The following is a 226,397-nucleotide window of genomic DNA, read 5'->3' on the forward strand; positions in this document are numbered from 1 at the left end:
AGCCGCGCCGGGTGGTCCCATAACTGGCAAAACCGCTAGTCAGGTGGTCCCATCAGTGGCAAACGGGTGGTCCCATGCTCAGGGCAAAACCAGCTCCGAAGTGGTCCCTTCCCCCTGGCAACCGACAGCGCGGCGGCCATAGTCATGGTGACGGCGAGTGCTTTCATCATCGAGTAAACCCCTGCTGTCGTTGAGAATACGTGTGTCAATCAGGGCGGACTGCGACTTTCCCCGACCTGAGTCATCACGCGACCACATCCTGACAGGGCGAGGGATTTTCCCGCAGCGGAATCCGCTCTATACGCCGTATCGCCCTGCTTCCTCGCCTGAGGGGCAGGGCGATTTCACCGTCTCCGGGTCCGGTCACCGCAGATAGCGAAGCCCCCGACCGGCGAAGGGGGGAACGCCGGTCGGAGGCCACAGGGTTGCCCGACGTCGCGACACCAAGCGCGTCGCGGCACAGGCGAAGCTACCAGTTGGCATGTGAGGCAGCAGTGAGGGGCACCCCACGCGTCTCACGAGAATGGACCCCGCAGCGCCCGTCGGTATCGCGGGGTCCACTCGACCCATCTCGGCGCGCAGAGCCCTCGGAAGCGGCAAGAGCCATGCGCCGCCGAGCCTACCCCGGTATGCGGGAGGTTTCGTTCGTTTCAGGCCGGCCGGATGACGGCCGTGCCGTCGAGGCTGCGCACCCGGTACTCGCCCGGCCCAGGTATCGGCGCAGCGATGATCTGCCCGAGGCGGCGGATCAGTTCGGCGGGGTCTACGCCCATCCGATCGCGCAGCTCGACTGTCGAGATGGCGTCAGGGTCGGAGAACGCGGCGATCAAGACATGCTCGACGCCCACCCATCCCTCACCGCGGTCCCGGGCGAGGTTTTCGGCGTCGGCAAGCAGCTGCTCGTACATGGGTGTTCGGATGATCGGCTTCGCCATCGCTCTACCTTTGTATGCCAGTGCTCAATGATGGGGGAATGACCAATACGACGGAATTCCTGGACATAGAAGCAATCCGGGCAACGGCTGGCCCGGAACGGAAACCTGCCGACCATCGACCTCGGCACCCGTCGTCGGCGCGTACCCACCGCGCCCCTGCTGAAGTTGCTGCAAGTCGATGGCTGAGCCACTCTCGTTCAGCCGGGGCGGTTGCGAACCAGGGGGACATCGTTGAGATCCGACATATCCAGCACCGCGAGATTCGCACCGCCCCACGGATCTTCTTCGAGTTCGTCGGTAGGCAGGCTCGCCAGAATCGCATCGATATCCACCACCCCGAGCGTCACCCTCCGGCAACGGCCTGGTCTGATCCGCCATGGCTGTCAACATACTGGTTCTCGCGGGCAAGCCCGTTGCGGATCTGCAGGCGCCGTCGCCGTGACCTGTGTTGGTCGGCCTGTCCGACGATTAACGCGCCCCGCCTCCGTTGAGTCGGAGGCGGGGCGCGATTCTCTGTATCCGGTGTGCTGGTCTACATCCCCAGCTTCGCCAGCATCCATGTGCCGAGGGAGTACATGTCGTCGGCGGGGATGGCGCGCGTGTAGTGCAGGGGCGGTGTTATCCATCGGAGCCGACGCCATCCGGTGGCCGGTCGGATGACCCAACCGCCATATTCGCGGTGAGGATGCCACTGGCCTTCACCGGTATAGCCGGGCTCGCGGGAGACACGCCGGAACCAGTAGTACACGTGGCAGCGCAACAAGAACCAGCGCCTCGACCATGTGGCAGGGCCGCTACTGATAACGAGCAGCTTCATCGGAGTGAACTTAGCACTGGATGATGGTGGGTGCGGTTTCCTTGCGGCCCTCGTCCGTCCCGGTGTCCCAGGTAGCCCGCATGACGATCTTGCCCTGCCACGCGCCGGGTACGCAGTCCAGCGCCATCGCGGCGACGTGGACGCTGGGGTTGGGGATCTGCGTGACAATGCCCGGCTCCCCCTTCGGCTTCGGGTTGCTGGTGCCCGACCGATGCCATAGCTGCAACGTGAGGTGGAACTTGAGCGGGGCGGGATCGCATTTCACTGTTCCGCCGACGACGACGGCCTTGTGCAGCACGTACGGGTTCTTGTTGAACTCGAAGGTGCAAACACCGCCAGGCTTGGCCGCCACGGGCTCGATGGCCTGTGCGGCTCCGGCCGGGGCGCCTGCGGCGAGCACTGCCGCTGCGGCGCACCCCACGCGCAGAGCGCGGCCGATTCCTAACTTCATGCTTTCCTCCTTGGGTGGGCGTGCCGACCACCTCGCCGGGTCGGCGCCGTTGATGTGGTGTCGAGGGGTGGGGCGACTCCTGCCGCGCGCAATGTCCGCTGGATCTCTCGCTTGCGGGCGCAACAGCCGAGGCGGCAGCCGATATGCCGGGCCCACTGCTGGCGCGCCTGCTCGACCGTCAGCGGCAGGGGCGGCGGCTCGTGGCTGAGGCGTTCGTCGATCTCGCGCACGCGCGGCCCGGTCGGCGGCGCATCAGTCAGCAGCCACGCGACGAGACACGCGATGGGAAAAGCGACGGCAAACAGGCCGACGATGACGGCGGCAAACGTCGCGGCGAGAATCAGCACCGGCCCGGCGGGCATGGCTGTCCGTCGATCACCTCAGCGACCAGGTCGGCCCACTGAGTAGCGAGGTATCCCACCGTCGACCAGGCTGCGTGCATGGCTTCCTCGGCTACTTCGGTGTGGATGAGCAGCAGCAGTTCAGCCTCGACGTAGGCCGAGGCGAGGGCATCCACTGTCGGGCCGACGAGTTCGGCGCGACCGTGGGCCGGCTCGATGTGGGTGCAGACCCACTGATTGATCAGGGTCACGAGATCTGATCGGCGGCGGTCGATCTCGGTGGCACGTGCTGGGTTGATGTGGCGGGTGCGGTGCAGGTGCGCGAGGCTTTGCGCCCATCGGGTGATCAGGTGGTCGCCCGGGGTGTAGCCGAGCGCGCCGCGGAAGGCCGCACAGACCTCATGCCAGTCAGGTATCCCCCGCGGGCCGGTCGCTTTGTGGTCGTGCGGATGTCTGCGTCGAGATCTGTTGGCCACGTCCATATCCCGGCTACCCCTGCGATCCGAATGAGTAGGCCATCGCCGCGAGGTATTGCAGGCACCCGCCGCCGTGGCCGGAGTGGTCGGCGAGGATGAACCGGGCGCGGTCAAGATCGAGGTCGGTGGGCTCGGTCGCGCAGTCGCGGTAGTGCGCGGCCCAAAGGTCCCGGGTGTCTCGCGAAATGTGCATGGCAGCCTCCGTGTACTCCGATTGCCCGTGTCTCTAGAAGGCGGCTGCGGCGAGGTGGGCCGGACACGGTCGTCCCCGGTCAACGATGTGATGCTGATGTCGGGTCAGCAGCGCAGCGGCAGCATCGAGGGTGGTTATCTGCGGTTCGGAGCAGTTCGGCAATGTGAGCACAGGCGGGCCCCCTGGCGGTTGCACCCAGAGCGCCGGTCCCGGCGACCGGAAACGGGGGTTCCGGGTGATTGTGGTTTCGGTGCGCGCCCGACCGCCCTCTCATGCGTCGACTTACGACAGCGGTGTGCCCAACGTGCGAGTGTCGGACAGACCGCACGGCCGGGCGCGCACATTCAACTTTAGGTATCAACCACATAAAATGTTGATACAAAAGTATCAACCTTGCCCTGTAGTCTCGTGGTATGAGCAACAACGAACTACCAGCACTCATCGAGGGCATAGGCGAGCGCATCGCCGTTTACCGCCAGGCTGCGCGGCTATCGCAAACCGAACTCGGCACCGTAATCGGACGCTCACTTCCATGGGTGAGTCAAGTCGAGCGAGGTGTACGAGGAGTCGAGCGTTTGACCGATTTGGTGGCCATAGCGACGGCTTGCCGTTGCACGGTGCCCGATTTGCTAGGCGGCCGAATCGAAGACCTGACCCCAGGGCCGTCGCCCCGCCGCGACACCGTCGCCGCCGTGCGGGAGGTCATGATGCGTACCGCACTGCCGATCGCGGCGCCGTCGCTCAAACCGACCGTGCCGCTCGACGAGATCGGCCACCGCGTCGCTCAGGCATGGCAGACCTGGCACACTTCTCCGACCGCACATACCGCGCTCGGCCGCGTGTTGCCCGACCTAATTGAAGCGGCAAACACCGCTTATCTCGTCGAGGGCGACGACCGCCGACGCGCCGCGCGCACTCTGTCGGGGACATACCAAATCACCCGACAGTGGCTGCATCACCTGCCGGAAGCCGAACTCGCGTGGGTCGCCGCCGAGCGTGCGCTAGCCACTGCCCGGGAAGCTGACGACCCGCATTTGCTCGCTCTCGGCGCGTGGGCGATGAGCGCCAGTTATCGCCGTGTCGGACAGCAGGAGGAGGCAACCCGCATCTGCCTGACCGCTGCCGAGGAGCTGAAACGACGCCTGGATCGTGAGCACGATGACGTGCTGCTCGCTGACCTCGGCATGCTCAATCTCGCCGCGGCGATATCGTCAGCGCAATCAGACGAGGCCGGCCAAGCATGGAGTCTGTACGCAGTCGCCGAAGATGCTGCGCGCGCACTCGGGACACGGTATGACCCTTGGACGATGTTCGGTGCTGGAAACGTGGACATCCATGGACTAGCCATTGCAGCCGAACTCGGCGATTCCAGCGTTGTCGTGGATCGGATCTCCCGGTTGGACATCGACCGAGTGCCCAGTGTCGAGAGGAAGTCCCGCGTGCTCATCGACGCCGCCCGCGCGTATACCCAACGCAAGGAAGACGAGCGAGCGGTACTAGCGCTGCTTGATGCCGAGAAGGTCAGCTCCGATGAGGTGCGCCATTCGATCCTCGTGCGCGAACTGGTTCGCGAGATTCTGTTGCGTGACCACGCCCGGGCCCGTCCGCACGTGCGCGCGCTCGCGCAGCGATGCGGCCTGCTGCTGGTCGACTGATCGCTCCCTCATTTGGTGGAATGACTCAGATGAAACAGAGCTCAACAGCCTTTCGCGCCGCTGATGTACTTGACACAGTGGCAACAGAATTGGCCCGCAAAGGCCCCGAGGACCGCCTGCTGCGCCGCGCCGCCGCGCAGTTGGCGAGCGCGTGCATCCAATTCCTTGCCGAGCGCACCGGTGGCGTTTATGGTCGCCGCGTGGCGCTGCTGGTCGGTACCGGCAAGAACGGCGCCGATGCACTACTCGCGTGCCCGAGGCTGCGCCGCCGCGGTGTCGTGGTCGAGGCGCTGCTCGTCGCCGACACCGCATACGAGCCCGGCGTTATCGCGCTGCTGAACTCCGGCGGCCGCATCATTACTCCGATGAATCCGGGGGACGCCGCCAAGGCGCTCGCGCGCGCCGACCTCGTCGTCGACGGCATCATCGGCGAGAGCAGCTTCGGTGCGCTCCGTGGCCGCGCGGCCGAACTGGTCGCCGCGATCCCTGCCGACATGCCCGTGATCGCTGTCGATCTGCCCTCTGGCGTCGACCCCGACACCGGTGAAATCAGCGGCCCGCACGTGCGCGCCGATGTCACCGTGACGTTCTCGGCGGCGAAGCCGTGCGTGCTGCTGCCGCCCGGGTGCCACGCCGCCGGCCTCGTACGCCTTGTCGATGTCGGACTGCCTCCGCTGCCCGCTGCTCCAGTGGTGCGCCGACTCGGCGACAGCGAGATAGCCGCCCTCTGGCCAATTCCCGAGACCGCCGCGCACAAGTACATTAGAGGCGTACTCGGTGTGGTGGCCGGCTCCGACGCTTATCCCGGTGCGGCAGTACTCGCTGTCGCCGGCGCCGTGCAATCCGGTGCGGCAGGAATCATCCGATTCGTTGGCCCAGGCGGCGTGACGGCACATGTTCTGTCCGCGATACCGGAAGCGGTGCCGGGAATCGGGCAGGTCCAGGCGTGGCTGCTCGGTTCCGGAGTCGAAAACGATGAGGATCAGGACAATGCGATCGGTGTCGCCCTCGACTCCGGGCTGCCGTGTGTCGTCGATGCTGGCGCGCTCGAAGCCTGCGTACGCCGCCGCAATGCGGGCAACCGCCCGACTCCAAGCGACCGTCTGCTGCTCACCCCTCACGCGGGCGAGATGGCTCGCATCATCGGATGGCTGGGCACCGGCGTGACGCGGGCCGAGATCGAAGCCCGCCCAATGCATTACGGTCACGAAATCGCGAAGGCCTTAGACGCAACGATACTGGTCAAGGGTGCCACGACACTGATCGTTCGCCCGGATGGCTTCGTAGCCAGCCAAGCCGAGGCACCAGCCTGGTTGGCGACCGCAGGCGCAGGTGATGTGCTCGCTGGTATCGCGGGCGCGCTGATGGCAGCTGGACTGAATGCGTTCGACGCAGGCGAGATAGCAGCAAGTGTGCATGGCCGTGCTGCCGCCCACGCCCATCAACGCCGCGGTGGTGGCCCGCTGACTGCAAGCTCCGTCGCAGAAGCCGTTCCCCAGGTGGTCGGACAGCTTCTGGCGTGTTGACGCAGGTGGAGGGGCCGACAGTGCGGAGAAAAGACGCCGACATCCTTCTCATGCCTCCGCTGCTCCGTCATCGCCGAGAATTTCGCGCAACCCCGCCTCGATATCCAGGTGGCCGGCCAGACGTTCTCTGAAGATGGCCGCCTGCGTCCTCAGCCATTCGTCGACGCGCTCGTCGCCCAGCTCCGACTCGAGAACGTCGGCACCCGAAAGTGGTGCGGGCGCTCCGAGCTGGCTGTGGAACATGTGGCAGCGCCCGCAGTAGCGCTGCTCGATGTCGGCCGGGTGGTAGGACACCGATCCGCAGGCGGGGCAGGTGATCGACGGCAGGTTCATGGAGCCTCGCGATGGCCGCGCCCGAGCAGTTCCTGACGCGCCTGAGCAACCGCCGCATTCCAGCGCTCACGGTCGGCAACCCACTTGATGGTGACTACGCCGATCGCCGTTTGCCCGGTGTACTCGGCGCTGCCGTCACCGCGGTCGACTGCATCCGGGGCCAGACCGAGCGCTGCCGCCCATTGTCCGGCGAACACCGCCTCGATGGCATGGCGATCGTCAAGATCGCTCACCACCACCCAGCCGTTGATCATCCAACTCTCACCGCGACGCCAGTTCGACCACGACACCGGCGGCAGCTCAGCCCCGGTCTGCAGAAGGAACTCGACTACCTCGGAATCGAGGTCTTCCCATCCCCGGCGGGAACGCTCGGCGTCCTCGTTGACAACGATCTGCCAGCCCTCGATCCGGCCCTCCCACCGCCGACCATCGCGCGCCGGTTCGGTTTCGGGCAGCCCCAGCCGCCGCGCGCACTGTTGTCCAGCGTCGAGCGCGAGCGTGTCCGGGTGCACAAGTCCGAGGAATCCGTCACCACCGCAAGTACTACGCACCCACAGCATCTGCGGGTACGTGCGACGCAGCAGCGCGAGCATCTCCTCACCCGATCGCGTGAAAGTCGCCAGCTCGTCGGCCAGGCGCTCAATGCCGTCGCGCAGCAAGCGTCGCTCGAGGTCGCCGGCCATGGCGCGCTTGGTCGGGTCGGCACCCGAGCGCCACTCGCTAGCCTCCCGCTCGGCGTCGTCCATGAGCCACCGCAGCCGCGCGCGCAAATAGTCGACGTCCCCGATGGTGGTCTCATCGACTGCGGGCAGATACTTATCGGTGGTGAGCGTATGCTCCCATCTGGCCACGGTATTCGTGTCGGACATATTGAAACCTTCTCTGCGCGTTGTTATTTAGATAATTGACTTCAATAAGAGTGTTCGCGAGCACGGCTCGGTACCCTGCCGGACGGGGCAGCAGGAGTTCGACATTCTGGAAGATGGACCCGTATTCTCAGCGCCGTCCGCGAACGTGCCGGGATGGGCGCACCGACTCTGCGATAGACACGGCAGAGCAGGTGCAGGGCAGGCCGGCGGCAATGGAGCCGACGGGGAGCGATGGAGGCGTCGTCGGGAACGACGCGGCGGAGGCTAGAGTGAACGCCTTCGGTGGTGCTGAAGACGCGATGGTGCCGCTGATCTCGCGGCGGACCGAGCCGTAGGCCATGAGGCCCTCCTTCGCGCCGGCGGCGGCGCGGCGCATCGCAGCATCCGGGACGAAAGTGTAGATCTCGGTGGTCGTGATGCGGGCGTGGCCGAGCAATTGCTGCACTGCGCGCAGGTCATGACTGACCGCGTAAGCGAGAGTGGCGAAACGATGTCGCAGCGTGTGCGCTGTCCACCGCCCAGGCAAGGCCCCGGAGACAAGTTTCCCCAGGTAGGCAGCAGAGAGGTGACCGTCGATCTGCCCAGGGAACAGGTAGCCCGTTCCTAGTTGAATAAGTTCAGCGGCAAGGCTGTCGTCGCAGGGCACATAGCGTTCTCTATCGCCTTTGCCGTCGATGCGCAGCAGCCAACCGGTCGGGCTGCGCAGCAGATCCTCCGAGTGCAGCTGCGCACACTCGGCGCGGCGGATGCCGGTGAGGGCCAGCACCGTGATCATCAGGCGTGTGCGGTTGTCGACGTGGTGCAACCCGGCCTCCACGACTGCATCAGGTGCCGGGCGCGGCAGCTTGCGCGGCGGGGTGATCTTGGGGAGCTGGTTGGTCGGGTCGACCTCCACGTGACCGTTGTCCACTGCCCATTGGTAGAAGCCGCGCAGGCTCGATCGGTAGGAGCGGCGTGTCTCGATACTCCAGGCGTGCCGCGCCATCCATCGGACGATTTCACCGCGGGTCAGCTCGCCCGGGCCCCGGTCACGGTAGCTGTCGGCGAGGTTGCGCAGGTGATAACAGCGCAGGTAGCGAGTGGTGCGCGGGCGTCCTGCGGCGATCAGTTCCTGATCAAACAGTTCGATCAGATGCTTCCATTCGGGCGTAACCACAAGTCGTCTCATCGTGCGCTCTCCTGTTGCGCAACGCTCTGCCCTCGCACATAGGGACGGCCCTCGGCCCCTGGCCGTCGCGCAACAGTCCATTTTGCGATGGATTCCAGATTGTTACCCGAACAATGCCGTAAGTTAGCCGAACGTGGCCCGCGCATCCTCAGCAGGTCGCAATGACATCCCGAACCGGCGGAGTCGACCTTAACCCCCCAGGAGGCAGAACCGGCAGCGGAAACCATGCCCGCCGAGGTCAGGCGAGGGCTTTGCGCGGTGCAGACTCTTAACCAGCGGGTTCGGGGTTCGAGTCCCTGATGGCGCACAGCACAACAAGACCGCGCCCTTGCCAGTCCCCGGACGGCAAGGGCGCGGTCTTGTCTTCTCCGTGGGGCCGGAAATCTCCGTGACCTTCGCGTGACCTGCGCCTCTTCACAGATGTACCACAGGTCTCAATTCAGACAGCATTACCCTCGCGAAGCCGCCGAATCCACTCAGCGGCCCGAAAAATTCTGTGAGCTAGCGCACATCAGGTTTATAAGCAAATTCCCAGCTCAGACCCTGCTTCGATGACCAACTCCTAGGCTTTCCAAGATCATCGCCACCGCTCATTCACGGTTCGTTCACCGTTTGTTCACCTAGCGTGACCATTCTGCAATCAGGTCACAAAGCGACCTGAAGTTTGGTCAGCCCGAGGAGTTGTAGACACCGATTCGGTAACGATCGCACGGATGGCAGCTGTCAGCCAACGCGATCGGCGGAGCGGATTCGGAAACGGACCCGCGATCTCCATACTTCCGCCCGACTCTTCGCATCCAGGATGCGGAGTCCCGCGCGACACCGCGCTCCAGGCCCCATCGAGGGCGAACCGGCGCCGCACGCACGAAGTGCGCCGCGTTCCGGGGACATGAGCTCCCCCACAACCAAAGCACACAACAGCAGATGGCCGTTTCGGCGAACGTCCACGAGCGTCCGCCGCAGGATCCGTGCTGCCCGAACGCGGCCGGATCGAGAAAGTCCCCGAACAAGGAACCGATTCGCAATGCCTGACAGACGCCTTTCCGCCCTTCGTCGCCCCTCACTTCGTGAAACCATCACCGTCGCCGCCGCCGCCGCGGGTGTCGTGGCCGTGGCAGCCTGCTCCGCGGCGTCCGTGGCCGACGACAGCGTCCCGTCTCGCATCGCCATGGTGGCCGAGGAACAGGCCGCCACCACCGCCGCTCCGGCGCCCGCCGCACCCGCCGCCGCACCGGTCGCGGAGGCGATTCCCGCGCCCCTGCCCGCTCCCGCCCCGGCCCCGGAGCCGGTCCCGGCGCCGATGCCCCCTCCGCCGCCGCCCGCGCCGGTGTACGCGAACAACCTGGACGGCTGGATCCGCCAGGCACTCGACATCATGGCGGCGAACAACATCCCGGGCAGCTACAACGGCATCCACCGCAACATCATTCGGGAGTCCTCCGGCAACCCGCAGGCCATCAACCTCTGGGACTCCAACGCCGCCGCGGGCATCCCGTCCAAGGGTCTGCTGCAGGTGATCGACCCGACCTTCCGCGCCTACCACGTCGAAGGCACGTCCTGGGACATCTGGGACCCGGTCGCCAACATCGTCGCCGCCTGCAACTACGCGGCGCACCGCTACGGCTCGATGGACAACGTCAACAGCGCGTACTGAGTCCGTCACCGCCACGCAGCCTCCCCGTCCGCCGATGGGGAGGCTGCGGCGCGTATAAGGTCCATGGACACCTGCGACCCATGGACACGCCATGACCGACTACGCACACAGCGAAGCAGCCGCCAAGAGCCGCGCCGAGAAAGCGCGACGGCTGGCGGGCTACCTCTGGCAGCGCGGCATCACCGGCGCCGAGGTGCTCGCGATGTCCGCACCCGTGCGACGAAAGCTGGCCAGGGCCGCCGAGACCAATCCGCCGAGCACCGACGAGACCTGGGTGACGGTCGCGAGGCTGCTGGACGAGAAGGACGACTGGGCCGCCCGTTATCCGGAGCATCCCGCGGCACGGCGTGAGCACGCCGACGAGAAGCTGCTCTGGGTCAAGCCACCGATCACGCCGTGGTCCTGAGCCGCACCGAAAATTGCTCCAGCCCAAGGCTTTCCGCGCCTACTACAAGTTTCCGTAGACTGGCGTCATGCGTCCGCCGACACCGTCGCGATGACCGAGCGCAAGCCGTCGAAGCTGACCTTCGAATCGTGGATCGAAAAGCAGGTCCACGAGGCGTCCGAGCGCGGCGAATTCGACAACCTGCCCGGCACCGGCAAGCCGATTCCCGGCGCGGGTGCGGTCCACGACGAGGACTGGTGGTTGCGCGGGTACCTCCGCCGCCAGGGAGTCAGCGGCGACGCACTGCTGCCACCCTCACTACTGCTGCGGCGCGATATCGAGCGCCTGCCCGAGACGGTGCGCGACTTCCCGGCCGAGCGGCAGGTGCGGGCGGCGGTGAGCGAGCTGAACAAACGCATCGTGGAGTGGCTGCGCCTCCCGGAGGGACCGTTCGTGCCGATCGCGCCGGTGAACGCGGATGAGATTGTCGCGCAGTGGCGCACCGAGCGCGATGCCGAGCGGACGCGCCGCGCGGCATCGTCGAGGGGCACCGCGCAGGCGCGCCGCGACCAGGTCATCGCCCACCCGCCTCGACGCGGCTGGTGGCGCCGCTGGCTGGGTCGCGCGAAACGCGCCGAGTAGCACGACGCATCCGACCGGTTCAGGCGTCCAGTTCGGTGGCTTGCTCCACCTCGGCGACCACCTTGTCCGCGAGCGCGCGCAGCGCCCGCGCCTCCGCCGCCGTCATCGGCTCGACGAACACGCGGCGGACCAGATCCACGTGGTTCGGCGCGGCCCGCTCCAATGCGGCGCGCCCTTCCGGCGTGAGCTGCACGATGATGCCGCGGGCATCCTCCTCGGCGGGCCGCCGCTCGACCAGCCCGCGGGCGTCCATCCTGGCCAGATGCTTGGACAACCGGCTCTTCTCCCAGCACACCTCGGTGGCCAGCTCCTTGGCGCGCAGACAGCCGCCCGGCGCGGCGGACAGCGCCACCATCAATTCGTAGTCCGCCAGGGACAGGCCGTCCTCGGCCAGCCCGGCCGAAATCGCCCCGTCCAAACGCTGGCGCAGCCGCACATAGGCCTGCCAGGTCGCCTGCTCGTCGTCACTCAACCACCGGACCATGGGAATGAAGTGTAGTCACGATTGGTTGACATGGACACCAACTCTCGAGGAGGTCACCATGCCCGCCGTCACCGTTCCCGACATCATGGTCCTGCCGCGCCTTCCACGCCCGGACGTCACGCTGCGCGAGCGGCCGGTCCGGAGCGTGGTCACCGCCCACCAACAGCGCGAGGGCGCTGGATTCGAAGTGCGCAGGCCGTTCCCGAGCATGGATCTGCGCGCGGCCGACCCGTTCATCCTGCTCGACCAGATGGGCCCGGTCGCCTACGAGCCGCACGAGGCCAAGGGCGCGCCCTGGCATCCGCACCGGGGCTTCGAGACGGTGACCTACATGCTCGACGGCACCATGGTGCACCACGATTCGCACGGCGGCGGGGGCGTCATCGGCGAGGGCGACACCCAGTGGATGACCGCGGGCTCCGGCATCCTGCACGACGAGGTCCCGCCGGAGGAGATGGTCGCCTCCGGCGGCTGGTTCCACGGGATCCAGCTCTGGGTGAACCTGCCGCGCACCCTCAAGTTCGCGACGCCGCGCTACCAGGATCTGCGTGCGGGCGAATTGACCCTGGTGAGCTCGCACGACGGCGGCGCGCTGGTCCGGCTCATCGCCGGCGCGGTGGGCGGATTCACCGGTCCCGGATCGACGTACACGCCGATCGCCTACGCGCACGCATCGATCTCACCCGGTGGCCAGCTGAAAACGCCATGGCCGCAAGAGTTCACGGCGATGGCGTACGTGCTCTCGGGCAGTGGCACGGTGGGCGCCGAGCACAGGCCGCTGAGCCAAGGACAACTGGCGGTCTTCGGTCGCGGGTCCGCGATTACCGTGACATCCGATGCGCGCCAAGACAATCGGACCGGCGCGCTGGAAGTACTGCTACTCGGCGGGCAGCCGATCAGGGAACCCGTGGTGCAGTACGGGCCGTTCGTGATGAACACCCGCGCGGAGATCGTCGAAGCGATCGAGGATTACCAGGCCGGGCGGATGGGCAATATCCCGGTCGAGCACCTCGGCGGCGCCGCTCTCACGCCCTGATCCACGCCGTATCCGCGACCCCCTAATGCCCTAATTCCGTCCCCCTACGGTTGACAAGAGAGCGAGCCGTCACAACAGTGGATGCGGCGTCCGGTCGGGCGCACCAACCACCGCAGCAGACAACAGAGGAATACATGAACGTTCGCCGGCTCACCGTCAGCGCGGCCGTCGCGGGAATGACCCTTCTCGCGGCGCCGGCCGCCCTAGCCGCCCCTCCGTCCGGTTCCGCCGGGACCGGCTCGTCGGCCGTCGACACCGGCTCCGCCGCGACCGGCTCGGCCAATATGTCGCAGAGCGGCTCGGCTGGTGGCGCCTTCGCCAACTGCGACGATGCCCGCGCCGCCGGACGGGCCCCGCTGTTCCGCGGCGAACCGGGCTTCGGCCCGCACCTGGATCCCGACGGCGACGGCTTCGCCTGCCCGACGGTCTGAACCGACCGCGACAACGACGACACCCGGTGGGCATTCGCCACACCGGGTGTCGTCGTTTTCCAGCTCAGCGGAAGTTCTCGCGCAGTGCTCAGCGGAAGATCTTCAGCAGCACCACCCCGACGACCAGGGCGGCGGCGCCGATCAGGCTGTACTTCACCTTCGGCTCGTTCAGCTTCGCGACCACGATCTGCTTGGTGTCGTCCGCGATCCGGTGCGGATCCGCGCGTACCGCGAGTTCGTCGAGCGTGCTCGCCAGCCGCGTGCGGGCGGCCTCGATATCCCGCTCGATCCGCTCGGTATCCCTTGCCACGTTCCACCCTCCTGTTGTCGATTGCCGCGCCGGGAGCACGGACCACGCCGCATGCTCGGCCGGTCGCGGAGCGCCCAGCGCACGCGGACGAGTCTATCCGCCCCCACACCCGCGATCGGGCCGCACGAGGATGTCCTGTCCGTGCGTTCGGTTACCGTGCTGGAGGTGACCACCAACCAACGACTCTCCCCCGGCGACACCGCCCCCGACTTCACGTTGCCCGACGCCGACGGCAAAGACGTCTCGCTCGCCGACTACCGCGGCCGCAGGGTGATCGTGTACTTCTACCCCGCGGCGAGCACGCCGGGCTGCACCAAGCAAGCCTGCGATTTCCGCGACAACCTGGCCGACCTGAACGGCGCCGGGATCGACGTCCTGGGCATCTCGCCGGACAAACCGGCGAAGCTGGCGAAGTTCCGCGACGCCGAAGGGCTGACCTTCCCGCTGCTGTCGGATCCCGAGCGCGCCGTGCTCACCGCATGGGGCGCATACGGCGAGAAGACCATGTACGGCAAGACGGTCGTCGGCGTCATCCGCTCCACTTTCCTGGTGGACGAGCAGGGCAAGATCGCCGCGGCGCAGTACAACGTCCGCGCCACCGGCCACGTCGCCAAGCTGCGCCGCGACCTGTCGGTCTAGCGCGCGACGGCGCAGCGCACAGCCCGGCGCCACAACGACGCCGGGCCTAGGCCGGGGTTACTCACATGCGCTGGGCCAACCATGAATTCGCGCGCCCCAACTCTCCGCTGTCCTACGAGCACCGCAGGCGCTGGCAAACAATCACAGTCCAGCTGATCCACACCTTCCCAGCCCCGTCGGGTGCGAGTCTTACGAGCACCGTTCGCGGCGCCGCAGGCGCTGCAAATCAGATACCGCCTGGCATCACCTGCTGCGCGGCCCATTGCGCCATCAAGCGGAGATGCTCGTCCCACCAGTCCGCCGCTTCGGGGGTGAACGCGGCGGGCGGCGGAGACTCACCGGGGAACAGCAGCGCCTCGTTGGGCGCACCCACCCTGCTATGGGACGGGACGCCGGTGCCGGGCATCAGCGGCTCCTGAGCATCCGGCTCCTCATGGCCTGCTGCTTCGGCGATCGACAGTGGCAGCGGGTCGTGCTCCGGAACAGTGCCCCAACGCTGGCCGGAGAGCTGCGAGCCGGTCGGGGTGGTCGAGCCGGCCGGACCGGCCGAAGATCCATCCGCCTCGCTACCCCGCGTCCGATCCAGCCCGGCCGCGACATCCACCGCACTCGCCGCGTCGCGCTGAGCGTCCGCGACCACGGTCGGCATCGGGCGCGAGAAACCATTGAGCACGTAACCGCCGCCGACGACCATTCCGCTCGCCAGCACACCGGCCGCCGCGAACAACGCCACCCCGCCACGCGCGCGGTGCGGCTCCTCGACCGGCTCGACACGACTGTCGGACTCCATTCGCGCGCTCAACGCGGCGCCCGCCGCGCATGCGAAAGCGGCCATGGTGCAGGGAATCACCGGCGCCCCGAAGTCCTCGACAGCGGCCGACACCGCCGGTTCCGCCGCGGCCGAGCCGATCAACGCCACCGCGTCCGGCTTGGTCGCCGCCGCCTCCAACTGATCCCAGGCCGCCGTCACGGCCCCGCCGAGCGACTGCGGCGTCGTCCGGCCCGCCCGCCCCACCGCGGCCAGCACCCGGCGGCGCCCGCGATCCACCAGGGTGAACGCCTGGTATCCGGGGACGACCTCGCAGATCAGCAGATTGTCGAAGGTATCCAGCCAGGTCATCACGCCCGCCACGCTCAGGTGAGCCGACTTCGCCGAGACCATGGAAGCGCTGTGCCAGGGACCCGCCGCCAGCCTGGTCACAATGGCACGGCGCTCCGCGGAGTCCCGGTAGGCGACCGCGACGCCGCCGATCTCCCGATCCGGGCCGAGCCCGGCGGCCATAGCGTTCAACACCGCCTCCACGGACGCCGCCACATCCGCATTGCTGTCGCTATCGGTCCGTCCCACCCGGCGCAGCAGCACGCGATCCGCTAGCTTCTCGCCGTCGGCGAGCGCCACCGCGTGCACGGCACCCCGTTCGGTGGAAACGCCGAGAGTCACCAGAGATTCAGCCACCACTGATCACGCCTCCCTCTAGGCATTGACCGAGCTCACGAGCTTGCCGAAAGTCATGAGCCGCATGGATTCCCCTGCTCGGAGCACACGTCGCGAGACACGCGCGCTCGGTGTGTGTTCGGCGCCACATCACCGGGTGGATGGGTGCGGAAAATCAACCGGGCTGAACTCGAACAGCGAACGTGCGTGCCGCCGACATGCCCGTACCGTTAGCCTGGACGGGTGGAAGTACGCGCGGAGGCCAGGTCGAAGCACCGTCTGGACCCTGCGTTGGAGCTGCAGGACGACCCACAGGAGCTCATGCCGCGACGCCGGCCGACGCAGGAACGCAGCAAACGCAAGTTCGACGCCTTACTCCAGGCATCCAGAGAATTGCTCGTCGAGGTCGGTTTCGAGTCGTTCACCTGTGAAGAGGTGGCGGCCAGGGCCGAGGTGCCGATCGGCACGCTGTATCAGTTCTTCGCGAACAAGTACGTCATCGTCTGCGAGTTGAATCGGCAAGACTTGGTGGCCGTTTCCCAAGAGCTGGCCGACTTCCACGGCGAGATCCCGTCACTGGACTGGCTGCGGCACATGAACCAGTTCGTCGACCATCTGGCCAACCTGTGGATGACCGACCCGTCCCGGCGCGAAGTGTGGCTTGCCATGCAGTCCACGCCGTCCACCCGGGCCACCGGCGCGATCCACGAGAAGCAGTTCGCCGAGGTCGTGTCGCAGATGCTGCGCCCACTCACCCCGCGCACGCCGCGGGCGCGGCGCACCATGATGGCCGAAGTGCTGGTGCACGTGGTCTATTCGATGCTGAACTTCTCGGTCCAGGACGAACAGAGCAGCGCGGAGGCGGTCGCCGAACTCAAGCGGCTGATGGTCGCCTACCTGCTCGTCGCGGAGAAGGAATCGCGCACCGGCGGCGATAAGAGGTAAGCGGTGGTCCCGGCGCGAACCGGGACCACCGTACGACTCAGCCGACGCTGTCGCGGCCTTCGATGAGATCGGCCAGCTCGCCCGGGTCTTCCAGCACGACCATCGCCGCCGCGGTGTCGCCGTCGTGGGTCAACGACAGGTGAACCCGGACCCGGGGCAGGAATTCGGCGGCGAGGCCGTGCAGCTTGATGCTCGGCCTGCCCCACGCGTCGTTGACCACCTCGATCAGCGGATACGGGTTGTCCCCGATCTGCGGGCGGCGGGCGAACCGCGAGGATGCCCAGGCTTTGAGCACCGCCTCCTTGGCTGCCCACCGCGCCGCGTAACTGCGCGCCGGGTCGGTTCCTTTGCTCTGGCAGTAGCGCCGCTCGCCCGCGGTGAAACTCTCCCGGAGCATGGTGGTTCCGGCGCGTTCGAGCTGTTCGGCGAACTCGGAGATGGTCACCAAGTCCAAGCCGATACCGAGGATCGTCATAGGCGCGCAGCCTACGACGTGATCCACGACGCCGCGCGGGCACCCGGCGCGGCGAGTTGCCCCGCCGCGCTTCCGGTTACGCGCATCCGAGCCCGTTCGCCCGGTACGCCCCGTCCTCGGCCAAACGCGCGTCCGGCGAGAGCAGCACGTCAGCCTCGAGTTGCCGAATCCGCTTGGTGGACGTGCCGTCCCCGCCGAGGCGGCGATCCGCGGGCCGCTCGTACAGCGGCGCGCCGCCACACATCGCCTCGACGAACCGCTGCCGGCCCGCCAGCTGCCGCTCCTGTGCCCTGCGCTGGTACTCCTCGCGCTTGCCCGGCTCGATGGCCTGGATGAACGCCTGCGGGTGGACCACCGCGAGCAGGCCGGAAACGTGCCCGAAGCCGAGCGAGGTCACCAGACCCGCCTTGAGCGGCAACCGGTCGCCGAAGCGCAACGGCTCGCGCACCCACACCAGGTGGGGGTACTCGCGCATCTTGTCGTCGACGCAGTCCAGGCTCCGATTCGGCGGTACCACACCGCTTTCCAGCACCTGGCACAGACCGATCAGCTGGAACGCGGCCGCACCGCCCTTGGCATGGCCGGTCAGGCTCTTCTGCGAGACGACGAACAGCGGAGCGCCGTCCGACCGCCCGATCGCGGCGGCAAGACGTTCGTGCAGCTCGGATTCGTTCGGGTCGTTGGCCGCGGTGGAAGTGTCGTGCTTGGAGACCACCGCGATGTCGTCGGGCCGCACGCCGAGTTTGCGCAGTTCCGCGACGAACCGCGACTCGCGGCCCCCGCGACCCGCACCAAGGGCGCCCAGGCCCGGCGCCGGAATCGAGGTGTGCACACCGTCGGCGAACGACTGGGCGAAGGCCACCACGCCGAGCACCGGCAAACCGAGCTCCAGCGCGATATCCCCGCGGGCCAGCAGCACCGTGCCGCCGCCCTGCGATTCCACGAACCCGCCACGGCGCCGGTCGTTGGCGCGGGAGAAGTACCGGTCGCTGATGCCCTTGGCGCTCATGGCCGCCGAATCCGCGGTGGCCGACATGTCACCGAAGCCGACGATGCCCTCGATGCCGAGGTCGTCGTAACCGCCGGCGACCACCAGCTCCGCCTTGCCGAGCCGGATCTTGTCCACGCCCTCCTCGACCGACACCGCGGCGGTGGCGCAGGCCGCCACCGGGTGCACCATCGCGCCGTAGCTGCCGACGTAGGACTGCACAACGTGCGCCAGCGCGACGTTCGGCAGGGCCTCCTGCAGGATGTCGTTGGGCCGCGGCTCACCGAGCAGGTTGTCGATGTAGAGCGAGCGCATCGAGGTCATGCCGCCCATGCCGGTGCCCTGCGTGTTCGCCACCAGCGAGGGATGCACCCAGCTCATCAGCTCGGCGGGGCTGAACCCGGAGCTGATGAACGCGTCCACCGTGCAGACGATGTTCCACAGCGCCACCCGGTCCACCGAGGCGGCCATGTCGGGCGAGATGCCCCAGATGGTCGGGTCCCAGCCGGTCGGGATCTGGCCGCCGACGAAGCGCGACAGCTTGGCCCGGCGCGGCACGCGAATCTCCGTGCCCGCCTTGCGCGTCACCGTCCAGTCGCCGGAATCGGGGACCGGTGTGATCACCGTGTGCTCGGGGTCGGCGGCGTGGAAGGCGCGGGCCTCGGCCTCGCCGCCCACCGTGAACGACAGGTCCTGGTCGAGGAAGATCGAGGTCATCAGCGGAGCGGAGCCGTCGGTCATCGCGCCGTCGTCTTTGTAGCGGCGCACCCCGCAGCGGGCGACCACCGCGTCGTGGTAGCGCTCGGCCAGCTCGTGCTCCGGCACGTAGTCGCCGGAGGCGGTGTCGTACCAGCCCGGCTTGGGGTCGTTCTCCCAGGTGACCATGCCGGTGGTCCAGGCCAGCTCCAGCACGCCCGCCGCCGACAGCTCGTCGGAGACCTCCATCTCGAAGCGGGTGCGCGCCGAGCCGTACGGGCCGAGCTCGCCCGCGCCGACGATGACCACCATGTCCGCCGGATCCGCGGTCACCTCGCCCCACTCGGGCACCGGCAGCGCCGAGGACATGGTCGGCGGCGCGGGCAGCGCCGCGATGGTCTTCTCCGCATCAGCGGCGGTCTCGGGCTCGGCAAGCTCGGCGGCCTGCTTGGCCAGCGCGGGCAGGTCCAGCTTGGCCCTGGCCAGTCCGCCGGTCAGGTCGATCTGCTGCGGACCGGCGACGGTCACCTGCCTGGCCCGCGAGGTGCACCACTTGAGCAGCTCGTCGGCCATCTCGGTGGTGGACCAGGTCTGCACGCCCGCTTTCTCGACCGCGGCGACCATCGGGTCGTTGTGGCCCATCAGGCCGGTGCCGCGCACCCAGCCGATCAGCGCGTGCACCAGCGTGACCCGGGCCGACCACGACTTCTCGGCCCGCCACTTGGCGACCACCGCGTCCAACGCCGCCTTCGACTCACCGTAGGCGCCGTCACCGCCGAACATGCCGCGGTTGGGCGAACCGGGCAGCACCACATGCAGTTTCGCGTCCACGTCGTGATCGGCGCCCAGCTTGGACAGCCCGCCGATCAGCCGCTCGACCGACCACAGCAGCACCCGCATCTCCAGTTCGGCGCGTGCACCCGCGTCGGCGAGGTCACCGGCCACCCGCGGCGCCGCGAACGGCAGCAGCAGGGTCGGCGTCATCGCGTCCTTGACCTTGACCTTCGCGCCACCGGCGTTGTCCACCTGCTCGGTGCCGACCCAGTCGATCAGCGCGTCGATGTCCTGGTAGGACGCCATGTTCGCGGGCACGACCCACAGGGCCGCGCCGTGCCTGGCGTTGTCCCGGTACAGCTTCCGGTAGAAGCCGAGACGCTCGTCGTTCAGCGTGGACGTGGTGACCACCACCGTGGCGCCACCGCTGAGCAGCCTGCCGGTCACCGCCGCCGCGATCGATCCCTTGCTCGCGCCGGTGATCACGGCGATGTCCGAGGACCACAGCCCGGGTTCGGCGACGCTGCGCGCCGCTTCGGCGATCCGCTGGTACAGCCCCGCGAGCACCGAACGAGCCTCGTGCATCGCGCGCTGACGCCACCAGTCCGCCTGCGCGGCAACCGCTTCGCCCGCGCCGAGGAACCCGGTGACCGGACCGTTCGCGCTTCCGGCGTCGTCGGCGAGCCAGAGCCGGGCCAGATCCTCCCGCGCGGCGGCCCACCGGTCGTCCAGCAACACCGCCTTGCGCGCGTCGAACACCGGCGCGACCAAACGCGGCCAGTCCGAACCCAACTCGGCCGAAACCAGGTCGACCAGCGAGTCGTCCGTCGCCTCTGGCGCGGATACCCGCTCGGAGAGCCCGAGCTGCTCGAGCACCACGCGGGCTGCCGTGGCCAGCACACCGTCGCGGCCGGTGATCTGCTCGGTGAACTCGCCGAGCGCGGCCGCGTCGACGGTCCCGCCGCCACCGCCGCCCGCCGCGGGCAGCGTCACCGCGACACCGCGGCGGGCCGCGACGGCCTGCACGGCGGCGTCGATGGCCGCGTCGACCGAGGCCGCATCGCCGAGCGAGCCGGAGACCAGCCCGCCGAGATCGCCGCCACGCACGCTGGTGCCCTCCCTGGTGCCGAGCGACACTTCGGCGGTCACGTGGCTGGCCCACCCGTCGCCGAGTTCCCAGACCTTCTTCACCCGCTCGGCGATGGCGGCCGGACGCTTGCCGGACGGCCCGAACACCTTGCGCAGATGGTCACCGATCGCATCGGTCAGGACGGATCCGAAGGGACGATAGGTGCGGGCCAGCCGCTCGACGGTGGCGGAGAGCGCGCCCATGTCGGCGTCGGCCGCGCCGTCGATCGCGCCGAGCGAGAGCTCGGCACCCAGGTCGACGAGCAGCTGGTTACGCCGGGAGGACACGCCGTCGCACAGGCCCTCGATGGTGTCCACCGGACCGATCTGGTCCAGCCGCAGCTTCGTCCACAGCGCGATCAGCACGCGGGTGGCGTCGGCGGCGGTGAACGCGATGTCGTCCGGACGGGGGCCCGCCGAACTCGGGGCGGGCGCTGCGACCGGAGCCGCGGCGGCGGGTGCCGGGGCCGTGGCTGCTGCCGGCTCCTCGACCGGCTCGTCGACAGGCGCGGGGTCGGTGTCGGTCGCGTACACGATCGCGGCTTCACGCTCGATGTTGAGCACCTCGACCTTGGCACCGCCGAACGCGGGCAGCTTCAGCGTCTGGCCGGCCAGGTTGGCGACCGTCGGTGTCGCGCCGAGCCCGATCTCCACGAACCGCTCCACGCCGAGGCCGCCCTGCTCGGCCTCGGTGAACAGCAGGTCCTGGGTCTCGATCCAGCGCACCGGGCTGGCGAACTGCCAGGCCAGCAGTTCGATCAGGACGACGCGGCACAGGTCGGCCGGCCGGGCCGCCCAGCTGTCGAACTCGTCCAGCACCGCGGCCAGCGGCTCCGACGGCACCAGATCCGCGATCTCCTGGATGAACGCGCGCTCCAGCGAGAACGGCCTCGGGACCAGGTTCGGGATGTAGCGGCCGAGCAGGATCTCCGGCTGCAGGTCCGAGGGCAGCAGCTGCTCGAGCTTGTGCCGGAACTCCGGAACGCCCTTGCGCAGCACGGTGGAGTGGAACGGCACATCGATGCCCGGTACCAGGATGAACGCCCGCTTGCCGCCGAATTCCGCACGGCGCCGATCGATCTCCTTCTCCAGCGCGTCCAGCCCGGCGACCGTGCCCGCGATGGCGTACTGCGAGCCACGCAGGTTCAGGTTGACCACCTCGAGGAACTCGCCGACCCGCTCGCCGACACCGTTGACGAAGTCGACCACGTCCTCGTCGGGCAGCCCGATCTGGGAGGGCCGGATCGCGGCCATCCGATAGTCGCTGCGGCCCTGCGCGTCTCGCGGCACCAGCTCGTGCATCGCCGAGCCGCGCTGGAACACGACCTCGAGCACCGCCTCCAGCGGCAGCACACCCGCGACGGCCGCGAGCGCGTTGTACTCGCCGACCGAGTGGCCCGCGAAGATCGCGTGGTCCACGAAGGCACCGGCCTCGCGCAGCTCCGCCACCTGGGCGACGCCGAGGGTCGCCATGGCGACCTGAGTGAACTGGGTCAGGTGCAGCACGCCGTCCGGGTGCCGGTGCTCGACGCCGCGGGCTTTCAAGTAGGTCGGGTTGTCCCGCACCACGGCCAGGATCGAGAAGCCCAGCGCGGCACGGGTGTGCTTGTCGGCGCGCTCCCAGATGTCCTTGGCGGCCTTCGACCGGGCACGGGCGTCCAGCCCCATCCCCTTGCGCTGGATGCCCTGGCCGGGGAAGGCGTAGGCGGTCTTCGGGGCCGCGGTGCGACCGGTCGCGGTCATCACCAGCTCGCCGTCGGTCCGGCAGGAGACCTCGACGATCTCGCTGCCCGCGTCGACCGCGACGCGCTCCACGCGCACGTCGATCTCCGCGCCGGGGCGGACCATGCCGAGGAAGCGGGTGGTCCAGGCGGTCAGCGTCCGCGGGGGGACCGATGCGGCCGGATCGATCGCCGACACCGCGTGCTGCGCGGCGGCCGACAGCCACATGCCGTGCACGATCGGGCTGCCCAGCCCGGCCAGCTTCGCGGCGGCGTCGCTGGTGTGGATCGGGTTGTGGTCGCCGGAAACGGCGGCGAAGGCGTGCATGGTGCGCGGCGCCACGATGGTGACGTCGCGACGACGCCTGCGCGGGGTGTCGGTGGCCGCGTCGGACAGCGTGCCCGCCGCGCGCGGCGGATCGGCGAGTTCGCCGGTGCCGTTGCGTCCGCGGATGGCGAACCGTTCGGTGAGCGTGGCCAGCACCGGCATGGACATCCCCGTCTCGGGCTTGTCCAGCATGGCGGTGATCCGCACGGTGACTTCGACGACGCGGCCGAGGTCGGTGTCGAGGGTCTCCCCTGCCTCCGCGCGCACCGCCAGCACGCTGGTCTCCGCGGGCAGCTCGCCGGCGAGGTGGACCTGATGATCCAGGTGGACCAGGTCGAGCATGCCCTCGATGACGCTCTCACCCTTGGCGGTGCGCGTGGCGCCCAGCACCGCGAACACGGCGGGCCAGCAGGCGCCGACCAGCACGTCGGGCACGGTGCGCCCGAGGGTGCTCAAGGTGGCGGGCAGGCCGGAGCCGGTCACTCCGGCGTGATCGGCGATGAGATCCGGTGTCCAGGCCAGGTTCACGTGCGCGACCTTGCCCTTGACCTCCGGCAGCGACTGCCCGGCCGCGACGGCCAGCAGCGCGGACATGGCCTCGTCCGCGTCGGCCTCGGTGACGACCGGGGAGCCGCCGTTGTACACGGTGGTCGGCACGGTGATCCGGATGCGCACCGCGTTGTCGGCCAGCAGCGGAACGGTCAGTTCCAGGTAGGAGTGCTCCGGTTCGGGTCCGGTGGTCTCGGCGAGCGTCGCACCGCTGGGCGGATGCACCGCGCCGTCGTCGTCGACGACCCATTCGGACAGATCGCCGAGCCGGTGCACCGGACTGATGGTGGTGCGGCCGGCCCACTCGATGTCCGGCGCGGCCAGGACAGCGTCGATCGGGCCGGTAGCGATGCCCGCGGTGCGGCGCGCGTCCACCGGGGCGGGCACCACACCCGCACGGACCAGCGAGTACGCGGTGTCCTGCTCGAAGCGGTCGAGCAGCTCGCCGACCGGCTCGTCGACCCGGGTGATGCCCGCGACCGAGACGGTGCCCGGGATGACGCACACCTGATCGGCCGAGTAGCGCGGGTCATGCGCCTGCCACAGCGAATCCGAACGCCACCAGCGGCGCACGTCGGCGTCCACGACCGGCACGAAGTTGACCGGCTTGCCCGGCGTCTTGCACAAGGACACGAAGAACGGGACGTCTGCCGGGTGCAGCAGGGTCTGCTCTGCGGCGGGGTACCGCTCTTTCAAGGTGCAGAGCGCGGCGACCGGGTCTTCGAAGTTCTCGTCGCTCCCGAACAGCGTGGGGATCTCGCCGCGGTCGGCCGGGTGCAGGCGGGATTCGGTGCGGCGCACCATCTCCGCGAATCGATCGCGCCAAGTGATGTCCAGCCAGACCGAGCGGGTGGCCTCGGCGATGGCGTCGCCGAGATCGCTGCCGCAGTCGAAGTCCTTGCGGCGGTCCAGGCCGACCGCGAGCTCGACGTAGCGCTCCAGCCACTCCTGGTACGTCATGGTGACCAGGTCGCCGAAATACGGCTTGGCTGTGGCGTTCAGCGCCGCGATGATCTCGTCCCGGCGCGCGGCGACCGCGTCGGCGTCACCGGCGACCTCGTCGAGCAGGCGGCCGGTGCGCGAGGCGGCGTTGTCGATCTCGTGGATGTCGGCGCCCAATTGGCTGCGGCCCGAGGCCATTCCACCGGACGCGGTGCCCGCGCCGACCCAATCCGGCGTGCCGGGGGTGTCCACCAGCAGTTGCTTGACTTCCGGTGCGGTGGTGGCCTCCAGCGTCGCCATGGCGGCGGTGCCGACCAGCACGCCGTCCAGCGGCATGTCGGGGTAGCCGTGCTGCACCGCCCATTCACCGGTGAGGTACTCGGTCGCGCGTTCGGGCGTCCCGATGCCGCCACCGACGCACACCACCACGTTGGCGCGGTTGCGCAGTTCGGCATAGGTGGCCAGCAGCAGGTCGTCCAAGTCCTCCCAGGAGTGATGGCCGCCGGCTTTGCCGCCCTCGATGTGCATGATCACCGGGTAGTCCGGCACCTCGTCGGCGATGCGCAGCACCGCGCGGATCTGCGCGACAGTGCCCGGCTTGAACGCGACGTGCGCGATGCCGACCTCGGAGAGCTCCTGGACGAGCGCGACCGCTTCCTCCAGTTCCGGAATGCCCGCGGTCACGATGACGCCGTCGAACGGGGCGCCCGCCGCACGGGCACGCTGCACCAGTCGCTTGCCGCCCAGCTGCAGCTTCCACAGGTAGGGATCCAGGAACAGCGAGTTGAACTGCACCGCGCGACCCGGTTGCAGCAGCTTCTTCAGCTCGGCCACCCGGTCGGCGAAGATCTGCTCGGTGACCTGACCGCCGCCGGCCAGCTCCGCCCAGTGGCCCGCGTTGGCCGCGGCGGCGACGATCTTCGCGTCGACGGTGGTGGGAGTCATGCCCGCGAGCAGGATCGGCGAGCGGCCGGTCAGCTTGGTGAACGCGGTCTCGACGACGATGCGCCCGTTGGGCAGCCGCACCGGGCGCGGCGCGAACGCCGACCACGGCGTCGCCGGCTCCGGGGCCGCGCCAGGGGTGAGCAGGCTGCGCTGCCCGGCACGGGTGGCGGCGGCGACCATGCCGACGCCGGTGCCCTTCAGCGTGCCCGAGGTGACACGGGACAGCAGGTCGCCCGGACCCAGGTCCAGAATCCATTGCGCGCCGGCGGAAACGACGCCCTCGACGACGTCGACCCAATCGATCGGGTCCACCAGGATCCGTCGCGCCAGCTCGCCGGCCAGCTCGGCGTCCAGGCCGCACTGGGTGGCCCAGCTGCTCACCAGGTCGACGGTGTCGGCCAGGGCGGGATGGTGGAATGCGACGTCGACGGACACGTCCTCGAAAACTGGGGCAAACACCGAGCCACCGCGCACCTTGGCGTCGCGCTCCCTGGCCTGCTCGTCGTGGATCTGCGCGCACCGCCGGCGCACCCGCTCCAGTTGCGCGGGCGGCCCCGACAGCACCGCGCGACGGCGTCCGTTGCGGATCGAGACGACCACGCCCGCGGCCGGGTCGAGTCCCTCGCAAACCTGCGCCACCACACCACGCAGCAGCTCGGGATCGACGTTCGACACCGCGACCATCGGCGACTGATCGCCCACCGGCATCAGCCCGCGCCGCCGTGCGACCAAACCCGCTGCGGCGCCGATCATCTGGGCGATCGCGAGCAGCTCCGCGTCACGCGCGCCGCCCGCTTCAACCGCGGCCGCCGCCAGCAGTCCCTGCGAGTGCCCGACGATAGCGGCCGGCGCGTGCTCGGCCGCGTCCAGGCCCTGCAGCCGCAGTGCCCGCACGGCCGCCACCTGGGTCAGCAGCACACCCGGCATGGAGACCGCGGCGGAGCGCAGCACGTGCTCGGACGGCGCAGCGGAGGTTTCACCCTCGTCGGTGTCGGCGAGCTCGTTCTCCAGCATCCAGCCGATCGGGTCGAAGCCCACCGGCCGCACTACCAGCAACTGTGCGGCAACCGGCTCGAGCAGTGTGGCCGCCTCATTGACCAGTGCGGTCAGCTCCGGCTCCAGCGCGCTGTCGCGCCCGATCTCCTCCAGTTCGTTCAGCCACTGGGCACCCTGCCCACCGAAGGCGAGCGCGTACGGCACGCCGCCGAGCAGACGATCCAACAGCGGCGACCGCGCCCCGCCCGCCGCGGCCTTCCCGGCGGCCTCGACCGCCTTCGTGCTCCGTCCGGCCCCGGTCTTGGTGCTCTCGTTGATCGTCAAGGCGCTTCGACTTCCTTTTCCATGCGACATGCCCCGGCGACACGCCGGTCCCTCTCGGTACGCGGACGCTCGCGGGCGATCGGCCTGATACGGGCGAGGATGGCACAAAATCATGAGGAAATCCTCACGTTTGTCCGCTGGCGCGCCCGCTACCGAGGCATATCTGAGTACGTCCGTACCAGAATAATCAGAAACATGACTCCGCCTCATGTTTGAACGCGCAGGTCCATGGGTTACCAACACGTATGAAACATGAGCTCCCCTCATGTTGGCAGATGCCAAATCGTTATAATCCCAGGTGAGGTTACTGGCGAGTACGCCACGCCCACCCAATGCTTCGCTATGGCCGAAATGCCCGGTAGAGTTTGGACGGTCGTACCATCAAGCGCGAGTGGCGAAATTGGCAGACGCGCCAGATTTAGGTTCTGGTGTCCACGGACGTAGGGGTTCAAGTCCCCTCTCGCGCACCAGATCATCAGCTTTCAAACCTGTACCGAAAGGTGCAGGTTTGTCGGTTTCTGCGCTGCTTGGCGGGGAGTGGCGTATGAGATCCATCAGCTCCACTCCGTCCGCCGCCTGCCGCTGGTCGCCCGCATCAATGCCGTCGACCTGATCGACAGCTACCGCTTCGGCATCGCTCGTCGCGGTGGCGATCAGCTCGCCGCCGAGGAGTGTCTTGAACGGCTCGGCCAGTTCAACGCGGACGTGGTCTTGTTCGAGGTAGACCTTCTCGAAGAAGGCTTGGTTGAACAAGCGCCGGACGCTGCTGTTGGCCTCCAGGTAGCCCGCATAGCAGTTGCTGGCGTAGTTCAGCGCAGTACGCAGGTTGTTCTCAACGACCTCGATGTTGAGCAAGCTGGCCTCCAGGTGTGTCTCGATCCGGGCCAGTTGCCCGGCGATGCGGTCTTGTTCGTCTTTCATCAGATCGAGCGGGATCGCTCCGGCGTAGTGGGCTTGGAGCAGCTTGGACCGCTCATCGAGCAGGCGCTTCTTCTGCCTGTCCAGCTCCCTCGCTTCACGGTCGGCAGCTTTTCGGCTGGTGGCCAGTTCGCCCCTGAGGCTGGCTTCGATCTGTTCGCGCAGTTCAGGCATCAGCTGGATGGTCTTGTACTCATCTTCGACCAGTTCTTCGACGCGCTCGATCAGCACCGCTTGGCGCTTGCAGTCGCCCCACTTCTGGTGGCGACCCAGGCAGACGAAGTACGGGTAAACGGTGCCGTGCCTATTCTTGGCGTGGGTGACAATGAGCCTGCTGCCGCATCCGCCACAGAAGACCGTCGATTTGAGGTAGTGCGAATGCTCGCGCTGCTTCTCTCCGTTGACCCGTGAACTCAGCAGGGCTTGCACGAGCTGCCAGGTGACCGGATCGACCAAGGGCGTGTGTCGGCCGGGGTGCGTCGCACCGCGGTAGACGACCTCTCCCTTGTAGTACGGGGAGCGCAGGATTGCTTGCAGCTTGGTGTACTCCACCGTCTTCGATGGACGCTTCGGCGTCGGCCGGGTGGTCAGGCCCCTGATCTCCAGTTCCTTCTCAAGGCGTTTCAATGTCCACTCCCCCGTGGCATATGCCTGGAACGCCCACGCGATCAGAGGGCCACGCTCAGGGTCCACGACCACGGTGCGGACCTCGGCTCCGTGTTCGTTGATGATGCCGACGTTGCGATAGCCGAGGGGTGCCCGATTCGGAGTGCCGCCGGTGCGCGCCTTCTCCGTCATGCCCTTCAGTACCTCGGTAGCGAGGTTGCGGGAGTAGAACTCCGAAATGGAGCTGAGGATGCCGTGCAGCAGCATGCCGCTGGGCGTCTCGTCGATGTTCTCCGTCGCCGAGACCAGTTCGGCACCAGCGGCTCTGATGGCCATGTGGATTTCGACGTCGTCGGCCCGGTTGCGGGCAAGGCGGTCGATCTTGTGGACGATGACGTAGTCCACTGGGTGCTCCTGGATGTAGGCGAGCATCTCCTGAAGCTTGGGCCGGTCGGCAGTCTTGGCGCTCTCGCCGCGCTCCACGAACTCCTTGACCACGACCGCGTTCAGCGACGCGGCCTTCCTCCGGTTGGCCTCTCGCTGCGCGGGTAGGGAGTACCCCTCCGGGTCACCGTCCTTCTCGGCTTGCTCCTTGGTGGATACGCGGGGATAGGACACCGCTGTTTTGAGCGGCTGGTCCGAAGCATCCATATCCGCATCGACTGGGTCGAACGTCTTTCGTGTCATATTTGTCCTCCGATCTCGTTGCCTTGCTAGGTGGTGGATGCTTTTCTGCGGCGGTGCGCCCGCGCGGCGGGGCTGCGCTCTCTTGTCCATTCCGTTATGCGCCAGAGTGCTTCGCGAGCCGCAGGCGACATCTCAGGATTTCCGTAGGGGAACATGACAATCACCCCACGGTTGTCGAATTGGCTCATCAACTCGTGGAAGTCCTCAAGCACGCGCGAGACGCGGCCTATCTTCGGGAATATGACGTAGCGGACGTCTGGCTGCCGGTCCAGGTAAGCGAGCAACTTGGCAATGGCAGGCCGATTATGGTAATCGGCTGCGGAGACTCCGATCTCGACAAACTCGTGCACGACACGGGCGTTCAAGTCCGCCGCCTTCCGAGTGCCTCGTTCGCGCTGTGTGGCAATCATGTGTAGGCCATCGGCTGCTCCATTCGAGGATGCGATGGAGAGGAAGAGCACGGCGAGCGCTTGACTCTGTTTGGTTTCTATTGCGTTGTCAGATGTCTTCATTGCAGACTCCTTACCAAATCTAAAGGTGATGGGTCGGGCCAGCGTGAGCCGCTGGTACGGCGACCTTGGCATGGCGCTAGCCATCCGATTGCATGGCGTACGACACCGGTTTCTTCACGGTGGGCGCAGTCGAGGAGCCCGGTTTGCCGGAGCCGTACCTCGATCGCGACTTCGCTGACGCTGAACAAGCGGGCGAGATCAGCGACTTTTTGAATGCCCTGCCCCCAGGCACGCTTCAGGAATTTCTTCGGCACGAGTACGCAGCCTGCGAAGTAGTCAGCGGCGCGTTCAGCTTCGACGTCGGGGTCGTGGTGGCCGGGTCCGGCGTACAGGACGTGTCTGCGCCCGTGGTCGACAATGTGCTTGAACTCGTGGAACAGGGTGAATCGCTGACGTCTCCACGATTCGAACCGGTTGAGGTAGATCACCCACTCACCCCGCCCGCGGTCCCACAGGCTCGCGCCGGAGGTGCTTCGAAGCGCCCTCTCGACCCGCAGCTTCGGCAGTTCGGTCACGATCTTGCCCGGTACCGGACCGTTGTCGATCTCGCAAAGCTCCAGGAGCTTGGCGGCTTGCAGCTCGGCGACCATGAGCGCTTCGCTGTAGGTGACACTCGGGCGGCGAGGCACGAGCGCCCGCAACTCCCGCAGAATTCTCGGTTGCCGGAACGTACGTTCCCCTGGCTGATCCTGCAATATTCCTGGATTGTTTGAAATTTGTCGTGCGTCGCGCATCGATGTCACCTCCTTTCACGAGTTAGTAGTTAGCTGCTTTATCGGCTCCTTTCTTTCGACTTATTATGACGTTAAAGAATTATTAGACGCTGAATTCAAGCACTCGGACGTAGCACCTATCCTTCATCCTCTCCATCGAGCGGTCCGTCGTACCTAGTGAAGCTGATGCCTTTTTCGCTGGCGATTCGCGCGAAGTCTTCTTCGATCCCCTTCGCTTCCTCAGCGGTGAGGTTGTACTTCGTGCGCAGATACGGCCGTAGCGAAGGAAGTTCATCTTTGGGCATCCACCCTGCGACAGCGAATAAGTCACTAACCGGCACGCGCAGCACCTGCGCGATGGCTTTGATGTTTTCGCTGCGAGGATGCGTGATCTGCCCCAACTCCAGGCGCGTGACGGTAGCTTTGTCTATGTCGGCCTGCTGTGCTAACACCCTGGCGGATAATCCCAGCGCTTCGCGTCTGGATTTCAGAAACCTGCCCAATCTGGCGATATCGTTGGTGTCGTTAATGTGCGCGTCTTTGTTCATATCATTGCCCCCATTCGTACTTTGAATAATACCTCCAGGTGGTGAAAATATTCAACGCTTTCGGGCAATTTTCACAATATTACAACAATGGCTAACCGGATTATTCACAGAGAATGCGCTCCATATATCGGCATCTATGCTCGTTCGTCGAATATCCAAACGCCACCGCCGGTGGCCGGGAACACGACGAGATCGGTGTCGCGCACCAACTGCTGGCCCATGGCGTCGTAGTCGATGGACGCGAAAACTTCCAGCCCGGACGGCAGTGCTCCGACGAGCCTGTCTTCCAGATTGAGCGGTGCCATCACGTGCCGCGTGTAGGCGGCCAGGTCTTCGTAGTGGCCCTTGTAGGCGGCGGCGAACCGGTCGACTTGGGCCGGGTCGTCTTCGTGGGCGCTGGCCCAGGCAGCGAACGCGGGACCGTGGTCCACGATGCCGTTTGCCACCTTCGACAGCAGTTCGATGCTGTGGACGTCGTCCAAGCCGATGGCACCGGTGCTCACGTCGAAGGCTCCGAACCCCTGGTGGTCCCAGATGTAGAACCGATCAGTGCCGTGCTCGTAGGGTTCGCCGAGGACGGCATACAGCTCGGCGTAGATATAGTCGGGATCTCGTGCCATCTCCAGCCAGGTGCCTCTCGTGAGTTCGGCCCGCAGCGGGAGGCCAGCGGTCACATAGATCCGGGGGTAGGGCAGGGCTTCCCGCTCGTGGCTTGTTTCGGCCTCATAGCGCCGCAAGTCGTCATCGGACGGTGCCTGTCCTTGCTCGCTGCGGTTTGTATTGTGTGCATCGGTATTTGGAAATCGCTCATTCATGCTCACCTCCTTCGGGTTATGTTTGGATGTCGGCCGGTCGGACAGCGGAGAGGGTGTGCATTCCCTCGATCCACTGCCCGCCGGCCTCTTACACCGGGCGCTGAGCGACGCTCAGCTGTCCGCCTGCTCGCCTTCGGCCTGCTGTCCACCACGGCGGCCCCGAGTGCGGCGTGCGCCTTGCGGCGGTTCGCCTTCCGATGCTTCCGCCGTGTCGGCAGAGGTATTAGTCCCCGATTCCTCCTCCTGTGCAGGTGGAGGCGTGGGGGTGGCGGTGAACAGATTGTCGATGGCTGCCTGCCGGGTGCGCGCCTCCTCTTCGATGGCAGCGCGTGCGGCGTTGGCCCTGGCCATAAGGTCAGGATCGTTCTTGGCAGCCTCGATCCAGGCGTCCACGGCGGCGAAGCATTCAGCCTTGAGACTGCGCTTTCGCAGGTCGGCAATCCAGGTCAACTGGGTATGCCGGGCGGTGTCGATTCGGATAGCCAGGGTGACTTCCTTGTTCGACGGTTCGGACATCGCTCCTCCTCGGTGCGAGCGGCCGGTAAACGCTGATTGCGCTTACGAGTACGGCCGCAGGACACCGACGAGGGCATCCCGCGCTATCCGGTGAGGCCTGGTGGTGTGGCGCGTGGGTCGTCAGTGCCCCTGCGTGAGTGCTTGCGGTCGGATGGCACCGGATAGCCGGGCAGCACGATGTCGGCTTCGATTTCGTTGCCCCAGACGTCCCAGCCGGGTTGCCGCCGCCGGGCGAACAGCTCCAAATATGGCCCGCTGCTGACCCTTTCGATGATGGCGTACTGTTCTTCGGGCTTGTGGCTGTGTTCCTGGACCGGCGCGATGAACCACGTCGGCTGCGCGCGGAAGTTCACGGGAGCACGCCCACGGGTACCGAACAGGACGTGTTCGGTCATGTTGCGTAGGTACTGCCCCAGCTGCAGGCGCGGTTTCACCCAGGTGAGCGGTGAGCGGTAGGTGAAGCCCCAGGCGGTCATAATGTCGTAGCCCGCTCGCCACGATCCGTTCGTGACCCACAACCACAGGTGGGCGTCGTCCTCGGCAAGGTCGGTGACCGGCATGTTGGCGATCTGGTCGACGGTCATGAGCGGGTAGTGTTGGATCGCTCCGCGTCCACCAGCCTGGGAAATGTCCCACGGTGGATCGGCCAGGATCGTGCGGTAGCGCTTGGTGGGTTGCGTTGGTCGAATGTGGTTGCTACTTGTCATACTTCGCCTCCTTTCTGTAGTACGGAAATCAGCTGGTCGGGTGCGATGACCCGGAATAGGTGGGCGGGCAATCTCCCGTCCCCGTTGATCGCCTGGCGCAGGGCGACGCGCCGCCGCTTAGCCTTGGCCTCGGTATCGGCGCTCATGCTCCAGACCACGAACGGGAACGCCCCGTCGCTACGGTCCTGCTCGAGGCCCTGCCGCCGATACGCCTCGTACTCGCGGCACTTCTTGAGCAGGGTCGGGATGCTCTCGGTACCCCTGTCGATTTCGATGAACGCCGCATCGACGTACTCGCTGCCGGGTGGCGAGGCGGTTTCGGCGTAGAGGTCGGGCTTGAGGGTCAGCCGTACGCCGCCGACGCCGACATAGTCGCGCCAGGCAGCGGGCTCGATCTCGCATTTCACCAGTTCCAGCTGGCCCTGCCGGTTGGCCTCCACCAAGGCCACATGGGCGTCGGCAATGCCGAGCTGATGGTCCAGGAATCGTTGAGTCGGCTGTTCGAAGCGTCGCCGGGGTCCCCGGTCCGCTGCCAGCCGCAGGAGGCGGTCGCCCACCACGTCCACGTAATGGACGAGGCCGTTACTGCCTGCCTGGATGCCGCCGATCCGTTGCGTCAAGCTCGCCAGTATCCGGTCGCGCCGGAGCCGGGCAAGTACCCGCTGTGTCGTGCGCAGGCCGCTGGCGGGCGGCATGTCGCCGAAGTGGAGCGCCTGAATCTGCGGCACTGTCAGATAGCGGTGTTCGGCTACTGAGCGCAGGATCGACCAGTCACGGTCACTGAGCTGGGTCGCCAGCGATGTGATGTCGCGGACGGGACCGGTGGTACGTGAGCGGCGGCGGGGTGTGGTGCCCGCATGGGCACCATCATTCGGCTCCCGCAAGGAGCCATTGACCGACGTAGATGGGGATGTTGTGGTCGATGCGGCACGAATACCGGGACGAATACCGTCAACAGATGTAGTTTCTACGTCGCTTCCGCTATCTCCGAGGCCAAGTCCGCGCGAATTTTCCGTCGTCATGCCTGCCTCCTTCTGCGCCGGGGCGCATCGTCCGCGCCGCCGTTCACCTGGTCGAGCAGCTCAGCGAATCCGGCTTCGATCTCGTCCAAGGACTGGCCGTAGCGTTCACGGCTCAGCCGCCGGATCTCTTCGGGATCGCTGGTTTGCGGCGGTGGCGGCAGCGTGATGCCGGAGGCCCACGGCTGGATGGTGTTGTCGCGCATCAGGCTGGCGTAGACATGGTGGGCGGGCAGGGCGCCGAAGTCTTCGGGTGCGAGCGTGGACTGGCCGCTAGCCATGTCCTTGGCGTCGCCCGCCTGGAGCTGAAAGGTGATGCGACTTCTCGCGTTGTTGCGGAAGGCGTCGAGCATCGCGGGCGGCAGTTGCTTCTGGTATTGGTGGGCCAGATGGAATCCGGCGCGTAGTGACCTCGCTGTTGCCAGCGCATCACCAAGATCAGTCGGCAGGCGCAAATAGTCCTGCACCTCGTCGATGTAGACCATGACCGGCGTGCGGGTGTCCTCGGGAGTGCCGACGCGTTCCCGGATGGCCTGCCACAGCTCGGCCAGCACGATCGCTCCCAGCAGCTGCGCCGCCTCCGGCCCGATGACGCCCTTTTGAAGCGGCACCAGCAGCACCTTGTTCTCCCGCAGCACCTGCCGGATGTTGAACTTCGGACTGCGCTGTGCCAGGACAGCACGCAGTTGCTTGGTTAGGAGCGGACGGAGCTTGTTCGATAGCGGCGCGATCTTCGTGTCCACCGCTTCGGGTGACAGCGAATCGAACCAGGCCCAGAACGGCCCGGCCGCGAACGGATCGTCGCGGATGACCTGTTGGGTCAAGGAACGTCGGAACCCCGGATTCGTCAGCAGCAGCGGCAACATAGTGAGCGAGGCGTCGTCGCGCTTTGCCAGGACCTCCAATGAGTTTCGGAGGATGTCGGCCGACCGCGGCCCGAGGTCGCCGTGAATGGCGTGGATGGTGCCGAACAGCGAATCCGCGATCACCTCTGGGGTTCGGCCCTGGCTGTGCGCCAAGGGATTGATACCAACCGGCGCCTCATCGAGTGGATCGAGCAGCACGATGTCGCCGGCCCGCTCCGCCGGGATGCGAGCCAGGATGTCGGAGACGAGATCCTTCGGCTCGATCACCACCACCGGGCGCCCGGCACGGAGGTCTTGCACGATCAGGTTGAGTAGCAGCGTCGACTTGCCGGTGCCGTTCGGCCCGATGACCCAGGTGTGGCGCATGGCGTCGAGCACGTCGTAGCCGACCGTGCCGGAGACGCCCGGCGCGTTGGCTCTAGCGATGACCCGCTCGCCGGACAGCAGTGCTGGGGTCGGCCGGACCGGTTTCGGATGCAGCGGCGGCTGGCCGGGGAAGCGTTCGTCGTGGTCGCTGACCGGCCAGGCCAAGAGGTGGCTCAGCTCCGGCACGCTCAGCGGCTGCGCCGGGGTCAGGATCGACCACGTCGCTTTCGGCTCGTTGACATTCCCGGCCTTCTCGTTCGCCAGCTTGAAATGCACACCAGCCGTCTCGACCGTCCCGATCGCCGCGGCCAACCCGAGCAGCAAGGATTTCCGCCGCTCCGCGGTGCCGGCCTCAACGCCGATCCGGATGACCGCGCTGAAGCCGTGCTGGCCGAGCTTGCGGGCGATAGCCTGCTTGGCGTTCGGGCGCCGGTCGGGTAGCAGGCCGTTCCACACCTTCGAGGCCATCGACTGGTGGCCGCCGTGCGGCTGTTCGACCGGGGGCAGCATCGGCTGGCGGCGCGGCCCGAGCACTACCTGAATCACCAGGCGTTCACCGTGTTTCACCGCCGTGAGCGCGCTCAGAATGGAGCGGCTCGACGCCACACGGTCGACCGGTTCCAGTGGCCAGTCCGTCGCGGTCAGCTTCAACCGCCGCGCCGTGACAATGTCGCCGCGCTCCTCGGTATCGAATGGGGTCACCACCGCGCCGGATACGAGCTGCTCGACCGACCGCCGAACACCTTGGGCGTGCCGGAGTTGGCTGCCGACGAGATATTCCACGCCGTCGCTGGTCGAACGGGCTTCGAGGATGAGCTGGGGCGCGTGCTTCTGGGCGGCCCAGTGGCGGAGCAGCGACGTGGCTGCTCCTTCACGAAACGGGCTGGGCCAGAAGAGGAGTTGCCATACGAGGGAGTCGGCCGTCAGCTCGGGCGCCTGATTATTTGTCGGCATGGTCGGCCTCCTTCTTTTCGGTGCGGGATTTCTCCGCCTCGGCAGCACGAGCAGCCTCGGCCAGAGCCAGCGCGAGGAACGCCTTTCCTAGCAGCCGAATATCCGGCTGTTCACGCCGTACTGCCCGCACATAGATCCGTCGTTCGAGTTTCGCCTGGTGACGCTGTTCCCGGTCACGTCGGCGGTAATTTGATCGTCCCGTTTTAGACATAGCTATCCTCCTCTTCGAATCAGGTTTTATAGTGGTCGCCACCAGCGAAGATGATCGCCGGGCTAGCCGGTGAATTTATTCACCAGATCCCGTCTCTACTATGCGGTGAATAAATTCACCAGGCAATAGAGTTTGAGCAAACTACAACACCGAAACGGCTACCAACAACAGGGGTGGAAATTGTGATTTGTTTGAAGAATTTTGGTCACCACCCGGCACGCATTTTCCGCCAAACGATGATGCCGCTGACGACCAAGGCGATCAGCCCGATCACCCCCAGGATCACCACCAGCGTCGGCCACATCGACTGAATCAGGCTGACCGCGAAGTAGATCGCGATCACGCCAAGCAGGATGGCGATGCAGGCCCGCTTGAACGCCTCGGCCATGCCGGAGGGAGAATCCCCGCCGCTCATTTCGGCCACCGCCGTACCCATGCGATGGCCTCGGCCGCGATGATGCCCGCGAACGCCAGCGCCAACCGGCTGCTCGCCGGTGCCAACTCCTGCCGCTGCCCGGCATAGCGCTGGATGTCGCGGGATAACCGCAACGCTCGCCGGAGCACGAAGTTCACGATGTCGCTGGCCGTTTCGAGATCGTCACCCTCGGGGACTTTCGGCTGTAGCTGGTTCAGGACGACGCGGTGGTTCATCGGACGGTCCATGGTCACCACTCCCCACCGAGATCGTCGGGCTCCCCCTCGCCCTCGGTGGGCGCGATCGGCACCGGCGCCATGCGCTTGGGCGCGGCCGTGGACGTCGTGCCCGTGGTGGCCTTGCCGTCCTCGGCCACCAACTCGTCCAACCGCTCCATCAGCTCTATGAGGATGGAGCGGTCGACGTCGACGCGCGGGGCGATCAGATTGCCGGACGGATTGCCTTGCTGCGAAGAGAAATTCGCTTCCGCACCGCACCCCTGGTGGTACGACCGGGCCAGCAGCCGCACCTGATCCGCCCCCTTGATCGGCGCGCCGATCGTGGCGAGCGTGGTGGCGACGATCCGTTCGGCCTTCAGCTTGAGCGGCGGCAATTGCGCAGCCAGGCCGTCGATCTGGCGATTGAGCGCCACCCGCTGCCGTTCCATCGGCTCCAGTTGCAGCGCCAGCTGCCCGACCTCGTCGGTCTGGAGCGAGCCGTCGCGGAACTTGGTGGCGAACACCACCACGTTGACCACGATGACGATGAGCGCGAAGAACACGCCCAAGATCGCTGCCCCGGTGACGCCGCCGCCCGCGGCCAGGCTGTCGCTGATGATCCGGTAGGCCATGACAATCCCGGCCCCGGCGGCGAGCGTCGTGGCCAAGCCCACGAAGACCAGCGGCACGATGCGCGCCGGGCCCGCGGGCAAGGTGATGCCTCCGCCAGTGTCCTTGTAGCCCTTCAGATCCCGGCCGAAGAACTTGAGCCCCACGGCCACGGCCGCCGTGCCCAAGCAGGCGAAGACGACGGCCGTGATGAGCGGGATCAGGCTCGTGCCCCAGGCCGCGCCGTCCCCGCTGGTGAGGCCAGCGACATCGACATTGAAGACCTGCATGAGGAAGTACAGGATGACCGGGCCGTCCAACAGCGCCGCCCATGTCGAGAAGCGGTGCAACCAGACCGGCACCCGCCGGTGCTTCAGACTCCCGGCGTCGCGTTCCTCGGTGATCGCCCTGCTGACGGTCGTCATGCGCTCACGCGCCTCGCGCGCCGAGATAACGTCGCCGTTCATGCCGGTGACGGACTGCTCGTCCAGCCGATCGAGTTCGGCCCGCGTCGTGGCCATCTCGCCCTTGATGGTGGCGGCCTCGTCCACCAGCTGGCCGAGCTGTTCGGCGCCGCGGTCGCGGGCTTCCTCGGCAGCCAGCATGCCCTTGCTCATGACGAGGGCCTCCATCTGGCTGAAGGTGTCGGGCTCGCGCTGCTCGCCGATGCGTTCCTGTTCGCTATGCAGCGCCAGCACCTGGCCTAACCAGTTGCGGGGGATCGGCTTGCCGGTGGCCAGCGAAATGGCGATGTCGCGCTTGGGTATGGACGGCGGTGAGGTTGCACCGGCGCCGGCCGCCGGCGGCGTCGGGATCGGCGGATCAGTCGGCTTGCGCAGAGTCACGGAGGGCTGTGGTTCGGGCTGACGGCCGTTCGGCCGGGCGGGCATGAGGGTCATGACGGTATCTCCAATCTGGATACTGGACAGGGGTGTTGGGAGAAATATGCGTGCCGGGCATCAGTGGCCGCTCCGGTGGAAGATCAGCTCGACGCGCCGGTTCTGCTGGGCTTTGAACTCGTCGAAGACGCCATTGGTGAAGTTCAGCACCACCGGCTCGTTGGCATCGTGGCCTGAGACGTTGCCCAGCAGTTCGGACGGCAGCCCCAGTGCCACGAGGCGATCCGCCACGGCACGGGCCCGCCGCTCGGACAGGCTGTTGCGGGTGTCCTCGGTACCGGTGTCCGCGATGTGCCCGGTGACGTCGATGGACTGGACAGCGCAGCGGGAAGCGGCCTCCACCATGGGCCGGAGGGCATCGTCGGCGTTCGTTGGCAGGACTGGACTGTCCGGCGCGAAGTGCAGCGTGGCGTCGTTCAAGCTTGCCCACACCGGGCAGCCGCCCTCGGTGATAGCGTCGGGCACGGACACCACAGGTACGGGCATGGTGGCCACCGGCGCCGCCGCAGCTGAAGGGTCGTGCGCGACAGTGCAGCTGGCTGCCTCGGCCCGCTGGCAGATCCCGGTCCACAGCTGTTCGACCACGGTGCGGGCGAACGGCGGCAACCCCGGTTGCGATCCGGCAGCGATACCCAGGCCATGGAACGTCACGTGACGGCCGGACAGGCTGGGCAGGCGGCCCTGCCGGGCGATGCTGTCGATGACGCTGTCCGGCTTGGCGTTCCAGCCAACGACGCGAAGGTCGACCGGCGCCACCGTGCTGATTCCGGAGGAGATGATGTGCAGATCGCCGGGCAGCTGGCTGGCGCGATCAAGGAGAGCGAGGAGATTGAGGCCGGGCTGCTCGGCCTGCGCGTTCGCCACCGAATCGTCCAGTTCGCGCAGCGAGGCGGTGATCCGGCGATCGGCGTCGGCTGCTGCGTGCTGCACCTGGCCGTTTGGCCGGAGCGGCGTCAGGTCGGTGGTGGTGACCGTGCCAGTGGCCGAGGACAGCACGCGCACGGTGGCGTGGTCGGGGCGCTTGGAACGCTTGGCTATGTTCACCAGCTCGGCGGTGAGCGAATCCGGCAAGGCGGCGCGGGGTTCGGCGCTGGTGGCCGTCGCCGCGATGGTGACGGCAGCGGTCGATGACCCTACCGGCGCCGAAGTGCAGCTGCACAGCAGCCCAGTCAGCAGGATCGCGACGGCCAACGCCAATACGAAGTAGCGGACAGCGTCGCGAACAGTCGGACGGCCCAAGTAGGGCCGGATGTTCTTCAGGGGCATAGCGTGGTGGTCCTTTCGAAGAGGAGTGGTGAGAGATGGAGCGGGGTCGGGAAAAGCCCGACCCCGCATCCCGGCGACGTCAGATCAGCGGCGGCCTCCCTTCTGGCGGCGACGCTTCCGGTCATCCGGGCTGAAGCGCTTGGCGAGCTTCATGTGGATCCGGAAGGCCACGTCCGGGAAGACGATCAGGTACGTGAGCATCAGGAATGCCCATACCGTCAGCGCCAGTTCCAAGGCGTTCTCCTTTTCCTATTCCAGCTTTTCCGTGTGGAGAAGCTGAGTAAGAGAATCCCTTAGTGGCGAGCCGATAAATAGGCTTCGAAGACCGGTTCAACACACGGTTCGAAGTCGAGTTCGCCGATAACGCGAACCACGAAGCAGACCGCGAACCGGGGTGAGAACGCTTGACGAACATCAGGTATTGCTCTGAGCGATTTTCGGCCGCGCCGAAGTCAAATGCAGACTAGCTCGCAGTGGATTGTAAGGACTACAAAAGTGTGCTATTAATGGTTGTAACAAAACTTAATACAAATATATGCCCGAGCAAACCGAATCCATTCTATTTGACCAAACTCACACCGAAACAAATTCAGCCCGGGATGTTAAATACTTCCACACGCTCGGCTCCGGTGTGCTGAAAGGTGTCGAGACACCTGCCGGTTTTCCAGAGGCGGTAGATACCCACCTTCAGACGCTCCGGCAAGGCATCATAGAACGATTCCCCTCAGACCTTGAGGGTCTGAACATGGACCGGATAGATTCCTTTTTCGACAAGCGCGATTTGCGAAGGTCCCCGCTCGTCGTATGGCCGTATGACCGCCAGGAAGAATTGACAAAGTACATCACTGATACCATCGGGCCATTCGAAAGCATGGAACGAGGCGGGGTGTACATAGCTCCGCTCGACCTTACTGTCGCGTTTCGCGACAAAGCGCTTGAGGAGGCAAATGGCGGGCCTGAAATCACCGAAAGTCTGATTGTCCATGAGCAGGCTCATGGCAGCAATGCGCATCACATTACTAGAGCTGTCGCGCCGGAGCATGGCACACTTCCGAACATTGAAGTTCCACGTCACGGACAAGCTACACACTCCCACGGCGAGAAGACGGTAGGGCTCTTTCTTGAAGAAGCGTTCGCGGACTACACGAGGGGGCAATACCTCGAAGAGATAGGCATGAAAAATGGCGTCCTGAACCTAGAGGGACGCATGACGACGACCCACGACGGCTACGACAAAGAGCTTCCGATGTCGCTGAAATACGCTTTTAGACTCACTGACGGCACCCTGACCTCTAGTCCGTCTTCCCACGCTGCGATGGCCCTGGAAATGCTGCTGGAAAAAGATCCCGACTTATGGCCCGCCATGCTAAAAGGCCGTCACGACGTAGACGGTCTGCGCGAAGTCGCGCAGCGACTCAATGCGATCCAGCCAGGGCTCTACAAGACACTTCGTGACAATTTCAATGGGGAGATGGTGTTCCACGAGGGGCTGGGATATGTCGTCGAGATACTGAAGGGCAGCGGTCAAGCAACTAGTTCGCAAGCAACGGTCACTCCTGCAGTATGAGCCAGGCCGTCACCGACGGGGCGTCGAGTTCGCTAGGGTCGTGGTCTCCTTTTTGTGAGAAGCGACCGCTTGGTGATGGGATGAATAATTTCTGGCGTAACGGCAAAGCTGTAGCCATGCGATACTCGCTGCATGTGTGCGCTTTCTCTGGTGACCCGCGATCACCAGCGGCTGTACCGCGAGCTGGAGAGCTTACGTAAGCGAAGCATCCCTCTGGCATTCGGCCATCACGAGGGGACGGGGCCGATCAAGATCGAGATTCTGACTCGCATCGTGCAAGCGCTGCATCCGGGCACGGACGGCAACGAAGTCCAGCTCATCCAAGCCACCACCGCGACCGTGGCTGCCGCTATCGCGCAGCTTCCCAACGAAAGGCTGCCCAAAACGGACAGGAGTTCTCCTGTCACTTACCGGCAAGCCGCGTCGCTAATGTTTCAGGTGCCTCCCCTCCCGCTGGAACTCCTCGCTCAAATCGAGCATCAGTACGAGACGCCGAAACACATGTACGCAAAGATTGCACGCTACGTGCAGGAACTGGCTGCTATCCCAGATACAGACAAAGCCATTCAGGAAGTCAATAGTCGGATACGCAGCGAGCTAGCTGCAACACTACTCAGGGAAGAGAAAAGTATGGCTGCTCAAGCGCACGATCTCGGCGCTGGTAAAGAAACAGACGAAACGGCGGCTGCGCGAGATGCGGTGCAGGAGGAAACCGCATCCGAGCCGGAGGCATCTCATGCCACATCACCACAACCTACTGCCGCGCCGACCGCAGGGTTGCCAGGAATGACCGTGACCGTCACCAGCTCGGAGAACGTCGTCGTCGGCCCATACGCCAGCCAGACCAACCATTTTCATAAATGAGGCGCAGATGAGGGGGGAATCACCGGGCGAAGAGCGCCCTACAAGCAGAGTCACCGGAACCAACATTGTCGTCGGCCCGCACAGCAGGCAGATCAACCACTTCTGGCGCGATAAGCGAACGCGCCTGCTGGTCCTGGCCGGGATCGTTGTGACGGTGCTGACCGGTGCCACGGTGATCTATGCGCTGCTGCCGGATCCGCCGCGTCCGTCGTTGGAGCTGGCGGCGCTTGCCGTGGCGCAGCCCGAGCAGATCGACGGGGAGGTCAGCGGTTCTGTCGGGATGGCGCCGAAGCCGTTCTCGATCGGCGCGACGAACGCTGATATCACGCTCAAGAACAACGGGTCCGCTCCGGCGCTGATCACCGCAGCGAACGTACAAGTCTTGTTCGCCGAACAGCTGGACGACTGCGCGAAAGCCGGTGGTGGACCGTCTGTAATCACCGGCCACTACACGGCCAAGCTGCCAACGCCGCTTCCATCGCGGCCGTTCGCGGTGAAGCGTGACATGCGGTTCGAAGTCAAGGGAGGGTCGGTCGACCGGTTGTCGTTCTCGGTCGGGCCGGAGCAGCAGAACATCTCGTCGCCGCGGCCGTACCTGATCGTTGCTCACGTGGCGCTCGTGCACGATGGGTCGGCGTCGCTGGACGTTGGGAATATCGCCATCGTCACGAATACCAACGCGATTCGCCGCCAAGCCGCCGAGCCGGTCGACATCCAGTGCGTGGAAAAGAATTCCGCTCTGTTGGACTCGCTGTATGAGATCCAGGCCATTCGATCGACAGAGATCGACCACCTCCGCGATCGGTACCGCGAGATTCTGACTCCGGAGACGGTGCCGGCGCAGCAGCGTTGCCGGAACTGGCCGGAGTCATCGCAGATTCCGCAGCTGTGCGCGACCTACCGGCAGCGTGAGTTGTCGGTCAGCGTGCACCTCACCGAGCCGCCGGTTGTCGATAAGACGATGATCGTCGTCCGCGTCGACACCGATGATCCGGCTCAGAAGTACCAGGTCGTTGTGGCGCTACAAACCATTCCTGGCAGTTCGCCGGGGCCGCGCTGGTCGTGCAGCGGACTGGGGCTTAGCCGCGGTACCGACGACGCGTCGGGCCCGTGCTCACAGTGGACCACGCTCGATATGGGAACCGACGGTGTACTCACCCTGAAGACTCAGGTTTATCCCTACTTCACCCACCGCATGCTCACACTGACCGCTGATCTGAAGCAGCAGACCGGCCGCAGAACCAACGTCCTCGTTGCCAGCACACCGAACGACAAGGGGCTCACCGTTGAGCGAGGATACTGAGCAGCCCCAGCCATCGATGGTCGGCATCCAGCACGTCGACAACGTCGTCGTCGGCCCAAACAGCAGGCAGATCAACCATTATTGGCGCGACCCTCGGATGCGTGCGCTCATCATTGCAAGCACCGTGCTCGTCATCGTCGCAGTGGGAGTATCGACAACTCTGTTGTGGCCAAAGCCAGCACGAGCCGCGCTGGAGCTGGCGGCCGTGGAAGTCGCACTCTCACATGAGATCAACGGCGATACTTTCAGCCTGGCCGATCCCGTCCCTACAGCATATCCAGGGTCGATCGCGGCGACGCCGGTCGATATCACGCTCAAGAACAACGGCATGGCTCCCGCACTCATCACCGCGATCAAGGCCGAGGTCGTCTACGCCGAGCAACTGGAAGACTGCTACGGCGGCACCGGCGGCGTCTCGTACATCACCGCGAACTACGGTGCCAAGTTTCCGGTCCCTGTCCCGTCCCGGCCGTTTGCGCTCGAATCGAACGTGCGATTCGAGGTCAAGGGTGGTGCCGTCGATCGGTTCACCTTCTCGCTCGGGCCAGAACGGCAATCCAAGTCACCACCAGAGCCGTACCTGATCGCGGCACGACTGTCGTTGGTACACGACAAGGCAGACCAGGCACTCGACCTGGGCACCGTCGCAATCGCGACCGATGTTAAGGGCCTCAACAGGCAAGCCGACCAGCCGACCGATCGGCAGTGCATCGAGAAGAACGCCGCGAAGATGGATCAGCTGTATGCGATTCAGGCGACAAGGGCCAAGGAACTCGACTACCTACGCGGTAGGTACGCCGAGATGACCCACGTCGATTCCACGCCTGCCGAGCGCAGCTGCCAGGAGTGGAAGCAGGAGTCAGCAGTCTCCAGTCTGTGTGCCAAGTACACCCGCCAAGAACTGTTCGTCGCAATGACTCTGAAACAGCAGCCGGTTCCTGATCGAAGCTTGTACATCGTCCGGCTCGACACTAGCGATCCGGCCCAGCGATACCGTCTTCTGCTCAGACCACGACGCGCAGAGGACAATTCGTCTACGGAATGGCACTGCAGCGGCATCGTGCCGGATAAGGGCCCCGCGAGTGTCGCTTTCAGGCCCTGTTCGCTGCACGGTTCAGCACAACTAGGGCAGGACAACACCCTCACGGTGACGACCACACTCGATCCCTGGTTCACGTTCCAGCAGTTCAAGGTGAAGGTCGAGACCAGAGATCACACGCCGACCGGGGACTACGTCACCACGAGCACCACGCCAGACGACAGTCCAGTAGCCGTCCGTCGCGGAACGTAAAGGGGCCGATTCACATGACCGATGAACGGCTCGAACCGCAGCCATCGAATATGGAGGTCCATCACGCGGACAACGTCATCGTCGGCCCATACGGTCGACAAACCATCTACAACTCCCAGTCCGGAGTCCCAATGAAGATCGCGCTCGGAGCCATTGGCGGCACGATCGCGCTGGCACTTACCGCCATCGTGGGCACAGCGACGCTCACCAGCCACTCTCAATCGGCTCTCAGCACAGCATCGCCTCAAGTAGCATCGTCGCCGGCCGTCGTGCCAATCGAAGCCGTGGCACAGTCAGCGAACTGGTCACCGCTGGCAGTCAGTGACGTTGCGCCCCTAAGCCCGCCAGCTGGTGATCTGCGCTTCGTGCTGCCGGAACGGATGGACGTCGATCCCGTCACCTTCGGGGAAGACGAAGTCGACGAGCTTTATGCGAGGTACCGCGGTGTGCCAGTCGGTTCTGCCACAACAACCTTCACACTCCGCAACACAGTCACAGAAACGGTAACCATTACCCGGATGTCAGCCGAGAAGAAGTGCGGTGATCCATACGAGGGCACCGTCTTCCAAGGACGTACGCAAGGCGGTCCGGTCCCGAATATCAAGATAGGGGTCGATCTCGACAAGTCGGCACCGATTGTCCAGCAGATGTATTTTCAACCCGACAGCTCGAACTTCCGGCTTGCTGGGCCAGACTACTTTAAGGAAAACACCGTAACGGTGGATCCCGGCGAGATGAAGACCTTCACGTTGGGTGTAACGACCGAACGTTACGGCTGCAGCTTTGAACTGCGCGTCTACGTCGCGACTAGCAGGGGGACGGTCTATACAGATGTGAATCAAAACGGGCAACCATTCCGTATCTCCGGCTCGGCCGCGCCCGCAGATCCGGATATCTGGTATTCCGGGTACAACGTCTACTACCGGCAAGAGAACGACCCTCTCAAGCCCGGCACATGGTCGAGGCAGGATCCGAAATGAGCCGGAAGCCACCGATGTGAGAGCCAGAACCTTACTGTCGATCCTGGGGGCGATCATCGCCCTGACCGCCGCGTACGTCGTGATTACTCTCAGCCACTATTCGCCGACCGCGAGCGATGTACCGGCAGCACCGGATGGCCCCGATGTCGCGTATGCCCTGACAACTGCTGACGAGTTCGTCCTCCTGCGAGGGCATTCGATCTTGGCGCGGGTCGAGCGGCCCTGGGATCCTGTCGCCGGGGCGATCGTGTGGACGAGTACCGGCAGGCGGGTTGCCTTTCTCTCCGTCGCTCGACCAGATGACGAGCCCGGCAACGTCGAACTCATTTCAATCGACACCACCACCGGCCAACAACATCGCGTTCCTTGTTCAGGCTGCATTGACCTTGCTGCTGCAGACGGGGACCGGATCGTCGCGCTCGTGGTCAATCAGAGCCTCAAACGGACGAAAACCGAGTACTACCGTTCTGATGTCATCGCCAAGGCGGCCCGTGAGCGCAAGGTGCAACTTGTCCAATACGAACTGGGCCAGGATGCACCTCATATCGTTGGGACACCAATGGCGTCAGGAGCCCACGGACTAGTAGCCGGAACCACCAACTATCTCCTGAGCTTCGCTCGGGTGGAAACCAGGGCCGGCAAAGTCGACCGGCATGCGATCACCGCCCATGCCGATGGGAGGGGCTGGCGATTGGAAAAGGAAGGTATCAGGCAGGGTGTCTCCAGTATCGGCGCGACCAAGGAAAGCATGCTCGTTCGCCCACATGACTACGCGTCGTGCAGCTCCAGCCCAAGCGTCACACTGCTCGAAATGGACGGCGAGGTCCACGACACGGACCTATCTGCACTCAAGCCTCCAGACGCCAAGCCAAACGAATGGTCCGGCAGCGTCAGCGACATCTGGTGGGGACTCGACGGCAAGTACCACGCGACGTTTGCCGCCTGGCGATGCGTTTCGCGTGACAACGACCCTAAAATCTGGAAACGATCGGAGCAGGACCTGGTAACGCCTCACTCACTATGGACGCTCGATGCCAGCACCTACACTTGGCACCGCGAACCTGAATTCCCTCCGGCCGGAGCGATTCGCTTCATCGGCGACGGCGAGTTCGTCGCCTTGGTGAAGCCTGATTGCATCGGCGCAATCACGCGCGAAGAATCAGCCGACAAGAAATACTGCAGCCGTGGAACGCTCTACCGGCACCAAAGGGATGGCACCACTGTCAAGGTCGCCGATGATGTGCTCTCTGTTGCCTCCGGCCCTGCACTTCACGGGTGACGGATTGGCCGACGCATCCCAGGCCGGATGGGACGTCACCTGACGTCACCCGGCCGACCTCATCGGTGCCGACTTGGTTAGCCCGCTCTGAATAGATCCCGCTCACCAGACGCAGCAACGTGAGATCCGAACTTGTCCCCGGAATGCGGAGTGGCCGATGAGAGAGAGTGACTGGACGCGCCCAGTGGCCGTCGCAGGACCTGGTTGGACGCCCGCGTTGATATCGCGCTCGCCGAACTGGAACAGTACGGCCTCAACATGCCGTGAGACCGTGTTGCCGAAGACATCAGGGAGCGCGTGACAGCAGTGGCTGCGCAGATGGGCATCACATAGGAGAGCGCTCGCAACTACATCACTTGCGACGTAGTACGCGGCGTCGCCCGCGACATGGCCGTCTCGCTCGCGCATGAGGCACCGGGCGGCGATCCGCTCGATCTGCCACCCACACTGTCCCCGTCGGCCTCGCCGGCCGAACGGACTGGTGAACGTTATTTCAACAGTCTAGGATCAACGCGATAATATAGTGAGACTGTAAATGGTAATGTTCGATTGAAGTGTCGCATCGGCAGTACGGCTGCGTAGCGAGTATGGGGTGGGAGAGATCATATGCCGATCCGGAGACGGCCGTGTAGGCCGTAAGGGACTAGGTCAACTTTTGTATCAAGGAGTCGATTACCACCCAATCGTCTGGGCTCTTCAGGTACTCAAGCACGTGCGCGGGAACTACTTCAGGGTTCCGTTCGGGTATCAGTTCAAGGTTGCGGGTTACTATTCTCATGAGTTCGTCGATACCACGGGCGACCTCGACGGCTCCGTTTCTGCCGCGGACTGGAATCGGAACGTCATTGGCTGCCGACAACGCGAATAACGTGCCGACTGCCATCAATTTCTGGAATATCTCGGTCGGTTCCAGCCCGGTTTCTTCTTCTAACTTCTGCATCATGACGGCCTTCGTGCCAAAGTAGGTGAAGTCCACCTCTCCGTTGGGAAGCGTCACAGACAGATATTCGTGATGCGCATCGTAGTCGATTTCGACGTCGAACAGCTCTTGAAATCGCTGGATGAGGTTGTCCGTCCCGCTCTTGTGGATCTCGAATCTGCTCGCCCTGTGGATCGTTCTCGCCTCTATCCTCTCTAAACCGTCCTGGTCAAGAATGTTATCGGAGGGGAATCGAACCGTGCACTGTCGCGTCTTCCGGTTTGTCGGTGGCCATTCGAGCGATTGCGCCATATCCCAATAGATCTGATCGGTTTCGACATCCCACAGTGTAAGGATGACAGGCTCGGAGAAGTCTTCCCAGATCTCCAAGTGCTGCCGTTCGAACGGGTAAGAAATATAGCGGCCATCCTTCGTTCTGTACCGCGCCGCGTTTGCAACATGTTTCGCTTGAACGAAGAACAAGTACGGTGTGGCCTCGCCCTCATGGAAGATGCGGACCTGGAGGTCCTCGCCGTAGTCCTTGTGCAGTTCCTCAACTGTCCAGCCTACGGACAGAAAGGCGCGCTGTAGCTTCGCGATCGACATATCCGAGTTGACATGGGACATGGGCCGCTTCGGAGGCAAGTCAAACCCCTCACCTTGCAGGACATCTCGGCTGGTGGCCGTGGACCAGGATACTGGCCGCCACCGACAACAGAAGCCGGTCCGCCAGACTGAGCGGATGGCCCATACAGTCAGTCTCGCCGACAACGTGATCAGGCTGCGTCCCATCACCGTGGCCGACGCCGCAGCGCATCTGGTCGGCGAGGACGACGAACTCGTGCGCTGGTACACCGGTGGTCCCAGCACGCTCGACACCGTGGCGAGCTACCTCGAACGCTGTGAGACGCAGGGGCAGACCGATGCCGCCGTCAAGACGTTCGCCATCGACGATGTCACCACCACCGCGCTCACCGGCACTATTGACATCCAGATCGACCAGCCTTTCCTATCCGCAGGGCAAGCGAATCTCGCCTATGGCGTCTATCCGGCGTGGCGCGGCCGAGGCGTCGCCAGTAGGGCGGTTGCCCTGGCCTGTAAGTACCTCACCGACAACCAGGTCGCCGATCACGCTGTCATCCGCGTCCATCCCGACAACCACGCCTCCGCGGCCGTCGCCCTCCGCTGTGGATATCGGTTCAGCCACCAGGCCGTCGACGAGCATGGACCGCTGGACTGGTACACCAAGGCTGTCAGCGATCAAACAGCCGATCCGGTGCCCGGTCTGCTTTGAACCTCGTGGTGGTCGATGAGACGAAGTTGCCTGCGTATGTCGATCCGAACCTGCTCCGAGACAGGAGCGTCCGCGTCCACGTCGCTAGTCCTCAATATGCGACGATACGTGGGTGACGACCCTTGGTGGGCTGACGATGTCTGACAAGCTCGGTGCTGCGACCATACTTAAAGATACCGACCACTCGGCTTTCAATGCGACGATTGGGGTGCTCGAAATGGACTGTCTAGTACGCACCGAGCATCGCGGACTATTCCTTCAGTGCAGCCAGGCTGTGAGACATCCGGGAGGAGTTGAAAAAGCTATTGGTTCATTTTATAATTCTCGCCAGGGATTATTGGAATCGCGGGGATTTATTCTAACCTTTCGCCTACCGCCAACAGGCGCTGCCGTGAATTGTACAGAAATCCGCAACACTCGATCTCAATCCCTTTTTACACTTAACCCGCGAGGATAATATGCCGGACCAAACTTTGAACCTGGGGATTCTCGCACACATCGACGCCGGTAAGACAAGCTTGAGCGAGCGGCTACTCTTCGATAATGGAGCCATCGCCGAACTCGGAAGCGTTGACGGCGGAAACACCCATACGGATAGTAACGAGCTGGAGCGCCAGCGCGGTATTACTATCCGATCTGCGGTGGCATCGTTCGTACTCGATGATCTTCAGGTCAATCTAGTAGACACACCTGGGCACCCTGACTTCATTGCCGAGGTTGAGCGCGCACTGTCCGTTCTGGACGGTGCAGTGCTCGTAGTGTCCGCGGTTGAAGGTGTTCAGGCACAAACTCGCGTCCTCATGCGTTCGCTCAAAAGAATGAATTTGCCTACGCTGATCTTCGTCAACAAGGTCGACCGAATGGGCGCTCGCTACGAGAGTCTGCTTGACGACATTCGCCGCAAACTGGCACCTTCCGTTGTCCCAATGGAGCGAGTGGATAACATTGGCACGTCAGACGCGCACGTGTCTGAACTCTTCGACGACGATTCTTTCCTGGCCTCCACGACTGAGACACTAGCCGAGAACGATGATGAACTGTTGGCACGCGTTGTCGACGGTGATACGCCCAAGAAGCCCGAGATTCAGCGAATCTTGATTGAGCAAACCGCCAAAGGACTTGTCCACCCGGTTTTCTTCGGGTCGGCACTGTCTGGTGCCGGTGCCGGTGAACTTACAAAAGGGATCCGAACCCTTCTCCGTCCGCAGCAAAACACTAGTCGGGATGGGGAGCGACGAGGTGTCGTCTTCGCCATCGAACGTACCGGAAAAGGCGAGAAGGTTGCTTATATCCGCCTATTTTCAGGCCGGCTGTCCGAACGCGAACGAGTAGCCTTTCAACGCAGAGAGTCAAGCGGCCTCATCGACGAGATTCCTGGCCGAATCTCAGGCATGGAAGTGGTCGGCTTTGGCCGCGGCCAACTGACAGCCGGAAATATTGCTAAGGTCCGAGGCTTGTCTCAAGTTCGGGTCGGTGATCGACTGGGCGACTTTGATCAGTCTGCGCTCCAAATGAATTTTTCGCCGCCGATTCTGGAATCTATCGTGCGACCGGAAGAACCGGAACGAAAATCCGAACTACACGCCGCGCTTAGTGCACTCGCTAACGAAGACCCACTGATTCGCATCCGCACAGTAAGCGGCGGTGCGGTCTCTGTCTTGCTGTATGGCGAAGTTCAAAAAGAGGTTATCGCCGAGCGGCTGAAGCGTGAGTTCAACATCAAGGCCATATTCGATGAGACGCAGCCGACGTACTTCGAGCGGCCAGCCGGACGAGGCGACGGAGTTCATGAATTCGATCCCCTTGGTGAAAACGACTTCTGGCAGACTATTGGACTAAGGGTCGAGCCAAATCCAATCGGGTCTGGTAATACGTATAAGAGCGACGTCAAACGCGGTTCGGCCCTCGCCGCGTACCATCGCGCGATCGAGGAGTCTGCGATGAGGACGCTGCAGCAGGGGCTTTACGGCTGGGAGGTTACCGACTGTGCCGTAACGTTTACGCAGATCAACTACGATACGCCAATGAGCGTTGCCGCAGACTTTCGCAACCTGACTCCAATTGTCTTGATGCGGGCGCTTAAAGCGGCTGGCACCGACGTATACGAGCCGACCTATAAGATCGAGGTTGATGTGCCCGAAGACGGCATCAGCGGTGTGATCAGCTTCTTGTCTTCGCTTGACGCCGACCTCTCCAACTCGGTCGAGAGTGACTCTGGTTGGAAGATCTCCGGAGAGATCCCTGCTCGCCGGCTTCAGGAGTTCGCGGTAGCGCTACCTGGACTCACCCATGGGGAGGGTTCTGTCTGGTATGAACCAGGCAGTGACCGGCGTGTCCGCGGCATTGTTCCGACGCGTGAGCGCTTTGACGGCAACCCACTCGACTATCGCGAATACCTGCGGTACATCTCGAATCGAGACGTAAACCGTTCATCAGGATCGACAGAGTGATTGAGATCGTGATCCGCCAAAGGGTAGAAGATCTGAGTTACTGAGAGCAGCGGACGGATACCGTGGATAAGCTGATTAACGCATCCGAGCGTCTAGCAGCTGCGCTGACGACGGAAGCCACCGAGTTCTCTCAATCACTATTTAGGGCGCTTACGCAACCAACAGAGGCAGACGGCCCGTATACTGCGGCAACGGCTATCCTGAGCAATATTGGGCATCTGCTTGCGTATGCGGAAGGAAACCAGCGTCACATTCAATTTGACATGCTCGATCGCTGGCGTGTCGAGCATATTGACAGTTTCGAATGGCGGCTCCGACTTCTCACGCTGTTATCAGATCTTCCTCGCGACGGCACCCAATACGAAGACCAGCACTACGCCTGGGTGTCCATGCTTCGCTCGACGGTCGGAAATCATGACCCTGCACTCATTGCGGAGGAGCAGCAGCTGTACTCAGCGGTGCGTGGTGTCCGCCAGGGCCTCTCCACCGACCGCTCCGCCCTCTTGTCCCGTCTCGGTGTGTCCGCGGATGGCAGGAACCCGGAAACGCGATTCTTCCGCCTGATGAGCCGCACGGGCACCAGCGGCCTGCGGACCAAGCTTGCAGCGGCGTGGGACCGGGTGTCGGACCGCCGGGCGACCGAGCTGGTGGGCATCCTGGACGAGATCGTCAGGCTGCGGTGGAGCGCTGCCAGCCGCCGGGGATTCGGCTCACCACTGGTCGAGACGTTTCGGCGCAGCACACTCACGCCAAACGAAGCTCGGACCTTCATCTCCGGGTATGTAGCCGAGGCGGTCGCCGGCCACCGCCGCCTCGAAGCTGCTGTCGTCAAAGCAGTAGGCCACGTCGACAGTCCGATGGATCACTATGCGTACTACGTCAACCAATTGACCGGCACAGAGACTCTACCGCTGGTGCCGCTCGATGCGTGCCTGTCCCTCATTACAGCAGTAATCGAGTCAGTGTTCAGGTTGAGCGTAGAGGTCTCTAACTCCCGAAGTGATGATCGAATCCGACTTATTTTGAAAGATGATGGCCGAACTCTTGGCCATATTTCAATCGACTTGTTGCCGTTCGTATCATCAGAAACAAATCCGGTGGACGTGCTCGAAACCGAGGGCACCGGCGCCCAGGCCCCAACACTACCGATTGGCCGCGCGTTGTGCCGGTATCAGGTAGGTGCAGATGGTTCCAGACTAGTCAACTTCGAAAGTTCTCATAATTTGTTTCATGAGATGGGGCACGCACTGACTCAGGTACTCGTGAGAAATCGGGAACCTCGGTTATCCGGATACGAATACCTACCGGTCGAGCGGTTGGAGGACCTGAGCACTTGGTTTGAGAAATGGGTGTACCACCCTGAATTCGACGCGCGGATGCCAGCCGGAAGCAGCCTTGCGATCTGCCGTAGGATCAAGTTACTTGAATCTCGGGCTGCCCATTTACAGCGGGCCGTGACTGCGGCCATCGATTTCGACGTCCACGATCGCAGAGTGGGACTCAGCGAATCATTTCGTGCGTTGGACAAAGAGTTTGACATTGCACAGTACGTTCAGATAGGCGATATCGCCGGCCATCTGACACACCCAATGTTCCGCGCATATCCAGGAGGGGCAGGCTTGACTTACCTCTGGGGCGCGGCGTTTGGCGCAGATCAGTTTCGCAAATTTGAGGACGCCAGCCTATCCGAGGTAGTATCTTTAGACTATTCCGATCATTTCCAAAGCTGTTTCGACAGCCGTCGTCCCAGCGAACTGCCAGATGTTCTGGCCGTTCGGCAATTCTACGAGCGGGCTCTGACGGTCTAGTCAGCTGATAGGCATGTGGTCATGATGACCTCGGGGCTCGCTGATGTCCACGGTGCACCGCTCCAATCGCCCTCTTGTCGAACGATTTCAAATCCCGTCGCGGTGAGTATTTCACACAGACGAGTTGGATTTATGAATCGTAACGTCGATGACACGGAATAGGATTCGCCGACGTCATGGAAGCGAAAAGCTGTTTCGTAGTCGACAAGATCTGGAGGACGCTGACGTTCAAAGATATACACCACTTCAACTACGCCGCCGTCTGGCGCGGACACCGTTCTTCGTGTGTTTCTGTCAGTCCACTGCTCCCAACCCCGTACCACTGGATTGCGCACTTCAAAGATGAACTGTCCACTCGGCCCAAGGACCTGCCGAATCGCATCCAGTGCGGCGCGGATATCGTCGTCAGTGAGCAGCAATTGAAAAGCATGTCCTGTCATGACGACGAGGTCGAAACGATCGTTCGTTGGCAATCGCTGCACGTCACTGCACAGCCACTCCACTTCGTCAGTCTTAGCGCGAGCGATCGTAAGCATCGCTGCCGCCGGATCGGCTCCTACCAGACGACCGCGGTGGCCCGACCTCCTTGCTTCTGCGAGCACCTTGCCGGTCCCACATCCGATGTCTAGAACCGAATCGGCAACCATCATCTTTTTCCGGTAGAACTCGTAACAGGGCTGCCAGGGATTCAGAACATCGTAGAGGCTGGCGAATCGGGCCTCTTCATACACGGCATCAACCACTCTCAGCCTCCTTGGCGTATGCCGACCTGCGGAATCCAGTCGATCGCCTCTGCAAACGCCCGAAAGCTCGGTGCCAGGCATGACCGGTGCTCCTGCCGCCATATCCATGTGCGCAGCAGGTGACGGGATTTGTCTTGTGTCGGGTTGTCCGTGAACGAGGTGCGGCTGTGCAGGACGCGGTAGTTGTCGATCCAGACGCTCTCTCCCCGCTGAAGGGTGTGGTCGAACGTCACAGCCGCCCTTTGCGCGACGTCTTCAAACAGATCGAGCGCCGACGATTGCCGGTCGTTCAGACCTCCTGCGGCAAGCCGCATACCTTCCCGCAGCATCAGCGACCCATACCGACAGCTCAGGTGCCCGCGGTACAGGCTGAAAATAGGTGTCTGGATCAGGTGCGGTGCACCCGGCCGCTGTGTCCCCCGAAGGTCCCAGTTCCAAAGTCGGAAGTATTCGGAGACAAGTTCAGGAGCTTCCTCGGTGATCACATCCAACACCGCAGCAGCGCTGGCAAAGGAGTTGGCGCCGCCCGCCGAGCCAGGCCGGAGACACAGGAGCCCTGCAATATCGGTCGGATCGGTGTGCATCAGCATCGGCCCGTTCGACTGGTAGCCGCGCGCCGTAGCAACGTCAACCGGCCGCTCGTCACGGACGGAGACGATGATCTCGCCGTCGCTGTTCTGGGCACTCAGCCGGCCAAGCTGCGTCGCGGCAGTGAGCAAGAACAGGCGCAGTTGAACATCGGTCAGATCACTCAGCCCGTCGCCCGTCACTACCGCCAGTCCAGACCCTCCTGGTCCCAACCGTTCCTCTAGCAGGTCGACGACCACCCCCACCGCGTCCGATGCCATTGCAGGGCCACCGGAGTCGTTGGTAGGCAAGTCCGCAGCGAGGCGACTGACCAGGGTAGCGGGCAACCTCACGACATGATGTGGCTCTCGTCCGAGCACGACCGGTCTCCAGGGATTCAAGCCGGAAGCGCCGTCTGTCATCCATACCTCCTCAAATCAGCGAACCTGACGAGCCGCCATCCAGCTTGCACACCATCCCGTTCGCGATCGGTCCCAGGTTTGCGAGGTATTCGATGCTGCGGTAACAGGACTCAAAGTCAATCAGGGAATCAATCACCAGAGACGTGTTCGACCGGTGCAGATATGTCCGCGCGACCGCTTGGGCTTCCATGCCGCGAGCCTCCGCGATGCGCTGAAATTCTTGTATCTTGCGTTCATCGGCGAGAGGTCCGAGTAGCAGTGTAGACACGCTTGCATTTGACCCGCGGCAGCTATCCGCAAGCGCCGTCGCCAGTACCTTCATTGCAGCCTTACTGGCCGCGTAGGGACCGGTCGACTGCTTGGCGTTGTATATGGAGTCCGAGCTTATGGTGATGCATGAGCACGGTGATCCCTGACGAGAAGCAGCCGACAGGTATTCACGCAGGAGAATATACGGGGTGATGGCGTTGACACGAAACAGCTCAACGAGTTCTCGCGCATCAGGTTGACTCCCGTCGCGCGAACCGTAGCTGACTGCATTGTGGACAATGAGCTCCGGACGTCGCTCGGAAAGAAGCTCATCAAGGGAACTCAGCGCGTCGTCATCATTTAAGTCGGCCTGGAAGTAATCAATAGCACCGGTGAGAAGGTTGTCAGCGCTGACGCTGCGGCCGGTTGCCGTCACCTTCCAACCGGACTGGGCAAGCCGGGTCGAGATGTGTGCGCCTAGACCGCGACTGCCTCCGAGGACGACTGCCTGCTGCATACTAGCCTTTCGTGTGTCTCTGAGCCCGGCTGCGTTCAATATGATTCGCCAGCATCATTGCGGAAGCGAAAATAGTAGAGTTCGCCAGTGTAGGAGGCTCCGTACATGCTGCCGTCGGCGCTGGCAATCGGCGTTATGTCCATTTCTCGGCGGTGGTTGCCGAGCCCTAATAGCTGGCTTGTTTCCCATAGAAATTGACCGTCATCACGCCGAAAACCCTGGATATTTCCACGTGAGGTCGTCGCGATGAAATCGCCCGTTGGCAATACGGTGAATGAGGAATGATCGCGCGGAGTTCCCTCCGGCCGCGTCCACGCAGTCTTGTGTGTCGACACGTCGATGCCGAAAACCCGTCCATCGTCGATGCCGATTACAAGCCTGGAATCCGATACGGCCGGACTTGCGGTGATCTTCCCGCCGAGACTGAGTGAAGCAACACGGACACCTGTAGCCGCCGACAAAAAGTGACATGCCCCGCTGACCGTGCAGACAGCAACTTCCCCTGTCGACTCAATCACTACCGGAGACGCGCGGACTGCCGCCCCAGCATCGAAGTGCCACCGCTCGGTTCCGTCAGGCGCCAAGCAGACGGCATGCTCAGCGCAACCGAACACCATGGCTCCTTCAAGCGTGATCGCGGGGCTTGCGTACGGATCCCGCTGGGCAGCCAGTCCCCCAACTGCGGCGTGCCATGGACGTGGCAGCTGGAAGTCGTACAGCAGCTGGCCCGAGGCGAGGTCGACCCCCAGACCCCTGGAACCGAAGGTGGCAACACCGAGGGTGTCCAGCTCATCAGCAACCGCCGGCGTGGCGTAGATGGGGCCTGGCACCGTCGTCCTCCACACGACGGCTCCATCGAGACTGAAGCAGGTCAACGTCCCGTTGGTGGTTGCGGCTAGGACCGCCTTGCGACGAGTGTCGAGGACCAACGACGCATACACCGGGCCATCGAGCCGGTGCTCCCATCGAACGATCTGCAAATCAGGCGTGTAGTAACGCACCCAACCGTCGTAGCTTGCGAAAACTACGCCTTCGCCCGCAACAACAGCCGGAGTCGCGACAACCGGCACTTCGATGGTGTTACCACTTCCTTTGACGCGGTGGCGCAGCCGCTGATGACCACAAACCGCTGGCTCGGTGCGCCATCGGACCGCCGAAGCATTGTCAGTGAGTAGTAGGACCGCCTTCCGGGGGTCGTGTCGAAATGCTGATCGCACTTATTCCCCCTGAGCCGTCAGTGTGCTGGCCCTGGCTAGTTCGGTTTCGAATCTATTGCGCGATTCCTTAGACGCCCTCTTGGCCACTGCGGCGCCAGCCTCCCGCACATGATGATTTAGCGGCGCTAAGCCGAGAAGAAGGCTGTAGCTGTCAGCAGCAAGGTCATATTCTCCGATAGCCGCACGGCACTTCCCAGCCCGGTACAGGTGATGCCTGACGTATGGCGGGCCGAGGGTTGTTGCTCGCTCGTACATTTCCGCCGCCCGCTCCGTGCGGCCGAATGCCTCATACACTTCGGCCAACTCCCCATAGCTGGGTGACCACACCGGATCAAGGTCGACTAAAGCCTGACCTGCAGCTTCAGCTCGGTCGAGGTCACGTGTCACATAGAGGTGTTCTTTCAGCGTGGATTCATGGTAGGTCTTGAGCGCATTAACCGATGACGCATACGACGAATGCTGAACCGATGTCTCAGCCGCATCATGCGCAATTTCCATGCACCGCCGCGTCATCGACGAATCCCGGCGCGCTGCAGGCAGCATTGCTATGCCCCGGTACCATGCTGACACGGTAGCGGGATCGAGTGCAGTACCGTTTCGCGCGACAGAATTTCCGCGCTTCACGGCCCATACGAAGAGATCGCGCGAAACTTCCTTTCGCTTTAAATACCACACAACTGCTTGTGTACACACATCCAGCACCCGAGCATCGGGAATGCTTCCAGCCTCTACCTCGATCTGCATTGCTTGGAAGAATTCTGTCGATCGTCGGCCGTCATCACAGCGGTTCGAAACAAGAAATTTTAGCCATGCTATCTCAAACCGCTCCCGAGAAGTACAGGAACGATCAGCCGCCAGCTGTATTACCCGCTGAGCGACATCGAAACGTGAGATACTGACGAGTACCGACCCGAGGTTAATGAGCTCGACAACGGGCAGGTCGCCTGCGTCCTCCATCCAACCAGCAAGCCTACGAATCTCAGCAGTTGGCTGGTAGCGAACAGTCGCGACCAACTCATACGACAGCCCTTGAAGCAGGCATACCTCGGCCAGGACGTCCGGCTCGAAGATTTGTGTAAAGGCGTAGCCAAGGCGTTGCCCATCGTATTCACGGTAAGCATCGACACACGCCCGCGAAAAGATGTCAGCGACGAGGTCATGCGAATACGACAGTCCCAGAAGAGTTTCCCCGAAACTGTTTCGCACCGAGATCGTTGTGTCCATACTAGCCTCGCCATGGAGTAGAAAGCTGCGCGAGGCGGACATTCCCGCCCCGCGCAACAACGTTCAATTAGGAGGTGGCGAGCAGGACATCGAGCTCGGCGTCGAGCGCCTCGTCGATGCCTGCGGGGTTCTCCAGGTTGAGCTCGGCGTCCTCAGCTTCGAAGAACACCTCGGCGCTCACGAACGGAAAGAAGGCCGGCTTCTTCTCGAATGGGTTTATGGGCATAAACATCACTCCTCTCGGTGCGGTGAGTGCGAGCGTGCTTGGGTCGCACAGTCGCGAGTCCCATTGTCCTCCAAGGCGTCCCGGTATGCCACACCAATAGACGATCGCACGCCGCTTGAAGCAAAGGATTAACATCCATTCTGGAGCGAACCATGCATTCTGGACCTACCATCCGACTAGCAAACGCTCGATACCGTGAAGCACAGCGCCTCGTCGGATTCCGACCCCGGCTGGATCCTCCATCAGTCTTATGCCGGGGGCTCGATGAAACAGACCGGAAAGAATAGTTTCCAGCTCCATCCTTGCGAGATGCTGGCCGAGACACTTGTGAATGCCATATCCAAAGGCAATATGGCAATTGCGCCTCCGGTGGATGTTCAACTGATTCGGTCGTTCGAAGACGCTCGGGTCGTGGTTTGCCGCACCGATGAGTGCAATCACACCCGAATCCTTGGGAATGACATACCCAGCTATTGACACGGAATCGGTCGTCACACGTGCGGCAACAAGGTCAGCGATCGAAAGGTACCGCAACAGCTCCTCTGTGGCAGGACCGATAAGTGTCGGGTCGGCGCTCACCGTATTCGACAATCCAGGATGAGTTAGAAGTGCCAGCAGACCAACCGAGATCATATTGGTCGTTGTTTCATGCCCGGCCGTGATCAGGGCACCCACGAGTTCAACGAGCTGGTCCCGGTCATACATTCCTGCTTGTTGATAGACACGAACCAAACGACTTAGAACTACTTCACCCGAGTTATCGACCTCGCGGCGCCTGAGTGATTCCGCTATTAACAGGCGGAGCTCGCGTGACGCAGATTCCGCCTCAGCCGGTTGACTTTCTCGGTTCACCAGTATTCGAGATAGCTCACTCAACCGGACAGAGTGCTCAAGGTCGAAGCCCAACAACTCGGTTATCACCCGAGACGGTACCGGTTCCGCCACAGTAGAAACGATATCTGTGGATGGCGGGGAAGCGAATAGGTCGTCCAGGTGCCGGTGGACGATTGTCTCGATCCGCGGTCGAAAGTGCTTTAACCCGTATTGGGAGAACATCGGGGCAACGATCCGTCGATGCACCGCATGGTCGGGTGGGTCCATCCCCGAGTAACCCAACTTTGGACGCACTCCCGCAGTGTTGCGGTGACGCCGGATCGGAAACATGGATGGAAAGGCTGGATGCGAGTGCTCTGAACTGACGTCCGGATGGCACAGGATCTGACAAACGGAATCGTACCGGCTGATAAGCCAGACTTCCTGCCCTGACCCGAGTTTAGTACGACTTATTGGAGCTGATTCACAAAGTGTCGCATACTCCGACGGCATCGCGAGAGGGGTAGGTCTCGCCCAAGGAAACGGCTGTGGTGAAACAACCCGAGAGGCATCCACGCCCTCACCTCTCATTCGCGAATAAGGTCAATCCCGCGCTGACACGATCGGCAAGTTCTGCCAGATCATCGTCTGAATAGATCAGAGCAGGTACCAACTGAATGCAACTCGGCCCAGGGTGCACCAACGCCCCGGCTGCCCTGATGGCTGCGACGAGTCGGTCCACGTCGGCCCGCTCAAGCGGCCCTTGGGCATTAGCCAATTGCAGTGCTCGAAGACAGCCTCTACCCGTAGCACCGACTACCAGCGGCTCACGCTCTACCAACTCGGCGAGCACCACATCAATACGCTTCGCCAAGTTGGAACTCAACAGGATCGAATCGTAGCGTTGATGCTCAGCGATAGTCGCGATAATTGCAGCACCGGCCACTGCTGTGCCGCTTTGAGTCTCGGCGTGACCGAGGACGGTATCAAAATCATGGAATTTCTGCGCAACTGCCCTCGAAACAACGATTGCCGAGGCGGCCATCGTGCCATTCGTAAGAGCTTTCGATGTAATGACAAGGTCCGGCGCTTCGGGCCAACCTTGGCTCTCGAACATCGCATTACCGATTCGCGCGAATCCCGTCGTTATCTCGTCCGCCACCAGGAGGAACCCATGCTCCTTTCGTAGCCGAAGAAGCTCGGCCACATACTCGTCTGACAATGGAATCGCGCCGGTACCGAGCACGGGCTCAACCACGATCGCGGAGACTCTTCCCCGTAGTTTGGCCAGCGCATCCGAAATTGCCGCCGGGTCATTTGCGGCAACATGACCGACAAAGCGCCGATCGACCCCATACATCCGCTGACCCAGCTGTGCATCAGTCAGCGCGAAAGCTCCGTAGGTGAGTCCATGAAAGCCATCGCGCAGGCCAAGGATGATCTTTCTTTCAGGCTCGTTCCGGAGGACGTGAAAGTGCCGCGCGATCTTCATACAGACCTCATTAGCTGCACCACCTGAAGTCGAGAATATGACACGGCTGAACTGTTGCGGCCCTACCAGTTCGACGAGCGCGGCAGCAGCCTGCCGTGTATAGGAATTCTCAAAGCTCCACGAACTGAGGTACGAGGCAGTAGTCAGTGCCTCGGATACAGCTTCCGCAATTGCCGAATTGCCATAACCAAGGTTGGCATTCCACAGTCCGCTCGATCCATCGAGTCGCTCGTGCCCATCTGCGAACCGAACACGGATACCTTTCGCGGAGATAGCGCACAGCGAGTCGTCTCCTTGACGGCGCGGGGGGAGCATCGCTGGCCATAGCGGTCCGGGTGTACCCGTGCCTGGCGTCTCCTCGGTCGACATGTATCAGCTCACCTTCGTATTCAAGTGATCGGCGCGGTCGAGTTGGACCCCCTGTGTGAACGCGGTGGAGAAGTCGACCTCCCACGTGTAGGCACCCCATAGGTCTGCCCCGCGGAGCGCGGTTCGTACGCACGTCGCCTCCCGCAAGTCGGCATGGCGCATGTCCGCGCGGCAGAGCTCGGCTTCGGTGAGATCCGCGCGGCGCAAGCTGGCACTGAATAACACGCTGCCGGACAGCTTCGCGCCCACCAACCGTGCGGCGGTCAGATCAGCTTTCTCGAGATCGGCCCCGGTGAGATCGGCTTCGCTCAAGTCACATCCCATCAATCGCGCCCCCCGCAGATCAGCGCCACGCAGGTTCACTCCGCGGAGATCAACACCGGCGCCGTCCGCGCGCAGCAATCTCCAGCCGTCGACGATCCACCGCGCCTGGGTCACTCCGTCAGAGCCAATCTCAGCAAGTACGAAAATATGCAGGCGACTACGCCCGTCAGGCGGACTGTCGATGCAGTGGTCGCCGACACAGGATGCCTCTTGAACTACGCCCGCCGGCCCGAGCAGCCCCAAGGAGGCCGCATCGGTCATCACAAGGCGGTACCGCTCTGGCGGCTCACTTGAACCACACGCCTGTAGTGCGGCGTCGACAAGTGTGCGTCGGCCCTGCGTCATCATTGGGCCTGTCCGATGCTCTCGACCTCGATCGGGAGGCGAAACGCAGCCACGCCGGGGTCTGGGATGACGTTGAAGAAAAAGATGTGCGTCAGGCGCGCAGTCTCCGCACTGTCGCCGCAGCCAGCGAGGGGCGCATGGTATGCCTCAGCACCTCGGAAGAGAACGAGACGGTTGTACACCGGTGCCACCCGCCCCACGACTTCCCATTTCGAGAGGTCTGCCTTGTCTTGACGGATAACGCGGTCATCGAACTCGGCCGCATCGCAGTAGCCAAGCGCGCGGGCCTGCCGATCCGATGGGGGTGACTCAAAGCCGGTTGCGCGATGGCGGTAGAAGCCGGTCCCAGCTTCCATGGGCGCATCCGGAGTGAGATAGACCATGCCAGCCCAGTCCACCGCGGTATCGGCGTGTACCTTCGGGTGCATCCCTGACGCCCGTGTGATGAACCGGAACCCACCCCAAGTGAACCTGGCTTTATCTACATTCAGCTCTGCGCCCACAAGTTCGCCGAAACGCTGTTTCAGAGTCTTCGAGTCTATCGTTACTTGGCTGGCAAAACCGGGATAATCAGTCGGGCTGATATCCGCGTACTGGGACTTCAAGGCTCGCTCACGAACCGCTCCGGGATTCGCGTAGAAGTTATCAACGAGAACAACGCGACTTCGCATAGGCCCTCAGCTCGTCACACAAGGGAAGGTGATTACTTGGGTGAGTCGTGCCGACTCTGGATCAGCACCGAATCCGGGACCATCGGCGTAGCTTCCTGATGACGCCTTAAACAGCACCAATCGGTTAAATCGCTCTGCAACGAACATGGTTTCCGTCCCGCTCGCTCGCTCGGGCAGCTCGGGCATCGTATAGTGGGAGAACCCACCCTGGCATTGCTCCGGTAAGTTCAACCAGATCAGAGCCACCCAATTGCCGAGGTATTCCTCCGGCAGACGGTCGAGTGCACCGTTCGACAGAACCCTAAAGTTAGCCAACGTATCGTGCGTCGTTTGCGAGATTGGGTCGTTGCCGCACAGCTGCACAATTCTGTCGACACCTTCGCGATCTACAAACCCGCAGGGGAACTGGTGAGCCAGAGCGTTGCGCTGCGATTGGCCGGCAACCAAGGCGAGAGCACGCTCACGGATGTCGATCGGGTTGGGATAGAAATCGTCCACCACCTCGAAGCTCTTTTCCAATGCGAACTCCTTTCCCACTCTCCCGTCGTGCCATCAACGTTTGTGGCTAACCATGAGGCCGTTCTTAGTAGGAATGAGGGCCGAGAATAGTTGCTCGGATCGTGCCACTGCTCGGTTGTACGTGTCGATCGCGTGCACGGCGCCTGCGGCATCGCCGTCGGGTTCTCCTGAAAAATCACCGATAGCGAGCGCATCATCGGCGACCAAGAGCCCGTCATTCGCGAGAAGTGGATAACAAAGCTTCAGGTACTGCGGATACGTCTTCTTTTCAGCGTCAATGAATACCATGTCGAATGACTTTGGTTCAATTCCCCGGAGATAGGTCTCTGCGTCCGCCTCGACGACCTCGACCCGATCAGCCACTCCAGCAGCGGCTATATTGGTCATCGCGACCGCGACGAGCGACGAGTCTCGCTCTAGGCTTATCAAACGCCCACCTTCCGGCAGCCCGCGGGCGATATGTATTGCCGAATAGCCCACAAAGGTCCCCACTTCAAGAACTCTCTGTGGTCGGCGTATCAGGGTGAGTAATTGAAGGAGCCGACCTGCCTGATCATCGACCTGCATCGGCCTCAGATCATGCTCTATCAGCGACTGTCGGAGGATGCTGTCGAGCATTGGCTCACGGCGACCATGAACAGCTCGGAAGTACTTGTCGGCAGAGCTGGCTGCCGTCGTGTTCGCTTCTGTCACGAGACACCTACCCTTGAGACATCATAGAACGAAAAGATGGCCGCCGGAGCAGGCCGTCGACTCGGTAGATCGAAATCGAAACTGTCCGCGAAGAGCTGGCGCGCGTCGTCTGGCGGACTAGTTCGCGAAATCGGATCCAACAGGAACGGTGCGAACTTTTCACAACTGTCCGCCGACCCCCATAGGTAGGCAAAGTTTGCCCCCGGATGGGCCTGAAACATCGGCCATGTGAAATACGCTGGGAAGTCACCGAGACTGCAGTATCGCTGAAGGTTAAACCGACGGTCCAAGCTCTCAAAAGCACCACGTATCCCGACCGCACGATCGCGATGCAGTTCGAAGTCGAGAGCGGCCGTAACACCCCGCTCCAGGTGCGTTCGACGGTACTCCAGGAGTTTCACCCTTTGCGCTGTGGATATGCGCCGCGCTGTCTCGGGCGTCTCAGCGACACGTTTTGTAAAGTCAGGGTGATAAACCCACTTCTCAAACCACATGCTCAGGTTCTCCAGCCGTTCGAGCGGAAGGAAATCGAGCCCCGATCGCGTTGGCAGACGCCGGCGGATCAGTAGATGATTGAGCGCGTGTCCGAACTCATGGAATAAGCTGTGAACATTTTGGAGGTTTATTCGGCTGGAACCATCCTGGCTACGAACGAATCTGCACGATACATAGGCTATCGGGTGCTGAACAAGGTTCGACCATTCTGTCCGGTTACGAATTCCACGTGTGGAGTTGTAAGCCTTCGGTGTACCTTGCGTGTTCCAAAGGTCGAAATTGATGACGCCAAGCATACGGTCGGCATCGTGAACCTGAAATCTGACAACATGCTCGCTTCCTGACGCGATTTCGCTGAATTTCAAGCCGAATGTCACTGTGGCAACGTGAAAGATGAACTCCAAGCAAGTGTCCAGATCGAAAAGCGGAATGACTTCATTGCCTGCGATAGTGTGCATGTAGCGGCCGAAGTGGTCCGCCACGCCACCCTCTGTCGTACCGAGTGCATGGCGGATGTCCGCCTCCAGCTTCTCGTGGCTGCCTATGGCATGTGACAAATAGTCGTCGATAAAGTCCGACGCGGCCGACTCGGACAATCGACATCTCGTCAGGGTCTCACATAGTACCGTGTCGAATCCACGCTTCGCGGCACGCTCACGCCGAGTCCGCGCCATATCATTAACGATGTCTATCAACGATGTGAGCTTCGCATCCCGAGTGCGCAACCAAACCTGATTGAGCTTGCATCGGGTTGCGGCGTTGTCCGTGCCGCTCATAAATCTGTAGAACCGCGGCCATGGCCGTCCCTCGCTAGATCCGATACCAAGTCGCCCAAGCAGGCGCCGCTGGTCGTCTTCGACCGAAGCGAGCACCTCCTTGGCGCATCGCTGAAGGGCGAGAAGTTGGTCGTCTAATTCCTCACTTTTCGATTCTTCGCGGTCTTGGAGATGTGAAAGATACGCGCGACGTGCCTGCTCAGCCTCTTCATCTGAACAGCGCAGATGGCCTAACGCTTCGCGAATTCGACGGTCCAAGCTCGAATCGTCGAAGAACCGTTCCCGCCACGGCAGAAGACGGTGGTAGTCGATGTGTGCCTCGTTGGATTCGAGATAGAGAAATATGTAGGCGACGTTGTCATATATCGCTGTCAGCTCGACAAATGTATCGTCATCGGGAGGGTTGTCGAGTATCGCCACCAGCCTCGTGAACATGAGACCAAGAGTTTCCTCTGTATCGACGAGGCTTTCGGGCTCGTTGCTACCCGCCCGGCGCGTCTCGGTTGCCGAATCTGATACCGTCCGGTCGGGTTCTTTTAGGCTGGAACGTGTGTCGATTCCACCGGATTCAACCTCTACAGAAGTGCTCGCTTGCGAGCGACGAACATCCCCCATCCGAACTCCTGGCGCTCGATACCTGCCTGAATCTCAAGGCAGGCTTGAGCATACCGCAGGAAGGCTCTTCGTTCCTGTCGAAGTGTGGATCCTGCCGCCCTGTCCCGTGCGGTTTTGGCGAGGTGGATGTAACTGCGTCGAAAATATTTGCTGATATCGTCCGCCAATAATATTTCAAACCCCGCTGCCTCCAGCGCCTGGACGTACCCTCGAAAGGAGTACCCCGTATTTCGTAGCATTCCCTCGTAGATCAGAGGGCGAAGCCGTGCCGAAATATCCTTGGCGGGTTCGAGAAAGTCGGTGATCGCGAGGACTCCTCCGGGTGCAAGAACGCGACTAATCTCGTTATGACTTCTTGGTTTATCAATGACATGGTAGAGGGCGTCTTGACTCATCACATGACTGAACGAGCCGTCCGCGTAAGGAAGATTCGTTGCGCTTGCTTGCCGAAATCCGACCCGCAGCGAGCCATTCAATGGAATCCGTTGGCTCGCGTGATCCAAGTGTCGTTTACTCAGGTCAATAGCTTCTACCACGCAACTGAAGCTTCGAGCAATGTGCAGCGCGAGATCGCCGGTGCCACAACCGATATCGAGTACACGAGAGCCAGAGCACAGTCCCGCTTTGGAGGCAAGTACATCGTTTGTTCGGTTTGTCGCTTGTCGATAGTCGTAGGAATTTTCATCGAAATATCCGGCATGCTGCACTGGCTGCCCATCCCAAAGCTCAAGCAGATATTCGAAATCGCGATCGTACATCGCCGCAATCTGCGCTTCAGAGAAGTTGCTTTCCAAATCTGCACCTGTAACTTCGATTCACATATTGGTCGGAGGGCTAGGTTTACATGCCTTGTTCAATCTCAGGGGCTTCCTATATAGTCCGAAGGCAAGTTCTCCCACTCCTGGTACTGGCCGCATCTGAAGGCCCAAGGGTCCAAAGTAGTCGTCACAGGCATCCTTGACTCCGGGTAGGCAATCCCAAGCCCGGGGCGTTTGAGTTCGGTCACAGTAGTCGTCAACGATCAGAACACCACCTGGAGACAACCGTGGCACAACCGCCTCAAGGCTTTCTCGTATAGAGTCGTAGAAGTCCCCATCCAGATACGCGAACGCGATTTCACTGGGCATGGTGTCGGTTATGGTGTCGCGAAACCATCCGGCGTGAATAACGGGCAACGGGGCCGCCCAGTATTCAAACACAGCACGCAGTTCATCTACGGTCGTTGCCATAGCGCCCTGTGCGAAGTACCGATCGTTTGGACCAGGTCGCGGTAGCCCTTCGAAGGAGTCGTAGACATGGAGTTCACGCGGGGCAACACTGCTGTTACGAGAGTGGTCGCAATTTATCAGTTGGAGAAAAGCGGCGGTGTGTCCAGCATTACAACCGAGCTCAACGATGGCACCGTCGATACCGTATTCAAGAACCGCTGATAACATGGTATACAGATGACTTAGGCGCTCCACGTCGGTCATGTCGCTCGCTTCAGCAATTCGGTATAGAACGCTGAGATCCATGAGCGCCTTCCTCACCCTGGGGAATATTGCACATGAGTCTATCGAAACCTGGACGTGCACACCGGAACTCTGGATGTTCATCCGTGCAGCAGCCAGCGTTCTTGCAGATGTACACGTCGAGGTATAGGCCACTCCGCCACGGGTACTGGTATCGCATGCAGCTTCTCAAACCCCCTCGTGCCAGTCGGGGTCCTTGACCCACGGCGGCTCATCCGTATCATCCTCCTCGCTCCACCACCGCACCGGCCTGGCCGGCGGTCGCGCGCTCGGCGATGGCTGATCCTTCTCCGGCCCGGAGTCGAGCGTCTCGTCGTCGGCCCGGGGATCATCCGCCATCGCCACATTCCCCACCGCATGCCGCCCCTGAAGTTCGGTCGTCTTCCACCAGTAGCCGAGCCTGAAGCACAGCGCCCCGGTGAAGATGACCGATCCCGCCCAGGGGATGGCGACAAGGAGAGGCGACATCACTCAGCAGTCACCCTCGGTCAGCAGCAGATAGGCCGCCTCCAGGTGCACGATGCACTCGTCTGGATGATGGAACCGGTGGACATACCGCAGCTCGCGGGCACGTTCGAGCGTCAGTTCCATCAGGTGCACCTGGCACATGAACTCCGCCAGCTTGCCGTCCGCCTGCACAAACGTTCGCTCCGGCATCGGTTCCGGCCTACTCATGCCGAACTCCCATCGTCCGGCTATACCCGCCGGGGCGGAAATTCCGTCCCGTCCCCCTCCGGCCCCTGCTCCTTGGGTAGCCGCAAGCGTCCGGCCCGCACCGCAGCCACCAGCTCGTCGAACGATTCGATGCACCAGCCGAGTTCAGCGGCGTCACGCTCGTGATGTGCAGGCTCGTTCTGCCGGAGCGTATAGCGGACGTACTTCCACACCAGCCACGCCACCCACTGGCTGTAGGTTGACGGGCTCAGCGGCGCATACCCCTGGTACACAACATCTTTGGTGTGTCCGCCTCTTTCACGGTCGATCAGCCAGATCAGCAGGTTGAGCTGCTCATCGACCGAGGCCGAGGCGCTACGACCATGCTCATGCACATGACGCCACTCGCCGACTAATCCACGTGCGCAGCGCAACAGCACCGTCGTCGGTTTCTCCACCCCCGAGAGGACCCGCAGGAACGGCCCGGCGTCCGGTAGTGGCTGATCCGGCCGCGCCTCTACAGGCGGGATCATGAACGCCAATGGCTTGTCTGGGCTGGAGCCATAGAAGATGTTGTGCTCTGGGCTCGTTTCGGGCATCGTGGTTTGCCTTTCGGATTTAGGTACGCGAGGAGGCTCAGTCCCACAGGTCGGCGCAGGGAAGCGGCGGCAGATCGGCCCGGACGTCGTCATCGACGGTCACGACCAGTTCCGGGAACCCCTGTGCCAGTTGGTCGGCGACGTTCTGCGCCTGCTCGGCACTGGCTTGATAGTCCAGCGTGAGGGCGCCGGACTCGATGTGGATGTGCCGGATGCGTCGGGGCGGGGTGATGGGCTGCATGGCAGATCACACTCCGGGCGGCAGGCGCCGGCCGGTTTCGATCTCAGCGACCAGGCCGTCGTAGCCCTCGCACAGTTCCATTAGGCGGTCCGCTTCCGGCAGATCATCGAGGTCGCCCACGTTGGCGCTCACCACTTCCCAGAGCGCGGCCATGCGGGCCGCGATCTCCCCGATCGACTCTGTATGGACGGGGGTCGGGCGGTGATCCGGCACGAGGAGTGGTGTGCCATCCCGGCGGCGGCCCAGCAGCCGCTTCCCCACCGCGTCGTCGATGGCCGTGATCAGCAGGTCGAGTTCTTCTTTGGACGAAACTAACGCTCTCGCAACCGACTGCATCCGTTCGCTGGCCACGGCGTCACTCGCCAGCACCTCGAACGCCAACCGGTACCGCTCCTGGCAGATCACCAAGTCGCGCGCCGGATCCAGGATATCCGGGTCCGTAATTGGCGTCAGGCCAGCGAAGACCGCCAGCAACATTTCGCTGGAGGGCAGTGGTTCGATCGGCGCCCATTCGGGAATCGCGTCGACCGGATCGTGGTCGCTGTCGGGAGGGCAGTCATCTGGGGCGGGGCTGGGCAGTGCGCTCATCGGGATCACCGCGGCTTCGTCGCAGACGGCACCACACGGCCGGCCCGGACGAGCGTGTCGAGTGCCGCCGCCTTGCGCGGGCAGCGCTTCGCCCGGCAGGCAACGTGATAGCGCATCACCGTGTGCGCCTGCTCGATGCTGAATGGTGCGAGAGGCACTTGGTGGGCGGCTACATCGCACATAGCGACGAGCTGATAGATGGCCAGAGAATGCATCGTTTTGGAACCTCGGATCGTGATCGGAGCATCGGGGATGCACCCGGCACCGAGGGCTTTCGCCACCGGCCTGCCACTCCTGGCGGCCAGTGCGCCGCGTGAGGGGGGTACGGCGTCGTCCCGGTACCGGGTGCAGGTCAAGCGTTGATCGGGGGCAGGGACGGGGCCAAGGCCCGGCAGGGGTAGCCCCAATGGGGCTTGACAGGCCCGTATTTGGTGGGTTTACCTGGCAAAACGCGGTACGGCACCTTGCCGCCGGAGGGGCCGAAATACCGGCCATTCCGGGGCATTTCGGGACGGTACCGACGACGGCAGGCTGTTACCAATCGACGAATCGAGAGCGGCCATGAACAGACGGATACCGGCGCGGTGCACATGCGGTGCCGGAGAGACGAATCCGATCAGCGACTGCTCGTCGTGCGCGTCCATTGCCGAGGTGGTGGGGCGCCTGCCCGAGGACTTCTACGAATCGCCCACGTTGCGTTCTGCCCTCGGCAGCTACGACTTCGGCACGATTTTCCTTGCCGTTCGCCAGCAGGCTGGTCTCAGCCAAACGGAACTGGGCGAACTGCTCGATATGAGCCAATCGCGGGTCTCCGCGGTGGAGCGCGGCGAGCGCGGCATTGGCCATGTGAAGTTGGTGGCACGCATTGCCACCAGGCTGGGCATCCCAGCTGAACTACTCGGCTTCGCCGCCGGAATCACCGGTAGCCTGGCCAATAAGGAGGTGAGTTGGGTGGACCGACGCGATTTCCTTGTACTCCTAACTGCAGCCACACTCGGCTCCAATCTGCATCCAGAACTCGCCCGGCTGGGCAACCAGCTGCCCGGGCAAGCGGTGCCGTCGACGCGCACGCACATCGGGGCGGCCGATATCGACGCCATTGAAGCCATTACCGACGGGTTCCGGCGATGGGACCTGGCGCATGGCGGCGGGCTGTGCCGCAGCGCCGCGCTCACCCAACTCCAGCAAGTACGAGCACTCCAAAGTGCGTCGTGCCCGGACGACCTCCGGCCGCGCCTGCTCATCGCCACCGCCGAACTGGCCAGCATGGCGGGCTGGCTTGCCTACGACGTCGAGGATCACGACGCCGCCCGCAAGCTGTGGACCTACGCCCTCGATGCCGCGCACCAAGGCGAGGACCATCCACGCAGCACCGATCTCACGGTCAGCGTTCTGCTGGACATGGCGCACCAGTCGTTGCACCTCGGTCGGCCGGACGAAGCGCTCAAGGTGGCGCAGCTGGCCCAGGCCACCGCGGGCAACCGCAAGAATCCGGCCGCCATCACCACCGAGGCGTATGTCTTCGCCGTACTCGGGTGGTCCCGCGCCGCCCGCGGTGAAGTCGAACCGATGCGCCGGGCGCTCGGTCAGTCCGAAGAGCGCTACGACGACGCCAATTCCGCACCAGTGCCGTCCTGGGCGCGCTGCTGGCGTGGCGTGGTGTCCGAGGCCGAGATCACGGCGCAGCAGGGGTACGCCCTGCATCTGCTGTCGCAATCACAGCCGGAGTACGCACCGCAGGCCGTGACCATGCTCGGCCAGGCCGTCGGCAGTTACGAGAACGCCCACGCTCGCAGCCGGGCGGTCAACCTGCCGCCGCTGGCGGCTGCCCAGTTCCGCGCTGGTGATACCGACAGCGCCATCAAGACTGGCTACCAGGCCATTTCCGCGATCGGCAACGTGTCTTCGACCCGCTGCTACGCCCGGCTCAAGGATCTTTCCAAAGCCGCGGGCCCGTTCGCTGGCCAGCCCGAGGTGGCCGACCTGCGTGCCGATATCCGGGCAGCCATTCCCGTGGTGGCATAGCAGTGTGTGCAGCCCCGGGCCGCTCAGACAGTGAGCTGCCCGGCCGCAACGCGCTGGCGACGGTGTGCCGGATCTTCGGCATGAACAGCCGGGGTGCTCGGCAACTCCACCATCGGTCGAACGCCGTCTACCTGCTGTCAGGCGAGGGCGGGCGTGGCGTCATCGTCCGTTTGGCGCCGGATACCGATCTGCGCAGGCAGCGGGCAACCACCGCGATGGCGGTCACGCGCTGGCTGAGCCAGAAGGCCACGGAACCAGTTGGCCTGCAGCCACTTCCCGGCGACCAACCGGTGTTCGCCGCTGGTGCCGTTGCGACTTTCTGGCCGTACTGCCCACCGAACATCCCGGCGACGTTGACCGATGTCGCCACCTTGCTGCGTCGTCTCCATCGCCAGCCGATGCCGCAGTTTTCCGTACCGGAGTATCGCCCGTTGCATCGGCTACGCGAAGCGCTCGACTTGGATGACACCCGGCCGGAACCTGCACTGCCAGCCGATGATCGCCAGTGGGTACGGAACCGGGCAGAGGAACTGGTCGAGGCCTACCACGCGACCGACTTTCCGCTCGGCATCGGAGTCGTCCATGCCGATGCCCACACCGAGAACGTTGTTTGGAACGGAAATGCCTATGTGCTGATCGACTGGGACCAATCCTGCATCGGCCCACGGGAGTTGGACCTCATCGGCGGGCTGCCGGACCATTTTCAGCGTCCGGAGGCCGAGCGGCGGGAGTTCCTCGATGCCTACGGCTACGACATCCTCAGTTGGCCGGGCTGGCGGCTGCTGCGGGATATTGCCGAGCTGCACTCGATCGCGTCGTACATCCGTCTGGCACCGCATAAGTCGGCCGCGGCCGAACAGCTGGAGGTACGAGTGCGGTCGCTACGTCAAGACGACCGGCATGTGCTTTGGCGGGCGGTGTCCTAACCATCTCAAACTCGGTACAGCCCGTCTCATTGCTCAGTATCCGAGAGGCGTGAAAAGCCGCCCAGGCCATAATCCTTCCTGTTTGTACAGCGTAGCTCCACCTGCCGACAGAAAAGTCACGCCGAAAAGGCCCGAGTAGCAAAACTTTTAGCTATCGCGTAACGAACGGCGGATCACGTTAGTGGCGCGCTGCCCGGCCAGGTACTCAACCGGCACGCTATAAACACCTGCGGCACCTACTCATGCCTGCGAACTCGGAGCAATACGTATCTACCGCTCGCCCGCTGCTTCAGCTTCGACGTGTCTGGTTGCTTTGGCCAGGATAGCTTGAGAATCTTTGCCAAGGGCGGTCGTGAGATGCTGCAGGTCGGCGAACAGGTCGACCAGAGCAGTTTCGATTTCTTGGTTATCGCCGACACGCTTGGCGTAGTGCAGCAGCGTATCCGCCGCCCACAGAGCGCGTGTGTTTATGTCTGACACGAAATCCTCGTTGGTGATGCGGCGTTGATCAAGATCTTTTCCGCCGAGGTATTGGCCCAACTCTGGGACGGTCTTCACCTCGATTGGTGTTGCGTTGTAGTTCGATGATGCTAGTGGCATACATTTGATCTCCGTTTACTGATTTGATTATATAATCACCGCTGTTAGGCATCAATAGCGAATGTCCATAATGCGTCACTATCGATGAACTGTCTTGTTTTATCCCGCAGAAGCTGAATTCGAGCGGCTTTGATATCCCGGCGGCCCGGACAACGGCATAGTCAAGGAAAGCAACGCTTTCCTGGGCGGGGAGTTGGAAGAGGAACACGAACGAGAGCGCATCACGCCAGAGAAGATCCGTCCGGTTGTTGACCGGCCGCTCAATCCCTCGGAAATGCCCGTCATCTATGTCATGAGGCGGCATCGCAGATGGTGGTAGCAGCCCGATGTCGTCGATGCTTCGCTGCAAGAAGAACACTGTCCCGCGGCGCAGGGGCCTATGCAGCTGCCCGATCCTGACCGGCTCCTGCTCGGTGAACCTCGTCGTTCTTAACCCAGACGAAGGCGACGCCACTTCGGGGCATGATCCAGCCATCGAACTGTAGACCGATCGTCCTGCCCGGCACCGTGTCCGGGCTTTTGGTGACGACGGTCTTGTGGCTGCTGGCAATGAAGTCGATCAGGTTGACGTAGGCAATGTCCGTGTCGCTGTAGTCGAGGTCGATGTTGATCCCGCGGCTGGGCTGATCAACCGTGAACTGCAGCCACCGGCTCTGCGGCGCGGGTTGTAGGCGGTAGGTGAAGGCGAGGGTCCGTGGTCGGGTCCGATCACTATCCGGTAGTCCGAGATCGACGGTGTAGGTTTGCGCTCCCTTCCGAGCGCTCCGCCGGATGGCACGTTCCTCGCCATCAACGGTGAACTGGACCAGTTCGAAAGCTTCCTTGGCACCAGCGTCGATGCCGCTGGTCGGGTTGTAGTACCAGGCGAAAGTTGAGGCGGGATCGTGGGTCAGGGCGCGGTACTCGTCGGCATCGGATACCGATACGAACCGGCGCAGAGTGCCTGACGGCACGGTGGTGTATTCCTGCCGCACTGTGATGACAAGCCCGGAGGGGTCAGTGGAGACTGCATGGGCGGTATTCGATGTCGGGGTCGTGATCCGAACCGAAAGCTTGACGTCATGCCATCGTTCGATGGACTGCACGGCCTGGTCGCGAATGTCCGTGTAGAGCTCGCGGGCCAACTCCCTGTCCTTAAGCCGCATTGCCAAGCTGTTGGCGATGATCTCGTCCAGGAGCTCAGGAGTGGCCACCCGCCGCAGGTCATCGTCAGCAAAGGCGAATCCCTTGATGACGGCTTCTTTCATGGCGGGTGCCTGCTCGACCAGCAGCCGCCGGAGGCGTGTTTCGTCTGCCTCCTGCTTCTCGCGCTCGAAGTAGCCGTCAAGCCAGACGCCGAGCAGGCCGGCGCCAACGAGGAGCGCGCCCAACTCGCCCCACGGTACCCAGGCCAGCCATCCCAGTTCTCGCACTGCCGGGAGGGACTTACCGACCGCCATGAGCCCGACGCCCGTCACGAACAACACCACGACAGCGAGGAGTTTTTTGGTTCGGAGGAGTCGGTTCAGCGCATCATTCATAGAGTTTGATGCATCTATTGTACCAAGCTGGCGGAATTTGGCCTAGACCAAAAGCAGGGTGGGGCGTCCACTACGAGTGCCCCACCCTGCAGTCAAGCTGTCGGTCGTCAGCCGTTGCCGCCACCGAAGAAGCCGTTTCCGCCTCCCATGGTGCCACCTCCCGTCTTGCCGAAACCCCACGTGGCAGGCATTTCACCTGCAAAGCAGGGGCGAATTGAAACCCGGTGCTAATCGCACGGGCGCGTCGATTCTAGGACTCATAGTATTGGGATACAAGGTCTTGGGATACAAAGTCTCTGGATTTCAAGTCATGGGACGTATGGGCTTGGGTCACCATGCCACCTGCCGCCAAGCCGCCGCTGTCCGCCGCCGCCCAGATTTTCGGCGAGCGAGTACTCGCGCGCCGGAGCGAGCTTGGCCTCAGTCAGGAGAAAGCAGCGGAGGCGTGTGGCTTGCACTGGACCTACCTCGGTCAGGTGGAGCGCGGACAGCGCAATCTCACGCTCCACAACATCTTGAAGATCGCCGCGGGGCTAGAGATCGACGCTGGGGAGTTAGTGAGTGGGTTGCCGGTACCGGAAGCCGTGGCCGACTGAATCGCTCCGCCCTTGGCTGGCCAGATGACCTGTCCCGCGACTCCGGACGGGGCACTGAGGCGGAAGTTTGCGGTCCTAACTCGCGGGCACCGAAACGGTGATATCCCCGCCCGACCTACCGACAATCTTTGCCCCACCAACCTTGGCCAGGAACTCTCGGAAGTTCGAATACCCGTAGCGGTTCTCGTCGAATGTCGGATCAAGCGCCAGCATCTTGCTCTTGATCGCGCTGGCTGTTGGGGTATCGGTCATGATCTGAGAGACAGCCTCGGCGAGCAGCTGTCTGGCGCTGCTCACATCTTTCGCCGAGCCAGCCGGTTTCACTACGCCGGCAGAGGACGCGCTCGGCTCGGCCTGACGCAGTACCGTCTCCCAGAACTTGTACTCGCTACACACCGACACCAGCCGGGCACTGGTGGTGGCCTCGTTGGTGCCGATGCCGATGACGTGCTTGCCGAACTCGCGCAGTTTCTGCACCAGCGGAGTGAAGTCGCTGTCCCCCGTCACCAGGACGAAGACGCCGATGTCAGCGTGGACGATCAGGGTCTCCATCGCATCGACCGCCAGCCGGATGTCGGCGGCGTTCTTGTGTGTACCCGGTGCGAAACGGCCGAGCTGCACCAGGTCAATGCCATTCTCGGCAAGCGCACGCTCGTACTGGCCGAACCGCTCATCACGCCAGTCGGCATACGCTCGGCGCACCGACGCGTTGCCGAACCCCCGACAGAGCCACCGCAGCGCAGATGACGGAATCGCTTTGGCCCCTGCGCCATTGCCGCCAGCACCGAGGACGAGGTTCTCAAAATCCATGAAGACAGCCACGGCCCCGTTGCTGTCTCCGATACGTCCGTCGCGCCGCATGCTCATCACCCCCTGGACCGCTACGTTGGTCGACGCGTGGAGTCTACGTTGCCGGTAGCGAGTCTGGGTGACGTTGAGCACAACGCCGCTATGCCAAGTCGACCCAGGAGTCGCTATCCGTGTGCCAATGGTGTCGTTGTCACCGGCTACTGTTGCCCGCGAAGACACGACGAGCGAAGGGGAGATCATGGCCGGTCGGCTGACGCTGTCTTGGGTCAACAAGGACCAAGCTCTCGTGCCGGACGAGAATGGCGGCTACACCTGGGTCGATCGTGACGATCCCCGAGTCACGGAGGTGCGTCTACTCCACAGTGCAGGTAGCTGCGGAGGACCTACCGGCGATGACAATCTGCTCATCCAGGGTGACAGCTACGACGCCCTCCATGCGCTTGTACGGACTCCGGAGTACGCAAGGCGCTACCGGGGCAAGGTCAAGCTCGTCTACATCGATCCTCCCTTCAACACCGGCCAAGCGTTCGAGCATTACGAGGATGCGCTGGAGCACTCGGTTTGGCTCGGCATGATGCGTGAGCGGTTATTGCTGATTAGAGAACTTCTGTCCGCCGACGGATCCGTATGGGTGCACCTCGATGACGCCGAAATGGCCTACTGCCGAGTCCTCATGGATGAGATCTTCGGGCGCGGAAATTTCATCGCTAACGTGATTTGGCAGAAGATCCATGCACGAAATAACTCGGCGCAACACTTCTCGACGGTACACGACTACATCCTCGTTTATGCGAAGGATCGGGATCTACTCCGGCTCGGCAGAGTGGAACGAACTGAGTTGAGCGATTCTGACTTCTGGAACCCGGACAATGATCCACGGGGCCGCTGGCGGCGGTCAGATCTCACCGCATCTCATTCCTACGAGGATGGTCGGTATGAGGTAATTGGGCCACATGGTGATGCTTTCAGCCCTCGGGGGAACCGATGGTGGTCCGTCTCCAAAGACACGTTCGAGCAGTTGCGCGCGGATAATCGACTCTGGTGGGGTAAGACCGGCCGAACGTTCCCGTTTCGCAAGCGATTCGAGTCTGAGCTGGGTGGGTTGGTTCCGAATACTTTCTGGACACACGACGAGGTGGGCGACAACCGTCAAGCCAAAGCGGAGATAACCAGACTCTTCGGCCGAAGCGCAATTTTTTCTACACCCAAGCCCGAGAAACTTTTGCATCGCATTCTCACTATCGGATCAGACCCAGGCGACATCGTGCTTGACTGTTTTGCAGGGTCAGGTACAACCCTAGCGGTTGCCCACAAGATGGGGAGAAAATGGGTTGGCGTCGAGATGTCACCGTCAACGATCGAGACTTTTACACAACCGCGGCTTGAAAAACTCGTATTGGGCGACGATGCCGGCGGGGTTACGGATGCCCTTAGCTGGTCGGGAGGCGGAGAGTTCCGCTGTCTGACTGTCGGTCCATCCCTCTACGAGCGTGTACGTGAGCGGATGCTTTTGGCCGACTGGGCGAAAGGGGACGAGTTTGCCCAAGCTGTTGCCGCTCAGCTCGGGTTCACATTCGAGATCGATAAGCCCTTCCACGGGCGGAAAGGTCGTGCCCGTCTCGCCGTCCTCGATGGGGTGGCAGACGATGTTGTCGTACGCGCGATTGTCTCCCACCTTGCTGAGGATGAGCGCGTGATAGTCGTCGCCAAGGCTACTGCGCCCGGCGCGGCAGAGACTTTGAAAGACCTAAGCCGCGGGTCTCGGCTACTGAAGGCGCCGCAGGACCTTGTTCGACAGGGGAGGGTTGTTCGATGACGTGGTTGCCTTTTGACGATGCCCTGGTCGAAGAGATTCAGGCGCGCATGGATCTCCGCAAACCCAACGCTAGGGGTCTGGCCGAGGTAGCGAAGGCAATCCAGGCTGGCGACGGCCGCGAAGTTGTCTGCGACCTCGCCACTGGCGTTGGCAAAACCTACCTGGCCGCCGCGCTCGTGGACTACCTCGCAGCGCAGGGCGTGCGCAATATCCTCATCGTGACGCCCGGCAGCACTATCCAGAGCAAGACGATTGATAACTTCACCCCTGGACACCCCAAGTTTGTCGCTGGTGCGGAATATGAACCCACACTTATTACGGCAGACAACTTTTCCCGCGGTCAGGTTGGCGACGCACTGCACGATGATGCGGTCGTCAAGGTCTTCATTTTCAACGTCCAGCAGCTGACGAAGCCGACCATCAAGACGTCGCGGAAGACGCGGGAAACGGACGAGTTCATCGGGCAGGGGCTCTACGACCACCTGCAGAGCGTTGGCGATCTGGTGGTCATCGCGGACGAGCATCATGTCTATCGCGAGAAGGCGAAGGCGTTTGGGGCTGCGGTCCGAGAGCTGAATCCGCGAGCCATCGTCGGCCTGACGGCAACACCTGATGAGTCCGACCTCGACAAGGTCGTTTTCCAGTACAGTCTGGCGGACGCGATCGCCGACGGCCTGGTGAAGACACCGGTCATCGTGTACCGCGAGGACGGCCAGAAAGACATCGAGACCCAGCTGTCCGATGCCTGCCACCTGCGTGCTCGTAAGGAAGAGGTGTGGCACGTTTGGGCAGACCAAAAGGGAAAACCGCAGATCAGTCCCGTGTTGTTCGTGGTTTGTCAGGACATTAAGGACGCTGAGCACGTTGCCAACATCTTGGCCCGGGACGGGTATCTGCCCGGCGAGGGGCAGGTGCTGCTGATCACCAGTCAATCCAGCGACAAGGCACTGGCCGAACTGGCGGCAGTGGAGTCACCGGATTCGCCGGTCCGCGCGGTCGTCAGCGTCAACATGCTGAAAGAAGGCTGGGACGTCAAGAACATTGGCGTCATCGTCGGCTACCGGGCACTGGCGTCGAGCACGCTGACGGAGCAGGTACTCGGCCGCGGCCTGCGCCTGCCGTTCGGTTCCCGTGTCGGCGTAGCGGCTATCGACCACGTTGATCTCGTGGCGCACGATTCCTATAGGAAGCTGCTCGCCAACAAGAATGCGCTGCTTCAGCAGTTGGTCCCCTCGGCGCCCGAGTTGCCGCCTACTCCTCCTTCACCTGATGGGCAGCCGATGCCGTTGCCGTTCGGTGAGTCGCAGCCTAGTCATTCCGAGATCGCCGAAAACGGCGAGTTGCACCTTGTCGGCCCGGCACGTATCCAAGATGGGGACTTGGTCGACGGTACCGAATTCTTGATCCTGTCATCCTTCGAAGCGGCGAAAGAACAGCTCGGAAAGGATCAGGCGGCAGCCAGCCAGGTGCTGTACAAGGTGAAAGACGCGCCGTCCATCGTGTTTCCCCGCCGGGAACGCGAGTACGCACCGGTGACGTTCTCGCTCAGCTACATCGAGAACTCCGCAGCGCAAGCCATCGGCGCCGCGTTCAAGCACGAGTTCCCGGTCCACCTCAAGCGACAAGCGCTGGTTGCTGAGCGGGATATGCACGGCCAGGCCACGGTACAGACTCAGCAGTTGGAAGACGAAGATGCGACCCAGCGGTACGTCTCGGTCGCCGATGTCCGCCAAGAGCTTGAGGACGGTGTCTGGAAGCTGAGGCTTGTGCCTGCCGAAATGCAAGAGCTGAATGCCGCAGCGCGGGTTGCGAAACAGTTCTTGCTTGGCGCAGGTGTCACCGACGACAACGACGAAGCGCTCTGGAGCACGCGACGCACCCAGCAGGCGGTCAAGGAAATCGCGCAGCTGATCAGGGATGCGTATAGCAACCGTCGCTTGCAGCCAAAGTGGAACTACAAGCGGGTTGAAGTACCGATCCGCCGGCCGATGCCGAGTGAGACCGCCAGCCGCTGGGAAGACAAGTTCAACAAGAACAAGTGGTATGGCGACTGGAGCCGATCAATCCAGCCCTTCGCCAACTTCGACGCCAAGAGCACGGAGTTCACTCTGGCGCAGATGTTCGACAGCTCGCCGCATGTCAAGTGGTGGCTTCGGATCTACGAACCTGGAGAGGTTTGGATCGAGCGCGACAACACCAAGAAGTACTACCCGGACTTCATCGTCCTCGACAAAGAGGATGTGTACTGGGTGATCGAGGGTAAATCCGATATCTCGGCCCGCGATATAGAGGTGCTGGATAAAAAGAAAGCTGCAGAGGAATGGGCGCGCCAGGTCCGCGACGACGGACGCTTTGGCATCTGGCGTTACGTCTTCGCTACCGAATCGATAATCAAACAAGCTAAGACATGGGAAGAGCTTATCGCAAAGGCCAAGCCGGAAATGTAGGTTTCTTAACGAAGGCTATTTGTGCGCGTCTCGACCCGTGGCGGCATACGGTCGAGACGCGATTCACAGATTGATGTCGTGAGCTGATGCCCGAGTGTGTGTAGCTTCGCGGTCAAAGTTCACCGATCGCTCAGCGCTCCCCACGAGCTGATCGTAAGTAATAACCTCGATGCGACTGAGTCCCGCCGTGTACTGGCGTAGCGTGCGTGCGACGACTTCCCGTTCGGCTTCCGATGGCCTGTAATGATCAGAATGACCGATAACCACGGTCGCAAACACTCGGCTCATGTCATAGTGCTGGCCAAGCTCGGTTCTGAACGTGCCCGACATTACAACCCCTTGCTCATCCATGCTGCGCAGATAGCTCATCGCTTGAGCGGTGGCTTCGTGGACGGGCGAACCGACAATCCAGTGATTGCGATAAGACTTGATGAGCCCCTTGATACTCGGCCCTTTGAGTTCCACGATATGCAACGTACCGTCGGCGCCGAGAAGGGGGATATCGGTCTCATCAAGCATCGTGAGCGCTCGCCGCGATGCTACGCCCACATAGCGACCGCCGAATATCCAGTAGGCGCTGCCGATGAGCCTTTGCACGTCTGTTTCTGTGCTGCGAGGATTATCGACGAGCTCCCGCAACCGCGCGACCAACTTTCGGCGATCCTCAAGGATGGCCGACTGAGCCGCTGTCATGCCTCGCTCGCTCGATGTGAGAAGATGGACGATCTTTTCGAGATCTGAGTGCTGCATGAGCGCGTCGACGAGGTGTTGCGGATCAACATCGGTTGTCTTCAGAAGCCCCAGTAGCGCCGCACCGGGGGAATCGACATCCACCACCTGGTACCGCCCTGTTCGGGCAACGTCGCTATGGAGGAACGCTAGGAGCTTTTCGATCTCGTCATTTTCGCAGAACCAAGTGTTCTTGTCACTTGTGTCATAATCGACGTCGATCGCTTGATTTGCGGAGGTATCGTTAGCGCGAAAGCGCAGCTCCCGCTTCCTAACCTCGCCGTCATCCGGACTGCCATAATGACTGAGTTCGACAGTTTTTATAACCTTCGGGCCATTTTTGATCACAGCGCCTTTGTGCTGGAGGCGTCGTCCCCTCGCGGCGTTTATCCAGATTCGAAACGCTGTCTCCGCGTCAGCCTGATCTGCCACCATGCCCTCCCGTCGTACCGCGATCCATCCTGCCCGGCTCGAATGTATAGGAAGCATGCGAGCACGGCGGTGTTTTCCCCAGCTGCCGAGCCGGCGGACACGAGCAAGAAGGAGCGCACCGCCGCGGAGCGCTCGCGCCTCCCTAGCTGATTCAGCAGCGTCGCGGACGTGACACCCCGCGACGCCAATGCGCCAGCGGCACCGCAGCCATTGCTATCGGCAGGGCCTTGTGCGGCGTGCTCAGGCTGTCTACCTGTCGGAGCATGGGCTACTGCGGCGTCGGAAGCTGCTGCGTTCGTCCGGTGCTGGTATTCGAAGGGTCAACGCGGTCAAGCGGCAGTGGCCGCACGAACGACTACTCGTTCGCCTTCTTGTACGCCTCGACGATGTCCGCCTGAATCCGTCCGCGGCTGGAGACCTCGTAGCCGTTCTGGCGGGCCCACTCACGGATCGCCTGCGTCTGCTCGCGGCTTGCCGCCGACCGGGCCACGCTCTTGCCCTTAGGGATTCGCCCCACCTTGCGGGCGCGTGGCGTCCACTGCTCGAAGAACCCGCGGAGCGCGCTGGCGTTCAGGACGGACAGGTCGATCTCGTAGGTCGTGCCGTCGAGTCCAAAAACGACGGTCTCCTCGGCCTTGGACTTGCCGTCGTAGTCGTCGACCAGCTCGACGGTGACCTTCCTTGCCACGTACTTTGCCCCTTCACGTTCGTCGGACTGCCGGAACAGGCAAGCGTAGACGGTGATCGAGGAGCTCCTTCGTGCGACATGCAGTAACACCGCACGACTCCTAGACGGTGACGCCTGCGGGCAGCAGCACCAGCGAGCGGACGGCGATCAGCTCAGCGTGCCGGTAGCTTTCCACCTTGGTCACATACCCACTCACCGGATCACGGGTCACAGCCGTGCGATTGGCTCGCGAGACCCGCCAGGCGTGCGGGATGTGCTGCTCGGTCAAGCGGCCCGACGTCTGGTGGATCAAGCTGTCGCCGCCGAACAGCACGGTTGGTACCGCTACTTCATGCCCGGATGTGGCCATTCTTGCAAAAGTATTTCTGCATCCACAAATGTGCCGGTGGTGTCAATGGCGCGAGTTAGCCACCCTGTGGGTGGCAGCTGCGAGGCAATACTGTCCGCCGCGTCGAGGCGCGCCTCTGAGCTGTTCACTTTCCATTTGCCGGCGTAGCGTCCAAGGAGACTGTTGACGCGGTTCCACAGTTCGACGACCGCTTCCTTCCGTATCACCTTTATAGTGCCGATGCTGGATGCTGCTGCCGGCTCAAGTTGCTGGAGGTGGGTAACGATCAGACCGCGGATCGTGTATCCCTGCGTACCCAGTTCTGTCGTAGCCCGCGAGGCCTGATTGTGAGCCTGCCCCACGGCGTGAGCGTCGATCATGCTGTCGGCCAGGTGCTCGATCTTCGCTTCCCACGTCACTACCTCATGGGTGTTCCCGAATATGCCTCGCCACCGGCAATCAGTCGCGGCACCGTATCTCGGTCGTGTCGCCACGAATCCCAGCAGAGTTCCAACAAACTCCAAGGCTTCGGCAAATTGGTCGTGATGAACCGAAGCTAATCCTTCGGTTACACGCCTCCGCCACTTCTCGAATCGCTTGGCAGTACCCATACGCTCAAGGTGATCGTCGAAGCTTTGTACCACCACCGCCCGGAAGTCATCTTCGCCGACGGGCTGTACAGCTCTCTCCTGATTACGGTGTCGAAGCAGGGAGGCGCGGAGGCGATTGAACCATGATGAAGCCCCGCCGCGGGCGATCGCAAGTTGCAGTGTCTCCAGTGATCTCGCGGCTGCTGCAACGTCTCCGCGTCGACCTTCCAGGAAGGCTGCTTTGGCTTCGCACCATTGAGCAAACGCTCCTACTTCACGGATTCCTGCGTGGGAATATGATTCCTGGCGGGTGCGAAAATCGACCTCTGCGCCAACATAGTCCTGCCGCGAATACAGTTTCAACCACCCCGAAACTTCCGTCTTGGAGTCGTCCTCTTGGTTGTTTTCGGCAGTCTGCGGTACTGCGCTTGTGACTTCTAAGAGATCGCTATCGAATTGATCGAAATCGCCGCGCAGAAACGATGTCACTCTTTCGATGAGCTCAGCGTCATCCAGCTCGGTGTAGTCTTCTGCAAGATCGATTTCCGCCTGAATATTTGCTGACAGGCCGCGACGACGTGACTCTTGACCAAAATGTGTACTGAATCGACGGTCGGCGAGGATGTAGACGCCGTAGTCGTCCTCCGAACGATTGCAACGCCCGAGCGCCTGCACGATCCTCTGGTTCAGGCGTTGAATCATGAACTCTGCGTCTCGGAGGTAGCTCACGAGGAACTCCTCCTGAAGATTGATGGCACGCGGCTGTGTCGCCAGGATGACCAGACGACACTGATCGGCCGAAAAGTCCATGCCGTCGAATCTTCCGCCCACAAAAAGATGCCCGGCCGGTGAGGACTTGAACTGATCGATCTCGTCGCCCAGGGGGGACAGCAGCCAGGTCGGACCGTCAGGGAGACCCTGACTCAGCAGCCATTGTTTGACTGCCGTCTGGTAGGTTTCGGCATCTTTTCTGGAGGCACACAGCCACACGCTCTTGGGCTGCACTTGAAGCGCGGCTGCAATAACTCTCTCCAGACGATGAGGCAGATCCGCAGAGTCGTCGGCGTTCAGCACGAGGAGGCGGCGCCCGTAGGTCTGCGCGCTCATGGCTGATTCAATCGGCAATTTTACAATTGGATTTGTGCCCAATCGCCGCGCCAAATCTGCGGGATTACCGATAGTCGCAGAGAGGTATATCCGCTGCTCGGCGTCAGCGTATCGCTCGAAATCTTGCAGCGGATACACGTACGGACGCAGCCATAGCGATCGAGTGGAGCAATAGATATTCACCTCATGGTAGCGATCACGTATGCGACTCCACCTATATCTGAGATCATCATCGGTCAACATTTCTGAAGCAGAGTCCATGATACTGCGGAATCGGTCAGCGAATGCACTCTGATCGAGAAAAGACAGAAGTTCGGTACCCGTCCGAGAAGGCGCGTCCGTCAAGGCATCCTGCAGCGATGCGTAGTCTGGAAACGCTTGAGCTAGGTCACGCACAAGTGCCTGAAATAGGATCGGATGTTCGTAGCGGTCGATTTCCACCGAATAGAGCGAATCGAGGGCGCTCTCAGCTAAGTGCGCATCGTCGATGATTAGAAGATCAGCGCTATCGATCTTCGAGCCCTGGTTGATCATGACCCAGTAGTTCATAACCGCGATCGCTTGAGCCCGACGATACTGACGCTTACTCGGCAGAGGGATCGAATTGCCAGCTCCTTCGAACCGCACAATAGGAACATTGAGCAACGCGCTCTCAGCCTCCATCTGGCGAGCCAGCGTCTTATTGCCCGTCAGTACCGCAACCGTCTTCCCCTCTCGGCGCCACGCTTCGCCAATAAGGAGCGCGATCAGACTCTTCCCGGCACCGGTGGGTAGTTCGATGGCGAGATCAGGGGTGACGGTATAGCTGGCCGAGTACTCTTCCAGAGCCGCCAGCTGACCTGGGCGTAGCTGCGAAAACTTGGAGGAACTCAATTCGCGGAGCAGCCCAGGGTAGTCGATGTCGCCAGACATACCATCGTTGTACACGATCGGAGCGCTGCGCCGCCAAGGATTGAGCACACCCGTAAGAGCAAGTCAAAATAGTCATCTGGGGAACCAGCACCATACGGCGGATGGCCAACAGGACAAGCCGCCATCCGTCTCCTAACCGATCGGGACAGTCCGTTCCGCTCCCTTGCAGCTCCTTCGTAAGACCTGAGACTGGGCTGCTAAACCTAACGACGAGGGCCAAACCCGAGTATTGATTGCCATCCAATCCCGCATAGGCCGCTGTCGCCTACTTGCTACGCTGCCGCCACCCGACAAGTCGATTGCGACCCTCTACTTCTTCTTGCGCTGTGATGATTTGCGCCGTGTGTACCAGCGTCCTTCCGTCGAACTACGAAGTGTTACGCCCGCACGGACCAAAGTCAGTCGTGCAGCGTTGGTTGAGATATCGAAGTTACTGGCAATCTCGATCGTGGACCAGCCGTCGGCGTAGAGATTCACGGCCAACTCGGCTTGCTCGCGGGATAGCTTGAAGGCTCCCCGCTTCTCAACGCCCTGCCTTTTAAGATGGGTGCCCACAGTCTGTGTATGCACTCCGAACGCGCGGGCGAGGTCAGCGATAGACGCACCGGCTTCATACTGCGCCACCAACTTCTGTACTTCGTCCGGCAATAGCCTTCGATTCGGCCTGTACGCCCGTCTTTCCGAATTGGCCGATGTCACCTTGTTGACAAGCTTCTTGCGGGGCGCTCCGACAGGGCGTTCGCCGAGCTTAGCGATTAGACGTTCCAGGGGGCGCGGCAGGTTTGAAAGCGTTCTCGTTAGGCGTACCAAAGCGGGTTCTTTCAAACCTTCACGGTTTGAAAGAGGTCCGCTTAGGTGCACAGATTCCCGTCAGTCGTGACACCTTCCCGAGCCGCGTGTTGGAGGGCACTCGCACACCGGAGGCCACCAGTGGAAACGCGTTCTGACCTGTACCGATTGCTGGCGCATCTGCCGGATCGCGACATCTCTGCCCCCTGCGAAAAGTTTGCTGGCGGAGGTGATCAGCGGTGATCGCGCCGGTCATCCCGCCGCAGTCGCCGTTGCAGGAACTCATCTACGTACCGCAGGTCACGAACCGCGTGGTTCGTACCGCCGAGCTGATGTCGTCTACGGAATCTGCACCGTCGGAGACGGAGGTCGCGTCCTCGACAAGCACACCGTCACCGCCCTGAACTGGCAGCCGGGCACCCGCCTGGAACTCACCTGCCTGGAAGCCGGTGTCCTCCTTGCTCGACCGGCAGTGGACGGGCAGACCTTCATCGCTGCGAGCCGGTCCATCCGGAGACGTCCGCCTCGATTTAGACCGAAATCCCCTACCGTCGCCCCGAACCGGCCACCACCATCCCACCTCCGCACTACTAACCCCATCGTCCATCTACTTCCCTTCCTCCAAGCGCGGTTGTCCGTTCCGCACGAACCTTGCGGGCGAAGGGCGGCTGGTCTGCGGCCCGCAAGGTCGTGCGGACCAAGGACGCGGCGGGGTGCTCGGCTCTAGTTTGCGGAATCGCCGCCTGGTTCGGAGGGGGCGTCGTAGACCAGGGTGTATCGCCAGAACAGGCGCCGCCGGATCCGGGCGCCGGGCAGCTCCAGCGCCGCAGCGGCCCGGATGTCGGCCAGGGTGTCCTTCGGCTCCGCGGTGGGGGCCGTCATGTGCGGGGGCAGCGTATCGACGCGGGCCGGGTGTTTGATCATTCCCATCACGGGGTTGGCGACCATCGCAGGTAGATCGGCGAGCATGTCGACAAGTCCCGCCCCGCGGTAGCAGCCCACGACCACGAGTCGGCCACCCGGGACCAGGCAGTCGCGCAGCTCGCGCAAGGTCGGCACCAAAGGCAGGTGATGCAGGACGGCGAGGAGGATGACGGCGTCCCAGCGCCGCTGGTGGTCGCGTCCGGCGAAGTCAGCTTCGACGATGGTCACCGCAGGGTCGCCGGCGAAGCGCTGCGCCGCCACGCGAACAGTTGCGGCGTCGGGTTCGAGCGCGGTGACAGTAGTGGCGATATCGCGGAGCCGGGCGACGAGGTTGCCTGTGCCGCATCCGATGTCAAGGACATCACGCGCTCCTGACGCTGCCACCTGGCCGACGACCCACGGGCTGTAGTGGTCGTTGTGGCTCCACGGATGGCGCTGGTTGAACCGGTCGAGTCGAGACAGCAGCACCCCTGCATTCTCGCGACCGTCGAAGATGTCCGGACAACCACCGCCGCCCGGACCCGCATCGACACGAGTGGTCACTATCAAAACGTTGACCTCAGGTCCTGGAAGACTCCTCGGACCAGGGCGGGGACCGAGGTGCTGGAGTTCAGTGCCCCAGCGAGCTCGACATCAGCGGCCAAACCGCCGCTGATAAGTTCACGACCCGAGATCGTCACCAGATAGCGCTGCCTACCGGACTTGCGGCTGAAGCGTAGTCGCGGCCAGTTCACGCCAGCTCGACTGCGCACCCTCCTTCGTCGCCTCGGTGAACCGTGCGGCACCGAGGCGACGTCTTGCTGTCTGCTCGATCCGGGTCGCATCCGGTTGGGAACGATCGGGCAGTCCGCGTACTCCGGCACTCGCCGCGAGCAGCCGCACGGCCTGCTCGTATTGCTCGTCACGCGCCGCCAGATCCGCTACACCGACAAGAATTTGGGAGATAAGGGGCGCGTGCCCCGCGACGGATGCCGCCTGGAAGGCCGCGGCATGATGTTCCCGGGCTTCCTCGATACCATTCGCGAGGTAGCCGCGCAGGTTATGTATCACCGCAGTGATCTGCGGCTGCTCGGCCTCGCTTCCCAGCATGGTGGTCGCGGCGCCGATCTGCTCGTATGCCTGCTCGGTGTCGCCGCTCCACCGGGCCAGGTCCGCCTTCGCGAGAGCCAGTTCGGCCAGCGCGTTCGGCCAGGCGACCCGATCCGCACACCGCTGCGCCTCGGCCATGGCAGCCGCCCCCGCCTCCGAATCGCCCGACAGCCAGTACAATTGAGCCTGCCGCGACCGCATCCCGACCACGTCCTCGATCGCGCCGATCTCGGTGACCACCGCGATCGCTTGCTCGAAAAGCTCACATGCCGAGGCGAATTCACCGCGTGTGGCGATTCGATTCGCCAGCTCCGTAAGCGCGAACGAAATCCCCCAGCGCTCGCCGAGTGCCCGGAACTCGGCGAGCGCCGTCTCGAGATACGCGTCCGCATCGCGTCCGCCTTGGCCGAGCATGATCCGCATCTTGCCCAGCTGTAGCCGGGCCAGCGCACGCACCCAGGGATCGTCGTCGGTGAGCAGCGCTTCGAACGCGGGCAGATACTCATCCGGCCCCTGCAACAGGCGTTCCAGCGCGGAGACGAACGCCAACGCCGGATGGCCGGCACGAATGCCCCGGCTGAATCGGTACGCCTTGTGGATCCATTCCTCCACTTGGTACTCGTCATTCCGTCCGGAGCTCACGAAATGCACGACCAGCCCGTACACCGTGGCCCGCGTCGCGTCGTCCACGTCGCCGGACGCGTCCGCGGCCGCGGTGACCAGCTCCATGCCCTCGGCCTTGTGCCCGCTGAGCCACCAGTACCAGCCCGCGGCCGCTGCGAGCCGCATCGCCCCGGCCGCATCGCCGGCCGCGAGCGCGCCACGCATCGCGACGGCGATGTTGTCGTGCTCGACCTCCAGCGTGGCGAGCCACTCCAACTGCTCGGCGCGGCGCAGGTGCGGCTCCGCGGTTTCGGTGAGTCCGGTGAAGTACGCGAGATGCGCCCGGCGCGCGGGATCCGATTCCCCCGCCTCCCCGAGCCGGTCCAGGGCGTACTGCTTGATCGTGTCGAGCATCCGATAGCGCGGCCCGCTGTCCTCAGCGGTGACCAGCAGCGATTTCTCGGTCAACGCGGTCAGCAGCTCGAGCACCTCCCATCGCTCGACCGCCACGTTCTTCCCGGACTCCTGCCCGGTGCTTTTCCCGCCCCCCTGCCCTTCAGGCCCGCCCCCCATGGGCCCGCCCTCCGTGCCCGCGCAGACCTGCTCGGCCGCGTCCAGGCTCGCGCCGCCGGAGAACACCGCGAGCCTGCGCAAGACCATCCGCTCGGCGTCGGTGAGCAGCTCCCAGCTCCAGTCGACCACCGCTCGCAACGTCCGGTGCCGCGGCAGCGCGGTACGGCTGCCGCCGGTGAGCAAGCGGAAGCGATCGTCGAGTCGGTTGGCGAGCTGGTCGAGGGACATGGTGCGCAGCCTGGCCGCAGCCAGTTCGATCGCCAGTGGTATCCCGTCCAGCGCCCGGCAGACGCGCGCCATGGTCGACAGTGTGCGGGCATCGGCCGCGAGATCCTTGCGCACGGCACCGGCTCGATCCCGCAACAGCTGAACAGCCGGGGAGGATTCGATCTCGCCGGAGTCCGCGTCCTCGGAGGGGAGGGCCAGCGGCTCCACCTGCCATAACGCCTCACCCGTGATGCCGAGCGGTTCCCTGCTCGTCGCAAGAATCCGCAACCGCGGACACTCCCCGAGCGCCCGGTGGGCGAACGCCGCAGCGGACTCGATCACATGCTCACAGTTGTCCAGGATCAACAGCGTTTCGCGCTCGCGGATCGCCGCGATGAGCCGGTCCATCGGTTCCGCATTCGGTGCGCCGCCGAGCAGCGCATCCCGGAGCCCGAGCGCGGCGAGCGCCGATTGGGCCACATCGCCACTGGCACCGACGGACGCCAGTTCCACCAGCCAGGGCCCGTCCGGTAGATCGTCGAGCAGGGTCCGCGCGGTTTCCGAAGCCAGCCGGGTTTTCCCTGAGCCACCCGACCCCGTCAGCGTGGTGAGCCGATGGTCTGCGAGAAGTTCGCGCACGGCGGCGACGTCGGCGTATTTGCCGACGAATCTGGTCAACTCCGCCCGCAGATTGGTCTTGCGGTCGTTCTTCTCCGCTCCCACTTCGCCGCGCAGCAGCGCAACGTGCAGTGCGGAGAGTTCCGGTGAGGGATCCACGCCCAGTGTGTCGGCGAGTGCCTCCCGGGCACGCTGGTACACGATCAGGGCCTCGGCACCACGACCTGCGGCGCCGAGCGCACGCATCAGCGCGGCGACGAGCCGTTCCCGCACCGGATGCCGGGCCACCAGCTCGGTCAGCTCGGTGACCAGCTCCGTACCCCGGCCGAGGCGGATCTCCGCTTCGTAGCGATCCTCCAGAGCCGCGATGCGCAGCCCATCGAACCGGGCGACCACCGCGTCGACAGCCGCGCTGTCCCGCACATCCACGTCCTGCATCAGCGCACCGCGCCACAACTGGAGAGCTTCGCGCAGCAGCCGGGCCTGTCGCGCGTCGTCACCGCCGCGGGCTTGGTCGAGAAGCTGTTCGAACCGCAAGGCGTCGACAGCGCGGGGTTCCACCGTCAACCGGTATCCGCCCGCTTGCCCGTCGAGCGACCCGTCCGGCAGCACCCTCCGCAGTCGGGACACCAGTGCTTGCAAGGCGTTCGCCGCGTCGGACGGCGGCTGCTCACCCCAAATCCAGTCGATCAGCGTCGCTTTCGGGACCGCGCGACCGGGTTCGAGCGCAAGGGCGATCAGCAGTGCCCGTAACCGGGTACCCGGTACCTCGATCAATCCGCCGTCATCTACTCGGATCTCGAGCGGTCCAAGCATCCCGATCTGCACCCGGACATTCTGCCGTGGACGATCGGCAGTCAAGGGCCGCCTACCCCCGCGGATGACAACCGCTCCGACAGCGGCGGCGACCGAGAACGACCATCACCGCCTCGGAAGAGTTGATGCCGCGGCGCACCGGACCGCTGCCTGTTCGTCCCCTCATGTCCGCTGTGACCAGGCCGAACACCGTGTCAGTGGACGTGTCAGGGCGGTATCAGCTCGGTATCAGCCGGGCTGGCGACTGTATTCACACATCAACCAATTCAGACGCTGGAGGAGTACAGCCCATGCCCGCATTCGAGACACCGGAACCGATCGCCATCACCGTCGACGTGCTGTCCGGTCACGTCACGGTGATCGCCTCGGATCGCACCGACACCGTCGTGGAGGTCCGGCCGGCCGATGAGTCCAAAAAGGGTGACGTGCGCGCCGCCGAGCAAACCCGGGTCGATTTCGTCGCCGGCACCCTGACCGTGAAAGCGCCGAGAGACTGGCGGACGTACACCCCGTTCGGCGGCAACCCGTCGATCGTGGTGACCATCGAGGCGCCCACCGGCTCCCGGCTCGAGGGCACCGCCGGTGTGGGGCGGTTGCTGGGAACCGGCGAACTCGGCCAGTGCGACTTGGAGATATCCGCAGGCGACATCACCGTCGAGCGGCCGCGCGGTTCGGTGACCGCGAAAACCGCCAAAGGCAACATCCGCATCGGCGAAGCATCGCGCGGCGTGCTGCGGCTGGAGACATCCATGGGCGAGCTGGAGGTCGGTATCCGCCCGGGCAGCGCGGCGCGGCTGGAAGTCGACGCCCAGCACGGCACCGTGCGGAACCTGATGCAGCCCGTCGACCGGCCGCAGGACAACGAGGAAACCGTAAGGGTGTACGCGCGCAACTCGTTCGGCAACGTGATCATCCGGCACGCCACCGCCGTCTGAGCACATCCAGCTCCCCATCGACCCCGAGTTGCCCGGCGAGCTGTTCGCCACGCCAGAGACAAGAGGAACCATGAAATCCAATCGATCCCGCCATCCGGTTCCCGCCACTCCGCCTGGTCGCACCGGACGGTCCCGCTCCGCACCGACGCGCTCGGGTACGGCTTGCGCTCCCTTCCGGTCACCTGCGAGGGGTAGCTGATGGAACTCAGAGTGGACCGGGAGCGCTGTATCGGCGCCGGCATGTGCGTACTGACCGCCCCCGGAGTGTTCGACCAGGACACCGAGGACGGCCGGGTGGTGCCGCTGGATCCCACGCCCGCGCCTGAGCAGGAGCCGGCCGTCCGAGAGGCCGTCCAGGTGTGCCCGTCCGGCGCGATCACCATCCTCGCCGGCGACTAGACCCACGTCTCCGGCGCGACAACCGCCACGAAAGGAAATCTCATGAGTCAAACGGTTCCCATCCCGCACGGCCTCCCCATGGAGCGCAATGCGGGTCCCTTCGACCCGCCCCGCGAAATCACCCGGCTGCGCGAGGCGCGCCCGGTCAGTCCCATGATCTTCCCCGATGGTCACCAAGGCTGGCTCGTCACCGGCTACGACGCGGTCCGCGGGCTCATGGCCGACACCCGGTTCAGCTCCCGCCAGGACCTCGGCGTTGTCCACGTGCCGTACGAGACTCCCGGCATGCCCGTCGCCACCGAACCATCTCCCCAGGTGCCGGGCCTGTTCGTCGCCATGGACCCGCCGGACCACACCCGGCTGCGGCGCAAGCTCACCGGCGCCTTCACCGTCAAGCGCATGAAAATGCTCGAAGAGCAGATCATCGACATCGCCGAGCGGCAACTGGACGAGATGGCGCGACTGACCCCGCCGGTCGACCTGGTCGAGGAGTTCGCGCTGCCGGTGCCCTCGCTGGTGATCTGCGAACTGCTCGGTGTCCCCTACGCGGACCGGGAGAACTTCCAGGTCAACTCCGCCAAGTTCTTGGTCAAGGACCAGCCGCTCGACGAGAAGATGGCCGCGTACGGCGCAATGACGACCTACCTCGCCGAACTGGTCACGCGCAAGCGGGCCGAACCCGGCGAAGACATACTGTCCGACCTGGCCCGCGACGACGACCTCAGCATCGAGGAGCTGACCGGCATTGCCTTCCTGCTGCTGCTCGCGGGCCACGAGACCACCGCCAACATGCTGGCCCTGGGCACGTTCGCGCTGTTGGAGCATCCCGAGCAGCTGGCGGAACTGCGCGCTGACCCGGATCTGCTGCCCGATGCCGTCGAGGAACTCCTGCGCTACCTGTCCGTTGCCGACATCTTCTATCGCTACGCCACGGACGACATCGAACTCGGCGGTGAAACAATCGGCAAGGGATCGACCGTGGTTGTCTCGTTGCTGGCCGCCAACCGCGACCCCAAGCGCTTCGACGACCCCGACACCCTGGACATCCACCGCAAGGCCCGCGGTCACCTGTCCCTGGGCCACGGCGTCCACCAATGTCTCGGCCAGCAGCTTGCCCGCGTCGAGATGCGCGCCGGTTTCGCCGGACTGCTGCGTCGCTTCCCGACGCTCGAGCTCGCCATCCCTGCCGGGGAGGTGAAACTCAGGACCGACATGAATATCTACGGCGTCCACGAACTGCCGGTCACCTGGACGGAAACCGCCCGGTAAGCCGTCGGCCGAGCGCGTCCCCCGCGTGGGAACGCGCCAAGCGCCGTGCTCCCCGTAGTTGCCGCCGCGATCGCGATCGTCCCGCCCCCTGGCCGGACATGTGGTTGCCTTGGGCTTTGCCGAAGCCGATGTCGCCAGGCAGCGTTTCCTCATCGACCAGCGGTATTCGTGATATTGAACAGAAGAGTTAGCTATGCCAAACTTTTCTGTGTGATGAGGGTCACGTTGCCACAGCGGCGCGGCATAGACGAGTAGGTGATTGCCGATGACGCTGTCGCCGTCACGTCGCCGGTTCCTGGCCGGTGGCGCGCTGGCCGGTGGCGCGGGCCTGGCGCTCGGGATCACCCGGTCGGGGTCGGATACGGTCGCCGTCGCGGACGCGGCCGGGCATCCCGCAGCGCACGGCGGCGGGGTGGAGGGGCCGACCTTCCGATTAGGAGCGGTGGTCGACCACGACGCGAACGGATTCGATCCGACCGAAGTACTGCGGGATTTCGACTACGGCACGGTGTCCCGGTTGCCGGATGGCCGCACTGCCCGGGAGTGGGAAATCGCCAGCGGCGATAGCGATCTCGAGGTGGCGCCGGGAGTGCGGTTTCCGGCGTGGACGTTCAACGGCCGCGTCCCCGGGCCCACATTGCGCTGCACCGAGGGGGATCTGCTGCGCGTGCAATTCACCAACGGCTCGAAACATCCGCACACCGTCCATTTCCACGGCATCCATCCCGCCGAGATGGACGGTATCCCCGGCATCGGACGCGGATTGATCGAGCCCGGGGAGTCGTTCACCTACGAGTTCGACGCCGCGCCCTTCGGGCTGCACCTGTATCACTGCCATGTCGGTCCGCTCGCCGAGCACATCGCCCGCGGCCTCTACGGGACGTTCATCGTCGACCCGGAACAACCTCGCCCGCCCGCGGACGAGCTGGTGATGGTGATGCACGGCTACAACACCACCTTCGACGCCGAGGGCAACCAGCTGTACGCGGTCAACGGAATTCCGTTCCACTACATGCACGAACCGGTGCGGGTGCGCCGCGATCAGCTGGTGCGGATCTATTTGGTGAACGTACTCGAGTACGACCCGATCAACAGCTTCCACATCCACGGCAACTTCTTCGACTACTACCCGACCGGGACCCGGCTCGAACCGTCCGAGTTCACCGACACCATCGTCCAGGCGCAGGGCCAGCGCGGCATTTGCGAACTGCGGTTCCCGCACCCGGGCAAGTTCATGTTCCACGCCCACAAATCCGAATTCGCCGAACTCGGCTGGATGGGTTTGTTCGAGGTCGAAGACCGATGAGCGAAGCTCGAGCACAACCGTCCTCGCGGCTCCCGGGGTGGGTGTCCTTGGCGGGTGCGGCACTGCTCATCGCGGTGGCGCTGGCCGCGCTCGGCCTGCTCGGCAGCCGCGCGCTGCCGGAGCGCACAGGGCCGCCGGTCGAAGAGATCGCCGTCGAGCACACGGTGCTACGGCCGGGGGAGATCGAGTTGAGGGTGCGGAACACCGGCCCGGATCCGGTCACCATCGCGCAAGTGTTCGTCAACGACGCCTACGTCGACCTGCACGGCGGCGAAGCACCGATCGACCGCCTCGACACCGCGACCCTCACCCTGCGCTATCCCTGGATCGATGGTCAGCCCTATCTGGTGTCGATGCTTACGTCCACCGGACTGGTCATCGAACACGAGATCCCCCTTGCCGTCGAAACCCCCCGCCCCGGCACCAGGTTCTTCGCCACGATGGCACTACTGGGTACCTATGTCGGCGTCATCCCTGTCCTGCTCGGCATGCTGCTGCTACCCGTGATACGGCAGGCCGGCCCCAGTGTGCTGCGTGTATTGCTCGCGGTGACGGTCGGGCTGCTGGTGTTCCTGGCCGTCGAGGGCAGCCTCGAAGGACTCGAACTCGCCGGAGGCGCAGGAGCGTTCGGCGGGGCCGAGCTCGTCATCCTCGGGGCCGTGGCCGCGTTCGGGGTGCTCACCGCCGTCGACCGCTACCTCACCACTCGACGCGCCCAAACCTCCGACGAGGGCCGGTCGGGGCTGCGGCTTGCGAGCATGATCGCCGCCGGGATCGGGTTGCACAACCTCGGTGAGGGCTTGGCCATCGGATCCGCCTATGCCGTCGGAGAACTCGCCCTCGGCGCCTTCCTCGTCATCGGCTTCGCCTTGCACAACACCACCGAAGGCATCGCCATCGTCGCACCCCTGGTCCGCGCGCGACCGCGCCTGTCTACCTTGGTGATCCTCGGTGTGATCGCCGGAGCCCCCGCCATTCTCGGCGCGGTCATCGGCGCGAGCATCAACAACACCGAACTGTCCGCGCTACTGCTCGGGGTCGGCGTCGGCGCCATCGCACAAGTCGTGGTGCAGATCGCACCCTCACTACGCACCGACGGCAACCGCCTGCACCCCGCGACGATCGGCGGCATCCTCGGCGGGATCGCGATCATGTACCTCACCGGCCTGCTCATTACCGTCTGAGCAACGGAATACCTGTGCCCGAACAGTAACCACCGCTCCCGGACGTGCCGCGACGAACCCTCCTCGCCGCCGCAGTACTTCCCTCCCCGCAACCAGCTGCGGCTCCGGCCGGGCCGAGCGGCGCCCCGAGCCCTCTCGACGGTGTGCCCACACCCCGGGCTGAAGCGTCGGCTCCATCGATGACGCCGCGATCATCTGGCCCTGCCATGGCAGCAACCTCCGCATCGGCGACGGCACCGGAGTTGGATCAGGCCGCGGCGGATCGAAGCAGCGCGGCGAGGTCCGGTGGCGTCGGCATGCGTTGGCGCAGGCCGACACCGGCGCGGCCGGTGTTGCCTTCTGGGTAGCGGCCCGACAGTGATCCGGGTGCGGCCACGATGATCCGCACGACTTGGCCGAGCGCTTCGCGGCGGTCGCGTTGCCGCACGGCCAGGGTGAACATCGCGACGTGGTTGCGGGTGTGCAGCCACGGATCGGGCTGAGAGAGGACGTGCGCGCGTTCGAGGTGTACCCACCGCTGCTCGGCGGTGAACGCGGCCTTCGCGGCCCGCATCTCCTCGTGATAGCGAGCGCGCGCGGGGACAGGTATGCGGGCCATCAGGAGTCCTTCTTCGCGGGGTTGTCGCAGCAGTCACAGTCATGCCCGGGTGCGCTGGTCGTGCTGAGGGCGGTGGGCGTTGCGCAGCAGGTGTCACCGCGCCAGGCGTTGGCACCTTCCTTGACCGCGATCACCGCGATCACCAGGGCTGCGATCGGGTCGGCCCACGACCAGCCGAACAGGCTGTTGAACAGCAACCCGGCCAGCAGCACGGCTGAGAGATATGTGCACAACAACGTTTGCTTGGAATCGGCCACCGCCGACGCCGAACCGAGTTCGCGTCCGGCCCGGCGCTGCGCGGCCGACAGCACCGGCATGATGACCAGGCTGGCCGCGGCCAGCGCGATCCCGATCGTCGAGTGCTGGGCTTCTCCGACGCCGAGCAGGGCGCGGATCGAGTCGACGGTGACATACAGCGCCAAGGCGAAGAACGAGAACGCGATGATCCGCAGTGCGATCTTCTCCCTGGCTTCGGGATCGCGGCCGGCGAACTGCCAGGCCACCGCCGCCGCCGAGGAAACCTCGATCACCGAATCCAGGCCGAACCCGATCAACGCCGCGGAGGACACCCGCGTGCCCTCGGTGAGCGCGATGACCGCCTCGATCACGTTGTAGGAGATCGTCGCCGCGACCAGCCAGCGGATCCGCCGGGCCAGCACCGCCCGCCGAGCCGACATGGGCCCCGCGATCGGCGGCAGCGACGGCATTCCGAGCGATGCCATCAGCAGCACTCTTGGGTCTCGGCGTCCGGGCAGCACGCCGGATCCACGGCCAGTACGAGCCCGAGCAGATCCTCCAACGCGCGCCCGATCCGCGCGTCGGCCAGCTCGTAACGGCTACGGCGCCCTTCGGGCACCGCGACGACCAACCCGCATCCGCGTAGGCACGCCAGGTGGTTGGACAGAATCTGGCGCGACACTCCGATCCGCTCGGCGAGATCCGACGGATATCCCGGCGCCCGGCGCAGGTTCAACAGGATCTGCGTACGGGTCGGGTCCGACAGCGCGTGCCCGAAACGGGCCAGCGCGTCACTGTGCAACACCATCTCCACATCCCAGATGATACATCAAAATCTGTATTCAGGAGATTATGGACAATTGAAGCTCCGAATGCACGGCTACGGGGCGTGTCCGCGCTCATCCGCTGTTGCGTCGAAGGGCCCGGCGAAAGAGGGGTCCACGGTGACCGGCGACGCGTCATGCCGCGGATTTCCGCCGGCGACTCCCGCGGCAGCAGCAATTTCGTTGTCGCTGGTCAGCCGGAAAACGGCCCGTTCGAGGGTCGGCAGGATATCGGTGATCTCGATGTTCCGGTCGACGAACCGCCCGATCAACGCGTAGGCCAGGTTGGACAGGATCAGTCCGATGTCCTCGATGTAGGACCGATCCGCGCCGTCGACCAGCGCGGCGGCGACCGGCAGGATCTCGCTGATGCCCTGCGCGTCCAATCGCTGTCCGCCCGGACCGGTGCGTGCACGGTGATATGCCTGGAGCATTCTCGGATTGCGCTCCCACGACTCGAACACGTATCGCAAGATGCGCATCAGTCCGTCGCGCAGGGTTTCGCAGCCGGTGGCCGCTCCAGAGCCGCGTAACCGTGCGGGGCCATCCAGCGCTCGACGGCAGCGACGATCAACTCGTCGCGAGTGGCGAACCGGCTGTAGATCGTGGCCAGTGAGACGCGAGCCCGGCGTGCCACCTCTCCGAGCTGGACCGCGTCGTACCCTTTACGGCCGCCGCCTGCTGCCCGGCAACACCGCCGCCTGCAACCCCTCGATGACCATCGCGGCGGTCGCCGAACGGGCACTGGACAATATCGTCGCCCGCGATATCGGCACCCTCATCTGACTCGGCGCATGGCGTGGAGATTGCTCAAACCACTTGGAAGACGGTGCCGATCTCTAGCATCCGCTCAACCGCGTAGGCGGGGTCGAGCAAGGCCTCGGGCGTGTGGATACCCGGCGGCACGGCTTCGCCGCGCAGGCCGAGCAATCGTTCGACCCCGAGGGCGACACCGAGCGCGGTCAAGGGACGCTGCCCCGCCGGGTGGACGAGGTAACGGCTCGTGCGCAGCGGTGCACCCGCCGGACCTACTCCGTCCAAGTCGATCCGCACCTCCATGGAAGCGGGTTCGCCGCGTCGCCTGCCCGGGGATTCGCCGACCGCGAAGTCGAAGCGGACGTTCGGTGCGCCCGTCGCGAGGGCCAGGCTCGGCACATCGAGGACGGCGATGCTCTGGCCGGGCAGGACGACGCCGTCGAGACCGGACACATCCGCCTGGGCGTCTGGGCCGGCGACCCAGGTGAAGACGCCGTCACGGCGCACCAATCCCGCCGAGGTGACCGCCGACCAACGTTGCAGATCCGCTATCCCGGCAGGCCCACCGGTGTCCGATTCGTCCAGGAGGGCGCCGATACGGATGGTGTCGATCCGGTCGAATTCCCGGACCCAGTCCAGTGCGGCGAGGACGACGAGACCGGCGAGATAGTGACTGGCCACCAGAATTGGTGCGGCATCAGCCCGTTGGGCGCCCGCGACGACTTCCGGTGCGATATCGATCAGACCGCTGGAGATGCTGAGGTAGGGCAATCCGCGGTGCTGCGCGAAGCGCAGGCCGTGCCTGCGGTCGTCCCACAGTGCCGCGACGACCGCCGAGTACTCGGTGCGGGGCGGGAGACCTAGATCGCTGCGCTTCAGGTCGATGGTGACGGCATTCGCGGCGCCGAGCTCGTCGGCGACACGCTGCGCGCGATCGAGATCGCGACCCGCGATGGTCAGCGGCAGCGCCGGATACCACCGCCGCAGGAGAGTAGCGGCGCCCGCGCCTGCCTGACCCGAACCACCCATGATCAGAACCGATTTCGACTGCTCCATTGGACTTCCTCTCACGCCGCAGATAGCTACATTTTGTAACTTACACTTTGTAGCTAAACTGAGACGGCAGCGCAAGGGAGGACCATGACCACCACACCGACCCGTCTGTCCAAGCAGGCCAGGCGGGAGCAATTGCTCGACACCGCCATCGCGATCGTGCGCAGTGAGGGCGCCGACGGACTGACCCTGCCCACCCTCGCGGAGGCCGCCGGGGTGAGCAGGCCCATCGTCTACGACCACTTCGGCACACGCCCCGGCCTGCTTCTCGCGCTCTACCGACGACTCGACGAACGGCACCGCGCCGCGACCACGCAGGCGTTGCGGGACGCCGCACCCACCCCGGACGAGATCGCTCGCGTCATGAGCACCGCATACTTCGCCTGCGCCACCGACATGCCGGAGTTCAACGCCGTTTCCGCTGCGCTGAAAGGCAATCCGGAAATGGAGGCGATCCAGCACGAGATGCTCGACAGCTACACGGACTTGATGGCCGCCGCCCTGCTGCCGCACTCCGGCCTCACCGCCGAGGCTCTTCGGCTGCGTTGTGTCGGCGTGCTCGGTGCGGCGGAGGCGATCGCCGCGGAGTTGAATCTGGGGCGGGCAACCACCACCGACGCGATCACCGCGCTGACCGACCTGATCGTGGGCAGCCTCGGCACCACAACCGACCGTTAGGCCGCCGCTCGCGTCGCGCGAGTAATCGATGCTGCTCGGCCACCGGGCCGGCCGCCGTCGCCGCTGGCGACCGCGGCGCAAACGGGCGGCCAGACCCGTGCCAGGTCGCGGAAACTCCGCAGGTCGGCGTCGAAATCTCGCCGATGAAGCGCCAGGACCCTGCGATATGTCCTGGCGCTTCATGACATTGAGCGCTTTTCCGTCGGCGCTCGCGACGACGAACCCCTACCTGGGCGCCGGAGTGAACGGCTCGTTGATCGTGGTGAAGTACTGAGCCAGGGCGGCGATGGCGACCGGGGCCGTGACGAAGAGTTGGCCTGCGAGCGTGCCGAGTGCGCCAACGGCGAGGATTCCGCCCAGGCAACCGACGGCGGCGGCGGGGATGAACGGCCCGAACATGCCGACGATGGTCGCGGCGGCGATGGTCGCGCCCGCGATCCCGCCGAGTACACAGCCGACGATGCCGCCGCCGATGCCGCCGACGGTAGTCCCGATCGCCGCCCCGGTCGCGACAGTGTCCTTCAATCGAGTGAAGGCGGCGACTTCGCGCTCGTACGGCGTTCGCCACAGCGCCTGGTCTTCGAACGGCAGCGCGACCGGCTGGTATACCGCGTGCTCGAGGTCGAATTGCGGTGTCAGCGTGGCGGTTCGGCCCTGAATGTCCGCGGCGATGGGGAAGACGAAATCATCGACCCGGAACTCCAGCGGGGTACCCGCGAGTACGGTGCCGTTGGCTGCTTTGACTTCGAACACCCCGTTCTCGACCTCCATCGAACCCGAGTCGATGTCGACGACCACGCTCTCCGCCGAAGTGGTAGCGGTGTAATTGACGATTCCGCTGTCGAGGGGCTGAGGAGTGGCGCCGGCTGTTCCGGCGGTGATGCCGGTGATCGCCAGCGTCGATACTGCCGCGACCGCCAGCGCGCGACCGAAAATGGCATCCATGGTGAAACCTCCTGCGGGAGTCGTCGTCTCGAAGTCGGTCATCACCGTCGCAGGGTGTGGCTGAAGGCAGCCTGAAGTCGCCTGAAGTCCATTTCAGGAACCGTCGCCGATCGATTCCCGGGACCGGTCAGTGGACGAGCTGATCGGCCCAAGACGACGGCAGGGCGTCGCTGGAGACATCGGCGATCTCATGCAGCCGCTTCGACGGAATCCCCAAGCGGCTCAGTTGGATCAGGCCTTGAGTGACCACCACGATGTTGGCGCTCACAGCCGACAGGGCGGCTTCGTCGACATCGCCCGCGTGACGCATGGCAGGACGCAGCCCGTCGGCGACGCCCTGTTCCATCGCCGTGGTGGTGCGCGTGCCGATAATCGCCACTTCGGGAATGCGGGTGCCGAGGTGGGCGATACTGTTGATCATCAGGCAGCCCCGCCGGTCCGGATGGGCGGCGCAGTCGTCGATGATCGCCTGGAACAACGCACGGACCGCGGAACGTGCCGAACCCGAGGTCGACCCGATGGCCTCGCGAACGAGGCGGGCACGCCGCTCGCAGTAGCGTTCGAACGCCGCGAGAAAAAGGCCGCGCTTACTGCCGTAGGCAGCGTAGATGCTGCCGTTCCCGACGCCGGTCGCGAGCGAGACATCTTCTACCGATGTGCTGTCGAAACCCTTCGACCAGAACAGCTCGGTCGCGGCGTCGAGCAAGTCCGATTCGTCGAACCGTCGCGGCCGTCCCATGGCCCTCACCGTACCAATCGGCCTGCGAGGTCACACACATCACTTGTTATGGAGGCGTGCCTCCACAATAATGGTGGACATGTCTTCCAAATACCGCGATCAGCCCCGCAGGCGGGTGGGCATCCTGGTCTTCGACGGCGTCAAGATGCTCGACTTCGCCGGTCCCGCGGAGGTGTTCGTCGAGGCGAACCAGTCGGTGGCGGGTTACGAAGTGGTGCTGGTCTCGGCCGACGGCGCGGACGCCCAGACCTCGATCGGCGCGCGGGTCGCGGTCAGCTGCGCCGCCGTCGACGCGGGCCGCTTCGATACGGTGGTGATTCCCGGCAGCGAACTTCACCCCACGAAGTTCGTGACCCCCGAGGTTCTGGCGGCGGCACGGCATCTGTCCTGCGCTACGCGGCGCCTGGCATCGATCTGCAGCGGCGCCTTCGTGCTGGCCGATCTGGGGCTGTTCGACGGCAGACGCGCGACCACCCATTGGAAATTCGCGACCGATCTCGCGCGGCGGTTTCCCGCGATCGACGTGGAGCCGGACGCGATCTTCGTGCGCGAGGGCAATCTCTACAGCTCGGCCGGCGTGGCCGCGGGTGTCGATCTGGCGCTCGCACTGGTCGAGGAGGACCACGGTGCCGACGTCGCCCGGCGGGTGGCGCAGTCGCTGGTTGTCTACATGCAGCGCGCGGGCGGGCAGTCGCAGTTCTCGGCCTCGCTGCGCGGACCGGCGCCGCGCAGTCCCCTGGTCCGCGGGGTGGTGGATCTGATCTGCGCGGACCCGGCATTCCCGCACACGGTTCAGACCCTGGCCGCTCACGCCCGGGTCAGCGTCCGTCATCTCACCCGGCTGTTCCGCGCCGAACTCGAACGGTCCCCCGCGGAATACGTCGCCTTCATCCGGTTCGGCATGGCCAGGGACATGCTGCACGCCGGATACGGCGTGACCGAGGCCGCGATGGCCGCTGGGTACGGCAGCAGCGAGGCGCTGCGCCGCGCCTTCGTGGCGCGGCTGGGGATTTCGCCGCGAAAGTACCAGCAGCGCTTCCGATCCACCGGTTCGGCCGCCGCGATGGACCCGGCGATCGAGCGCGCCGTGTCCTGATCGGAGGCTTTTGCGGCCCGTGGTGAGGGGCGCGGCGCGGACTGTCCGGCCGAAACTGTCTCAGGCACAGCAGCGCCCGCCTACCGCGGCAGAAAGGAATGGGATGTCCTTCGTGGCAAGTAAGGTCCTCGCGGTCTCGCAGCGGCCCTTGTCGGCGATCGCGTTCAATGAGCCCGCCTCTGCGGCCGCATGGAAGACGAAGCCCGGCTGGGGCATCGTGTCCAGCGCCGACCGCACCTGGTGATGCAGACCCACCCCGACGAGGTCGCGGCCGTGATCACCGGGGCCATCGCCCAATCCATCTGAGCATCTGCATCTTTCACCATCACTTCCCCCTTCCGGTTACGAGAAAGGCACCAACATGTCAGGAAACCCGCTCGGTATCTCGCTCGAGCAGGCGGCGCAGGAGTTCGTCGACGCGACCGCACAGCCGCCGTTCCTCTACCAGCTGCCACCCGAAGAAGGACGCAAGGCCGTGGACGCGGTCCAGGACTCGCCGATCTTCAAGCCGGACATCGACGAGGAGTGGATCACCGTCGAGGGCGGGCCGACCGGATCGGTGCGGGCCAGGATCGTCAAGCCGCGGGGCGTCACCGGAACACTGCCGGTGATCGTCTACACCCACGGCGCGGGATGGGTGTTCGGCGATGCGCACACCCACGACCGTCTGGTCCGCGATCTCGCCGTCGGCGCGCACGCGGCCGTGGTGTTTCCCGAATACGACCGGTCGCCGGAGGTGCGCTACCCGGTGGCCAACGAGCAGTCCTACCGGGTCGTCCAGTGGGTCACCAGCAATGGCGCGGAGAAAGGCCTCGACTCGTCCCGGATCGCCATCGCGGGCGACTCGGTCGGCGGCAACATGGCCATCGCGTTGACGCTGATGGCGAAGGAGCGCGGAGATGTCTCGTTCGTCCAGCAGGTGCTGTTCTATCCGGTGACCGATGCCAACTTCGATACCGGCTCTTACCACCAGTTCGCCGAAGGATACTTCCTCACTCGCGACGGCATGAAGTGGTTCTGGGACCAGTATACCACCAACCCGGAAGAGCGCGCGCAGATCACCGCGTCGCCGTTGCGGGCAACCACCGAGCAGCTGGCCGGGCTCCCGCCCGCGCTGGTCATCACGGCCGAAGCCGACGTGCTGCGCGACGAGGGTGAAGCCTTCGCGGGCAAGCTGCGCGCCGCGGGCGTCCCGGTCACCCAGGTGCGCTACGGCGGGATCGTCCACGACTTCGTGATGGTCAACTCGTTGCACGGCACCCACGCGGCCGAAGCCGCTGTGGCGCAAGCCGTCGCGACGCTGCGAGCCGCACTGTATCCGGCCTGACTCGACCTCGATCCGTACCGATCACCGAATTCGAAGGAGCCACACTCGTGAGCACCGATTCCGCCGCCGCGCCGACCATCGTGCTGGTCCACGGCGCCTTCGCCGACTCGTCCAGCTGGAACGGAGTCGTCGAACGGCTACGCGCCCAAGGGTATCCCGTGATCTCCGCGGCCAACCCGCTGCGCGGCCTCGACAGCGACGCCGCCTACGTCGCGTCGGTCCTCGACGGCATCGAAGGACCGTGCGTCCTGGTGGGGCATTCCTACGGCGGGAGTGTCATCACTGTCGCGGCAGCGGCGAAATCCAACGTCAACGCCCTCGTTTACATTGCCGCGTTCATCCCCGACGAGGGCGAAAGCGCACTGCAACTGACCGACAAGTTCCCCGGGTCCACACTTGGGCCGACCACCCGGCCCGCGTCCTACCCGCTCACCGACGGAGGCACCGGTACCGAGCTCTACATCCGGCAAGAGGAATTCCATCAGCAATTCGCCGCCGACGTGTCCGCCGCCACCGCGGAGCTGATGGCCGCGACCCAGCGACCGGTCGCCCTCGACGCGCTGCAGCAACCGGCGAGCGCGACGGCGTGGCGGAATGTCCCGGCGTTCGCGTTGGTCACCACCGAGGACACGAACATCCCGGTCCAGGCGCAACGGTTCATGGCCGAACGCGCCGGCGCCCACACTGTCGAGCTCTCCGCCTCGCATGCGGTCTCGGTGTCCCGGCCCGATGCGGTCAGCGATCTGATCATCCGGGCTGCGAAGCAGTAGGAACTGCCGCGACTACTCGCCGATCCGGGCTATCGTCTCCGCTACTCGCTCCAGGTGTTCGGCCATCGCTTGCCGCGCGGCCTCGGGCGAGCCCGCCTCGATGGCCCGGACTATGGCCTCGTGTTCCCGATCGGAGTCGGCGCGGCGGTCCTGGGTCAGATTGAGGAATTCCGACTGCGGGTCCAGCGCGCGGCGGGTATCGGCGACCACGGCGGTCAGCATTTTGTTTCCGCTGGCCGCCGCGATCGCGGTGTGCAACTCGCCGTCGTAGCGGACCCACTCGCGGGCGTCGGTGGCTGCCGCGAGTTTGCCGAGTAGCTCGAAAAGCCGCCGCAGCTGGTCTGGCGTGCGGCGTTGCGCCGCGAACCCCGCGGTGGGGATCTCGATGAGCTGGCGAGCCTCGATCAGATCTCCGGCGTCGACACCGGCGAACGTCAGTTGCGGGCTCTCCTTCGTGGAGACGACGAAAGTTCCCCGGCCCGTATGGGTTTCAGTGAGGCCGAGGGTCGCGCAGGCGTGCAGCGCCTCGCGGACCACCGGGCGGCTGACGCCGAACTGCTGGGCCAAGGCGAGCTCGGCGGGCAAGCGGTCGCCTACCGCGTATTCGCCGCTTTGGATCAGGTCCTTCAGCCGACGAAAGACCGCTTCCGTGGCGCCGATGCGATGCACCCGGCCTTCTTCGACTGTCACGTGACCAAGTATGGAGATCTGCCGATAAGGCGTCAAAACGCTCGGTCCAGCGAGTATTCATGGCATCCGGGCGTTGACAGCGAATGTGACCTGTATTACGGTCAACCTGTCTTACAGCCTGACCGCATGGCAGCCATGCTCCACCTCGCCCTGTTGAGCGCGCTGCCACGCAGGCTGGATTCGGCCCAAGGAAGGTTTCCATGACGCACCACGACGAACTGTCGGCCCGGCCAGCCACGCAGCCACCAGCAGCGAAGCTCGATATCGGCGACGTCGGCTATCAGAAGCAGCTGCGCAAGCGCCATATGCAGATGATCGCGATCGGCGGCTCCATCGGCACCGGGCTCTTCCTCGGGGCCAGCGGCCGCATGGCGCTAGCCGGGCCGTCGCTGGCCATCGTCTACATCGTCTGCGGCATCTTCACGTTCGTGGTCGTGCGCGCGCTCGGAGAGCTGGTGATGTACCGGCCGTCCTCCGGCGCGTTCGTCTCCTACGCCCGCGAATTCCTCGGCGAGCGCGGGACCTATTCCGTCGGCTGGCTGTACTTCCTGAATTGGTCCACCACCCTGGTCGCCGACATCACCGCCGTGGCGCTGTACGCGCATTTCTGGTCGCCGTTCGTACCGATACCGCAGTGGGTTCTCGCGCTGATCGCGCTGGCGGTCGTGGTCGGGCTCAATGTCGTGTCGGTGCGGCTGTTCGGCGAGTTCGAGTTCTGGTTCGCGCTGATCAAGGTCGGCACGATCGTCGCCTTCATGCTGCTGGCCGTGGTGTTCCTCGTCACCGGCACACCGGTCGACGGCAATGTCCCCGGCTTCTCCACAATCACCGACAACGGTGGATTCTTCCCGCACGGTCTCGCTCCGATGCTCACCATCGCGCTCGGCGTGGTGTTCGCGTTCGGCGGGACGGAGATGATCGGCGTGGCCGCCGGTGAATCCGACAACCCCGGCGCGGTTGTTCCAAAGGCCGTCAACTCCATCATGTGGCGGATCATCCTGTTCTACGCCGGCTCGGTGGTCCTGTTCACGCTGTTGCTGCCGTGGACGGCGTACTCCCCCAGCGAGAGCCCGTTCGTCACCGTGATGAGCTCCATCGGGATCCCGCACGCGGGCGATGTCATGAACCTGGTCGTGCTCACCGCCGCGATGTCGAGCCTGAACGCGGGTCTGTACGCGACCGGTCGCACCCTGCGGTCGATGGCCGTGGCCGGGGCGGCGCCACGCTTCGCCGCCCGGATGAATCGCAATGGCGTTCCATACGGCGGAATCCTGATCACCAGTTCGGTGGGCATCGCCGGTGTGGTGCTGAATCTCCTCGTGCCCGAGAGGGCATTCGAGATCGTGCTGAACCTTGCCGGGCTCGGCATCGTCGGGACCTGGGCTTCGATCATGATCTGTCACTGGATATTCGTGCGGAAGTCCCAGCGGGGCGAGTACCGCCGACCGGCCTTCCGGCTGCCGTTCGCTCCGGTGCTGAACATCCTGACCCTCGTCTTCCTGGCCGGTGTCGTCGCGCTGATGTTCTTCGACGACGAGATCGGGCGGATCACGCTCGCGGTGTTCACCGTCGTCGTCGCGGCCATGGTCGCGGGATGGTTCCGGATCAGGGGCCGTCTCGATCCGGACGTGCTCGCCCCGACGGATCAGCCGGACGCGACCGCCGAGGGAGCACGCGGCGCATGAGCACTCGCGCAACAGCACATCCCCACGCGGCATCGCGGGTCCAGGTCCTCTACACCGGCGGCACTTTCGGAATGGCCGACCACGGGGCCGGTATGGGACCGCGTTCGGGAATCGGTGCCGAGATCGCCGACCTCATCGCGCGATACGAGGAGGTGGGCCGGTCGGTCGAGTTGCGATACGCCGAATTCGACCGCGTCATCGACAGCGCCGCCGCCGACTCGGGCACCGCCTTCCGGATAGCGGAGTGGGTGCGATACCGCATCGAATCCGAGCGCCCGGACGGTGTCGTCGTGATCCACGGAACCGACACCATGGCCTACATCGGCGCCCGCATAGCCTTCGAAGTGCGTGATGTCGCTGTCCCGGTGGTGCTGACCGGTGCCCAGATACCCCTCGGACATCCCGGCAGCGATGCGGAACGAAACCTGCATCTCGCACTGGATTCGATTGCCACCCAACCCGGGCCGGGAACCTACATCGGTTTCGGATCCGCTTTGCATCCCGCTGTGCGGGCAAGCAAACGCGCATCCGATGAGTACGACGCCTTCACCACCGTCCGGGAATTCACGCCGCCCCCGTCCCCTCCGGCATTGCTACCGCGACGACACAGCACCGCAACCCGCCTTCCGGTGGGGATGCTCACTGTCTTTCCCGGTCTGCACGCCGACCTGCTCAGCGCCGCGATTCGGCAGTATCCCGGCGGAATAGTCCTCGAATGCTACGGCTCGGGCACGATGCCGCACGGAGCCGACGTAATGGAGACGATCCGGATAGCGACGCGGCGCGGAACCCCGGTCGTCGTGATCACCCAATGTGCCAGCGGTTCGGTCGATCTCGAGCGCTACCTGCCCGGACGCGCACTACTGGAGGCGGGGGTGATCAGCGGGGGCGACATGACCAGGGAGGCGGCGCTCGCCAAACTGGCCTACCTCGTCGACCTCGGGCTCTCCGGCGGGCAACTGCGGGACTGGATGACGACCAACATGCTCGGCGAGCTGTCGAATCCTGCCACGCCGCCCCTGGTACCTGTCCACGAAGACGCCCTGACCGCCCGGAGCCGATGATGACCGACAGCACCCGAACCGAACGCGACTCGCTCGGTACCCGCACTGTGCCCGGCGACGCCTACTGGGGCATCCACACCGCACGCGCGCTGGACAATTTTGCCATCACCGGCGACAGCATCGGGCGATACCCCGCGCTCGTCGCCGCGCTCGCCACGGTCAAGCAGGCCGCCTGCCGCGCCAATCGAGAACTGGGCATCCTCGACGCTCGCCGCGCCGACGCGATCGAATCGGCCTGCGCCGAGATCACGGCCGGCGCGCTGCACGACCAGTTTCCGATCGACCCGATCCAAGGCGGCGCGGGAACCTCGACGAACATGAACGCCAACGAGGTCATCGCCAACCGGGCGCTGGAGCTGCTCGGCCACGACCGCGGGACCTACACCGAACTGGACCCGCTCGACCACGTCAACCTCGGCCAATCCACCAACGACGTGTACCCGACGGCCGTCCGGCTCGCCGTCGTGCGGCACATCCGGGAACTCGTCGCGGCGCTGCGGCGGCTCGCGGACGCGTTCAGCGCCAAAGCGGACGAATTCGCCGACGTCATCAAAATGGGTCGCACCCAGCTGCAAGACGCCGTACCCATGACGCTCGGACAGGAATTCGGCACCTTCGCGGTGATGGTGCGCGAGGACTGCGAACGGCTCGAGGAGGGCATCGCCCTGCTGTGCGAAAGCAACCTCGGCGGCACCGCGATCGGCACCGGAATCAACGGTCATCCCAGTTACCCCGCGCTGGCCTGCGCCCACCTCGCCGAGCTCACCGGCGAACTGGTCACACCTGCGGCCAACCTGATCGAGGCCACCCAGGATTGCGGCGCCTTCGTTCAGGTCTCCGGCATCCTCAAGCGGGTCGCGGTCAAACTGTCCAAGACGTGCAATGACCTGCGGTTGATGTCGTCCGGTCCCACCACGGGATTAGGCGAGATCAATCTGCCGCCGGTCCAGGCCGGGTCATCGATCATGCCGGGGAAGGTCAATCCGGTCATTCCGGAGATCGTCAACCAGGTCGCCTTCGAGGCCATCGGCACCGACCTGACCGTGACCATGGCCGCCGAGGCCGGGCAGCTCCAGCTCAACGCGTTCGAACCGATCATCGCCTACGGCATGCTGCGCACGACCACGCATCTGACCGCCGCGGCCGACACCTTGGCGACCAAGTGTGTCGCGGGCATCACCCCCAATCGCGACCATCTCGAGCAGGGCGTCCGGCGCTCCGTCGGCATCGTGACGGCTCTGACCCCCTACATCGGGTACGCGGCCAGCGCCCGCATCGCCAAACAGGCACTGCAAACCGGGCAATCGGTCGCCGAGATCGCGATCGAACTCGGATTGCTCACACCCGAAGCGATCGAGGAAATCCTCGGAGCCCGGCGGCTCGCCGGCCTCGCGGGTTCCGCAGCCGACACCGCACCGCTTCGCCGCATAGTCCGGACGACCGACGGAGCGGAAATGCCCGCACATCAGCACCGCTTCGGAACCTTCCGCTGAGGCTAGCCGCGCAGTCCGTTCTCGAGTTCGCGCAGTTACCCGACAGCGTCCGGCAGTTCGGCGGCTCCGAGGCGTCGGTAGATCGAGACCGCTTCACGCAGTTCACTCAAAGCTCTGCTGGATGCACGTTCAGCTCGGGTCCGCGCAGTGCGGCGCCGGTCCGAGGTCGCATACCGAGTTCATCCCGAACGCTTGCCGTGGCGATTTGCCCTGTCCTCCAAGTGTTTCTGCTCTTGCGCCAGTAATCGGCTGAGTTGCCGCAAGTCGCTGATCTGTTCCTCCACGCGGGTGCGTTTCTCAGCTAGCAGGCGGGCACCATCCAGGCAGTCGAGGTCGCTGGCACGCAGTCCGTCCAATACTTGCCGAATTTCGGACAGCGAGAAACCCAATGACTGCATGCTCCGCAGCAGGCCGACCTCTCTGACCACGGATTCGGGATACTCCCGATAGTTGCTCCGGGTGCGCTGCACCTCCCCCAGCAGTCCCAGGCGTTCGTAGTAGCGCAAGGCGTGCCGGCCTACGCCGGTCCGCGCCTCCAACTCCCTGATCTGCATGACGTTCCCGCTTGACTGTAAACCTGGCTCTACACCTTAGCCTTCGGCCACCAATTCCTTGAAGGAGGCCGGGATGTTCCTGCTTGCCAGCGCTGAAGCCATCGTGCGGTGCTCGCGCGAAAAGACCTTTGCCTACGCGGCCGATCTGGAGAATTTCGCCGAGTGGTTTCCCGGCGTGCTCAGCGTCGTGTCGCACGACGAGCTGCCGTTCGCGGAATCCGGCAAGCTCTACCTGGAGACCGTGGCGGTGCCGCTGCGGGGGAGGCGGCAAGTGCTGATCCGGGTCGCGGAGGCCACTCCATCCCGGCGGCTTGTCACCGAGGGAGAACTGCCCTTGCTGCAGCCCCGGATGGAGATCGAGTTCCTCGACGCTGGACCAGATGCCTGCGAAGTCCATTGGCGCATGTTCAGCCGGAACAAGAGGTCGCTACCACGCTGGACCATCTTTCCCATAGCCCGCCGGGTGATGACCATGCGCGCCCGGACAGCGCTGCGCAATCTCCGGTGGCGGCTGGAAGACGATGCGGCGCGAGGTGTGACCGAAAAGAAGTAGTGAGCCCGCAGCCGTTTCCGGGATGTCGTGCCCTCAGTCGCAGACCGCTCCGATCGAGGCCGAGCCCACCAGCTTGGTGTATTTCGCCAGGACGCCGCGGGTGTAGCGGGGCGGCAAGGGTTTCCAGCCCTCCTGGCGGCGGGTGAGTTCTTCGGGGTCGACGAGGAGGTCGAGGGTGGCCGACGCGACGTCGAGGCGAACGGGGTCGCCGTCGCGGACGAACGCGATCGGGCCGCCGTCGACCGCTTCCGGGGCGACGTGGCCGACGCACAGACCGGTGGTGCCGCCGGAGAACCGTCCGTCGGTGAGGAGCAGAACGTCTTTGCCGAGGCCCGCGCCTTTGATGGCCGCGGTGATGGCCAGCATCTCACGCATGCCGGGGCCGCCCTTCGGGCCCTCGTACCGGATGACCACCACGTCTCCCGCCGAGATCGTCCCGTCTTCGAGGGCATCCATCGCGGCCCGCTCGCCGTCGAAAACCCGTGCGGTGCCGGCGAAGACGTCGAATTCGAAGCCCGCAGACTTGACGACGGCGCCATCGGGCGCGAGTGAACCCCTGAGAATGGTGATGCCGCCGGTCGGGTGCATCGGCGACGTCATGGCCCGGATCACCTTGCCGTCGGGATCCGGCGGGGTGATGTCGGCCAGGTTCTCCGCGACCGTCCGGCCGGTCACGGTCAGGCAGTCGCCGTGCAGCAATCCGGCGTCGAGCAGCGTCTTCATCAGCACCGGCACGCCGCCGATCCGGTCCACGTCGGTCATCACGTGCCTGCCGAAAGGCTTGACGTCGGCCAGGTGCGGCACCTGGCGACCGATGCGGGCGAAATCGTCGATCGTCAAGTCGACGTTCGCCTCGTGCGCGATCGCCAGCAGGTGCAGAACCGCATTGGTGGAACCGCCGAATGCCATCACGACCGCGATCGCGTTCTCGAAGGCAGGCTTGGTGAGAATGTCGGACGGGGTGATCCCCCGCCGGATCAATTCCACCACCGCCTCGCCGCTGCGCCGGGCGTAGCCGTCGCGGCGGCGGTCGGTCGCGGGCGGCGCCGCGCTGCCCGGCAACGACATGCCGAGCGCCTCGGCCGCACTTGCCATGGTGTTGGCGGTATACATCCCGCCGCAGGCCCCCTCGCCCGGACAGATGGCTCGCTCGATGGCGTCCACATCGTCGCGGCTCATCAGGCCGCGCGCGCAGGCGCCGACCGCCTCGAACGCGTCGATGATCGTCACCTCGCGCTCGCTGCCGTCGGACAGTTTCGCGATACCGGGCAGGATCGAGCCCGCGTACAGGAAGACGCTCGCCAGGTTCAGCCGGGCCGCCGCCATCAGCATCCCGGGCAGCGACTTGTCGCAGCCGGCCAGCAGCACCGCACCGTCCAGGCGCTCGGCCTGCATCACCGTCTCGACGCTGTCGGCGATCACCTCGCGCGAGACCAGGGAGAAGTGCATCCCCTCATGACCCATGGAGATGCCGTCGGACACCGAGATGGTGCCGAACTGCATGGGAAATCCGCCGCCGGAGAACACGCCGTCCTTGCAGCCCCTGGCGAGCCGGTCGAGCGAGAGATTGCACGGGGTGATCTCGTTCCACGACGAGGCCACCCCGATCTGCGGCTTCTCCCAATCCGCGTCGCCCATGCCGACCGCGCGCAGCATCCCGCGGGCCGCCGCCCTCTCCAGGCCGTCGGTGACGTCGCGGCTGCGCGGCTTGAGGTCGGACATCTTCGGATTCTCCGGCACGGTTCCCATCATGCTCGGCCTGCACCGCGAACGGCAGGGACCACGCCGAACCGATCATTGCGATCGGGGCGTCCGCGCGCTGCCGCGGGCGTGCGGCGCGCCGGAACCCGTACGCCCTGAGCGTAATGGCGGACAGACCGGGGACCGGGGACCGTACGCTCGCACCATGACCGAGCATCCGAGACTTCACTCGATCCCGGGAGGACGCGACGACCGGATTCGGGACCCGCAACCGCGGACGGCTCCGGAACCGCTCTGGCGCGAGGCGCTCGGCGAACAGTTGCGCACGCTTCGCCAGGATCGGCGCGAGACGCTGGTGGAAACGGCCGAGCGGGCGGGCATCTCCCCGCAATACCTGTCCGAGGTGGAGCGGGGCCGCAAAGAGCCGTCGAGTGAGATGATCGCCGCTCTGGCGGGATCGCTCGGCACTACGCTGGGCGAGCTCATCCGACAGGTGGCGGATGACCTTCGCGCTCGGCGTCGTGTCGCCTTCCTCGGCCGGCCCGGGCAGCGTTCCAACGCCGGGCCGACGCTCATGGCCCTGGCGGCCTGATCAGTCGCGGGCGCCGAGCACTTGGTCGACGAGGCCGTAGTCGACCGCCGCTCGGGCCGTGAAGACCCGGTCGCGATCGGTGTCGTGGCGCAGCCGTTCCACCGACTGGCCGGTGTGCCGCGACAGGATGGACTCGATTTCCGCACGCATCCGCACCAGTTCGTCGGCCTGCAGGATCAGATCGGGTATCGCACCCTGGCCACGGGCGGCCGGTTGGTGCAGCACCACCCGGGCGTGCGGCAACAAGGCGCGGCGGCCGGGCTCCCCGCCCGCCAGCAGGACGGCGCCGACCGCGATGGCCTGGCCCACGCAAGTGGTCTGCACCGGGGACTTGATGTGCTGCATGGTGTCGTACACGGCGAGCATCGAAGGGAGATCGCCGCCCTCACAGTTGATGTACAGGTTGATCTCCTGCTCCGGGCTCTCCGATTCCAGGTGCAGCAGTTGCGCGATGAGCGCGTTGGCCACACCCGAGTCGATCGGCGTGCCGAGGTAGACGATCCGCTCGGCGAGCAGGTGGGAGTAGATGTCGGTGATCCGCTCGCCGCCGCGCGGATGTTGCGCGATCACATTGGGAATGGTGTAAGTACTCATGCCGAGATTCCGATCCGCTGCCGCTGGGGAACGATCTGTCCGAACGAGTCGACGATGTGATCGATGAAGCCGTACTCCTTGGCTTGGGCGGCGGTGAACCAGCGGTCGTGCAGCGAGTCCTCGTAGATCCGGTCGAACGGCTGGCCGGTGTCCTCGGCGATGATGCCGAGCACCGTGTCGACGGTATGACGCAGATCGTCGGCCTGGACTTCGATGTCGACCGCGGTGCCGCCGATGCCCGCCGACCCCTGATGCATCAGCACCCGGGCATGCGGCAACGCGAAACGCCGACCCCGGCTGCCCGACGACAGAAGAAATTGACCTGCGCTGCAAGCCAATCCGAGAGCAAGCGTGGAGACCTCGCACGGCACCAGTCGCATCACATCACGGATCGCCAGCATCGAAGGGACCGATCCGCCCGGGGAATGGATCCACAGCGAGATGCCCGTCTCCGGGTCTTCCGCGGCGAGGCTGAGCAGCTGTGTCATCAGCAGGGTCCCGTTGTCGTCGTCCAGCGGACCGTCCAGGACGAGGACGCGGCGGCTGAGCAGTTGTTCCCGGGCCCGCCAGCTGAACAACGGGGTCTTGTCATCGTGAGCCATGTCCCCAACCGTGCCCCATTCATCCGGCGAAACCGCTCCCACGCTGCCCTCGGCAGATCTGCTGTCAGCAGCCGAGCCGCGAATACCCGTGCCGGTCACCATGTGGTAGTCGCCGAACCCTCATCAGCACGCCGAGGCGCTCACCCCCCACAGCCACTGGGATGGCTGGCTCCGTGCACACCTGCGCCAGGAATGTCGCCCAGGTGGCCGGTCGGTCACCGGAAGACACCGATGCGTTCGCCGATTGCGCCGAGAGAACACGTTGGAAAGGAGGCGAATCGCTTGCCGCTCCGAGTCACGGGACGACTCGTGCGATGTGGTGCCCGGTCAGCAAGACGACGATGCCCGTCGGCGCGGCATGCGCTGACGGGCATCGTTGCGGCGGAAGGTGACTCGTCAGGACTCGCGTCCCGCGGTCGAGGCGGACCGCTGCCTGTTCGTGCGGGCGCGGCGGCGTTCGGCCTGCAGTTCGGCGAGTTCCTGCTCGAGGATGTCGGCGACGCGGAAGGACCCGGTGTCGTAGATATCCGGGGTGCGAACCGTCGGTGGCTGCGCGAGGTCGGACTTGGTGCTGTCCTTGCCGTTCTCGGACACAGCCGTCGTGGTGCCGGCGAGCGGGCGTCGTGTCGCCGTGATCTCCGGCAGTGCGGCGGTCGGAATTTCACTCTCGGACGCCGAGGTCCGCGGCTGGGTCTGCCGGACGACCACCTTCGCCGGGGCGGGTTCGTCGGCGGGCACCCGCGTCGCCGGTCGGTCGTCGAACTCGGCCGGGGAGACCGGAGTCGGCGCGACGGGCTCGCGGTCCGCGGCGGGATTCCTGCCGTTGGTCGAGGCGGCGCCGCTCTTGGCGACCGCCGCGGCGTCGGCGCTGTCGACCTTCAGCGCCGTGGTGGGACGCGTCTCGACGGATTCCATCGCGTCGAGTGCCTCGATGGTCTCCGGCAGCAGTGGCTTGCGGGGCGTTTCGGCCGGTGCGCGCTTCCGCTCGGCCGGTGCCGGAGCGGGAGGTTCCGGTGCGACCTCGGGTTCCGCGACCGCCTCCGCTACCTCCTCGACCAGCTCGACCGGTGGTGCCGCCGGATACTCGTCGAGCGCCAGCTGTTCGTGCGGCACGCCGGGCGTGGTCACCTCCTGCGGAATCGGCATCCGATACCGCGGCAGCGTGAGCCGGATCTGTTCGGCCGGGTCGGGGAGCTCGCGGACCTGCTCGGTGGCCTTGGCGATGGCGAGGCCGTAGCGTGCGCTGGCGGCGTCGTGGATGAGCAGCGCCACACCGATCATGACCGGTGCGATCGCGTGCACGGCGGCGTCGTACCAGGCGTCCGCGCGCACATACGGGTAGGTGTTGAGGCTGACCGTCAGTGCCAGCAGGGCGATTTCGGCCGCGGCGACCTGGCGGCGGTTGTCGACCACGCCCCATTCGGCCACCTTGTTGGTGCCGATCATGATGATGATCAGGCAGACGCTGATCATGCCTTCGAGCAGGTAGCTGAACCAGTACAGCGGATCGGTCGGCCCACCGGGCGCGATGTTGTGCTGGACGTTGACCGCCGACCACAGCATGCCCGCCGCGACGACACCGGCCAGCGCGCGCAGCGACCAGGATCTGTGCCGATACAGCGAGGCCAGCTTGGCGTGCGGGCTGGATTCGCGGCGCTGCGCGGCAATCGCCTTGCGGGCGAGCAGGAGATCTCGCATGTCGGCCTTCTCGATCGCTTCGGTGGTCTGCCTGGCCCGGTCGGAGGCCGCGGCGGCTGCCTGCGCCTCTTTCCAGCGCTGTCCGCGCTCCTGCGTGCGAATCCGTTCGGCGAGCTCACGTTCGGCATGCAGTTCGTCCTCCGACAGCGCTTGGGTCAGCGCGGGATCGAACTGGTAGGCGAGCCGTCCACGGGCCTTCTCGACCCGTCTCGCCAGCTGTGTAACCTCGTCCTCGATGGGATGTTCGATGACCATCAGCGCTCCCCGCACGGGAGAGTCGATGGCAGACAAGTGATCACGAATGGCAACGGCACCCCACATTCATAGTCGATGCACCGCTACCGGCGAAACCTATTCATTTGCCATCTCGTAAAACTATTCGGCGCGCCGCGAATGACACGCGTCGGCCCTGATGGCATACCTCCGTACTCGAACCGAGCGCCGAACCATTGACCGCTCTATGCTGAGGTGGCGTGCCTTCCCTTCGCGGCGGCGCGTGCGCTCCACGGAGCGCTCGGATACGCCGGTGTCGCCGGGATTCCCTCTCGGCGGCATCGGGCCGGCCATGCGATGAAAGTCCGCACGAACATTTCGATGACACCCGCGACGACGACTATTGGCGAGCCGATCAGCGCCGCCCCGTCGCGCGCTCGGCGTCCACCGCATCCAGCACCCGGGACAGCGTGTCGAACAGCAACCCGTCCAGCCGGTTCTGGTCGACATCGTCGCGGGCCAGCCACTGCACCGTGAGATCCTCGGCCATCGCCCACCACGACCGGACCACCAGACGCTGAGCGGTCGTCGGCTCGTCCCGCCCGAGCGCCGCGAACACACGATCGGTCAATTCGTCGTGCAACTGCTCCATGATCGACTCGAGCACCGGATCCTGCCCCGCCGCGCGCAGCAACCCCACCAACGGCCCGCTGCGCCTGCGCATGTAGCCGACGAAGTTGGCGATCATCGACGCGAGCGGGTCGGCGGCGTCCTGGTCGGGACCGGTGGCGCGCAGGAAGCGCTGAGTGGCGGCGCGGACGAGCTGTGCGTAGTAGTCCTGCTTGGTCGGGAAGTAGTGGAAGAGCAGTCCGCGTGAGATACCGGCCTGCTGCGCGACCGCGTCGACGGTGATCTGGTGCCAGGGCCGGTCGATCAGCATGGCCAGCCCGATCCCGATCAGCTGTCTGCGCCGGTCCCGCGCCGAGCGACGGCCGCCGGGCTCCGCGCCACCCTCGGTCATCCAGCCTCCTGCGTCGTGCGCCTCCTCTATTGAGCAATGCTCAACAATATGCTACCAATGACTCGACCGGAAGTTGAGCAATGCTCAGCACAGCCTCGAGGATGGGTATGGACTTCACGCATTCCGACCGAGCCGTCCGTCTCACCGACCAGGTGCGGCAGTTCGTGCGCGACGAGATCGAGCCGCGCGAGGCCGAGCACGCCGCCTTCCTGCGGGAGTCGCCGTGGGCGGTCCCGCCGGTGGTCGAAGAGCTCAAACAGAAGGCACGGGCCGCGGGGCTGTGGAATCTCTTCCTTCCCGATCCGGAACACGGCGCGGGTCTGAGCAACGTCGACTACGCGCCGATGGCCGAGGCGATGGGCAGCTCCGGCTGGGCGCCGGAGGTGTTCAACTGCAACGCGCCCGACACGGGCAACGCCGAGGTGCTGCTGCATTACGGCAGCCCGGAGCAGCGCCGGGAGTGGCTGCGGCCGCTGCTGGACGGCACGATCCGCTCGGCGTTCTGCATGACCGAGCCCGAGGTCGCCTCCTCCGACGCGACCAACATGGCCGCCACCGCCGTGGTGGACGGCGACGAGATCGTGCTCAACGGCCGCAAGTGGTGGAGCACCGGCATCGGCCATCCGAACTGCGCGTTCGTCATCTTCATGGGACTCACCGACCCGACGGCGCATCCCTATCAGCGCCATTCCATGGTGCTGGTCCCGCTGGACACGCCCGGCGTGCGGGTCGAGCGGATGCTCAGCACCTTCGGCTACCTGGACGAACCCTACGGGCACGGCGAGGTCACCTTCACCGACGTACGACTCCCCTTGGACGCCGTGATCGCCGGGCCTGGACGGGGATTCGAGATCGCGCAGGGCCGCCTCGGCCCCGGCCGCATCCACCACTGCATGCGCGCCATCGGCCTCGCCGAGCGCGCGCTCGAGCTGGCCTGTCGTCGCAGCCTCTCGCGCACCGCGTTCGGCAAGCCGCTGGCCAATCTCGGCGGCAATCGGGAGCGCATCGCGAACGCTCGCGTCGCAATCAATCAGGCCAGGCTGCTCGTCCTGCACACCGCATGGCTGCTGGATACGAAGGGACTGGCCGGCGCGCGCAGTGAGGTGTCCCAGATCAAGGCGGTCGTGCCGAGGATGACCCAGGAAGTCCTCGACATGGCGATCCAATTGCACGGCGGCGCAGGGCTTTCCGATGACTTCCCCTTGGCGCGGGCGTTTGCGGGCATTCGGTCGCTGCGCTTCGCCGACGGTCCCGACGAGGTGCACCTCGGCGTGATCGCCCGCCAGGAACTACGCAAGTACGGGACCGACCGATGAGCGCGCCGGACGCAGGCGCCGTGCGCGCCGAGGACGCCTTCGACGTCTCGGCCATGCACGGCTGGCTCGCCGAGCAGGTGCCGGACCTCGGCGGTCCGCCCGAGGTGCGCCAATTCTCCGGCGGCGCGTCGAATCTCACCTATCTCCTGCGCTATCCGGACCGCGACCTGATCCTGCGACGGCCGCCGAGCGGCACGAAGGCCGCCTCCGCACATGACATGGGCCGCGAGTTCCTGGTGCAGCAACGGCTGCGCCCGCACTACCCGTACGTGCCGCGGATGGTCGCCCGGTGTGTCGACCCTGATGTGATCGGCAGCGAGTTCTACGTGATGGAGCGGCTGGCGGGCACCATCCTGCGCGGCGATCTGCCGGAGGGGATGAGCCTGTCCATCGATCAGGCGCGGCGACTGTCCACCACGGCTTTCGACTGCCTGGTCGAACTGCACGAGGTGGACCCCGTAGCCGCGGGGCTCAGCGAGATCGGCAAAGGATCCGGCTATGTCGGCCGCCAGGTTTCTGGCTGGTCGCGCCGTTTCGTCAATGCGCGCACCGACAATGTCAGCGATTTCGCGGCGGTAATGGCCTGGCTGGATCGCAACCAGCCGCCGGACATCGCGACCACCGTCATCCACAACGACTTCCGTCTCGACAATCTCGTGCTCGACCCGTCCGGTTCGGGCGCGATCGTCGGCGTACTCGACTGGGAGATGGCGACCTTGGGCGATCCCCTGATGGACCTCGGTGGCGCGCTCGCCTACTGGGTGCAGGCCGACGACGACGAGGCCATGCTGGCCGTCCGCCGTCAGCCGAGCCACCTACCGGGCATGCTGACCCGCGCGCAGATCGTCGGCCACTACTGCGAGCGCACCGGCCGTTCGGCCGAGAACTGGCCCTTCTACGAGGTCTTCGGGCTGTTCCGCCTGGCCGTCATCGCCCAGCAGATCTATTACCGCTACCACCACGGGCAGACCACCAACCCGGCGTTCAAGGACTTCTGGATGATGATCAACTACCTGGACTGGCGCTGCCGGAAGATCGCGGGCCTGAGCTGAGGTTTGCCGCCGGTCGTGGGTGTTCCTGCCGATGAGTGTGCGGTTCGACAAGGGCCGCATGCACGGCACTCCGCTCACTATTCAAGCCAGCTCTTGCGCTGGTAGTAGCGGTCCATCTCTTCGTCCTCCTCCGGCGTTGGTTCGCGGCGCTGTTGTGGCACAGACTGCTGCGGAGCTGGCCAGGTTGGAGTTTGAGGCTGCGGCCAAGATGGCGTGGTGGGATGCGCTTGGCGAGGCAATGGCTGGTTGAGAGCGTCGACCGCGCGATCGTGCTGTGCGCGCAGGCGGGGATCGTTCTCAATCTTCGCTATCGCCTCCGCAACAGACTTGCGCGCCTCGACAAGTGCGGTGGCGTGCAGGCGAACGATAGCCTCAACAAGGGTGTCGGGGTCGAGTCGACGGCCGACATCGGTGAGCCGGATCGCACGCAGACTTCCGTCCGGACCGACTTCCACGGCTGCGACATCACCGGCCATGGACGCCGTGGCGGGCTGGGTGAGGGAGGTCTCCAGCTGTTCGATGTTGCTGGTGAGTGGATCAAAATCCGACATAAGAAGTCCTCCCCGTTTCCTGATTCCTGCCGCCGAAGCCTATAGTGACCGGGGACCGGGAAACCAGCAGGCCGGAGGGGTGGCCAAGCGAACCGAGGGGGAAAACTTGGGGGCACAAGACATCCTGTATCTCGACATCCCCGCCACCCGAGCGCTTGCCGATGGGCTCGGAACTGCCGGTGAACAGGTCCGCGTGATCGGCCGGGGCGGTGCCCTCGCGGATGGGATGGCCGACGGTTTCCCAGGTGCCAACGCGCCGAACGCCTACCACGCTGCGAGCCGCCGATCGGATCAAGCGATGGGCGCAGTCGCCACCGCGATGATGGAGATGGGCGGCACCGTCGTCGGTGCGATGGTGACCTATCAGCAGCGTGACCAGTCCACCGCCACCGGAATCGGTGCAGCCGCCGAGGGCGTGCGATGAGCCAGCATCTGACCGTGCCGCAGGTATTGAGTTGGCGTCCCGAAGCCTTCACCGCCCAAGCAGGCGACTGGGATCGACAAGCGAACGAACTGCGTACCAACCTCGATGTCCAAAACCGCTCTGTCGACGGCTCTCACGAGACATTCCAGGGCCGGGCTGGCGACGCGATGCGCGATCGGTTTCGGCAGGTCTACGACAAGGCCCGGAAAACGTTGGAGGCGCTGGAAAAAGGACGTGACGCCGCCAAGATCGCGAGCTTGAACTTCACCACGGCCAAATCCCTGGTGCAGCAGACCAAGGCCGCTGCCGAGACGAAGGGTCTGGATGTCGCTCCTGACGGCACCTGCACGATCAGGGAGTCGACCAAGCACGCTGTTTACGCATCCGTCAATGGTGATGCGAACAGGTACGTCACCGCCATGGCGGCGCTCCGGACATCCGCAGACCAGCAGACCGCTTTCGTCAAGCAGGCGCTGAACCACGCTGCCGACGTGGATAACCAGGCGGAAAAGGCCATCAACACCGCCTTCGCCGACCTACCAGCCGCGGATTCCTTCGGCAACGCGACCACGCCGACGTCGCAGCCGAAGCCGGCGCCGAAGAACGGTACCCCACAGGAGAATCGCGCGTGGTGGGATTCGCTGACCCCTCAGGAGCAGGCGTCGATGATCAACACGCAGCCCGCGTCCGTGGGTAATCTCGATGGCTTGCCCGCAAGCGTGCGCGATCAGGCAAACCGAAATCTGATTCCGATGGAGAAGGCGCGGCTCGATCAGGAAATCGCCGTCAACGAGGCACTCGTGAAGGCCAGCCCGACATCGGCATATGCGCAGCAACAGCTCGAAGACTCCAAGAAGCGCCGAGACGACCTTCTGGCCGTGGAGAAGGCGATTACGAACCAGGATGGCAAACCGCCTCGGCAGCTGATGGTGCTCGATACGCAATCCGGGCGGCAAGTGCGGGCCGCCGTCGCGGTCGGTGACCCGGATAGCGCCGACCACGTTTCGGTCACCACTCCGGGCCTTGGCACGAACGTGCGTGAGTCGCTGGGCAGCATGGTCAACGAAGCAGAGCAACTCAAGAAGGAATCCGAGTCACAACTGTCACAGGCGGGACGACCGAACGAGACCGTTTCCACAATCGCGTGGATCGGCTACGACCCACCGCAGAAGACATACAACGACCTCGATATCGTCAACGTTGCATCTCCGGACCGTGCGCAGGAAGCAGCACCGGTGCTGGCCAGGTTCTATGAGGGCCTCGATGTCGCAAGCACACAAAATGATCCGCACATCACGGCTTTGGGCCACTCGTACGGATCACTGACAACCAGTTTGGCGCTCCAAGAGAACGGCCGGGCGGTCGACGACGTCGTGTTCTACGGGTCACCGGGCCTCGGCGGACATATTCCGGCAGCCCCCATACCCGCACTTCCCGGGTTGATCGCGATGTCCGGTGTGAACGACGTGGTCGACTCGCCAGCTGACCTAGGGTTGCAGAGTCACCACGTGTACCAGATGACCGAGCACGACGACCCGGTGGCGAACTTCAGCAGCTTCGGTCGCAGCCCCAACCAAATTGATTGGATCACCCCTCTCAGCACCGATCCGATCACTGTGGATGGTCGGACTTACACAGGGGCATCGGGACATGCCGAGTACCCGCGTACCGACCCCAGCACCGGTAACCTGCACCGCTCCGGATACAACCTCGCCGCAATCGTGGCAGGACTACCCGAGAATGCGATGCGATGAGAACCCGATTCCAACGGATCAGCCTCACCGTCGTAATCATCCTCACGAGCATCGCCTTGTTGATTATCGGGGCCGTCGTGCTGACGGTCTTGGTCTACGAGGCAGCCGATGATCCAAACCCACGGACGACAGACGAGGAAACTCGGCAGGCTACGCAGCAGCTGCTCGATCGACCCAGCCTCGAAGAGACCGAACGCCAGGTGCGGACGATTACGGAACAGATCGGCACCGTGGCTGGCGAACTCGTGCCAGGAATCCGTCTAGGCCCGAACCGCGACCGAGAGGTCGCCAGCTGTCCGCGGCCATTCGACCAGACAGAGGGCCGGACGGTGCGACTCCAAAATCTGTACTCGGACACACGAATCCCCGACGACGTCTGGCACGTGTATGTCGAACGAGTTCGTGCGCTGGCCGCCACGGTCGGTGCCATCCAGCAGCGGCAGGCAACTGAGGAACCAAGCACCGGGGCGGGGCGTGGAGTCAACTTCTACAACCCCGACACTGGCACGACGATCTGGATCGGCAGCGACCGTGTCACCATCATCTCCGGAACCGTCGGATGCCATCTGCCGCAAGATAAGTTCGGCTCGCCTATCCCCGCGACTCGGTGATATTCGTGGCAGGTGGAACCGTTCGGTCGTGCGGCGCGTCCAAGTAGGTAACCGCACGCTGTAGCAGGAAGGTCAGTGATGGACATCGGACATACCTCGGCGGCCGAACTGTGGCAGGCAGCGGTAGCCGGGCAGTTCCGCCTCGAACCGGATGCCGCGCGTGAATGTGCCGCCCACTTCGACTGGTTCGCGGAGATGATGCGCCTTCGCCAAGAGGAGATGGGACGACTCCAGAAGCTCGATGAATTTCGCGAAGGTCACATTTGATGCTTTTCTGCTCAGCCACCAGACAGCAGTGCGGCGGTCAGGCAGGCGGCGAAATCGAATCGTGCGCCGTGTAGGAAGACGCTGAGGTGGATATCCGGCTCTTCGGGGAGCGGGGAAAGGTCGGTACTCATTTTCGCTCGCCGTCCCGTCGCACGATCTCGGTGGCGCGCTGGCCTACTGGGTGCAGGCCGACAACGACGAGGCCATGCTGGCCGTTCGCCGTCAGCCGAGCCACCTACCGGGCATGCTGACCCGCGCGCAGATCGTCGGCCACTACTGCGAGCGCACCGGCCGTTCGGCCGAGAACTGGCGCGACCGGTCCTCCACGGCCACCGCATGATGTTCGATGCCCGGTTCGCCGATGGCGGTGCCTTCACCGTCAGCGCGACCGGTCCTCGTCCTCGTCTTCGATCCGCTGCCTGATTTCCTCCACCGAGCGCCCCTTCGGGATGCGTTCGGGCCAGAGCAACACCGCTACGAGCACAGCCAGCGGCAGACCGGCAGCGACCGCGATACCGAACATGATCCATCCGTCGCCGATCATCTACCGGCCGCCCTTGGTAGCCCACACCGACCGTCCGCGTGGGGTGATGGCCCATCGGGAGGCGTAGGGCACGCACATGATCAGCCCGCGCCCCTCGAGTTGACCGATCGCCCGGCGCACACTCCATCCGGTGAGCTGGGCTTGCTGCGTGATCTGGGTGGCGGTGAGCATTCCGCCTGGCGCGAGCACTGCCAGTACTGCTGTTTCCGCTGCTGTTCCGGTAGCCATCTGGACCGCCTGCATGTGTCCTCTGATCGTTGGTGAGAACCGACGCCGGGGCGAATAACGTTGCCGGGGTTGACTTCCCGGTGCAATGTTCACCCAGCGGCGGGACCGAGAATCACGCTAGGCGGGCGAGGTCGAAGCTGACCCGGATACGCTGTTGACAGGGGTTTACCGTGCCGGAGAGGGGGCAGATGGTGGAACCGGGTTCGCTGCTGCGTGCCGCTCGCGAGACGGCGGGGATTTCGCTACGCGCCATGGCCGAACGGACGTACTACAGCCCCGCGTATCTCTCGCTGATCGAGTCGGGTAAGCGCCCGGTGCCCGCCGGTGTCGCCGCCGCCTACGAACGAGTGCTCGGCGCGGATCTGGATCGGCTGACGGCGGTGGCGCGCTCACCCGCAAGCGTGGACGCTACGACATTGGCCGATGTGGCGTCGATGCTGTCGGCTACGCGCCGAATCGAGGACGCGGCAGGGGCTGTGACGGTACTCCCGGCGGTGCGCGGCATGTCCGCCATGACCGAAACCTTTGCCAGGGAGGCCCGTACGGCACGAACCGAAGCGGCAGCCCTGGCGTCTGAAGTCGTGCAGTACCGGGCATGGCTGGAACACGCGATCGGAGCCGATACCGCCGCACGGGCCACCATGAGGACGGCGATAGACCTGGCGGAAGAATCCCGCGACCCCGACCGGCTGGTGCACGCCCTGGGCTTCACGGGTTACGTGACTGTGAGTACGGGAGATTACGGCAGGGTCATCGCCCTGTCGGATGCCGCGCTGGCGGTGCGGGGCGCGCACCCCACCCTGGTGGCCTACGGGCGAATGCGACGTGCCGAGCTGCTGGCCGCGCGGGGGGAGTCACGGCAGGCGGGCAGCGCGCTGGCGGCAGCGGAGCCGGAGGCGGCGAACGATCCGCCGCAGTCGATGTACTGGTGGACCCCTGGGTTCGCGGCGGTGCAGCGTGCCGGCGTCCTGGCGCTGCTGGGCCAGACGGCCGACGCGGTTCGAGAAGCGACGCAAGGAGTGGCCGCGATGCCCTCCGAGCACCGGGGAACCGCGTGGCTGGCCTCAGCGCTACGCCGCGTCGACCCGGACATGAGCGCGGACGGCTCCGAGTGAGCGGCAGACACCACCGATACTTCGCCAGTGCGTTCGACCACGGGGCGAAGGTTGCTCATAGGAGCGTAGTAACAACCATGGATAGCCTCGAATGGCGGGTGTCGAGCTTCACCGACAACGAGACGTGCGTCGAAGTAGCCGGTACGTCGGATACGGTCTACGTCCGCAACTCCAACGCGCGCGAGGCCGGAACCGTGGCGTTCACGCGAGCGGAGTTCTCAGCCTGGCTGAAGGGCTGCAAGGCCGGAGAGTTCGACGACTTGGCCTGACCCCTGCGGGCCGATCCCGTTCTGCGAACGGTCTACCGGCCGAGTGCTACAGAGGCGACATTCGCTGTCGTGCAGCCACTTTCGGCCGGAATTCCGGCGAATCGATCACGCAACCAGGCGACCACACTGCGCTCGGCGAGCGTGTTCAGCGTCAGATGTTCGCTCATGTGGTCGCGGATGTAGGTGACCCGGGCGGCGGGGTCCTGGCAGTAGGCGGCGGCGAGATCGTCGGCCGGGCCGATGGGTACGAGCCAGTCGGCGGCCGCGTGGTAGAGGTAGACCGGGGCGTCTGGGACCGACTTGCCCATCCTGGTGCGCGCGAATACGTCCCGCATGATCGGCGTGTGCAGCAGCCCGCCGTGCACCAGGTTGTCGATGTCGAGAAATGGGTCCGTGATGGCCTGTTTCAGCACGCACATCCGGTCCTTCGCCGCGAGCAGCTCGCGGCCGCGCGGCGTGGCGTTCGCGTGCAGGAAGGCGTCCAGCTCCGGTTCCTCGCGGGCGAGCCCGATGATCGCGGCCGCGACCAGACCGGCGCCGGGCCCCTTGTTCGCCTCCCACGACAGGATCTCGAGATCGACATCGGTGCCGCCGGAGACGACGCCGACGAGATTCAGCTCCGGCGCGTAGACCGCGCGCAGTTCCGCTCCGTGCAGGGTGGGGATCGAGCCGCCGGAATAGCCCCACATCGCCACCTCGGTGTCCGCCCCCGGCAGCTCCAGCGGACCGAAACGCTGCGCGGCGCGAATGCCGTCCAAGGCGATCCGCGCGGCCAGCGGACCATGGGCGAACGCCGCGTTCGGCCCCTGATGGTCGGGCACCACGACGCTCCACCCCTGCGCCAGCAACGCCGCCGCGCCGCGCAGTGGATCGATCTGGCCGTCCAGCAACCCCGCCTGCACCGAGCGGCGCACCGTATACGACGGCGCGCAGAAGAGCCCGGTGGAGTCCTCGGCGGGATGCAGCGACACCAGCTTCCCATTTGCCGCGCGCGGTTTCAGCAATGTCGCGACCGCGGCGATCGGCTGGTCGGCGCTGTCGTTGGACCGGTAGGACACCTGCCACACCTCGGCATCCAGCGATGCGCCGAGCTGGTTCGCGATCTCGACCGGCCGCGCGGCGAGTATCTCGCCCGGCCGTTTCGACGCGACCGCATCGGCCGGCGGCCGATAGAACGCGTCCTGCTCCGGCGGCACGGGCTCCACCACCGAACCGTCCGGTGACGCCCCCGACGGCACCGGCATAGCGAGAAGAACCGAAAGCGCCACTCCCACAACCGCACCGCATCGTGCGAATCCCACCGACGACCTCCCCTGAACCGACCCGACGTGCCCCGCATTCGTCGCCGATCGACCGCTCCGGCAGTGAAATCGTAGCTAATCGCCTGCCTCCAAGGGTGTAATGCCGATGCCCCGGAAATCGGAGCGGATCAGTTCGGTGCGGCGATCTTGATGATGGTGGCTTTGCCGCCGCTGGTGGCGACGGTGACGAACTGCCGGTAGGTGCGGTTGGCCGAGTCGGGGCGCAGTTCGGTGATGACCACGTCGTAGCGCCCGTCGAGCATGGAGGTGATCATGACGCAGTGCTGGGTGCCGGCGGGCACGGAAGCGATGCCCGCGTCGATCACGGCGACCGGTGGCACAGCGGCGTCCGAGGCCGTCAACGCTCGGGCGACCGCGCCCGAGCGGGTCACGTAATACGCGTGCTGGAAAGCCAGGATCACGTCCGGACCCGAGTCGACCGAACCGGTGCCGTTGCCGCGCACCAGCTGATCGCCACGGATCGGCTCACAGCCGGGGCCGCCGCCGAGCACCGGGTCGGCGACGGTGGCCGATTGCCGTGGCGCGGACGCCGCGTCCGTGTACACCAGCACCAGCGCCGCGGCGGCGAGCGAGGCGGCCATCCCGACGCCGCCGACCAGCCAGACACGGCGTGGTCCGCGCCGGGCCCGGCGCCGATCGCGGGGCACCCGGCGCGGCTCACGGACGGCGCGGTGCGACGGACCCTGCGGCGCGATCATCCCGGGCCATACGGGCACGCGCTGCGGCCGTGCCCGGCCCGGGCGGGCGGGCAGACCGCCCGGCTCGGACGTGTTCGACGACATGATCTCGCCGCACCCCCTTTTACCGGCGCCTACTCGGCCACCGTGGGTTCCCTCTGAATGCCGTTGGGCAGTAACAACATTGCATATTCGGGCGGATTCTGTCGGTCGAATGGTCAACAGGCAAGACCGCTGCGTCGCCGGAGGTTGCTCGCGACGGTGGCGACCAGCCCGCCGAGTTATCCACCCGCAAAGCATCGGCCCAGCGGATGTATAGTTGCCATAAGCAACTAGTTGTCCTTGCTAACTAATCTGTGGTTTGCAACATCCGAGGTGAGTGCCATGTCCGCTACCGGCCCTGACGGCGCCTCGCCGGCGCTCGGCTCCGTCATGCGCGATGCGCGCTGTGTTGATGGTTCGCTCGCTGCGCTCGCTCACGAACGCACCGTCACGGCGGCCGAGCTCGCCGCCGCCGACGAGCTCGGCAAGCAGCTCGTGCGGTTCATGCGAGCGGTCAACCGGGCGAAGTCGCGGCTGGCCAAGCCGGGCCCGGACGGGCTGGAACGGCTGGCCTACTCCGTGCTGTTCTGCCTGGTCCACGAGGGACCGCAGCGCGCGGGCAGGATCGCCGAACTGCTGCACGCCGAAGCCTCCACTATCAGCAGACAGACCAGATCGCTGGTGGCGCACGGCCTGGTGGAGCGCCGGGCCGATCCGGTCGACGGCCGCGCGTGCGTACTGGCGGCCACCGCCGAGGGCGTGCGCGTCTTCGAGGAGAACCGCGCGCTGCGCAACCGGTGGCTGGCCGACATCCTGGCCGACTGGTCCGCACGGGACCGGGACACCTTGACCGGTCTGCTCGACCGGCTCAACGCAGGGATCGAGACAACTCCCCGGCAGCCATCCGATTCGAAATAGGGCTCTTTCATGACGAATTCCACCACCCGGGCTCCACGGGACCTGGACACGGCCACGGCACTGTCGCACCGGCAGATCCTGACCATCCTGTCCGGCCTGATGCTCGGCATGTTCCTGGCCGCGCTCGACCAGAACATCGTCAGCGTCGCGATCGTGAAGATCGCCAACAGCCTGCACGGTTTCGACGAACAGGCCTGGGCGACCACGGCGTATCTGATCACCGCGACGATCACCACACCGCTGTACGGCAAACTGGCCGACATCTATGGCCGCAAGCCGTTCTATCTGGTGGCGATCGGATTGTTCGTCATCGGTTCGGTGGCATGCACCTTCGCCACCTCGATGTACCAGCTCGCCGGGTTCCGCGCCTTCCAGGGCCTCGGTGCGGGCGGGCTGATGTCGCTGGCGTTCACCATCATCGGCGACATCGTCCCCGTACGGGAACGGGTGCGCTACCAGGGCTATTTCATGATGGTCTTCGGCTCGGCCACCGTACTCGGCCCGGTGCTCGGCGGATTCTTCTCCGACTACCGAGAACTCGGCGGCATCGAAGGCTGGCGCTGGGTGTTCCTGGTGAACGTCCCGGTCGGCGTGCTCGCCATGCTCGTGGTGGCCAAAGTGCTCAACACGCCGCACCAGCGCCAGAAGCACCGCGTCGACTGGTTCGGGGCGCTGGCGCTGACGGTCTTCGTCGTGCCGCTGCTGATCGTCGCCGAGCAGGGCCGCCATTGGGGATGGAGCTCGGAGCGTGCGCTGATCTGCTACGGCGTCGGCGCGGTCGGCTTCCTGCTGTTCGTCCTGGTCGAGTTCCTGATGAAGGACGCGGCGCTGATCCCATTGCGACTGTTCCGGAATTCGACCTTCAGCGTCACCATCCTGGGTGGGTTCATCGTCGGCGTGGCGATGTTCGGCGCGATCACCATGGTCCCGCAGTACTTCCAGGTGGTGCGCGGCTACTCGCCGACGAAGGCCGGGCTGCTGATGCTGCCGCTGGTGCTCGGCATCACCATCGGCTCGCAGGTGGCCGGGCGGATCACCAAGCGGACCGGTCGCTACAAGATCCTGCCGGTGACCGGCACGTTCATCGTTGCGCTCGGCGCGACGCTGTACGCCCAGGTGCATTACGACAGCACGCTGTGGCAGCCGCTGGTGTACGGCGGCGTGATCGGCCTCGGGCTCGGCTGCTGCATGCAAACGTTGATCATCGCCGCGCAGAACGCCGGACCACGCTCGGACATGGGCGTTTCCACCGCGTCGGCCACCTTCTTCCGGCAGATGGGCGGCACCCTCGGCGTCGCGGTGTTCCTGACGATCCTGTTCAACCTGTTGCCGCACCGGATCACCGACGCGTTCGGCGGCGTGCTGCCGCCCGTGTTCGGCCCCGAGCAGCTCAGCGGCATGCAGTCCAACACCAGCGGCATCGCGGCCCTGCCCGACGAGCTGAGGATACCGATCCTCACCGGGTTCACCGACTCCATGCACGGCGTGTTCTACGCGGCGGCCGGCGTGGCGCTGCTGGCCTGCGTGGTGCTGATGTTCATGAAAGAGATTCCGCTGCAAGACAATCCGGTCCCGGCGGCGGCACCGGGCGGTGAGCCGCAGGACGCCGAGTCGCAGTGGGACGCGGATCAGGTCTGGGAGGGCGCCGCGCAAGCGCTGTCGGAGCCGGCGCCGGTGCTCGCCGGGGCGGGCAAGCACGCGTCGGGCGATCCCGCGGGCAACGGCGCGCGGCACGTCGAGCTGCGCGCGAGCTTCGACGCGGCCGACGGCGCGGAGCACGAAGGCCGTTTTCTCAGCGGTTATGTCCACCGCGAAGACGGGCGCCCGGTGCCCTCCGCCGCTGTGACCCTGATCGACCAGCGCGGACGTCAGGCCGGGCGGGCAACCGGGGGCTCCGACGGCGGTTACATCGTCGCAGCGGCCGCTGCGGGCGATTATGTGCTGATCGCGTCGGCCGTCGGCCATCAACCAGCTGCGGTCAACGTCACCGTCGGGGACCAGCCCCGCCAGGTCGACATCACGCTGCTCGGCTCCGGGGAGGTCTCGGGCGTGGTCCGGTCGCGCACCCGCGGCGAGCCGCTGCCCGGCGCGACCGTCACGCTGACCGATCCGGACGGAGAGGTCGTCGCCTCTGCCACCGCCGCCTCCGATGGCGCTTACCTGTGTCATGGCGTTGTCCCAGGCACCTACACCCTGGTGGCGATCGCCGAACACATGCGTCCGAGCGCGACCACGCTGACGGTGCCGGACAGCAGGCCCCTGCACCATGACATCGACCTCGCGCCGATGGCGGTGCTGGCCGGGACGGCGTGGTCGGACGGCGGCCGCGCGGTCTCGGATGTCCAGATCAGCGTGCTCGACGCGGCGGGCGTGCTCATCGCGACGACGCACACCGACGAGACCGGCCGCTACCTGGTCAGCGACCTGCCCGAGGGCGATTACACGATCGTTGCGCGCGGCTATCCGCCGGTGACCAGCCGGGTCACGGTGTGCGGCGGCGAGGCGGCGCACGATGTTCGGCTCAGTTATGAGGTCGAGGACCAAGCGGCCGGGAAGGTTTTGCCCGAGCACTGACTCGCGGTCGCCGCGCGGGACGCGGAGGTACCGTGAACGAACCATCCTCTCGGCGTTCGGAGGCGTGGACCGGTGGAGCAGACATGATCACGACGAGCGCGGCACATTGCCACGTGGACCGTGACGCGGGCGTCGGCGAGAACTACGTGCAGGCCTCGGTTGCGCGTGTCGGCCTCGCCCGGAAGATCTATCGCTCGGACCGCGCGCGCTTGTAATCGCCGAACGGCTCGTCACGCTCGCGGACCGCCTCGCGGAAACCAACGGTGAAAGCACGGTTCGTGAAGGCATAACCCTCCCTGGTGTGGCGGGCGATGCCGTCGAAGACGGTGCTGATCATGCCGGAATTGGCGACGCCCTGCGCGTACAGCGCCGAGTTGAGCGCCAGCTTGGCCATCATGAGCTGGTTGACCGGCATGCGCGCGATCCGGGCGACGAATTCCTCGGTGCGCGCGTCGAGTTCGTCGGCGGGCCAGGATTCGACCGCGAGGCCCCATTCGACGGCCTGTTTGCCGGTGAGGCAGTCACCGGTGAACAGCAGGCGTTTGGCGCGCTGGTCACCGAGACGATGCGCCCACATGCCCGCGGCCGGGACGCCCCACACGCGGGTGGGCGGATAACCGATCTTGGTGTCGTCGGCGCAGATGATCTGGTCGGCGAACAGGGCGATGTCGCTGCCACCCGCCACGGCGAAGCCGTGCAGCTTGGCCACGGTCGGCTTGTTCGCCTGCAGCAGGCTGGCGAACCCGCGGTTGAACCGGCTCATCATCGCGTAGTCGATCATCGGATCCCAGGTCTGCGCCGGGTCGTGATTGCGGCCCTGCACCACCGGATCGACGACCGTTCCCGCCACGTCGTCGGGTCCGCCGGTCACCGCGAAACTCTGCTCGGCGAACATGCTCAGGTCGTAACCGCCGCAGAAGCCCTTGCCGCGCCCGGACAGCAGGATCACATGCACCCGTGGGTCCAGATCGGCGCGCTCCACCGCGCGCGCCAAATCGAGCGGGGTGTCCGGGGTGATCGCGTTGCCTTTTTCCGGCCTGTTGAACGTGATCCGCGCAATCCGGCCGTCTCGTTCGTAGGTCAGCGTGCGGTACTCAGCCGCGTTGTCCGGTTCGGGGCGGCCCGCCCACGGCGAGTCCGGGGTCTCGGCCCAGTTGCGATACCACGCGGCCGCGTCGTCCTGGAGTCCACTGTCGGTCATCGTTTTCCTTTCGACGTCGGCTGGAACCGGGTATCCGCAGTCTGGCGCACGCGGCGTTTGACAGTCAATACTGACTGTGAAATCGTCCTGGGCGACGAAGGGGAGCCCGATGGCCGGACGACGCGAGGAGCAGAAGCGGGCGACTCGCGTCCGCATTCTCGACGCCGCCGCGGATCTCCTGGCCGAGCGGGGCTACTCCGCGCTGTCCACGCTGTCGGTGCAGCGAGCGGCGGGCGTCAGCCGCGGGGCGCTACTCCATCACTTCCCCACTATCGACGCGTTGGTTTCGGGGCTGGTCGGCCATCTGGTCGCACGCAACGAAGCTGCCGTCCGAGAGGTCGCCGATCGACTCGGCGACGGCTCCGACCCGGTACTGCGCGCCCTGACCGCGTTGTCCGAATCGATGGGGCGCCCTGCGGCACAAGCGGAATTCGAGTTATGGGCGGCCGCGCGCACCGATCCGTCGCTTGCCGAGGCGTTGCGGGCGGCCGAACGGCAGGCCGGGCGGGATCTCCATCGTGTGGTCGATGCGCTGTTCGGTCCGGAAGTCGCGGCCCATCCGCGCTATCCGGCCGTCCGGGATCTCACGGTCGCGATACTGCGCGGCACCGCGATGTCCCGGCCACTGCGCTCGACGGAGCGCGCTGCCGCGGCAACCATCGACCGATGGGCGGAGGCCATCGCCATCCTGCTCAGTCACAGCCCGTAGCAATCGTCTGGCGCAAGCCGAGGTGAACGGGCTGTGATATGCGTCACATAGTCGGTCGATTGTGCTGTCTGACACAGTCTCGCTATCCTGGCTGCACTTTGAGACCACCGAGTCTCATTGCTGCCTTCGACGGGGCCGGGTCCGACCACCGCGCGGCACCGGCGGAGGCCGATTCCTGCCGGGGAGCGCCTGCGGCGCGTGGACTACCAGGAGCGAACGCATGCGATCGAAGTTGATCTCTGCGGCCATCGGTATCGCGGCGATGACGCTGATGTGCGTCTGCCCCGGCAGCGGGCCGGCCGTCGCGGAACCGGAGTGCCCGAGCTTGTACGTGGTGGCGATCCCGGGAACATGGGAGACCACCGATCGGCCGGACGACGACCGGCCCGGACCCGGAATGCTCGCGGGGGTCACTGCCGGACTGCCGAGCTCGGCGCGGGTGGACTACGTCAGCTACGCCGCTACGGCGTTCCCGTGGGAGAGCGAGGTCTACGGCGCCTCCAAGCGTGAGGCCGTGGACAACGCGCGCGGCATGATCGCGGCGATGGCCAGGGAGTGCGGTGCGACGAAGATCGCGCTTCTCGGCTACAGCCAAGGAGCCGACGCCGCGGGAGATCTCGCCGCGGAGATCGGCACCGGCCTCGGCGTCGTTCCGCCGCACCGGATCGCGGCGGTCGGACTCATCTCCGATCCGCGCCGCTCCCCCGCCGACGCTCTGGTCGGGCCGCCGGTCGCCGGTGCGGGCGCGGGGGGTCCGCGGATCGGCGGGTTCGGTTTCGTCAGCCCGCAGACCCGCACCATCTGCGCGGTCGGCGACCTCTACTGCGCCACAGCCGCGGACGACTTCGTGACCCGCTTCGCGGGCTTCCTGGCCCAGACCTCGCATCCGGACCCGGCCTACCTCTGGCGCTACCAACTCGAAATGAACGCCATCCTCGGCGACCTGATGTCCAACGGCGGGATCACGCTGCTGCAGAGCCAGCTGTCGGACTCGGCCAACCAGGAACGCGCGCGACTGCTCGAGGAGTTCTACCGCTCCGAGGCCCACACCGCCTACGGCAGCTACCCCGTCGGCGGGGGCGCGACCGCGCTGTCGTGGATGCACGACTGGCTGAGCTCGCAGGCCTCAGCAGAGGGCACGTAGACAGCCAGGAACGCCCCGACCTAGGTAGCGGGCTACTTCACCACGACGATCGGGCGGGTCGACGGGTTCGATCAGCCACGACCGGCGCTCTGGCGCATCCGGCGAACCGGCCCCAGCGCGAGCTGTTCGCGGTCGGCCGCGACCTCGACGCGCAGACCGAGAACCTCTCACCGCTGGCTGGCCTACCTACTGCTGACCGTCCCGCTCACCTCCAGCAGCTCGACGCGTTCGATGCCGCCACCGGCCGCCGTCACATCCGTCACCGGATGCGCAAGGCGGTCAGCCGCCAGCCCGCCGACCGGGTGCGCACGATCCGGGCCGCCAGCGCGAAATGCCTGGCACCGCGGGCGTAGGCGGCGTAAACCTCGGCGGTCTTGGCATCGACGAGCGCCACACTCACCCGCATCGGCACCGCGACGCCCAGAGCGCGGCCCGGCACCAGGTCTGCCGCGATCAGGGTGCGCGTCGCGGCGATGACCGTGGCGTCGGCGACCACGGCGAGCTGCGCGACCGGTCTCCTGCGGTCCAGCACCTCCAGCACGATCCGCACCGCTGAATCGGCGAAACGCCGCGCCGAGAAGAGTGTTTCGTCATCGCGCCGAGTTCCCTGGGGATGACTCCGGCGCAGCGCGCCGCGCACGCCCGCGCTCGGCCGCCCGGACGCGGCGACGTTCGTCCGCGGTCGGCACGGTAGTGCGCGCGCTGCCGCCGGATCGCTCGCCGGCCGGTCGCGCTCGACCCGGCGACGACTGTCCAACGGCGGCTCCGGATTCGGAGCGGGTGTCAACCAATCGCGATATCCAGCCATCCAAGCACCTTCCAAAACCGCTGTGTCCGAAGTCACTTTTGGCGACCGATTCTGCGGACCCGCCGCCGAATGTCGTGCGTAGTCGGCTACCCGAGTACCTACGCACGCGTCGCCAGCGGGAAGGGGCTCGCATAGCGGTCGACCTATGTTGGAAGCGCAGGAACCGACGCCGAAGCGGAGAGCCCGAATGACCGACGAGCGAGGAGCGGACGTGACCGCATCCGGAAGGCCGAAGCCGCCGCGGCGCCTGGCCCGGATCGGTTTGCTGACGCTCGCGGCGGCGGCGGCCGGGTACGTCGCACTCAGCCAGCTGATCGCCGTCGTGCCGGTCTCCTGGGTCATGCCGTTGCTGCGCAACGCGATCAGCCAATCCGCCCTGCTGTTGCTCGGCGCGGTGCGCGACGCGATGGGCTCATGGAATGTGGTTCTGGCGGTGGTGACGGCCGGACTCGCGCTGGTAGCACTGCGCCGCAGTGTGGCGGGCCGGCGGCGCGTCGCGGGAACGGTGGCCGCGGTGGCCGCCGTGGGTCTGGCACTTTCCGTCACGACGAGCGCGGCGCTGGTGTTCGCGGCGCGAGACGCGGCGGGCGCGTGGCTACCGTTCGCCCCGGCCGTTCCGTTCAGCACCGTCGGTGACCCGCCCGACGAGACCGTCACGTACGCGACCGTCGACGGGCAGCCGATCCAGGCGGATCTGTACCTGCCCACGTCCGGATCCGCGCCTGCGCCGCTGGTGCTCAGCATCCACGGCGGCGCATTCGTCAGCGGCAGCCGCGGCACCAACGCCTACACCACATGGCTGGCCGACAACGGCTACGCCGTCCTCGATGTGGACTACCGCCTCTCCGACGACGCCGTGCATCGCTGGGACACCGCGGACGCCGACGTCGCCTGCGCATTGACCTGGGCCGCGGCACACGCGCGGCAGTACAACTGGGACATGCGCCGCGTCGCCGCGTTCGGCGGCTCGGCGGGCGGCAATCTCGCGATCAACGTGGCGAACAAGATCAACGCCGGTGTCCTGCGGCCCAGCTGCGGTAACGCCGCCGAGCTGCCCAGAGTGGGCGCGGTGATCGCGCTGTATCCCGCGGTCGACCTCACCGCCTCCGGCACGGAGACCGCGGTCGGCTCCGACGCGGCTCGGCAGTATCTCGGCGGAACGCCCGAGCAGTATCCCGATCGGTACACCGCGACCGACTCCGCACCGCACATCACCGGCAAGTCCCCGCCGACGCTATTGGTCCAGGGCGCGAACGACCACCTCGTGCTGGCCACGCACACCGCGGCCTACGCCGCCGCGCTCGATGCCGCGGCCATCCCCCACCGCTACGTCGAGCTCCCCTTCCTCGACCACGCCTTCGGCAGCACTGAACTCGATACCGGCGCCCAGGTGACCCGCCTTCTCACCGGCACCTGGCTGGAGGAATACCTGCAGTAACCGGCGCCACACCGCCGTCTGGGGAATAGCCGTGCCCGCACCGCCGTTCCATTGGTTGCCATATCCACCAAATTGGTTCAGACTGAGAACGAAGGAGGCGTCGTGCAGTTCGGAATTTTCACGGTCGGCGATGTGACGACCGACCCGACCACCGGGCGGACGCCGAGTGAGCACGAGCGCATCACGGCGATGGTGACGATCGCGCAGAAGGCCGAAGAAGTCGGACTGGACGTGTTCGCCACCGGCGAGCACCACAACCCGCCGTTCGTGCCGTCGTCGCCCACGACGATGCTCGGTTACATCGCGGCACGGACCGAGCGGCTTCAGCTCTCCACCGCCACCACGCTGATCACCACGAACGATCCGGTGAAGATCGCCGAGGACTTCGCCATGTTGCAGCACCTGGCCGGGGGCCGCGTCGACCTGATGCTCGGCCGCGGCAACACCGGACCGGTCTATCCCTGGTTCGGCAAGGACATCCGGGACGGCATTCCGCTGGCGATCGAGAATTACCACCTGCTGCACCGGCTCTGGCGCGAGGACGTGGTCGACTGGGAGGGCAAGTTCCGCACGCCGCTGCAGTCGTTCACCTCGACGCCGCGTCCATTGGACGGCGTGCCGCCGTTCGTCTGGCACGGCTCGATCCGCAGTCCGGAAATCGCCGAGCAGGCCGCCTACTACGGTGACGGATTCTTCGCCAACAACATCTTCTGGCCGAAGGAGCACTTCCAGCGGCTGATCTCGCTGTACCGCAGGCGCTACGAGCACTACGGGCACGGCTCGGCCGACCAGGCCATCGTCGGACTGGGCGGGCAGGTGTTCATGCGCAAGAACTCCCAGGACGCGGTGCGGGAATTCCGGCCCTACTTCGACAACGCGCCGGTCTACGGACACGGCCCGTCGCTGGAGGAGTTCACCGAGCAGACCCCACTCACCGTGGGCAGCCCGCAGGAAGTCATCGACAAGACGCTCACCTTCCGCGAGTCGTTCGGCGACTACCAGCGCCAGCTGTTCCTGATGGACCATGCGGGCCTTCCGCTGAAAACCGTACTGGAGCAACTGGATCTGCTCGGTGCGGAAGTCGTGCCGGTGCTGCGCAAGGAATTCGACGCCATGCGCCCCGCGCACGTTCCGGACGCGCCGACGCACGCAAGCCTGGTCGCCGCCCGCGCCGCCGCCCCGGAGGCGACACGATGACCCGCGTCGCCGTCGTCTCCGCGGGACTGTCCCAACCCTCGTCGACCAGACTCCTCGCCGATCGGCTCGCCACGGCGACCGGTAAGGCGTTGGCGAACTCGGGCGTCGACGCCTCGTTCGAAGTCGTCGAGCTGCGCGAACACGCCCGCGATCTGGCCGACAACCTGGTGACCGGATTCGCGGCAGGGCCCCTGCGCGCGGCGATCGACACCGTGGTCACCGCCGACGGACTGATCGCCGTCACGCCGATCTTCAACGCCTCCTACAGCGGCCTGTTCAAGACGTTCTTCGACGTGCTGGAACCGGATTCGCTGAGCGGGATGCCGGTGCTGCTCGGCGCCACCGGGGGCTCAGCGCGCCACTCCCTGGCCTTGGAGCACGCGTCGCGGCCGATGTTCAGCTACCTGCGTGCGGCGGTAGCGCCCACATCGGTGTACGCGGCGTCCGAGGACTGGGCATCCGCCGACTCGGATGGATTGATCGCCCGGATCGACCGTGCCGCAATGGAATTCGCCACGCTTCTGACCAACACACCGCGATCGCGTGCCACCGACCCGTACGACGAGCCGGTACCGTTCGCACAGCTTCTCGGCACCCACTGAGTTTCCCGCGATACCCCCGAACCAACCATCCGCCCGCATAGTTTAAATCTCAATCACATGAGGAGAGCATCATGACACCCGAAATGACCAAGGCGCTGCCCGCAGGCACCTGGACCATCGATCCCGTCCACTCCACACTCGGCTTCTCGGTACGCCACCTGATGGTCAGCAAGGTGCGCGGCCGCTTCACCGACTTCTCCGGCAAGCTGGTCATCGCCGAGGACGGCAGTGCCCGGGCCGATGCGGAGATCCGGGTCGACTCGGTCACCACCGACAACGCGCAGCGCGACGCCCACCTGCGCACCGCCGACTTCTTCCAGTCCGAGCAATTCCCGGTGGCCACCTTCGAGTCCACCGGGTTCCGGGTCGACGGCGAGGACGTCGTGGTGGACGGCGACTTCACCATCCGCGGCGTCACCAAGCCGGTGTCGCTCGCCGTCGAGTTCCTCGGCGTGCATCCCGGCATGGGCCAGGGGCCGGTCGCCGGCTTCGAGGCCACAACCGTGATCAATCGCCGCGATTTCGGCATCACCATCGACATGCCGCTGCCCGACGGCGGCGCGGTGATCGGCGACAAGATCACGCTCACCCTCGCGATCGAAGTCGGCCTGCAGTCCTGAACGGCAAGGACGTTCCCGTGCGGGAACGTCCTTCTCGGTCAGAACAGCGTCATCGGCTCGGCGGGCGCGGGCTCGGGCAGCGGGTCGAGCTCCGGCAGGCGCGCACGGACCTCGTCGTGGAAACGGCGAGCCAGCTCCAGCGCGCCCGCGTTGTCCGGCGTGTGCAGGAACACCGTCGGCGACCTGCCTTCGCGCAGCCATGCGGCGACCGTGGCCACCCACGGTTGCCAGCCCGCCACCGTCCGATCGACGTCGTCGCGGCCGTGATAACGCACGATCGGGTTTACCGTCAGCGCGCGCATCCGGCGCGGCACCCGCGGCTTCTTCGCCGCCGCCTCCTGCTCGGCCGCGCTGGCCGGCGGACCGTCGAAAAGCACTGTGGTGTCGAACGGTATCCATTCGGCGTCGACGCGCGACAGCACGTATTCCAGCCTGCGCGCGGCCTGCTCGTCGGCGAAGAACGCGGGATGACGGACTTCGACGGCGGGGCGATAGGCGCGCGGCAGCAGGCGCAGGAATCCGGCGAGCGCACCGAGATCGGTCGGGCCGAACGAGCCGGGCAGCTGTACCCACAGCGCGTGGACGCGTTCCCCGAGCGGCGCCATCGCGGCGAGGAACGACCGCAGTTCCTCCTCGACGCCGGACAGCCTGCGCTCGTGCGTGATCGGTTTGGGCAGCTTGAGCACGAACCGGAACTCCGGATCGCACTGACTCGCCCATGATTCCACGGTGCGCCGCGACGGGGTTGCGTAGAACGTCGTGTTGCCCTCCACCGCGTTGCACCACGTGGCGTACCAGCGCAGCCGCTCCCCCGGAGGGAGCTGCCGTTCCTGCCATGCCGCGTGCGTCCACATCGCACACCCCACATGAAGCCGCATGACTGCGACGCTAACGCAGGCGCGCTCCCCCGCCTCTCCGGGTCTTCAGGCGCGGTGCGCGGCTACCGGGCCCGGGGTTTCGATCGCACCCAGCCGAAGGTCAGTTCGACGGCACGCCTCCATTTCTCGTACTCGTCCTCGCGGTGCCCGGGGTCCATGCGCGGAAGCCATTGGGCGGCAAGGCGCCAATTGTTGCGCAGGCCCTCCAGATCCGGCCAGTAACCGACGGCGAGGCCGGCGGCATACGCCGCACCCAGCGAGACGGTTTCGGCGACGAACGGACGCATGACGGGAACGTCGAGCACGTCGGCCACGATCTGCATGAGCAGGTTGTTCGACGTCATGCCGCCGTCCACGCGCAGGGTGGCGGCCTGCAAGCCGGAGTCGGAGTTCATCGCCTCCATCACGTCGCGGGTCTGCCACGCGGTGGCCTCCAGCACGGCGCGGGCGATGTGCCCCTTGGTGATGTAGGAGGTCAGTCCCGCGATGAGGCCGCGCGCGTCGCTGCGCCAATGCGGCGCGTACAGCCCGGAGAACGCGGGTACCACATAGCAGCCGCCGTTGTCTTCCACGGTGCGCGCGAGGGTTTCGATCTCCGGCGCACTGGTGACCAGGCCGATGTTGTCCCGTACCCACTGCACGAGCGAGCCGGTGACCGCGATCGGCCCCTCCAGCGCGTACACCGGCTCGGGGCCGATCTGGTAGCCGATCGTGGTGAGCAAGCCGTGCTCGGACCGCACCAGATCGCGTCCGGTGTTCATCATCAGGAATCCGCCGGTGCCGTATGTGCACTTGGTTTCCCCGCGCGCGAAACAGGTTTGGCCGAACAGCGCGGCGTGCTGGTCGCCCAGCGCGGCGGCGATCGGGATGCCCGGCACGACCCGGCGGGTCACGCCGTACGGCGCGGTGGAGCGCTGGATGTGCGGCAGCATCGCGGCAGGGATGCCGAAGAACGCCAGCAGTTCGTCGTCCCAGGTGAGGGTGCTGAGGTTCATCAGCAGGGTGCGGCTGGCATTGGTCACATCGGTGAGGTGCAGCCCGCCGTCGACCCCGCCGGTGAGATTCCAGATCAGCCAGGTCTCCATGGTGCCGAACAGCACCTCGCCGCGCTCCGCGCGGTCGCGCAGACCCGGGACGGCGTCCAGCATCCACCGCAGCCGCGGCGCCGCGAAGTACGTGGCCAGCGGCAGGCCGCACAGCTCGCGGATCCGGTCCGCACCCGGACGTTCGCGCAGCTCGCCGACCAACTCCTCGGTGCGCACGTCCTGCCAGACGATGGCGCGCCCGATCGGCATCCCGGTGCGGCGGTCCCACACCACGGTGGTCTCACGCTGATTGGCGATGCCGAGCGCGACGATCTGGTTGGCGGCCACGCCGGAATCCCGCATCGCCTGCGGCACGATCCGCTCAACGTTGCGCCAGATCTCCAGCGCGTCCTGTTCGGCCCATCCCGGTCGCGGATAGTGCTGCTGGTGCGGGCGCTGCGCGACGCCGACCAAGCGGGCGCGCTGGTCGAACAGGATGCAGCGGGTCGAGGTGGTGCCCTGATCGATGGACAGCACGTAGCGTTGCGTCATCGGCGGCCGCCTTCAGTCGAAGTCCGCCGGTCACCGGCCTGCCGGAACTCAGTGCGGCGCACCGAGATCCCTCGAGACCGCCCGTGCGGCGTCGAGGACGTAACCGACCAGCGCCCGCCGGTGCCGCAACTGTGCGTCGCACAGCCGATCCACCCGGCCGGTGATGCCGATGGCGCCGACCACGAGACCGCCGGGCGCCCGGATCGGCGCGGCGATACCCGCCTCGCCCGACCGGAATTCCTCGGTGTCGCCTGCCCATCCGGCCTGCCGCACCACGGCCAGCGCCCTGGCCAGCGCGGCTCGGTCGACGAGGGTGCGGTGCGTGAGCGGAGCCAGTTCGTTTCCGCGTACCGTGGCGGCCAGGTCGGTGTCGTAGGCCAGCAGGACCTTGCCCAGAGCAGTGGCGTGCGGGGGCAGGAGTTCGCCGAGCTCGAGCGCCTGCTCGGTATTGTCCGGCCGGAACACGTGGTGGACCACCACCACCGCGCCGTCGACCGGGGCGCCGATCCGCACCGACTCTCCGGTGCGCGCCGCCAGGGCGTCGGCCCAGTTGATCGCCCGGGAGCGCAGCTCGTTGGCGTCGAGATAGCTGGTGCCCAGATGCAGCAGCGCGGCGCCGAGCTGGTACTTGCCGGTCGCCGGGTCCTGCTCGACGAAACCGACGCCCTGCAACGTGCGCAGAATGCCGTGCGCGGTCGGCTTGGCCAGATCGAGCGCACCGGCGATGTCGCCGATGCCGAGACGACCGGATCCCCGGGCCAGCAGCCGCAGTACGGCCGCCGCCCGCTCGATCGATTGGATCGGACCCGGCATGTGGGGAAACCTATCCTCCAAGTCGGGATTCGACAATGTCGAATCCTCGGTGATACCTGGGCTACATCATTGAAACCCAGTGTGAGCTGCGCCATACATCCTCCTAGCGGGTCGGACGGTAGTGGCGCCGCGTTCTGGCAACCAGCCGAGCCATTCGACATTGTCGAATAGGAGCTATGTCCGACTCGGAAATCCCCCCGTAATTTCCGTTTCACGCACGGTCGCGCCCGCGACCTGCGGGGCGAAACGGAGGCTCAACGATGAACTTCGGCTCAATCTTCCTCAGCGAAGCACTCGGTACCGGGGTACTGCTGCTGCTCGGGGTCGGTGTGGTCGCGAACGTACTGCTGGCCAAGTCCAAAGGACAGGACGGCGGCTGGCTACTGATCAACATCGGATGGGGGTTCGCGGTGCTAGCCGGCGTTTATGTCGCCTATAAGACCGGCGGACACCTCAATCCTGCGGTCACCATCGGCATCCTGTTCAGCGGCGCCGACGAGTACTCCTCCGGAATCGCCATCTCGGGCGCGACCACGCTCGCCTATCTGAGCGGTCAGCTGGCCGGTGCGTTCCTCGGCGCGACCGTTGCCTACCTGGCCTACAAGCGCCACTTCGACGAGGAGACCGACGAGGAGAAGAAGCTCGCGGTGTTCGCCACCGGCCCCGCGATCCGCGCCTTCCGCTGGAACTTCGCCACCGAGGTGATCGGCACGTTCACCCTGGTCCTGGTGATCCTCGCGTTCGGACACACCCCCAGCGGACTCGGCCCGGTCGCGGCGGCGTTCCTCGTCGTCGGCATCGGCGCGTCGCTCGGCGGCCCGACCGGATACGCCATCAACCCGGCTCGCGACCTCGGTCCGCGCATCGCGCACGCACTGCTGCCGGTCAGCAAGGCCGTGCCGGCCGAGGCAAACCGGGTGCCGGTCACCGTGGGCGCCGGTGCGTCGCTGGAATCTCCGGAAGCCGGCACCGAACCGCGCGGCAAGAACTCCGACTGGGGTTATGCCTGGGTGCCGGTGCTCGGCCCGCTGGTCGGCGGCGCGCTCGCCGGTCTCGCTGCCCAGTTCCTGTTCTGAATCCATCCGACAGCAGTTTCTCGAAAGGACCGCGATGACCAAGTTCGTCGGCGCCATCGACCAAGGCACCACGAGCACCCGCTTCATGGTGTTCGACCACAGCGGCAACGAGGTTGCCCGCCACCAGCTCGAGCATGAGCAGATCCTGCCGCGCCCGGGGTGGGTGGAGCACAACCCGACCGAGATCTGGGAGCGCACCCGCGCGGTCATCCAGAGCACGCTCACCAAGGCCGACCTGGTCGCGAGCGATCTGGCCGCGGTCGGCGTCACCAACCAGCGTGAGACCACGGTGGTGTGGAACCGTAAGACCGGGCGGCCGTACTGCAACGCCATCGTGTGGCAGGACACCCGCACCGATCGCATCGCCGCCGATCTGGAGAAGGCCGGGCACGGCGAAACCATCCGGCGCAAGGCGGGCCTGCCGCCCGCCACGTACTTCTCCGGCGGGAAGCTGCGCTGGATCCTGGACAACGTCCCGGGTGTGGCCGAGGACGCCGAGCGCGGCGACGCGCTCTTCGGCACCACCGACACCTGGTTGCTGTGGCAGCTCACCGGCGGCGTGGACGGCGGGGTACACGTCACCGATCCGACCAATGCCAGCCGCACCATGCTGATGAGCCTGGAGACGCTGGACTGGGACGACGAGCTGCTGTCGATCTTCGGCATCCCGCGCGCCATGCTGCCCGCCATCGCTGCCTCGTCCAACCCGGAACTGTTCGGCACCACCCGCGCCGACGGTCCGTTCGGCGGTGCGGTGCCGCTGTCGGGTGTGCTCGGCGACCAGCAGGCGGCCACGGTGGGGCAGGTCTGCTTCCGTCCCGGCGAAGCCAAGAACACCTACGGCACCGGCAACTTCCTGCTGCTCAACACCGGAACCGAGATCGTGCGATCGCAGCACGGCCTGCTCACCACGGTCGCCTACCAGCTCGGCTCGGACAAGCCGGTGTACGCGCTGGAGGGTTCGATCGCGGTGACCGGCTCGGCGGTGCAGTGGCTGCGTGATCAGCTGGGCATCATCTCCGGTGCGGCGCAGAGCGAATCGCTGGCCCGGCAGGCCGAGGACAACGGCGGGGTGTACTTCGTCCCGGCGTTCTCCGGATTGTTCGCGCCGTACTGGCGCTCGGACGCGCGCGGCGCCATCGTCGGCCTGTCGCGCTACAGCACCAACGCCCATCTCGCGCGGGCGACGCTGGAATCGATCTGCTACCAGACCCGGGACGTGGTCGAAGCCATGCAGGCCGATTCCGGTGTGAAGCTGGACGTGCTGCGCGTGGACGGCGGCGTCACCGCCAATGAGCTGTGCATGCAGTTGCAGGCGGACTTCCTCGGTGTGCCGGTGTCGCGTCCGGTAGTCGCCGAGACCACCGCGCTGGGCGCCGCCTACGCGGCGGGGCTCGCTGTCGGATTCTGGAACGACACCGACGAGCTCGAGCAGAACTGGAACGAGGCCAAGCGCTGGAGCCCGACTTGGTCGGAGGAGCAGCGCGAGCGCGGTTACGCGCGCTGGAAGAAGGCCGTCGCCCGCACCCTCGATTGGATCGACGTCGACGAATGAGGGGCGACGTCGGCCTATCCGAATAACACCGAAACAAGGAGAGATACCGCTGTGTCCGCACGATTGGACTCCCAGTACCGCGCCCGCGCGGTGAACTCACTCGGCGACACCGAGATCGATGTGCTCGTCATCGGCGGCGGCGTGGTCGGCGCGGGCGCCGCCCTCGACGCCGCCTCCCGCGGCCTGTCCGTGACCCTGGTCGAGGCCAGGGACTTCGCTGCGGGCACCTCGAGCCGCTCCAGCAAGCTGATCCATGGCGGCTTGCGCTATCTGGAGCAGCTCGACTTCTGGCTGGTGCGCGAGGCGTTGAAGGAGCGCAGCCTGCTGCTGCACCGCCTCGCACCCCACCTGGTGCGGCCCGTTCCGTTCCTGCTGCCGTTGCGGCATCGGGTGTGGGAGCGCGCCTACATCGGAGCGGGTGTCGCGCTGTACGACACCATCGGCGGTGCCCGCGCGCTGCCGATGCACCGGCACTTGTCCCGCACGCGCGCCCTGGAACTGGCGCCCGCGTTGCGCGCGGACGCGCTGACCGGCGCCATCCGGTACTTCGACGCACAGGTCGACGACGCCCGCCACACCATGATGATCGCCCGCACCGCGGCCCAGCACGGCGCGACCGTGCTCACCCGCACCAAGGTGACCGCGCTGCTGCGTGACGGCGAACGCGTGGTCGGCGCGGAGGTCACCGATCTGGAGACCGGCCGGGCGCACACCGTGCGCGCGCGCCGGGTGATCAGCGCGACCGGCGTGTGGACCGACGAGATGAACCGGATGACCGGGGTCGATTTCCCGTTCCACGTCCGCATGTCCAAGGGCGTGCACATCCTGGTGCCGCGCCACCGCCTGAACCTGGACACCGGCTTGATCACGCGCACCGAGAAGAGCGTGCTTTTCGTCATCCCGTGGCACGCGCACTGGATCATCGGAACCACCGACACGGATTGGTCGCTGGACAAGGACCACCCGGCCGCCAGCAATGCCGACGTGCAGTACCTGCTCGACCACGTCAACCGAGTGCTGCGCGACCCGCTCACCCACGAGGACATCGTCGGCACCTACGCGGGGCTGCGCCCGCTGCTGTCCGGCGCGTCGGCCGACACCGCGACGCTCTCCCGGGAGCACGCGGTCGCCGAACCGGCCCCCGGGTTGTTCGTGATCGCGGGCGGCAAGTACACCACCTACCGCGTGATGGCCGCCGACGTCGTCGACGCGGCCGTTGCGGGGCTCGGCCGGGCGGCCGCCCCGTCGGTGACCGAGCATCTGCCGATCATCGGCGCGGTGGGATACCAGGAACTCGCCGCCGACCTGGACAGCCTCGCCCAGCGCGCGGGCCTGCCGAGGGCGACGGTCGAGCGGCTGCTCGGGCGCTACGGTTCGGCGATCACCGACCTGTTCGACCTGATCGAACGCGAACCCGAGCTCGGCAAACCGCTGGCCGGTGCGCCGGACTACCTCGGCGCCGAGGCGGTGTACGCGGTGACCCACGAGGGCGCGCTGCACCTGGACGACGTGCTCACCCGCCGGACCCGGATCTCCATCGAGGCGTCCGACCGCGGACTGGCCGCAGGCCCGGAGGTGGCCTGGCTGATCGGCGCCCACCTGGGCTGGGACGCCGCCACCACTGAGCGCGAGATCACCCGCTACCGCGATCGCGTGTATGCCGAGCTGGCCGCCAATCAGGCGGCCGACGACGAATCCGCCAACGCGGCCCGGCTGGTCGCCGTCGCCTGAGCCCGTGCGTGGCACGGTTCCCGGCGAACCGTGCCACGCCGTACCCACTCCGTCCATACCGGGTCCCGCGCGAAGTCGACTGATTGCCTCATCCGGAAAGGTGTAGGAGGCGAATAGGCCATGACCGCCGAGGGATGGTTCCCACCCGTAGGTGATGTGCACCTGCGGATTTGGCTCGCTGACGTGGCGTTCGACTACGCGGCGGCCGCGGCTGGGCTGGGGCAACCCCACCCGTCGAGTGCGCCATCGCCTGGATGTATGCCGTGTCGACGGCCCGCCACGAATCCGCCGACACGGCTGACCGCGGGCGTGGCGTGGTCCCGCTCAACCGTGGCGCGCCGTGGTCACCCGTCCATGCCGCCGTGCCCGCGTGGAGTCGACTCGTCGGTCTCCAGCTCTTCGTCGGTGGGATGCTCGTCGGCGTGCGTGGGCTTGGTGTGCTCGTCGGCGAAATCCGCGTCCTGCCGCATCGACTCCGCCGTGGTGGGATCGATATTCGGTGTGCTCATACCCGGCGCGTACCCGGTCGTAGGCCCTCGACGCAGGGTGCCGGTAGACGGTCCCCGGCCGTTCTCGATCTTGACCTCGAGCGTGGTTGAGGATGGACCATGGAGCCATGACTCGTCCAGCTGATTTCTGGAATTCCGTCTACGACGATGACACCGCTCCCTGGGTGATCGGCGAGCCACAGCCCGCCATCGTCGAACTCGAACGCGAGGGGTGGATCACCGGACGTGTGCTAGATCCCGGCTGCGGTGCGGGCGAGCACACGATTCTGCTGACCAGACTCGGGTACGACGTGCGCGGCATCGACATGTCGCCCAGCGCGGTGGAGTATGCCCGCGCCAATGCGGCCGCTCAGGGCGTGCCGGCAGCCGTGTTCGAAGTGGCCGATGCGCTCACGCTGGGCGACCGAGCGGATTTCGCCGGTGACCCGCCCGGCTCCGCGCCCGCGTTCGACACCATCGTCGACAGCGCGTTGTTCCATGTTTTCGGGACCGAGGACGCGGAGCGCGCCGCATATGTCCGCAGCCTGCACGCGATCTGCAAGCCCGGCGGCGTTCTCCATGTGCTCGCGCTCTCGGACACCGAGCCCGGGTTCGGCCCTAGGATCAGCGACACCCTGATCCGGGAATCCTTCCGCGACGGCTGGACGGTGGAGGACCTGCGCCCCGCGCGGTACCGGGGACGGATCACCGACACGGTGGCCCAGAACGCGGAAGGACTGGAGGTCTCCGAGTCCGGCAAAGTCGACCTCGCCGCGTGGCTGGCCAGGATCCGCCGCGAGTGACGCCGGCACCCTGCTGTCCGGCGGCACGCTGATCGGTCTTGCCGACGATGCGGCGCTGCACTAGCGTCCTGCTCTCGCGAGACCACTTGGTCTCCAATCCCGGTGCGACGTGCCCGCCGCACGACGTGGGACCTGCGTTCATGATCGGAGCCGATTCGATGGCGATGCTGCTGTACTACATCCTGCTGCCGCTCTATCTAGCCGAAGCCTTCTTCCGTCTGCTGGACTGAGCGGGGTCAGGTCCAGCGCACCACGGGAGCAGCCGCTCCGGCGGTCTCGGCCATCAGACCAGCACTGTTCTCCGCGTCCGCCCGCTGCCGTGCCGACAGCGGCTCGAAACAGGTGACCGTCAGTTCGTTCTCGGCACGTCGGTAGCGCCAGGTGCCGACCACCTCACCGGCGGACAGCACCGCACCGGGTGCCGCGAGGGCGCGCCACACTTCATGGCGGCGCGCACGATCCGGTACCAGAAGCTGGCGATCGACCTGCCGGAGATAGCCGTCGTTCGGCGGTACCAGGACCACGCCCTCGGCCTCGGGCGCCGACCGCACCGCGTCGAGCAGGGGCTCGGGGAGCTCGAGGCCGCGCCCTTCGATGCGGACGCGCACGAGTTCGGCGCCGAGTGTCTTCCAGGCGGCTGTGGGATCGCTGCCGAGCCAGTCACGGAACTGCGTTCGCGTCGTCGGGCCGTTCGCCCGAAAGTAAGCCTCGAGCAATGCGACTCGCGGGTGCTCGACCCGCACACGCTGATGCTCGGGAGCCGGATGGAGCATGGTCGCCCGCTGTCGTGTAGCGAGGACGATCCCGGCCCGGCATCCGGCGGCACGGAACATCCCATCCGGCACATGCGTGGCCGCGCAGCGCTGACACCAGGTGACCAACTCTGGGCGGACCCGGGCGGTGACCTCGGCGCTGGCTCGGCCTTTGGTCATCGGCGTGGTCACCACCGCCGTCAACGCGGCCGCGACCTCCGCCACGGCCGCGAGATACGCCGATCCGCCCTCGTCCGTCGCCACCGGGGCCACGGCGTCGCACACCGTGTCCAGCATGGCCAGCGGATGGGCATGTGGAGCGCCGCGCACCGACCAGACACTCACCAGCGGGCCGTCCGGCCGGACCGCCTCGGCGACGGGCGTGCGGCCGATCACCGCGGTGCGCTGGATCAGTGACTGCTCCGGTCCCCCGCCACGACCGCCTTGCACACCGAGCAGAAGGAGGTCATCGAGCGCGTCGGTGCGGTCCGCGCCGTGCAAACCTTGCCCGCGCCAGCGGAATCCGAGCCAACCAGCCCGTTCGACGGCGATCGCTTGCGCCATGGGCCCACTCTATTGCCTCCGGTCGCCGCACCTGACGCGCTCGGCACCTGCCATTACGGCTATCGCCCCGTCCGGTGTACTCCGCCCCGCACGCCCGAGGTCAGTGCCTACAGCCCGGCTAACCGGCCTGTTCGGCGCCCGGCGGCTGGTGGAAGCCCGGCCCCGCCTTGGGTTCGACCTCGCGCGGGTCGAGCGGCTCGCGGCAGTGGTCGCAAACCAGCAGCGGCGAGGTCTCGTGCCCGCAGCGGCGATGTTCGAGCACGATCGGCGGGCCTTCCGCCCCGACCAGGTGCTTGTCGCCCCAGACCATCATGGAGATGACGATCGGATACAGCTCGCGGCCCGCGGCGGTGAGGTGGTAGTCGACGCGTCCGCCGCCGTGGTCGGTGCGGGTGAGAATGCCCGCGTCGATCAGCATGCGCAGGCGGCTGGTGAGCAGATTGCGGTTGGTGATGCCGATGTTGCGGGCGAAATCGCTGAAGCGGTGCACCCCGAAGAACGCCTCGGCGATCAGCAGGATGGTCCACCGGTCGCCGAGCAGTTCGACGACGCGGGTGACCGAATCGTCGACCGGGCGCCGGAGTGTCATGGCGACATTTTCGCATCCCCCGCCGGTATTGCTTTCCTACCGACGGTATCGGAATAATACCAACAAGCCCGGCGCCGACTCCGGGCCGGACAGCTGGGAGTGTCGATGACGACCACGAACCATCCGACGGACGACTACGTGCGGCTGCTCGACCCGGCGGTGCGGCCGGACCCGTACCCGCTCTTCGCCCGGCTGCGCGAGTCCGGCCCGTTCCGGATCGGCACCGCACCCGTGGTCGTACTGACCCGTTACGACGACTGCGCCGCGATGCTGCGCGATCCGCGGGCCAGCGTCGACCGGTCGCTCGCGCGGTTGCAGCTCGGTGCCATGCCCATCTACGACGGAACACGCGAAGACGGTGCGGCACAGGCGAAACCCTCGTTCCTCTTCCTCGACCCGCCGGACCACACCCGCCTGCGCCGCCTGGTGTCGAAGGCGTTCACCCCACGCGTCGTGCGGCGGCTGGAGCCGCGGATCACCGAGATCGTCGACGATCTGCTCGACCAGCGCGCCCGTGCGGGAACCTTCGACGCGGTCGAGCACTTGGCCTATCCGCTCCCCGTCACAGTGATCTGCGAACTGCTCGGCGTACCGTTGGAAGACGAAGCGCGGCTGAGTAATTGGTCCGCGTTGCTGTCCCGCACGCTCGATCCGACCTCGCGCGCGGCTCCGCAGTTCCGCGCCGACAAGGCCGAAATCCAGCGCGCGGGCACCGAATTGCACGCCTACTTCGAAGAACTCACCGAGCGCCGGCGCCGCACGCCGGGCCCGGACCTGCTGTCCGAACTCATCGCGGCCGAGGACGCCGGTGACGTGCTCACCCACGCGGAGCTCATCTCGACCTGCGCGCTGCTACTGGTCGCGGGACATGAGACCACGGTCAACCTCATCGCCAACGCGACCCTCGCCTTGCTGCGCAGGCCGCACGAACTCGCCGCACTCCGCGCGGACCCGGACCGAGGCCCCGGCGTGGTCGAGGAGACGCTGCGGTTCGACCCTCCGGTCCAGCTGATTCCACGCATCGCCGCCGACGATCTGACCATCGGCGGCATGGACATCCAGCGCGGCGACCTGGTGGTGCTGCTGATCGCCGCCGCACATCGCGATCCCGCTGTGTTCGCCGACCCCGACCGATTCGATCCGGCCCGCGACAACCGCCACTTGGCCTTCGGACTCGGAGCCCACTTCTGCGTCGGCGCGCCGCTGGCCCGCTTGGAAGCGCGGGTAGCGCTGACCCGGTTCGCCCAGCGCGTCGAATCCCCATCGCTACCCATGGACCCTCCGCGCTACCGGGAACACGTCAACCTACGTGGACCCGCGCAGTTGCCCATCGATTTCGTGGCCATTCGACCGCGGTAGCTGTGATGTCTCATGCCGTCGGCGCCTCGGGCGTGGTCTCGAAGACGCGCGAAAGCACCTGTCGCCGAGTTTCATCGGCCTGCCAGTGCGGGATGCGTGCCAGCGAGGCTTGCGGGCTTTACGTGTGTGCGCGGCAAGGGCGGCAGCGTGCTGCTCGACGACTGCTGGCACGCGACCTCGACCGGGACTGAGGTCGATCCGGTTCGCTCGGCTGATCGACGCGGGTAGACGGAATTCAGCCGTCGTAGGACACGTGCGGCGTCCAGGCGTCGGCGGGCCGGGTGGCCGCCGCGTGCAGCGCCGCGGCGACGCGATTCCGGGTGAACGCGCCGTCGCCGAGCACGCCGTTGACCTGCACCGCGACGGCGCGGATGCCCGCGGGGGCCAAAGTGGTGTCCAGGCTGGTCACCAGGTTGCGCACAGCCGCCTTCTGGACGCCGAGCGAGGCGGCCTGATGCCACGGTTCATCCGCGGCCGCACTACCCGTGACCAGCACGCGGGCTCCCCCGGACAGAAAGGGACGCGCGGCCTGGACAGCGGGCAGCAGCGCCGCGGCGCCGGCGGTGAAGTCCGCGATCAGTTCGGGAACCGATAGCTGGAGCGGGTCGGCCTGACGGAAGACGCTCGGGTTGAAGTGCAGCACGTCGATACGACCGTGGCGCTCACCCACCCCGGTGACGATGCCCGCGACGTCGGCGGGATCGGTCAGGTCCACCCCGACGCCCTCCGCGTCGAATCCCTGCCCGCGCAACTGCTCGGCCAGCGGTTCGGCCTCCTGGGGAAACCGGCAGGCCAGCACGGTGGCGAACCCGTCGTCGGCGAACAATTGGGCAACCGACAGCCCGAGGCCGGGACCGGCGCCGAGCACGAGAAGCACAGGAGCAGTCATGGTCATCGAGCCTAGAACCGTGGCCGCGGTCGCGCCGAACAGCGCTGTGCCAGGCGGTTATTCGACGACGGCCTGGATGCGGTTCAGTGTCTCGCGCATGCCGTCGACGTTCGTCTTGCCGCGGGTCCAGCCGGCCAGCAGCCAGTACAGCCGCAGCACCGGGTTGTCGTGCAGCTGGAACGACTCGGTCACGTCGGTGCCGCCGTCCACCGGCTCGAGAACGTAGCGCCACGTGTTGACCGGCATGCCGCCAGGACCGAGCACGGTGAACGCGAACTCGCGGCCGGGCTCGCAGGCGACGATGCGGCACACCGTCCAATACTTCAGCCCCCAGCCATTGCGGTTGACGTGCCCGCGGAACTTCACGCCCACCGCAGGGCCGGTGGCGCCACCGAGCCACTCCGCCGCGAACGTCTCGGGACTGAATCGCCCCGTGTTCTCGATATCGCTGATCAGTTCCCAGATCTTGCCGGCCGGGGCGGCCATCCGGACCGTCACGCTGTCGTGCATGTGCCCAACCCTAATGGGCGCTATCGGACGTGATCGGTCCCCACCCCGTGCACGTCCGGAGCGACGGCCGAGGTATCGCCCAGCAGGCAGCCGGTTCGGCGCCGGTGGTCCGGGGAGCGCCGATTCCAGCCGGACGGCCCAGCCGTCCACGTCGGAGAGCCGCTCACCCGGCTGCAGCACCCAGCAGGCGGCCAGCAGGTCATGACCGAAATGCGCGAGAGCGGCGTGCTCCGGCCAATATTCGCGGGTCCACTCCGGGTCATCGGTGGCCGAGTCGATTCCGCTGCGGACCACACCGACCAACTCGAATTGCAACCGCTGGACCAGTACCCACGCCACGATGTCCATCGGCTTGCGGCGCAACCGGTCGAGCAGTGCCCGCGCGTCGGCGACCGCGCGCCGTTCCATCCAGTGGAAGGTGCGCCGATGCCCGTGCGGCGCGACGCAATACAGCGCGAACACCGCCATCGCGACACCGAGCACCGTCTCCACCAGCCGGTCCCGGATCACCGGCCCGATCGGTCCATCTGTGGTGGCGACGCCGCCCGCGATCAGCGCGACCGGCGTGATGAACACGACGGCCAGCGCGTAGTTGCGCGGCACGAAGAGCTCGATGCAGAACTGCAGCAAGGCGATGAACACGATCAGCGCATAGCCGGTCGGCCCGAGTTGGTAGATGACCGCGAACAGACCGAGTCCGACGACGGTACCGACGAAACGGTGGATGGCGCGCACCTGCCCGTGCACCCGATCCGGACCGGTCTGCAACACGATCAGCGCACTGAGCACCGCCCAGTGCGGCCGTTCCAGACCCAGCCAGGCGCTGAGCGCACCCGCGCCGAGGCAGCCCACCGCGACGCGCAGCGCACTGATCGCCGCATGCGAGGAGAAGGACAAGGAACGCCGCAACCGGAAGCCCACGCTCGGGCGGGCGAACGAAACCAACGGATCGAGCAGCAGATCGTCGGTGTCGTCGGCCGGTGCGTATCCCGCGAGCTTGCGCCGCGCGCGTTGCAGGGTGGCCAGCAGCGTCGCTTCCCCCGGGTCGCTCGGCAGCCCACCGTCGTAGACCGCGGCCCATGCGTCGGCCATCGCGGCACCCGCCCGGTGACGTAGATCGATAGCGGAGCAGCCTGTCTCCCGGGCCGCCACATACGCGTCCACCGCGCGCACGGCCGCCTCGACCGCCATGCGTTCGGGTTTGCGGTGATCACGCAGCACTCCGGCCATCGAAACGATGATCGAAGCGAGCACACCGCACGCCGCGCTGAGCAGCAGCGTCACCAGCGACGCGCCGGACTCCACGGCTTTCATCGCGCCCGCGCAGACCAGCGCGAAGAACAGCGCGCCCGGCGGACCGAGCCGCAGCGCGTCGATCACGAAGACGGCGAGCGCCGCGACCGCCGACACCACGACCACCATGACCAGCGCAGCGCCGGTTCCGGTGGTGAGCAGTCCGCCGACCAACCCACCCAGGCCACACGCGGCGAGCAGCGCAAGACCGGCCGCGGGCACCACCCGGCCGCGCACCCGGAACGGCCGTCCCTCGCCGTAGAGCACGGCGAAGGCGCCGAAGATGACGAAGACCGCCGCGTCCGGATTGCCGAAACCGGTGACGAGGGCGGCAGGCACGGCGAACGCCAGGGCGGCACGCAGTGCTGGGCTCCACCGCCTGCCCGCCGGCGGCAGGGCGAACAGCTGTGTGCCGACACGGCCCTTCGGCGGCACCGGATCCGGATGTGTCGCGGGCACCTGCTGTCCTTTCTCATCTGGACGGACTGCCTGGTCCACACACTAGATTCGGGACATGACCGCCGACGCTCATATGCCGCTGCCCACGCGCGTCCACGCCTTCGGCGACGACGCGCTCGGCGAGCACGACGCGGTCGCTCTCGCCGCGCTGGTGCGGGCGGGAGCGGTCTCGCCGCGCGAACTCGCCGACGCCGCGGTGGCGCGCGCCCACCAGGTCGAGCAGTTGGCCGCCGTCGCCTACCCGAGCTACGCGAAACCGCTGATCCCCGCCGAGCGGACCGGCGCCTTCTACGGGGTGCCCACGTTCGTCAAAGACAACATCGACGTCGCGGGCATGCCGACCAATCAAGGCACCGCGGCCTTCCGAGCCACACCCGCCCGGGTGCACAGCGGCTACACCCGCCAGTTCCTCAGTACGGGCCTGACCGTCCTCGGCAAGAGCGCCATGCCCGAGTTCGGCTTCAACGCCAGCACTGAGCCGCCGCACGCACCGCCGACGCGCAATCCTTGGCACACCGGATTTTCGGTGGGCGGGTCGTCCGGCGGGGCGGCCGCACTGGTGGCGGCCGGGGTCGTTCCGATCGCGCACGGCAACGACGGCGGCGGGTCGATCCGCATTCCCGCCGCATGCGCCGGGTTGGTCGGTTTGAAGCCGAGCCGAGGACGACATGTCGTGTCGGGGCTGGCCCGCACACTGCCGATCGACATCGTCAGCGAGGGTGTGCTGACCAGAACGGTGCGCGATACGGCGGCTTATGCCGCGGCAGCCGAACGATATTGGCGCAGCCCCGCGCTGCGGCCGATCGGCCGCGTCGAAGGGCCCGCAACGCGGCGGATGCGAATCGCGCTCGTGCTCGACAACGTCGCTGGGCCGGTCCCGGCCGGTCCGACCCGGGATGCCGTGGAAAGGGTGGCCCGCACTCTCGAATCCAACGGCTATTCGGTCGAGCCCGTGCGGCTACCGTTCGACGTGGCGATCGAAAACGCTTTCCTGCACTACTGGGGGCTGCTCGCGGCCACGATCACCACGACGGGAAAGCTGCTCGATCGACGCTTCGACGCACGGCGTGTAGACGATCTGACCATCGGCCTGCGCGGCTTCTTCCTACGGCGGGCCATGCATGCGCCGCTGACCTTCTACCGACTCCGCGCGGCCGCCGCCAGGTACGAACGGGCAGTCGGCCCCTACGACGCGGTGCTGCTCCCGGTGCTCGGCCACACCACACCGGAACTCGGGTATCTCAGTCCCACCGTGCCATTCGAGGAGTTGATCGAACGACTACGCGCCTATGTCTGCTTCACCCCCATCAACAACATCACCGGGACACCCGCCATCACGGTTCCGGGCGGCCGCACCGCCGCCGGGCTCCCCGTCGGAGTCCAGTTCGCCGCCACCCGCGGCAACGAACGCACCCTGCTGGAACTGGCCTACCTGGTCGAGTCGGAGCAGCCGTTCCCTCGTCTGTCCAGCTGACCAGACCAATTTAGATTAGCCTTAGTTGCAGTGATTTTCATTTTCTAATACGAGCGAGCGCCGGAGAGGACGAACCATGGGAACGAACGTCGAATTGGCGGGAGTCCCGGAGACCATGCTGTGGACGCTCTACAACCGAGCGTCGGAAGCGAAGCGGGCGGACGGCATTCTGCACGACCCCGACTGCGTCCGTATCTTCGACGCGCTCGACTACGACTACAAGCGGGCGTTCGGCGCTCCCGACGGCACGCACGCGGTGCGGTCGTTGCGCTTCGACCAGGTGCTGCGGCCCTGGCTGGCGGCGCATCCCGGCGGGACCGTCGTCGAGCTCGCCTCCGGGCTGGAGACTCAGTTCCAGCGGTGTGACGACGGGCAGGTGCGCTGGCTGTGTGTGGACGTTCCCGAAGGCATCGCACTGCGGGAACGGTTCCTGCCACCGAGCGCACGCTGTCGCCACCTGCCGATCAGCGCACTCGATCCGGCCTGGCTGGACGAGGTGGACGCCGGCCGCGGCGTGTTCATCACGGCGCAGGGACTGTTCATGTACTTCGAGCCCATCGATGTGCGGCGCCTGTGCGCCACGATCTTCGAGCGCCTGCCCGGCGTGGAGTTGATGTTCGACACCATCCCGCCGTGGTTCTCCCGGAAGACCCTGCGGGGATTCGGCAAGACGTCGCACTACACCGCTCCGCCGATGCCATGGGGCGTCAAGCGCAGCCGGGTGGCCCGGCTGCTGCGTGACTGGAGCCCACAGGTGGCCGAGGTGACCGTATCGTCCTACGGCCATTCCCGCGGGCCGCTCGCGGTGAGCATGCCGCTGCTCGAACGTCTTCCGGTGCTGCGCGACGTTCCGCCCGCCATAGTCCACGCCCGTGGCGTGCGGTAGCTCAGGGTGCGCTGATACCCGCCGCGGACGACGGACGGTCGCGGTGGACCGGACCGTGGGCATCATCGCAATGGCCATCCAGCACCGGAAGGAGGCGTTGCGTGTCCGGGGCGGTCGAGGAGGTGACGACGTGGCTGTGGTCGACCTGCAACGTGGTGTGGGTGATGCCGTAGTCGTGGTCGAGCAGCCGCTCGATCCGCTGACGCAGTCCATGGCAGTCTGCGCCCGGGCGGACCAGCACGTGCGCCGACAGCGCGATATCGCCGGAGGTGATCTGCCAGACGTGCAGGTCATGCACCTCGTCGACGCCCTGGATGTCGACGAGCCTGCGCCCGAGCACATCCGGATCGACGCCCGCGGGCGCCGCCTCCAGGAAGATCCGGGTGGACTCACGCACCAGCCCGAGCCCCGCCTTGACCATCAGAGCGACGACGACCAGCGTGGCGATCGCGTCCGCCCTGGCGAATCCGGTGGTCAGCACGACGATTCCGGCCACGGCGGTGGCGATGAATCCGTAGAGGTCGTTGAGCACGTGCTGGAAGGCGCCCTCGACGTTGAGACTGGACCGGTTGGCCTTGCTGATCGCCCAGGTCGCCGCGACATTGACCGCGATGCCCGCCAACGCGGTCACTACCACCAGCCCGCCGGTCACCTCCGGCGGCTCCAGCAGACGACGCACCGCCTCATAGCTGAGCCAGCCCGCCAGCACGAGCAGCGTGACACCATTGGCCTGTGCCGAGAGGATCTCGGCACGCTTGTAGCCGTAGGTGTACTTGCCGTTGGCGGGTCGGGCGGCGAGCCGGATCGCGGCGAGCGCGAGCACGATGGCCGCGGCGTCGGTGAGCATGTGCGCCGCGTCGGACAGCAGCGCCAGCGAATTCGCCAGCACACCGACCACGACCTCGACCGCCATGAATCCGGCGATCAGGGCGAGCGCAACGGTCAGCCATCTGCGGTCGGCGTCACGGGACACCCCGTGTCCGTGTGCGTGGCCATGCCCGTGCTCGTGTCCCATCGACCCAGCCCCTTCCCGTCCTTGAAATGTATGCGCATATCTGCATCTGTTCGGTCAGCTTAACGCACCCGGCCTGGCTCGCGGTAGATCAACTCGGTGAGCTGGATCACGTCGCATACGGCTTCGTCGACACGGGAGCGTGCGAGGAAGACGGTGACCGCGCACCGTGCTCGACATCCGATCGCGCGGCTGCGCGGACACCGCGTCGTCAGCCGAGCACGGCGTGCACCAGTGCGTAGGAGGACACTGCGGCAGCCAGCCCGGCGACCACGCTGACCAGCACGTTCATCGCCGCGTAGAAATAGGCGCCCCGCTCGGCCAGCCGCACGGTTTCGTAACCGAAGGTGCTGTAGGTGGTGAGCGCTCCGCAGAAACCGGTGCCGAGCAAGACGAACAGCGGCGTCGCCAGCGCGGTCCCCGCGCCGCTGAGCCCACCGAGCACGAGGCAGCCGATCAGGTTGACCAGGAATGTGCCCCATGGGAACAGGCTGTCGCGACGATCCTGTACCGCACGGTCGATGAGGTATCGCAGCGGCGCTCCGATCGCGCCGCCCACGACGACGAGCAGCACGCTCACGCTGCGCCCTCATCGGGTCCGCAGTCACCCGAGCCGCCGCTGCCAGACTCGACGCTCCGCCCCGCGGCGGTTACCCGAGCTGCGGTATCCCGCCGGGCGCTCATGCCGACCGCACCCGCGCGCGGCGCGCACGCTCGTACCCGGCCCGGGTGAGCCACATCGCCGCGGCCGTGGCAAGCAAAGCGCTGATCAACGTGCCCGCCGCGTAGGCGAAGGCGACGACGACGGTGCCGGGCGTCAGGAGACCGCGGATCTCGTTGGCGTAGGTGGAGAAGGTGGTGAATCCGCCGAGGACGCCAACGCCGAGGAAAGGGCGCAGCAGCCGATGCGCCGCCCAGATCTCGGTGACCGCCACCATGAGGATGCCGATCAGAAAGCAACCGCTGACATTGGTGACGAACGTGGCCATCGGAAAGTGTCCCGGGTGAGCGGGCAATCCCTGGGCGAGTCCATAGCGCGCCAGCGCACCGAGTGCACCGCCCGCGGCGACGACCAGCAGTACAACACCGTGGGTACGCCAGAGTTCCCGCCATGGAGCGCGATTACGCGTGGTGGCATCGGTCTCGAGCGGTTCTTCGGTCAGTTCACCGGGCACGGATGTCTCCTACACGAACGGTTGCGGTGTTCGGGTAGGGACTGTCGGCGACGAATGCCGCGGTTGTTCCGGATGACCGGAGCGGCGAGCCCCACCGCCGCGCGGACGCCAGGATAGTCACCCGGCGACGCGGCCCGCGTAGTGACACCGGAATTCTCGGGAGCGCCGAGGCCGCGTCGCATGCACGCTCACCGCTGTTCAGCGTGTCCGTTGCCGTCGTGCGCGACGAGAACCGAGCAGCCCGCGTGTCTCGCGGCCTTCTCCGCGGTGCTGCCCATGAAACGGCCCCAGATGCCCGAGTGCCCGCTGCGGCCGAGAATCAGCAGGTCGGCATCGTGTTCCGCGGCCGAGGTGGCCAGTTCCCGCGCCGCCTGACCCGCGCGAATCTCCGCCTGCACCGCGATGCCGCGCTGTTCGGCGGCCGCCGCGGCGGCGTTGAGCCATCGCCGGCAGGCCTGCTCCCCGATCGAGCGTTCGTCCTCGATCTCGCCGACCACCGGACCATAGTGCGGCAGAAACTCTTCGACGGCCACCACGGTGAGCGCGGAACGGTGCACCGCCGCCAGGTCGAGCGCCATCGTCAAGGCGGCTCGGGCGCCGGGTGAGTCGTCGTAGCCCACCACGATCCGCTGGAACACCTCTTCATTCTGGTCCCTCGGCGTCGGCCCGAGCCAGCATTCGGGCTACCCGGAGATCACGCCGCGGTCACGGATCGATGTACCGCCAGCACTTCGGCCGCCGCGCGCTCGCCGGAGCGGATCGCGCCCTCGATGTAGCCCGACCACTCCGTGGCGGTTTCGCTGCCCGCCCAGTGGATCGCTCCGACCGGTTGCCGCAGCGCCGAACCCACGGTGGTCAGCACACCCGGCGGGAAGTAAGCGCCGTAGCCGCCGCGGGCGTACGGGTCGTCGGCCCAGACCTTTTCGTGCCACTCGATCGGGTTGCGGGCCGCGTGGCCGAAGGCGCGCACCAGCGAACCGACGATCATTGCGCGTCGGTCGGACGCGGGCAGCGCGGCGAGCCGCTGTGCGGCGCGACCGGGAACCAGCGCGCCGAGTACCCCGGGCCCGCCGGGGCGGGTGGCGTCGAAGGTCACCGGCACCGGATCGTGCAGATTCAGCGACTGGCCGGTGAGCCCGTCGTCGCGCCAGAACGGCCGCTCGTAGACCGCGAATGATTTCAGCACCGACCCCATCGGCACACGCTGAGTCAATTGGTCACGGGCCGCGGGCAGCGGCGGGTCGTAGGCGATGCGTCCGGCGATGGCCGGCGGCACGGCGACGATCACGTGCTCGGCGTGCACGTCACCGAATGCGCCGCCGACCCGGACGCCGTCCCCCTGCTGCCGGATCGAGGTGACGGCGGCGCCGAGACGCAGCGCCTGGCCCAACTCCTCGCCCATGGCCAGTGCGGGCCCGTCGGCTCCGTCGACGAACAACCGGGTCACCGTCTCGGCCGTGATCCCGGCGTCGACGCCGCCCGCCGAACGGATCGTGGTCAGCAAGCCGAGCATCGAGATGCTGCCGACGTCGACGCACAGTTCTTCGCCGATCATCACCTCGGCCAGGTGCCGAGCGCGCCGCTCGGGCAGATTCCGGCGCAACCAGGTCGCCGCCGTCATCGAGTCCAGGCGATCCGCGCCGGGCGTCGTCCACGGGCGCGCGAGGTCGACGCGGGCAGCCATCCGTTCCAGCCGCCACATGGCCTGGCCCAGCACCACCAGGACGAGCGTGGGCAGCGGCGGACGCGCGCCGGTGAACGGCCGCCGCACCACGCCCTCGACCAGCAAGTCGGCCCCGGTCGGCGGTGTATATGTCGCGGCGCCGTACTCCTCGGCCAGCGCGGCGAAGCTGGTGTGCGCGCCCGAGATCCACTGTCCGCCGAGATCCACGGCCCATCCGTCGCCGACCCGCGCGGTGAGCGTCCGGCCGCCGACCCGGTCACCGGCTTCCAGGACGACGACGTCCCGCCCGGACGCACGCAACGCACGCGCCGCGCACAGCCCGGCGTAGCCTGCCCCGACGACAACCACGTCCGCACGGTCCATGGTGGCCTCCCGTCACCGCACCCATAACTCGACAACCACTGTCGATCACGTAACGCCCGTGCGCAACCGGTCTGGACATCCGGCCGCGCGGTGGCAACCTTCCGCCGCCCGTGACGTCCAGCAACATGTGCCGAACCGGCGCAGTCGCGAGTCTGGCTGTCACAGTGCCGAATCCCGCTACCCTCAGCAAGGCGCCGACTGCTCTCGCGAGGAGAGCTGCCGACGGAGAGGCGCTCTTGCCCGGCGCATCCGGTCGATCACGTCGATCCCGCGACGACAGCCACCTTCGCCTGCGGGAACATGCCGCCGACGTTTGCGCGGCAGCCGCGTGGTAGCCGATGGGCTATCGCGTCAGCGTCCCGAGGGCGGCGACGGCCGCCTCCTGCAAGGTCGGCGCCAGCGCGCGCGGAGGCGCCGTGACGCGCCCGCGCACCCATTGGCGGCAGTACTCCTGCGCCGGTCCGACGCAGATCGCATGCGCCACCGGATAACCGTGATCACCCACGTCCACCTCGCCGAGCAATTCTCGGTACCGACGCTCCAACGCGGTGAAAAAGACCCGATTGTGCTGCGCGAGTTCGGGTTCCACGGCGCGCGCGACCTCGTCCGGCAGGGTGGCGAACAGGAAGCGGGCGAGGTCGCGATGATCTTCGACCCAACCGAGATGGGCATCGAGCATCGCGCGGATCGCCTGCTCGGCGCCTATTTCCGGAGCATCGAGGCGCTCGCGCACCGTGCGCTGGTAGTCCAGCATGCCGCCGACGTACACCGCCGCCGCCAGTTCGGCCTTGGAACCGAACGCGTGGAACATGCTGCCGCTGGACAAGCCGAGCCGATCGCGCACGCCCGCCACGGTGAATGTCGCATAGCCCTTGGCCAGAAGCTGCTCAGTAGCCTCGGTCAAGATTCGCTCGCGGGTGTCCGCGGCCATTTCACGCCCCGAACTCGGTATCGATCCCGGATCGCACCGCCGCGAGCACCTGGGCGCGCACCCGCAGCTTGGTCGCCGCATGCGCCGCCAGATCGATCCCGGTCAACCGGTGCGCTTCCGCCGTGGCGCACGCATGCAGCTCGTCCGCGTCGGCGACGAGCACATCGAGGAATCCCCATTCCCGTGCCACCTCGGGGCCGACCAGGACTCCGGTGTTCGCGGCCCGGTCGAATCCGGGCGCGGTGAGCCGATGCCGCGCCACCTCCACCCCGTAGTGCGGAATGGTCAATCCGATCGCGACTTCGTTGAGGCCCAATTTGAAATCCCCGGCGACGCCGAAGCGCACGTCGGTAGCCAGCAGTGTGAATGCGCCCTGGGCGATCGCGTGCCCCGGGCACGCGGCGACCACGGGGAACGGAAATCCGAGCAGTCGATGGATCAGGTCGCCCCCTGCGCGAAGGGTTCGGCGGATGTCGTCCGGCGACCGAGAGAATGTCGCCAGATCGTAGCCCGCGGAGAACATTCGCGACCGCCCGGTGAGCAGGACGACGGCCCGATCCGCCTCGGCGCGGTCCAGTGCGGCGGCGATGTCGCGGATCATGTTCTCCGACATCACATTCGCCTTGCCATCGTCCAACGCGACCGTGGCGACACCGCCGTCGAGCCGATAGGTGACGAGTTCGGTCATGACAGCCTCCTCTAGAGCAGTGCTCTAGAGTATCACTCTAGAGATGGCCTCGGCTATCCGCGGGCGTCCGCGTCGACGCTCGGTCTCGAGCAGGTGTCGTTGTGACAACGATCCGAAACAGCACTGGTCGATTGCCCGATAGAGGGCTGAGGTGATGGTGCCGAAAGGGCCTGGCGCATCCGGGCTTCGGACTAGCCTCTCCGGCAGGCTCAGGTGGAGGAAGCGACATGACCGCAGCAACCGTCATCCGTCCGCTGGCGCCGAGCGAGGCGATCTTCGCCAACAGCGAAGTCCTCGTCGGCTATTCGACCCGGGTGGCCGGTCGGCTGGATCTCGGCGCGCTGTCGGCCGCCTTCGAGGCCGTGGTGCGTGCGCGGCCCATCCTCGGCGCCCGGCTGGAATCCGACGGGCACGGCGGACACCTGCTGCTCGAATCACCCGGCGCGCCACCGGAGATCTCGGTCGCCGACGGCGATCCCGAACAGTTGCTGACCGGCGCCCAGTTGGATCAGCGCAGAACGCTCGGGGCGCTGTGCGTGGTGCGCGACGGTGACAGCGCGGGTGTCACCCTGGTGACCCACCACAGCATCGCGGACGCCTCGCATTCGCTGACCGTGTTCGGCGAGCTGTGGTCCTGCTACACCGATCTGACCCGAGGTCGCCTGCCCGACCTGCCCTCCTACGGATTCCCCCGGTCGGTGGAAGACCTGCTGCGCGAGCGCGGCGTCGAGAAGATCGACACGCCTGCGCTGCCGCCCCGCCCGGTCGGCGTCGCTCGGATCAACCCCGGCCCCGACGATTACCAGCTGCCCCGCACCGCCCGCTGCAGGCTGACCCGGCAGCAGACCGCGGCGCTGGTCGAACTCGGGCACCGGGAGAAGACCACGATCAACGGCCTCGCCTCCGCCGCGATCCTGCTCACGGAGGGGGAACTGCGCGGGCTGCCGCTGACCGAGCTGAGCTATACCTACTCGGTCGACTTGCGCGCCCGGGTGTGGCCGCCGATCGGTATGACCGAGGGCACCAACGTGCTCGGCTTCGCGAATTTCGTGCCGCCGTCGGGGGCCACGCTGGTCGGGCTGGCCCGTGGCATCAGCGACGCGTTGCGCGCCGGGATCGGCGCGGGCATCGTGCAGCAGACCCCGTTGCACATTCCGGAGATCGCCGCGGGGCCTCCGCCGAGCGCACCGGGAATCGTGCTCGCCACCAACTGGGGCCGGGTCTGCGGGCCACGGGTGCCGGACGCGTTGCGGGTCACCGATTTCCGCTCGATCATGCTCGGCAAACCGGACAAGACCGGACACCGCCTCCAGCAGCCGAGCGGCACCATCATCATCAGCACGTTCGACGACCGGCTGAGCATCGAGATCCACCATCCTGACGAGACCACCGCCGAGCAACGGGTGCGTGTGCGACTGCTCGCCGAGCACCTGTCGGCGTCCGGCGCGGGCGCGTGAGGGCGGCCGCCGAAAGACCCAGCCGCGTAATCAGTCGATAGCCGGTACCGGGCTGGAGCGAAGCCGAAGGCAGCCGGAAACGACACCACCGGACGTAGTCAGTCGACAACCCGCACCAGACCGGAGCGAAGCCGAAGGCAGCCGCAAAACGACACAGCCGGACGCCATCCGTCCACAGTCCGACCCGGGCCGGAGCGAAGCCGGAGGCAGCCGCCTATATCGTCGAGGACGACGGCAGTGAGGTGGGTGAGGTGCGGGCGATCGGGACGGCGGCGCGGGAACGGTGGGACCAGCACGCGGGCTGGCGCGGCGCGGTGCGGCAAGCCGAACTTCCTGGCGGACAGCATGTTTGGGTGGTCGCGGGATACGACGAGGTGGCCGCCTTGCTCGCCGACGAACGGCTCAGCCTGGACAAGCGGCGCTCCGGCGGCGGCTACGCGGGCTTCGCGCTGCCGCCCGCGCTGGACCGCAATCTGCTCAATATGGATGGCGACGAACACGGCCGGATCAGACGGTTGGCGGCGCCCGCGTTCTCGCGCGGCGCGGCCGCGAGCCTGCGGCCGGTGGTGCGCCGGATTGCCGACCAGACGTTCGACGCGCTGGACGCGGCGCCGGGCGAGGCGGTCGATCTGCTGGATCGCCTCTGCGTCCCGGTGCCCGCTTTGGTGATCGGCGAATTGCTCGGCGTGCCGGTGGATCTGCACCCCGGCCTGCGTGACGCCGCCACCGCCATGGTGACGTTCGACGCGGCGTCGCCCGAATCCGGGCGGCGGCTCGTCGCGGCGATCGGCTGGCTGACCGCGACCTTCACCGACCTCGTCGCCATGAAGCGCGCCACACCGGGTGAGGATCTGGTCAGCGGATGGCTGCGCGCCGACGATGCCCGGACGCTGCCGGAGGACGAACTCGTCTCGCTCGCCTTCCTGATGATGCTGGCCGGTCTGGAAAACGCGGTACACCTGTGCGGCAACCTGATCGCGGCTCTGCTCGGCTCCGGCGGCATCACGGCGGCCGACTGGTCAGCCCGCCGCCGCGACCTGATGGAGCGAGCCAATCCCCTCCCGTTCGCCATCCGCCGCTTCGCCATGACCGATCTGACCGTGGGCGGCCACACCATCCCCCGCGGCGACACGGTCCTGCTGTCGATATTCGGCGCCGACTCCGATCCCGCCCGCGCGGGCCGGCCGAGCCTCATGTTCGGTCGCGGACCGCACTATTGTCTCGGCGCGCAGACCGCCGACCACATCGTGGACGCCGTCGTCCCGGAACTCTTCGCGCGGTACCCGAAGGCACGACTCGCCATCCCCGAGGCCGAATTGACCTACCGCGATTCCTGGCGCGCCCACGGTTTGACCGCCCTTCCGGTGACACTCGAGGGCTGACCCGAACCGATCATGAAGACCGGACTCCGGCGACAGGGAAGGCGAGCTGGTCCGGAAACGCAGCGTCAAGCGCGAGCGGCGGCGGTGCGGGCCAGCGTCTGCAATGGATCGGTCAGCACATCGGTGAAAGCCAGCTCCGCGGCCCCGATCAGAGTCGCGTCGCCGCCGAGTGTGCTGGTGCGCAACCGGACTCGTTCGCGAACCGCCTGCAGACCGTTCACCGCCACCCGGCTGCGCACCTGCGCCGCGGAAGCGAGATATATCTCGCGCAGCACGCCACCGAAAACCACCATGGACGGATTGAAGATGTTGACCAGGTTCGCGACGCCGTAGCCGAGCCATTCGCCGACCTGGTGCAGCGCGTCCCTGGCGGCCGCGTCGCCGCGGGCGGCGGCCTCGACGATCGCGTCGACCGCCGCCTGCCCCGGCGGATCGGTGCGTCCCGCCGCCGCGATCAACCCGAGTTCGCCCGCCTCGGCCTCGAAACAACCGCGCGAACCGCAGGCGCAGGGCCGCCCGCGCGGGTTCACGATCATGTGCCCGACCTCCCCGCAGTAACCGCCTTCGCCGCCGAGCAGCTCGCCGTTCATGATGATGCCGCCGCCGATGCCGACGTCGCCGTGCAGGTAGATCAGATTCGCCAGGCCTTCGCCCACCCCGCGCTCGCGTTCGGCCAGCGCGCCGAGGTTGGCGTTGTTGCCGACCGCGACCCGGAGCCCGAGATCGAGTTGCTCGGTCATCTTCGCGCCGAACGCGACGTCCACCCAGCCGATGTTGGGCCCGTACCGGACGACGCCGTCCTCCTCGCGGACCATGCCGCAGAACGCGACGCCGACGCCGACGCAGACCGAGTCCGCCGCAGCCGCATCGATCATCGCGCGGGCCATCTCGACCAGCGCGGCGATCACGTCCTCCGGGTCGAAGGCGCCGCTGGGCCGGGCGGTCTCACCGCGATCGAGCACCGTGCCGCCCAGCCCGACCCGCGCCGCGGCGAGCCGGTCCGCGCCGACGTCGAGCGCGACGACGTACACGCGGCGCTCCCGCGGCCGCACCACCAGAGAAGGCCTGCCCGCCCGGCCGGTCTGGCCGGGTAGCTCCTCGCTCACCAAACCCGCGGCGGCGAGGTCGGTGGTCAAGGCAAGGATGGTGCTGCGGTTCAAGCCCATTCGCTCGGCGAGGGTCGCACGCGATACCGCGCCGTCGCGGTGGACGTGCCGCAGCAGCGTGGCGAGATTACGCGTGCGGATCTCCTCGGGGGAAGGTGCTGCTCGCATTCACCGGGCCTTCGTCGGGGGACAGGGGATTCATCGATGCTGGAGCGCGCGCCGGCGGGAGAGCGCGTCGACTCCTGCGGCCAAGAGCAGCACGAATCCTGTCACAACGAATTTCGTGCCCGCGCTGTAGCCCATCAGCCCCATCCCGTTGTTGATCACCGCGACCACCGCGGCGCCGAGCACCGCGTCCAGCATCCGCCCGCGTCCGCCGAACAGGCTGGTGCCGCCGATCACCGCCGCGCCGACCGCGGTCAGCAGCACGTCGCTGCCGCCGGTATTCGGATCGACCGAGTTCGCCCGCGAGGCCGCGATGAGACCGCCGACCGCAGCCATCGTCGAACACAGCACGAAGGCGGTGATTTTCACGCGGTCCACCGCGATACCGGCCCGCCGGGCGGCCTCCGCGTTCCCGCCGACCGCGTAGATGTGCCTGCCGAACGAGGTGCGGTCGAGCACGAAAGTCCACAGCAGCAACAGCGCGGCTATCAGCGGCACCACGATGGGCATGCCGGTCAGCGAATGCAGCTCCGGATTGCGGCTGCGCTCGCCGTTGAGCACCAGCACCGCCGCGCCCGCCACGATCGCGAGCACCGCGACGCGCACCGCGACCACCGACGCCGTGGCACCGGTGAGGCCGAGTTTCGTGCGGGCCCGCAGCTTCCGGTACTGGACGATCGCGAATCCGGTCACGAGGACCGCGTACAGCGCCCACCCCAGCAGCGGGGGCACGTTCTTGTTCGCGAGCGCCACGATCGTCTCGTCGCGGATGGCGATATTGCGGCCGTTGTCCATGATCTTCAGTGCGACGCCCTGCAGGGCCAGAAACGCGGCCAGCGTCACCACGAACGACGGAATTCCGATCTTCACCACGACCGTGCCGATCACGAGTCCGATCGCCACGCCGGTGAGCAGCGAGACCCCCACCGCCAGATACCACGGCCATCCCTTGTCGGTGAGCAGCACGGCGAGCACAGCGGCGCAGACCCCGCTGGTGAACCCGGCCGACAGATCGATCTCGCCGAGCAGCAGGACGAAGATCAGGCCCATCGCGATCACCGCGATCGCCGCGCCCTGGGTGAACAGATTGGCGAAGTTGGCCTCGGACATGAAGACCGGGCGCGCCGCCCAGAAGATCACCGAGAGCACGACGAGCGCGATCACCGACGGCAGCGCGCCCATGTCGCCGCCGCGCACCCGTCCGACGTAACCGGTCACCAGGTCGGACACCGGCGCCACCGCCGGTCGCTGCTGGGTCGCTACCGCGTTCATCGGGTGACTCCGCTCGCTTCGAGACCGAGCGCCCCGCTGCGGCCTGCCGTGATCAATTCGACGACCTGCGCGTGCGTCACGTCGGAGGTCCGGACCTGGGCCGCCATCCGGCCCAGGTAGAGCGCGGCGATCCGGTCGGACACCGCGAAGACGTCGTTCATGTTGTGCGAGATCAGCACGACCGCGAGGCCCTGGTCGGCGAGCCGGCGAACCAGTTCGAGCACCTGCTGGGTCTGCGCGACGCCCAGCGCGGCGGTCGGCTCGTCGAGGATCACCACTTTGCTGTTCCACAGCACGGCTTTCGCGATGGCCACCGTCTGGCGCTGGCCGCCGGACAGGCTCGCCACCTGCTGCCGGACCGACTTGACGGTGCGCACCGACAGGCCGGCCAAGGTCTTGACGGCGAGCTCTTCCATCGCGTACTCGTCCAGGACGAGGCCGTGCCTGCGCTCCCGGCCGAGAAACATGTTCTGGACGATGTCCAGGTTGTCGCAGAGCGCGAGATCCTGGTAGACGATCTCGATGCCGAGCGCGGCCGCGTCGCGCGGATTGTGCACCTGCACCGGCCTGCCCTCGAACAGGAACTCGCCCGCGTCGATCGGATTGGTCCCGCCGATGCACTTGACCAGCGTGGACTTGCCTGCGCCGTTGTCGCCGACGAGCGCGGTGACCTCGCCGGGATAGGCGCTGAAGGCGACTTCGTGCAGGACGTGGACCGGGCCGAAACTCTTCTGTACTCCCCGTAATTCGATGACCGGCAGTTCGGGCATGGGGTAGCTCCTCCGAAGGGGTGGGGCCCCTTCCGCTGTCCCCTCATCGAACCGCGGAAGGGGCGTGCGTATCAGATCCCGTTGTCCGCGCAGAGTTTCGCGAACTCGCCCGCGCACAGCTCGTCTTTGGTGACGTAGCCGTCGGCCACCACGTCCTTGACGTTCTGCGCGTAGATCGGTTTCGGTTCCAGCAGCACGGAGGGAACGTCGGCGTTCGACTCGGGGTCGCGCACCGTGCCGTTGGTCGTGCCCTGCTGCCCCTTCGCCAGGGCGACAGCGAGTTTCGCGGTCGCCTCCGCCTCTTTCTGGATGGCCTTGTAAACGGTCATGCACTGATCGCCGGTGAGCACGTTCTGCAGGCCCTGGACCGTCGCGTCCTGCCCGCTGACCGGGACCTGGCCGTTGAGCTTCTGTTTCTTCAGCACCGCGATCGCGGCGTTGGCCAGTCCGTCGTTCGCGGCGACCACGCCCCCGATGTCCGGCCGTCCCGTGAGCATCTGCTCGAAGATGGTGCCCGCCGTGATGTTGTTCCATTCCGGGACGGCCTGATCCGGGCCCTTCAGGTACTGGCCCGCGTCGAACCTGGGCTTCAGCACGCCGTCGTAGCCGGTCTTCAGCAAGGTCGCGTTGTTGTCGGTCGGCCCGCCGTTGAGGTACGCGACCACAGGACGCACCGCGTTGCGGTCGGTGAGGCACTTCGCGACGCCCTCGCCGAGCAGAGTGCCGACCTTAACGTTGTCGAAGGAGACGTAGTACTGCGCGCCGCCGCCGAGAGTCAGCCGGTCGTAGTCGATCACGGTGACGCCCTGTGCTTTCGCCTTCTGGATCACGGCCTTGCCGGTGCCGCTGTCCAGGTTGGTCATCACCAGCACCGAGGCGCCGTTGGTGATCATCTGGTCGGCGATGGTCTGGAAGGCGTTCTTGTCGCCTTGGGCGTTCTGGATATCCGCCTTGACACCGGCGGCGTCGAACGCCTGCTGCAAGTACTTCCGGTCCGCCGTCTCCCAGCGTGCGGAAGTCTTGCTGTCCGGGAGGATCACGCCGATCTGCGCTTTCCCGGAATCCGCCGAGTCGTCGCCGCAAGCGGTGAGTGCGGCCAGGAGCGCGACCGATAACGCCGCGGCGCTGAACATGCCCTTACGCATGAGTGGGCCTTTCATTCACCGGCCGGGAAGTGGCCCGGCCGGTTGGAGTGGAGCGAATGTTGTTCACGGCAACATATAGGACTGTGACGCAGGGCACAACAGTCAATTTGTTGTCCGCCATAACAATCTCGACACGCGTGCATTTGCCCAGGTGACCGTTAGTCCCCAGGACTGGCGAGCGCTCCGGGAAGGCTCATGAACAGGCGCGTCGACCGCCCGCGCCCGCGGCCCCTGAGGGACCGGAGCGCGGTCGGCGAACCGGAACCCGGGCATCCGGCACATGGCCGGGTGGAACGGACCACCCAGGATCGGGCGCATGGCGGCGGGTCGGCACAGTACGCTGGACGTGAATCATGGCGCGGCAGCGACAGACTGGGATCCGGGAGGGGAACAGTGAACACGCTCGAGCTCGACCCGGCGGCGGTGGCCGCCTACACCGCGATCGCGGACGCGGTATCCAAACAATTGGCGTCGGCGGCGGCGGTCGCCTCCGGCGCGGTGAATCCGGACCAGCTGGCTGCCGATCTCGGGCTGGTCGGCGCGGAGTTCGCGGCACGGTTCTCCGCGGCCGTGTCCGAACACGCTCAGGCGCTGTCCACCGCGGGACAATTGGTCAGCGCGTACGGCCAGGTCCTGCGCGGTTACAGCGAGCAGGCACAGGGTGTCGACGCCGCCACGGCAGGCGCGATCACCCAGGCCGGGGAGGCACTGGCATGAGAAGCCTGATGGGACTGCGGAAACGGTCACACGCCACCCAGCCCGCCACCGAGACTTCCCGGACGCCGAGCACCGAACCGGGCGTCGATCCCCCGATCATTGCCGCACTGGTACGTCCACTGCTGACGTTGCGCTCCTCGCTCGGCACCGGTGTCGGCGTGCCGAATGTGGCCGCGACCAGCGCGCTTTCGGCCGCCACCACGCAGGCGGCCGACACCGAAGGTCCACACCGCGAAGGCTTGCACGCCTTGGAGTCGACGTGGACCTCACGCGGCGCCGACGCGGCGGTGCCCGCGCTGCGCACCACCCAAACGCAGATCGGCGACATCTCCGATCGCGGTCCCGCCTACCTGTCGGTTCTCGGCGACGCGCACGCGACATCCGGGCGCGCGGCCCAGCGCGTCGACCAGATCATCGCGGAGTTCCGGCGCGACGCTCGCGAGATCCTGGACAACGCGAGCTCGGCGCCGGAGACCGACGCCGTCATCACGCGCGCCACCCAGGCGCTGCGCGACGCCATCACCACGGTGACCGCGGCGCGCACCGAAATGAGCGACCACACCAGAAGACTCGATGAGATGGGCCCCCTCACGGTGACCGCGCCATCCGGCGTCGCACAGGGCGGCACCGTACAGCCGGGCACCACCGGGAATTTCGTCCCCGGCAGCACCACACCGGCCACCACACAGCCGATGGACCCGGCCATGGCCGCGCAACTGCAGTTGCAGCAGCAGCTCATCGCCGCGGGGGTGCAGCTGGGCAGCACGGCGATCAACGCGGGCGTCGATATCGGCACGCACATCATCGACAAGATCGCCGAGGTCGGCATGCACACCATCGACACCGTCGCGGCGTCTGCGGACAAGGCGATTCCGGAACTGATCAACCCCGGCTCCACCACGAACTCCGGCACGAACGGCGACGAGTCGAGGAACTCCTCGAAGCTGTTCGACTTCGGCGGGTCGCCGGACAAGCCGTCCTCCAGCGGCAGCAATTCGGTGACCTCGCCGAACAATTCCGCGCCCACCGCTCGGTCGGACGCCCCGAAGCCGGAGAGCAGGCCCGCGCCGGCCGGAGCGCCACCCTTCTTCGACCCGCCCGCACCCGCGGGCCGTCCGGACAATCCTGCCCATCCGGGCCCGACCGGCGGCATGGTGCTGCCGCCGGCGCCGCCTCCGGGCGGCAACGACCAGGAACACAAGCCGCGCGACGGCCAGCTCGGCGTGACCATCCCCTCCGCCGTGACGGCGGTGGTGCCGGTGCTGGGCGAATTCGACGATGACGCCCCCTGACCGGGAGCATCCCAGTCAGGGCGTAGGCCAGAGCAACCCGTTCGACACGGGTCTGCCGATGCTGCGCATTCCCGCGGCCAAGCCGTCGAAGCGGCGTCGTCCGCACGGCCGCCGCAAGATGATTCGCCGCCGCGAACCCGAGTTCGCGGCCGCGGAGCCGCCGCGTGCGCCGGACAAGGCGAGCACGCGGCCGCACTTCGGCGAGTGGGAACAATGGCTCGAACCGTCGCCACCCGCGCAGCAGCCCGAAACGCCGGTCCCGCAGCAGCGCAGCGCGCCCGCCGAGCCGGAACCGCCCACCGCCGAGCAGAGCAACGTCAAGGTTCCCGCGATCATCAATCGATCCGGCATCCACCCCGGCACTCCTGTGCGCCATCCCCGGCGGCACGGGGATCAGCCGCGCGGCAAACGGTCGCTGACCGTGCTGATCGTGCTCGGCATCGCGGTCGCCACGGTCTCGGTCTGCCTGGCCATCGTCTACAGTTCCGCTACGCAGACGCGCACCGCGGCGGCGACATCCCCCGCACGTGCCGCCGGTTCCGCTCAGTCCACCTCGACGTCCACCACCTGGGCCAAGCCGCCGTGGGCGATCGCGACGCCGGGATGCGAGCAACGGCGCACACCCGACGTCGTCTCCGGAACCGACCCGGGCGGCACCGGGAACGGCCCCGATGCCATCCTCGCCTTCGAATACGCCTATTACGCCGAGCGTTCCGGATACCGAGCCCGTGCGGTGGTCGCGCCGGACGCGGCGGTCTCACCCGCGGAGCAGATCCAGCGCGGCATCAACCAGGTGCCTGCCGGAACCCGCTATTGCGTGCGGATCACCCGCGCCGGGGACAGTCCCGCCGGACAGGATCGGTGGGAAGTCCGGCTGACCCAGCAGTTCCCCGGCGAGGAGACGAACACCTTCACACAGTTCATCACCACCCGGACCGGCGCCGATCAAACCCTGATCACCGGGATCACGGCAGGCTGACGCTGCGGCCACGAGCAGCGGCGTGCCGACCTCAGCGCGGCGTGAATCCGACGACCGGGATCACCCGGTCCGTCTTCTCCTGGTACTCCGCGAAGCCGGGCATGACCTCGACCATGGCGGCATAGAGACGGTCGCGTTCCGGCCCCTCGGTGATCGGTGTCGCGGTCACCCGCACCGTTTCGGTGCCGATTTCGAGTGTGGCCTCGGGGTTGGCGCGCTGACACCTAACAGCCGCCCAACGGCGACAGGGGGCACGATGGCGAGGTGCGGGTACTTGTGGTGGAAGACGAGAAATTGCTGGCCGACGCGATCGCCGACGGCCTGCGTCGGCACGCGATGGCGGTGGACGTGGTGTACGACGGCGCGGCGGCGCTGGAGCGCGCGGAGGTCAACGACTACGACGTGGTGGTCCTCGATCGAGACCTGCCCAAGGTCTCCGGTGATTCGGTGTGCGGCACTCTGGTCGAGTCGGATGGTGCGGCCCGGATCCTGATGCTGACCGCCGCAAGTGCTGTGGCCGAACGGGTGGCGGGCCTGGGACTCGGTGCCGACGACTATCTGACCAAGCCGTTCGCATTCGCCGAGCTGGTCGCCCGTATCCAGGCGCTCGGACGACGCGCGCACCGAGCCGCTCCCCCAGTGCTGGAAAGGTCCGGTATCCGCCTGGACCCGCATCGATTCGTCGTGACCAGAGACAGCGAACCCGTCTCTTTGTCGCGCAAAGAGTTCGCGGTGCTGGCCGAATTGCTGCGCGCGGACGGTGGCGTGGTATCGGCCGAGCAACTGTTGGAAAAGGCGTGGGACGAGCACATCGACCCGTTCACCGGCGTGGTGCGGTACACGATCATGAACGTACGGCGGAAGCTCGGTGAGCCGCCGGTGATCGAGACCGAACCCGGCGTGGGGTACCGGATCCGATGAGCGGGCGCACCATCCGGCTGCGGCTCACGCTACTGTACGCGACGGCGTTCTTCGTCGCGGGCGCCGTGCTCATCGCGCTGATGTACTTCTATCTGAACCAGTCGCTGGAGCGACGGCCCGGAGCCGCGGCGCGCGGAGTAGTGCAGGAGTTTCTGGTCAACCGTGCCGAGCGCACCCATACTCGGGTCTCCCCTGAGCTGTACAAGGCGCTGACCGAGCAGGCCGAGCAGAATCGGCGGGACACGTTGCGCACCATGCTGATGTGGTCACTGGTGTCCTTGGGCGCGGTGGGGATCGCCGCGGGAGGATTCGGCTGGTTGATGGCCGGACGCGCCCTGCACCCGTTGCAACGAATCACCGCGACCGCGCGGCGGGTGGCCGACACCAGCCTGCACGAGCGCATCGCCCTCGACGGCCCGCAGGACGAAATCAAGGATCTGGCAGATACTTTCGACGCGATGCTGGAGCGCCTGGACCGCGCGTTCGACGGACAACGCCGGTTCGTCGCCAACGCCTCGCACGAACTGCGCACACCGCTGACCATCAACCGGACGCTGATCGAAGTGGCGCTGGACGATCCGGACGTCCCCGAATCCACTCGCAGGCTCGGCTCCACACTGCTCGAGGTCAACCACCGCCACGAACGGCTCATCGACGGCCTCCTGGTGCTGGCCACGACCGAACAGCGGCTGACCGAACGCCTCCGCGCCGATCTCGCCGACATCGCCAGGGACGCGGTCGCGACGCACGCCGGCCGAGCCGGCGTCCGGATCACCGCCGACCTCGAATCCGCCCCCGTGGTCGGCGACCGGCTGCTGCTGGAACGCCTCGCCCACAATCTGCTCGACAACGCCGTCCGCTACAACGTCCCCGAACACGGCTGGGTCACCGTCCGTTCCCGCGCCGTCGGTGACCATGCCGAACTCGCCGTGGAGAACAGTGGCCCCTCGGTCCCGGCCTTCGAAGTGGACGGGCTCTTCGAACCGTTCCGGAGGCTGGCCACCTCCGAGCGGCTCGCCGAATCCGGCTCGCGCGGCGCCGGGCTGGGTTTGTCCATCGTTCGCTCGGTCGCGCAGGCTCATGGTGGGACGGTCCGTGCGGTGGCGCGCCCGGACGGCGGGCTGCAAGTGACGGTCAAGCTTCCGCCGGTCCGGGGATAACGCGGGGGAAACGGGCGAGTCCGACACCTCGCCCGTCCCGTACTCAGTAGTTGTGGCAGGTGTCGAGGACGACCCGGATCTTGTCCCGGTGCTCCTGCGCACGCGGCGAATCCCGATGCTCCTCGAACTTGCGCTTGGCGTCCGGATGCGTGTCCAGGAACTCCTTCGCCCGCTGCTTGCGCTGATCCACCGGCAGGCTGAGGAACTCCTGCAGCTTGGCCTTCCGATCGGGGTGCGCGTCGAGCCGGGCGGCGAACTCGGGGAACTGGGCGTGCACGGCGGCATCGATCTGCGCGAAGCTGCACGTCGTCTCCAGCAGCGCGCCACCAGGACCTGGCTGTGCGGAGGCGGTCGCCGGAACCAGCAGCGCACCCGCGGCGACCAAGCCGCCGAGTGCGACGGTTGCTCGGAGGAATCTCGTCATGTCGGATAACCCTTTCCGTTGGACGTCGGGCCACCGCGACGTGACCCGGCGCCTAGTCCATCAGGAAGGGTGTTCGGCCAGCGCTAGGAAACCGGCACTGGCTCTCGGACCGCCGATCTCGGCGTCGCGCTGAGCGTCTTGCCGAGGTTCGTGCGCAGGGTGGCGGCCGAATCGAGCAGGTAGTTCTGCCGGACGCGCCACGGCTGACGGTCGCCCTGGCGCGGGAACTCGCCGATCGAGCGCTGGATGTAGCCAGAGGCCAGATCCAGCAGCGGACGCTCGTCCAGCTTGCCCCGCGGCTCGGGCACCACGGCGGCATAGCCCTTGCGGTCCATGTGGTCGAGCACCTTGCACACCAGCCGGGAAGTGAGATCGGCACGCAACGTCCAGGAGGCATTCGTGTACCCGATGCACACCGCGAAATTGGGCACGCCGGTGATCATTGTCCCCTGCCAGACGAACTGCTCGGACAAGTCGACCCGCGCGCCGTCGACGCTGGGGCTGATGCCGCCGAAGGCGCGCAGTCGCAGACCCGTGGCGGTGACCACGACATCCGCCTCCAGCACTTGGCCGGACTTCAGTCGAATGCCTTCCGGGACAAAGGCATCGATGTGATCGGTGACGACCTCGGCTTTTCCCTTCTTCATCGCCTTGAAGAAGTCCGCGTCCGGCACGGCGCACAGGCGCTGATCCCAAGGGTTGTAGCTGGGCGTGAAGTGCTCGGCGACGAGCTTGTCGTCCTTCAGGATTCGCGTGGTGAGGCCGGTGAGGAACTTCCGCGCGGACTCCGGGCGGCGACGGCAGTACTGATAGAAGCCGATGGTGAACAGGATGTTCTTGGTGCGGATCGCCCGATACGCCAGCCGCGCCGGAAGCAGGGCGCGGATCTTGTCGGCGAGCTTGTCGCGGCCTGGTACGGCGCTGATCCAGGTGGGCGTGCGTTGCAGCATCGTCACCAGTTCGGCCTGTTCGGCCAGCGCGGGAACCAGCGTGACCGCGGTGGCGCCGCTGCCGATCACGACGACGCGCTTGCCGCGGTAGTCGAGGTCCTCCGGCCAGAACTGCGGGTGCACCACCGTTCCGGAAAAGGCGGAGATGCCCGGGAATTCCGGTGCGTACGGCCGCTCGTAGTCGTAGTACCCGGCGCAGGAATACAGGAAGCCGCAGGTGAGGGTCCATGTTTCGATGGCGCCCGCCGCGTCGCGGTGCTCTAGCGTCAGCGTCCAGCGCGCGGCCTGACTGTCCCAGTCGGCAGCGAGCACTTTCGTGCGATAGCGGATGTGCCGGTCGATGCCGTATTCCGTCGCGGTCTCGGTGATGTAGCGGAGGATCGACGGGCCATCGGCGAGTGACTCGGACTCCAGCCACGGCTTGAACGGATAGCCGAGTGTGAACATGTCGGAGTCCGAGCGAACACCCGGATACCGGAACAGATCCCAGGTGCCGCCGAGCGTGTCACGCGCCTCCAGAATGGCGTAAGTCTTTGCGCGGCATTCGGTCTGCAGCCGGTAGGCCGCGCCGATACCGGACAGGCCGGCGCCCACGATCACGACATCGAGATATTCCGGCGGTGCGGCGGTCTCCGTCATGCCTCCAGTGTGCGAGCCGAACCGACCGCGTTCTTGACTTCCCGCGACAACTATTTGATTCTGGACGACATGTCCGTGATTCGGTCGGCGGGCTTGCGCGGGTTCCGGGCCACCGTGGCCGAGCTGGGCGGAGACGCCGAGGCGCTGGCCGCGGCGTGCGGCCTGCCTTCCGCCGCGCTCGACGCCGACGACCTGCTCGTTCCCGACGAGCAGCTGGCCGCGGTGCTGGAGCTGGCCGCGCACCAGCTGCGCTGTCCCGACCTGGGCCTGCGGATTTCGCATCGCCAAGATCTCGACATGCTCGGTCCGCTGGCGCTCGCCATCCGGAACTCACCGTCGGTGGCCGACGCGCTCGAGTGCGCGGCGCGGTATCTGTTCCTGCACGCGCGTTCGCTCAGCCTCACGCTGGAACCGGATCCCTATGGCGAGCGCGGCGTGCTCGCGCTGCGGTACGGGGTGCAACCGGGCCTGCCGACACCCGTCCAGGGCACCGACCTCGGGCTGGCGTTCTTACATCGCACCATCCAGCGCCTGGTGGACGCTCGCTACGGTTTGCGTTCGGTCGAGCTGCCCTACCGGCCGGAGGCGCCGATCGCGAGTTACGAGGAGTTCTTCGGCGCACCGGTGCGCATCGAGCGGCCGTCCGCGGCGCTGCGGTTGCCGCGCAGCCTGGCGACCCGCCCGCTCACCGGCGGCGACGAAAACCTGCATCGGCTGGCCATGGCGTTCCTCGCCGAGCAGTCCGGCGGCGCGGACGCGGCGATCGCGCCCAAGGTGCGCGCGGCCGTACGTCAGCTGCTCGGCACGGCGGCTCCCGAGATCGGGTCTGTCGCACGGCTTCTGACGGTCCATCCGCGCACGCTGCAACGGCGCCTGGCCGCCGAGCACACCTCGTTCGCCGCGATCGTGGACGAGGTTCGCAGTGATGCGGCGCGGCGGTATCTGACCACGACGGATATGCCGATGAGTCAGATCGCCTCGCTGATCGGGTTGTCGGAACAGGCGACGTTCACGCGATGCGCCCGAAGATGGTGGGGCACAACCCCTACCGCGCTACGTCGCGCCGGATCGACTGGAATCACTCATCAGCACAACACTTTCGGGTGACAGGACGACAACGGTCCAGCCTCCGATCCGCCCATTTCGGTAACGGTTGCCCAGAAAAGCCTCCGAACCATTCCGGCCGCGACGCCCGGTCTCTACCGTCGAATACCGGGTAGTGCGCGCCGGAAGGGGGATCCCATGGGCAAGCGGAAAGTCGGCACAGCCACCCCCGTGGCGATGGCGGAGCCGAACGTCAGTGAGGCGGCGGCATGAACCCCGATACCTGGCCAGGACGCGTGGCGGACGCACTGCACCGCATCCCCGGACTGACCGCGCCGCAACACTCGTTTCTCGCCGAAGCGCTGGCGGAGCCGGACCGGCGTCTACTCGTTCATCGCAACGTGGCACACCCGCCGGACGATCACGCGCACGCGCTGCTGATCTGCGGCACAGGGCTTTTCGCGTTGTGTTTCACCGCGGACGTTCCGGTCCGGCTGGACCGGATCCGCCACCATGTCGAGGCGAAGTTCGGCAAGGTGCAGTTCGGGCGCGAGAAGGTCGTCCCCCACGACGTGCAGATCGTGCTGCTCGTCCCCGGCGAGATCGGCGTCCGCGAGGACGGCAGATTCGCCCTCGCCGGACCGGCCGAGCTCGATCGGGTGATCCGCGCACGTGATCGGCGGTTGCGGCCGAGCCGGGTGGGGGCGATCGCGAGAACGGTCGCCGACCAGGCCGTCGAGTACGACTTGGTGGAGATCGAAGAACCGCCGGACGAAGCTCCGGCCCTGCTCGACCGCTCGGACGTCACCGCAGCACAGCGCGATGCGGCACTGCACCGGCCGTTCCAGCACTGGATGACCTTCCTCGATCCCGATCAGGAGGCGCTGGTGTCGCGCATGTACACCGGCCCCGCACGCCTGGCGGGTCCGGCGGGCACCGGCAAGACGGTCGTAGCGCTGCACCGCATGGCCAGGCAGGCGAAACGATCCACCGGACGTCAGCTGTACACAACCTTCGTCAAGACGCTGGCGAACTGCCAGGAAACCTACTTCCGCCGGCTCGCGCCAGGGACCGAGGGGCGTGTCCACTTCGCCAGTTTGCATTCCTGGGCGATGGACTTCCTCGCGCAGCGGATCGCCCCGCCGAATCTCGACCCGGTCGGCGCCGATCGTGCTTTCGCCCAGGTCTGGGAGCGGGCGAGAGCCGATTTCGAGGCCGTGGAACCGCGCGGCAGCTACTGGCGCGAGGAGATCGATCGCGTCATCAAAGGCCGGGAGATCAACGATCTCGACGTCTATCAGCGCGTGGAACGCCACGGTCGCAATGGAATTCGACTCGACGACGCGCAACGCGCCGATGTGTGGCACAAGCTCTACGTCCCGTATGTGCGAGAGATGCGCAGGCGGGGCATCTCCGACTACAGCGACGTCATCGCCATCGCGCTGGCCGAGATTCGCAATGAACCGCTCGCGCAACCGTACGAGGCGGTCGTGGTCGACGAGGTACAGGACATGACGCTGGCCGGGCTCCGGCTGGCGCACGCCATCGCCGGTGGCAACGGGTCGAGTCCGCTGCTGCTGCTCGGTGACGGCCAGCAACAGGTGTACGCGGGCGGCTGGCGGATGGCCGACGCGGGCATCACCTTGCGCGGCCGTGGCGAGATTCTCAGGGTGAATTACCGCAATCGCCGACGCGTCTGGGAAAACGCGGCGGGAATCGACGCGGTGAACGCCCTCGGCGATTTCGATGGCGAGTCCGGAGTGTCGCTGCGTGACGCCGACGTCACGCTGCCCGACGGCGCGGTGCAGATCTGGCGGGGACCCGACCAATACCTGGAGAGCGCACTGGTGACCGGCATTCGCGAGTGTGGCCGACCGCTGGCCGACATCGCGGTGCTGACCAGGACGAACCTGGAGGCCGACCGGATCGTCGGCGCGCTCGACGCGGTCGGCATCGCGACGCTGTCCCTGACGGAATTCGATGGAAAACCCTGTGCGGCGGTGAAAGTCGGCACCGTCCACCGCGCCAAGGGCCTCGACTTCGCGGCCGTCTTCCACCCGACCTGGTCCAGCGGCGCCGCACCGCCGACCGGCGCGAGCCGCGAACGAGCAGAGCTCGCCGACCGCCAGAAACTCGTGGCCATCACCCGGGCGCGCGACTACGCCTGGATCGGCGTCCGAGACGACCGGCTGGAGATCGACCGCACCTGAAGCCGGCCCCTCGAATCCCTCCTGGGAAGGCGTGATTCGGCCGCTAGACTCTCCGGGGTCACTGGGAAGGGGGCCGCGATGGACGCGGTTGTCAAGGAGGTCGCCGAGGAGGGCAAGCGCCTGATCGACCGTGCCTGGCTCGGCGAACTCAGCCGCGACCAAGCGGTGCACATGTTCGTCCAGGTCGGTGATGGCATGGTGCGCTACGAAACCGCGCTCACCATCATCGACGACGGTGTGCGGCGGCTGACCGTCAACGCGCGGCGGCTACGGATCCTGCGCTGGTGCACGCTGCTGGAGATTCCGGTTTTCGGCGCGTTCGCGGGGCTGGCGGTCTTTTTCGGCGATTACACCACCGCGGGGATTTCGGCGTTGTTTCTGCTGATTCTGCAGGTTGTTCACCGCTCGATGCTCCCGAGCCCGCCGACGGTGCCCCGCCCACCGGAATAGCCGTCCATGGCGCATCGAGCACCTGGCGAATCGGCCGCGGTGACATAGTCTGCGTTTCATGGACGGCACGATCGGCATACCCGGGCCCCATCCACACGAGCCACACGGTGTGGGCTTCGCGAGCAAGCTGAACTGGTTGCGCGCGGGAGTACTCGGCGCCAATGACGGCATCGTTTCCACCGCGGGCCTCGTCGTCGGCGTCGCCGCGGCTACGACCGACACGGCGGCGCTGTTCACCGCGGGTATCGCGGGCCTGTCTGCCGGTGCTATCTCGATGGCGGTGGGCGAATACGTCTCCGTCAGCACCCAGCGCGATTCCGAGCGTGCCCTGCTGGCGCGAGAACGCAGGGAGCTGCGCGAGGAGCCGGATTACGAGTTGGCCGAACTCGCCGGGATCTACCGAGCAAAGGGTCTGACGGCGGAGACGGCGCGCAAGGTCGCCGAGGAGCTCACCGCGCACGACGCGTTCACCGCCCACGCCGAAGCCGAACTCGGACTGAACCCGGCCGAACTCACCAATCCCTGGCAAGCGGCGTTCTCCTCGGCGGTGTCCTTCATCCTCGGCGCGTTGCTCCCCTTGCTGGCCATACTGTTGCCGCCGGTCAGCGCGCGTATCCCGGTCACCTTCGCGGCGGTGCTCGCGGCGCTCGCGATCACCGGTTCGGTCAGTGCCCGGCTGGGCGGAAGCCCGCGCGGACGCGCGGTGATCCGGGTGGTGCTCGGCGGCGCGCTGGGAATGGGGGTCACCTACGGCATCGGGCAGCTCGCCGACGTGGCCGGAATATGAGCCGGTGCCACGCGACGGCTCATCGCCTCCGCGTGGCACCGGCCGATCCCGAATCAGCGCCGGAACGCGTCCCGTAGCTTGTCCGTGGCACGCTCCAGGTTGCCCCGGAACTGCTCACGACGCCCCTCGGCCTGCAACCGGGAGTTTCCCGTCGTCTTACCGAGGAATTTCTTCACCCTGCCCCGGGTGGCCCGTGCCTGATGCGCGAGGCGATCTTCGAACTTCATGACCAATTCCTTGGGTGTCGAGGCCGCTAGTAGTACCAGCGGCGGCCGCCGACGGGACGGCCCACCGAGCCCGCGACCAGCAGCACCAGACCGATGATCAGCACGATGATGCCCGCCGTGGTGAGCAGTCCAATTCCCAGCAGCCAGCCGAGGACCAAGAGGATGAGGCCGAGAATAATCATTGCCGTATTTCCTTTTCTCGATAATTATTTCGCGGTCAATGGTTTCGAGGTGGAAGCCGTCGCCCCGCGCTCACCTCGCGTCGGTGTGTGCAGCCACCGCCGCCAAGCCGGCTCGCGGGTGGCTTGCGCACCTGTCTCAGGAGTGCCTGCCGCGAGATCACGCCTGGCCGACGCCATCTCGCGACGAGACTGCCTGAGCTCACGACGTGCCGCCGCGCCGCGCCGGGAGACCCGCCAAGCGCCGGAAAGCACCAGCGCCAGCCCGAGCATCCCGATGGCGCCCAGTACGATCCCGTAACCGAACAACGCCCCAGTGGAGCCGTGGAACTGGTAGTCGAATACCGCGAATTGCTGGACGTCGCCGGTGTTGCCGACCACGGCGGCAACACCGATAGTCACCGCCGCGATCAAGACGACGAGCCCGATGATGATGATCATGACAATCCCTGTTGCCTCGATTCGTTATGACAACTCCGCTATTCCCGCAGCCGCCGCGATCAAACCGGGCAAACGTATTGTTTGCATCCTGCAAATCGGTCTATGCGACGTGCATGACCTACACGATTACTTTGCACAATGTGACCCGGGAGTCCGCATCGGCGATCGAAGCGGCACTGCGCGGGGTGAACGGCATCGATTCGGTCGACATCGATGTGCCGTCCGAGCGCGCCCTGGTGAACTCCACCCTCTCCTACGGCGAGGTCCTCGACGTCATCCGGCAGACCGGAGCCGCCGCCTCCTGATCGAGTCTCGGACCGGGCGGGCGCACGGCGGCCGCACGGATCTCCGGACGCCACGCTCGGCTGCTTCGCGGGCAGTCCGCGCATCATCCGCATCCGTCGCTGGGGCGTGCGGGATGATGACCGGGTGACGGACGTGTTCGACTCCGACTTCGCGCGGGACCCGTGGCCAACACTCGATCGGTTGCGCACCGCGGGCGGCGTACACCGAATCCGGACACCTGATGGTCCCCCGGCCTGGCTGGTGACCCGATACCGCGACGTGCGCTCCGGACTGCTGGATCACCGGCTGTCCACCCGGGTCCACTACGCGAAGGGGGAAGACTATCGCGGCTTCGCCGTGCCGCCACCGCTGGACAACCTCCTCAACGCCGCCCCGGCCGACCACGCGCGGTTGCGCGGTCTGGTAACTGCCGAGCTGTCACCGCGACGGCTGGCCGAGTGGACCGAGCTGGCTCCCCGCCTGGTGAATTCGCTATTGCACGAGGTCGTTTCGGGCGAGCCGATCGATTTCGTCGAACGCCTCGCGGTCCCGCTGCCCGCGGCGGTACTCGGCGAACTACTCGGCCTCGACGAGCCGACCCGGAAAAACCTTCTGGCCTGGGCGAATTCGACGCTGATTCCGTCGGCGTCGCCCCCACGCGCCCGCGACACACTCACCACGATGCTGGCGATCATCACCGATGCCACCGCGCACGCGCGCACGAACCGCGCGGACACGGTGCTGGGCCGCCTGGTGGCCGCGCACGCCGACACCGGGTCACCCAGCGCCGACGAACTGGCCGGGCTGCTGTTCTACCTGCTGTTCGTCTGGTACGAGGTGCTGGTCGATCTGGTCGCCGGATCGGTGCTCGCCTTGCTCGGCCGCCCGGACCAGCGCGAGCTGCTGCGCGCGATGTCCGACAAGCACGCCGCCGTGGACGAGCTGCTGCGCTACCTGTCCCCGCAAGTGCTCGCCGGTCCACGGTTCGCGACGACCGAGCTGTCCATCGGCGAAACCACGATCCAGCCGGGACAGACGGTGCTGCTGTGTCTCGCCTCCGCCAATCACGATCCCGAAACCTTCGATCGACCTGAGGAATTGAACCTCACCAGAGACCGCGGCGCGCAGCTCGCACTCGGCTACGGAGTGCATGTCTGCTTGGGCAACGCGCTGGTGCATACGCTCACCACTGCGGTGCTGGATCACGTGCTGACCCGGTGGCCGGATTCGGTGCTGCTGGTGGACGAGCGGGATATCGTCTGGCGCTCCGGGTTTCGGCATCGCGGCCCGCTCGCACTGCCGATGAGGCTCCGTTGAGATGGGGCGAGCGACGATGATCGCCCCACCTGCTACCGCTCTCGGGAGCCGGGCCTCTCACGGTCGTCCACCTATGCGGGGCGACCACACCGGCATGCGCTGGCGGAGCACGGACGAGTATGATCTACGACACACACCCTGTCAACTACAGGAGACACGCTGACCATGGGGGAGGTTCCACACCCGTTCACCCGGGCTCTCAACGCGCTGATCAATGGAATGCACCCGCCCGCTAGCAAAGACGGACGGCCCCTGGAGATCACCCACCGAGCCCTGGCCGAGGACATCCACCGCACCACCGGAGCGCGCCTGTCCGCGAACTACCTCTGGAAGCTGCGCACGGGGCAGGCGGTGAATCCGTCGTACGAGACGCTGGAGGTGTTCCGCGGCTACTTCGGGCTGGACAGTCTCGACCCGTTCACCGATCCGCAGCTGGCCGCGGCGCGCGGCAGCGAGTTGGCATTGATCAACGCGCTCAAGGGAAATGCCGAACACGAGGTGCTGGAGTTGGTGCTGCGCGACGGGCTGCAACAAGGTACGGTCCGCGCGGAGTCGGTGCTGGCGATGCTGGACATCCTGCGGCGCATCGAGACCGAAGACCGCGAGTGAGCGATGCGGATCGCGGCGTGGAGCGAGGACGGAGGTGACCAGCCGGTGCTGGATCGTCGATGGCTGCGGCGCGAACTGCGCGGCCTCGGACTACCCGGCCGGTTCACCGTCGGCGAGCTCGCCGAGGCGGTGGCCGAGCGCCGCGCCCGGCCGCTGCGGCTGCGCCCGGAAAGCTTCCCGGTGACCGGCCTCACCGGCGGACTGCTGGTCACAGAGGCGATCGATTTTATTGCTTACCAACGCAATACCTCGAAGGTGCATCAGGATCACATCGTCTGCCACGAGCTCGGTCATCTGCTCGCCGGCCATCGCACCGTCGATGTGCGCGGCGCGGAAGCGGTACGGCTGCTCGCCCCGAATATCGACCCGGCGGTCGTGCAGCGGATGCTGGGCCGCACCAGTTACGCCCAGCCGCAGGAGCAGGAGGCGGAGGACATCGCGAATATGCTGATGGCCCACCACATCACGCACTGGACCGCCCGGGAGGAGTGGGTGCTGCCCGACGCCGCGCCCGTCGCCGCGCGGCGGCTGCTGGACGCGCTCGGTCCGGGACAGGGTTGAGCCGATGTGGTTCGCGGCGGTGTACGGCGGCATCGGCGCCTTCGCGTTCGCGGCGTTCCTGTGGCGCGCCGGCCTAGCCCTTCGCAGCCCGGACAACCCCGCACGCTGGGCCGTCGCGTTCGCGATCCTCGCGGCGGGGATCGGTTTCGAAGCCGCTGTGCCGCAGATCTATACCTGGCTGGGAGACGTTTCCGGGATCCCGAATCTGGCTTCGCTTGTCGTGTACGGCGCAATCGCGACCGCTGTTCTCGCCCAGATCGTCTGGACCGAGTTCATGGTGGCGCCGCAGGAGCCCGAAAACCGGGCCGCGCGGCGCATCCTCGCGCTGCCTTTGCTCGTGCTCGCGGTGCTTGCGCTGCTGTTCACGGTGGCCCCGGTGCACGACGAGAGTCATCCCACCGACTTCGACGACCACTACGCGAAGGTCCCGCTCGCGGTGGCGTTCCTCGGCGTCTATCTCACCGTGTACTCAGCGGCGCTGATCCGGATCATTCTGCTGTGCCGCAGGTGGATCGGCGAGGTCGACCGCATCTGGTTGCGACGCGGCCTGCGGCTGCTCGCCGTGGGCAGCACCATCGCGCTGGGCTACAGCGTGGGCAAGGTGATCGCGATCGTCGCGGCGTGGTTCGGCATCGGGCTGCGCCGCCTCAACACCGACATCGCGCCCGCCTTCGCCAGTCTCGGCGCGACCGTCATGCTGGTCGGCTACCTGTGCCCCTCGCTGGCGCCCTGGCTGCTGCACACGGTCGCGCGAATGCGGGCGCTGCCCCGGCTGCGTCCGCTGTGGCTGGCCCTGCGCGAGGTGGCCCCGGAACTGGCGCACACGTCGTCGCGGCGTCGTCCGGCCAGCCGGGACCGGGTGTACCGCAGGGTGATCGAGATTCGAGACTGGCTGCTGCGCCTGCAGCCGCACCTGTCCGCCGAGGCGACCGCGGTCGCCGAGCGTCTGGCGACCGAACTGCCGGTCCCGGACCGCACGCGGGCGGCCGCGATCGAAGCCGCGCGCATCGCCGCCGCGCTGCGCGCCTACCGGCTGGGCCTGCCGCCGACCCTGGACGACGAATCCTTCACCGAGCCGAACCAGCCCACGCTCGCCGGCGAGCTGGCCTGGCTGGTCGAGGTCGCCATCCAATTCGACACCGCGCCGCTGGTTCCCGCCACGCTGGCCGAACTGGAGACCAGAGCCGGCGAGGTCAGTACCGGCGGCTCGGCACCCGCGCACGACGGATCGGCACCACCGTCCACCAAGTGACACACCACCACGCCCATTCGAGCGGACCGTAGTCGAAAAACCGCAGCCACATCGCGCTGAACAGCGCCTGCCCCACGATGATCGCGGCAGCCCAACCCAGCAACGAGGCGTAATCGGTGGAGCCGGCCAGCCCGAGGCGAGGTTCGGCGAGCAGGATCAGCGCCGTGGCGCCGACGTAGTTGGTCAGGGCCATCCGGCCCAGCGGCGCAAGCACCTCCGACAACACCTGTCCCGGCTCGATGCGCAGCAGCAGGAGAAATCCGGTCAGGTAGGCGAGCGCGCCGAGCAGACCCGCCACCGCCGCGGCGGGAGTCGACCACAAATCCAGATACGGGGTCCGGTATTCCCACCTGGCCGCCAGCACGGCGGCGGGCAGCGCGACAACGAAGACCACACCGATCTCCCAACCCCGCTCACCCAGGGTCTCGACGATCCCGGCGCGGGCGGCGGCCAAGCCGAGCAGGAACAACCCGGGCACCAGAGCCAGTTCGCCACCGAGGGCCACCGCCACGCCGACGGTGCCTGCCAAGCCCGCGATCAGCACCACCCAATTCGGGAGCACCGCCGCGGGCAGCAGGATCGCCAACCCCACCAGCGCGTACGGTAGCAGCGCCTCTCCCGGCTGGAACTGCTGATGGACCAGGCCGATGACGCCGAGCACGACCAGGTGGCGGACCAGCACGAGTCGCGGACGCTCGCTCCGCTCGGCCGCATGGTCCAGCAGCACGGCGAAGCCGAGCCCGAACACGAACGAGAAGATCGGCAGGAACCGCCCTTCGAAAACCACCGTCAGCGCGTGCCCCACGGGAATCACCAGGCCGGTCTCGTCCGTCGCTGCCATGTCCGCGATCTGCCGGATGGTCACCACCAGCATCCCGCACAGCGCGAAACCCCGTATCGCGTCCAACTCGGGGATGCGTAGCGGGCCCGCCTCGGTGTGCATGGATCTCACGGTATCGAGCAACTGTGCCCACGCCGGGATCTCGCGAGGAGATGTCGCCCACATCGCTTAACGCACGAACTATTAGTGGATTAACTTGGTCAGCGAACGAGGAGGACCGATGGAGACCGAGATCGAGGATCCACTGCGATTGGACCGGCAAGTGTGCTTCGCACTGGCGGTGGCCAATCGGGCGGTGCTGGCCGTCTACCGGCCGCTGCTCGAGCCGCTAGGGCTCACACACCCGCAGTATCTGGTGATGCTCGCACTCTGGGGTGAAGGGCCGATGTCGGTCAAAGCGATCGCCGAAACCATCCAGCTCGACTCCCCCACCCTGTCACCGCTGCTCAAGCGCTTGGAAAGCGGCGGGCTGATCACCCGCCAACGCGACAGCCGGGACGAACGGAACCTGGTGGTGACCCTGACCGAGGCCGGAGCCGCCCTGCGCGAGCAGGCCGAGCAGATTCCACCGGCCGTCGTACGACGGCTCGGCGTGACCTTGGCGGACCTCGAAGAGCTCCGCGAAGTGCTCACCCGGGTGAACCACGCGGCCCGCCGATCCGTGCTCGCCACGGCCGACGACGCGCCCACGACCGCCGACCGAGGAGCCCAGGCATGACCCGAGCACAACGCCGTCCCAACCCCCTCCAATGGATCGGCTACGCGTTCGGACGCCGCCTACCGGATTCGATGAACGAATGGGTGCGCGAGGACCTCACCGGCCGGTACGCCGCGGTCCGGCACGTCGTGCGCGGGCTCGTGCCGTTCACCCCGCTGTTCGCCGCGTTCCTGCTCTTCCCTGGCGAACTCTGGCTACGCGGCGCGATGGTTCTGCTCGCGCTGCTGCTCGCCCTGTTCTACACCGTCGCGTACATGCCGATGAATCGCGCGCACCGGCTCGCGAAACACGGCTTGCCCGCGGATCTGGAGAACCCCCAGCGGGCTCGGCGCCGCGCGCTGGAACGCGCCGAATACGCTGCCCAGCATCCGCATTGACGTTCCGGGACGGACGAATCGGGTTTCGCTCGCTCACCGATGGATTGCACACCGATAGCCTCATGGGCAAAGCAATGCTCACGATCATGGCTGCATTCGCTCGAAAGGCGTGCCCGTTTCCGACATCGCCAAAATGCTCAACTGCTCCCACGCGACGGTGTACCGGTATCTTGCCGACACCGAACCGGCGTAGGTTCATTATCCCGATAACTCGAGCATGCGCCGCCGGCTCCAGGAATGTCGGTACGCTCGAAAGTATGAACGGTATTACCGGCATCGCAAGCGCGCGGCAGAAGCTTGCCCGCGCAAATCACCATATCAACGACCTCGAACGCATGATCTCGGAATACCAGGACGCGAACCCGATCGAAGTCCGGGTCGACCTTTCCGCCAGCACCGAATACGAGAACGAGGTCGACTGCCAAGTAGCGGCCCTAAGCGTCTCCGAGGTGCCCGACGACTGGGCATTGATTACGGGCGATGCACTCACCAACCTACGGGCTGCGCTCGACCATGCTGTTTATCCGCACGCGGAGTATTTCCCAACCTTGCTGAGCCGTACCAACAGTAAGGGCAAGGAGATACGCGTTCAGGAAATCTTCGATGCCACGACTACAGCCATAATTGTCCACCATCAGCCTTATAACGATCCAGAGCCGGCGCACCACCCTCTAGGCCTTCTCTACAAGCTCGTCAACCGCGACAAGCACCGCCAAGTGCTCGTCACCAACTACTTCCGAGCCGAGCTTGTTTTCGCGCCATCGGATGACTACGAAGTCGTGGATATCCCCGGCCTAGCAGTTCACGAACTTGTGCCTGGAGCCGTTTTCAAGCATTTCCGTTTGAGACTACGCCCTGGCATAACCCAGTCCAGGCTCACCTACAACAACCGACTCAGGGCAACTGTCGTCGTGGATGTGCCCGACACAACTGACGACGTGCCGCTTGTCGCCAGCCTGAAAGAGATTCACACACGAGTGTCGGAGATCCTGAACCAACTCGAAGCCGCCGGAATGCTGTAACCGCCTCCGCCCTGCCAATGGCATCCGCAGTCCGGGCCACGATCGTCACCGCGACACCGGGCAGACCGCGGCCCCAGGTGGCCGCGAGAGCGACAAGTGCCACGTGATCGATCTCTACCCCTGAACGGGCGGTCGAGTCGCTCGCCCAGTTCAGTCGTCCAGGTCGATCCGCACCGTAAGCAAGTCGGTGCCGACCAATCGGACTGCCGCGCTGTTGGCGCGTGGCAGAGAGGCGAGGCGGGTGCGCGCGTCGTCATCGGGCAGCAGGTGCGCGGTGCCGGTGCGCCAGTGCCCGTGCAGGCGTAGCCGGACGTGGTTGTCCGCCTTGATGTTCCGGATGTACTGGGAGCGCTCGCCGAACTCGGAGACGAGCCAGAACTCGCTGCCGATCTTTCGTCCGCCGATCGGGGTGATTCGCGGCTGACCACTGACGCGGCCGGTGGTTTCCAGCAGAATCTGGCTGGGCAGGCGGCGAATGATCGGGTTACCGACGCGGCGCTGCAACGTCGTCACCACCCGATGCTGAATGTCGCGCATGTTCGGCATGCGGCGACAGTAACAGCGAGGCTACTCGACGACTGGCTTCGACACAGCCTTGAATCGTGGGCTGATCAGGGCTTATGCACACTGTGTCGCAGGTATGACGCACGCCATGAATGGCAGTGGCGCAATGCCTCTGCGCACGCGGACCCACCGCAGTTGCCGCCATGGCGATTTCGCCGGAGTGCACACCACTTCCACACCGGCCTGAGACTGAAACTTGCAGCACTACCTGGTATTTCGCTGGCCGGAACGAGCGCGGCCGGCTATCTTCCGACGACGGCGAGCGTGGGGTGGTAGCGCCGAGGCGATGTCGTTACCGAAGAACATCCGGTAAGGAATCGACCCCGCGCCGGTCGATAGGTGAGAATTTGGCGGTGCGGACCCAGTTCACTGCCGAGCTCATTGCGTTGACCAAGGACTTGACGCTGATGTGCACGCTCGCCCACGACGCCGTCGAGCGTGTCACCGATGCGTTGGTCGACGCCGACCTCGCCGCCACCTACGAGGCCTTCGCGCTCGACGAGCAGCTGCAGAAGATGTACGGCGCTTGTGAGGCGCGCACCGTGGTGCTGCTGGCGTTGCAGGCGCCCGTCGCCCGCGACCTGCGGCACGTGGTGACCGCGATCCAGATCGCCGGTGAACTATCCCGGATCGGGTGGCTGGCCAGCCGGGTCGCCGATCAGGTGTACCAGCGTCACCCCGCACATGTCGCTCCGCAGCCGATCCTGGACATCCTCGCCGCGATGGGAAAGCTGGCCGCCGAGCACACGGCATTGGCGGGACGCGCGGTCGCCGGTCAGCAACCGCTGCCTGAGGAGACGCCCGCACAATCGATGGAAACGCTCCACCAGCAATTGCATTCGGCGCTGCGCGACCCCGCGTCCCAGCCTCCGACCGATATGGCGATCGACAACGCATTGCTCGCACACCACTTGGAGCGCTGCGTCGATCACACCGCCCGCATTGATCAGCTGATCCGCTTCCTCGACACCGGCGTTCCCCCGACTGCCCAGCACAGCGACGACGAGTGAGCCCACGTCCTAGAGTGGACCTGTGCTGTTCGACCCCGCAGCGGGGGTGCTGATCTCGGACGGCGGCTTGGCCACCGAGCTGGAGGCGCGCGGCCACGACCTGTCCGACGCACTGTGGTCGGCCCGGCTCCTGGTCGACGATCCCGCCGCGATCGAGGCCGTGCACGCGGCATACTTCCAGGTAGGGTCCGATATCGCGACCACAGCGAGCTATCAGGCGTCGTTCGAGGGTTTCGCCGCGCGTGGGCTGAGCCGAGCGGAGTCGATCCGGCTGCTGCGCCGCAGCGTGGCCTTGGCGCGGGCAGCGCGTGACGCCTGTGCGGACGGGCGGCAGCGATGGGTCGCCGCCTCGATCGGACCGTACGGCGCGGCCCGGGCCGACGGCTCGGAGTACCGCGGACGCTATGGACGCAGCGTGGCCGAACTACGGGCTTGGCATCGGCCGAGAATGGAGGTGCTCGCGGACGCGGGCGCCGATCTGCTCGCTCTGGAAACCGTCCCGGACACCGACGAAGCCGAGGCGTTGGTCGACCTGGTGACCGACATCGGTGTGCCCGCGTGGCTCAGCTACACCATCGCAGGCACCCGCACCCGGGCAGGGCAGCCGCTCACGGACGCCTTCGCGGTTGCCGCCGCGTCGGACTCGATCATCGCGATCGGCGTGAACTGCTGCGCGCCCGCCGATGTCGCCACCGCGATCGAACTCGCCGCAGGCACCGGCAAACCCGTGATCGCCTACCCGAACAGCGGCGAAGGCTGGGATGCCGCCCGCCACACCTGGACCGGCCCCGCCCGATTCGCGCCGGAACAGGCACTCGCCTGGGTCGCACGGGGTGCACACGTCATCGGCGGATGCTGCCGCGTCGGCCCGTCCCACATCGCCCGGCTCGCAACAGAACTGCGTGGAACGTGAGCCTCGATCGACCACACTGTGTCTGCCCTTCCGACCGAACTTCCGGCATAGAGAGGTTCGACCGGATCAGCCCTCGCCCAGCATGGGGAAGCGGCCTGAGACGAGCAGGTCGGCGATCGCGTCCATTTTCGCTCGAGGCGCGGCGTAATCGGGATGCGCGCGCAACACCGAAGCCGCGTCGTGCAGATGGATCATCTGCTGTTCGGCTTCGGCCGCGGTGCGACCGCCGGCGCTGACCGGATGGTGTGCGAACACCGGCTTGCGCGGATCGACGCGGCCGAGGGCCAGCGCCTTGTCCACTCGGCGTGAGCAGCGGCAGAACGCTGCCGGGTCGACCAGGCCGCAGGTCGCGTTCATGAAGTTGCCGAGCCTCTTCTTGGCGCGCTCCAACCGTTTCCGGTAGGCGGCCGGGGTGATGTCGAGAACCCAGGCGGCCTCGGTCGAGCTCAGCTCGAATACATCGCCGAGCACGAAGGCGATCCGCTCGTCGCGGGCCAGACATTGCAGCATGCCTTGGCTACACGTGAGCCGCACCTCCGCGGTCAGCAATTGCGCTTCCGGTCCCCGGTAGTCCGCGTCCGCGAGCCCGTCGGCCAGTCCTTCCCGGTAGGCGTCCAGACTCAGCTGCGCGGCCTCCTGCGGGGTCTGCCGTCGCAGATTCAGCAGGTAGTTGACGCCGATGCGGTAGGCCCAGGTGAGCAGCTTCGCCTCGGCGCGCCAGGTGTGCAGGTGGTCGAGGACGCGCAGCAGGATCTCCTGCGTCGCGTCCTCGGCCTCGGCGGGCCGCCAGACCATGCGCAGGGCCAGCCGGTAAAGCGGGTCCTGCAGCAGGCGCACCACCTGCGCGACGGCGTCCCGGTCGCCCGCGACCGCGCGGGCGACCATGTTCTGCTCTTCCGCCGCGACCAGGTCTTGCTCCGTGCCCATCCGGCCATCATTGGGCCTGTCTCGCGGCCTGCGCAAGCGGCACCGGTCACCGCCTGCGCCGGAGCCGGCGCGGACTCCGTCGATCCATTCGGCGAAGCGCCCGCGTCACGGCCGTGCGGCCGCCCCGAGCAGAGCGTGCCGGTCCAACCAGTCCGCGACCGCGCGACCGATTTCGTCCGGCCGGTCCTCCGGCGCGTGGTGCCCGGCCGGACCGATCGGCGCGACCTCGGCGCTCGCGAAGGTGGTCGCGGCCCAGTCGATCGCTTCCGGCGAACCCAGGCCTACGCCGTTCTCCAGCGCCATCAGCAATTTGGGCACCTCGGGCGTGGCGGCCGCCCACGCGCCGTACTCGCGCACGATGGCGACCACATCGGCGGGTTCGCCGTCGAGCGGGAACTCCCGCGGCCACACCAGCAGCGGCTTGCGCGACTCCGGGGTCGGATACGGCGCGCGGTACACGTCGTGGTCCTCGGCGGCGAGGTCGGCGACACCCTTGGGCAGGTTGAACTCGATGAAGGTGTTCTCTTCCAAGATCATTCGCTCGCCTTCGGCGGACCGGAACTTGCGGAAGAGCTCAGCGCCGAGCGGGGGCAGCTCGTCGAAGGCCATCGGCCGCAGAAAGGTCTCGATCAGCGCGATGCCACGCACCCGGCCGGGATGCCCGGCAGCCCAATGCATGCCCAGCGCGCCGCCCCAGTCGTGCCCGACCAGGACTACTTGGTCCAGCCCGAGCGCGTCGAACCAAGCGTCCAAGTAGGCGGCGTGATCGGTGAAGCGGTAGCCGCTGTCGGGCTTGCCCGACTCCCCCATCCCGATCAGGTCGGGCGCCAGTGCTCTGGTTCGATCGGCGACGTGCGGAATCACATTGCGCCACAGGTACGACGAGGTGGGGTTGCCGTGCAGGAACACCACCGGGGTCGCACCCTCGCCTGCGTCGCGGTAGTGGATAAACGAGTCGAGTACTTCGACGGTAGGCATGATGTCGTCCTTCCAGGTTCGGGTTTGCTTGCCTTCACCTGGTTTCGACACCCGATCACGGCCACCTGTGACCGACTGGAGAGTGACACTCGTCACAGTTGTCGAATGGCGCCACGACGTCCGAATATCCGTAGTCATGCAGTAGATGCATGGCGGAAACTGAAGATCATCTGAGAAATTTTCCGGAACATCCGAACGAACTTGCCAATCGACGTCCCGGCTATCTACTGTCTCGATACGTAGAATCAAGCATGATCGAGATGGAGCAAAAAGTGCTGGTGCGCAAGCGGCTACAGGTCGCCGGACCCACCCGCGCCGGCCGGATCCCGATCATCCCTGATCGTCACGAGTGAGTCCGGAGCAGGCGCGGCTCGACACCTCGGGACCTCCCCCTCATCAGCCCCGTGGTGTCGTCCAGTGCGGTCTTCGGAGTGGACAACCATCCGCACAACCGCGCGGCTCCCAGGCCTCCTCGTGATGAACCGCCCCCGAATCGGCGCCGGCACGGCGATTCGGGGGCGGGCCCACTTCTGCTGTCCAACCGCCTTGGCGCACCAGTCCGATCCGGGTAGCTGTGCCGAATCTCATATGCGCCGTGCGTTTGTGTCGGCGCGGCCAATGGATATTTTGACGCCGGTTACAGTTTCCGGTGGGTTCGGCGTTAGGAACTTCGATGAAATCCACAGCACACCGCCTGGCCCTGATCAGCGTCATGGTCGCGACTTCTCTCGGACTGGTCTCCTGCTCCCAGCTCGGAACCAGCGAGTCGTCCGCGGCGACAGGTTGCGGTTCCGGCGGCAAGGCGTGCACCGCCGCCATACCCGGCCGCGAGGCAATGGCCCTGCTGAATTCCCTGCGCGTCGCGGACCGCGCTCCTAAAACCGGTTACAGCCGGGAGGAATTCGGTCCGCCGTGGTCGGACAACGTGTCGGTGCCCGGCGGCAACAACGGCTGCGACACCCGCAACGACATCCTGCAACGCGACCTGACCGCCGTGACATTCAAGTCGGGCAACTGCATCGTCGCCACCGGAACCCTCGACGACCCGTACACGGGCAAGACCATTCAGTTCACGCGCGGCGTGAAGTCATCCGACGACGTGCAGATCGACCATGTCGTCGCGCTCTCGGATGCCTGGCAGAAAGGCGCTCAGAAGCTCTCCGCGGAACGCCGCCGCGATCTGGCGAACGATCCGCTGAACCTGCGTGCCGCGGACGGCCCCGCCAACCAGTCCAAGAGCGATTCCGACGCGGCCGAATGGCTGCCGCCGAACAAGGGCTTCCACTGCGCCTACGTGACCAGTCAGATTCAGGTGAAGGCGGCCTATCAGCTCTGGGTTACCCAGCCCGAGAAAGACGCCATGGCCCGCGTACTGAGCGGCTGTCCCTGAACGGCATTCATCAGGCGACCCCGATGTACTGGTGGTCCCACCGGATCCGGCCGTTGTCGTCCAGCGCGATGACGTCGTAGCCGCCGCCGACCACCGCGCCGTCGGCCTTGGTCACCATGTGCCAGGTGAGGCCGATCAGGTTCGCCGACAGGCGAACTGCCGCTCCCTTCGCCGTGAACACGTGCTCGCCTCGGGCGACGAATTCGTCGTAGGCGCGGTCGACGCGGCGATCCAACGCTTCGTAGCCGCGGATCTCCACGGTCGGGATCGGAAAGGACAGCGCGGCCAGTGCTTCCCGCATCGCCTGCGGCGGGTCGACCAGCACTTGCGCTCCGTCCGCCGACCACAGCTGCCGGACGCGCTGGTACCTGGTCTCGGCGTCGGGCTCGTTCCACAGCGCGACATACCGCTCGGCGAAGTTCGTCAGTTCCTGCTCATCGAGTTGCTTGCTCATACGGCAGAGCTTTGCCGGTCGTCCGATCGCGTGCGATTCCCCGCAGGGTATGGCGAGCGACCCGGCGGCGACCGATACTGCTGCTATGACGACGGTGACGGAACCCGCCGGGTTCGCCCGGCAGCTCAGGCATTGGCGGACGCTGCGCCGGGTCAGTCAACTCGACCTCGCGATCCGCGCCGACACCACACAGCGCCACCTGAGCTTCCTGGAGCAGGGGCGCTCGCGACCGGGACGCACGATGGTGGTGCGCCTGGCCGAATCGCTGGAACTGTCGCTGCGCGAGCGCAACGGACTACTGCTCGCCGCGGGCTACGCGCCTCTCTTCCCCGAATCGGAGCTCGACACCGCGGTATTGGCGCCGGTACTGGAGGCGCTGCGCGCCATCCTGGACGGTCATCTGCCCTACCCGGCGCTGGTCGTGCGGCCCTACGGCATCCTGCTCGCCGCCAACGCCGCTTTCGATGTGCTCGCCGAGGGCGTCGCGCCGTGGCTGCTGGAACCTCCGGTCAACGTGCTCCGGCTCGCGCTGCACCCTGAGGGCTTGGCCGCGCGAGTGGTCAACCTGCCGGAATGGGGCCGGCACATCACCGAGGCGCTGCGCGGCCGGATGACGCGCAGCCCCGACCCAGCCCTGGACGAGCTGATCGCCGAGCTGGAAAGCTATCTGCCGCAGGCCGATCCGGGACCGGACCACCTCGGCTTCGCGGTGCCGCTGCGGCTGCGCTGCGACGCAGGCGAGTTGCGCTTGATCACCACACTCACCTCGTTCGCCACCGCCGTCGACATCACGCTCGCCGAACTCCAGCTGGAGGCGTTCCTCCCCGGCGACGAGCAGACCGCGCGCATCCTGCGCAACCGTGCCGCGCCACGGTAGCGTCGGGCGCCGCGCTCGTCGCCGTTCACCACTGCCTGGCCGCCGCGATCAGCCGCTGGTATACCAACTCGACGTGCGGGCGGGCGGCCGCCCCGGGTCGGCGCACCAGGAACCCCGTGTTGATCGGCGGGTCCTCCGGTTCCAGCAGCGCGACCAGGGCTCCCGAATCCAATTCGGCCGCGCAGAGATAACGCGGCAGCACGCTGATACCCGCGCCCGCCGCGACCGCCGCGGTGACCGCGCGCAGGTCCGCGACGACGAGCGCCGCCTCCGCGGTGAGCCGGATGCCGAAGACGTGTCGCCAGTACCTCCGCAGGATCGGCAGGTCCGCGGCGTAGCTGATCAGCGGGATGCCCGACAACGCTTCCGGGCCTTTGGAGCGCAGCCGCTCCCTATCGATCCGCGCGGCGACAGATGGCGCGGCCACCAGGACGAACTCCTCGTCGGTCAGCGGCTCGGCGACCAGCGTCCGGCCTCTGGGCCGAACCGTGGACACCACCAGGTCGTAGTGTCCGGCGCGCAGCCCGCCGAGCAGATCGTCCGACAGTCCCGCGTCGACCACCAGCCGCACGCCCCGGGCGATCAGTGACGCCAATGCCGGGATAGCGTGCACCGCAAGGAGTTCGGCGGGACCGGCCAACCGAACCGCGGGTTGCGGCGCGGGCTCGGCACGACGGGCCGGACCCGCCACGGTGTCCAGCGCGTCCAACGGTGCGGCGATCCGCGCCGCCAGCTCGGTCGCCGCCGCGGTCGGCGCCACGCCGCGCGGCAGTCGGTCGAACAGCCGCGCGCCCAGCCGCTTTTCCAACGCCTGCAACTGACCGGTGACCGTCGGCTGGGACAGCCCCACCAACCGCGCCCCCGCCGTGATCGACCCTGCGCGGTGCACGGCCAGGAAGGTGCGTAGTTGGTTCAGATCGACATTCCCATCGGAATCCCTATCGTTCACTGAGCAAGTCTATTCCCTGGCCGATACACCCGGTGTTTCGAAGTCCTGCCGGTCCGGTGCACCGGCAGGACTTCACCACTAGGCCGCCGCGAGTTCGCGGTCCGCGGGCGCGTCCCAGTCGATCCGGTAGCGCTGCTCGGGACCCATGGTCTTCTCCGGGTTCATCACCGTCTTGATCATGAGCGGCGCGAGCAGCTGCATCATCTTGCGCCCCACCGGCCCCGGCGTCTTGCTGTGGTTGATCTTCGCCGCACGCGCCGCGACACCCTCCACCCGGCCGCGCCGCAAACGCTCGTAGACGGCGAACGCCTCCGGAGCGGGAAGATCGCGCAGGCAGCGGGCCAGCTGCACGGCGCTCTCGATGGCCAGCGACGCGCCCTGGCCGGAACTGTTGGACGGCGCGTGCACCGCGTCGCCGACCAGCACCATCCGTCCGCGGTACCAATGCGGCACCGGCGGCATGATGTGCAGCGCCCCGACCACCTCCAACTGCTCCTCGGTGGTGCGCCTGGCCAGTTCGCCACCCGGGGTGTCCTCGCCATAGGTCTCGCGCAGAATCTTCAGCCACTGCACGCTGGGGACGGCGCGCGCCGCGGTGAGCGACAGGTACTGCTTGTGCGGCAAGTTGGCGCCCCATGCCACCCGCCCGTCTCCCATCGGCCAGTACAGGTAGTACGCGCGCTTGCCGAACGCGAAAGTCATGGTGTCCGGCGGGATGTCGGCGTCGCACTCGGTGATGGCGCCGAACCCGAGCATGCCGGTGTAGTCGGGACCGGGCGCATTCGGGTCGATCAGCGTGCGCACGGTCGAGCGGATGCCGTCGGCGCCGATCAGCACGTCCGCGGTGGCGGTGCTGCCGTCGGCGAACCGGGCGGTGACGCCCGACTCGTCCTCGCGCACGTCGACCAGGCGCTTGTCGTACTCGAACGGGACGCCCGCCGCGACCGCGTGCCGGTGCAACGCCTGGTGCAGTTCGCTGCGATCGACCAGCTGCAGCGGCGGCAGATCGGACAGGATGGGCAGGGGCAGCCGCTTGTCTCCCACGGACATGTTCATCCCCGTGACCGGGAGCGCGATATCGCGCACGGGATCACCCGCTCCGATGATGTCGAGCGCGGCGACGCCGTTCGGCGCGAGCGCCAGTCCGCTGCCGATGCCGTAGGACGGGCCGGGATAGGCCTCGTAGACGCGGGCGTCGATGCCCGCTTTGCGCAGGGCCGTCGCGACGACGGGTCCGGCGATGCCGCCTCCGATGACCAGGGCGGTACGTGTTGTGGACATAGGTGTCTCCAGGATTCGTGCGATACGGGTTTCGGTTGCCCGAACCGACCCGCGCGCCATCCACCCGGTTATCCTGTGGTTGCCAGCCTTGTAGCCGGGTGCGCGTTCGCGGGCGCGGTTCGAGACTGTTCGATCGGCCCCGGCGGTGGTGTTGCCGCACCTCGCCGGGTCCGGTTTCGACTAGCTCTCGGCCATCCCCCTCTCCACCAGTTCGGCGACCTCGGACTGTCGCATGCCGCGGTCGTGCCACTCCCGCCACTGCGCCAGCCCAGGGAAGGTGCCCTCGGTCAGCTCGTCGCGCAGCGAACGCGTCCATGCCGCTTCGGCTTCCAGCATCGCCACCCCGAACTCGGTTTCGACGATGAACAACCGGGGCAGCGTCGCGCTGAGTTCGTCGAGTTCGCGGCGCACCGTCCCGATGGTCTGCTCCAGCGCGTCCAGGCGTTTGCCGAGCAACTCGATCACTTCGCCGGGCGGCAGCACCGCGAGAATGGACAGACCCGCTACGAAGCGGTGCTGTTCCGGCTCCGGTGTGGACAGCAGTTCCCTGGTCCAGTCGGCCATCTCGGCGCGGCCCGCGTCGGTGATCTGGTAGATCACCCGCTCCGGCCGCGCACCCTCGCGTTCACTGCCGACGACCTCGAGGAAGCCGACCTTCGCCATGTTCTGCACCACGGTGTAGAGCGAACCCCACTTGATCGTCATGTCGTGGTCTTTGCCCCGGTCGCGCAGGGTCTGCGCGATCTCGTAGCGATGCATCGGCCGCTCGACGATCACGGACAGCACCGCGAGCGCCAGCAGGTTGTCCACCTTGCGTTTCTTCATCGCGGCACCTCCTCTACTCGTCTACAAATATACGTGCACGAGTATTGTGGCGCAAGTGGCTCAGGCGAGCACGGACTCCTCCTCCCGTGCCTGGTCTTCCAGCAACTTGGTGGCGATGTTCGTCAGTGCCTGATCCAGCAGCGCGGTCGGTGGGGTCGGCGGCGTTCCAGTACTTCGGTCAGGTTGCGGCTCACCGATTCCGGCGCCGCATGAGCACCGCGACCGGCACGTTGACGTAGAAGCACCACCGCCAGCTGGCATTGTCGGTGAACAGACCGCCCAGTGTCGGGCCGATCACCGTGGTCACGCCGAAAACCGCACCCAGCGCGCCCTGGTACTTGCCGCGCTGCCGCAGCGGAATGATGTCGGCGATCAGCGCCATCGAGGTGACCATCAGTCCGCCGGCGGCGATGGTGGGCAGCGCCGTGGCGACGATGGTCTGGTCCAAGGCGGCCATCAGCATGCCGAGCACGATCGTGGCGAACACGATGTCGGTCCTGGCCCTGCTCATCGGGGCAGCCGGGTCATCGGCGACAGCAACCGCACCGGTCATTAGCCCAGTATGGGACGTTGCCGCCGAGGGGACATTCCAGCGACACGGCAGCGAATCAGCCGAGCAGGCCTTCGAGCGCCTTGGCCCGCCCGGGCTGCCGCAGCTTCGCCATGCCCTTGGCCTCGATCTGGCGAGCCCGCTCGCGGGAGAATCCGTAGGTCTTGCCGACCTCGTCCAGGGTTCGCGGTTCTCCGTCGCGCAAGCCGAAGCGCAATGCGATCACCTCGGCCTCGCGTACGGTCAGCGAGCCGAGCACTTTGTCGAGCTGGCCGCGCAGGGCGGTCTCGGCCACCGCGTCGGACGGATCGGGCGCGGTATCGGCGATGAGCTCGCCGAATTCGGTGGCATCCTCCCCGACCGGAGTCTGCAGCGACAGCGGTTCGCGGCCGAGGTCGAGCAGTTCGCGCACCTTCTCCTCGGACAGCTCCAGCTCCGCGGCGAGTTCCGTCACCGTGGCAGGGCGGGCCGAGCGTTGGGCAAGGGCGCGCTGCGCACGATTCACCCGGTTGAGCACGTCGACGACATGCACCGGGATGCGGATGGTGCGGCCCTGATCGGCCAGCGCGCGTCCGATCGACTGCTTGATCCACCAGGTCGCGTAGGTGGAGAACTTCAGTCCGCGCCGGTGGTCGAACTTCTCCACCGCACGCATCATCCCGAGTGTCCCTTCCTGGACCAGATCCAGCAGCGACATGCCCGCCGGCGTGGGATACCGCTTGGCGATCGAGACGACCAGGCGCAGATTGGCTTCGATCATACGGTTCTTGGCCCGTTGACCGTCCGAGATCCGGCGACGCAATTCCCGGCGCTCCCGCGCGTCGAGTCCCGCTGCCTCGCCGGAGTTTCCGAGGCGGCGAGCGGCGCACTCGCCGGCCTCGATCCGTTCACCGAGCTCGAACTCCTGCGCGGCGGTGAGCAGCGTGGTGCGGCCGATGAGCCGTAAGTAGTCCTTGATCGGGTCCTCGCTGACGGATCCCGTGAAACGGGTCGGATGGGTGCACAACTGGGTCACGGAACGTCCTTCCTGCGGGGGTGGACCGTTCGGCGGCGCTCGGAGCACGCCGCCGAACGGCGGGTCGGGAGCGGTGGTCAGCCGCGCCCGGGAATCCACAGAGGTCGCTGCGGCTTGGCGCGATAGGCCGTTGCGGGGCGAATCGGCTTGGTTCCCTTCAATTCTCGGCGCGAGGCACTCGGGAAGGAGTGGGCCGGGTGCGCCGCGGCGATCGCGGAGGTGGCGCCGTCCCCTTTGGTACCGAGCAGGCGAACCGCGGTCTCGATGACGGCGTGAGCACTGGTCTTATCGGGCATGGTGGCCGATCCCTTTCGGTCGATGGTGGAACTGATGCGAGCCGAGGTTGCTTCGACAAGTCCGTGGTTCATTCGCGCTGGCACTCCTTCGTTCTAGTGACGACCACAAACTTATGCTGCACCTAAAATTATGTCAAGAAGATTTTTGTGTCGATATCAGATATCGTGGCGGCATGACCTCAGCAGACCTCGGGCTTCGCGCCAGGAAGAAGCAGCAGACCAGGGAGAACATCTCCCACCAGGCGACCCTGCTGTTCCTCGAGCACGGCTTCGACAACGTGACGATCGCCGACGTCGCCGCGGCGGCACAGGTCGCCAAGATGACGGTGACCAACTACTTCCCTCGCAAAGAGGACCTCGCCCTCGACCTGCACGACGTGTTCGTCGACCAGCTCGCGCGTGCGGTGCGGGAGCGCGAACCCGGCGAGTCCGCGGTCGCGGCGCTGCGTCGGGTCTATCTGGACGCGGCGGCGCGGCACGATCCGGTGATCGGCTTCTCCGGACCCGAATTCGCCCGCATGATCACCGGCAGTCCGGCGCTGGTGGCCCGGTTACGCGAGTTCCACGACGAGCGCGAACAGGCGCTCGCCACTACCTTGGCCGACGAAACCGGCTCCGCCGCAACCGATATCACGCCCCGCGTGGCGGCCGCGCTACTGGGCGGAGTGCACCGCGTGCTGTTCGACGAAACCTTGCGCCGCACTCTCGACGGGCAATCCAACGACGACATCGCCACCGCCCTCATCGAATACATCGCCACCGCGTTCGACACACTGGAACAGGCGATCGGCGATTACGCAGTCCGCGGCGATTAGCTCGGTTCCGGCCGCTCCAGCAGTGACATCGCGATCGGGACGAGCAGATCGACCAGTTCGGCGACGGCCGGGCGCGGGTCCGCGAGCACCCACTCGTGCGCAAGCCCGTTGATCGCGCCGATGAGAGCGCTCGCGGCCCATCCGGGTGCCCCGCGTACCCGGGAACCGGGCGCGACCACCGGCACGACGTGGGACTCCAGCACGGACGCCCAGGCGTGGCGCCGCGCGCGACGATGCCGCTCCATCCGGTCGCTCACCCCGACCACTTCGATGAAGGCGAGCTTGGCGCGATAGGGGTCGGAGCCGATCGATTCGAGGTAAGCGGTGACCACGGCGGTCATCGCGGCGTTCAGATCGAATCGGGGGTCGAGTTGCCGCATCCGCGCCAGCACGGCGCCCGCGGCCTCGTCCTGAATCCGGTCGTAGGCCGCCACCAGGACGTCCTCCCTGGTGTGGAACTCCTCGTAGAACTGCCGCTTGGACAGACCCGCGGCGGCGCACACGTCGGCCAGCGAGCAGTCCGCGTAGCCGCGCTCGGCGAAGATCCGCGTCGCCGCCTCGAGGAACCGCTGACGCCGCTCGGCCTTCCGCTCGACGACGGCGCGCCCACCGTATTGCCTGCCCACTGTGGCCGTCACACCTTCCACGGTAGCGAAATCACAGCGACCACGACCGGTCTGTGCGGGCACCCGGTGTGCAGCCATGGCGGCGGGCATCCGGAACCGTGACGGGGCAGCCGATCGACGGCTCGGCGGCCACGCAAATGCCCGTGTCGCGGCGGCTATCCACGGAAACCGGCACCCGCGTCTGAGACAATCGGGACGAATGCCGCACACACCTTCCCCAGAAACTTACTCCAAAGTAAGGTTGGCCCATGGCGTGGAAACCTGCTGAGATCCCGGCCCAGACGGGACGCACCTTTGTCATCACCGGCGCGAACGGCGGTCTCGGCGCCGTGACCACCGAAGTCCTCGCGGCCAAAGGCGCGACCGTGATCATGGCCTGCCGCAACACGGCCAAGGCAAAGGAGGTGGCCGACCGCATCGACGGCGATGTCCGGGTGGCCGAACTCGACCTTGCCGACCTGGCCTCGGTGCGCAAATTCGCTCACGACAGCGGCGAATTCGACGTGCTGATCAACAACGCGGGGCTGATGAACCTGCCGTTCTCCCGGACCAAGGACGGTTTCGAAACCCAGTGGGGAGTCAACCACCTCGGGCACTTCGCGCTCACCGGCCTGCTGCTGGACCGGATCACCGACCGTGTGGTGACGCTGTCCAGCATCGCGCACAAGCAGACCCCGAAGCTCCGGATCGACGACCTCGACTACAAAAAGCGCCGTTACCAGCGCAATCTCGCGTACGCGCAGTCCAAACTGTGCAACCTGATGTTCGCGCGGGAACTGCAACGCAGGCTGACGGAGTCCGGGTCCGCCAAACGCTCCTACGCCGTGCACCCCGGTGTCTCGGCCACCGACCTCTTCGCGCACACCGAGACGCCGCTCGACCACATCGCCAAGCCCTTCATCCGCCTGATCGGGCACTCCCCCGCCAAGGCGGCCCACTCGACGCTGTTCGCGGCGACCATGCCCGACGCCGACCCCACGGTGTACTGGGGCCCGACCTGGCTCTTCGGCACGCAGGGCCCGGTGCGCGCCTCCTCGTCCACCGGCCTGTCGAAGAACAAAGACCTGTGGCAGCGGCTGTGGACGGAATCCGAGCGACTGACCGGCGTCATCTACCCCTTCTGAGCGATCCCTCGTTCTGAGCGTCACTGGTCGACTGCGTCGTCAGCCACCAGTCCACGGCAGACACCCGGTGCGGTGCGTACCACGCGACGCAACCGCAGAGGCCCCACTCCGCTTTCGAGCGCAGCGAGATCGAGCATTACCCGTTCGCGGTGCCGCAGGCACCGCGAACAAACCCAGCTCTACGGCCTGCGTAGTAGAACGGGTACCGTAGAGGCCGTGTCCGCCTCACCTCGCCGCTCGGCACACAATCGTCCGGCCCTCATCACGCTGGTGATCGTCGCCGCGCTGGGCTGCCTGGCGCTGGCCTGGTGGCAATGGGAGCGGTACGAGTCCGCGAGTGGCACCGGCCAGAATCTCGGGTACGCGCTGCAGTGGCCGCTGTTCGCGGCGTTCGCCGTCTTCGCCTACTTCCGGTTCGTCCGGCTCGAGCGCGAGGCCGAGGAAGAGGACGAACCCGCCGACCCGGGCCGCGCCGCCGCCGCATCCGGACGCGCCGCGAAATCGGTTGCGCCCAAGGAGATCCCGGCGGGCCTGCTGCCCGAGCGCCCGAAGGCCGTCCGGGACGAGGACCCGGTGCTCGCCGAGTACAACCGGTACCTCGCCGAGCTGCACGCCAACGACATCGATGCGCAGGTCCGCCTGCACACCCGCGAGAGGAGCGCCGGTTGACCACCAGCGAGAATTCCACCGAGACCGCCGTCGCCCCCGGGTCGGCGGCGAAGGCCGCCAAGATCGCCCCGGCGCTGCTGCGCTACCGCACGCTGGCCTGGATCACCGGTCTCTGGCTGCTGCTGCTCACCGGTGAGATGATCGCCAAGTACGGCTTCGGCATGCATCCCCCGAGCTGGATCGCCGTCGTGCACGGCTGGGTGTACTTCGTCTACCTGCTGGTCACGGCCGATCTCGCGGTCAAGGTGCGCTGGCCGGTCCCGCGCACCGTCGGCACCCTGCTCGCCGGCACCATCCCGCTGCTGTCGTTCTTCGTCGAGCACGTCAATGCGAAGCAGGTCAAGCAGGACTTCGGGGTCTGACCCGCTTCAGCCGGCCAGCGCGGCCAGCGCGGGCACCAACCGAGACAGCGCCCGCCCACGATGGGAGACCGCGTCCTTCTGGGCGGGCGTCAGTTGCGCCGCGGTGATGTCGCCGCCCGCGGGGATGAACAGCGGGTCGTAGCCGAAACCGCCGTCGCCGACCGGCTTGCGCCCGATCGAGCCCGGCCATTCGCCGCGCACCACGGTCTGCGCGCCGCCCGGCACCACCAGCGCGCAGGCGGACACGAACCGCGCGCCGCGCCGCTCGTCCGGGACGTCGGCGAGCTGCGCCAGCAGCAGCGCGTTGTTGGCGGCGTCGTCCCCGTGCCCGCCCGACCATCGCGCCGACAGCACGCCGGGCATTCCGTTCAACGCGTCGACCTCGAGGCCGGAATCGTCGGCGACACAGGCTATACCGGTGGCGGCGGCACCGTCGCGCGCCTTGGCCAGCGCGTTCTCCTCGAACGTCGCGCCGGTCTCGGGAGCTTCGTCGTACGGGGGAACGTCGTCCAGCCCGACGATCTCGATTCCGGCGACGCCCGCCTCGTCGAGGATGCGGCGCAGCTCGTTCAGCTTCTTGGCATTGCGGCTGGCGACCAGCAGACGGCTGGTCATCACTTCTTCTTCGGCTCGGCCTGCTCCGGGAGCACGCCGGGGTACGGCAGCGCCAGCGCTTCTTTCTGCACGACGAACAACTGCTCGCAGGCCGCGAGCGCGGAGTCGAGCAGCTTGTCCAGCGTGGAGCGCGGGAAGGTGGCGCCCTCGCCGGTGCCCTGGATCTCCACCAGGGTGCCGGTGTCGGTGGCGACCACGTTCATGTCGACCTCGGCGCGGGAATCCTCTTCGTACGGCAGGTCCACGCGCACCCGGCCGTCGACCACGCCGACGCTCACCGCGGCGATCGCGCAGGAGATCGGCTGCGGGTCGGCCAAGGCGCCGGCCGCGCCGAGGTAGGTCACCGCATCGGCCAGCGCCACGTAGGCGCCGGTGATGGCGGCCGTTCTGGTGCCGCCGTCGGCCTGGAGCACGTCGCAGTCGATCGCGATGGTGTTCTCACCGATGGCGGCGAGGTCGATGCAGGCGCGCAGCGAGCGGCCGACCAGCCGGCTGATCTCCTGGGTCCGCCCGCCGATCTTGCCCTTCACCGATTCGCGGCCGCTGCGGGTGTGCGTCGCGGCGGGCAGCATCGCGTATTCGGCGGTGAGCCAGCCCAGCCCGGAGTCGCGGCGCCACATGGGCACGCCCTCGGTGACACTCGCGGTGCACATAACCCGCGTCTGCCCGAATTCCACCAGCACGGAACCGGCTGGATGCGTAGTGAATCCACGGGTGATCCGGACCTCGCGGAGCTCATCGTCCGCCCTGCCATCGGCTCGTCTCGACACGGGCCACAGCCTACTGTGTCTAATTTGCGGTGCCTGCGGCACCGCGTGTTCGCGGCCCCCTTATGGCTCGGGCCGCGAACGGGCGATGCTCGGTCTCGCTTCGCTCGGAAACGGAAGCGGGGCCAGTGTGGTTGCCCGAGGAAGCCACCGCGCGACCCGGATGATCCCGACCCCCCAAGTACTCGCCGTGTCCCATGATCGCCGCTGGCGACTCCGCTGCGGAAGCATCGGCTGCGCGCATGCGATCGCACGGCGATCCGACTTGCCACAGAGCTCAGGGCATGCCCCAGGTCGCCAACGGCCCCTAATGGCACGCGCTTCGCGGCCGGTGGGGATCGAACCAGATCAGAGATCGAAAGTCTCGCCCGGCGCCACCGCGTGTACCGGGCCGGAGAACTGTGCCTTCGCCTCGGCGATCACGTCCTCGCGGGAGGTCCACGGGGGGATGTGGGTGAGCAGCAGTTCCTTCACTCCGGCCTCGGCGGCGATCTGGCCCGCCTCGGTGCCCGAAAGATGTATGCCGGGCGGGCGATTGGCCGGGTCGTGCGTCCAGGACGCCTCGGCCATCAGGACGTCGGCGCCCTGCGCGAGTTCGTGGACCTGCGGGCACAGCGCGGTGTCGCCGGTGTAGACGAACGTGCGGCCACTCGCGGTCTCGATCCGCAGGCCATAGGACTCCGGCGGGTGATACATCCGGCGCGCCGTGACGGTGTGGCCCGGCCCGAATTCGACCGGCTGTCCCTCGGCCCACGGCTGCATGTCGATCACGTCGGACCAGTCGTCGCATTCGCCCCCGACCTCGGCGGAAGCGTTGCCGATACGCAGCGACGTATCCGAGGGACCGCGCACGATCGCCTTCCCCTCCGGCGGCGTGGGGTGGTAACGCCGCCACACCAGCAGGCCCGGCAAATCCAGGCAGTGGTCCGCGTGCAGATGCGTCAGGAAGATGTCGACCTCGCCCGGGTCGGCGTAGCGCTGCAACGCGCCGAGCACTCCCGGGCCGAAATCGATGACCGTCGGCGGCATATCCGGGCCGGTCAGCAGGTAGCCCGACGCAGGAGAGTCCGGGCCGGCCACGCTGCCCGAACACCCGAGGACGGTAAGGCGCATTCCCCCATGCTGCCACGCGGAATTCTGGCTCACGAAAGTGTCCCCCTCATTTCGCGACGGGCCGCGCGCTCACCGCGGCGACGCGTTGACTCCGGCTCGATCCCCGCGGCGGTGTCGACGTTCATCACCAGAGAGTACCCAGCCAGCGAACAGTCCACCCAACGCCCCGAAAAGATGCCCCTGCCAAGAGATTCCCGGCTGTCCCGGCAGGACGCCCCACAGCAGCGAGCCGTACAGGGCAAGCACCACGAGACCGAGCGCGATCTGTCCGATATTGCGGGCGAACCAGCCGCGCGAGATGACGAATGTCAGCCAGCCGAACACCAGCCCGGAGGCCCCGATGTGCACGCTGCCAGTCGCTCCGGTGAGCCAGGTGCCGACCCCCGCGACGAGCCAGATGATCACGGTCGCGGCCAATCCGCGGCCGATGCCGGCCAGCAGCACCAGAAAGCCGAGCACCAGCACCGGGAACGTGTTGCCGATCAGATGACCCCAGCCACTGTGCAGCACCGGGGCGAACAGGATGCCGGACAGCCCGTCGGCCTCGCGCGGCTCGATGCCCGCGTAGTCGAGCCGACCGCCGAGCGCGGTGTCGACTGTTTCGACACCGTAGAGCAGACCCAGGAATCCGAGGATCAGCATCCCGGAACGCAACCACAGTCGCTTGATGACGGTGAATCCCCCGCTCGGCGCGGGCGACGGCCCCGGCACGCCGATGGGCTTCCCCAACCGCGCACGCATCGCCGCGATCCGATCAGGGTCGAACGACGGCCCGAGTCCCGCGCCGGTCATGGCCACCTCCTCGCCGCGCGGGGTCGTGGCCCCGCCTCACCGAGGGTACCGGCGCGTGCTGGGAATCAGGCCCAGAGCTGGCCGTCGAGCCGCTCTTCCGCCTCCTCGAGGGTGCCGTCGTAGGCGCCGGTGGACAGATACTTCCACCCGCCGTCGGCGACAACGAACGCGATGTCCGCCCGCGTGCCCGCCTGCACCGCCTTGCGGGCGACGCCGAGCGCCGCGTGCAGGATGGCGCCGGTGGAGATCCCGGCGAAGATGCCTTCTTCCAGCACCAATTCGCGCGTGCGTTTGACCGCGTCATAGGGACCGACCGAGAAACGTGTGGTCAGCACGCTTTCGTCGTACAGCTCGGGGATGAATCCCTCATCGATGTTGCGCAGACCGTAGACCAGCTCGCCGTAACGCGGCTCGGCGGCGACGATCTCGATGCCGGGCACCTTCTCGCGCAGGAACCGGCCGGTGCCCATCAGCGTGCCCGTGGTGCCGAGACCCGCGACGAAATGCGTGATCTCCGGCAGGTCGGCCAGGATCTCCGGGCCGGTGGTCTCGTAGTGCGCCAACGCGTTCGCCGGATTGCCGTACTGGTAGAGCATCACCCAGTCGGGGTTCTCCGCCGCGATCTGCTTGGCCAGCGCGACGGCCTGATTGGAGCCGCCCGCCGCGGGGGAATCGATGATCTGTGCGCCGAACATGGTGAGCAGCTGCCGACGCTCGACCGAGGTGTTCTCCGGCATCACGCAGATCAGCCGGTAGCCCTTGAGCTTGGCGGCCATGGCCAGGGAGATGCCGGTGTTGCCGCTGGTGGGTTCCAGGATGGTGCATCCGGGGCGCAGCAGCCCGTCGGCCTCGGCCTGTTCGATCATGCGCAGCGCAGGCCGATCCTTGATCGAGCCGGTGGGGTTGCGGTCCTCCAGCTTGGCCCACAACCGCACGTGGTTCTCGCCGTCCCATTGCAGGGACAGGGTGCGCAGCCCGACCAGCGGGGTGTTCCCCAGGGTCGAGATCAGCGATTCGTAACGCGCCACGGGACGGGTCAGCCTCCGGCGACGGCGGGCAGGATGGTCACGCTCGCGTCCTCGGGCACCTCGGCCGCGAGACCACCGGCGAAACGCACGTCCTCGTCGTCGACATAGATGTTGACGTAGCGGTTGAGCTTGCCGTCCTTGAGCAGGCGCTCGGCGACACCGGGGTGGTTGGCCTCGAGGTCGTCGATCAGCGCGGCCAATGTGGCGCCCTCGGCCTGCACCCGCTTCTCACCTCCGGTGAGGCCGCGCATGATGGTCGGGATGGACACGGTTACCGGCATGGGTACTCCTCGTTTTCCGGAACAGGCATCGGTCTAGGTCTCATACGCGTCGACGATCCGCACCGGCTCCTCGGTGACCTCGCCGTCGACGATCCGGTAGCTGCGCAGCTCGTGCTGCTCGGGATCACGGGTGGAGATCAGCACGTAGTGCGCGAACGGCTCGGAGGCATACGACACGTCGGTCCGGCTCGGGTAGGCCTCGGTGGCGGTATGCGAGTGGTAGATCACCACCGGCGTCTCGTCCGCCTCGTCCATCTCCCGCCAGATCTTCAATTGCTCGCCGGAGTCGAAGCGGTAGAAAGTCGGCGAGCGCTCGGCGTTGACCATGGCGATGAAGCGCTCCGGTCGATCCGAGCCCTCCGGCCCCGCGATGACACCGCAGGCCTCATCGGGGTGATCGGCGCGCGCGTGCGCCACCATCGCCTCCACGAGGTCGGCCCTGATCACCAGCACGAGTCGCACACCTTTCCGCAACGCCGACCCATCGCAGTCGACAACGAGCCAGGATATTCGGCTATTCCCACGGACATATCGGGCGGTCCTGTGTTTGTCTCGCAGCGCCTGCGGCGCTGCGTGTTCGCGGCCCATTTGGGGCTCGCGTCCGAGCGGGGCCGCGAACGGGCAATGCTTGGTCTCGCTGCGCTCGAAAGCAGGAGTGGGGCCAGTGGTCGCGTGCGGTGGTGGCCGCAGGACTTGAATGCTCGCTGGCTGGCGGTGGCAGCGACCGGGGTGATGCCGCTGGCGGCTGTGTCGCGGACGCGGCGGCCATCAGGACGCGAAGGCCCGCCAGGCGTGACCATCAAACACCAAATACGTCGTGGTAGGCCGGGATGCCCGCGACCGCGTGCGCCGAGCGGATCGCGTCGACGACGGCGCGTTCGACGCATACCGCGGCCGCCGTGCAGATCTCGTCGAGGACAAGTAGATCGGCCGGAAAGGCGGGCGGCAGCGGAAGGTCGGGGCTCTCCTCGGCAGTCCCGGTGGCGAGCGCGAATATCGTGTCCCCGTCGAGCGGTGAATGCGCGGGACGGATCGCCCTGGCCAGGCCGTCGTGCGCGGTGACCGCCACCCGCCTGCATCCGGAGGGATCGAGCGGGGCGTCCGTCGCCACGACTCCGATCGTGGTGTTGAGCACCGTGCCCTTCACCGGCAGCGCATTGGCCGCGGCCAGCTGCTCGGCGGTCGGCGCGCGCAGGCCGAAGTACTCGGGTCCGTCGGTGCCGCACCCCCACGGCAACCCGGTGCGCGGATCGAACACCGACCCAACGGGATTGGCCACGATCAACGCGGCGACGGTGATCCCCGCGGCGGCGCCTTCGCTCAGGACGACGCTCGCGGTCCCCACCCCGCCTTTGATCGATCCCGCGCGAGCGCCGACCCCCGCACCGACCGACCCGCGGGCGAAATCGACCGCCGCTGCCTTCGCCGCCTGATAGCCGAACTCGGCCGTCGGCCGAATATCCCATGCCCCGACCGGAAGATCGAAGATCACCGCGCCGGGGACGATCGGCACCACCCGGTTCGGGTCGGTCGGATCCATCACGATGCCCGCGCCGTTCTCCTCCAGCCAGCGCATCACGCCGTCGGCCGCGGCGAGACCGTAGGCGCTGCCACCGGTCAACAGGATCGCGTCGACCTGGCGGACGGTGTTCATCGGATCGAGCAGGTCGGTCTCGCGGGTGCCAGGGCCGCCGCCGCGCACGTCGACCGACGCCACCGCGCCGCCCGGCACGCGGACGACCGTGCACCCGGTGGCCGCCCCGGCGCCCAGTGCGGCGTCGGGATCGAGGACGTGGTGATGACCGACCAGCACTCCGGGGACATCGGTGAGCGAACTGTTCTCCCCTGGCTCGGCTTTCACCATCTCTACTCCTCACGGCGGCTGGTCGACCGCGCCGATCTTCGCACCGGAGCCGGTCAGGGAGCCAGCGCTTGCAGCAGTGAGTCCTGCATCCAGGTCAGCCAGTGGTACACGTCCAGGTGCGGAGCGCGCGGATCTTCGGGCTCGAGATGGTCGGGCGTGTCGGCGTCGATGTTCAGCACCGTGCCGAGCGCGAGGCGCACGTCGGTGAGCGCGGTCAGCCACGCGTCGGCCTGCTCGGGGGTGATCACGATCTTGCCGCCCGCGCTCGGCACGGTATCCAGCACCACCGAGCCCGCGGCCAGCTTGGCATCGATGATGTCCGGCTCGTGCAGGCCGCGCAGCGCACTGTTGAGGTCGGCACGCTCGGCATCCGGCGAGCCGGGCTCGTTGCGGTGGAAGTCCGGGAGAAGCCTGCGCAGCCGCGGGTCGTCGGGCGGGGCGGTGTTGCCGGATCGTAATCCGGTCAGCGCGGCCAGATCGTCATCGGGGGCGGACGCGGCACGTTCGGTGAGCAGCCCGGAGACCGCGCCCACCAGTGACCGAAGCACATTGGCCTCGCGTGCGTCCATTTCGGAACGCAGTTTGAGACCGCTCAGCGAGTTCTTCCTGCTCCACTTACGCACGGCGTCAGGGTAGCGTCCTGGTCAGTCGTCCCGTTGCATGGTGGCCCAGAGGCCCGCGGCGTGTAGCCGCTGGACATCATGTTCCATCTTGTCCCGGGAACCGGACGAGACCACCGCCTTGCCCTCGTTGTGGACCTTCAACATCAGCTCGGTCGCCTTCGCTTTGCTGTAGCCGAACAGCTTCTGGAAGATGTAGGTGACGTAATGCATGAGATTGACCGGATCGTCCCAGACCACGGTCACCCACGGGCGGTCCTCCGCCTCCAGGATCTCGGTGTATTCGACCGCCTCTGGCGTCGCCTGTGCCGCCGAAACTGTCGCGTTCGCGGCGCCCATGACGACGTCACCCCGGACTATGTTGCACAAGGCCATAACGTCAAGGGTACGACTCGACTCCCGATAAACAAGCCCACGCAGCCCCGATTCGCGCTTTCCCCGGTTCACCGGGACGATGCCCGCGGCTGCGGCCCGGCCGTCGTGTCTACAGTGACTGCGTGGACCTGCGTGACGGCGCCGCGAGCACGGCGCTGCTGACCGACCAGTACGAACTGACCATGCTCGCCGCGGCGCTCGCCGACGGTTCGGCACGGCGGCAGTGCACCTTCGAGGTGTTCGCCAGACGTTTGCCCAATGGTCGTCGCTACGGCGTGGTCGGTGGCACGGGCAGGTTGCTCGAGGCACTGCGGCGTTTCCGCTTCGATGACGCGGAACTCGCCGTGGCCGCGCCGTTCTCGGATCGGCAAACCCTCGACTGGCTGCGCGACTATCGATTCACCGGCGACATCGACGGCTACGCCGAAGGAGAACTCTATTTCCCCGGCTCCCCGATCCTCTCGGTACGCGGCAGCTTCGCCGAATGCGTGGTGCTGGAGACGCTGGTCCTGTCGATTCTCAACCACGACAGCGCGATCGCGTCGGCGGCAGCGCGCATGGTGAGCGCCGCCGGTGGGCGCCGGATGATCGAGATGGGCTCGCGGCGCGCCCACGAACACGCCGCACCCGACAGTTCCCGCGCCGCGTATCTGGCCGGTTTCGACGCCACCTCCAATCTGGAGGCGGTGCGCCGCTACGGTATTCCGGGCGCGGGCACCAGCGCGCACGCGTTCGTCCTGCTGCACAGCGGCCCCGACGGGGCACACGAGGCCGAAGCGTTCCGCAGCCAGGTGCGGACGCTCGGGATCGGGACGACGCTGCTGGTGGACACCTTCGACATCACCAAGGGTGTGGCGACCGCCATCGAGGTGGCAGGCACCGAACTGGGCGGGGTCCGGATCGACTCCGGCGACCTCGGCGTGCTGGCCCGCCAGGTGCGCGACCAGCTCGACGCACTCGGCGCCACCAAGACCCGCATCGTGGTCTCCGGTGATCTCGACGAGTACGCCATCGCCGCGCTGCGCGCCGAACCGGTCGACGTCTACGGCGTCGGCACGGCGCTGGTCACCGGATCGGGCGCGCCGACAGCGGGAATGGTCTACAAGCTCGTCGAAGTGGACGGGTTGCCGGTGGCCAAACGCAGCAGTCACAAACAATCGCGCGGCGGCACGAAGAAGGCGATCCGGTTGGCCCGCGACACCGGCACGATCGTCGAGGAGATCGTCTACCCGGCGGCCGGACCGGTGCCGCCGTCGAACGGCTTCCGAGCCCGTGAGCTGCTCGTCCCGCTCGTCCGCGGAGGTGCGCAGGTCGAGGACCTGCCTGCACTGTCCGACAGCCGCGACCTGGTCGCCCGCGGGCTGATCAGCCTGCCTTGGGAGGGCCTCAAGTTGTCCTCGGGCGAACCGGCGATCGTGACCACCTTCGTCTGAGGTCAGCGCCTGCGCTCGGCGACACGGCGCACCAGCAGCAGGCCGACACCGAACAGCAGCGCGAATACCGCGCCCATGAGCGCGAAGCGCACCCACGCCGATGGCTCGCCGGGCCGGTCGCCGAGGACGAACGACAGCGTGAGATAGACGGCAGTGGCGATGGTTACGCTGACGAACAGCCTTGCGTGACGCATAACGGTCTCCATGCTGGGACCCGGCGGACCGGGCGGAAGAAACGGACATCCGGTAATCACCGCGCGCAGTGGCGGCGTTTACATCGCGTCCACCGGAATTTTCCCGCGCGTCGGGTGAACCGGTCGTCCGACCTAGCGGCAGAATCTCGATAGGTCACCAGTCACACCGCGGGAGGTCACCGTGACCCGAGCACTGATCATCGTCGACGTCCAGAACGATTTCTGCGAGGGCGGATCGCTCGCGGTCACCGGCGGCGCCGCGGTGGCCGCCCGGATCAGCGAGCATCTCGCGGCGGCGAACTACAGCGTGGTGGTCGCGACCCGCGACTACCACATCGATCCCGGCGCGCACTTCTCCGACGAGCCCGACTACGTGGACAGCTGGCCGCCGCACTGCCGGGTCGGCACGCCAGGCGCCGACTTCCACCCCGCCCTGACCATCGGCCCGATCCACCAGATCTTCTCCAAGGGCGCCTACACCGCGGCCTACTCCGGTTTCGAGGGCAGCACCGAGGACGGCACCGGACTGGCCGACTGGCTGCACGACCGCGGCGTGGACGCCGTCGACGTGGTCGGCATCGCCACCGATCACTGCGTGCGCGCCACCGCGCTGGACGCGCGCATCGAGGGTTTCGACACCCGCGTCCTGCTCGATCTCACCGCCGGGGTCGCACCCGACACCGTGACCGCCGCGCTGGACCGCATGCGCGGGGCCGGCGTGGATCTCGAAGGCAGCATCAGCCGGTAGACCGTCCGGTCTCGCTGACCGGGCCGGCCTGTCGGAGGCACCGAGTAGGCTGCTCGCGTGTCCGAACTTCCGCCCGTTTCCGACCTTTTGGCCACCGCCGTGCAGGCGCTCGGCGGGAAGGAACGCGCCGGGCAGGTGACGATGGCCGCGGCGGTCGATCACGCGATCGATACCAAGGAGCACCTCGCGGTGCAGGCGGGCACGGGTACCGGCAAGTCGCTGGCGTATCTGGTGCCGAGCCTGCGCCACGCGGTGCGCACCGGTCGCACCGTGGTGGTCTCCACGGCGACGATCGCGCTGCAGCGCCAGCTGGTCGACCGGGACCTGCCACGGCTGGCCGAGGCGTTGCGCGGGCCACTGGGCCGGACGCCGAGGTTCGCGATTCTCAAGGGACGCAACAACTATCTGTGCTTGAACAAGATCAACAGCGCCATCCCGGACGAGCCCGCCGAGGCGGAGCTGTTCGACGCGTTCGCGATCTCCCGCCTCGGCCGCGAGGTGCAGCGGCTCAACGACTGGGCCTCCGACACCGAGACCGGAGATCGCGACGAACTCGCCCCCGGGGTGAGCGACCGCGCCTGGCGGAAGGTCAGCGTGTCGTCGCGGGAGTGCCTGGGCAAGTCGCGCTGCCCGTTCGGCCAGGATTGCTTCGCCGAGCGCGCCAGGACGGAATCGGCGCAGGCCGACGTGGTGGTGACCAATCACGCACTGCTCGCGATCAATGCGATCAGCGGCATCCAGGTGCTGCCCGAGCACGACGTGGTGGTCATCGATGAGGCGCACGAACTGGTCGACCGGGTCACCGGCGTGGCCACCGCCGAGCTCGCCCCTTCCGCGATCAGCGCCGCGGCGCGGCGCTGCGCCAAACTCATCGACGAGCAGGAGGTGGACCGCCTCGAGGGCGCCGCCGATGCCTGGCACACCGTGCTCGACGAGCTGCCCGCCGCGCGCTGGGACACCCTCCCCGACGGCGTCGCCCCGGTACTGGCCCTGATCCGGGACGCGGCCTGGAACGCGCGCACCGCCCTCGCGCCGCCGGGCGCCACCACCGCCCAGGGCGATCCGGAGGGCGCCGCGGCCCGCAATCTGGCGCTGGCCGCCATCGATGAGGTGCACGACAGCGCGGTGCGCGCGCTGACCGCGTTCGAGGAGCCCGATCCGGCGGCCCGGCGCGACGTCATATGGTTGGCGGCCGACGAGGTCCGCGGCGTCGTACGCCGCTCGTTGCGCATGGCCCCGCTCTCGGTCGGCGGTTTGTTGCGCAGCAGGCTCTTCGGCACCGCCACCGTCGTGCTGACCTCCGCCACGTTGCAGATCGGCGGCTCGTTCGACGGGCTCGCGATCACCTGGGGCCTGCCCGCGCAGTCGGGCAACCGCGTCGACCCGGCCACCGCGAACGGCGCGGAGGCGCCGTCGGACGCCGAGACCGTCCGCTGGAACTCGCTCGATGTCGGCTCTCCGTTCGACCACGCCAAGTCCGGCATCCTCTACGTCGCCAAGCACCTGCCCGCACCGGGACGCGACGGCTTGGCGCCCGCGTACCTGGACGAGATCGAGCGGCTGATCACCGCGGCGGGCGGACGCACCCTCGGGCTGTTCTCCTCGATGCGCGCGGCGCGCGCGGCCACCGACGCGTTGCGCGACCGGTTGCCGACACCGATCCTGTGCCAGGGCGAGGATGCCACGGGGGCGCTGGTCCGCAAGTTCGCCGACGACCCGGAGACCTCGCTGTTCGGCACACTGTCACTGTGGCAGGGTGTCGACGTGCCGGGACCTTCGCTGAGCCTGGTGATCCTGGACCGCATCCCGTTCCCACGCCCGGACGACCCGCTGCTCACCGCGAGGCAGCGTGCGGTGGAGGCGCGCGGCGGAAACGGATTCATGACGGTGGCCGCCAACCATGCCGCGCTTCTGCTGGCGCAGGGCACCGGGCGCCTGCTGCGCAGCGTCGAGGATCGCGGTGTGGTGGCCATCCTGGATTCCCGCCTCGCCACCGCTCGCTACGGCGGATATCTGCGCGCTTCGCTGCCGCCGTATTGGGAGACCGCCGACCCCGACGTCGTGGTCAAAGCGCTGGGACGACTCGCCGCAGCGGCGGTGTGATACCGCGCACACCCACCGGTCTATATTTCCAGACGGAAGTAGATTGGTGTGCGGTACTTCGGTGACCCCCAATTCCCACACCGAACGTATCGATCGTCCCCGCGCCAAGCCCTGCACGCGGCGCGGGGACACCACCGAATCCCTTGTCCGGCGATGCGATCTCAGCCGCGCACGGCCACCGCGTCGACTTCGAACAACATCCCGGGTAGCGCGAGCGCGGCCACTCCGGTCAGCGTCTGCGCGGGCGGCCTGTCGCCCCAGATCGCCGCGATCTTCTTGCCGAGCACGGCCAGCTTGTCCAGGTCGTGTTCGACGATATGCGTCCGCAATTGCGCGACGTCGGTGAAGTCCAATCCCGCCGAGCGCAGCGCGATGCCGAGATTGGCGAACGCGTTGTCCACCTGAGCCGCGAAATCCATGCTGGTGGTGTGCCCTTCGGCGTCCGAGTCGTACTGCCCCGCGATGAACACCAACTCCCCGCGTGCCGTCGCCACATGGCTGTAGCCGAATCCGGTCGGGTCGTGCAGTCCGGCGGGGTTGCTGATCTCGACGGCCATGGTCATCTCCTTGCTCGGTTGTCTTCTGCTGCAACACCGAAACGACGATCCAGCAGGCCGCGGTGTGACATGACGCCGGCCGGAAACGACCGCGGCGCGGCGACCCGAGGTCACCGCGCCGCGAATTCGGCTATGGCTCAGAGCACCCACTTCAGGATCAGCGTGAGGATGCCGGTCACGACCCCGAGGATCACCGCTCCCACACCCCACACGAATCCCTGACGCTCCCACGGACGTCCCGCATCCAACGAGATCTTGCCGGGACCGGTGAATGCCAGTCCCACGGCCGCGGCCGCGAACAGCACTCCCATCTCGTATCCCTTGCCGGTCAGCAGGCCACCGCTCCAGGTGACGTTGATCGCGTTGATCATGGTGCCGAGCACGGCGGCAGCGGCCAGCGGGGTCAGCAGGCCGAGCAGCAGCAGCAGGCCGCCGCCGAGTTCGGTCAGGCCGGCCAGCGTCCCGAAGATCTTCCCCGGGTTGTAGCCCATTTGCTCGAAGCCGTCGGCGTTGGCTCGCCAGCCCGGGCCGCCCCACCAGCCGAAGAGCTTCTGCGCGCCGTGCGCGGCGAGCAAGCCGCCGAAGACGACTCGCACGATCAGCAAGCCGATGTCGGCGGACATCGCGTCCAACTGGGTGTTCCCGCTGCTGCGTTCGAGTACGGATTTGATGGTCATGCTGGTCCTCATCCCTGCAAGTCGTTCCCGGACATGGTGCCTCGGCAAAAAAACCGGACTGCGGTCCGATTGTCGCACGAAGGGCTCAACTGCCCAACCCACTCGGCTTATTCCACGGTCCGGTGAGTGAGATGGTTCAGCGCGAAAGCGAGCGAGAGGTTACTCCGCGAGGAAGAAGAAGTAGCCGAGGAAGACCACCATCAGCGCCCACATGGCCGGGTGCACTTCCTTGATCCGGCCCCTGGCCACCATGACGACCGGGTACAGCAGCATGCCCATGGCCAGGCCGTTGGCGATGGAGTAGGTCAGCGGCATCATCACGATGGTGACGAACGCCGGAACCGAGTACTCCAACCGGTTCCACTCGATCTGGCCGAGCGCGCGAGCCATGAGGATGCCGACCACGATCAGGGCGGGCGCGGTGATCTCCACGGCGCCCGCCACCACCGCGAAGATCGGGTAGCAGAACATCGCGACAAGGAACCAGCCCGCCGTGGTGACGGCCGTCAGCCCGGTACGGCCGCCCGCCGAGACGCCCGCGGTCGACTCGACATAGGCGGTGGTCGTCGAGGTGCCGATGACGGCGCCCGCCATGGTGCCCACCGAATCCGCGGCCAGCGCGCTGGCGGCACGCGGCAGCTTGCCGTTCTCGTCCAGCAGCCCGGCCTGGTTCGCGACGCCGATCAGGGTGCCGGAGGCGTCGAAGAAGTCCACGAACAGCATGGTGAGCACCACCACCGCCATTTGCGCGGTGAACGCGTCGGGGAGGTGGATGATCGCCTGGCCGAAGGTGTGCTCGAGTCCCCTGGGTGCGGCGACCACGCCGCTGGGCAGATCGACCAAGCCGCTGACGATGCCGACGATAGTGGTGAGCACGATGCCGTAGAGCACCGCGCCGTGCCAGCCGATCACCAGGAACACCAGGGTCACCAGCAGCCCGAACAACGCGAGCAGCGTCGTGCCCTTGGTGAAGTCGCCGAGCGTGACCAGCGTCGCTTCGCTGTTCACCACGATGCCCGCGTTCCGCAGCCCGAGAAACGCCACGAACAGCCCGATGCCCGCGCCGACGGCGAGCTTGAGCTGCATCGGAATGGCATTGAGGATGCGCTCGCGGATCTTCGTGACCGCGAGGACGAAGAAGATCACGCCCGACAGAAACGTGCCCGACAGCGCCACCTGCCACGGAATCCCCATGCCGAGCACCACCGAGTACGCGAAGAACGCGTTGAGTCCCATCCCCGGTGCGAGTGCGATCGGGTACCGGGCCCACAGGCCCATCACCAGCGTGCCGAACACCGCGGCCACCGCGGTCGCGGTGAACACCGCCTGCATGGGGATGCCCTTGTCGCCCAGCGGGCCCTGGTCGCCGAGAATCGCCGGGTTCACCGCGAGGATGTAGCACATCGCGAGGAACGTCACTGTTCCCGCCATGAGCTCCCGCTTCACGGTCGAGCCGGTCGATCGGACGCCGAAGTATCCGTCGACGCGTCCTCGGGTCCGGTGCAGAACGTCGGTGACCATGGCTGACTCCAGTGCGGAACGAAAAGGGATTCCAGGCACGGTAGCCGACGATTCACTGCCTCCGGCAACTCGCGTCAGCCACCGACGACGCTTCCGTGATCAACGCCACGAAACGAACCAGCGGCGACGCCACACCCGAGGTTGCGGCCCATTCGGCCCTGGCGAGTCGGGGCCTCTCGTCGGGCGTGAGTGGCGGGCCGGTCCGGATCGCCGGAAGCTACGCGCTCGGCGCGGACACCAAGCCGAACTCCGCGTCGGAGGCCAGCAGGTCGCTGTGCGGCAGCACGCGCACGGTATAGCCGACCGCGCCGGACAGGGGGACCGGGGTGTCGACGGTGAACAGCTCCACGCCGGAATCGGACCCGCTGTGCGTCATCGGGACCGTCGTGATGTCGGAGAGGTCATCGGTCGCGGACACCCGTCCGAGCACCGCCTGGACCACGACGTCCGAGACGCTCAACCCGCCGAGCTCGACGCGCGCGGTCAGCGACAGCCGCGCCCCGATGACCGGCGTGTCCGGCAGCCCCGCGCTGTCCACCTGGATCACCTTGACCGACGGCCACGCCGACTCCACCCGGTGGCGGTACTCCGCGATCGCGTGCGCGACCGCGAAATCGTCGGCCGTCGCCCGCTGGTAGGCCGCGGCGGCAGGGGCGTAGTACTCCACCGCGTAGTCGCGGACCATCCGGGAGGCCAGCACGTTCGGCCCCAAGGTCTGCAGGGTGTGCCGGACCATCTCGACCCAGCGCACCGGCATGCCCGACGCGTCGCGATCGTAGAAGCGCGGCGCGACGGTGCGCTCGAACAGGTCGTAGAGCGCGGCGGCCTCCAGGTCATCGCGGCGTTGCTCGTCGCGGACGCCGTCCGCCGTTGGGATGGCCCAGCCGTTCTCGCCGTCGAACATCTCGTCCCACCAGCCGTCCCGGATGGACAGGTTGAGCCCGCCGTTCAGCGCGGACTTCATGCCGGAGGTGCCGCACGCCTCCAGCGGGCGCAGCGGGTTGTTCAGCCAGACGTCGCAACCCCAGTACAGGAAGCGAGCCATAGACATGTCGTAGTCGGGCAGGAAGACGATCCGGTGCCGCACTTCCGGATCGTCGGCGAAGCGCACCACCTGCTGGATGAGCGCCTTGCCGCCGTCGTCGGCGGGGTGGCTCTTGCCCGCGACCACCATCTGCATCGGACGGCGCGGGTCCAGCAGCAGGGCGCGCAATCGCTGCGGATCGCGCAGCATCAGGGTGAGGCGCTTGTAGGTCGGCACCCGCCGCGCGAAGCCGACGGTCAGCACGTTCGGATCGAAAACCCCGTTGACCCAGCCGAGTTCGGCCTCCGCCGCGCCGCGTTCCAGCCAGGACGCCCGCAATCGGCGGCGCACTTCCTCGACCAGGATGCCGCGCAGCGTGTTCCGTGTCGACCACAGCTCGGTGAGGTCGACATCGCGCAGCCGTTCCCAGCCGCGCGCCTCCTCGACCAGCTCCGCCCCGATGTGCTGACGGGCCTTGTCCACCCATTCCCGCGCTGCCCAGGTGGTGGCGTGCACACCGTTGGTGACGGACCCGATCGGCACCTCCGCGGGGTCGAATCCGGGCCACAGCGAGGCGAACATGGACCGGCTGACCTCGCCGTGCAACTTCGAGACGCCGTTGGCGCGCTGCGCGAGCCGCAGTCCCATGTGGGCCATGTTGAAGACGGAGGGGTCGGCTTCCCGTCCGAGCGCGACGATCCGGTCCACGGAAAGGCCGGGCAGCAGCGCGGATTCGGATTCGCCGTGCGCGCCGCCGAAGTAGCGGCGCACCATCGGCATCGGAAACCGGTCGATGCCCGCCGGGACCGGGGTGTGCGTGGTGAACACCGTGCCCGCCCGCACCGCGGCCAGCGCGGCATCGAAATCTTGTCCAGCCGCGACGAATTCGCGGATGCGCTCGACGCCGAGGAAGCCCGCGTGGCCTTCGTTCATGTGGAACACGTCGGGATCGGGCAGCCCTTCCACCGCCGTGTAGGCGCGGACCGCGCGGACGCCGCCGATGCCGGCCAGGATCTCCTGCCGGATCCGATGTTCCTGGTCGCCGCCGTAGAGGCGGTCGGTGACCGCGCGCAATTCCGGATCGTTCTCGGCGATGTCCGAGTCGAGCAGCAGCAATGGAATCCGGCCGACCTGCGCGATCCACACCCGCGCGCGCAGCACCCTGCCCTCGGGCATGGCCACGTGGATGAGCACCGGCGAGGCACCCGAGGTGAGCGCACGCAGCGGAAGGCCTTGCGGGTCCAGCGCCGGATAGTGCTCGGCCTGCCAGCCGTCCGCGGACAACGACTGCCGGAAGTACCCCGAGCGGTACAGCAGTCCCACGCCGATCAGCGGCAGTCCCAAATCGGATGCGGCCTTCAGGTGATCGCCGGCCAGGATGCCCAGCCCACCGGAGTAGTTCGGCAGCACCTCGGTAACGCCGAACTCCATCGAGAAGTAGGCGATGCCTTGCACCCCCTCCTCCCCGGCGCGACGCTGGAACCAACCCGGCGCCGCCAGGTAATCGCGCAGGTCCGCGGCCGCGGCGTCCACCCGTGCGACGTAATCCGGATCGGCGGCCAGCTCGTCCAACCGCGCCGCGGGCACCTCGCCCAGCATCCGGACCGGATCATGCCCCATCTCCTGCCACCGCCGCGGATCCAACGCGGCGAACAGGTCCTGCGTCGGCGGATGCCACGACCAGCGCAGGTTGGTGGCGAGCTCACCCAGGGCCGCCAAACGCTCGGGCAGATGGGCACGGACGGTGAAACGACGCAATGCCTTCATTGGGTAGAACCTACACGGGACCGGGCGGACACGCCGTGCTGGCGTACTGGCGGAATGACCTCCGACCTGCACGTTTCGCCCCGATGCCCGGCCGGCAGCGCCACTTACCCGAAGCCGGGTAACCAGCTCTACCGTCACGGAACGGACACGTGACGCTCACCGGCCCCTTTGTCGCAAACGCCGCCCACCTGGAGTTCCGGAGCTCGTCGCGACGTACGGCATGCCGCTACCCGATCGAGACCCGCGCTCGGTTGTGAACTCCGGATCGCGGGGCAAACCCTCAAGCTGTGCGGACCATCCGGCCGCATCAACCGAATCAGTCCGGGAGTGATCAAGATGTGGACGACAGCACACCCGAATCGCGCCCGCAAACGCCACTTGTCGCGGGTCGGAGCAGGCATCACCGGAATCGGAGCCATCGCGACCACCCTCGTGCTCGTCGCACCGAACGCCGGGGCGGCAGTCACATCGGTCAGCGCGGCGCAAGGAATGAGCTTCGGTTTCGCGAATTACGGCACCAACTGCGAATACCGCGTGACGGCCATGATGGACAGTGCTTCATCTTCCGACCCGGTCATGTTCACCGACAGCGCCGGCGGCACTTTCTCCCCGAATCCTGCGCAGGTGAGCGGCAACCAGGCCACCACGACTTGGACGCCCACCGCGACCGGACAACACACCATCTCCGCGACGCAAGGACCCTCGACGACACCAGGGACCGCCATGACGCAGGGAACGGCCGCCGTGAGCACACCAGCGATGACGGTCGGCAACGGCATGAACCTCGGCATCGCGTGCCTGGTAATGCCGTAAGCGCCGCACAGCGGTGCGGCGCGAGCGAGCCGAATGCGGCCACCGTATGACAGCCGCTCAGGCCGAGCAACGGGGACCGCACGCCCATCGGACACCCTGAACGGCTCGCTCACCTAGACACTTTTCGCAGCACGGCTGACGCGCGGCCACGTCGACGGATCGTCAGGCGGGCCGCAGCCAAACCGCGCTGTTCGGCGCGAGTGTCACCGTGGCCGAGGCGGGTCGGTCGTGCCATCGCTCCTCGATCGCCATCACCTCGCCGAGGTTGCCGATACCGGCGCCGCCGTAGTGCACCGCGTCGGTATTGAGCAGTTCGAGCCAGCGGCCCGCGTGCGGAAGGCCGACGCGGTAGGCCTCGTGCATCGATCCGGAGAAGTTGTAGACGCACGCGACGACCGAGCCGTCCGAGCCGTAGCGCAGGAACGCCAGCACGTTGTTGACGCGGTCGTTCGCCTCGATCCACGCGTAGCCGCCCGGCGTGGTGTCCTGACTCCAGAGGGCGGGACAGGCGCGGTAGACCGCGTTCAAGTCCCGCACCAGCGCGGTTATGCCCTGGTGCAGGGGGTTGTCCAGTTCGTGCCAGTCCAGGCCGCGGTCGTGCGACCACTCGCGGAACTGGCCGAAGTCCTGCCCCATGAACAGCAGCTGCTTGCCGGGATGCGCCCACATGTAGGCCAGCAGCGCCCGTACGCCACACGCCTTGGCGAAATCGTCACCCGGCATCCTGGTCCAGAGCGTGCCTTTGCCGTGCACCACCTCGTCGTGGCTGATCGGCAGCACGTAGTTCTCGCTCCAGGCGTACATCAGCGAGAAAGTCATCTCGTTGTGGTGCCAGCCGCGGTGCACCGGGTCGCGGCCGAGGAACCCTAGGGTGTCGTGCATCCAGCCCATGTTCCACTTCATCGTGAACCCGAGTCCGCCGACGTCGGTGCCACGGGTGACGCCGGGCCAAGTGGTGGACTCCTCGGCAATGGTGACGACGCCGGGGTGGTTGCGGTGCACGGTGTCGTTGAGGTCTTGGAGGAAGTCGACGGCCTCCAGGTTCTCCCGGCCACCGTGCACGTTGGGTTCCCACTCGCCTTCCGCGCGCGAGTAATCCAGGTAGAGCATGGAGGCGACCGCGTCCACGCGCAGGCCGTCGATGTGGAATTCCTCGATCCAGTAGTGCGCGTTGGCGACCAGGAAGTTGCGCACCTCCGGTCGGCCGAAATCGAAGACGTAGGTGCCCCAGTCGAGTTGCTCGCCGCGGCGCGGGTCGGCGTGTTCGTAGAGCGGGGTGCCGTCGAAACGGGCCAGCGCCCATTCGTCGCGGGGGAAGTGCGCGGGGACCCAGTCCAGCAGTACTCCGATGTCCGCGGCGTGCATGCGGTCGACGAAAGCGCGGAAGTCGTCGGGGGAACCGAAACGCGCCGTCGGCGCATAGTAGGAGGTGACCTGGTACCCCCACGAACCGCCGAACGGATGCTCGGCGACGGGGAGCAATTCGATGTGGGTATATCCGGCCGCCTGCACGTATTCGACGAGCTGGTCGGCCATTTCCCGATAGCCGAGGCCGGGACGCCACGAGCCCAGATGCACCTCGTAGACGCTCATCGGCGCTCGGGTCGGGTCGGTGGCCGCGCGCCGCTCCAGCCAGGCGTGGTCGTGCCACACGTAGTGGCTTTCGGCGACCACCGAAGCCGTGGCCGGAGGTTGTTCGGTGGCGAAGGCCAGCGGGTCGGCGTGATCGACGGTGCGTCCGTCGGCGCCGTGCACCCGGTATTTGTATTTGCTGCCCGGTCCGACACCCGGGACGAAGACCTCCCAGATGCCGGAGGAGCCCAGCGAGCGCATCGGCGCGGTATTACCGCTCCAGCCGTCGAAATCCCCGATCACGGTGACGCCGCGGGCGTTCGGCGCCCACACCGCGAACGACGTGCCCTGGACTTCGCCGTCCAGGGTGGTGTACCGGCGCGGATGCGCGCCGAGCACTTCCCACAGACGCTCGTGGCGGCCCTCGCCGATCAGATGCAGGTCGAGGTCGCCGAGCGTGGGCAGGAAGCGGTAACCATCGGCGCTGATGATCGTCTGACCGCCGGGATAGGTGGTCACGACGCGATAGTCCATGAGTTCGGGATGCGGCACCACCGCGGCGAACACGCCGTGGCCAACGGATTTCAGCGCATGGTCGACGCCGCCCACTCGCACCGACACCGTTTCCGCATGTGGTCGCAGTACCCGCACGGCCGTGCCATCGGGATGGGGATGCGCGCCGAGCACTGTGTGCGGGTCGGCGTGCGTGCCCGCCGCGAGCAGCATGAGGTCCCTTCGCCTCATCGCAGCGTCCTGCGATAGGCCAGCTCGGTGCGGGCCTGCTGGGATACCGGCGGCAATGTGATGATGTGCGCGACCGCGTGGGCGGGGTCCAACCGCACGTAATTGGTCTGGGCCCAGTGATATTCCTCACCGCTGACCTCGTCGTACACCACCGGGTGGTCGTGCCACTCGCGTCCGATCGCGGGCAGGTCGAGCGAGAGCATGCCCCACTCCGCGCCGAACGGGTTCAGGTTCACCACGACGAGTACGGCGTCGCCGCTGGCCGGGTCGATCTTGGAGTAGGCGAGCAGCGCGTCGTTGTCCACGTGATGGAAGTGCAGGCAGCGTAACTGCTGCAGGGCCGGGTGCGCGCGACGGATCTCGTTGAGCCGGGTGAGCCACGGCTCCAATGATTCCCCGCGGGCCAGCGCCTCGGCGAACGGGCGCGGACGCAGCTCGTACTTTTCCGAGTCCAGGTACTCCTCGCTCCCCGGACGCACCGCCTGATGCTCGAACAGCTCGAAACCCGAATACACGCCCCAGGTGGGTGCGAGGGTGGCAGCCAGCACCGCACGGATGGCGAACATGCCGGGACCGCCGTGCTGCAAGCTCTCGTGCAGGATGTCCGGGGTGTTCACGAACAGGTTCGGGCGGGCTTCGTCGGCCTTCGCGGCCAGCTCGTTGCCGAACTCGGTGAGCTCCCACTTCGCCACCCGCCAGGTGAAATACGTGTAGGACTGGCTGAATCCGCGCCGCGCCAGCCCGTAGAGCCGGGCGGGGCGGGTGAACGCCTCGGACAGGAAGATCACGTCCGGGTCGGTGCGGCGTACGTTCGCGATCAGCCATTCCCAGAAGTCGGCGGGCTTGGTGTGCGGGTTGTCGACGCGGAAGATCTTGACACCCAAGTCGATCCAGTGCCGTACCACGCGCAGCACCTCGGCGTAGAGGCCATCGGGGTCGAGATCGAAGTTGACCGGGTAGATGTCCTGGTACTTCTTCGGCGGGTTCTCGGCGTAGGCGATGCTGCCGTCGGGCAGGGTGATGAACCATTCCGGATGGGCCCGCACCCACGGATGGTCGGGCGCGCATTGCAGAGCGAGATCGAGCGCGACCTCCAGGCCGTGCCGGTGCGCCGCCGCGACGAACGCGGCGAAATCGGCCTCCGTGCCCAGCCCGGGGTGCACGGCATCGTGACCGCCATGCTTCGAACCGATCGCCCACGGCGAGCCGACATCACCCGGCTCCGCGGTGAGCGCGTTGTTGCGGCCTTTGCGGTTCACCTCGCCGATCGGGTGGATCGGCGGCAGGTACACCACGTCGAAGCCCATGCCGGCGATACGCGGGAGTTGCTCGGCCGCGGTCGCGAAGGTGCCGTGGACCGGCTTGCCGGTGGCGTCGCGACCGCCGGTCGAGCGTGGGAAGAATTCGTACCACGAGCCGTAGAGCGCGCGGTGCCGCTCGACGTGGACTGTGTGCTGGGGACCGCGGGTGACCAGGTCGCGCAGCGGTGTGGCGCGCAGGATGTCGGCGACTTCCTCGGTGAAGGCCGGGGCCACCCGCGCGGGTAGCTGCTCGGCGCTGCGCAGTGCCGCCGCGACCGCCCGCAGGCGCTCGAACTGCTTCTTCGGGACGGCCTGCGCGGCGCGCTCGAACAGCCGGGCACCCAGCTCGAGGTCGTTGTCCAAGTCGGCGGCGCTCTGCCCGACGGCCAGCTTCGCCTCGATCGCCGAGCGCCAGGTGGCGATGGGGTCGCTCCACCCTTCGATGCGGTA

At 66.2% G+C, this 226,397-nt stretch carries 230 protein-coding genes, 1 tRNA gene and 5 pseudogenes (1 of these 236 running past the window's edge); 98 read left to right on the plus strand and 138 right to left on the minus strand.

Features of this window, described 5'->3' with window-relative positions:
* Positions 1-650: 650 nt before the first annotated feature.
* The 6 genes from IU459_RS15925 to IU459_RS15945 all read right to left on the minus strand — a co-directional run bounded on the left by IU459_RS15925 (position 651) and on the right by IU459_RS15945 (position 3,213).
* Positions 651-935, minus strand: coding sequence for a Clp protease N-terminal domain-containing protein (locus tag IU459_RS15925; RefSeq protein WP_195130322.1), 285 nt, complete (start codon positions 933-935; stop codon positions 651-653).
* A 197-nt stretch (positions 936-1,132) separates the two neighbouring features.
* Positions 1,133-1,267, minus strand: coding sequence for a hypothetical protein (locus tag IU459_RS39315; protein ID WP_267469822.1), 135 nt, complete (start codon positions 1,265-1,267; stop codon positions 1,133-1,135).
* Positions 1,268-1,762: 495 nt separating this feature from the next.
* Positions 1,763-2,203 (minus strand): hypothetical protein, encoded by a 441-nt coding sequence (locus IU459_RS15930; RefSeq protein ID WP_195130323.1) that lies wholly within the window; start codon positions 2,201-2,203, stop codon positions 1,763-1,765.
* Positions 2,200-2,565, minus strand: a complete 366-nt coding sequence (locus tag IU459_RS15935; protein ID WP_195130324.1) for a hypothetical protein — start codon at positions 2,563-2,565, stop codon at positions 2,200-2,202. The genes IU459_RS15930 and IU459_RS15935 overlap by 4 nt, the downstream gene beginning before the upstream one ends.
* Positions 2,544-3,020 carry a DUF4254 domain-containing protein gene (locus tag IU459_RS15940; RefSeq protein WP_195130325.1) on the minus strand — a complete coding sequence of 159 codons (477 nt, stop codon included), beginning with the start codon at positions 3,018-3,020 and terminating at the stop codon, positions 2,544-2,546. Before IU459_RS15940 ends, IU459_RS15935 begins: the two co-directional genes overlap by 22 nt.
* A gap of 13 nt (positions 3,021-3,033) precedes the next feature.
* The gene (locus IU459_RS15945) at positions 3,034-3,213 is read right to left on the minus strand and encodes a hypothetical protein (protein WP_195130326.1); all 180 of its coding nucleotides are present in this window, start codon (positions 3,211-3,213) and stop codon (positions 3,034-3,036) included.
* A gap of 413 nt (positions 3,214-3,626) precedes the next feature.
* Here IU459_RS15945 and IU459_RS40095 point away from each other — a divergent pair.
* The 3 genes and pseudogenes from IU459_RS40095 to IU459_RS15955 form a co-directional block, all read left to right on the plus strand.
* Positions 3,627-3,821 (plus strand): annotated as a pseudogene (locus IU459_RS40095) (helix-turn-helix domain-containing protein); the annotation flags it as partial.
* A 9-nt stretch (positions 3,822-3,830) separates the two neighbouring features.
* Complete coding sequence (locus IU459_RS15950; protein ID WP_228838001.1) at positions 3,831-4,868, plus strand: hypothetical protein; 1,038 nt, start codon at positions 3,831-3,833, stop codon at positions 4,866-4,868.
* A complete protein-coding gene (locus IU459_RS15955; RefSeq protein WP_228838002.1) occupies positions 4,844-6,394 on the plus strand; it encodes a bifunctional ADP-dependent NAD(P)H-hydrate dehydratase/NAD(P)H-hydrate epimerase in 1,551 nt (516 codons plus the stop codon). The genes IU459_RS15950 and IU459_RS15955 overlap by 25 nt, the downstream gene beginning before the upstream one ends.
* Positions 6,395-6,442: 48 nt before the next feature.
* On the opposite strand, the gene IU459_RS15960 is transcribed toward IU459_RS15955, so the two are convergent.
* The 3 genes from IU459_RS15960 to IU459_RS15970 all read right to left on the minus strand — a co-directional run bounded on the left by IU459_RS15960 (position 6,443) and on the right by IU459_RS15970 (position 8,764).
* On the minus strand, positions 6,443-6,727 hold the full coding sequence (locus IU459_RS15960; RefSeq protein WP_195130328.1) for a hypothetical protein: 285 nt from the start codon (positions 6,725-6,727) through the stop codon (positions 6,443-6,445).
* Entirely contained in the window at positions 6,724-7,473 is a 750-nt protein-coding gene (locus IU459_RS15965; RefSeq protein WP_195130329.1) for a hypothetical protein, read from the minus strand. The genes IU459_RS15960 and IU459_RS15965 overlap by 4 nt, the downstream gene beginning before the upstream one ends.
* A gap of 250 nt (positions 7,474-7,723) precedes the next feature.
* Positions 7,724-8,764 (minus strand): tyrosine-type recombinase/integrase, encoded by a 1,041-nt coding sequence (locus IU459_RS15970; RefSeq protein ID WP_195130330.1) that lies wholly within the window; start codon positions 8,762-8,764, stop codon positions 7,724-7,726.
* 1,024 nt (positions 8,765-9,788) lie between these two features.
* Here IU459_RS15970 and IU459_RS15975 point away from each other — a divergent pair.
* The 3 genes from IU459_RS15975 to IU459_RS15985 all read left to right on the plus strand — a co-directional run bounded on the left by IU459_RS15975 (position 9,789) and on the right by IU459_RS15985 (position 11,445).
* The gene (locus IU459_RS15975) at positions 9,789-10,418 is read left to right on the plus strand and encodes a transglycosylase SLT domain-containing protein (RefSeq protein ID WP_195130331.1); all 630 of its coding nucleotides are present in this window, start codon (positions 9,789-9,791) and stop codon (positions 10,416-10,418) included.
* Between the two features lie 91 nt (positions 10,419-10,509).
* Positions 10,510-10,824 (plus strand): hypothetical protein, encoded by a 315-nt coding sequence (locus tag IU459_RS15980; RefSeq protein ID WP_195130332.1) that lies wholly within the window; start codon positions 10,510-10,512, stop codon positions 10,822-10,824.
* A gap of 90 nt (positions 10,825-10,914) precedes the next feature.
* Positions 10,915-11,445 (plus strand): J-domain-containing protein, encoded by a 531-nt coding sequence (locus IU459_RS15985; protein ID WP_195130333.1) that lies wholly within the window; start codon positions 10,915-10,917, stop codon positions 11,443-11,445.
* Between the two features lie 19 nt (positions 11,446-11,464).
* Here IU459_RS15985 and IU459_RS15990 read toward each other — a convergent pair whose 3' ends face one another.
* Positions 11,465-11,929, minus strand: a complete 465-nt coding sequence (locus IU459_RS15990; RefSeq protein ID WP_195130334.1) for a MarR family winged helix-turn-helix transcriptional regulator — start codon at positions 11,927-11,929, stop codon at positions 11,465-11,467.
* Between the two features lie 58 nt (positions 11,930-11,987).
* Between IU459_RS15990 and IU459_RS15995 the strand changes: the two genes are divergently transcribed.
* Complete coding sequence (locus IU459_RS15995) at positions 11,988-12,965, plus strand: pirin family protein (protein WP_195130335.1); 978 nt, start codon at positions 11,988-11,990, stop codon at positions 12,963-12,965.
* Between the two features lie 134 nt (positions 12,966-13,099).
* On the plus strand, positions 13,100-13,396 hold the full coding sequence (locus IU459_RS16000) for an excalibur calcium-binding domain-containing protein (protein WP_067479471.1): 297 nt from the start codon (positions 13,100-13,102) through the stop codon (positions 13,394-13,396).
* Positions 13,397-13,484: 88 nt separating this feature from the next.
* On the opposite strand, the gene IU459_RS16005 is transcribed toward IU459_RS16000, so the two are convergent.
* Positions 13,485-13,706: a DUF3618 domain-containing protein gene (locus tag IU459_RS16005; protein WP_195130336.1), complete on the minus strand. Its 222-nt coding sequence runs from the start codon at positions 13,704-13,706 to the stop codon at positions 13,485-13,487.
* A 165-nt stretch (positions 13,707-13,871) separates the two neighbouring features.
* On the opposite strand from IU459_RS16005, the gene bcp reads away from it, so the two are divergent.
* A complete protein-coding gene (gene bcp / locus IU459_RS16010) occupies positions 13,872-14,345 on the plus strand; it encodes a thioredoxin-dependent thiol peroxidase (RefSeq protein WP_195130530.1) in 474 nt (157 codons plus the stop codon).
* Between the two features lie 226 nt (positions 14,346-14,571).
* Here bcp and IU459_RS16015 read toward each other — a convergent pair whose 3' ends face one another.
* Positions 14,572-15,804: a hypothetical protein gene (locus IU459_RS16015; protein ID WP_195130337.1), complete on the minus strand. Its 1,233-nt coding sequence runs from the start codon at positions 15,802-15,804 to the stop codon at positions 14,572-14,574.
* Positions 15,805-16,101: 297 nt separating this feature from the next.
* On the opposite strand from IU459_RS16015, the gene IU459_RS16020 reads away from it, so the two are divergent.
* Positions 16,102-16,725, plus strand: coding sequence for a TetR/AcrR family transcriptional regulator (locus tag IU459_RS16020; protein ID WP_228838021.1), 624 nt, complete (start codon positions 16,102-16,104; stop codon positions 16,723-16,725).
* 37 nt (positions 16,726-16,762) lie between these two features.
* On the opposite strand, the gene acpS is transcribed toward IU459_RS16020, so the two are convergent.
* Both acpS and IU459_RS16030 read right to left on the minus strand, forming a co-directional pair.
* Positions 16,763-17,200 (minus strand): holo-ACP synthase AcpS, encoded by a 438-nt coding sequence (gene acpS / locus IU459_RS16025; protein WP_040775285.1) that lies wholly within the window; start codon positions 17,198-17,200, stop codon positions 16,763-16,765.
* 76 nt (positions 17,201-17,276) lie between these two features.
* Positions 17,277-26,591, minus strand: a complete 9,315-nt coding sequence (locus tag IU459_RS16030) for a type I polyketide synthase (RefSeq protein WP_228838003.1) — start codon at positions 26,589-26,591, stop codon at positions 17,277-17,279.
* A gap of 385 nt (positions 26,592-26,976) precedes the next feature.
* Between IU459_RS16030 and IU459_RS16035 the strand changes: the two genes are divergently transcribed.
* Positions 26,977-27,061: transfer RNA gene (locus IU459_RS16035), tRNA-Leu, on the plus strand.
* A 697-nt stretch (positions 27,062-27,758) separates the two neighbouring features.
* Here the strand turns inward: IU459_RS16035 and IU459_RS40100 are convergent.
* From IU459_RS40100 to IU459_RS16115, 15 genes and pseudogenes are all read right to left on the minus strand, one after another.
* Positions 27,759-28,892: pseudogene (locus IU459_RS40100) on the minus strand (recombinase family protein); the annotation flags it as partial.
* Entirely contained in the window at positions 28,829-29,314 is a 486-nt protein-coding gene (locus IU459_RS16050; RefSeq protein WP_195130339.1) for a recombinase family protein, read from the minus strand. The pseudogene IU459_RS40100 and the gene IU459_RS16050, both read right to left, overlap by 64 nt.
* Positions 29,311-30,048 carry an ImmA/IrrE family metallo-endopeptidase gene (locus tag IU459_RS16055; protein WP_195130340.1) on the minus strand — a complete coding sequence of 246 codons (738 nt, stop codon included), beginning with the start codon at positions 30,046-30,048 and terminating at the stop codon, positions 29,311-29,313. Before IU459_RS16055 ends, IU459_RS16050 begins: the two co-directional genes overlap by 4 nt.
* A gap of 116 nt (positions 30,049-30,164) precedes the next feature.
* Entirely contained in the window at positions 30,165-30,575 is a 411-nt protein-coding gene (locus tag IU459_RS16060) for a helix-turn-helix domain-containing protein (protein ID WP_195130341.1), read from the minus strand.
* Between the two features lie 134 nt (positions 30,576-30,709).
* A complete protein-coding gene (locus IU459_RS16065; protein WP_195130342.1) occupies positions 30,710-31,390 on the minus strand; it encodes an antirestriction protein ArdA in 681 nt (226 codons plus the stop codon).
* 111 nt (positions 31,391-31,501) lie between these two features.
* Entirely contained in the window at positions 31,502-31,906 is a 405-nt protein-coding gene (locus IU459_RS16070; protein WP_195130343.1) for a hypothetical protein, read from the minus strand.
* A gap of 83 nt (positions 31,907-31,989) precedes the next feature.
* A complete protein-coding gene (locus IU459_RS16075; RefSeq protein ID WP_195130344.1) occupies positions 31,990-32,613 on the minus strand; it encodes an MT-A70 family methyltransferase in 624 nt (207 codons plus the stop codon).
* Positions 32,610-33,635 carry a replication-relaxation family protein gene (locus tag IU459_RS16080; RefSeq protein ID WP_195130345.1) on the minus strand — a complete coding sequence of 342 codons (1,026 nt, stop codon included), beginning with the start codon at positions 33,633-33,635 and terminating at the stop codon, positions 32,610-32,612. Before IU459_RS16080 ends, IU459_RS16075 begins: the two co-directional genes overlap by 4 nt.
* On the minus strand, positions 33,632-35,818 hold the full coding sequence (locus tag IU459_RS16085; RefSeq protein ID WP_195130346.1) for a type IV secretory system conjugative DNA transfer family protein: 2,187 nt from the start codon (positions 35,816-35,818) through the stop codon (positions 33,632-33,634). The genes IU459_RS16080 and IU459_RS16085 overlap by 4 nt, the downstream gene beginning before the upstream one ends.
* Complete coding sequence (locus IU459_RS16090; protein ID WP_195130347.1) at positions 35,805-36,029, minus strand: hypothetical protein; 225 nt, start codon at positions 36,027-36,029, stop codon at positions 35,805-35,807. The genes IU459_RS16085 and IU459_RS16090 overlap by 14 nt, the downstream gene beginning before the upstream one ends.
* 205 nt (positions 36,030-36,234) lie before the next feature.
* A complete protein-coding gene (locus IU459_RS16095; protein WP_228838006.1) occupies positions 36,235-36,465 on the minus strand; it encodes a hypothetical protein in 231 nt (76 codons plus the stop codon).
* Positions 36,441-36,692 carry a hypothetical protein gene (locus IU459_RS16100; protein ID WP_195130348.1) on the minus strand — a complete coding sequence of 84 codons (252 nt, stop codon included), beginning with the start codon at positions 36,690-36,692 and terminating at the stop codon, positions 36,441-36,443. Before IU459_RS16100 ends, IU459_RS16095 begins: the two co-directional genes overlap by 25 nt.
* Positions 36,693-36,694: 2 nt before the next feature.
* Positions 36,695-38,170, minus strand: coding sequence for a hypothetical protein (locus IU459_RS16105; protein ID WP_195130349.1), 1,476 nt, complete (start codon positions 38,168-38,170; stop codon positions 36,695-36,697).
* Positions 38,171-38,230: 60 nt separating this feature from the next.
* Positions 38,231-39,436: an OmpA family protein gene (locus IU459_RS16110; RefSeq protein WP_195130350.1), complete on the minus strand. Its 1,206-nt coding sequence runs from the start codon at positions 39,434-39,436 to the stop codon at positions 38,231-38,233.
* An 84-nt stretch (positions 39,437-39,520) separates the two neighbouring features.
* Positions 39,521-39,670, minus strand: coding sequence for a hypothetical protein (locus tag IU459_RS16115; protein ID WP_195130351.1), 150 nt, complete (start codon positions 39,668-39,670; stop codon positions 39,521-39,523).
* A 301-nt stretch (positions 39,671-39,971) separates the two neighbouring features.
* On the opposite strand from IU459_RS16115, the gene IU459_RS16120 reads away from it, so the two are divergent.
* The 6 genes from IU459_RS16120 to IU459_RS16145 all read left to right on the plus strand — a co-directional run bounded on the left by IU459_RS16120 (position 39,972) and on the right by IU459_RS16145 (position 46,720).
* Entirely contained in the window at positions 39,972-41,003 is a 1,032-nt protein-coding gene (locus IU459_RS16120; RefSeq protein WP_195130352.1) for a hypothetical protein, read from the plus strand.
* 132 nt (positions 41,004-41,135) lie between these two features.
* Complete coding sequence (locus IU459_RS16125) at positions 41,136-41,867, plus strand: hypothetical protein (RefSeq protein WP_195130353.1); 732 nt, start codon at positions 41,136-41,138, stop codon at positions 41,865-41,867.
* A gap of 148 nt (positions 41,868-42,015) precedes the next feature.
* Complete coding sequence (locus IU459_RS16130; protein WP_195130354.1) at positions 42,016-43,170, plus strand: hypothetical protein; 1,155 nt, start codon at positions 42,016-42,018, stop codon at positions 43,168-43,170.
* Positions 43,154-44,461 (plus strand): hypothetical protein, encoded by a 1,308-nt coding sequence (locus tag IU459_RS16135; RefSeq protein ID WP_195130355.1) that lies wholly within the window; start codon positions 43,154-43,156, stop codon positions 44,459-44,461. The genes IU459_RS16130 and IU459_RS16135 overlap by 17 nt, the downstream gene beginning before the upstream one ends.
* Before the next feature lie 14 nt (positions 44,462-44,475).
* Complete coding sequence (locus IU459_RS16140; RefSeq protein ID WP_195130356.1) at positions 44,476-45,441, plus strand: hypothetical protein; 966 nt, start codon at positions 44,476-44,478, stop codon at positions 45,439-45,441.
* A 16-nt stretch (positions 45,442-45,457) separates the two neighbouring features.
* Positions 45,458-46,720, plus strand: a complete 1,263-nt coding sequence (locus IU459_RS16145) for a hypothetical protein (protein WP_195130357.1) — start codon at positions 45,458-45,460, stop codon at positions 46,718-46,720.
* 643 nt (positions 46,721-47,363) lie between these two features.
* Here the strand turns inward: IU459_RS16145 and IU459_RS16150 are convergent.
* Positions 47,364-48,245, minus strand: coding sequence for a DUF4365 domain-containing protein (locus tag IU459_RS16150; RefSeq protein WP_195130358.1), 882 nt, complete (start codon positions 48,243-48,245; stop codon positions 47,364-47,366).
* Between the two features lie 136 nt (positions 48,246-48,381).
* Here IU459_RS16150 and IU459_RS16155 point away from each other — a divergent pair, with 136 nt between their 5' ends.
* From IU459_RS16155 to IU459_RS16165, 3 genes are all read left to right on the plus strand, one after another.
* Positions 48,382-48,933 carry a GNAT family N-acetyltransferase gene (locus tag IU459_RS16155; protein WP_195130359.1) on the plus strand — a complete coding sequence of 184 codons (552 nt, stop codon included), beginning with the start codon at positions 48,382-48,384 and terminating at the stop codon, positions 48,931-48,933.
* Positions 48,934-49,391: 458 nt separating this feature from the next.
* Complete coding sequence (locus IU459_RS16160; RefSeq protein ID WP_195130360.1) at positions 49,392-51,383, plus strand: elongation factor G; 1,992 nt, start codon at positions 49,392-49,394, stop codon at positions 51,381-51,383.
* Between the two features lie 62 nt (positions 51,384-51,445).
* Positions 51,446-53,191, plus strand: coding sequence for a M3 family metallopeptidase (locus IU459_RS16165; RefSeq protein ID WP_195130361.1), 1,746 nt, complete (start codon positions 51,446-51,448; stop codon positions 53,189-53,191).
* Here the strand turns inward: IU459_RS16165 and IU459_RS16170 are convergent.
* The 21 genes from IU459_RS16170 to IU459_RS16270 all read right to left on the minus strand — a co-directional run bounded on the left by IU459_RS16170 (position 53,188) and on the right by IU459_RS16270 (position 69,276).
* Positions 53,188-53,934, minus strand: a complete 747-nt coding sequence (locus tag IU459_RS16170) for a class I SAM-dependent methyltransferase (RefSeq protein ID WP_195130362.1) — start codon at positions 53,932-53,934, stop codon at positions 53,188-53,190. The two genes, IU459_RS16165 and IU459_RS16170, sit on opposite strands and share 4 nt — an antisense overlap.
* Before the next feature lie 2 nt (positions 53,935-53,936).
* The gene (locus tag IU459_RS16175; protein ID WP_195130363.1) at positions 53,937-54,782 is read right to left on the minus strand and encodes a TauD/TfdA family dioxygenase; all 846 of its coding nucleotides are present in this window, start codon (positions 54,780-54,782) and stop codon (positions 53,937-53,939) included.
* Between the two features lie 151 nt (positions 54,783-54,933).
* The gene (locus IU459_RS16180; RefSeq protein WP_195130364.1) at positions 54,934-55,689 is read right to left on the minus strand and encodes an SDR family NAD(P)-dependent oxidoreductase; all 756 of its coding nucleotides are present in this window, start codon (positions 55,687-55,689) and stop codon (positions 54,934-54,936) included.
* 35 nt (positions 55,690-55,724) lie between these two features.
* The gene (locus IU459_RS16185; protein WP_324198891.1) at positions 55,725-56,690 is read right to left on the minus strand and encodes an outer membrane protein assembly factor BamB family protein; all 966 of its coding nucleotides are present in this window, start codon (positions 56,688-56,690) and stop codon (positions 55,725-55,727) included.
* 216 nt (positions 56,691-56,906) lie between these two features.
* Positions 56,907-58,130, minus strand: coding sequence for a tetratricopeptide repeat protein (locus IU459_RS16190; protein WP_195130366.1), 1,224 nt, complete (start codon positions 58,128-58,130; stop codon positions 56,907-56,909).
* A 67-nt stretch (positions 58,131-58,197) separates the two neighbouring features.
* Positions 58,198-58,356, minus strand: a complete 159-nt coding sequence (locus IU459_RS16195; RefSeq protein ID WP_195130367.1) for a hypothetical protein — start codon at positions 58,354-58,356, stop codon at positions 58,198-58,200.
* Between the two features lie 165 nt (positions 58,357-58,521).
* Positions 58,522-59,301, minus strand: a complete 780-nt coding sequence (locus IU459_RS39675; RefSeq protein ID WP_195130368.1) for a cytochrome P450 — start codon at positions 59,299-59,301, stop codon at positions 58,522-58,524.
* Positions 59,302-59,749: 448 nt separating this feature from the next.
* On the minus strand, positions 59,750-61,030 hold the full coding sequence (mpaD, locus tag IU459_RS16205; protein WP_195130369.1) for a daptide-type RiPP biosynthesis aminotransferase: 1,281 nt from the start codon (positions 61,028-61,030) through the stop codon (positions 59,750-59,752).
* 3 nt (positions 61,031-61,033) lie between these two features.
* A complete protein-coding gene (locus IU459_RS16210; RefSeq protein WP_195130370.1) occupies positions 61,034-61,615 on the minus strand; it encodes a pentapeptide repeat-containing protein in 582 nt (193 codons plus the stop codon).
* An 83-nt stretch (positions 61,616-61,698) separates the two neighbouring features.
* Entirely contained in the window at positions 61,699-62,370 is a 672-nt protein-coding gene (locus tag IU459_RS16215; RefSeq protein WP_195130371.1) for a DUF6445 family protein, read from the minus strand.
* A gap of 6 nt (positions 62,371-62,376) precedes the next feature.
* A complete protein-coding gene (locus IU459_RS16220; RefSeq protein ID WP_195130372.1) occupies positions 62,377-62,889 on the minus strand; it encodes a hypothetical protein in 513 nt (170 codons plus the stop codon).
* Positions 62,890-62,922: 33 nt separating this feature from the next.
* Positions 62,923-63,582, minus strand: a complete 660-nt coding sequence (locus IU459_RS16225; RefSeq protein ID WP_195130373.1) for an O-methyltransferase — start codon at positions 63,580-63,582, stop codon at positions 62,923-62,925.
* The gene (locus tag IU459_RS16230; RefSeq protein ID WP_195130374.1) at positions 63,579-65,468 is read right to left on the minus strand and encodes a M3 family metallopeptidase; all 1,890 of its coding nucleotides are present in this window, start codon (positions 65,466-65,468) and stop codon (positions 63,579-63,581) included. Before IU459_RS16230 ends, IU459_RS16225 begins: the two co-directional genes overlap by 4 nt.
* Positions 65,429-66,262, minus strand: a complete 834-nt coding sequence (locus IU459_RS16235) for a class I SAM-dependent methyltransferase (RefSeq protein WP_195130375.1) — start codon at positions 66,260-66,262, stop codon at positions 65,429-65,431. The genes IU459_RS16230 and IU459_RS16235 overlap by 40 nt, the downstream gene beginning before the upstream one ends.
* A gap of 21 nt (positions 66,263-66,283) precedes the next feature.
* Positions 66,284-67,063, minus strand: a complete 780-nt coding sequence (locus tag IU459_RS40105) for a TylF/MycF/NovP-related O-methyltransferase (protein WP_369123097.1) — start codon at positions 67,061-67,063, stop codon at positions 66,284-66,286.
* Positions 67,064-67,147: 84 nt separating this feature from the next.
* Entirely contained in the window at positions 67,148-67,450 is a 303-nt protein-coding gene (locus IU459_RS16245; RefSeq protein ID WP_195130377.1) for a hypothetical protein, read from the minus strand.
* Positions 67,451-67,654 carry a hypothetical protein gene (locus IU459_RS16250; RefSeq protein ID WP_195130378.1) on the minus strand — a complete coding sequence of 68 codons (204 nt, stop codon included), beginning with the start codon at positions 67,652-67,654 and terminating at the stop codon, positions 67,451-67,453.
* Positions 67,655-67,674: 20 nt separating this feature from the next.
* Entirely contained in the window at positions 67,675-68,232 is a 558-nt protein-coding gene (locus IU459_RS16255) for a hypothetical protein (protein ID WP_195130379.1), read from the minus strand.
* A 37-nt stretch (positions 68,233-68,269) separates the two neighbouring features.
* The gene (locus IU459_RS16260) at positions 68,270-68,473 is read right to left on the minus strand and encodes a hypothetical protein (protein WP_195130380.1); all 204 of its coding nucleotides are present in this window, start codon (positions 68,471-68,473) and stop codon (positions 68,270-68,272) included.
* 6 nt (positions 68,474-68,479) lie between these two features.
* Positions 68,480-69,061, minus strand: a complete 582-nt coding sequence (locus IU459_RS16265; RefSeq protein ID WP_195130381.1) for a hypothetical protein — start codon at positions 69,059-69,061, stop codon at positions 68,480-68,482.
* Between the two features lie 5 nt (positions 69,062-69,066).
* Positions 69,067-69,276: a hypothetical protein gene (locus tag IU459_RS16270; RefSeq protein WP_195130382.1), complete on the minus strand. Its 210-nt coding sequence runs from the start codon at positions 69,274-69,276 to the stop codon at positions 69,067-69,069.
* Positions 69,277-69,715: 439 nt separating this feature from the next.
* Between IU459_RS16270 and IU459_RS16275 the strand changes: the two genes are divergently transcribed.
* Positions 69,716-71,086, plus strand: a complete 1,371-nt coding sequence (locus IU459_RS16275) for a helix-turn-helix domain-containing protein (RefSeq protein WP_324198892.1) — start codon at positions 69,716-69,718, stop codon at positions 71,084-71,086.
* 2 nt (positions 71,087-71,088) lie between these two features.
* The gene (locus IU459_RS16280; RefSeq protein WP_324198893.1) at positions 71,089-72,012 is read left to right on the plus strand and encodes a phosphotransferase family protein; all 924 of its coding nucleotides are present in this window, start codon (positions 71,089-71,091) and stop codon (positions 72,010-72,012) included.
* A 270-nt stretch (positions 72,013-72,282) separates the two neighbouring features.
* Here the strand turns inward: IU459_RS16280 and IU459_RS16285 are convergent, their stop codons facing one another.
* Both IU459_RS16285 and IU459_RS16290 read right to left on the minus strand, forming a co-directional pair.
* Positions 72,283-72,612: a hypothetical protein gene (locus IU459_RS16285; RefSeq protein ID WP_195130384.1), complete on the minus strand. Its 330-nt coding sequence runs from the start codon at positions 72,610-72,612 to the stop codon at positions 72,283-72,285.
* Positions 72,613-72,989: 377 nt separating this feature from the next.
* Positions 72,990-74,132 (minus strand): hypothetical protein, encoded by a 1,143-nt coding sequence (locus IU459_RS16290; protein WP_195130385.1) that lies wholly within the window; start codon positions 74,130-74,132, stop codon positions 72,990-72,992.
* A 335-nt stretch (positions 74,133-74,467) separates the two neighbouring features.
* On the opposite strand from IU459_RS16290, the gene IU459_RS16295 reads away from it, so the two are divergent.
* On the plus strand, positions 74,468-74,728 hold the full coding sequence (locus IU459_RS16295) for a helix-turn-helix domain-containing protein (RefSeq protein WP_195130386.1): 261 nt from the start codon (positions 74,468-74,470) through the stop codon (positions 74,726-74,728).
* Positions 74,729-74,803: 75 nt separating this feature from the next.
* Here IU459_RS16295 and IU459_RS16300 read toward each other — a convergent pair whose 3' ends face one another.
* On the minus strand, positions 74,804-75,589 hold the full coding sequence (locus tag IU459_RS16300) for an NYN domain-containing protein (protein WP_228838007.1): 786 nt from the start codon (positions 75,587-75,589) through the stop codon (positions 74,804-74,806).
* A gap of 127 nt (positions 75,590-75,716) precedes the next feature.
* Here IU459_RS16300 and IU459_RS16305 point away from each other — a divergent pair, with 127 nt between their 5' ends.
* Together IU459_RS16305 and IU459_RS16310 are read left to right on the plus strand one after the other, a co-directional pair.
* Positions 75,717-77,354: a site-specific DNA-methyltransferase gene (locus IU459_RS16305; protein WP_195130387.1), complete on the plus strand. Its 1,638-nt coding sequence runs from the start codon at positions 75,717-75,719 to the stop codon at positions 77,352-77,354.
* Positions 77,351-79,801 carry a DEAD/DEAH box helicase gene (locus tag IU459_RS16310; protein ID WP_195130388.1) on the plus strand — a complete coding sequence of 817 codons (2,451 nt, stop codon included), beginning with the start codon at positions 77,351-77,353 and terminating at the stop codon, positions 79,799-79,801. Before IU459_RS16305 ends, IU459_RS16310 begins: the two co-directional genes overlap by 4 nt.
* 63 nt (positions 79,802-79,864) lie before the next feature.
* Here the strand turns inward: IU459_RS16310 and IU459_RS16315 are convergent, their stop codons facing one another.
* The 7 genes from IU459_RS16315 to IU459_RS16345 form a co-directional block, all read right to left on the minus strand.
* On the minus strand, positions 79,865-80,965 hold the full coding sequence (locus IU459_RS16315; RefSeq protein WP_195130389.1) for a Shedu anti-phage system protein SduA domain-containing protein: 1,101 nt from the start codon (positions 80,963-80,965) through the stop codon (positions 79,865-79,867).
* Between the two features lie 352 nt (positions 80,966-81,317).
* Positions 81,318-81,740, minus strand: a complete 423-nt coding sequence (locus IU459_RS16320; RefSeq protein WP_324198894.1) for a histone-like nucleoid-structuring protein Lsr2 — start codon at positions 81,738-81,740, stop codon at positions 81,318-81,320.
* A 10-nt stretch (positions 81,741-81,750) separates the two neighbouring features.
* The gene (locus IU459_RS16325) at positions 81,751-81,999 is read right to left on the minus strand and encodes a hypothetical protein (protein WP_195130390.1); all 249 of its coding nucleotides are present in this window, start codon (positions 81,997-81,999) and stop codon (positions 81,751-81,753) included.
* The gene (locus tag IU459_RS16330) at positions 81,975-84,587 is read right to left on the minus strand and encodes a helicase C-terminal domain-containing protein (protein ID WP_195130391.1); all 2,613 of its coding nucleotides are present in this window, start codon (positions 84,585-84,587) and stop codon (positions 81,975-81,977) included. The genes IU459_RS16325 and IU459_RS16330 overlap by 25 nt, the downstream gene beginning before the upstream one ends.
* A gap of 309 nt (positions 84,588-84,896) precedes the next feature.
* On the minus strand, positions 84,897-85,412 hold the full coding sequence (locus tag IU459_RS16335) for a helix-turn-helix domain-containing protein (protein ID WP_195130392.1): 516 nt from the start codon (positions 85,410-85,412) through the stop codon (positions 84,897-84,899).
* 687 nt (positions 85,413-86,099) lie between these two features.
* Positions 86,100-86,843: a class I SAM-dependent methyltransferase gene (locus IU459_RS16340; RefSeq protein ID WP_324198895.1), complete on the minus strand. Its 744-nt coding sequence runs from the start codon at positions 86,841-86,843 to the stop codon at positions 86,100-86,102.
* A 150-nt stretch (positions 86,844-86,993) separates the two neighbouring features.
* The gene (locus IU459_RS16345) at positions 86,994-90,218 is read right to left on the minus strand and encodes a BTAD domain-containing putative transcriptional regulator (RefSeq protein ID WP_195130393.1); all 3,225 of its coding nucleotides are present in this window, start codon (positions 90,216-90,218) and stop codon (positions 86,994-86,996) included.
* 278 nt (positions 90,219-90,496) lie between these two features.
* Here IU459_RS16345 and IU459_RS16350 point away from each other — a divergent pair, with 278 nt between their 5' ends.
* From IU459_RS16350 to IU459_RS16370, 5 genes are all read left to right on the plus strand, one after another.
* A complete protein-coding gene (locus tag IU459_RS16350; protein WP_195130394.1) occupies positions 90,497-91,141 on the plus strand; it encodes a hypothetical protein in 645 nt (214 codons plus the stop codon).
* Positions 91,142-91,339: 198 nt separating this feature from the next.
* The gene (locus IU459_RS16355; protein WP_195130395.1) at positions 91,340-91,540 is read left to right on the plus strand and encodes a ferredoxin; all 201 of its coding nucleotides are present in this window, start codon (positions 91,340-91,342) and stop codon (positions 91,538-91,540) included.
* Between the two features lie 42 nt (positions 91,541-91,582).
* On the plus strand, positions 91,583-92,809 hold the full coding sequence (locus IU459_RS16360) for a cytochrome P450 (protein ID WP_195130396.1): 1,227 nt from the start codon (positions 91,583-91,585) through the stop codon (positions 92,807-92,809).
* A gap of 265 nt (positions 92,810-93,074) precedes the next feature.
* Complete coding sequence (locus IU459_RS16365) at positions 93,075-94,115, plus strand: multicopper oxidase domain-containing protein (protein WP_195130397.1); 1,041 nt, start codon at positions 93,075-93,077, stop codon at positions 94,113-94,115.
* Positions 94,112-95,299 carry a ZIP family metal transporter gene (locus IU459_RS16370; RefSeq protein ID WP_195130398.1) on the plus strand — a complete coding sequence of 396 codons (1,188 nt, stop codon included), beginning with the start codon at positions 94,112-94,114 and terminating at the stop codon, positions 95,297-95,299. The genes IU459_RS16365 and IU459_RS16370 overlap by 4 nt, the downstream gene beginning before the upstream one ends.
* 247 nt (positions 95,300-95,546) lie before the next feature.
* Here the strand turns inward: IU459_RS16370 and IU459_RS16375 are convergent, their stop codons facing one another.
* The 5 genes from IU459_RS16375 to IU459_RS39680 all read right to left on the minus strand — a co-directional run bounded on the left by IU459_RS16375 (position 95,547) and on the right by IU459_RS39680 (position 97,595).
* The gene (locus IU459_RS16375) at positions 95,547-95,897 is read right to left on the minus strand and encodes a DUF3703 domain-containing protein (RefSeq protein ID WP_195130399.1); all 351 of its coding nucleotides are present in this window, start codon (positions 95,895-95,897) and stop codon (positions 95,547-95,549) included.
* Entirely contained in the window at positions 95,897-96,619 is a 723-nt protein-coding gene (locus IU459_RS16380) for a cation transporter (protein ID WP_195130400.1), read from the minus strand. The genes IU459_RS16375 and IU459_RS16380 overlap by 1 nt, the downstream gene beginning before the upstream one ends.
* Complete coding sequence (locus tag IU459_RS16385; RefSeq protein WP_228838008.1) at positions 96,619-96,942, minus strand: ArsR/SmtB family transcription factor; 324 nt, start codon at positions 96,940-96,942, stop codon at positions 96,619-96,621. The genes IU459_RS16380 and IU459_RS16385 overlap by 1 nt, the downstream gene beginning before the upstream one ends.
* A gap of 72 nt (positions 96,943-97,014) precedes the next feature.
* Positions 97,015-97,440, minus strand: a complete 426-nt coding sequence (locus IU459_RS38515) for a hypothetical protein (RefSeq protein ID WP_228838009.1) — start codon at positions 97,438-97,440, stop codon at positions 97,015-97,017.
* Positions 97,440-97,595: a hypothetical protein gene (locus IU459_RS39680; RefSeq protein ID WP_324198896.1), complete on the minus strand. Its 156-nt coding sequence runs from the start codon at positions 97,593-97,595 to the stop codon at positions 97,440-97,442. Before IU459_RS39680 ends, IU459_RS38515 begins: the two co-directional genes overlap by 1 nt.
* Between IU459_RS39680 and IU459_RS38520 the strand changes: the two genes are divergently transcribed.
* Positions 97,571-97,744, plus strand: coding sequence for a hypothetical protein (locus tag IU459_RS38520; protein ID WP_228838058.1), 174 nt, complete (start codon positions 97,571-97,573; stop codon positions 97,742-97,744). The two genes, IU459_RS39680 and IU459_RS38520, sit on opposite strands and share 25 nt — an antisense overlap.
* Positions 97,745-97,768: 24 nt before the next feature.
* Here IU459_RS38520 and IU459_RS16395 read toward each other — a convergent pair whose 3' ends face one another.
* Positions 97,769-98,770, minus strand: a complete 1,002-nt coding sequence (locus IU459_RS16395; protein WP_195130402.1) for a saccharopine dehydrogenase — start codon at positions 98,768-98,770, stop codon at positions 97,769-97,771.
* Between the two features lie 84 nt (positions 98,771-98,854).
* On the opposite strand from IU459_RS16395, the gene IU459_RS16400 reads away from it, so the two are divergent.
* A complete protein-coding gene (locus tag IU459_RS16400; protein WP_195130403.1) occupies positions 98,855-99,445 on the plus strand; it encodes a TetR/AcrR family transcriptional regulator in 591 nt (196 codons plus the stop codon).
* A gap of 225 nt (positions 99,446-99,670) precedes the next feature.
* Here IU459_RS16400 and IU459_RS16405 read toward each other — a convergent pair whose 3' ends face one another.
* Both IU459_RS16405 and IU459_RS16410 read right to left on the minus strand, forming a co-directional pair.
* Positions 99,671-100,432 carry a hypothetical protein gene (locus IU459_RS16405; RefSeq protein WP_440446499.1) on the minus strand — a complete coding sequence of 254 codons (762 nt, stop codon included), beginning with the start codon at positions 100,430-100,432 and terminating at the stop codon, positions 99,671-99,673.
* An 85-nt stretch (positions 100,433-100,517) separates the two neighbouring features.
* Positions 100,518-101,096, minus strand: a complete 579-nt coding sequence (locus tag IU459_RS16410) for a TetR/AcrR family transcriptional regulator (RefSeq protein ID WP_228838010.1) — start codon at positions 101,094-101,096, stop codon at positions 100,518-100,520.
* 112 nt (positions 101,097-101,208) lie between these two features.
* On the opposite strand from IU459_RS16410, the gene IU459_RS16415 reads away from it, so the two are divergent.
* From IU459_RS16415 to IU459_RS16430, 4 genes are all read left to right on the plus strand, one after another.
* Complete coding sequence (locus IU459_RS16415; protein WP_195130405.1) at positions 101,209-102,225, plus strand: GlxA family transcriptional regulator; 1,017 nt, start codon at positions 101,209-101,211, stop codon at positions 102,223-102,225.
* Positions 102,226-102,337: 112 nt separating this feature from the next.
* Positions 102,338-102,469 carry a hypothetical protein gene (locus tag IU459_RS39325; protein ID WP_267469824.1) on the plus strand — a complete coding sequence of 44 codons (132 nt, stop codon included), beginning with the start codon at positions 102,338-102,340 and terminating at the stop codon, positions 102,467-102,469.
* 117 nt (positions 102,470-102,586) lie between these two features.
* The gene (locus tag IU459_RS16425) at positions 102,587-103,552 is read left to right on the plus strand and encodes an alpha/beta hydrolase (RefSeq protein WP_195130406.1); all 966 of its coding nucleotides are present in this window, start codon (positions 102,587-102,589) and stop codon (positions 103,550-103,552) included.
* Between the two features lie 47 nt (positions 103,553-103,599).
* Positions 103,600-104,322 (plus strand): alpha/beta fold hydrolase, encoded by a 723-nt coding sequence (locus IU459_RS16430; RefSeq protein WP_324198897.1) that lies wholly within the window; start codon positions 103,600-103,602, stop codon positions 104,320-104,322.
* Between the two features lie 12 nt (positions 104,323-104,334).
* Here IU459_RS16430 and IU459_RS16435 read toward each other — a convergent pair whose 3' ends face one another.
* Positions 104,335-105,012, minus strand: coding sequence for a FadR/GntR family transcriptional regulator (locus IU459_RS16435; protein ID WP_324198898.1), 678 nt, complete (start codon positions 105,010-105,012; stop codon positions 104,335-104,337).
* 200 nt (positions 105,013-105,212) lie between these two features.
* On the opposite strand from IU459_RS16435, the gene IU459_RS16440 reads away from it, so the two are divergent.
* From IU459_RS16440 to IU459_RS16450, 3 genes are read left to right on the plus strand one after another with little or no spacing between them, the layout of a single operon-like run.
* Entirely contained in the window at positions 105,213-106,697 is a 1,485-nt protein-coding gene (locus IU459_RS16440) for an amino acid permease (protein ID WP_195130407.1), read from the plus strand.
* Positions 106,694-107,761: an asparaginase domain-containing protein gene (locus IU459_RS16445; RefSeq protein ID WP_195130408.1), complete on the plus strand. Its 1,068-nt coding sequence runs from the start codon at positions 106,694-106,696 to the stop codon at positions 107,759-107,761. Before IU459_RS16440 ends, IU459_RS16445 begins: the two co-directional genes overlap by 4 nt.
* Positions 107,761-109,254 (plus strand): aspartate ammonia-lyase, encoded by a 1,494-nt coding sequence (locus IU459_RS16450; protein ID WP_195130409.1) that lies wholly within the window; start codon positions 107,761-107,763, stop codon positions 109,252-109,254. Before IU459_RS16445 ends, IU459_RS16450 begins: the two co-directional genes overlap by 1 nt.
* A gap of 179 nt (positions 109,255-109,433) precedes the next feature.
* On the opposite strand, the gene IU459_RS16455 is transcribed toward IU459_RS16450, so the two are convergent.
* Positions 109,434-109,808 (minus strand): MerR family transcriptional regulator, encoded by a 375-nt coding sequence (locus tag IU459_RS16455; RefSeq protein WP_195130410.1) that lies wholly within the window; start codon positions 109,806-109,808, stop codon positions 109,434-109,436.
* Positions 109,809-109,881: 73 nt separating this feature from the next.
* Here IU459_RS16455 and IU459_RS16460 point away from each other — a divergent pair, with 73 nt between their 5' ends.
* Positions 109,882-110,361: an SRPBCC family protein gene (locus IU459_RS16460; protein ID WP_195130411.1), complete on the plus strand. Its 480-nt coding sequence runs from the start codon at positions 109,882-109,884 to the stop codon at positions 110,359-110,361.
* Between the two features lie 33 nt (positions 110,362-110,394).
* Here IU459_RS16460 and ilvD read toward each other — a convergent pair whose 3' ends face one another.
* Positions 110,395-112,083, minus strand: coding sequence for a dihydroxy-acid dehydratase (gene ilvD, locus IU459_RS16465; protein WP_228838012.1), 1,689 nt, complete (start codon positions 112,081-112,083; stop codon positions 110,395-110,397).
* A 184-nt stretch (positions 112,084-112,267) separates the two neighbouring features.
* Between ilvD and IU459_RS16470 the strand changes: the two genes are divergently transcribed.
* On the plus strand, positions 112,268-112,654 hold the full coding sequence (locus IU459_RS16470; RefSeq protein ID WP_195130412.1) for a helix-turn-helix domain-containing protein: 387 nt from the start codon (positions 112,268-112,270) through the stop codon (positions 112,652-112,654).
* Here the strand turns inward: IU459_RS16470 and IU459_RS16475 are convergent, their stop codons facing one another.
* The 4 genes from IU459_RS16475 to IU459_RS16490 form a co-directional block, all read right to left on the minus strand.
* Positions 112,655-113,248, minus strand: a complete 594-nt coding sequence (locus IU459_RS16475) for a ClpP family protease (RefSeq protein ID WP_195130413.1) — start codon at positions 113,246-113,248, stop codon at positions 112,655-112,657.
* Positions 113,245-113,850: a ClpP family protease gene (locus IU459_RS16480; RefSeq protein ID WP_195130414.1), complete on the minus strand. Its 606-nt coding sequence runs from the start codon at positions 113,848-113,850 to the stop codon at positions 113,245-113,247. Before IU459_RS16480 ends, IU459_RS16475 begins: the two co-directional genes overlap by 4 nt.
* Before the next feature lie 396 nt (positions 113,851-114,246).
* A complete protein-coding gene (locus tag IU459_RS16485; protein ID WP_195130415.1) occupies positions 114,247-115,803 on the minus strand; it encodes a hypothetical protein in 1,557 nt (518 codons plus the stop codon).
* 373 nt (positions 115,804-116,176) lie between these two features.
* Positions 116,177-116,782 carry a TetR/AcrR family transcriptional regulator gene (locus tag IU459_RS16490; protein WP_195130416.1) on the minus strand — a complete coding sequence of 202 codons (606 nt, stop codon included), beginning with the start codon at positions 116,780-116,782 and terminating at the stop codon, positions 116,177-116,179.
* A gap of 107 nt (positions 116,783-116,889) precedes the next feature.
* On the opposite strand from IU459_RS16490, the gene IU459_RS16495 reads away from it, so the two are divergent.
* Entirely contained in the window at positions 116,890-118,098 is a 1,209-nt protein-coding gene (locus IU459_RS16495; RefSeq protein ID WP_195130417.1) for an acyl-CoA dehydrogenase family protein, read from the plus strand.
* Positions 118,095-119,150 carry a phosphotransferase family protein gene (locus IU459_RS16500; RefSeq protein WP_195130418.1) on the plus strand — a complete coding sequence of 352 codons (1,056 nt, stop codon included), beginning with the start codon at positions 118,095-118,097 and terminating at the stop codon, positions 119,148-119,150. Before IU459_RS16495 ends, IU459_RS16500 begins: the two co-directional genes overlap by 4 nt.
* Before the next feature lie 77 nt (positions 119,151-119,227).
* On the opposite strand, the gene IU459_RS16505 is transcribed toward IU459_RS16500, so the two are convergent.
* On the minus strand, positions 119,228-119,701 hold the full coding sequence (locus tag IU459_RS16505; protein ID WP_195130419.1) for a hypothetical protein: 474 nt from the start codon (positions 119,699-119,701) through the stop codon (positions 119,228-119,230).
* A 106-nt stretch (positions 119,702-119,807) separates the two neighbouring features.
* On the opposite strand from IU459_RS16505, the gene IU459_RS16510 reads away from it, so the two are divergent.
* The 5 genes and pseudogenes from IU459_RS16510 to IU459_RS16530 all read left to right on the plus strand — a co-directional run.
* The gene (locus IU459_RS16510; RefSeq protein WP_195130420.1) at positions 119,808-120,125 is read left to right on the plus strand and encodes a hypothetical protein; all 318 of its coding nucleotides are present in this window, start codon (positions 119,808-119,810) and stop codon (positions 120,123-120,125) included.
* Positions 120,122-121,879, plus strand: coding sequence for an alpha/beta hydrolase (locus IU459_RS16515; RefSeq protein WP_195130421.1), 1,758 nt, complete (start codon positions 120,122-120,124; stop codon positions 121,877-121,879). Before IU459_RS16510 ends, IU459_RS16515 begins: the two co-directional genes overlap by 4 nt.
* Entirely contained in the window at positions 121,876-122,490 is a 615-nt protein-coding gene (locus IU459_RS16520; protein WP_228838013.1) for an LppA family lipoprotein, read from the plus strand. Before IU459_RS16515 ends, IU459_RS16520 begins: the two co-directional genes overlap by 4 nt.
* A gap of 75 nt (positions 122,491-122,565) precedes the next feature.
* On the plus strand, positions 122,566-122,757 hold the full coding sequence (locus IU459_RS16525; RefSeq protein WP_195130423.1) for a hypothetical protein: 192 nt from the start codon (positions 122,566-122,568) through the stop codon (positions 122,755-122,757).
* A 145-nt stretch (positions 122,758-122,902) separates the two neighbouring features.
* Positions 122,903-123,067, plus strand: a pseudogene (locus IU459_RS16530) (phosphotransferase family protein); the annotation flags it as partial.
* A 69-nt stretch (positions 123,068-123,136) separates the two neighbouring features.
* Here IU459_RS16530 and IU459_RS16535 read toward each other — a convergent pair.
* Both IU459_RS16535 and IU459_RS16540 read right to left on the minus strand, forming a co-directional pair.
* On the minus strand, positions 123,137-123,301 hold the full coding sequence (locus IU459_RS16535) for a hypothetical protein (RefSeq protein ID WP_195130425.1): 165 nt from the start codon (positions 123,299-123,301) through the stop codon (positions 123,137-123,139).
* Complete coding sequence (locus IU459_RS16540; RefSeq protein WP_195130426.1) at positions 123,302-123,529, minus strand: MarR family transcriptional regulator; 228 nt, start codon at positions 123,527-123,529, stop codon at positions 123,302-123,304.
* A 188-nt stretch (positions 123,530-123,717) separates the two neighbouring features.
* Here IU459_RS16540 and IU459_RS16545 point away from each other — a divergent pair, with 188 nt between their 5' ends.
* Both IU459_RS16545 and IU459_RS16550 read left to right on the plus strand, forming a co-directional pair.
* Positions 123,718-124,644, plus strand: a complete 927-nt coding sequence (locus IU459_RS16545) for a helix-turn-helix domain-containing protein (RefSeq protein ID WP_195130427.1) — start codon at positions 123,718-123,720, stop codon at positions 124,642-124,644.
* A 77-nt stretch (positions 124,645-124,721) separates the two neighbouring features.
* Entirely contained in the window at positions 124,722-124,913 is a 192-nt protein-coding gene (locus tag IU459_RS16550) for a DUF397 domain-containing protein (RefSeq protein ID WP_195130428.1), read from the plus strand.
* Positions 124,914-124,945: 32 nt separating this feature from the next.
* Here IU459_RS16550 and IU459_RS16555 read toward each other — a convergent pair whose 3' ends face one another.
* Both IU459_RS16555 and IU459_RS16560 read right to left on the minus strand, forming a co-directional pair.
* Complete coding sequence (locus IU459_RS16555) at positions 124,946-126,118, minus strand: lipase family protein (protein ID WP_324198899.1); 1,173 nt, start codon at positions 126,116-126,118, stop codon at positions 124,946-124,948.
* A 224-nt stretch (positions 126,119-126,342) separates the two neighbouring features.
* Entirely contained in the window at positions 126,343-127,017 is a 675-nt protein-coding gene (locus tag IU459_RS16560; protein WP_228838014.1) for a hypothetical protein, read from the minus strand.
* Between the two features lie 279 nt (positions 127,018-127,296).
* Between IU459_RS16560 and IU459_RS16565 the strand changes: the two genes are divergently transcribed.
* Positions 127,297-127,872: a MarR family winged helix-turn-helix transcriptional regulator gene (locus IU459_RS16565; RefSeq protein WP_228838015.1), complete on the plus strand. Its 576-nt coding sequence runs from the start codon at positions 127,297-127,299 to the stop codon at positions 127,870-127,872.
* Positions 127,873-127,881: 9 nt separating this feature from the next.
* Complete coding sequence (locus tag IU459_RS16570) at positions 127,882-130,446, plus strand: MFS transporter (RefSeq protein WP_195130430.1); 2,565 nt, start codon at positions 127,882-127,884, stop codon at positions 130,444-130,446.
* Between the two features lie 187 nt (positions 130,447-130,633).
* Here the strand turns inward: IU459_RS16570 and IU459_RS16575 are convergent, their stop codons facing one another.
* On the minus strand, positions 130,634-131,647 hold the full coding sequence (locus tag IU459_RS16575; RefSeq protein WP_195130431.1) for a crotonase/enoyl-CoA hydratase family protein: 1,014 nt from the start codon (positions 131,645-131,647) through the stop codon (positions 130,634-130,636).
* Positions 131,648-131,756: 109 nt separating this feature from the next.
* Here IU459_RS16575 and IU459_RS16580 point away from each other — a divergent pair, with 109 nt between their 5' ends.
* Both IU459_RS16580 and IU459_RS16585 read left to right on the plus strand, forming a co-directional pair.
* Complete coding sequence (locus IU459_RS16580) at positions 131,757-132,356, plus strand: TetR/AcrR family transcriptional regulator (RefSeq protein ID WP_195130432.1); 600 nt, start codon at positions 131,757-131,759, stop codon at positions 132,354-132,356.
* A 220-nt stretch (positions 132,357-132,576) separates the two neighbouring features.
* Positions 132,577-133,500 carry a cutinase family protein gene (locus tag IU459_RS16585; RefSeq protein WP_195130433.1) on the plus strand — a complete coding sequence of 308 codons (924 nt, stop codon included), beginning with the start codon at positions 132,577-132,579 and terminating at the stop codon, positions 133,498-133,500.
* Positions 133,501-133,759: 259 nt separating this feature from the next.
* On the opposite strand, the gene IU459_RS16590 is transcribed toward IU459_RS16585, so the two are convergent.
* Positions 133,760-134,308 (minus strand): Rv3235 family protein, encoded by a 549-nt coding sequence (locus IU459_RS16590; RefSeq protein ID WP_195130434.1) that lies wholly within the window; start codon positions 134,306-134,308, stop codon positions 133,760-133,762.
* Positions 134,309-134,519: 211 nt separating this feature from the next.
* On the opposite strand from IU459_RS16590, the gene IU459_RS16595 reads away from it, so the two are divergent.
* The 4 genes from IU459_RS16595 (at position 134,520) to IU459_RS16610 (ending at position 138,165) form a co-directional block, all read left to right on the plus strand.
* On the plus strand, positions 134,520-135,746 hold the full coding sequence (locus tag IU459_RS16595) for an alpha/beta hydrolase fold domain-containing protein (protein ID WP_195130435.1): 1,227 nt from the start codon (positions 134,520-134,522) through the stop codon (positions 135,744-135,746).
* A gap of 102 nt (positions 135,747-135,848) precedes the next feature.
* On the plus strand, positions 135,849-136,943 hold the full coding sequence (locus tag IU459_RS16600) for an LLM class flavin-dependent oxidoreductase (RefSeq protein WP_195130436.1): 1,095 nt from the start codon (positions 135,849-135,851) through the stop codon (positions 136,941-136,943).
* Positions 136,940-137,545 carry an FMN reductase gene (locus IU459_RS16605; RefSeq protein WP_195130437.1) on the plus strand — a complete coding sequence of 202 codons (606 nt, stop codon included), beginning with the start codon at positions 136,940-136,942 and terminating at the stop codon, positions 137,543-137,545. The genes IU459_RS16600 and IU459_RS16605 overlap by 4 nt, the downstream gene beginning before the upstream one ends.
* A gap of 71 nt (positions 137,546-137,616) precedes the next feature.
* Positions 137,617-138,165, plus strand: a complete 549-nt coding sequence (locus tag IU459_RS16610) for a YceI family protein (RefSeq protein ID WP_195130438.1) — start codon at positions 137,617-137,619, stop codon at positions 138,163-138,165.
* A gap of 38 nt (positions 138,166-138,203) precedes the next feature.
* Here the strand turns inward: IU459_RS16610 and IU459_RS16615 are convergent, their stop codons facing one another.
* The 3 genes from IU459_RS16615 to IU459_RS16625 form a co-directional block, all read right to left on the minus strand.
* Positions 138,204-139,043, minus strand: a complete 840-nt coding sequence (locus IU459_RS16615; RefSeq protein ID WP_228838016.1) for a DUF72 domain-containing protein — start codon at positions 139,041-139,043, stop codon at positions 138,204-138,206.
* A gap of 62 nt (positions 139,044-139,105) precedes the next feature.
* Positions 139,106-140,620, minus strand: a complete 1,515-nt coding sequence (glpK, locus tag IU459_RS16620; RefSeq protein WP_195130439.1) for a glycerol kinase GlpK — start codon at positions 140,618-140,620, stop codon at positions 139,106-139,108.
* Positions 140,621-140,668: 48 nt separating this feature from the next.
* Complete coding sequence (locus IU459_RS16625) at positions 140,669-141,433, minus strand: IclR family transcriptional regulator (protein ID WP_195130440.1); 765 nt, start codon at positions 141,431-141,433, stop codon at positions 140,669-140,671.
* Between the two features lie 260 nt (positions 141,434-141,693).
* Here IU459_RS16625 and IU459_RS16630 point away from each other — a divergent pair, with 260 nt between their 5' ends.
* The 3 genes from IU459_RS16630 to glpD are packed head-to-tail and all read left to right on the plus strand — an operon-like array spanning position 141,694 to position 145,795.
* A complete protein-coding gene (locus IU459_RS16630) occupies positions 141,694-142,509 on the plus strand; it encodes an MIP/aquaporin family protein (protein WP_195130441.1) in 816 nt (271 codons plus the stop codon).
* Between the two features lie 34 nt (positions 142,510-142,543).
* The gene (gene glpK / locus IU459_RS16635; protein ID WP_195130442.1) at positions 142,544-144,064 is read left to right on the plus strand and encodes a glycerol kinase GlpK; all 1,521 of its coding nucleotides are present in this window, start codon (positions 142,544-142,546) and stop codon (positions 144,062-144,064) included.
* Positions 144,065-144,115: 51 nt separating this feature from the next.
* Positions 144,116-145,795, plus strand: a complete 1,680-nt coding sequence (gene glpD / locus IU459_RS16640; protein WP_195130443.1) for a glycerol-3-phosphate dehydrogenase — start codon at positions 144,116-144,118, stop codon at positions 145,793-145,795.
* A gap of 344 nt (positions 145,796-146,139) precedes the next feature.
* On the opposite strand, the gene IU459_RS16645 is transcribed toward glpD, so the two are convergent.
* Positions 146,140-146,304 (minus strand): hypothetical protein, encoded by a 165-nt coding sequence (locus IU459_RS16645; RefSeq protein ID WP_195130444.1) that lies wholly within the window; start codon positions 146,302-146,304, stop codon positions 146,140-146,142.
* Between the two features lie 107 nt (positions 146,305-146,411).
* Here IU459_RS16645 and IU459_RS16650 point away from each other — a divergent pair, with 107 nt between their 5' ends.
* Positions 146,412-147,086 (plus strand): class I SAM-dependent methyltransferase, encoded by a 675-nt coding sequence (locus IU459_RS16650; protein WP_195130445.1) that lies wholly within the window; start codon positions 146,412-146,414, stop codon positions 147,084-147,086.
* A gap of 236 nt (positions 147,087-147,322) precedes the next feature.
* On the opposite strand, the gene IU459_RS16655 is transcribed toward IU459_RS16650, so the two are convergent.
* Together IU459_RS16655 and IU459_RS16660 are read right to left on the minus strand one after the other, a co-directional pair.
* A complete protein-coding gene (locus tag IU459_RS16655; RefSeq protein ID WP_195130446.1) occupies positions 147,323-148,402 on the minus strand; it encodes a DNA glycosylase AlkZ-like family protein in 1,080 nt (359 codons plus the stop codon).
* 118 nt (positions 148,403-148,520) lie between these two features.
* Positions 148,521-148,991, minus strand: coding sequence for a winged helix-turn-helix transcriptional regulator (locus IU459_RS16660; protein WP_195130447.1), 471 nt, complete (start codon positions 148,989-148,991; stop codon positions 148,521-148,523).
* A gap of 105 nt (positions 148,992-149,096) precedes the next feature.
* Between IU459_RS16660 and IU459_RS16665 the strand changes: the two genes are divergently transcribed.
* Complete coding sequence (locus IU459_RS16665) at positions 149,097-150,350, plus strand: cytochrome P450 (RefSeq protein WP_195130448.1); 1,254 nt, start codon at positions 149,097-149,099, stop codon at positions 150,348-150,350.
* Positions 150,351-150,585: 235 nt separating this feature from the next.
* On the opposite strand, the gene IU459_RS16670 is transcribed toward IU459_RS16665, so the two are convergent.
* From IU459_RS16670 to IU459_RS39690, 3 genes and pseudogenes are all read right to left on the minus strand, one after another.
* Entirely contained in the window at positions 150,586-151,239 is a 654-nt protein-coding gene (locus tag IU459_RS16670; RefSeq protein WP_195130449.1) for an SDR family NAD(P)-dependent oxidoreductase, read from the minus strand.
* A 57-nt stretch (positions 151,240-151,296) separates the two neighbouring features.
* Positions 151,297-151,749, minus strand: coding sequence for an SRPBCC family protein (locus IU459_RS39685; protein ID WP_195130544.1), 453 nt, complete (start codon positions 151,747-151,749; stop codon positions 151,297-151,299).
* 468 nt (positions 151,750-152,217) lie between these two features.
* A pseudogene (locus tag IU459_RS39690) lies at positions 152,218-153,171 on the minus strand (FUSC family protein); the annotation flags it as partial.
* 385 nt (positions 153,172-153,556) lie between these two features.
* Here IU459_RS39690 and IU459_RS16685 point away from each other — a divergent pair.
* Positions 153,557-154,975, plus strand: coding sequence for an amidase (locus tag IU459_RS16685; protein ID WP_195130450.1), 1,419 nt, complete (start codon positions 153,557-153,559; stop codon positions 154,973-154,975).
* 76 nt (positions 154,976-155,051) lie between these two features.
* A complete protein-coding gene (locus IU459_RS16690) occupies positions 155,052-155,861 on the plus strand; it encodes a class I SAM-dependent methyltransferase (RefSeq protein WP_195130451.1) in 810 nt (269 codons plus the stop codon).
* Position 155,862: 1 nt separating this feature from the next.
* Here IU459_RS16690 and IU459_RS16695 read toward each other — a convergent pair whose 3' ends face one another.
* The 7 genes from IU459_RS16695 to IU459_RS16725 all read right to left on the minus strand — a co-directional run bounded on the left by IU459_RS16695 (position 155,863) and on the right by IU459_RS16725 (position 161,714).
* On the minus strand, positions 155,863-156,876 hold the full coding sequence (locus IU459_RS16695; RefSeq protein WP_195130452.1) for a cation diffusion facilitator family transporter: 1,014 nt from the start codon (positions 156,874-156,876) through the stop codon (positions 155,863-155,865).
* A 208-nt stretch (positions 156,877-157,084) separates the two neighbouring features.
* Complete coding sequence (gene crcB, locus IU459_RS16700) at positions 157,085-157,453, minus strand: fluoride efflux transporter CrcB (RefSeq protein ID WP_195130453.1); 369 nt, start codon at positions 157,451-157,453, stop codon at positions 157,085-157,087.
* 100 nt (positions 157,454-157,553) lie between these two features.
* The gene (locus tag IU459_RS16705) at positions 157,554-158,048 is read right to left on the minus strand and encodes a fluoride efflux transporter FluC (RefSeq protein ID WP_324198900.1); all 495 of its coding nucleotides are present in this window, start codon (positions 158,046-158,048) and stop codon (positions 157,554-157,556) included.
* 188 nt (positions 158,049-158,236) lie between these two features.
* A complete protein-coding gene (locus tag IU459_RS16710) occupies positions 158,237-158,686 on the minus strand; it encodes a universal stress protein (RefSeq protein WP_195130454.1) in 450 nt (149 codons plus the stop codon).
* A 56-nt stretch (positions 158,687-158,742) separates the two neighbouring features.
* Entirely contained in the window at positions 158,743-160,095 is a 1,353-nt protein-coding gene (locus tag IU459_RS16715; protein ID WP_195130455.1) for a flavin monoamine oxidase family protein, read from the minus strand.
* 343 nt (positions 160,096-160,438) lie between these two features.
* Positions 160,439-160,999, minus strand: coding sequence for a TetR/AcrR family transcriptional regulator (locus tag IU459_RS16720; RefSeq protein WP_195130456.1), 561 nt, complete (start codon positions 160,997-160,999; stop codon positions 160,439-160,441).
* A gap of 28 nt (positions 161,000-161,027) precedes the next feature.
* Positions 161,028-161,714, minus strand: a complete 687-nt coding sequence (locus IU459_RS16725) for a crotonase/enoyl-CoA hydratase family protein (RefSeq protein WP_195130457.1) — start codon at positions 161,712-161,714, stop codon at positions 161,028-161,030.
* Between the two features lie 227 nt (positions 161,715-161,941).
* On the opposite strand from IU459_RS16725, the gene IU459_RS16730 reads away from it, so the two are divergent.
* Together IU459_RS16730 and IU459_RS16735 are read left to right on the plus strand one after the other, a co-directional pair.
* Positions 161,942-163,171: a phthiocerol/phthiodiolone dimycocerosyl transferase family protein gene (locus IU459_RS16730; RefSeq protein WP_195130458.1), complete on the plus strand. Its 1,230-nt coding sequence runs from the start codon at positions 161,942-161,944 to the stop codon at positions 163,169-163,171.
* Positions 163,172-163,422: 251 nt separating this feature from the next.
* Positions 163,423-164,553, plus strand: a complete 1,131-nt coding sequence (locus tag IU459_RS16735; protein WP_195130459.1) for a cytochrome P450 — start codon at positions 163,423-163,425, stop codon at positions 164,551-164,553.
* Positions 164,554-164,618: 65 nt separating this feature from the next.
* On the opposite strand, the gene IU459_RS16740 is transcribed toward IU459_RS16735, so the two are convergent.
* The 4 genes from IU459_RS16740 to IU459_RS16755 all read right to left on the minus strand — a co-directional run bounded on the left by IU459_RS16740 (position 164,619) and on the right by IU459_RS16755 (position 169,011).
* A complete protein-coding gene (locus IU459_RS16740) occupies positions 164,619-165,827 on the minus strand; it encodes an ROK family transcriptional regulator (RefSeq protein WP_195130460.1) in 1,209 nt (402 codons plus the stop codon).
* Between the two features lie 30 nt (positions 165,828-165,857).
* Entirely contained in the window at positions 165,858-167,096 is a 1,239-nt protein-coding gene (locus IU459_RS16745; protein ID WP_195130461.1) for a sugar ABC transporter permease, read from the minus strand.
* The gene (locus IU459_RS16750; protein ID WP_195130462.1) at positions 167,093-167,866 is read right to left on the minus strand and encodes an ATP-binding cassette domain-containing protein; all 774 of its coding nucleotides are present in this window, start codon (positions 167,864-167,866) and stop codon (positions 167,093-167,095) included. The genes IU459_RS16745 and IU459_RS16750 overlap by 4 nt, the downstream gene beginning before the upstream one ends.
* Positions 167,867-167,937: 71 nt before the next feature.
* Positions 167,938-169,011, minus strand: a complete 1,074-nt coding sequence (locus IU459_RS16755) for a sugar ABC transporter substrate-binding protein (RefSeq protein ID WP_195130463.1) — start codon at positions 169,009-169,011, stop codon at positions 167,938-167,940.
* Positions 169,012-169,404: 393 nt separating this feature from the next.
* Between IU459_RS16755 and IU459_RS16760 the strand changes: the two genes are divergently transcribed.
* The 3 genes from IU459_RS16760 to IU459_RS16770 are packed head-to-tail and all read left to right on the plus strand — an operon-like array spanning position 169,405 to position 171,999.
* A complete protein-coding gene (locus IU459_RS16760; protein WP_195130464.1) occupies positions 169,405-169,728 on the plus strand; it encodes a hypothetical protein in 324 nt (107 codons plus the stop codon).
* A complete protein-coding gene (locus tag IU459_RS16765) occupies positions 169,725-171,020 on the plus strand; it encodes a hypothetical protein (protein WP_195130465.1) in 1,296 nt (431 codons plus the stop codon). Before IU459_RS16760 ends, IU459_RS16765 begins: the two co-directional genes overlap by 4 nt.
* A complete protein-coding gene (locus IU459_RS16770; protein ID WP_195130466.1) occupies positions 171,007-171,999 on the plus strand; it encodes a hypothetical protein in 993 nt (330 codons plus the stop codon). The genes IU459_RS16765 and IU459_RS16770 overlap by 14 nt, the downstream gene beginning before the upstream one ends.
* A 31-nt stretch (positions 172,000-172,030) precedes the next feature.
* Here IU459_RS16770 and IU459_RS38530 read toward each other — a convergent pair whose 3' ends face one another.
* Entirely contained in the window at positions 172,031-172,294 is a 264-nt protein-coding gene (locus IU459_RS38530) for a nitroreductase/quinone reductase family protein (protein ID WP_195130546.1), read from the minus strand.
* On the opposite strand from IU459_RS38530, the gene IU459_RS16780 reads away from it, so the two are divergent.
* Positions 172,264-172,920 carry a response regulator transcription factor gene (locus IU459_RS16780; protein WP_195130467.1) on the plus strand — a complete coding sequence of 219 codons (657 nt, stop codon included), beginning with the start codon at positions 172,264-172,266 and terminating at the stop codon, positions 172,918-172,920. The two genes, IU459_RS38530 and IU459_RS16780, sit on opposite strands and share 31 nt — an antisense overlap.
* Positions 172,917-174,080: a sensor histidine kinase gene (locus IU459_RS16785; RefSeq protein WP_195130468.1), complete on the plus strand. Its 1,164-nt coding sequence runs from the start codon at positions 172,917-172,919 to the stop codon at positions 174,078-174,080. Before IU459_RS16780 ends, IU459_RS16785 begins: the two co-directional genes overlap by 4 nt.
* A gap of 43 nt (positions 174,081-174,123) precedes the next feature.
* On the opposite strand, the gene IU459_RS16790 is transcribed toward IU459_RS16785, so the two are convergent.
* Positions 174,124-174,504: a hemophore-related protein gene (locus IU459_RS16790; RefSeq protein ID WP_195130469.1), complete on the minus strand. Its 381-nt coding sequence runs from the start codon at positions 174,502-174,504 to the stop codon at positions 174,124-174,126.
* Between the two features lie 83 nt (positions 174,505-174,587).
* On the minus strand, positions 174,588-176,093 hold the full coding sequence (locus IU459_RS16795) for a flavin-containing monooxygenase (protein WP_195130470.1): 1,506 nt from the start codon (positions 176,091-176,093) through the stop codon (positions 174,588-174,590).
* A 69-nt stretch (positions 176,094-176,162) separates the two neighbouring features.
* On the opposite strand from IU459_RS16795, the gene IU459_RS16800 reads away from it, so the two are divergent.
* From IU459_RS16800 to IU459_RS16815, 4 genes are all read left to right on the plus strand, one after another.
* Positions 176,163-177,200 (plus strand): AraC family transcriptional regulator, encoded by a 1,038-nt coding sequence (locus IU459_RS16800; RefSeq protein WP_195130471.1) that lies wholly within the window; start codon positions 176,163-176,165, stop codon positions 177,198-177,200.
* 206 nt (positions 177,201-177,406) lie between these two features.
* Positions 177,407-179,347 carry a UvrD-helicase domain-containing protein gene (locus IU459_RS16805; RefSeq protein ID WP_195130472.1) on the plus strand — a complete coding sequence of 647 codons (1,941 nt, stop codon included), beginning with the start codon at positions 177,407-177,409 and terminating at the stop codon, positions 179,345-179,347.
* 78 nt (positions 179,348-179,425) lie between these two features.
* Positions 179,426-179,797: a hypothetical protein gene (locus IU459_RS16810; protein ID WP_195130473.1), complete on the plus strand. Its 372-nt coding sequence runs from the start codon at positions 179,426-179,428 to the stop codon at positions 179,795-179,797.
* Positions 179,798-179,855: 58 nt separating this feature from the next.
* Complete coding sequence (locus tag IU459_RS16815; RefSeq protein WP_195130474.1) at positions 179,856-180,584, plus strand: VIT1/CCC1 transporter family protein; 729 nt, start codon at positions 179,856-179,858, stop codon at positions 180,582-180,584.
* 53 nt (positions 180,585-180,637) lie between these two features.
* On the opposite strand, the gene IU459_RS16820 is transcribed toward IU459_RS16815, so the two are convergent.
* From IU459_RS16820 to IU459_RS16830, 3 genes are read right to left on the minus strand one after another with little or no spacing between them, the layout of a single operon-like run.
* Positions 180,638-180,811 carry a CsbD family protein gene (locus IU459_RS16820; protein ID WP_195130475.1) on the minus strand — a complete coding sequence of 58 codons (174 nt, stop codon included), beginning with the start codon at positions 180,809-180,811 and terminating at the stop codon, positions 180,638-180,640.
* A gap of 26 nt (positions 180,812-180,837) precedes the next feature.
* Positions 180,838-180,993 carry a DUF6131 family protein gene (locus IU459_RS16825; protein WP_086006372.1) on the minus strand — a complete coding sequence of 52 codons (156 nt, stop codon included), beginning with the start codon at positions 180,991-180,993 and terminating at the stop codon, positions 180,838-180,840.
* A 24-nt stretch (positions 180,994-181,017) separates the two neighbouring features.
* A complete protein-coding gene (locus tag IU459_RS16830) occupies positions 181,018-181,431 on the minus strand; it encodes a hypothetical protein (RefSeq protein WP_195130476.1) in 414 nt (137 codons plus the stop codon).
* A 113-nt stretch (positions 181,432-181,544) separates the two neighbouring features.
* Between IU459_RS16830 and IU459_RS16835 the strand changes: the two genes are divergently transcribed.
* From IU459_RS16835 to IU459_RS16855, 5 genes are all read left to right on the plus strand, one after another.
* Positions 181,545-181,736 carry a heavy-metal-associated domain-containing protein gene (locus IU459_RS16835; protein ID WP_195130477.1) on the plus strand — a complete coding sequence of 64 codons (192 nt, stop codon included), beginning with the start codon at positions 181,545-181,547 and terminating at the stop codon, positions 181,734-181,736.
* A gap of 124 nt (positions 181,737-181,860) precedes the next feature.
* Positions 181,861-183,033 (plus strand): cytochrome P450, encoded by a 1,173-nt coding sequence (locus IU459_RS39695; RefSeq protein WP_195130478.1) that lies wholly within the window; start codon positions 181,861-181,863, stop codon positions 183,031-183,033.
* Positions 183,034-183,198: 165 nt separating this feature from the next.
* The gene (locus tag IU459_RS16845; RefSeq protein ID WP_195130479.1) at positions 183,199-183,642 is read left to right on the plus strand and encodes a hypothetical protein; all 444 of its coding nucleotides are present in this window, start codon (positions 183,199-183,201) and stop codon (positions 183,640-183,642) included.
* Between the two features lie 45 nt (positions 183,643-183,687).
* Entirely contained in the window at positions 183,688-184,203 is a 516-nt protein-coding gene (locus IU459_RS16850; RefSeq protein WP_195130480.1) for an ImmA/IrrE family metallo-endopeptidase, read from the plus strand.
* Positions 184,204-184,207: 4 nt separating this feature from the next.
* Positions 184,208-185,455 carry an MAB_1171c family putative transporter gene (locus tag IU459_RS16855; RefSeq protein WP_195130481.1) on the plus strand — a complete coding sequence of 416 codons (1,248 nt, stop codon included), beginning with the start codon at positions 184,208-184,210 and terminating at the stop codon, positions 185,453-185,455.
* Here IU459_RS16855 and IU459_RS16860 read toward each other — a convergent pair.
* Positions 185,397-186,398 carry a DUF418 domain-containing protein gene (locus tag IU459_RS16860; protein ID WP_195130482.1) on the minus strand — a complete coding sequence of 334 codons (1,002 nt, stop codon included), beginning with the start codon at positions 186,396-186,398 and terminating at the stop codon, positions 185,397-185,399. The genes IU459_RS16855 and IU459_RS16860 overlap by 59 nt on opposite strands.
* A 118-nt stretch (positions 186,399-186,516) precedes the next feature.
* Here IU459_RS16860 and IU459_RS16865 point away from each other — a divergent pair, with 118 nt between their 5' ends.
* The 4 genes from IU459_RS16865 (at position 186,517) to IU459_RS16880 (ending at position 188,413) form a co-directional block, all read left to right on the plus strand.
* Complete coding sequence (locus tag IU459_RS16865) at positions 186,517-187,014, plus strand: MarR family winged helix-turn-helix transcriptional regulator (RefSeq protein WP_195130483.1); 498 nt, start codon at positions 186,517-186,519, stop codon at positions 187,012-187,014.
* Positions 187,011-187,391 (plus strand): DUF5313 family protein, encoded by a 381-nt coding sequence (locus IU459_RS16870; RefSeq protein WP_195130484.1) that lies wholly within the window; start codon positions 187,011-187,013, stop codon positions 187,389-187,391. Before IU459_RS16865 ends, IU459_RS16870 begins: the two co-directional genes overlap by 4 nt.
* Before the next feature lie 133 nt (positions 187,392-187,524).
* A complete protein-coding gene (locus tag IU459_RS38540; RefSeq protein ID WP_228838043.1) occupies positions 187,525-187,584 on the plus strand; it encodes a hypothetical protein in 60 nt (19 codons plus the stop codon).
* 64 nt (positions 187,585-187,648) lie between these two features.
* Complete coding sequence (locus tag IU459_RS16880) at positions 187,649-188,413, plus strand: hypothetical protein (RefSeq protein WP_195130485.1); 765 nt, start codon at positions 187,649-187,651, stop codon at positions 188,411-188,413.
* 150 nt (positions 188,414-188,563) lie between these two features.
* Here the strand turns inward: IU459_RS16880 and IU459_RS16885 are convergent, their stop codons facing one another.
* Positions 188,564-188,959 carry a nitroreductase/quinone reductase family protein gene (locus tag IU459_RS16885; RefSeq protein ID WP_195130486.1) on the minus strand — a complete coding sequence of 132 codons (396 nt, stop codon included), beginning with the start codon at positions 188,957-188,959 and terminating at the stop codon, positions 188,564-188,566.
* Between the two features lie 371 nt (positions 188,960-189,330).
* On the opposite strand from IU459_RS16885, the gene IU459_RS16890 reads away from it, so the two are divergent.
* Together IU459_RS16890 and mmuM are read left to right on the plus strand one after the other, a co-directional pair.
* Entirely contained in the window at positions 189,331-189,987 is a 657-nt protein-coding gene (locus IU459_RS16890) for a phosphate signaling complex PhoU family protein (protein ID WP_324198901.1), read from the plus strand.
* Between the two features lie 49 nt (positions 189,988-190,036).
* Positions 190,037-190,900 carry a homocysteine S-methyltransferase gene (mmuM, locus tag IU459_RS16895; RefSeq protein ID WP_195130548.1) on the plus strand — a complete coding sequence of 288 codons (864 nt, stop codon included), beginning with the start codon at positions 190,037-190,039 and terminating at the stop codon, positions 190,898-190,900.
* Between the two features lie 66 nt (positions 190,901-190,966).
* Here mmuM and IU459_RS16900 read toward each other — a convergent pair whose 3' ends face one another.
* The gene (locus IU459_RS16900) at positions 190,967-191,827 is read right to left on the minus strand and encodes an RNA polymerase sigma factor (protein ID WP_195130487.1); all 861 of its coding nucleotides are present in this window, start codon (positions 191,825-191,827) and stop codon (positions 190,967-190,969) included.
* Between the two features lie 105 nt (positions 191,828-191,932).
* Positions 191,933-192,805 (minus strand): haloalkane dehalogenase, encoded by an 873-nt coding sequence (locus tag IU459_RS16905; protein ID WP_195130488.1) that lies wholly within the window; start codon positions 192,803-192,805, stop codon positions 191,933-191,935.
* A 149-nt stretch (positions 192,806-192,954) separates the two neighbouring features.
* On the opposite strand from IU459_RS16905, the gene IU459_RS16910 reads away from it, so the two are divergent.
* Both IU459_RS16910 and IU459_RS16915 read left to right on the plus strand, forming a co-directional pair.
* Positions 192,955-193,158, plus strand: coding sequence for a hypothetical protein (locus tag IU459_RS16910; RefSeq protein WP_195130489.1), 204 nt, complete (start codon positions 192,955-192,957; stop codon positions 193,156-193,158).
* Between the two features lie 320 nt (positions 193,159-193,478).
* On the plus strand, positions 193,479-194,195 hold the full coding sequence (locus IU459_RS16915; RefSeq protein WP_195130490.1) for an HNH endonuclease family protein: 717 nt from the start codon (positions 193,479-193,481) through the stop codon (positions 194,193-194,195).
* A gap of 10 nt (positions 194,196-194,205) precedes the next feature.
* Here the strand turns inward: IU459_RS16915 and IU459_RS16920 are convergent, their stop codons facing one another.
* The gene (locus IU459_RS16920; protein ID WP_195130491.1) at positions 194,206-194,649 is read right to left on the minus strand and encodes a hypothetical protein; all 444 of its coding nucleotides are present in this window, start codon (positions 194,647-194,649) and stop codon (positions 194,206-194,208) included.
* Positions 194,650-194,734: 85 nt separating this feature from the next.
* Between IU459_RS16920 and IU459_RS16925 the strand changes: the two genes are divergently transcribed.
* Entirely contained in the window at positions 194,735-195,526 is a 792-nt protein-coding gene (locus tag IU459_RS16925; protein WP_228838017.1) for a helix-turn-helix domain-containing protein, read from the plus strand.
* Between the two features lie 25 nt (positions 195,527-195,551).
* Here the strand turns inward: IU459_RS16925 and IU459_RS16930 are convergent, their stop codons facing one another.
* The 6 genes and pseudogenes from IU459_RS16930 to IU459_RS16955 form a co-directional block, all read right to left on the minus strand.
* The gene (locus IU459_RS16930; RefSeq protein ID WP_195130493.1) at positions 195,552-196,475 is read right to left on the minus strand and encodes a LysR family transcriptional regulator; all 924 of its coding nucleotides are present in this window, start codon (positions 196,473-196,475) and stop codon (positions 195,552-195,554) included.
* A 78-nt stretch (positions 196,476-196,553) separates the two neighbouring features.
* Positions 196,554-197,756 carry an FAD-dependent oxidoreductase gene (locus tag IU459_RS16935; RefSeq protein WP_195130494.1) on the minus strand — a complete coding sequence of 401 codons (1,203 nt, stop codon included), beginning with the start codon at positions 197,754-197,756 and terminating at the stop codon, positions 196,554-196,556.
* 180 nt (positions 197,757-197,936) lie between these two features.
* Positions 197,937-198,581 carry a PadR family transcriptional regulator gene (locus tag IU459_RS16940; protein WP_195130495.1) on the minus strand — a complete coding sequence of 215 codons (645 nt, stop codon included), beginning with the start codon at positions 198,579-198,581 and terminating at the stop codon, positions 197,937-197,939.
* A 208-nt stretch (positions 198,582-198,789) separates the two neighbouring features.
* Positions 198,790-199,134, minus strand: a pseudogene (locus tag IU459_RS16945) (MFS transporter); the annotation flags it as partial.
* A gap of 55 nt (positions 199,135-199,189) precedes the next feature.
* Positions 199,190-200,146, minus strand: coding sequence for a sigma-70 family RNA polymerase sigma factor (locus tag IU459_RS16950; RefSeq protein ID WP_195130496.1), 957 nt, complete (start codon positions 200,144-200,146; stop codon positions 199,190-199,192).
* 77 nt (positions 200,147-200,223) lie between these two features.
* Positions 200,224-200,514 carry a hypothetical protein gene (locus IU459_RS16955; RefSeq protein ID WP_195130497.1) on the minus strand — a complete coding sequence of 97 codons (291 nt, stop codon included), beginning with the start codon at positions 200,512-200,514 and terminating at the stop codon, positions 200,224-200,226.
* A gap of 101 nt (positions 200,515-200,615) precedes the next feature.
* Between IU459_RS16955 and IU459_RS16960 the strand changes: the two genes are divergently transcribed.
* Positions 200,616-201,257, plus strand: coding sequence for a TetR family transcriptional regulator (locus IU459_RS16960; protein ID WP_195130498.1), 642 nt, complete (start codon positions 200,616-200,618; stop codon positions 201,255-201,257).
* Here IU459_RS16960 and IU459_RS16965 read toward each other — a convergent pair.
* Positions 201,254-201,895: a TetR/AcrR family transcriptional regulator gene (locus IU459_RS16965; protein ID WP_324198902.1), complete on the minus strand. Its 642-nt coding sequence runs from the start codon at positions 201,893-201,895 to the stop codon at positions 201,254-201,256. The two genes, IU459_RS16960 and IU459_RS16965, sit on opposite strands and share 4 nt — an antisense overlap.
* 236 nt (positions 201,896-202,131) lie before the next feature.
* Here IU459_RS16965 and IU459_RS16970 point away from each other — a divergent pair, with 236 nt between their 5' ends.
* The 3 genes from IU459_RS16970 (at position 202,132) to IU459_RS16980 (ending at position 204,038) form a co-directional block, all read left to right on the plus strand.
* Positions 202,132-203,007, plus strand: coding sequence for an oxidoreductase (locus tag IU459_RS16970; protein WP_195130500.1), 876 nt, complete (start codon positions 202,132-202,134; stop codon positions 203,005-203,007).
* A gap of 216 nt (positions 203,008-203,223) precedes the next feature.
* Positions 203,224-203,676, plus strand: a complete 453-nt coding sequence (locus tag IU459_RS16975) for a transcriptional regulator (protein ID WP_195130501.1) — start codon at positions 203,224-203,226, stop codon at positions 203,674-203,676.
* On the plus strand, positions 203,673-204,038 hold the full coding sequence (locus tag IU459_RS16980) for a DUF3817 domain-containing protein (protein WP_195130502.1): 366 nt from the start codon (positions 203,673-203,675) through the stop codon (positions 204,036-204,038). Before IU459_RS16975 ends, IU459_RS16980 begins: the two co-directional genes overlap by 4 nt.
* A 6-nt stretch (positions 204,039-204,044) precedes the next feature.
* Here IU459_RS16980 and rdgB read toward each other — a convergent pair whose 3' ends face one another.
* From rdgB to clpS, 10 genes are all read right to left on the minus strand, one after another.
* Positions 204,045-204,653 carry an RdgB/HAM1 family non-canonical purine NTP pyrophosphatase gene (rdgB, locus tag IU459_RS16985; protein WP_195130503.1) on the minus strand — a complete coding sequence of 203 codons (609 nt, stop codon included), beginning with the start codon at positions 204,651-204,653 and terminating at the stop codon, positions 204,045-204,047.
* On the minus strand, positions 204,653-205,423 hold the full coding sequence (gene rph, locus IU459_RS16990) for a ribonuclease PH (RefSeq protein ID WP_195130504.1): 771 nt from the start codon (positions 205,421-205,423) through the stop codon (positions 204,653-204,655). The genes rdgB and rph overlap by 1 nt, the downstream gene beginning before the upstream one ends.
* Before the next feature lie 345 nt (positions 205,424-205,768).
* Positions 205,769-206,533 carry a cyclic nucleotide-degrading phosphodiesterase gene (locus tag IU459_RS16995; protein WP_195130505.1) on the minus strand — a complete coding sequence of 255 codons (765 nt, stop codon included), beginning with the start codon at positions 206,531-206,533 and terminating at the stop codon, positions 205,769-205,771.
* A 69-nt stretch (positions 206,534-206,602) separates the two neighbouring features.
* Positions 206,603-207,325 (minus strand): rhomboid family intramembrane serine protease, encoded by a 723-nt coding sequence (locus tag IU459_RS17000; protein WP_195130506.1) that lies wholly within the window; start codon positions 207,323-207,325, stop codon positions 206,603-206,605.
* Positions 207,326-207,390: 65 nt separating this feature from the next.
* Positions 207,391-208,353, minus strand: coding sequence for a PLP-dependent cysteine synthase family protein (locus IU459_RS17005; protein WP_195130507.1), 963 nt, complete (start codon positions 208,351-208,353; stop codon positions 207,391-207,393).
* Positions 208,354-208,361: 8 nt separating this feature from the next.
* Positions 208,362-208,634 carry a MoaD/ThiS family protein gene (locus IU459_RS17010; protein ID WP_195130508.1) on the minus strand — a complete coding sequence of 91 codons (273 nt, stop codon included), beginning with the start codon at positions 208,632-208,634 and terminating at the stop codon, positions 208,362-208,364.
* A gap of 33 nt (positions 208,635-208,667) precedes the next feature.
* A complete protein-coding gene (locus IU459_RS17015; RefSeq protein ID WP_195130509.1) occupies positions 208,668-209,087 on the minus strand; it encodes a Mov34/MPN/PAD-1 family protein in 420 nt (139 codons plus the stop codon).
* 346 nt (positions 209,088-209,433) lie between these two features.
* Positions 209,434-210,498, minus strand: a complete 1,065-nt coding sequence (locus IU459_RS17020) for a P1 family peptidase (RefSeq protein ID WP_195130510.1) — start codon at positions 210,496-210,498, stop codon at positions 209,434-209,436.
* 53 nt (positions 210,499-210,551) lie between these two features.
* A complete protein-coding gene (aosR, locus tag IU459_RS17025) occupies positions 210,552-211,121 on the minus strand; it encodes an oxidative stress transcriptional regulator AosR (RefSeq protein WP_195130511.1) in 570 nt (189 codons plus the stop codon).
* Positions 211,122-211,142: 21 nt separating this feature from the next.
* Positions 211,143-211,493 carry an ATP-dependent Clp protease adapter ClpS gene (clpS, locus tag IU459_RS17030; RefSeq protein WP_157129003.1) on the minus strand — a complete coding sequence of 117 codons (351 nt, stop codon included), beginning with the start codon at positions 211,491-211,493 and terminating at the stop codon, positions 211,143-211,145.
* Between the two features lie 122 nt (positions 211,494-211,615).
* Here clpS and IU459_RS17035 point away from each other — a divergent pair, with 122 nt between their 5' ends.
* Positions 211,616-212,926, plus strand: coding sequence for a nicotinate phosphoribosyltransferase (locus IU459_RS17035; protein WP_195130512.1), 1,311 nt, complete (start codon positions 211,616-211,618; stop codon positions 212,924-212,926).
* 2 nt (positions 212,927-212,928) lie between these two features.
* On the opposite strand, the gene IU459_RS17040 is transcribed toward IU459_RS17035, so the two are convergent.
* Positions 212,929-213,120 (minus strand): hypothetical protein, encoded by a 192-nt coding sequence (locus tag IU459_RS17040; protein WP_195130513.1) that lies wholly within the window; start codon positions 213,118-213,120, stop codon positions 212,929-212,931.
* A 181-nt stretch (positions 213,121-213,301) separates the two neighbouring features.
* On the opposite strand from IU459_RS17040, the gene pncA reads away from it, so the two are divergent.
* Together pncA and IU459_RS17050 are read left to right on the plus strand one after the other, a co-directional pair.
* On the plus strand, positions 213,302-213,868 hold the full coding sequence (gene pncA, locus IU459_RS17045; RefSeq protein ID WP_195130514.1) for a pyrazinamidase PncA: 567 nt from the start codon (positions 213,302-213,304) through the stop codon (positions 213,866-213,868).
* A 57-nt stretch (positions 213,869-213,925) separates the two neighbouring features.
* The gene (locus IU459_RS17050) at positions 213,926-215,971 is read left to right on the plus strand and encodes an ATP-dependent DNA helicase (protein WP_195130515.1); all 2,046 of its coding nucleotides are present in this window, start codon (positions 213,926-213,928) and stop codon (positions 215,969-215,971) included.
* A 161-nt stretch (positions 215,972-216,132) separates the two neighbouring features.
* Here the strand turns inward: IU459_RS17050 and IU459_RS17055 are convergent, their stop codons facing one another.
* The 4 genes from IU459_RS17055 to glgP form a co-directional block, all read right to left on the minus strand.
* The gene (locus IU459_RS17055; protein ID WP_195130516.1) at positions 216,133-216,528 is read right to left on the minus strand and encodes a RidA family protein; all 396 of its coding nucleotides are present in this window, start codon (positions 216,526-216,528) and stop codon (positions 216,133-216,135) included.
* Between the two features lie 137 nt (positions 216,529-216,665).
* A complete protein-coding gene (locus IU459_RS17060; RefSeq protein WP_195130517.1) occupies positions 216,666-217,205 on the minus strand; it encodes a DoxX family protein in 540 nt (179 codons plus the stop codon).
* Positions 217,206-217,364: 159 nt separating this feature from the next.
* Positions 217,365-218,726: an NCS2 family permease gene (locus IU459_RS17065; RefSeq protein ID WP_324198903.1), complete on the minus strand. Its 1,362-nt coding sequence runs from the start codon at positions 218,724-218,726 to the stop codon at positions 217,365-217,367.
* 217 nt (positions 218,727-218,943) lie between these two features.
* Positions 218,944-221,517 (minus strand): alpha-glucan family phosphorylase, encoded by a 2,574-nt coding sequence (gene glgP / locus IU459_RS17070; RefSeq protein ID WP_195130518.1) that lies wholly within the window; start codon positions 221,515-221,517, stop codon positions 218,944-218,946.
* Positions 221,518-221,853: 336 nt separating this feature from the next.
* Here glgP and IU459_RS17075 point away from each other — a divergent pair, with 336 nt between their 5' ends.
* The gene (locus IU459_RS17075) at positions 221,854-222,330 is read left to right on the plus strand and encodes a hypothetical protein (RefSeq protein ID WP_195130519.1); all 477 of its coding nucleotides are present in this window, start codon (positions 221,854-221,856) and stop codon (positions 222,328-222,330) included.
* Between the two features lie 162 nt (positions 222,331-222,492).
* Here the strand turns inward: IU459_RS17075 and glgB are convergent, their stop codons facing one another.
* On the minus strand, positions 222,493-224,646 hold the full coding sequence (gene glgB, locus IU459_RS17080) for a 1,4-alpha-glucan branching protein GlgB (protein ID WP_195130520.1): 2,154 nt from the start codon (positions 224,644-224,646) through the stop codon (positions 222,493-222,495).
* Positions 224,643-226,397: the 3' portion of an alpha-1,4-glucan--maltose-1-phosphate maltosyltransferase gene (locus IU459_RS17085; RefSeq protein WP_195130521.1), read on the minus strand. The gene runs 249 nt beyond the window's last position; only the last 1,755 of its 2,004 coding nucleotides appear in the window; its start codon lies off the right edge, out of view; it ends in the stop codon at positions 224,643-224,645. The genes glgB and IU459_RS17085 overlap by 4 nt, the downstream gene beginning before the upstream one ends.

Source organism: Nocardia amamiensis (assembly GCF_015477605.1).
Classification (GTDB): domain Bacteria; phylum Actinomycetota; class Actinomycetes; order Mycobacteriales; family Mycobacteriaceae; genus Nocardia; species Nocardia amamiensis_A.

Coding starts and splice junctions, on each gene's coding strand:
- IU459_RS16905 (WP_195130488.1), bottom strand. CDS start 192,805: ATGCCTACCGTCGAAGTACTCGACTCGTTTATCCACTACCGCGACGCA.
- IU459_RS16915 (WP_195130490.1), top strand. CDS start 193,479: ATGAAATCCACAGCACACCGCCTGGCCCTGATCAGCGTCATGGTCGCG.
- IU459_RS15930 (WP_195130323.1), bottom strand. CDS start 2,203: ATGAAGTTAGGAATCGGCCGCGCTCTGCGCGTGGGGTGCGCCGCAGCG.
- IU459_RS16910 (WP_195130489.1), top strand. CDS start 192,955: ATGGCGGAAACTGAAGATCATCTGAGAAATTTTCCGGAACATCCGAAC.
- IU459_RS16250 (WP_195130378.1), bottom strand. CDS start 67,654: ATGAGTAGGCCGGAACCGATGCCGGAGCGAACGTTTGTGCAGGCGGAC.
- IU459_RS16085 (WP_195130346.1), bottom strand. CDS start 35,818: ATGCCGACAAATAATCAGGCGCCCGAGCTGACGGCCGACTCCCTCGTA.
- IU459_RS16655 (WP_195130446.1), bottom strand. CDS start 148,402: ATGGCGCAAGCGATCGCCGTCGAACGGGCTGGTTGGCTCGGATTCCGC.
- glgB (WP_195130520.1), bottom strand. CDS start 224,646: ATGAGGCGAAGGGACCTCATGCTGCTCGCGGCGGGCACGCACGCCGAC.
- IU459_RS16665 (WP_195130448.1), top strand. CDS start 149,097: ATGACGACCACGAACCATCCGACGGACGACTACGTGCGGCTGCTCGAC.
- clpS (WP_157129003.1), bottom strand. CDS start 211,493: ATGGCCTTGTGCAACATAGTCCGGGGTGACGTCGTCATGGGCGCCGCG.
- IU459_RS38515 (WP_228838009.1), bottom strand. CDS start 97,440: ATGCGCATCTTGCGATACGTGTTCGAGTCGTGGGAGCGCAATCCGAGA.
- IU459_RS16295 (WP_195130386.1), top strand. CDS start 74,468: ATGCCACCTGCCGCCAAGCCGCCGCTGTCCGCCGCCGCCCAGATTTTC.
- IU459_RS16855 (WP_195130481.1), top strand. CDS start 184,208: ATGTGGTTCGCGGCGGTGTACGGCGGCATCGGCGCCTTCGCGTTCGCG.
- IU459_RS16310 (WP_195130388.1), top strand. CDS start 77,351: ATGACGTGGTTGCCTTTTGACGATGCCCTGGTCGAAGAGATTCAGGCG.
- IU459_RS16060 (WP_195130341.1), bottom strand. CDS start 30,575: ATGAACAAAGACGCGCACATTAACGACACCAACGATATCGCCAGATTG.
- IU459_RS16495 (WP_195130417.1), top strand. CDS start 116,890: ATGGACTTCACGCATTCCGACCGAGCCGTCCGTCTCACCGACCAGGTG.
- IU459_RS15965 (WP_195130329.1), bottom strand. CDS start 7,473: ATGGACGACGCCGAGCGGGAGGCTAGCGAGTGGCGCTCGGGTGCCGAC.
- IU459_RS16180 (WP_195130364.1), bottom strand. CDS start 55,689: ATGCAGCAGGCAGTCGTCCTCGGAGGCAGTCGCGGTCTAGGCGCACAC.
- IU459_RS16215 (WP_195130371.1), bottom strand. CDS start 62,370: ATGCGAAGTCGCGTTGTTCTCGTTGATAACTTCTACGCGAATCCCGGA.
- IU459_RS16835 (WP_195130477.1), top strand. CDS start 181,545: ATGACCTACACGATTACTTTGCACAATGTGACCCGGGAGTCCGCATCG.
- glgP (WP_195130518.1), bottom strand. CDS start 221,517: ATGAAGGCATTGCGTCGTTTCACCGTCCGTGCCCATCTGCCCGAGCGT.
- IU459_RS17020 (WP_195130510.1), bottom strand. CDS start 210,498: ATGGTGAAAGCCGAGCCAGGGGAGAACAGTTCGCTCACCGATGTCCCC.
- IU459_RS16090 (WP_195130347.1), bottom strand. CDS start 36,029: ATGTCTAAAACGGGACGATCAAATTACCGCCGACGTGACCGGGAACAG.
- IU459_RS16715 (WP_195130455.1), bottom strand. CDS start 160,095: ATGGACCGTGCGGACGTGGTTGTCGTCGGGGCAGGCTACGCCGGGCTG.
- IU459_RS16255 (WP_195130379.1), bottom strand. CDS start 68,232: ATGCCCGAAACGAGCCCAGAGCACAACATCTTCTATGGCTCCAGCCCA.
- IU459_RS16395 (WP_195130402.1), bottom strand. CDS start 98,770: ATGGAGCAGTCGAAATCGGTTCTGATCATGGGTGGTTCGGGTCAGGCA.
- IU459_RS16765 (WP_195130465.1), top strand. CDS start 169,725: ATGAGAAGCCTGATGGGACTGCGGAAACGGTCACACGCCACCCAGCCC.
- IU459_RS16505 (WP_195130419.1), bottom strand. CDS start 119,701: ATGTCGGATTTTGATCCACTCACCAGCAACATCGAACAGCTGGAGACC.
- IU459_RS16630 (WP_195130441.1), top strand. CDS start 141,694: ATGAACTTCGGCTCAATCTTCCTCAGCGAAGCACTCGGTACCGGGGTA.
- IU459_RS16300 (WP_228838007.1), bottom strand. CDS start 75,589: ATGCGGCGCGACGGACGTATCGGAGACAGCAACGGGGCCGTGGCTGTC.
- IU459_RS16405 (WP_440446499.1), bottom strand. CDS start 100,432: ATGACCGACTTCGAGACGACGACTCCCGCAGGAGGTTTCACCATGGAT.
- mpaD (WP_195130369.1), bottom strand. CDS start 61,030: ATGTCGACCGAGGAGACGCCAGGCACGGGTACACCCGGACCGCTATGG.
- IU459_RS16105 (WP_195130349.1), bottom strand. CDS start 38,170: ATGACCCTCATGCCCGCCCGGCCGAACGGCCGTCAGCCCGAACCACAG.
- IU459_RS17075 (WP_195130519.1), top strand. CDS start 221,854: ATGTGGACGACAGCACACCCGAATCGCGCCCGCAAACGCCACTTGTCG.
- IU459_RS16020 (WP_228838021.1), top strand. CDS start 16,102: ATGCCGCGACGCCGGCCGACGCAGGAACGCAGCAAACGCAAGTTCGAC.
- IU459_RS16050 (WP_195130339.1), bottom strand. CDS start 29,314: ATGAAGACATCTGACAACGCAATAGAAACCAAACAGAGTCAAGCGCTC.
- IU459_RS16585 (WP_195130433.1), top strand. CDS start 132,577: ATGCGATCGAAGTTGATCTCTGCGGCCATCGGTATCGCGGCGATGACG.
- IU459_RS16270 (WP_195130382.1), bottom strand. CDS start 69,276: ATGCATTCTCTGGCCATCTATCAGCTCGTCGCTATGTGCGATGTAGCC.
- IU459_RS16900 (WP_195130487.1), bottom strand. CDS start 191,827: ATGGGCACGGAGCAAGACCTGGTCGCGGCGGAAGAGCAGAACATGGTC.
- IU459_RS16955 (WP_195130497.1), bottom strand. CDS start 200,514: ATGAACCACGGACTTGTCGAAGCAACCTCGGCTCGCATCAGTTCCACC.
- IU459_RS16815 (WP_195130474.1), top strand. CDS start 179,856: ATGGACGGCACGATCGGCATACCCGGGCCCCATCCACACGAGCCACAC.
- IU459_RS39685 (WP_195130544.1), bottom strand. CDS start 151,749: ATGCACGACAGCGTGACGGTCCGGATGGCCGCCCCGGCCGGCAAGATC.
- IU459_RS16075 (WP_195130344.1), bottom strand. CDS start 32,613: ATGACAAGTAGCAACCACATTCGACCAACGCAACCCACCAAGCGCTAC.
- IU459_RS16790 (WP_195130469.1), bottom strand. CDS start 174,504: ATGACGAGATTCCTCCGAGCAACCGTCGCACTCGGCGGCTTGGTCGCC.
- IU459_RS16095 (WP_228838006.1), bottom strand. CDS start 36,465: ATGGGTACGGCGGTGGCCGAAATGAGCGGCGGGGATTCTCCCTCCGGC.
- IU459_RS16190 (WP_195130366.1), bottom strand. CDS start 58,130: ATGGACACAACGATCTCGGTGCGAAACAGTTTCGGGGAAACTCTTCTG.
- IU459_RS16360 (WP_195130396.1), top strand. CDS start 91,583: ATGAGTCAAACGGTTCCCATCCCGCACGGCCTCCCCATGGAGCGCAAT.
- IU459_RS16690 (WP_195130451.1), top strand. CDS start 155,052: ATGGGAACGAACGTCGAATTGGCGGGAGTCCCGGAGACCATGCTGTGG.
- IU459_RS16260 (WP_195130380.1), bottom strand. CDS start 68,473: ATGCAGCCCATCACCCCGCCCCGACGCATCCGGCACATCCACATCGAG.
- IU459_RS16330 (WP_195130391.1), bottom strand. CDS start 84,587: ATGTCTGGCGACATCGACTACCCTGGGCTGCTCCGCGAATTGAGTTCC.
- IU459_RS16265 (WP_195130381.1), bottom strand. CDS start 69,061: ATGAGCGCACTGCCCAGCCCCGCCCCAGATGACTGCCCTCCCGACAGC.
- IU459_RS16125 (WP_195130353.1), top strand. CDS start 41,136: ATGTGTGCGCTTTCTCTGGTGACCCGCGATCACCAGCGGCTGTACCGC.
- IU459_RS16475 (WP_195130413.1), bottom strand. CDS start 113,248: ATGAGTACTTACACCATTCCCAATGTGATCGCGCAACATCCGCGCGGC.
- IU459_RS16610 (WP_195130438.1), top strand. CDS start 137,617: ATGACACCCGAAATGACCAAGGCGCTGCCCGCAGGCACCTGGACCATC.
- IU459_RS16795 (WP_195130470.1), bottom strand. CDS start 176,093: ATGACGGAGACCGCCGCACCGCCGGAATATCTCGATGTCGTGATCGTG.
- IU459_RS16970 (WP_195130500.1), top strand. CDS start 202,132: ATGGCGTGGAAACCTGCTGAGATCCCGGCCCAGACGGGACGCACCTTT.
- IU459_RS15925 (WP_195130322.1), bottom strand. CDS start 935: ATGGCGAAGCCGATCATCCGAACACCCATGTACGAGCAGCTGCTTGCC.
- IU459_RS16645 (WP_195130444.1), bottom strand. CDS start 146,304: ATGAGCACACCGAATATCGATCCCACCACGGCGGAGTCGATGCGGCAG.
- IU459_RS16755 (WP_195130463.1), bottom strand. CDS start 169,011: ATGCGTAAGGGCATGTTCAGCGCCGCGGCGTTATCGGTCGCGCTCCTG.
- IU459_RS16580 (WP_195130432.1), top strand. CDS start 131,757: ATGGCCGGACGACGCGAGGAGCAGAAGCGGGCGACTCGCGTCCGCATT.
- IU459_RS16825 (WP_086006372.1), bottom strand. CDS start 180,993: ATGATTATTCTCGGCCTCATCCTCTTGGTCCTCGGCTGGCTGCTGGGA.
- IU459_RS16730 (WP_195130458.1), top strand. CDS start 161,942: ATGACCGCAGCAACCGTCATCCGTCCGCTGGCGCCGAGCGAGGCGATC.
- IU459_RS16860 (WP_195130482.1), bottom strand. CDS start 186,398: ATGCACACCGAGGCGGGCCCGCTACGCATCCCCGAGTTGGACGCGATA.
- rdgB (WP_195130503.1), bottom strand. CDS start 204,653: ATGACCAGCCGTCTGCTGGTCGCCAGCCGCAATGCCAAGAAGCTGAAC.
- IU459_RS15975 (WP_195130331.1), top strand. CDS start 9,789: ATGCCTGACAGACGCCTTTCCGCCCTTCGTCGCCCCTCACTTCGTGAA.
- IU459_RS16995 (WP_195130505.1), bottom strand. CDS start 206,533: ATGCGCCTTACCGTCCTCGGGTGTTCGGGCAGCGTGGCCGGCCCGGAC.
- IU459_RS16925 (WP_228838017.1), top strand. CDS start 194,735: ATGACGACGGTGACGGAACCCGCCGGGTTCGCCCGGCAGCTCAGGCAT.
- IU459_RS16325 (WP_195130390.1), bottom strand. CDS start 81,999: ATGGCCACATCCGGGCATGAAGTAGCGGTACCAACCGTGCTGTTCGGC.
- IU459_RS16155 (WP_195130359.1), top strand. CDS start 48,382: ATGGCCCATACAGTCAGTCTCGCCGACAACGTGATCAGGCTGCGTCCC.
- IU459_RS16375 (WP_195130399.1), bottom strand. CDS start 95,897: ATGGCCCGCATACCTGTCCCCGCGCGCGCTCGCTATCACGAGGAGATG.
- IU459_RS16820 (WP_195130475.1), bottom strand. CDS start 180,811: ATGAAGTTCGAAGATCGCCTCGCGCATCAGGCACGGGCCACCCGGGGC.
- IU459_RS16880 (WP_195130485.1), top strand. CDS start 187,649: ATGAACGGTATTACCGGCATCGCAAGCGCGCGGCAGAAGCTTGCCCGC.
- IU459_RS16450 (WP_195130409.1), top strand. CDS start 107,761: ATGACCGACAGCACCCGAACCGAACGCGACTCGCTCGGTACCCGCACT.
- IU459_RS16545 (WP_195130427.1), top strand. CDS start 123,718: ATGGTGGAACCGGGTTCGCTGCTGCGTGCCGCTCGCGAGACGGCGGGG.
- IU459_RS16150 (WP_195130358.1), bottom strand. CDS start 48,245: ATGTCGATCGCGAAGCTACAGCGCGCCTTTCTGTCCGTAGGCTGGACA.
- IU459_RS16350 (WP_195130394.1), top strand. CDS start 90,497: ATGCCCGCATTCGAGACACCGGAACCGATCGCCATCACCGTCGACGTG.
- IU459_RS15990 (WP_195130334.1), bottom strand. CDS start 11,929: ATGGTCCGGTGGTTGAGTGACGACGAGCAGGCGACCTGGCAGGCCTAT.
- IU459_RS16960 (WP_195130498.1), top strand. CDS start 200,616: ATGACCTCAGCAGACCTCGGGCTTCGCGCCAGGAAGAAGCAGCAGACC.
- IU459_RS16065 (WP_195130342.1), bottom strand. CDS start 31,390: ATGAATGAGCGATTTCCAAATACCGATGCACACAATACAAACCGCAGC.
- IU459_RS16750 (WP_195130462.1), bottom strand. CDS start 167,866: ATGCCCGAACTGCCGGTCATCGAATTACGGGGAGTACAGAAGAGTTTC.
- IU459_RS16670 (WP_195130449.1), bottom strand. CDS start 151,239: ATGACTGCTCCTGTGCTTCTCGTGCTCGGCGCCGGTCCCGGCCTCGGG.
- IU459_RS16685 (WP_195130450.1), top strand. CDS start 153,557: ATGACCGCCGACGCTCATATGCCGCTGCCCACGCGCGTCCACGCCTTC.
- IU459_RS16140 (WP_195130356.1), top strand. CDS start 44,476: ATGACCGATGAACGGCTCGAACCGCAGCCATCGAATATGGAGGTCCAT.
- IU459_RS16400 (WP_195130403.1), top strand. CDS start 98,855: ATGACCACCACACCGACCCGTCTGTCCAAGCAGGCCAGGCGGGAGCAA.
- IU459_RS16540 (WP_195130426.1), bottom strand. CDS start 123,529: ATGGCTACCGGAACAGCAGCGGAAACAGCAGTACTGGCAGTGCTCGCG.
- IU459_RS16490 (WP_195130416.1), bottom strand. CDS start 116,782: ATGACCGAGGGTGGCGCGGAGCCCGGCGGCCGTCGCTCGGCGCGGGAC.
- IU459_RS16885 (WP_195130486.1), bottom strand. CDS start 188,959: ATGCCGAACATGCGCGACATTCAGCATCGGGTGGTGACGACGTTGCAG.
- IU459_RS16570 (WP_195130430.1), top strand. CDS start 127,882: ATGACGAATTCCACCACCCGGGCTCCACGGGACCTGGACACGGCCACG.
- IU459_RS15945 (WP_195130326.1), bottom strand. CDS start 3,213: ATGCACATTTCGCGAGACACCCGGGACCTTTGGGCCGCGCACTACCGC.
- IU459_RS16535 (WP_195130425.1), bottom strand. CDS start 123,301: ATGATCGGCGACGGATGGATCATGTTCGGTATCGCGGTCGCTGCCGGT.
- IU459_RS16575 (WP_195130431.1), bottom strand. CDS start 131,647: ATGACCGACAGTGGACTCCAGGACGACGCGGCCGCGTGGTATCGCAAC.
- IU459_RS16605 (WP_195130437.1), top strand. CDS start 136,940: ATGACCCGCGTCGCCGTCGTCTCCGCGGGACTGTCCCAACCCTCGTCG.
- IU459_RS16455 (WP_195130410.1), bottom strand. CDS start 109,808: ATGCAGATCAGGGAGTTGGAGGCGCGGACCGGCGTAGGCCGGCACGCC.
- IU459_RS16935 (WP_195130494.1), bottom strand. CDS start 197,756: ATGTCCACAACACGTACCGCCCTGGTCATCGGAGGCGGCATCGCCGGA.
- IU459_RS16370 (WP_195130398.1), top strand. CDS start 94,112: ATGAGCGAAGCTCGAGCACAACCGTCCTCGCGGCTCCCGGGGTGGGTG.
- IU459_RS16425 (WP_195130406.1), top strand. CDS start 102,587: ATGTCAGGAAACCCGCTCGGTATCTCGCTCGAGCAGGCGGCGCAGGAG.
- IU459_RS16305 (WP_195130387.1), top strand. CDS start 75,717: ATGGTGTCGTTGTCACCGGCTACTGTTGCCCGCGAAGACACGACGAGC.
- IU459_RS17060 (WP_195130517.1), bottom strand. CDS start 217,205: ATGACCATCAAATCCGTACTCGAACGCAGCAGCGGGAACACCCAGTTG.
- IU459_RS16385 (WP_228838008.1), bottom strand. CDS start 96,942: ATGGTGTTGCACAGTGACGCGCTGGCCCGTTTCGGGCACGCGCTGTCG.
- IU459_RS15980 (WP_195130332.1), top strand. CDS start 10,510: ATGACCGACTACGCACACAGCGAAGCAGCCGCCAAGAGCCGCGCCGAG.
- IU459_RS16560 (WP_228838014.1), bottom strand. CDS start 127,017: ATGTCGTCGAACACGTCCGAGCCGGGCGGTCTGCCCGCCCGCCCGGGC.
- glpK (WP_195130439.1), bottom strand. CDS start 140,620: ATGACGCAACGCTACGTGCTGTCCATCGATCAGGGCACCACCTCGACC.
- IU459_RS16515 (WP_195130421.1), top strand. CDS start 120,122: ATGAGCCAGCATCTGACCGTGCCGCAGGTATTGAGTTGGCGTCCCGAA.
- IU459_RS16210 (WP_195130370.1), bottom strand. CDS start 61,615: ATGACCGATGCGGCCTCCTTGGGGCTGCTCGGGCCGGCGGGCGTAGTT.
- IU459_RS16055 (WP_195130340.1), bottom strand. CDS start 30,048: ATGCGCGACGCACGACAAATTTCAAACAATCCAGGAATATTGCAGGAT.
- IU459_RS15960 (WP_195130328.1), bottom strand. CDS start 6,727: ATGAACCTGCCGTCGATCACCTGCCCCGCCTGCGGATCGGTGTCCTAC.
- IU459_RS16785 (WP_195130468.1), top strand. CDS start 172,917: ATGAGCGGGCGCACCATCCGGCTGCGGCTCACGCTACTGTACGCGACG.
- IU459_RS16865 (WP_195130483.1), top strand. CDS start 186,517: ATGGAGACCGAGATCGAGGATCCACTGCGATTGGACCGGCAAGTGTGC.
- IU459_RS16810 (WP_195130473.1), top strand. CDS start 179,426: ATGGACGCGGTTGTCAAGGAGGTCGCCGAGGAGGGCAAGCGCCTGATC.
- ilvD (WP_228838012.1), bottom strand. CDS start 112,083: ATGTCCGACCTCAAGCCGCGCAGCCGCGACGTCACCGACGGCCTGGAG.
- IU459_RS16625 (WP_195130440.1), bottom strand. CDS start 141,433: ATGCCGGGTCCGATCCAATCGATCGAGCGGGCGGCGGCCGTACTGCGG.
- IU459_RS16175 (WP_195130363.1), bottom strand. CDS start 54,782: ATGGCATCGGACGCGGTGGGGGTGGTCGTCGACCTGCTAGAGGAACGG.
- IU459_RS17000 (WP_195130506.1), bottom strand. CDS start 207,325: ATGACCGGCGCGGGACTCGGGCCGTCGTTCGACCCTGATCGGATCGCG.
- IU459_RS16365 (WP_195130397.1), top strand. CDS start 93,075: ATGACGCTGTCGCCGTCACGTCGCCGGTTCCTGGCCGGTGGCGCGCTG.
- IU459_RS16195 (WP_195130367.1), bottom strand. CDS start 58,356: ATGCCCATAAACCCATTCGAGAAGAAGCCGGCCTTCTTTCCGTTCGTG.
- IU459_RS16940 (WP_195130495.1), bottom strand. CDS start 198,581: ATGAAGAAACGCAAGGTGGACAACCTGCTGGCGCTCGCGGTGCTGTCC.
- IU459_RS16650 (WP_195130445.1), top strand. CDS start 146,412: ATGACTCGTCCAGCTGATTTCTGGAATTCCGTCTACGACGATGACACC.
- IU459_RS16480 (WP_195130414.1), bottom strand. CDS start 113,850: ATGGCTCACGATGACAAGACCCCGTTGTTCAGCTGGCGGGCCCGGGAA.
- IU459_RS16415 (WP_195130405.1), top strand. CDS start 101,209: ATGTCTTCCAAATACCGCGATCAGCCCCGCAGGCGGGTGGGCATCCTG.
- IU459_RS15970 (WP_195130330.1), bottom strand. CDS start 8,764: ATGAGACGACTTGTGGTTACGCCCGAATGGAAGCATCTGATCGAACTG.
- IU459_RS16380 (WP_195130400.1), bottom strand. CDS start 96,619: ATGGCATCGCTCGGAATGCCGTCGCTGCCGCCGATCGCGGGGCCCATG.
- IU459_RS15985 (WP_195130333.1), top strand. CDS start 10,915: ATGACCGAGCGCAAGCCGTCGAAGCTGACCTTCGAATCGTGGATCGAA.
- IU459_RS16745 (WP_195130461.1), bottom strand. CDS start 167,096: ATGAACGCGGTAGCGACCCAGCAGCGACCGGCGGTGGCGCCGGTGTCC.
- IU459_RS16110 (WP_195130350.1), bottom strand. CDS start 39,436: ATGCCCCTGAAGAACATCCGGCCCTACTTGGGCCGTCCGACTGTTCGC.
- IU459_RS16460 (WP_195130411.1), top strand. CDS start 109,882: ATGTTCCTGCTTGCCAGCGCTGAAGCCATCGTGCGGTGCTCGCGCGAA.
- IU459_RS16470 (WP_195130412.1), top strand. CDS start 112,268: ATGACCGAGCATCCGAGACTTCACTCGATCCCGGGAGGACGCGACGAC.
- IU459_RS16870 (WP_195130484.1), top strand. CDS start 187,011: ATGACCCGAGCACAACGCCGTCCCAACCCCCTCCAATGGATCGGCTAC.
- IU459_RS16805 (WP_195130472.1), top strand. CDS start 177,407: ATGAACCCCGATACCTGGCCAGGACGCGTGGCGGACGCACTGCACCGC.
- IU459_RS16120 (WP_195130352.1), top strand. CDS start 39,972: ATGCCCGAGCAAACCGAATCCATTCTATTTGACCAAACTCACACCGAA.
- IU459_RS16770 (WP_195130466.1), top strand. CDS start 171,007: ATGACGCCCCCTGACCGGGAGCATCCCAGTCAGGGCGTAGGCCAGAGC.
- IU459_RS16290 (WP_195130385.1), bottom strand. CDS start 74,132: ATGAATGATGCGCTGAACCGACTCCTCCGAACCAAAAAACTCCTCGCT.
- IU459_RS15935 (WP_195130324.1), bottom strand. CDS start 2,565: ATGCCCGCCGGGCCGGTGCTGATTCTCGCCGCGACGTTTGCCGCCGTC.
- IU459_RS16070 (WP_195130343.1), bottom strand. CDS start 31,906: ATGTCCGAACCGTCGAACAAGGAAGTCACCCTGGCTATCCGAATCGAC.
- IU459_RS40105 (WP_369123097.1), bottom strand. CDS start 67,063: ATGAACATCCAGAGTTCCGGTGTGCACGTCCAGGTTTCGATAGACTCA.
- IU459_RS16000 (WP_067479471.1), top strand. CDS start 13,100: ATGAACGTTCGCCGGCTCACCGTCAGCGCGGCCGTCGCGGGAATGACC.
- IU459_RS16920 (WP_195130491.1), bottom strand. CDS start 194,649: ATGAGCAAGCAACTCGATGAGCAGGAACTGACGAACTTCGCCGAGCGG.
- IU459_RS16080 (WP_195130345.1), bottom strand. CDS start 33,635: ATGACGACGGAAAATTCGCGCGGACTTGGCCTCGGAGATAGCGGAAGC.
- IU459_RS16725 (WP_195130457.1), bottom strand. CDS start 161,714: ATGACCGAACTCGTCACCTATCGGCTCGACGGCGGTGTCGCCACGGTC.
- IU459_RS16485 (WP_195130415.1), bottom strand. CDS start 115,803: ATGGTCATCGAACATCCCATCGAGGACGAGGTTACACAGCTGGCGAGA.
- IU459_RS16100 (WP_195130348.1), bottom strand. CDS start 36,692: ATGGACCGTCCGATGAACCACCGCGTCGTCCTGAACCAGCTACAGCCG.
- IU459_RS16160 (WP_195130360.1), top strand. CDS start 49,392: ATGCCGGACCAAACTTTGAACCTGGGGATTCTCGCACACATCGACGCC.
- IU459_RS16830 (WP_195130476.1), bottom strand. CDS start 181,431: ATGATCATCATCATCGGGCTCGTCGTCTTGATCGCGGCGGTGACTATC.
- IU459_RS16740 (WP_195130460.1), bottom strand. CDS start 165,827: ATGCGAGCAGCACCTTCCCCCGAGGAGATCCGCACGCGTAATCTCGCC.
- IU459_RS16660 (WP_195130447.1), bottom strand. CDS start 148,991: ATGACACTCCGGCGCCCGGTCGACGATTCGGTCACCCGCGTCGTCGAA.
- IU459_RS16500 (WP_195130418.1), top strand. CDS start 118,095: ATGAGCGCGCCGGACGCAGGCGCCGTGCGCGCCGAGGACGCCTTCGAC.
- IU459_RS17065 (WP_324198903.1), bottom strand. CDS start 218,726: ATGGTCACCGACGTTCTGCACCGGACCCGAGGACGCGTCGACGGATAC.
- IU459_RS16800 (WP_195130471.1), top strand. CDS start 176,163: ATGTCCGTGATTCGGTCGGCGGGCTTGCGCGGGTTCCGGGCCACCGTG.
- IU459_RS15995 (WP_195130335.1), top strand. CDS start 11,988: ATGCCCGCCGTCACCGTTCCCGACATCATGGTCCTGCCGCGCCTTCCA.
- glpK (WP_195130442.1), top strand. CDS start 142,544: ATGACCAAGTTCGTCGGCGCCATCGACCAAGGCACCACGAGCACCCGC.
- IU459_RS16285 (WP_195130384.1), bottom strand. CDS start 72,612: ATGCCACTAGCATCATCGAACTACAACGCAACACCAATCGAGGTGAAG.
- IU459_RS16230 (WP_195130374.1), bottom strand. CDS start 65,468: ATGGGGGATGTTCGTCGCTCGCAAGCGAGCACTTCTGTAGAGGTTGAA.
- IU459_RS16845 (WP_195130479.1), top strand. CDS start 183,199: ATGGGGGAGGTTCCACACCCGTTCACCCGGGCTCTCAACGCGCTGATC.
- IU459_RS17040 (WP_195130513.1), bottom strand. CDS start 213,120: ATGCGTCACGCAAGGCTGTTCGTCAGCGTAACCATCGCCACTGCCGTC.
- IU459_RS16565 (WP_228838015.1), top strand. CDS start 127,297: ATGTCCGCTACCGGCCCTGACGGCGCCTCGCCGGCGCTCGGCTCCGTC.
- IU459_RS16355 (WP_195130395.1), top strand. CDS start 91,340: ATGGAACTCAGAGTGGACCGGGAGCGCTGTATCGGCGCCGGCATGTGC.
- IU459_RS16445 (WP_195130408.1), top strand. CDS start 106,694: ATGAGCACTCGCGCAACAGCACATCCCCACGCGGCATCGCGGGTCCAG.
- IU459_RS16615 (WP_228838016.1), bottom strand. CDS start 139,043: ATGCGGCTTCATGTGGGGTGTGCGATGTGGACGCACGCGGCATGGCAG.
- IU459_RS16315 (WP_195130389.1), bottom strand. CDS start 80,965: ATGGTGGCAGATCAGGCTGACGCGGAGACAGCGTTTCGAATCTGGATA.
- IU459_RS16440 (WP_195130407.1), top strand. CDS start 105,213: ATGACGCACCACGACGAACTGTCGGCCCGGCCAGCCACGCAGCCACCA.
- IU459_RS16695 (WP_195130452.1), bottom strand. CDS start 156,876: ATGGGACACGAGCACGGGCATGGCCACGCACACGGACACGGGGTGTCC.
- IU459_RS17010 (WP_195130508.1), bottom strand. CDS start 208,634: ATGCCGGTAACCGTGTCCATCCCGACCATCATGCGCGGCCTCACCGGA.
- IU459_RS16520 (WP_228838013.1), top strand. CDS start 121,876: ATGAGAACCCGATTCCAACGGATCAGCCTCACCGTCGTAATCATCCTC.
- IU459_RS15955 (WP_228838002.1), top strand. CDS start 4,844: ATGCGGCCTGCTGCTGGTCGACTGATCGCTCCCTCATTTGGTGGAATG.
- acpS (WP_040775285.1), bottom strand. CDS start 17,200: ATGACGATCCTCGGTATCGGCTTGGACTTGGTGACCATCTCCGAGTTC.
- IU459_RS17055 (WP_195130516.1), bottom strand. CDS start 216,528: ATGGCCGTCGAGATCAGCAACCCCGCCGGACTGCACGACCCGACCGGA.
- IU459_RS16550 (WP_195130428.1), top strand. CDS start 124,722: ATGGATAGCCTCGAATGGCGGGTGTCGAGCTTCACCGACAACGAGACG.
- IU459_RS16590 (WP_195130434.1), bottom strand. CDS start 134,308: ATGGCTGGATATCGCGATTGGTTGACACCCGCTCCGAATCCGGAGCCG.